This window comes from Micromonospora sp. LOL_013 (assembly GCF_048060315.1).
Lineage (GTDB): Bacteria > Actinomycetota > Actinomycetes > Mycobacteriales > Micromonosporaceae > Micromonospora_E.
In genome coordinates, this window is the sequence record NZ_JBHMIQ010000004.1 from 1 (window position 1) to 209194 (window position 209194).

The following is a 209194-nucleotide window of genomic DNA, read 5'->3' on the forward strand; positions in this document are numbered from 1 at the left end:
GACGTCACGCCGCACCCCCTTCGATGAGTGTCGCTGTACTCATGCGACTTGCGTGTCGCACGACCTGGTTGATCCAGGAGGATCCGGTCGGAGTGAAGTGCATGTGGAACCGGGGATGCTTCGCGAGCCAGGCTCGCACGGCGGGGGTCTTGTGGGTGCCATAGTTGTCGGTGGCGTACCTGGTTGTCGCCGCGCTCACCGCCACGGCGGTGCTGGCCCGGATTCTGGAGCACTACGTGGACCGTGCCGAATGCTGCTGCCGCCCTCCCACACCGGCACCGTCCGGGCAAGTCGGGCGTTACCGACCCCGCCGGACCACTGGGTCGCGATCTGCGAACCGGAGAACTGTAGCGCCCAGTCGTACGGTCCGAGCCTACCGACCGTGTAGCGGCCGACGACGTCAGTGATCGCCACATCTACGGTGTACTTCGGATGCGGCACCATGGGGACCAGCCCGACGTACACGCCGGCCACCGGCCGGCCGATGGCCGCAGTAGTGACAGTGACAGTGCCGATGATCTCGCCCGGCGGATCGAGTCGGATCTGTGGCGCGGAGGTCACGGCGCCGGCCCGGACCCGGATCACGGCGGCACGATGCCGTTGCCCGGTGCCACCATGCGTCCCGACCCATTGCAGCCCGTGCCGCTGCTCGTCGTACGGCGGGTTGACGAAGAGCTGGTAGCGGCCCGGTTCGACCCCCTCCGCGACGAGTGCGCCGTCCGCAGCAGCACAGTGACTACGCCAGCCGAGCTGCAAGTCGCCGAGATCGATCAGGGTGTACCGGTCGCGATCCACCGGCACGAATCGGACGCACGCGCGGGCGGGCAGACCGGTGACGGCGTCATGGACGGTGGTGCCCACCACCCCTGATTCGGCCGTGGCGCCCCGGTCAGAGGCTTGGTCCGCAACAGACACGGTGGACGCGCCGGTGGCGAACACGGGTGACACGAGCAGCAGGACGGCGAGCCGGAGACCGGACCGGGTCAACAAATCGTACATGGTGGACTGTCTGCCACGATGGCGTCCGTCGTACCCGCTGCCACCAGAGGCGCATTGTCGGATCCAGGAACGAGTTCACCATCCACGACAACCGACACAACGCCTCGGCTGACCGTCGCGAAGGGACCTTCGAGCGCACCTGGAGCATCGAGTGTGACCTCCACCTTAATACGGTCACCGCGCACAGGCATGAACCGCCAGCCAGAAAATATCATTTAGTATTAATTGACGGTGGTTATCTCCATACCGATGTCGACTCACCATCCAAAAGTGCTCGAGACCACACCGTCGACTGCGATCACGCTATGGATATAAGCGATCACTAGTGATAGACTTACGTGAATTAATTGGATTTTCCACATTATTGGCCGCAGTGTCCCCGTCGACGGCCGTTAGATCGCCGCGAAGGAGTGGCTAAGACCATTCACCCCATGGAACGACGTGTCAATGACACCGCAGAAGAACCGGAGTGACTACCGGAGGTAAAACGTGCGTGTAGAGATACTGGGACCCCTTCGCGTCGACCACCAGGGACGGCATTTCCGCCTACCGGGACGTCGCAGCCAGGTGATCATGGCGCTACTGGTGTTGGAAGCCAACCGCGTCGTACCGATGGAACGGCTCATCGACGCGGTGTGGGAGGGGACCCCACCGTCGACCGCGCGCGGCCAGGTGCAGATCTGTCTGTCCACCCTGCGCCGGACCTTCACCGGTCGCGACCTGGCCAGCCCTTTCGAAACGCACCGCTGCGGATATCTGCTCCGGGCCGCCGACGGTCAACTCGACGTCGATGTCTTCAACCGCCTCGTCGCCGAAGCACGCTCCATCGCGGCCATCGGTGACCTGCCCGCCGCCACTGAACGGCTGCGCGCGGCGCTGGCGCTGTGGAGCGGCCCCGCCCTGGCCGGCCTGCCGGGACGGATCATCGAGGCGGGCCGCAAACGGCTCGAGGAGCTGCGAGCCGCCGCGATCGAGGAGCGGATCCGGCTCGATCTGGCATTGGGTCACCACGAAGAGGTGATCGGTGAGCTGATCTGGCTCATCGAGCGCGACCGGCTGCGCGAGCGGCTGTACGCACTCCTGATGCTGGCGCTGTACCGCTCGGGCCGGCAGGCGGAGGCGCTGGCGATCTACCGCGCCGCGCGGACCGCACTCGTCGACACGCTCGGCATCGAACCGGGCGACGAGTTGCGCCGCCTCGAGCAAGGCATTCTCAGCGGCGATGCCCAGCTGGAGCTGCCTACCCACTCCGCCAGTACCCGCCGGACGTACCCACCGGCGACACCGCGCCCCACGCCGTGCCAGTTACCGTCCGACACGGCAGATTTCATCGGCCGCGAGGACGAGGTCACCGCCGCCGGCGACGCACTGGCCCCGAACCGGGCAGATGTCCGGGCGGTGCCGGTGGTCTCCATCACCGGCCGTGCCGGCATCGGCAAATCCGCCCTGGCCCTGCACGTGGCACACCGGATGCTCCCCGGCTACCCGGACGGGCAGCTCTACGCGTCGCTTGACGCGACGCAGAGCCGCACGGAGCAGGTGCTGCCGCGCTTCCTTCGCGCGCTCGGCGTCGGCCGGGCCGACATCCCAATGGAGATCGACGAGCAGACCCACCTGTACCGGAGCCGACTCGCGGGTCAGCGGATCCTCGTCGTACTCGACGGCGTCGCCGACGAGTCGCAGGTCCAGCCGCTGTTGCCCGGTAGCGGCACCTGTGGTGTGCTCGTCACCAGCCGATCCGCGTTGGTGGGCCTGCCCGGCGCGCACCGTGTCCGGCCCCGGCCACTCGGTCATGCCGACGGGCTGCGTCTGCTCGGCAGGATCGTCGGTCACCAGCGGGTGGACACTGAGGCGGAAGCGGCGGACGCCCTCGTCACCTTATGTGGCGGGCTGCCCCTCGCCCTGCGGATCGCCGGTGCGCGGCTGACCGCGCGGGAGCACTGGGGAATCGGTCAGCTCGTGGCGCGGATGCGTGACGACAGGCGGTTGCTCGACGAGCTGGAGCATGGGCCGCTCAGTGTGCGGGCGAGCCTGGCGGGTAGCTACCGGTCCCTGCCCGACGGCACCCGCCGGCTGCTGCGCCGGCTCGCGCTGCTGGACTGCGCCCAGCTCCCGGCCTGGGTCGCGGCGGCGCTGCTGGACACCGACCCGACCGTGGCCGAGGACCTGCTGGAACAGTTGGCCGACGCGCAGCTGGTGGACGCGGAGCGCATGCCCGGTGGCGGCCGGCCGCTGTACCGGTTGCCGGCGCTGGTGCGCGTGTTCGCCGCGGAGCGCGCCGAGGTCGAGGACACCACCGTGGTACGGGAGCAGTCGCTGCGCCGGGTCTGGGCCACCTGCCTGTACCTGACCGGTACGGCGAGCCGACAGGCGGAAGGCGCCGGCGCGGACATGCCGTCGCCCCTGGTGACCGACGCGGTGGTGGACCGGCTGCGTGCCGATCCGGTCAGCTGGCTGGCAGCCGAACTGCCCACCCTGATGGCCGCGGTGCACCAGGCTGCCCGGCTCGGCTGGCAGGGCCCGGCCGGTGACGATGTCACCGGGTCGCCGCGTACCGCCACCGGGTAACCGCCCGACCCGGTATCCGGCGGCTATCGATCGCGCATCGACCTCTTTCGCCGATGCGCCGGTCAGCCCTCGCGGTCGCCGGACGGGACAGCGAAGCGATATTTCATCGAAGTCGGTGGATGTTCTGCTGGTCGCATGGCCCTCACCGTTTCCGTGGTTATCCCCAACTACAACTACGCCAGGACCCTCGACGCCTGCCTGAGCTCGGTGTACGGGCAGACGTACCCGCCGCACGAGGTCATCGTCGTCGACGACCACAGCACGGACGGCTCGCGGGACGTCGCCGCGCGGTTCCCATGCCGGACCGTCGTCCACCCGGACAACCGGGGCGTCTCCGCCGCCCGCAACACCGGAGCCGCCCTCGCCACGGGTGACGTGCTGTTCTTCCTCGACTCCGACGAGGCGCTGGAGCCCGACGCCATCGCCAACGCGGTAGCGATCCTGCGCGACGATCCGGCGGTCGGCTGCGTGCACGGGGTCATCGCGCCGGAGCCACTCATTGACGACGGGCCGGTCGAGTGGTACCGCACGCTGCACGCGTACTGGTGGCGCTGGCGGCACGCCGGTGTGGTCCGGACCGCCTTCTTCGCGCAGGCGGCGATCCGACGCTCGGTGTTCGACGAGGTCGGACCGTTCGACGAGGAACTGCGCGACTCGGAGGACCTGGAGTACAGCGACCGGCTCGCCCCGCGTACCCGGATCGTGCTCAGCGACCGCGTCGTCGCCCGACACGACGAGGTCTCCCGGCTCGGCCCCCTGCTGGCCGAGCAGTTCCGCCGCTCCCAGCTGCTCGCCAGGACCGTGCTGGCCGCCCGCCGCGAGGGCCGCGCCAGCCTGACCGCGAACCGTCCCGCCGGGATCCTCGCCGTGGCGGGGGCACTGGGCGTGCTTCCGCTGACCCTGATCCATCCGGTGTTCGTCCTTGCCTCGGCGCTGCTGGTCGCCGTCTTCGCGGTCTGCGACATCGGGCTGCTGCGGTTCGTCGCCCGCCGCCGTGGTCCCCGGTTCCTGCCCTTCTTCCTCGGGGTGCACCTGCTACTGCACGTCGCGCTGGTCGCCGGGGCGGTGCTGGGCTGCGTACGGCTGCTGCTCGGCTCCCGGCCGACCCGCTGGCTCACCCCGTTGGTGCTGGTCGCCGCCGTGGTCGCGCTCGGCTTCACGGTACGCGCTGCCGGCACCGCGCCGCTGGTGGCGCTGGGCCGCCCGGCCGGCCTGCCGCTGCTACTGGCGGCGACCGCCGCGAACCTGGCCGGGTTGCTGATCGGCATGGTGGCCTGGCGGGTCCTGGTCCCGGTCCGCGGCCTCCCGGCGGCCCGGATCTTCTTCCTCGGCCAACTCGGCAAGTACCTGCCCGGACGGGTATGGGGCGTGATCACCCACGTGGACCTGGGCCGTCAGGCCGGGGCACCCGCCGAACGCATGATCACCGCCTACCTGGTCAGCATCGGGCTCGCCATCCTCGCCGGGGCCGGAGTGGGAATGCTCGCCGCGCCGGGACCCTGGCTCCTGCTGCCCCTGGTCGGCTTCGTCGCCCTGCTGGGCCGCCCGGCGCTGCTCGACCGGCCCGTCGCACTGGTCGCCCGGCTCGTCCGGCGCCCGGTCACCCCACTCCCGCCGGCCGCGGTCCGCGCCGCGCTGGCGCTGGCGCTGCTGTCCTGGCTGGTCTCCGGTCTGCACCTGTGGGCGCTGGCGGTGGCGCTAGGAGCGCCCGCCGACCGTTCGGCGGCCGTCGCCGTCGGCGCGTTCGCGCTGGCCACCGTGGCCGGCGGCCTGTCGATCGTCGCGCCCGACGGCTGGGGGGTCCGCGAACTCGCGCTCGCCGCCGCCCTGGCCACCGTACTGCCCTGGGGGGTCGCCGGCACGGTCGCCCTCGCCAGCCGGCTGATCTGCGTCGTCGTCGAGATCGGCACCTCCCTCGCCGTACTCGGCCTGGCCCGTTTCGTGCACCGAGGAGAGTCGCATGTCCACGCTGTTCACCCTTGACGACGCCGAGCGGCTCGGTGTCGGCGAGGTCCACGACCTGTACCGGCGGCACGTGAACAAGTCCCAGGTGTCGCTGATGACCTCGTTCGGGTTCGGCCGCGAACTGGTCGACCGCGCTGAGGGCGCCTACCTCTACCAGCGCGACGGCCGCCGGATCGTCGACGGCGCGCGGACCGTGCTGACCGCCGCGGTCCGGACCAGGGTGACCCGGGTGGTGCACATCTCGTCCACGGCCGTCTACGGCCTGCCCCGGACCGTACCCACCACAGAGGAACACCCCCGGGAGCCGGTCGACCCGTACAGCGCCGCGAAGACGGCCGCGGAGGAGCACGCCGAACGACTGCGCGCCGACGGTGCCTGCCTGCCGATCGTACGGCCCAAGACGTTCCTCGGCCCCGGCCGGATGGGGCTGTTCTCCATGCTGTTCGAGTGGGCCGAGGAAGGCCGCAACTTCCCGGTCATCGGCCGCGGCGACGTGCGCACCCAGATGCTCGCCCTGTCCGATTTCGTCGACGCGGTGACCACTGAGGGGCCTCGCGTTTTCCGGACAGTGGTTCGGCCGGTTCTTTAACGCCGCGATTTGAAGGTTCTCGAACTCTGCGTGGACTTCCCGGGGAGGGGTCGGTAGCCCACCGCCGAATGCAGACGCTGACGATTGTACCAGAATTCGATGTAGGCAGTAACGTCCCGGCGTGCCGCCTCACGCGTGGGATACTTCACACGCGACACGCGTTCGTTCTTCAGCGCACCGAAGAACGATTCCGCCATCGCATTGTCCGAAACAAATTCCGGTCCGGCCAGCAGATCGCCGCAACCTCAGATCCCGAAGCGTTCTGCCGTAGTCGTCCGACATGTAGTTGCTGCCCCGGTCCGAATGAAAGATGGGGTTCTTCCTGAGTTCGCGATTCCGGGCGGCGTTACGGATGGCGCGGGAGATCAACGGCGTCTGGTAGTGGTCGTCGATCGCGTATCCGATGACTTCCTTCGTGCAGCAGTCGATGACGGTCGCCAGATACAGCCACCCCTCGCCGGTCGGGGTGTACGTGATGTCGCCGACGAGCTTCTCGCCAGGCGCGTCGGCGGTGAACTCCCGGCCGACGAGGTCAGGCACCGTGCCGGACGACGACTGGGTGAGACCCCACCGCCTCGGGCGGGGCTGGCACGGCACGAGCCCGAGCTCGCGCATCAGCTGGCGGACGAGTTCCGGCCCGGCGGACACGCCCTGGCGCCGCAGTTGCGCGTGGACACGTCGATGCCCGTAGGTGCCGTCGGACGCGGCGAACGCCTCCTCGATGGCCGATCGAAGGTGGGCGCGGCGGGTGGCGGTCGCGGAGTCGGGGCGGGTTCGCCATTCGTAGTATCCGGACCTGGACACGCCGAGTTGTTCGCACATGAAGTCGACGGGGTAGGCGTACTTCGCGGTGTCGAGTCGCATCGTCTCGATAAACTCGTACAAGCTCGTTACCGAGGGTCCTTCGCGAAGTACGCCGCGGCTTTTTTCAGGAAGCTGTTCTCCATTTCGAGTTCCCGGTTGCGACGTTCGAGTTCCTTCAGTCGAGCGCGCTCGTCGACGCCGATCTGTGGGCTGTCCTGGGCGCCGCTGTTTTCCCGCCGGTACTGGCGGACCCAGGAACGCAGCGTCTCCGGGTGAACGTCGATCTCCCGGGCAACCTGCGACACTGGCTTGTTCGACTGTAGAACGAGTTGCACTGCTTCTTCACGGAACTCTGGGGTGTATGAGCTTATGCGTGCCATCGCGCTTCTTCCCTCGACTTTCCTGACAGGGTAACCTTATTGGCTCCCTGTCCGGAATCCTCGGGGCACCTCAGCTGCGCACCGACCTGCTCGTGGGGGACAGCACTGTCTCGGTCTACAACGTCCACGTCACCGTGCCCACCGCCATCGATTTGAGCGTCCTGCGGCCCCAGGTCGACCCGGACGCGTACTTCCGTCGCAAGTTCGACTGGCGGCAGGCCGAGGTGCAGGGTCTCGTCGACGATCTGCAGGCCAACCCGAACCCGTCGATCATCTCCGGCGACTTCAACGCCACCTCGTCCATGGGGACACTCGACCCGTTGCGGGCGGTGGCCGAGGACGCGACCACGGCGAGCCGTCACCTGCTGCCGATGAGCTGGCGGTGCAACGCCCCGATGACCTTCCAGTGGGACAACCCCCTCGCCGGCCGGCCGCTGCCGTTCTGGCGGATCGACTGGACGTTCACCGCAGGTCCGGTCAGGGTGCACCGGTACGAACTGGCGTCTGCGGAGTACCTGTCCGACCATCGGCCGCAGCATCTGTGGTTCTCGGTGGGCTGACGCCTCGTGCCGGCTCTCTAGGGGAAGTAGATGTTGATCAGATCGATGGTGTCCCATACTCTGACGGGCGGTAGTCATCAAGTGACCGCGAGCCAATGGCGACCACCGTCCTTGGGGGCACAGCTTGCCGCACCCATCCTGCCCTGCCGGGTACCCCCCACGCCCGCCGTCGACGGCACCTGACGTACCCGCCGGCCGCTCGTGACCGTCACGGATCAGGACCCCGGCCGTACCGGCAGCGGGATGCGGCACTTCCGGTTCCTGGTGGTCGGCAACGCGGTCTCGGCGTACGGCACCTATCTGGACATGATCGCGTTGAGCCTGTTCGCGTACTCGCTGACCGGCAGCGCCACGCACACCGGCCTGTTCATGGCGCTACGGCTGGCCACCAGTGTCCTCACCGGATTCGGTGCCGGCAGCCTGGTGTCCCGGTTCGACCGCAAGCGGATCATGGTGACGTCCGACGTCAGCCAGGCGTTCGCCCTGGTCGTGCTGGTCCTCGCGCCGACCGCGGCCCAGGCCGGCCTGTTGTACGCCGTCGCGGTCGTCACCGGCGCCGGTGCCACCCTCACCAGCGTCGCGCTGCGCAGCAGCATTCCCGAGATCGTCGGGCAGGACCAGCGGGTCCGGGCCAACGCACTGCTCGCCACCGGTCGGTCGCTGGCGATGGTCGCCGGGTTCGCCTCGGCCGGAGTGCTCATCTCCACGGTCGGCTACACGGGTGCGTTCCTCATCGACGCCGGGGCGTTCCTCTTCTCGGCCGCGGTCCTGGCCCGGCTGCCGATCACCACCCGCAGCCGGCAGCCGGCAGCCGCGGCGGGCTCCGGGCCGGGCTCCGGGCCGGGCGAGGCGCGGCGGCGGGACGGGCTGCTCGCCGCGCAGCTGACGGCGCTGCGTTACCTGAGGCTCACCCCGGTCCTGCTCGCGCTGATCACCCTGCGTGCCGCCGACGCGTTCGGCTCGGCCTCGCACAACGTCGGCCTGCCGGTGCTGTCCACCATGCTGGACCCGCAGCATCCGGCCGCGTTCATGTCCCAGTTCTGGGCCACCTGGGCGATCGGCAACATCATCGCGCAGCGCTTCGTCGCCCGCTGGGCCAGGCGTACCGGCCGGACCATCAACGAGCGGGCGTTCGCCGCCGGCGCGGCGCTCATGTCGGTGGCGTTCATCCTCACCTTCACCGCGCCGCCGTTACCGCTGGCCATCCTGGTCGCCACGGTCGCCGGTGTCGCCGACGGCTTCACCGAGATCGCCTACACCACCCGGCTGCAGGCCACCCCCGACGATCAACGCGGGTACGTCTTCGGGTTCTCGGCCACCGCGGAGAACCTTGGCTTCGGCGTCGGCATGGTGGCCTGCTCATTCCTGCTGGAAGGGTTCAGTCCGTTGACCGTGGTCACCTTGTTCCACGGACTGGCGGTGCTGCTGGCGCTGGCGATGCTGGCCGCGCTGTGGGCCCGCCGGCAGGCGACGGCATGAGCGCCCCGACGCGCGGTGGCGCCGACGACCGGCGGATCGCCATCATCGGCATGGCGTTGCGGCTGCCCGGTGCGGACACCCCGCAGACGTACTGGCACAACATCCGCGACGGCGTGACCAGCGTACGCAGGTTCAGCCCCACCGAGCTGGCCCGCGCCGGGGTGCCCGAGCAACTGCGCGAGTCACCGGACTTCGTCGCTGTCAGCGGAGTGCTCGACGACATCGACTCGTTCGACGCCGAGTTCTTCGGCATGAGCGCGCAGGAGGCACGCACCGTCGACCCGCAGCACCGGCTGATCCTGCAGACCTGCTACCACGCGCTGGAGAACGGCGGATACGCGGCCACGCGACCCGATACCAGGGTGGGCGTCTTCGCCGGTGTCGGATACCACCTCTATCCACTCAACACCTACCTGCGCAACAACCTGGCCACCGCCCGCTGGGACGGTGACTTCGCCCCGGCGTTCCAGGTGGCCGTGGGAAACTACAACGACTTCGCCGCCACCCGGGTCGCGTACCGGCTCGGACTGACCGGTCCGGCGGTCACCGTGCAGAGTGGCTGCTCGACCGCTCTGGTGGCGGTGCATCTGGCCGGACAGGCGTTACTCGCCGGCGACGCCGACCTGGCCCTGGCCGGCGCGGCGGCGGTGCACACCCCGCAGATCCTGGGCTACCGCCACGTCAAAGGCACGATCCTGTCCCGGTCCGGCCGGTGCCGCGCGTTCGACGCGTCCTCCGACGGCACCGTCGGTGGCAACGGGGTCGCGGCCGTGCTGCTCAAGCGGTACGACCGCGCGGTCGCCGACGGGGACACCATCCACGCGGTGATCCTGGGCAGCGGAGTCAACAACGACGGTGCCACGAAGACCAGCTACGCCGCGCCCAGCGCCGCCGGGCAGCGGGACGCCATCCTGCGGGCGCTCGACGTGGCCGGGGTCTCCCCCGAGACGATCGGCTACCTGGAGACCCATGGCACCGGCACCTACAAGGGCGACCCGATCGAGTTCGAGGCCATGACCGCCGCGTACCGCCAGCGCACCGACCGGATCGGTTACTGCGCGATCGGCTCGGCCAAACCGGCCATCGGGCATCTGGACGCCTGCGCCGGCCTGGCCAGCCTGATCAAGACGGTGCTGGTGCTGCGGCACGCGACGATCCCGCCGCTGGTCGGGTTCGAACGCCCCAACCCGGCGTTGGATTTGGCGGCCAGCCCGTTCGTCATCCCCACCGAGGTGCGCGCCTGGCCCGACCTGCCCGGGCCCCGCCGGGCGGCAGTGACCGCGCTCGCGGTCGGCGGCACCAACGCCCACCTGATCCTGCAGGCACCACCACCAGCGCGACCGGCGCCGCCGGCGAGGGCACATCCCGGCCCGGCTCAGCCTGTGAGGGGACAGCCAGCGACGGCCGGCCCGGTGCCGGTTCCACTGTCGGCGCACCACCCGGAGAGTCTGCGTACGCTCGCCCACCGGATGCGCGACCAGCTGCGGGCCGACCCCGGGCTCGACCCGGCCGATCTGGCCACCACCGCCGCGCTCGGCCGGCCGCACCTGCCGCACCGACTCGTCGTGACCGGCGCGACGACGACGGCGCTCGCGGACGCCCTGGACGACTACCTCGCCGCGCCGGGGCGGCAACGCCCGGGGCGGGTGGCCACCGGATCGGTCCCGGGTGCCGGCGTCGCCGCCGCCGTACTCAGCGGGGTGACGCCGGTGGTGGTGTACGGCGGGCAGGGCTCCTCGTACGCGGGTATGGCCGGTCCGCTGTACCGGCGGTACCCGCAGGTGCGGGCGGTGCTCGACGCCTGCGAGGCGTACCAGCGCCGCTGCGGCGGGCCGTCGGTGCTGACGCCGCTGCTCGCCGCCGCCCCCGGTGACGACCGGATCTGGCCGGCCGACGTGGCGCAGCCGGCGCTGTTCGCGTTCCAGGCCGCGCTGACCCGGCTGTGGCGCTCGCTCGGGGTGGCGCCGCGACTCGTCGCCGGTCACAGCATCGGCGAGTACGCGGCCCTGGCCGCGGCCGGCGCGCTGTCGATCGAGGACGGCCTGCGGCTGACCGGGCTACGCGGGCGGCTGATGCGGGAGCACACCGCGCCCGGCGGCATGGTGGCCGTCTTCGCCACCCGGTCCGCGGTCGACGAGTTGCTCGCCACCGACCGACGGCTCGACCTCGCCGCGACCAACGCGGCCGAGCAACATGTCGTCGCCGGGCCGGTCGAGGCGCTCGACGCCGCCTGCGGGGTGCTCGACCGCCTCGGGATGCGCTGGCACCGGCTCGCCGTCGACCGTGCCTTCCACTCGGCGCTGCTCGACCCGATCCTCCCCCGGCTGGTCGAGGCGTTCGACTCGGTCCCATGGACGCCTTTGGACACACCGCTGGTCAGCAGCGTGGACGGCACCGTGCTGCCAGTGGGACACCGACCGGACCCGGCGTACCTGGTGCGGCAGACCCGGATGCCGGTCCGGTTCGACCTGGTCACAACCGCGATCGCCGTCACGACAGCGGAAACGTCGACCGCCGCCGACGCGACCGGTGCGCCGGTGCTGGAGCTCGGTCCGCATCCGAGTCTGGTCGCGTTGCTGCGCGCGGCACTGCCCGGGTCGCCGGCCCTTCCCGTTCAGCGCCGGGGCGCGGAACTCGACCAGCACCTCGAGGCCTGCGCCCGGCTGCACGTCCACGGAGTCGATCTGGACTGGAACGCCCTGCTCGACGCTGCGCACGCGCACGCGCACCGGGTGCCGCTGCCCGCGTATCCGTTCCAGCGACGAATCCACTGGACCGGACCGCCGCTGACACGAACCGAACCTGGAGGGCTCATGGTCGACGTCGACAGCGTCCGCGACGGCGGTGCCACCGTCGCCGCCGGACCGGCCGCGCCGGATCTCGCGCCGGTGGTCGAGCGGGTACGCGAGATCAGCGCGCGGCATCTCGGTTGCACACCGGGCGACATCGCCGTCGACCGCCCGTTCGTCGAGATGGGTGCCGACTCGCTCGCCATGATCAACGCGCTGCGGGAGTTCGAAGGTGAGTTCGGTGTCCGGCTCGCCATGCGCGAGCTGTTCGAGGAGGCGGACACCCCGGGAAAGCTGTCCCGTCTGATCCTGTCCCGTCTGGCCCCGCCCGCACCTGCTGCGGCCCCGCCCGTCCCGGCTGCGGCTCCGGTCGCGACGCCACCGGCCGGACCGGCCGCGACGCCGACAGCACCGGGCATCGACGTGCACGGGCCCAGGGTGGTCGTGACGGACGACGCCGGTCAGGTCGGTGCGGTCGCCACCGACAACGTCCAGGCCCATCTGGACGACCTGCGGCGACGGTTCGTGGTGAAGACCCGGCGGTCGAAGGAGATAGCCCAGCGCTACCGCGGCGTGCTGGCCGACAGCCGGGCGGTGGTCGGCTTCCGCAGCGCAACCAAGGAGATGCTCTACCCGATCGCCGGTCGGCGTGCGAAGGGCGCATGGCTGGAGGATGTGGACGGCAACCGGTACCTGGACATCACCATGGGCTTCGGAGTGCTGCTGTTCGGCCATGAGCCGGACTTCGTCGCCGAGGCGGTCCGGGAGCATCTGTCCCGGGGGGTCCAGCTCGGGCCGCGCAGCGTCGACACGGGTGAGGCCGCGTGCCTGTTGAGCGAGCTGACCGGGATGCCGCGCGTGGCGTTCGCGAACTCGGGCACCGAGGCGAACTCGGCCGCGATCCGGCTCGCCCGGGCCGCCACCGGACGCGACAAGATAGTCATGTTCCACGGGTCGTACCACGGACATGCCGACAACGTGCTCGGCCGCTCGATCGGGACCGCAGCGGACCGGACCACCGTCCCGGTCAGCACCGGCATCCCGACCAGCGCCGTCGCGGACCTGGTCGTCCTCGACTACGGCGTACCGGAGAGTCTGCAGGCGATCGAGGAGTTCGGTGAGCAACTGGCCGCCGTCGTCGTCGAGCCGGTGCAGAGCCGCCACCCGTCCCTGCAGCCGGGTGAGTTCCTACGCCGGCTCCGTGACATCACCCGGCGGTACGGCATCGTGCTGATGTTCGACGAGATGCTGACCGGGTTCCGGCCCCATCCGCGCGGCGCCCAGGGACTGTTCGGCGTGTCGCCGGACCTCGCCACGTACGGCAAGCTGCTCGGCGGCGGTTTCCCGATCGGGGCGATCGCCGGACGCGCCGACATCATGGACGGCGTCGACGGCGGTTTCTGGCGCTACGGCGACGACAGTCACCCGCAGCGGGAGACGACCTTCTTTGGCGGCACCTACATCCAGCATCCGGTCTCCATGGCCGCCGCACGCGCGGTGCTGACCCGGTTGACCGAGCAGAGCCCACGGCTGCAGCAGGAACTCAACGCCCGGACCGACCGGCTCGTCGGCACGCTGAACGACTTCTTCACCGAGGAGGAGTACCCGGTCCGGCTCGGCCACGTCGGCTCGCAGTTCCGCTTCGAGCACCACGCCGACCTCGAGCTTCTTTATCACCATCTGCTACTCAAGGGAATGTACGTCTGGGAATGGCGCAACTTCTTCCTCTCCACGGCGCACACCGACGACGACGTCGACATGGTGATTGACGCGGTGCGCGCCTCGCTACGCGAGATGCGCGCCGGCGGGCTGCTCCCCCGCCCGGCCGGTCCCACCGTACCCGTGGTGAAACCGAAACACACCGCCCGGACCGGACCAGCGGTAGGAACCGGACCGGCGGTGCGCACCGAGCCGGCAGCGGGTGCCGCAGCAGCAGGCAGCCTCGAACCGCCGGGCGGACCGGGGCGACCGGCACCGGACTTCAGCGTGTACTTCTTCGGGGACTATCCGCCCGGCTCGGGGGCCGCCGACCCGTACGAGCTGATCGTCGACACAGCCCGCTTCGCCGACCGGCACGGCTTCCACGCGCTGTGGATTCCCGAGCGCCACTTCCATTCCTTCGGCGGGGTGTTCCCCAACCCGGTGGTGCTGGCCGCCGCGCTGGCCCGCGAGACGAGCCGGATCCGGCTGCACGCCGGGTCGGTGGTCCTGCCGCTGCACGATCCGATCCGGGTCGCCGAGGAATGGTCCATGGTCGACCGGCTGTCCGGGGGCCGGGTCGGCATCGGCTGCGCGCCCGGCTGGCACGCGGGCGACTTCGTTCTCGCCCCGGAACACTTCGGCACACACCGCGACGTGATGTTCCACCACCTCGACGAAGTGCGCCGACTGTGGCGCGGTGAGTCCGTCGAGCGCCGCAGCGGCACCGGAGAACCGGTCGGGATCCGCACCCTGCCCCGCCCGGTGCAGCCGATGCCGCCGATGTTCGTCGCCGTGGTGGGCAACCCGGAGTCGTACCAACGGGCCGCCGAACACGACCTCGGCGTCGTCACCAACCTGATGAGCCAGTCGGTGGAGCAGCTGGCCGACAACGTCCGGCGCTACCGGCGGACCCGCGCCGCACACGGGCTCGACCCGGACGGCGGCCGGGTGGTCGTGCTCGTGCACACCTACCTCGGTGCGGACTCGGCCCAGGCCCGGGCCGAGGCGTTCGCGCCGCTGAAGGCGTACCTGCACTCCTCGCTGTCACTGTTCGGGCAGACGACCAAGAGTCTCGGATTCCAGGTGGACCTCGACACCGCCGACGCCGACGATCTGGACTATGTGTTCCGGCGCGCCTACGACCGGTACTGCAAGGCACGGGCGCTGATCGGATCGCCGGACGATGGTGCGCGGCTGATCGACGCACTCACCGCCGCCGGCGTCGACGAGGTGGCCGCGCTGGTCGACTTCGGCGCGTCCCCCGACCAGGTGCAGGCCGGACTGCCACAGCTGGACCGGCTACGGGCCAGATACCAAGCGGCGGCCGGACAGCCGGCGGCCGGTGCCGTGGTGGCGGCCGGTGCCGTGGTGGCGGCCGGTGCCGTGGTGGCGGCCCGCGATCTGCACCCGGACCGAACCGGACCGGTGTCTCGGGGACAGGCGCGGATGTGGTTCCTCGAACGGCTACATCCGGGCCGGGGCACCTACAACGAGGCGGTCACCGTACGACTCGACGGGCCGCTGGACGTGCCGGCGCTGCGCGCCGCGCTGAACCAGCTGGTGGCCCACCACGCGGCGCTGCGTACCGTGTTCCCGGAACGTGACGGCGAGCCGGTCCAGGTCGTACTCGGCCGGGGCGCGGTGGACCTCGCCGTCGAGGAGCACACCGGCCGCGACGAGGACGACGCCGTCCGGCAGGTGCTGGCCGACGAAGGCCGCCGGGTGTTCGACCTCGCCCGTGGTCCACTGCTGGTGACCCGGCTGCTGCGCTGGTCGCCCGAGCGGCATGTGCTCGTGTTGTCGTTGCACCACATCGTGATCGACGCGGCGTCGGTGCGGGTGCTGGCCGGTGACCTGTCCGCGTTGTACCGGGCCGCCCTCGACGGCCAGCCCGCCGATCTGCCGGAGCTGTCCGTGGACTGCCTGGACCTGGCCGGTCGGCAGGCGGATGCCAGCAGCGGCTCGCACGGCGAGCCGACCGGTCTGGGCTACTGGCGGGAGCGGCTGGCCGGGGACCTGCCGGTGCTGGACCTGCCGACCGACCGACCACGCCCGAAGGTACGCAGCGGCACCGGCGCGTCGGTGCGGCGCAGGCTCGACCCGGAGCTGTCCGCGCTGCTGGGCCGGCTCAGCGGGGCGCACCGGAGCACGCTGTTCATGACCGTGCTCGCCGGGTACGCGGCCGCGCTGCGCCGGTTCACCCGCAGTGACCAGCTGGTCGTCGGGACCCCGGTGTCGATCCGGCCCTCCGGCGCTGAGGAGGTGGTCGGGTTCTTCCTCAACACGGTGGCCCTGCGGCTGGACCTGTCCGGCGACCCGACCTTCGCCAACCTGCTCAAGCAGGTCCGCGACACCGCCCTGGACGCGTACGACCACGCTCACGTACCGTTCGACGCCGTCGTCGGCGCGGTGAGCCCGGACCGCGACCTCAGCCGGACCCCGGTCTTCCAGACCATCGTGGAATTCGACAACGGCGGCCCGATCCCGCTCGACCTTCCCCGCGTGCGTTCCCGGGCCCTGGCGCACCGGATCGAACGGGCGGTGACCGACCTGGCTCTATACGTGACCAACCACGCCGACGGGATCGACTGCCGTTTGGAGTACAGCACCGACCTGTTCGTGGCGGACAGCGCCGAGCGGCTGTTGTCGTACCTGGTCGCGACCCTTGCCGCCGCCGTCGGTCAGCCCGATACACCGCTCTCCGCGCTGGTCGGTGTCCTCGACGCCGACCGGGACGCACTGGTCCGCTGGGGCGTCGGGCGGCAGCGCGACCTGCCGCAGGCAGGTGCGCACGGCGCCGTGCGGCAGTGGGCGGCACGCACACCGCAGGCGGTCGCGGTGATAGGCGGCGGCACGGTGCTGACCTACCGGCAGCTCGACGAACGGGCCACCGCGCTGGCGCACCGGCTGACCGGCAACGGGGTCACCGCAGGCGACATCGTGGCGTTGTGGCTGCCCCGGTCACCGGAGTTCGTCGTCGCCGCGCTGGCGGTACTGCGCACCGGTGCCGCCTACCTGCCGCTGGATCCGCTCCTCGACGACCGGCAGGTGCGTTTCATGGTCTCGGACAGCGCCGCCCGGGTGGTGCTGGCTACCGGAGGTGACGCCGCACCGGATCTGCCCGACGGGGTACGGCTGCTGCACGTCGACGAGTCTGAGAGCGATCCGAGCGGGTACCACGGCGGTTCCGTCGGGTACGGCGACCCCGATCCGGAGGCTCCGTGCTACGTCATGTACACCTCCGGCTCGACCGGCAGGCCGAAGGGCGTGGCCATCAGCCACCGCAGCGTACTGAACCTGTGTCAGTGGTACCGCGACGAGCTGGAGCTGACCGCCGACGACCGGAGCTCCGTGGTGTGTGGGCAGAGCTTCGACGCCTCCGTGCTGGAGATCTGGCCGCCGCTGCAGGTCGGTGCGAGCCTGACGATCGCGGACGACGCCGTACGGATGGACTCGATGGCGCTGGCGCGCTGGATGCGTACCGCCGGGGTGAGCGTCGCGATGCTACCCACGCCCATCGGGGAAGGGTTGCTCTCGCTGCCCGTGGCGGCCCAGCCCCGGCTGCGCCATCTCACCGTCGGTGGCCAGCAACTGCGCGTACGCCCGCAGCCCGAGGTGCCCTACGTGGTGCGCAACGTGTACGGACCGACCGAGACGACGGTCGTCGCCACGTCCCAGGTGGTGGCGGAGGCGTCCGCCGAGTCCGACGGCCTGATTCCGATCGGCCGGCCGCTGGACAACGTCCGCGTCGAGATCCGCGACGAGTGGGGCAACTTGGCACCGGTCGGGGCCGTCGGGGAGCTGTTCATCGGCGGTGCCGGGGTGGGTCGTGGCTACCTGAACCGGCCCGAGCTGACCGCGCAACGGTTCGTCGACGACCCGGCCGGCGGCCCCGGTTCCCGCCGCTACCGCACCGGGGACCTGGTGCGGTGGACCGCCGACGGGGTGCTGGTGTTCCTCGGCCGTACCGACGACCAGGTCAAGATCCGGGGGAACCGGGTCGAACCAGGCGAAGCATCGGCCGTCCTGCGCGGGCTGGATCTGGTCGCCGACGGCGTCGTGGTGGCCCGTCGGGACCGCCGCGACGAGCCGTACCTCGCCGGGTACGCCGTGCCCGCGCCGGGCGTGGCACCCGACGGGCTGGCCGACCGGCTCGTCGCCGCGATGGCCCGCGAACTGCCCGACGTGTTGGTCCCCCGGGTGTGGGCGGTGCTACCCGCGCTGCCGCAGACCGGCAACGACAAGATCGACCACGCCGGGCTGCCGGAGCCGACCATCCGTACCGGCATGCCCGCGCCGCCGGTGGCCCAGCCGGTGGCCCCGCCACCGGCTCAGCCACCGGCACCGCAGCCGGTGACTCAGCCGCCGGCACCGCAGGCAGCGGCCCCACACGACGGTGGGACCGGTGACGTGCTGACCGAGACGGTGCGGGCGTTGTGGGCCGCCGAACTCGACCAGGATCCGGAACGCATCGACCACGACGCGTCGTTCTTCGCCCTCGGCGGGCATTCGATCAACGCGATGCGCCTGCTCAACCGGGTACGCGAGGCCACCGGAGCGGACTATCCGGCGTTGGAGTTCTTCCGCGCGCCGACCATCGTGGCGATGGTCGGCCGGCTGCGCGGGCACGCCACGCCCGCCGTCGACGGGTCTGCCCGCCGGGTGCGGGGCACGCTGTGACCTTCGACGAGTTGCTGGAGTACGTCGCCGTCCACGACGTGCGGCTCACCGGCGCCGGCGGCACCCTGTACTACGACGCCCCAGCCGCCGCGATGGGTCCGCAGCTGGTCACGGCGCTGCGGTCGCACAAGGATGAGCTGTTGCGGTGGCTGGCCGCGCCGGCGGACGAGCGCGAGATCACCCGGGCGCCGCTGTCGGCCCAGCAGGAACGGGTGATGGAGATAGCCGGCCGCAGCACGCACCCCGCCAGCTGGAACGTCGGGCTGCGGCTGGAACTGGTCGGCGACCTCGACGTCGCCGCGCTCGACGCCGCCGTCGACGGCCTCGTCGCCCGGCACCATGCGCTGCGCACCCGGCTGATCCGCGACGGTGGCACCTGGACCCAACGGATCCTCGCCCACCGACCGGTCCCGCTGCCCGTCGTCGAGCTGGCCGCGCTGGCGCCGGACGCGGCGCGGCGGCGAGCCGAGACCCTCTGCCGGGAGGTGGTGTCGCCGGTGTTCGCGCTGGCGGACGAGGCACCGGTGCGGTTCACGCTGATCCGGCTGTCGCCCGGCGAGTCCTGGCTTGTCCTGGTCCTGCATCACGTCGCCTGCGACGGCCGGACGGTCACCGTGCTGCTGCGCGAGCTGGCGGACGGGTACCGCACCGCCCGCGATTCAGGTGCGCCGGGCTTCGGCCCGCCCACCGCCCAGTGCACCGACTACGCACGCTGGCAGCAGGGCCAGTGGGACGAGCCGACCCGCCGCCGACGGCTGGCCTACTGGGCGGAAAATCTTGGCGATGGGCCACTGGCGCTGGATCTGCCGTTCGGCCGCCCCACACCGCAGCAGCCGAGTGGGCGGGCCGCCACCTGCCGGTTCGAGATCCCGGGACAGGTTCGGCTCGCCGTCGAGGAGCTCACCCGGGAGCTGGGTGCCACGGTCACCGCAGTCGCCGCTGCGGCGTTGGCGCTGCTGCTCGCCCGGCTCAGCGGACAGCCCGACGTGACCCTGTCGATGCCGTATGCCAACCGGTCACCCCGGGCGTACGAGGACACCGTTACCGTACTGTCGACGGCGTTGCCGGTACGGATCCGTACCGCCGCCGCAGCGACGTTCGCGGAACTGGTCGGCCAGACCGCCGGCGGCCTGTTCGCCGGCATCGACAATCTGCTGCCCACGGCATGGATCTACCAGCAGCTGCCCCCGCCGGGCGAGGGCGCAGCGCCGTCCGGGATGACGGTGAGCTTCGCCTTTCAGAGTACCTTCGACACCCGGATCGACCTGCCGGAGTTGGCTGTTCGGGTGCACGAGGTGCCGACCGGTGCCGCACGGGCGGCGCTGCTGATCGTCCTGGTACCCGGCCCGGACGGGATCGACGGCTTTCTGGAGTATCCGGTGGACCGACTCGCCGACGACACCGCCCGCCGCTGGATGACGGGGTACGTGGAACTGCTCGCCGCGGCGTGTGCCGGTGCGAACCGTCCGCTAGCCGACCTCTGACCGCCGGAGTCGTCCGTCTGGGACGCGACGACGATCCCAGCTTGAACGATCGTGTTCGATTCCTTGACACCCTAGATGCGGTCGCTAACACTTGGCCGCAACAAGAACGTAACGCACCGAACACACGCTTCATCGACTGCTCTGACGTGCCTTCTCCGCCCGCGCGGCACGTACTCCGCGCGGGGCCTTGACCGCGCGCACCACCAATCATGTTAGCGCGAACATCGCCAGCTGTATCGATAGGACAGCGGTCTGGTCCGACCACGCAACCGGTCCGATGTCCCGAACCCAGAAAGGCCAGATCTTGTCAGGGTCATCGTCGGACACCCGGTCGTTGCGTCGGTTGTCGATCGCCATGGTGGCCGTGGTGGCGGCGATGGTCGGCGCCGCAGTCGTCGCGTCGTCGCCAGCCACCGCCGCCACCAGCCAGCTCCGCGGCGTGAACTGGGCCGTGCTGGGTGACAACTTCAGCACCGGTCCGCTCATCGTGCACGGACTCAACTCATCCGACAGCAACGCGACGGTGCGGGCCAAGGCCAACGCCATCTACGACGACATGGCTGCCACCATGGGCGTCAACACCGTCCGGTTGCCGATCAACACCCACACGGTCGGGACGGCATGGTGGGAGGCCTACCGAGGGGCCATCGACGCCGCCACCGAACGCGGGTTCAAGGTCATCCTTGCCTACTGGGAGGACGGTGCCGCCTCCGGCGGCCGGATCACGAACCTCGCCGCGTGGAACGCGATGTGGTCGACGGTCACCAATACCTACGGGTCGAACCCGAACGTCTACTTCGAGCCGATGAACGAGCCGCACGGCTACAGCTCGGCGCAGTGGCGCGACGTCGCGGCCAACTGGTTGAGCTACCACTACTCGGCGGTGCCCAGCCGGGTGCTGATCGGCGGCACCGGCTACAGCCAGGACCTGCGGGACATCTGCAACGACAGCCGTTTCCACTCGACGCTGCTGTCCTTCCACCACTACGCCTTCTTCTACGGCGAGATGTCCTACGACGACTTCCGCAGCCACATCCAGACCCGCCTCGGCAACTGCGCCTCCCGGGCGGTCGCCACCGAGTTCGGCGCGCCGATGAACGACGGTCGCAACTACGCCAACCCGAACAGCACCGACAATTTCGTCCGCCACATCCGCGCCATGGCCCAGGTGATGCGCGACAACCAGATGGGCGGCACCTACTGGCCGGCGATCGGCGGCAAGCCCGGCAGCATCGGGTACGACTGGTACTCGATGTTCGCGCTCAGCGGCAGCGGTACCAGCCTGGACCTGACCGTCCGCAACCCGTCCGGCGCCGACCGGATCCGCTACGGCTGGGGCGACGCCGTCAGCGACGACCCCTCGACGCCGCCGACAGGGACGTTCTACCGCGTCACCGCGCGGCACAGCGGCAAGGCCATGGACGTCCAGCAGCCGAACACGGACAACGGTGCGCGGGTCGGTCAGTACACCTACAACGGCAACCCGTGGCAGCAGTGGCAGTTCCAGGACGCCGGCAGCGGCTACTGGCGCCTGATCAGCCGGCACAGCGGAAAGTGCCTCGACGTGGTGAGCGCGTCGACCGCCGACGGGGCTGACCTCATCCAGTACACCTGCGGCACCGGCGCCAACCAGCAGTTCCAGATGGTCACCAACGGCAGCTACTTCCAGCTGCGGGCGCGGCACAGCGGAAAATGTGTGGACGTGCCGGCTGCGTCGACCGCCGACGGCGTCGTCCTCACGCAGTGGTCGTGCCACACTGGCACCAACCAACAGTGGTCGCGTACACCCGTCTGACGGTCGCTAACCTGCTGGTCATGCGGACATCCGGCGACCGGCTCGACCTGGCCGTCGACCCGGCCAGGTCGACCGGGCGCATGCTGCTCGCCGACGGCGTCGAGCAGTCGTACGTGGATGTCTCCGATCCCGCGTACCTGCGCTTCGAGTACGTCCGCCGGATGGCCGCCGGGGCCGATCTCGCCGCGCCGGTCGGTGCTCCGCTGGACGTGCTGCACCTCGGCGGCGGTGCGCTGACGCTGCCCCGCTACGTCGCCGCCACCCGGCCCGGCTCGGCGCAGACCGTCGTCGAGCGGGATCCCGAAGTGGTCGCGCTGGTGGCGCGGGAGCTGCCGCCCCGGCCGGCCGGCGTCGAGGTCGTGGTCGCCGACGCGCGGGAGGCGGTCACCGCCGGGCCCGCCGACGCGTACGATCTGGTGCTCGCCGACATCTACCAGGCGGCCCGGATGCCGCCGCAGGTCACCACCGTCGGGTTCGCCGCCGAGGTCGCCCGGGTACTGCGACCTGACGGTATCTACCTGGTCAACGTCACCGACCTGCCACCGCTGGCCAGCACCCGGATGCAGGTGGCCACCCTGCGGGCGGTCTTCGCCGACGTCTGCGCCATCGCCGACCGGCGGATGCTGCGGGGCCGACGGTACGGCAACGTGGTACTCGCTGCGGCACGGGCGCCGGACCGCCTGCCGGTGGCGCGCCTGGTGGTGCGGGCGCTGCGCGACCCGGTGCCCGGCGGCGTGCTGCACGGACCGGCGCTGAACAGGTTTGTCGCCGGGGCCCGGCCCCGCACCGACGAACCGCAACGGTGAGGATACTCACCGAGCAGGGTCGCCAGTAGAAGGCCGCACCCGACGGGCCTACCACCCAGTCAGAGGTTCGCTGTCACCGCCCCTGCCCCAGCCGGGATTCGATGGCGGCGATGATCCGCGGGCGCAGCTCGGCGGCGCTGATGACGGCATCCACCGAGCCGACCTCGACCGCACGCTGGATGTCGTGGATCCGGTCGAACTCCGTGGCCACCTCGCCCAGCTTCTCCGCACGTACCGACGAGCGCAGCTCGTCGAGTTCAGCGGCCAACGCGGCGCGATCGGTGCCGGCTGCGGCGGCCGACCGCGCCTCCAGGTCCCGGATTCGCGGGTCGCGCGCGGTACGGGCGTCCACCTCGCCGGAGAACACCACTGCGGCGGCAGGAGCGCCACCGAGTACCGAGGCGAACGAACCTTCCAGCGCGAGCACGGTCATGGCGGAGTTCAACGCCTTCGAGAAGACCACGAACGCGCCGCCGTGGTACCGCGAGATCACACAGAACACGATCGGCCCACGGAAGTTCACGATTGCCCGGCCGATCTCGGCGCCGTACTCCAGCTGCAACTTGCGCATCGACTCGGGCGATCCGTCGAAGCCCGACAGGTTGGCCAGCACCACCAGCGGCCGGTTGCCGCTCGCCGCGTTGATCGCCCGCGCGGCCTTCTTTGACGACTGCGGGAACAGCGTGCCGGCGGTGTAGGTGTCCGGGCCGTCGGTGGGCGGGAAGCCACGCCGCGGCACCGTGCGCGACTCGATGCCGAGCAGGCAGGCGGGAATGCCGCCAAGGTGCACGTCCTGCACGACGGCGGTGTCAGCGTCGGCCATGCCCGCCCAGCGCTCCAGCACCGGGTGGTCCTGGTCGGCCAGCGCCCGCATCACGGTCCGGATGTCGAACGGCTTCTTGCGGTCCGGATTGGCCTCGGCCGAGAAGATCTCACCGACAGTGGTGAAGTCGCTGCCGGCCACCGTGTGCGGGAAGGTGGAGACGTCACGGTCGGCGGGGTCGGTGGTGCTCGCCCGCCGGGGCCCGGTTTCGCCCGGTACGACGTACGTGTGGTCGTAGTGGGCCAGCAGCACGTCCCGCGCGGCGGTCAGGCTCGGCGCCCAGTACTGCGCCTGCCCGTTCGGACCCATCACCCGGTCGTAGCCGCCGATGCCGAAGTTGTCCTCGGCGGACACCCCGCCGGAGAAGTCCAACGACTGCTTGCCGGTCAGCACCATCGCCGAGTCCGGCGTCATCACCAGGATGCCCTTGGTGTGCATGAGCATCGTCGCCTCAGCGTTCCAGTACGGCTGGGCGCCGACGTTGATGCCCGCGACCACGATGTTGATCTCACCACCGGCCTGGGTGAACTCGACGATCCGTTTGAGCGCGGCGGCCACCCAGTCCATGTTCTCGGTGCCCGACTCCATGGAGATCCGCGCCCCGGCGGACAACGCGTACCATTCAACCGGCACCCGCATCCGCTCGGCCAGGTCCAGGGCCGCGATGATCCGGCGGCACTCCGGCTCGGACAGGGCGCCGAGCGACTTCGTGGGATCACCGAACAGCACGACCCGGGTGACACCCTCTGGGTGACGGGCAGTGACCGTGCTGACCACACCGGCGACGATGGCCGCGCTGTTGCTCCCCTTCGGGCGGTCGACCGGCACCAACGCGTTGTCGTCGTCGAGGTCATGCTCGACGAAGTCGCCGAGCCGGCTGGTCAGTTCGTACGGGTACACCGTGTTGCGGCTGCTCGCCCGCAGCACCTTCAGCCGGTAGTCGTCCAGCACCTCGACCGGCTCGACCGGCGGCTCGCCGACGACCAGTTCGGCGCCGCCGGTGGCGTCGATGGCGATCCGTACCGCCGTCTTCCTCAACTCGCCGGTCGCCCGGTCGCGCCGCCGGCCGATGAACAGGATCTCCTCCAGCCCGGCACCCGCAGTCGTCGGGCGCATCCGCCCGGCGATCATCTCCATCTCCTGGCGGGTCAGATCGTTCGGCGGCCAGACGTAGACCACGATTCGGTTGGTGGTGAAGCGGGTCTTCGACGGTCTGCGCGACTGGGCCCGGCGGATAGAGTCAAGGCAGGCCGCGACGGTGTTCTCGGTGGTCGGTAGCGACACCAGACGTCCATCGTGGTCACGCAACTGAGTCAGGTCGCGTACCTGCGCGAACGCGACGAGACGCTGGTCCGACGGGTTCTCCCGCGCGACGCACTGGAAAAGGTAGACCTCCTCGTCCAGCGAGGGCAGCCGGGTCAGGTCGAACCCGCGCAGCCGCTCCAGCTGCATGCGCTGCGCGATGTACGGGTGCAGGCCGCGGATCAGCCGTTCCTCGACCATTCCCCGGCTCGATGGGCGGAACGTGAAGTGGTGGTGCATGACCGCACCGGCGCGGCCCGCGATGGTGGTGGTCACCCGGCGGACCTGGGGCGGTAGCGGGTGCGCGGCGACGACGTCGAGCAGCGCTGCCGCCATCGCGTCGAAGTCCTCCGGCTGGTTCTCCCAGGCAAGATAAATATCGGCATCGATGGACTCCCGGCCACTGGCAAGCTCGGCGAGCCCGTCGAGGGCAGTGCCCAGGGCATCGATGGCCACGGCGGCGGTGACCACGCTCGAGTCGGCCCGCTCGGCGACCACGAAGGTGCAGCCGGCGACCTGGTGGGTGTGGACCGCGGTGAGCCCTTTGTTGCCGTAGTACCGGCGGGTCAGCACCTCCAGCATGACCGCGTTGTCGAGGTGGTCACGCACGATCCGCTGGCCGAGTAGCCGGACCAGCGGTTCGGTGCTGCGGACCATGTCGGCGATGCGCTCGGCGCGATCCGGCGTGTCCGGATGGGCGTCCAGGTGACGCAGATGCGCGCGGACCCGGGCGTAGACGGTGGCCCGGTTGCGGCGCAGCAACGGCTGGGCAAACCAGGCGAACACCACGCCTCGGGAAAGGTCGGCGATCACCGGGAAGCGGACCTGCGTGGCGGCGACCAGCCGCTCCAGGGCGAGACCGGCGGGCTCGTGCAACGACTGGCCGGGCGGCGGCTCCCGCAGCCACGCGCGCAGCAGTGTGGCGACGACTGTGGCGTCGGCGGCGGCACGCTGCAGTGCGAGGAAGATCCGGAATACAGCGGCCTCGAGATCGGCGGAGCGCTCCAGATCGGTGACGCCGTAGTGGCTGAGCGCCTTGGCGAGCTTGGCCTGGAAGGCGTCCGGCAGGCCGGCCCTTTCGACGTCGAGGCTCTGCAGGTAGGTGTGGAAGTACTCGCGGTCGCTGTGGACGTGCCCGTCACCGCCGTCGGCGTCGGTGGGCCGGTTGCGGCTCAGCTCGGCGAGGTCGGCGAAGACCCCAATGAGTTCGATCTCAGCGGCCAACGGCCGGTCGCCGTCCTCGGCGGCGGACCGGCGCGCGGCGAGATAGTCGTCGAGGACGCGACGGTCGTCGTGCGGGTCGACGTCGAAGCCGAGGAGCAGTCCGCGCAGACCCTCCTGGCCCCGACGGCACCGTTCGGCCGGCGGGAGTGCCCCGGACGCGGCTGGCATGTCCAGCTCGACGGGCGCCGACGACCCGGTCTCCGGACCGGCTGCCGCGTCGTCCGCGACCGGCTCCAACCTCAGCAGCGGTGCACCCGCCTCGACCTGGTTTCCGACCGACACGGCGGATTCCTTCAGGCGGGCCTTGAACGGTGCCCGCAGCACCGTCTCCATCTTCATGGCCTCGAGTACCAGCACCGGTGTGCCCGCTTCGACCTCGGCACCGACCGGCACCGGGGTGGCGACGACCAGGGCGGGCATCGGTGCGCGGAGCACGCCGCCCTCGTCGCGGCTGACCCGGTGAGTCACCCCGTCGACCTCGATCAGGTGCACCGGCCCGTGCGTTCCGGTGACCAGGCGGTGCCGGCTGCCGTTGACGACGATCTGCCCGGTGTGCCGGTCGAAACGGTCCAGCTCGACGTCGGCGCTGTGCACGACGTCTGCCACCTCGATGCCGACGCGGAACCGGTACGCGCCGGTACGCGCCACCCGTACCCGGTAGCCGACGCTGCGCAGCTTGAGGTCCACCGGCCGGCCGCTGGCGTGCTGCACCTGTGGACGTCCGCCGGACGCGGTGGCCAGCAATCGCTGCCGTTCGACGCGCTCGTCGGCCTCGTAGCCCTCGATCGCCGCAGCGGCGAGGGCGACGGCGACGTGCCGGTGCGCGACAAGCCGGCCTGCACCGCGGACCCGGTCGATCCACCCGGTGTCCGCGCTGGCGTCGATCACCTCGGGCTGATCGAGCAGGTCGATCACGAAGCTCTTGTTCGTCGCACCGCCCTCGATGATCACGGTGGTGTTCGCCATCGCCCGGCGCAGCCGGCCGAGCGCCTCGTCACGGTCCCGTCCGTATGCGATGATCTTGGCGATCATGGAGTCGAAGGCGGCGGGAATGGTGTCGCCCTCGCTGACCCCGGTGTCCACCCGGATCCCGGGCCCGGCGGGCAGGTCCAGCCGGGCGATCCGACCCGGCGAGGGCGCGAAGTCGCGGTCCGGGTCCTCGGCGTTGAGCCGGGCCTCGACGGCGTGCCCACGCTCCACCGGCGGGTCGCCCTCCAGCCGCCCGCCCGACGCCACGTGCAGCTGCGCCTTGACCAGGTCGAATCCGGTGGTGGACTCGGTGATCGGGTGCTCCACCTGCAGCCGGGTGTTGACCTCGAGGAACGCGAACATGCGGTCACCGGGATGGTAGAGGAACTCGACGGTCGCCGCGCCCTGGTAGCCGACCGCGACGGCGAGCCGTTCGGCCGACGCCTTGAGGTCGGCGGCCTGCGCCGGGCTGAGCACCGGCGACGCCGACTCCTCGATCACCTTCTGGTTGCGCCGCTGCACCGAGCAGTCCCGTACGCCGAGCGCCCAGGCGGTGCCCTGACCGTCGGCGATCACCTGAACCTCCACGTGCCGGGCACCGGTGACCAGCCGTTCCAGGAACACGACGCCGCTACCGAACGCGCGGGCGGCTTCCTGGCTGGTGCGCTCGTACGCGTCGACGAGCTCGGCCTCGTTGGTGATCACCCGGATGCCGCGCCCGCCGCCACCGGCGGTCGCCTTCAACATCAGCGGGTAGCCAATGCCACCCGCCGCCGCCAGGGCGGCCTCCAGGGTCTCGACCGCGCCCCGGCTCCAGGGGGCGACCGGCACGCCGACCTCCTCGGCGATCAGCTTCGCGCCGATCTTGTCGCCGAGCTGACGCATCGCGTGCGCGCTCGGTCCGACGAAGGTGACACCGGTCTTCTCGCACAGCTCCGCGAACGCCGGGGACTCGGCGACGAAGCCCCAGCCGACCCACGCCGCGTCGGCGCCGGTCGCCACCAGGGCGCGTTCCAGGACCGTCAGATCGAGGTACGGCCGGGCGGATGCCGGCCCGAGGTCGTAGGCGATGTCCGCTTCACGGACGAACGTCGCGGTACGGTCGACGTCGGTGTACAGGGCTACGGTCTCGATCCGCGCCCCGGTCTCGGCGGCCAGCTCCCGGACGGCGTGGATGAGCCGCATCGCGGCCTCACCACGGTTGACGATGGCAATGCGGCTGAACACCCGATCGGCCCTCCGGTACGCCTACGATCCACGCGTCGCTGATGCGACTCCGACAGGATCACCCTTACGCCTGCCGGCTGGAAACACCATAGGGCGTCCGACTAAGTAACGACCATGTCACTCAATGCGGTTTCCGTCGCCGATGCCGGTCGGCGTCTCGCCGATCCCTCAAGCCAGCGCGCTCGGCGCGGCGGTAGGTGCCGACGCGGTAGGTCCGACCTGGGGGGATGCCGGTACCGCGGCGACTTCGTCCGGGGTGGCTGCGCCGGTGGCCGCCGCGGCGGCCACCGGGACGTCGGCATCGCGCAACGGATGGTAGGGGCGGCACGACGCGCGGACCACCAGCTCCGTCGGCAGCCGCAGCAAGACCTTCTGAGCGATCAAGTCGAACTTCTGCTCACCCGCAGACGAAAGAACCGCAGAGGCCGTCGACGTCCGTCGAAGGACTGGCTGTCAGGTCGGTCGGCGGACTGTGCGCCCACCCGGCACACCCACACGAGACGGTAGAGTCGGCGGGCCAACCTGCGCCCCATCAGAAGGAGTGCCGATGGCCGCGCGTTTCGAAGAACTAGACTGGCGGCAAACCCCGATGGGTGAAATTAGCCTCCGGCGGCGGCGGGACCCGGTCGTGGACCGCGAGGTGTACGAGGTCAAACTGGGCGACGAGTACCTGATGTCGAGCCTGTTCACCGTCGCCGAGATCGAACTGGCCCGGCTTGCCCTGGCCGAGCTGTCCCGCGAAGACCTCGACGTCGTCGTCGGCGGGCTCGGCCTCGGCTACACCGCCCATGCCGTACTGCGGGATCGTCGGGTCCGGTCGATGATCGTCGTCGAAGCGCTGGCCGACGTCATCGGGTGGCACCAACGCGGTCTGGTGCCGGGTGGAGAGGCGCTGGTCGCGGATCCCCGGTGCAGGTTGGTGGCCGGAGACTTCTTCGCCCTGACTGCGGCGGCCGGCCCCGATCCGGCCGCACCTGGACGACGGTTCGACGCCGTCCTCGTCGACATCGACCACTCCCCCGGGCATGTCCTGCACCCGTCGCACGCCGCCTGCTACCGGCCGGACGGCCTACGGCGCCTGGCCAGCCACCTGCGGCCCGGCGGCGTATTCGCGCTGTGGTCCGACGACCCACCGGAAGCCGGGTTCACCGAAGCGCTCGGCCAGGTATTCCCGCAGGTCCGCACCGAGGTGGTCACGTTCCGCAACCCGCTGATCGGCAGCGACTCGGCCAACACCGTGTACCTGGCGCAGACCCAGGCACGGCCGCCGGACGAACCGGGTCAGCCGCCGCCCGGCTAAGCGGCGACCGGCAGAGCCGCCACCGGAATGCGCAGGTCGCGGACCTGCAGGGCGGCCGGTGTGCCGGTCGGGTCGGGATGGGCGCACGGGGTCGACGCAGTGGCCAACGCGGCACGGTCGTCCGCGCCGCTGATCTCGACCGCGACCTCGACGCACCCCTCGGTGGTCCGCAGGACGTTGCCGTACACGCTGTACACCTGGCTCGGCACTAGATAGGGATAGTCGAACCGACTGACGGCCCCGTCGGACGGACGGCTGACGGACAGCCGAATGGTGACCCCGGTCGGCACCCGCTCGGTGGAGACGAAGAGTGGCCAGGCCGCCTGGCATCGCTGGGAGTAACGCAGGGTGAGGCTGCCGTAGGGCGGCTGGGTCGGATCCCGGTCGGGAACCTGCACGGTGTGCGTGCTCACCGCGTCGAGGTGGCACTGTTCCTGCTGCGGGTCCGCGCCGTCCGCCGCCGGTGACCCGGCGGCCGAGGTCGCCACGGGTTCCTGCACCGCCCCGCCGAGCCGGTCGAGTACCGACGTCGGCACCAGGATCACCGCAGCGACGACAGCCGCGATCCCGCCGGTCGCCGCCAGCGCCCGGCGGGTGAGGTGCGGCTCGCGTACGGCGGGCCGGTCGGCTGGTGGCGTGGCACCGTTGATGAGTGCGTCGACCTGGCTCCACCGCTGCCGCCAGTTGTCCTCGTCTCCGTCACAGGCGCGGACGAACGCCAAGGTCAGCTCCAACGAGGGCAGCCGGGTTCCGGACAGCACACCGGACAGCGCGGTGTGCGAGTAGTGGGCCTTCTCCGCCATCTTGCGCAACGAGGGCTGCCCGGCGTCGCGTCGAAGCTGTTCCAGATCGGCGACGAAGGCACCGATCGGGCCGGCGGCGGAACCACGAGTGCCGGTGTGTCCATTCTGATCCGTCATGTCCTCTCCTGAACGCGTAAACCTGGTGTCAACAGCGGTCAAGCCAGTGCTTTACGAGCAGGTCCAGGTCAGTATCGGCCTCGACGCAGCTGCCCGTTGGATAGACACCAGCGAACAGCGTCTCACAGTCCGTACAGGACCATGTGCGCCTTCGGATCCTGACCGACCGGGCGTACCGGGCGACGGATGCCGTCTGTGGAGGCCTCCGGCATGGACGCGGTATCGGGTGGACGGGCAGTCCGCTCTACGACAGGAGGACCGCGTGTACCACCGCAAGCAGACTGAACCCGCCCGCCGACCGGTGCCCAGAACCCTCCCCCGAATCCTGCGGGGTGTCCTGGCGTCCCTCGTCGCATTGGTGATGGTCCTGGTCGGAGCCGCCGCGCCAGCGATCGCCGGGATCACCGGCTACCGGGTGACCGGCACCGGTGGTGCCGGGCTGATCGTGCGGACCAGCCCGCACGATGCCTCGGCACCGGCGGTCACCGTCCTCGCCGACGGCACGTATTTCACCGCCGAGTGCGCGGTACGCGGCCGCAACATCTACGGCAACAATGTCTGGCACCAGATCAGCGCGCCGGTGAACGGCTGGATCAGCGACTACTACACCACCACGCCCGGCTTCAACCAGTACCTGCCGGGCGAGCCGGAGTGCGGCTCCGGCACCCCACCGTCGACCGGCACCCGGGAGCAGCGCGCCCTCGCCTGGGCCCGGTCGGTCCTCGGACACACGCACACCAACGGCGACCTCGGCGACAGCAACCATCCCTGGGACGGCTGGTGCGACAACTTCGTCGGGCACGCGTACGGACGCGCCGCCAGCGGCTACGCCACCGCGCTGGTCCACTACAACGCGTTGTACCAGCGCGGCCTCATCCACACCACCGGCACACCGCCGCCCGGCGCCCTGGTCTTCTTCGCCGGAGCGCAGATCAACGGCTACGCCGGTCACGTGATGCTCTCCGAGGGCAACGGCAGTTACATCACCACCGCCCCCGCTATCCGGCAGGTCTCGCTCAGTTGGCCCGGCGCACCGTACCTCGGCTGGTCGTACGCGGACCCGGAGTGGCCGGGACGTTGACCACCGCGTCACCCGACCGCCACGTCACCCGTCGGAACTCAGTCCCCGCTCGTCGTTCCCAGGAAGGAACATGATGGATCCCGATCGTCTCCCGCCCACCTCCGCCGGCGGCCGTCGGCGCCGTCCTCGGCTGGCGCTGGGCCTCGCCTTGCTTTCCGTCGTCGGCGCGGTCGCTCTCGCGGTGCCCGGCACGGCCAGTGCCGCGCCGGACAGCGGTGCCGTCGACGGAGCTGTCCCGGCCAGCGTCGGCGAGCCCGCCACCACGCCGGCACCGGACACCGTCAGCGTCAACGCCGTCGGTATCGACCTGTGCGCCCAGGCGGGGTACGCCGCCGGGTTCCGGGGCAGCCCACTGGTCACTGCGGTCGCGGTGGCCATGGCGGAGTCCTCGTGCAACCCGTCGGCGGTCGGCAGCAACGGCCCCACCGCCGGATGTCCCTACGGATCATTGGACCGCGGTCTCTGGCAGATCAACAACTGCTACCACCCCACCGTGACCGACGCCTGCGCCTACGACGCCCAGTGCAACGCGAACGCCGCGTACAACATCTCCAGCGGCGGCAGCAACTGGCAGCCGTGGTCGACCTACAACAGCGGCGTCTACGCCAACCACCTGTCCGCCGCGCAGGCGGCGGTGAACCGGCTCGGCGGCGGCACACCGGGCGGCGTAACCGGAACAATCCTGGCCAGCCCGTGGCTCAACGTCCGGGCCGGCCCCAGCACCACGTCCGCCGTCGTCGGATACACCTACTACGGCAGTACGGTGACCATTTCCTGCTACACCTTCGGTGAGTATGTCGGCGGCGGGTACTGGCCGTCATCGACGTGGGACCGGATCACCGATCCGGCCACCGGTGCCACCGGATTCGCCGCGGACACCTGGATCAACACCACCCAGGACGTCAAGAGCATGGTGCCGTCCTGCTGATCCGTCACGTCGGACGGCACCGGTGGGCCGGCCGTGTTGTCCCCCTGCCCCACACCCTCCGCCGGGCCGACACCGGCGTGCCGCTGGCGGCACGGGACAACACGGCCGGCTGCCGTGAGACGCCGAAGGCAGCCGACCGGAGCAGGTCGCCGCGCGGCAGCGGACTGAACCCGCGCCGACCGACAATCCGGCCCCTTACGTTAGAGTCCGGTCGTCGACCTGCCACCACACACGGGCGGCGAAAGGAGAAGGACGTCAGGTGTCGGGAACAGCGGAAGCCCTACGACCGGTCACGGCGGAGGCAGCGCGGCGGCGTACCTTCGCGGTGATCTCCCACCCGGACGCGGGCAAGTCCACCACCACCGAGGCCCTTGCGTTGCACGCTCGGGCGATCAACTCCGCCGGCGCCGTGCACGGCAAGGGCGACCGCCGTGGTGTGGTTTCCGACTGGATGGCCCTGGAGCAGCAGCGCGGCATCTCGATCACCTCGGCGGCGCTGCAGTTCACCTACCGCGACACGGTGGTGAACCTGCTCGACACGCCCGGGCACGCGGACTTCTCCGAGGACACCTACCGGGTGCTGACCGCGGTCGACTGCGCGGTGATGCTGCTCGACGCCGCCAAAGGACTGGAGCCGCAGACGCTGAAGCTGTTCGAGGTGTGCCGCCACCGCCGGGTGCCGGTGATCACCTTCATCAACAAGTGGGACCGACCCGGGCTGGAGCCACTCGAACTGCTCGACGAGATCGAGCAACGGATCGGATTGCGCTGCACCCCACTGACCTGGCCGGTCGGTGTCGCGGGGCAGTTCCACGGGGTGGCCGACCGGCGCACCGGCCGGATGGTCGCGTTCACCCGCACCCCGGGCGGGGCGAGCGCCGTCATCGAGGAAACCCTCACCGCCGACGAGGCCAGCCGACGGTACGGCACCGACTGGACCCAGGCGGTCGAAGAGCTGGACCTGCTCGCCGCCACCGGCGCCGAACACGACCGGGCCGCGTTCGTCGCCGCGACCACCACGCCTGTGTTGTTCGGCGCCGCGGTCACCAACGCCGGCGTACGCCAGCTCCTCGACGTGCTGGTGGACACCGCCCCCGCGCCGACGGCTCGACCGGACACAACCGGCACCCCCCGCGAACTGGACGCGCCGTTCGCCGGATTCGTCTTCAAGACCCAGGCCAACATGAACCCGGCCCACCGTGACCAGGTAGCGTTCGTCCGGGTCTGCTCCGGCCGGTTCGAACGCGGCATGGTCGTCACCCACGCCGGCACCGGCCGTCCGTTCGCCACCAAGTACGCCCAGCAGGTCTTCGGCCGCGACCGGGACACCATCGACGAGGCGTACCCGGGCGACGTGGTCGGACTGGTCAACGCCACCGCGCTGAGCATCGGCGACAGCCTCTACGCGCCTGGGCCGGCGGTGACATTCCCACCGCTGCCGTCGTTCGCCCCCGAACACTTCGTCGCCATCCGGGCCACCGACGCGTCGAAGTTCAAACGGTTCCGCCGCGGCATCGAACAACTCGACGGTGAAGGCGTGGTCCAGGTGCTGCGATCGGACCGCCGGGGCGAGCAGTCCCCGGTGCTCGCTGCGGTCGGGCCGATGCAGTTCGAGGTCGCCACCCACCGACTGGCGACCGAGTTCGGGGTACCAACCGCAGTCGACCATCTGCCGTACACCCTCGCCCGGCGCACCGAAGCGGCGAGCGTGGCCGGGTTGAACGCCGCTCCCGGGGTCGAGGTGATGACCCGGGTGCGTGACGGGGAACTACTCGCCCTGTTCCCCGACAAGTGGCGGCTGTCCACCGTCCGCAACCGCGACCCCGACCTGGTGCTGGAACCGTTGCTCGCCGATGCCGGGAGCTGACCTTGCGCACCACGTCATGCGGCAGGCCGGGCCGGCGACCGCCGGGCGGTGACCAGGTACGTGCGAACCTCGGGGTAGACGGGTGGCGCGGGGTTCACATCTCCCCCTGCTGAAGCAGAGAGTCTCGACACAGTCCAGCAGACCGTGCAGCCGCTCCAGCTCCACATGGCGGCCGACGAAGTCCGCCACGACCGGCAGCAGGTCGGGCATTGCACCGGCCGATTGTCATCGGGCTGCTCCTCGGCGCGGCCGCGTCCGACAGCCGTCCACCATCGCTCGCAGCGTCTGCTCGACCCGCTCAGCACCGACCGTGACCGAGAACACCTTGTCGTAGTAGGACCGACCAGCCTGCCCGAGCAGCTCGAGCTTCTCGCGGCCCAGGTCGCACGCTTCGCGCAGGGCGGTTCGGATCGAGTCCGGATCCCCCGACCGGGCGACGAAGCCGGCGCCGCTGTCCTGGGCGGCCGTCGCGGCGTCGCCCTCGGCCGCGACGAGCAGCGCCCGACCTGCCGCAAGGATCGCCTGCACCTTGCTCGGCATCGTGTACGCCGACATTCCACCGGGGCGCAGGCTCACGTAGTGCACGTCGCCGGCGGCCATCAGTGCGGGCATCCGGTCGCGGGGCAGCCGGCCGAGAAACCGGACGTTGGAGGCACCTGCCCGCGCCGCCCGGGCACGCAGCCGGTCCTCGGTGGTGCCCGACCCGGCGATGAGACAGACCAGCCTCGGATCCTCGACCCGGGCACACGCGTCGATCAGCGGGTCGAGACCCTGTGCCTCACCGAGCGCCCCGGCGTACGACAGCACCACCTGGTCGGGACGGATCCCGAGCTCGGCGCGCAGATCCCGATGGCGAACCGGCGTCGCCTCGTCGGCCCACATCGGGATGTAGACCAGCTTCTCCGGCGGTACGCCCCGCCCGGCGAGCAGCCCGCCCGCGCCGGGCGAGACGTAGGCCACCCGATCCGCGCTGCGGTACATCGCTTCGCACCAACCGGCCATCCCCCGTGCGAGGCTCCGTGACAACGGTCCGCCACCGAGGAATCCGCTGGCCACCGCGCTGTCCGGCCAGATGTCCAGAACGTGCAGCAGGACCGGTACCCGGTGCATGTACCGGGCGTACCACATCGGCATCGCCACCGAGATCGGCGAGTTGCCGACCCAGAGTGCGTCGAGTCCGCGCAGCGCGTCGGCGCCGGAGATCAGCGCCGAGCCAGCGAACGAGCCGTAGTTGACCAGTCGCCGTGCGGCGGACCGGTCATGGCTGGGATAGAGCGCCACCCGACGGATCCGCACGTCGCCGTCCATCTCGTCGACCCGACGCGCCATCCGGTAGCCGGGTGTGAGCCGGCCGGTCGGATAGTTCGGAAAGCCGGTGACCACCCGTACCTCGTGTCCCCGTCGAGCGAGGGCGTGAGCGAGCCGACCGGGCAGCGCGGCCGGCCCCGGCTCGGGATCGAACCACTGGGTGAGCAGACCGATCAGCATGCAATACAACTACCAGCCATTGAGGAGTGTTTTGCTCTTTTTGCAGTTAATGATGACCCGGCCCCCGATCGCGGGTCGCCAGGAGCATCCGAGCCTTCCTCACCTTGCCGGAAATGACCTCTACGCCAGTTATGTAGCTATATCGTCACGTGCGACGACCTCCACCGTCCCTCAGGGTGGCCCGACGGGAAAAGCAAGACGGGGGCAGATGTGGTTTCCTCGCTATCGGACCGACGCTTCCTGGTCACCGGTGGCACCGGGTCCTTCGGTCAGACGATGGTTACCCGGTTGCTGGACGCCGGCGCCGAGGAGGTCCGGGTCTTCAGCCGCGACGAATCCAAACAGGACGCCATGCGGCACCGACTCGCCGACGAACGCGTCCGCTACTACGTGGGTGACATCCGAGACTACGACAGTGTACTCAAAGCCGTACGGGGCATGGAGTTCGTCTTCCACGCCGCCGCGCTCAAGCAGGTGCCGTCGTGTGAGTTCTTCCCACTCGAAGCGGTCCGGACCAACGTCCTTGGCAGCGCGCACCTGGTGGACGCGTGCGAACGGGTCGGGGTCGAGGCACTGGTGCTGCTCAGCACCGACAAGGCCGTCTATCCGGTCAACGCGATGGGCATGACCAAGGCGCTGATGGAGAAGGTGGCACAGGCACACGCCCGGGACAACCTGACGGCCCGGACCCGAGTCTGCTGTGTGCGGTACGGCAACGTCATGTACTCGCGCGGCTCGGTCATCCCGCTGTTCATCGACCAGATCCGCCACGGTGGCCTGCCGACCGTCACCGAGCCGTCGATGACCCGGTTCCTGATGTCCCTGGCCCAGTCGGTCGACCTGGTGGAACACGCGTTCCGCAGCGGCCGGCAGGGCGATGTCTACATCCGCAAGGCCGACGCCTGCACCATCGGCGACCTGGCCACCGCATTGTGCAACCTGTTCGGCGTACCTGCCAAGTTCGACGTGCTCGGCATCCGGCACGGCGAAAAGATGTACGAGACGTTGGCCAGCCGCGAGGAGCTGTCCCACGCCGAGGACCTGGGTGAGTTCCTCCGGGTCCCGGTGGACAGCCGCGATCTCAACTACGCCCTCTACGTCGACGAGGGCGACATCGCCAGCGGCGGGCTCACCGACTTCAATTCGCACAACGCCCGACGGCTGACCGTGCCGGAGGTCGAGTCGCTGCTGCTCACCCTGCCGGAGGTGCGGGCGCACCTCGATGCCGCCGCTACTCCGGTCGGCGCGGCATGAGCGCCCATGCCGGCGATGGCGGGCGCCTGGAGCGGGTGCCACGGCGGCGGACCGACGGGCCGGTCCCCGCTCGACGGCGGGTCCTCATCGTTGGCGCCACCGGAATGCTCGGCCACGCCCTGTTGCGGGAGCTCAGCGCCGATCCGGAGCTCGACGCCCACGGCACCGCCCGCAACCTGGCCGACCGCGCCCGCCACTTCCCGGTGCCACTGGTCGACCGGATCACCGGCGACATCGACGCCACCCGGATCGACCAGGTCCACCGGATCGTCGACGAACTCCGGCCGGACGTGGTCGTGAACTGTGTCGGGGTGATCAAGCAACGCCCTGACGTACGGGACGTCACCCACACCGTCACCCTCAACGCTCTCTTCCCGCATCTGTTGGCGCGGACGTGCGGCCAATTCGGCAGCCGACTGATCCACGTCAGCACCGACTGTGTCTTTTCCGGATGCCGGGGCGGCTACGTCGAGGACGACCTACCCGACCCACCGGACCTCTACGGACGGTCGAAGCTGCTGGGCGAGGTCGCTGGAGAGGGAGCGCTCACGCTGCGTACCTCGATCATTGGTCACGAGCTGACCGACAACCGGTCGTTGGTGGACTGGTTCTTGTCGCGTCCCGGTGGCGTCCGAGGCTGGACCGGGGCGATCTACACCGGCGTGACGACCGTCGAGTTCGCCCGGCTGCTACGGACCGTGGTGCTGCCCCGGACCGATCTCGCCGGGCTGTACCACCTGGCCGCCGAGCCGATCTCGAAGTACGACCTGCTCCGGTTGATCGCCGAGGTGTACCGGTGGCCGGGCGACATCGTGCCAGACGACGGGTTCGTCTGTGACCGGTCGATGCGCGCCGACCGGCTGGCCGACGCCACCGGCTACCGTCCGCCCTCCTGGCCGGACATGGTCCGGTCGATGCACGCCGCCCGCGCCCGCTGGACAGATGCCCTGCCCGAGGCGGACCGGCAGCGCCTCGTGGTCTGACGCGCCGGACCGACAGCCAGACCGCTAGGGGTGACCCGGCCGACCGCAAGCCGAAGGACGACACGTGGTAGACCGAATGAGTCGACTGACCGTGCTGGTCGGCGCGGCAGTCCTGCTGGGGGTCACGACCATCCTCGCGGTACGGAATCCGCTGGTCGCCTCGGCCGCCGTTGCGCTGCTCGTCATGCTCATCTGCGCATTCCAGATGGATGGCTGGCGATGGCTGCTGACCCTGACGTTGGCGCTGCTGGTCAGCGCGTCGTCCGATGTAGAGGCGTTGGTCGACGCCAGCTTCTATCCACGGTACGTGGCCGTCGGCGGCCTGGTCGTCTGGACGCTGTGCCTCCGCCGATCCGCCGCTGCCGGGCCGACGAAGCCGTGGACCGGTGTCCTCATCGGGTCGCTGTGGGTACTTGCCGGTCTCGCCACGCTCAGCGCGGTCTGGTCGATCGCTCCGTTTGATTCCTTCCAGCGTGGCCTGGCCCTGCTGCTGCTGGCCGGGCTGGTCCACCTGCTGGCTCAGCGGCGGTGGCCGGACCGGACGGTCATGATGGCCGACCTGCGGATGGTCTACCTGGTACTGGCCGTGTCCGTCATGATCAGCATCGGCTACGGAACGACCAACGGCACGCTGGCGACCGCGTTGTCCGGCAGTTCCCGGTTCCAGGGACTGTTCAGCAATCCCAACATGCTCGGCATGGTCTGCGCGTTGACCGTGCCGCTCGGCTGGGCGGTCTACCGGGAGAGCGGGCGACGTGCCGAACTGCTCGGCATCGTGCCGGCGGCCGGCGCACTCGTATTGTCCCAGTCCCGCACCGGACTGGTCGCCGTACTCGTCGGCGCGCTCTGGGTGGTGCTACGACATGGAATCGGTACCCTGACCCGGGTCGCCGTCGGCGCGACCGCAGCCCTGCTGGCCGGGTACCTGTCCGGTCTGTTGCCGTCCGTCTTCGCCGCGTCCTGGATGCAACAGTTCGTCGGCCGGTTCACTCAGAGTGACCTGTCCAACGGCCGGATTCGGCTGTGGCACATGACGGTCGACCTGTGGTGGGAGAACCATCCGGCGCTCGGCTACGGGTACGCGTCGCGCAACCATCTCTACGAGCTGGCCAGCTACGACGAACTGCGCGGCTTCAACGTCGGGCTGGTGCACAACAGCTACCTGCAGATGATGCTGGAGCTCGGGCTGGTGGCCGCAGTGCCGCTACTGCTCACCGTGCTCGCCGCCGGGTGGGCCGCCGTTCGGGCTCCGGTGAACCGGGCGAACTCGGGTCTGGTCTGGCTCATCGTCACCGGCCTGCTGATCCAGGTCACCGAATCGGCGATGTTCGGTACCGGTCAGACGTACCCGTACGTGTTCTGGCTCGCCGTGGTCGCCGTCCTGCTGCACCTGCCAGCCCGGCGACGGGCCGGAAACCACCGGGCGGCGGCGGACGCCCCACCGCCGTGGCACCGGCCTGGCCCGTCGCGGTGGCCAGCACCGTCGGCTGAACCGGACAGGTCTCCCCACCGGGGGCGGACCCCGGTCCTGCGGTAGTGGTCAGTCCCGGCCCTCGATCGGGACGACGAACTCACTGACCCGCTCCGACCAGGCCCGGTGGTCGAACGAACTGCGGGCCCGCGACCGCGCCGCCTGGCTCATCGCCGCCCACTGCTCGTCACGCAGCCGCAACGCGCGCTGCACCGCCAGCCGGACGTCGTCCGGACCGTTGCCGTCGAGCACCAGCCCTTCGGCGCCGTCACGCACGTAGTCGGCCAGGTCACTGGTGTGGTTGAGCAACACCGGGCACCCCGCAGCGAGACTCTCCGGCACCTTGGACGGGAAGCCGTTCGCCGCGTAGCCGCCGGTGGGCCGCACCAGCATGGCGAAGTGCGACTCGGCCAGCAGGTTCAACACTGTCGCCCGGGGTACCCGGCCGAGGAACACCACCTCGGCGTGGACCGCATCAAGCACCGCCGGGTCCAGGTCGGACAGGTTCGCCGCGTCGTCGCGGGTGATCCCGGCAATGGTCAGCCGGACCCGCCGCTGGTCCTGCGGTGCCAGTCGGCCGATCCCCGCGACGATCACGTGGAGCATGTCCTTGCGGCCCGGCGTACCCGCGTACAGCAGACGCAGGCCGGCGTCGAGCGACGGCGGCCGTGGTGGCGCGAACTCGTCGCAGTCCACCTGCGGTGGCACCACCAGCACGGCCCCGCCCCGCCGCTCGAAGTGCCGGGCCAAGGTGGTGGAGACCGCGGTGAACCGGTCGACGAGCCTGGCTGCCAGGAACGTCGACCACCGGTGGCGCACGAAGTAGGGATCAGACCAGCCGCGCCGAAACTGTCGCCGGTCGTGGCGTTCGCTGGCGTCGACCACGATCGGGCAGCGCAGCCCGAGACGCAGCACCGCCCAGTTGCCGAGCGTCATCATGGCCATCGGCAGCAGGACCACGGAGACGTCGCCGCGGCCGACGCCACGGCGGCGCAACGCCCGCAGCACGCGGACCGGACGGGCCAGCCGGGCCCACATCCGGCTGACGTGGTTGGCTCCCCTGGTCCACAAGGTGATCAGTTCGACGCCGCTGGCCCGCGGCCCGTCCGGCGGGAACGGCAGTTCGCAAGGCCAGTCGTTGACCACCAGTGTCGGCCCGGCGGCGCCGGCGGCGCAGCGAGCGAGTTGCAGCAGCCGGTTCGAGGTGGCGTCGCCGTACGGGAACGCGTACGCGCCGATCAGCAGCGGTCGTGGCCGACGTCGCCGACCTGCCGGCCGGTCACCGGGTCGTGGTCCGTGCTCGACCGTCGTGGTCTGCTCGGTCATCGGACTCCTTCCGTGCAGGGCCGGACGCGGGCCGGACGCCGTCGGTAGATCGCCAGGTGGGTTTCAGCCGCAGCGTCGATCGCGAACGCGCTGTGGGCGAAGCGCTCGCCAGCGGCCGCAGGGGTGGTCGCGGCGGTGTACGCGACCGCGACGAGTGCCGCCTCCGCCCAGTCCGCCGCCGACGCCCCGGGATCGACGATCACGACGCCGGGTAGCCGCTCGTCGATGAACCGCACGCCGGGCAGGTCACAGGCCACCGTGCCGATACCCAGCGCGACCGGCTCCAGCACCCCGCCGGGCAACCCTTCCAGGCTGGACGGATGGATGACCAGGTCGGCCTGTGTCAGCAGGCCGCCCACGTCGTCCCGAGGCCCGAGCAGATGCACCCGGTCGGTCACCCCGGCGGCGTCCGCCGCGGCCCGCACCCGGGCGTCGTCGGCAGGATCACCCGGCCCGACGAGTACGGCGTGCGCGGAGACCCCCCGGTCACGCAACGCGGCCAGGATCGGCGGCAGCAGCCAGCGGCGCTTCTCCGCCGAGGCCCGTCCCACGCTGACGCAGACGACATCGGCGATGCCCGCTCCGATCATCGCGCGCAGGTCGTCGATCGACGGTTGACGCAGGCGGTCCAGGTCGAGCCCGTTGAGCACCACCTGGCAGCGTGGATCGTCCGGCCAGGCCCGATGGAAGCCGAAGGTGAGCGAGCCGGGCGACACGCCCAGGACGTCGGTGGCGAAGATCCGCAGCAGCCGCCCACCGAGCCACCGGAGGATCCGGCGGCGCAGGCTCCTCGGCGCGTTGTCGTCCCCTCGAAAGTGCGCGACCCGTCCGGGCACCCCGGCGACCGCAGCGAGGGCGAGCAGCACGCCGGAGAAGTTGGCGCAGTCGGCGTGCACCACGTCGGGCCGTAGCTGGCGTAGCAGACGGTGGAACCGGACCGGGAACCACGTACCGAGCGGTACGGCGGTCACCGAGCCGCCGTACCGCTCGACCGTCCCGGCCAACGGCCCCGGCCCGACGCGGTGGCTGAGCGTGACCAGGTGCATCTCGGTTCCGCCACGGACGAGCCGTGGCAGTAGTTCCGCGGTACGCGTTTCGGTGCCGCCGAAGTTCAGTTCGCCCACCACCCGCAGGACGCGGCGGCGGGCCACGCCCGGCGGTGGGGCGGCCATCGGCGGGGCCGCCGCCCTATTGCCGGGCGGGTCCGGATGGTCACGGACGTCGCCCTGGTCAACCACCAACTCGGACACCGGTCCCCCTTTCGTCGGCTGTCGGCCGGAGCGCCGTGCCACCGCCAGTGCGCGGGTCGGGCGCTGCAAGGTCGGGCGCTGCAGGCGACGGGCCGGCGCGTCGGCCGGCCCGGTCCACTGCCCGCCGGTAGCCGATCACCGCAGCGGGCCAGATGGTGAGCAGGTACGCCATGCAGGCCGCCAGCGGCACGGCCACCAGACCGAGCTGATGCAGCCCCCAGATCTTCAGGCCGGTCGCCAGGACCAGGAACGCGGCCCAGCCGACCGCCTGCGGCCGGAGCAGACCGGCGCTGTTCTGCACCAGGATCAGCGGCGAGCTGACCGCGACAAGGAAGGACCAGCAGGCAAGTCCGGCGAGGACCGGCACCGGAACCGCAGCCCGGTCGATGCCGCCTACCCACAACTCGATCAACGGGTGCCCCCAGCCGACCAGGGCCGCACCCGCCGTCCCGACCACCGCTGCGTAGAGCAACACCATCCGTCGGGTGTGCCGGCGTACCCAGGCCACCTCACCACGGGCCAACGCCGCACCGTTCACCGGCCAGACGGTCATGCCGACCAGGCCGACGAAGATCGAGAGCACGCCGAAGAGCTTCACCGCGACGGCGTAGTGCGCGGCCACGGGGAGTCCGAGGATGTTCGCCACCAGCGGGCTGTCGATGTTGATCGCGATCGACGACATCGTGGTGAGCGCGAAGAACCGCAGGCCGAGCCGGAGCAGGCCGGCTGCGGTCGCCCGGTCGACCAGCCTGGGGCCGGGGCGCTTGGCCGGCTGTTGGACGCCGAAGTAGACCACGGTGTTGACCAGGTTGACGGCGGGCACCGCCAGCACCGCGCAGGCGATCACCGCCAGCGGATCCCATCTACCGCCGATGGCGCACAGCACAGCCACCATGGCGGCCAGCGAGCCCGCCGACTGCCAGACGCTGCTCTGCACGACCTGACCGTCGGCATACTGGATCCGTTGGATCAGCGACAGCGGGATGTTGCCGGCGAACGCCCCGAACGACAGCAGGACCACCGTCGACGTCTCGGCGGCGATGCCCGGATCGGTCACCCCGAGGAGCCGGTCCCAGGGCACCAGCGGATTGACCACGAACAAGCCGCCGAGCAGGGCGATGGCGACCGTGCCGACAGTGGCGAACGCGCTGGAAATCTCCCTGGCTTGCTGCCCTACGTCGGTACCCAGCCGGCTGAGCCGGGTGAGCAGCCCGTTGCCCAGGCCCAGGTCAGCGAACCAGGCCATCCCGGTGAGCGCGGTGACCGCCATCCACAGCCCGTACCGCTGGTCGCCGAGGTACTGGAAGCAGGCCGGGGTGATGACCAGCGGGGCCGCCATGCCGGTCGCCTTCGCCGCCATTGCCGCGGCGATGCCGGACCGCACGGCACGGTCACGATCCCGGTCACGGCCGTCCGGTCCGGTCCGGTCGGCGGCCCCGGTCACCGGGTCGCGACGGGCTCGACGGCCAGCCGACGGGCCATCCACTCGACGGTCGCCCGTAGACCGTCCCGACGGTCGACCGGGCTGACGCCGGGGAAGAGCGCCCGCAACGTGGCGGTGTCGGCGAGGGAGTGCGCGACGTCGCCGGGGCGCGGCGGCGCGTGCTCGCGGTCGATGCGCCGGCCGAGCAGTCCGGCGAGGTCGTCGAGGACCTCCAGCAGGCTGGCCCGCGCGCCGAAGGCAAGGTTGACCGGGTGCGGGTGGCACACCCGGCGCCGCAGTGCGTCCAGGATGACCGCGCACACCGTGCCGACGTAGGTGAAGTCCCGGGACTGGGTGCCGTCGCCGTGCACCAGGGCCGGCTCGCCCCGCAGCGCGGCGTGGACGAACCGGGGGATGACCGCCGCGTAGGCGTGGTCGTGCCGTTGCCCGGGGCCGTAGACGTTGAAGAACCGCAGCGCCAGCGTGGGCAGCCCGAACGACGCCTGGTGGGCCAGGGCGTACGCCTCGGTTGCGAGCTTGCTCGCCGCGTACGGGCTCATCGGCCGGGTCCAGGTCAGCTCGGTCTTCGGCAGCGCCGGGTTGATGCCGTACACCGACGAGGAGGAGGCGACCAGCAGGTGGGCCACGTCGTGCCGGCGGGCCGCCTCCAGCACCAGCAGGGTCCCGGTCGCGTTCGCGTGGTGGGAGGCCACCGGGTCGCGTAGCGACCGGGGCACGCTGGGCAGGGCGGCCAGGTGGACCACGGCCTCCCGGCCGGCCATCGCGGCGTCCAGTGCGGCCGGATCCAGGATCGACCCCTCGACGACCTCGACGTCCAGCCCGGTGAGGTTGTCGCGCAGCCCGACCGACAGGTCGTCCAGGACGGTGACCTCCTTGACCGCCGGCTCGACCAGTGCGGCGCGGGCCAGGTTGGAGCCGATGAAGCCGGCACCGCCAGTGATCAGAATGCGCATGGACAACTCCTCGCAGTGCCGCCCGGTCACTTGTACATCGCGCCGACTCAGGGCTGAGTAACGGGTCTATAACGTCTTTTATTCGGAGATATCATTTCCGGTCAGCCGTATCGTCCGTGAGTGCCGCCGATCGTGCGGCAGGCACCCGCCAAACGGCCGACAGCGCTGTCACGTCACCGACCGGAGAACCGCCCTGGCCAGCGAAAAGGCGCACAGTGGCAGCAGGTCGCGCGGCTCGCCATGGAGGTGCCGAAATGCCTGGACTGACGGTCCACCGGTCGAACGCCCTGATGTCGATCAGGTCGAGGTTCGACGGCACCCGGGACCTGGTGATGCCGGTCAACCTGGCCTACGCCGAGTCCATGGTCGGCATGTGGCATGCGGGCCTGCCCCAGGTCACCCTCGTGCCGTCGACCGCCACCGACGCCCAGGTCTGGCCGGTGATGTCGGCGGTGGGCACCCGGATCCACGACACCTCGGACGACAACTGCCCGATCCACACCGGCTGGTCGTACATCGGCGGCAACCACGGCTACAACGTCGGCACCCAGGTCGCGCTCACCGACCACGGCAAGACCACCGCCGATGTGGGCTCCCGGTGGACCGACGGAATCCGGACCTTCACCCTGCTCGCCGTGCCGAACGGCAACAGCCTGCTGTTCGGCAACCCGTACACGATCGTCAACGGGGTCGCCCAGGGCGTGCGGGTGCGGCCGGCGGCGGCACTCACCCACGTCGCCGGGGCGACGAACCGGACCTCGGTACCGATCACCTGGTTGACCCCGGACGTCCAGATCCGCCCGGCCACCCACTCGCACACCGTGGTCGTCGACCTCGACGGCCGGCCGGTGCCCGACGGCCGGTCCACCGGTGAACAGCTACGGATCCGGGAGTCCTACGTGATCCCCTCGTACCGGGGGATGATCGACACCGCCCAAGCCAACATCGGCACACCGCTCGCCACCATCATGACCCGGATCCCACCGATGTGTCGCATCGACAACGACTACCGCTGGTCGCCGGGAGGCCTGCTGGTCACCCAGCGGGTGACCGCCATGGACCGGTTCACCCTGAGCACCGGGGTCACCCAGTGCTCGGCGCTGACCGTACCGGCGGGCGGCAGCCGCCTGCAGTTCATGCCGAACGTCGAGGCGGCCGGGACGCTCAACTGGTCGACCTGGGCGCGGATCGACACGATCACGGCGATCACCGACATCACCCCGGCGAGTCTGCGGGATCCGGCGATGCCGGCGGCCGGCATGACCCAGTGGGCGGTCAGCGGCGGCGGGGTCCAGCTGTGGGGAATCGCCGCCGGTCTGCTGCCGGTCGACGACGGAGAGCCGGCGACCAGGGTGCGGCACACCACAGCGAAAAACTGGTTCGTCTCGTCCGGCCTGAAGAAGAACTACCCGCAGCTGGTGTGGGGTCGCGAGCTCTGGCCGGGACAGACGGTCACCGGTACCGCGTACCGCCGCTATCTGGCACCGCCGGCGGCCGCGACCGAGCTGGTCGTCTCGGACGGCAGCAGCGACTTCGTGATCATCGAGCGGGTGGGTACGGTCACCGCCGCCCGGATACCCGCGCCGGAACTGTTCCACCGCCGGCTGGTCCCGGTCGGACCGACGAACCTCGCCGTCGCGGAGCGGGTCACTGCCGACGGCATCGCCTACCAGGTGCCGGTCTCCCCCGGGTACGGCATGTGGCGGGCGGATCCCGACCAGGCCAGCCCGCAGCCGCTGGCCGGAGCCACCTCTGGGGTCGGCAGCTACTTCCTGCCGTTGGCCGGTTCAACCGGGACCACCACCTGCACCGACGCGTTCCAGCGGCTGCTGCTGCACCCGATGTACCTGGCCGAGGCCACCCGGGTCGACCGGGTGTGTGTGGAGGTCACGGCGACCGGTAGCGGCTGGTTGCGCCATGGCGTGTACGCCCACGACCCGACGACCGGTCGACCGGCGTCGCAGGGACCGATCGCCGACTTCGGCGCGCTCAGCGCGGCCACCGCCGGTATCCGGGAGTACGTGCTGACCACGCCGGTGACGCTGCCCGCCGGCTGGCACTGGTACGCCGTCGTGTGGCAGGGCTCCGCCACCACCCCGCCCACCCTGCGGACCAGTCAGGTCGGCGGTGCCACGACGTTGAACATCGGCTCCGGCCCGGCGGCGATGACCGGTGACCGGTTCGGCTACCAGATGTCCGGCGTGGCCGGCCCGCTCGGGCCGGTCACGGTCGCCGGTGTGCACCAGTTTCCGCCACCGCGGATCGCCTACCGCCGGGCCTGATCACCGCGCCGGTACGCCGTAGATCCGCTTTATCTCCGCATGCTTGGCGGCGACTGGAAGGTGCCCGATGCCCAGCGACTTGGCCTGCAGCCGGCGCAGATAGTCGTCGGTCGTGCGCAGCGGTCGGGCCGGCACCCCCGCAGCCACCATGTTGTCCGGTATGTCGCGGGTGACGACCGAACCCGCGCCGATGACGCACCGGTTGCCGATGGTCACCCCGGCCAGGATCATCGCCCGCATCCCGATGTAGACGTCGTCACCGATGACGATCGGAGCCGTCCAGTCCAGGTCGGGATGCTCCTTGCGGAGGATCAGGGTTCCCCCGTCGTGGGTGACGAACTGCACCCCGGAGGTGATGTAGACGTTGTCGCCGATCGTGATCAGCCACGGTTCCGAGCCGAACATCGCCCGGTTCACGCCGTAGAACCGCACCCGGCCGGTGAGGTTGACCCCCAGAGATCTGGCAAATGCCTCAGGGTCACGGCTGGCCGCCAGATGGTCCCGCACCCGCCGGACGATGGTACGAAGACGACTGGTCACACTCGGTGCAACGATCCGGGCCGGCGCCGGTGACGTCGGGTCACCGGCAGAAGTGGCGGGCGTGGTCGAGGACGTTGAGTTCGCGCACCTGCCGCCGCCATAGCCGGTACCGCCGCCCCGCCGTCTCCTTCGCCTCGGCCCGCTCACCCGCCGGCCGGCCAGCCAGCTCGTGCACCACCTCGGCAAGTGCCGACACCGTCATCGGCCGGACCACCGCCCCGCCGGCGCTGGAGATCAACTCGCTGAACGGGGTCCGGTCGGAACAGACGACCGGGCAGCCGGCCGCCAGGCTCTCCAGGATGACGTGTCCGAAGTTCTCGCCCAGCGTCGGGAACAGGAATGCGTCGTACCGGGCGAAGGTTGACAGCACCTCGTCGGCCGGCAGCTCGCCGTGGTACCGCACCCGGACATGGTCGGGCATCGTTGCGATGAGCTGGCCGCAGCGCGCCCAGTACGGCTCGTCCTCCTCGGGCCCGAAGATGTCGAAATCGACCGGCCGGGTCGCCTGGGCCACCGCTGCCAGCGCCGTGACCAGGTTCTTCATCGGTGATATCCGGCCGATGAAGACCAGCCGCGACGGACCGTTGTGCGCCACGACCGGTGGCGGCGGACGGTCCGGGATCGGGCACTCGTTGCCGTTGACCATCACCCGGGCCCAGGGCAGCACCGCAGCGATCTGATCCGCCTCCAGCTGGCTGCACGCCTGCCACCGCACGCCGAGGCGACGCAGCACCGGTGCCCACACCGCCAGGAAGAGCCGCTTCTTGCCGCCCTTGATGGCCAGCGCGGCCGGGGCCAGTTCGCCGCGCGGAGCCACCATGATCGCCGGTACCCGTAGCAGTCGCAGGGCCACCGCCAGAATCGGGACCACCGAGAACATCGACCACAGGCTGTTGACGTACAGCAGATCGACCGGCCGGGACCGGATCTGCCGCAGCAGCCGCAGCCACTGCCAGGGACGCACCGGATCGAGATAGAACACCGCGGAGCGGGAGTCGCGGTGGACCAGTTCGCCGGACAGCCCCGGGTACCGGTCGCTCGCGTGCAGGTCCCGGTCGCGGGTGACCAGGGTGACGTCGAGGTCGTCAGGCAGGGTGTCCAGGATGAAGCGCAGCGACCGGATCGGGCCGCCGCCACGGAATCCCGGCTCAAACACCGCAGCGGTGGCGAGGATGCGGAAGGTCCTGGTCGCCGCGTCGGCGGCGGTCTGCCGGGGCGCCACCCCGCCAGCGGCGGGTCGGACCCGGGTCCTTGTTTCACGCACTGTCGGCTCAGCCTTCGATTCGTACGGCTGCCGCGCTCAGCGACGCAGCCCGGCCCACTCGTGGTGGCGCCGCACGGTGGACAGGATGAAGTCAACGACCCGCCGTGAGGTGTCGGGCACCTGGTAGTCCGCCGGGCACGGCACCCCGGCCGAGGCGACCTGCTCGACGGTCGCCCGGACGGCTTCCACCACGCCGGCCGGGTCCAGCCCGGTCATGATGATGCCGCCGGCGTCCAACGCCTCCGGCCGTTCGATCGACTCCCGCAACGTCACTGCGGGAAAGCCCAGGATCGCCGCTTCCTCGCTGATCGTGCCGCTGTCGGACAACGTGCAGCGGGCGGCGCCCTGCAGGCGTACGTAGTCGAACAGCCCGAACGGCTCGTGGAAGGTGATCCGGTCGAGGCTGGTCGGGTCGGTGGCCAGGGCCTCCAGCCGTTTGCGGGTACGCGGATGGGTGGAGACCAGCACCGGTAGCGCCCACTCGTCGCGTACCGCCCGCAGACAGTCGAGCAGCTGGTGCAGCCGGTCCGGCCGGTCGACGTTCTCCTCACGGTGGGCGCTGACCATGAAGTACCCGCCGGCGGTCAGCCCCAGCTGGTCGAGCACGGTGGACCGGGCGATGTCCGCCCGATAGTGCTCCAGCACCTCCCGCATCGGTGAGCCGGTGTGCAGGATGCGGCGCGGATGGAGGCCTTCGGCGATCAGGTTTCGTCGGGCGTGCTCGCTGTAGACGAGATTGAAGTCGGAAACGTGGTCGACCAGGCGGCGGTTGGTCTCCTCCGGCACGTTCAGGTCGAAGCACCGGTTGCCGGCCTCCATGTGGTAGACCGGCACCCGCATCCGGCGGGCCATCAGGGCGGCGATGGCGCTGTTGGTGTCGCCGAGCACCAGCAGGGCGTCCGGCCGGCAGTCGTCGAGGGTGGCCTCGATGCCGACCAGGACGCCGCCGAGCACCCGACCGAGCGAGGTGGTGTCCACGCCCAGCGACCGGTCCGGCGGGCGCAGCCGCAGCTCAGTGAAGAAGACCTCGGAGAGGACCGGATCCCAGTTCTGCCCGGTGTGTACCAGGACATGGTCGACGGTGCGGTCCAGCCGGTCCATCACCCGGGACAGCCGGATGATCTCCGGCCGGGTGCCGACGACCGTCATCACTCGGGTCATGACCGACTCCATTCATTGCCGACTCGGGGCGCACACCTACTACCAGCCCAAAAACGGGCAATCTCCGCATACCATAGCGGACCATCGGGGCAACGGTGACGGCCCGGCCGAACCCGAACCGTGGCACCCTGGCCCGTTCGTACTGTCGTCCACCTGACAGCAGAACCTGTTGGTCGGAGCGGACCGCCGCACTCCCAGTTGTTGTCCGACAACCGTCGGGCATATCGAGAGGAGCAGCGGACCATGAGATCCGAATCCGTACGCGGCGCGCGAAGCCGCGTACTCGCCGCTCTGGCGGTCGTGGCGACGGCGGCCTCGCTCGCCGGTACGGCGACGACCCCGGCGGCGGCCCACCCGGGCCCGCCCTCGGCCGTCTTCGACCCCGACGAGGTGGGCTGGGCGTCGGTACGGGACATGACCCCGGCCGACTTCCAGGTGCGGTTCGACGAGTACGCCGCCGCCGGCTACCTGGTCGTCGGCCTAGACGTGGACGTGGCCGACGACGGACGGCGCATCGGCGCCGCCTTCCAACGCAACCTCGACGGGCGGGGCTGGCTGATACGCACCAGGCTGACCAAGGCCGAGTTCGACACCGAGTTCGTCAAGGCGGCGGACGACGGGATGCGGCTGGTCGACTTCGAGACCTACGTCGAGAGCGGTGACCGCTACTACGCCGCCGCCTGGGTGCGCAACGTGGAGGGCTACGGCTGGTCGATGAAGTACAACCTGACCGCCGCCGAGTTCACCGCGTACTACACGGAGCAGCGACGCACCCGGATGCCGGTCGACGTCGACATCTATCCGACGGGTGCCGGCACCAGGTACGCGCTCGTCTGGGTGGACAACGCCGAGAACCTGGACTGGCGGCTACTCGGCGGCATCACCCGCACCGAGTACCAGGACGCGGTCGACGCCTACCAGATCGTCTACCGGTCGCTGGTGGTCGACTCGGCGCTCACCACCGTCGGCCAGCGGTACGCCGGCATCTGGGTGGAGAACACCAACCACCGCCGCTGGTGGGTACGCAGCGATCTGACCCGACAGGAGTACGTCAACTGGTGGCACCGGTACGCCGACGAGGGATACCGGGTGATCAACTTCGAGCGGTACGAGACCGCAAGGGCACCCGGTACGCCGGGGTCTGGCGGCAGAACTCCGACCGGCCGGGCTGGAAGCTGCGCCGGTCGGTGGACAACCTGGTCCAGGGCGAGGCGAACAGTCTCAACATGCCGGGCATCGCCGTGGCGGTGATGCAGGACGGTGAGTTCCGCTACCTGCGCGGGTTCGGGCACGCCAACGTCAACGACGACGTGTGGCTGGACTCCGGGCACGTGCTACGGATCGCGTCGGTGTCCAAGGGGATCGGCGGGGTGCTCACCATGCGGGCGGTCGAGGACGGGCAGATCGACCCGGCCGACGACGTCCGAGACCACGTCGCCGGGCTGCCCGCCCACCACGCGTACACGGTCGAGCAGGTGGCCAGCAACCGGGCCTGTGTGCGGCACTACGCGGGCACGGAGGCCGCCGACGGCGCCGACCCGGCCGACGTCGCGCAGTGGCAGGCCGAGGACACCGATCTCAGCACCACCTGGTACGCCAACTCCACCGCGGCCGCGGCCGAGTTCTGGGACTCCGACCTGGTCTGCTCGATCGGTGACGGGCACTACAGCACCCACGGCTACACCATCCTGGGCGCGGCGTTGGAGGGCGCGACCGGCACCCCGGTGGCGGAGCTGACCGAGTCGGAGTTGACCGCCGCGTTCGGCCTGGGCACCCTGCGGCCCGAGGACCTGTCGGACACCTCGGTGCGGCGCAGCACCTTCTACGACGGCGCCAACGACGAGTACGGCGGCGACGAGGTGAGCTGGAAGGTCCTCGGCGGCGGGATGGAGTCCTCAATCGCCGACCTGGCCCGGTTCGGCGACAAGCTGATCGACGGCGAGATCGTCGGCCCGAACTCGCTCGACGCCATGTGGGTCGACACCGGGTGGAGCTACGCGTACGGGTGGTCGATCAGCACCGAGGACGGACACCGACGGATCGGCAAGAACGGCGGCGCCGACGGGTCCACCGCGTACCTGCAGATGTACCCGGACGACGGGATCGTCGTGGCGGTGCTGATGAACCGGGCCGACGGGGTCGCCGGCGAGAACCGGGCCGAGGAGCTGGGTTCCGAGATTGGCACGCTGGTGCTGAACACGCTGCCCTGACCGGTGCCGGATCCCCGGTCCGCGAGATGCCCGAGCGGCGTCCGGCGGGCCGGGGATCCGGCGTCGCCGCCGGTACGCCGAGCGGCCGGTGACCGGCGACTTTCCGTCGATCAACGTTTAGGGTAGCCTCACCTAACATGATCGCGACGACGTTGCACGGCGACGACCTGGTGCTCGGATACCAGCGCACCACGGTCGTCCACGGCGTGTCCGTCGCCATCCACCCCGGCGTGGTAACCGCCCTGATCGGCCCCAACGGCAGTGGCAAGTCCACCGTGCTGCGCTCGCTCGCCCGACTGCACCGGGCATCGTCCGGCCGGATCCTGCTCGGCCGCGAAAACGGCGACCTGGAGGACGCGGCACCGCTGTCCGCCCGCGACTTCGCCCGCCGGGTGACCCTGCTGTCCCAGTCCCGACCGCACCCGTCTGGCCTGCGGGTCCGCGACGTCGTCGCCTTCGGGCGCCACCCGCACCGGCGCCGGTTCAGCCCGCTCACCGACACCGACCAGGCGATGGTCGACCACGCCATGGAGCTGACCGGGACCACGCCGATGGCCCATCGCGCGGTCGACCAGCTCTCCGGCGGTGAGCTGCAACGGGTGTGGCTGGCCGCCTGCCTCGCCCAGGACACCGGCGTGCTGCTGCTCGACGAGCCGACCAACCATCTCGACCTGCGCTACCAGGTCGAGATCCTCGACCTGGTCCGTGACCTCGCGGACCGGCACCAGACGGCGCTCGGCGTCGTCCTGCACGACCTGAACCAGGCCGCCGGCGTGGCCGACCAGATCGTGCTGCTGAGCCAGGGCCGGGTGCGGGCCGCCGGCCCGGCGGCCGAGGTACTGACCACGGAACACCTCTCCGAGGTCTACGGGTTGCCGATCGACACCACCGTGGACCCGACCACCGGTCTGGTGCGGGTCGAGCCCCGAGGGCGACACCACCGGCGCCACTGAGCGCCCGGTCAACCAACGAGTGAGGAATCTGATGAGAACCCGATCGATGACGGCTGCCCTGGCCGCCGTCCTGTTGATCCCGTCGGCGCTGGCCGCCTGCGGCACCAGCGATCCGCAGACCGCAGACGCCACGCCCACGGCCAACGCCTCCGGTGAATGCGCCGACGACACCACCGTGACCTCTACCGGACCGGTGGAGGTCACCGACGCGCTCGGGCGCACCGTGACGTTGGACGAGCCGGCGCAGCGGGTGGCCGTGCTGGAGTGGCAGCAGATCGAGGACGTCCTCACCCTGTGCCTCACCCCGGTGGCGGTGGCCGACCCGGACGGCTACCGCACCTGGGACACCGCCGAGGAGCTACCGGACGGAGTCGCCGACGTCGGCCTGCGCGGCGAGCCCAACCTCGACGCGCTGTTCGCCGCCGATCCGGACCTGGTGATCGTCGAGGCCACCGCCGAGGACGACCCGGTCATCGCGCAGCTCGCCGAGTACGACGTCCCGGTGCTGGCCACCCGGGGGGCGGATGCCGCCGACCCGGTCCAGAACATGCTGGACACCTTCGCGATGATCGCCGAGACCCTCGGCCGCTCCGAGCGGGCCGACCTCGTCGCCGACGAGTTCCAGGCCAGCCTCGACGAGGCGAAGCAGCAGATCACCGGTGCTGATCTCACGAGCACCGAGTTCGTCTACTTCGACGGCTGGGTCCAGGGCGGCAACGTCGCCATCCGGCCGTTCGGCCAGGGATCGCTGGTCGGTGAACTCGGCGAGGCGATCGGCCTGACGAACGCCTGGACCGGCGAGGTCGACCCTGCGTACGGCCTGGGCCAGACCGACATCGAGGGGATGACCACCGTCGGCGACGCCACGCTGTTCTACACCGGCACCACCGACCCCGCCGGCAGCGTCCTGACCGAGCTGGAGAAGAACGAGATCTGGGCGTCGCTGCCGGCGGTCGAGCAGGGGCGGGCGTACGCCTTCCCGGCCGGCATCTGGACCTTCGGCGGCCCCCGCTCGTCGCAGCAGGTGCTCGACGCCTACGTCGACGTCCTGGCCAGCTGACCATCGTGAACGACGGTCCACGGGTGCCCACGGGGATCCGTCCGACGCCGGGCGCCGTCGCCACCCGACCGGTGGCGGCGTCCGGTGTGGACCGCCGGGCCGTGGTCGGCGGGTTGGGCACCCTGCTGTCGCTCGGGGTGGCCCTGGTGGTCGCCGCCGGCTGGCACCTGACCCAGGGTACCTCGGGGGTGGGGCTCGCCGACCTGCTCTCGGCGGCGGTCGGCGGGGAGACGGGTGCCGACGGGGCGGTCCGGGAGATCCTGCTCGGCTCCCGGCTGCCACGGCTGGCGGCCGGGATCGCGGTCGGCTTCGCCCTCGGCGTCGCCGGCGCGCTGTTCCAGTCGCTGGCCCGCAACACACTCGCCTCACCGGACACCCTCGCGGTGACTGCGGGGGCGTACCTCGCCGTCAGTGCAGTCGCGGCGTTCGGCCTCGGTGTGCCGCTCTGGGCGTCGGGCGTCGTCGCCTTCGTCGGCGGGCTGCTGGCCGCCGGTCTCGTTCTGGGTCTCGCCGGCGGCGCGGGCAGCTCGACGACTCGTCTCGTCCTGGCCGGCTCCGTCGTCGCGATGGCGTTGCAGTCGGCCACGGCCGCGGTGCTGATCGGCTTCCAGCAGGAGACGACCGGGCTGTTCGCCTGGGGCAGCGGATCGCTGAGCCAGCTCGGGCTGACCGCCTTCGGGCAGGCCGCGCCGATCGTGGTCGGCGCCACGGCGGTGGCCGGGCTGCTGGCCCGCCGACTCGACCTGCTGGGTCTCGGCGACGACACGGCCGGAGCGCTGGGCGTACCGGTCCGGGCGACCCGGGCGGTCGGGACGGTGCTCGCGGTGCTGCTCACCGCGGCGGCGGTGACCCTGGCCGGCCCGATCGGGTTCGTCGGTCTCTGCGCGCCGGCGGTGACCCGGATGTCGGCACGGTTCGTACCGGCGCTGCACCGGCACGCCGTACTGGTGCCGGCGGCGGGTCTGGTCGGCGCGCTGACGGTCGTCCTGGCCGACGGGGTGATCCGCGCCCTGCTCGGCGCGGACCGGGCCGGCCAGGTGCCGACCGGGGTGGCCACCACCCTGGTCGGTGCCGTCCTGCTCATCGTGCTGGCCCGCCGGGTACGCGACTCCGGCCCGAGCCGGCAACCGCCGGGCAGCCGGATGGGGCCCCGGAGTCGCCGCCGGTACTGGGCGGTCCTGGCGGTCGTCGGCGTCACCGCCGCCGGCGCCGGGCTGCTCGGCCTGCTCGCCGGCAACACCTGGCTGCTCACCGGCGACATCGCGCTCTGGCTGTCCGGTGAGGGACCGCCCGTCATCCGCTTCGCGCTGGACGAACGGGCACCACGGGTGGCGGCGGCGCTGGCCGCCGGGGGTGCCCTCGCGTTGTCCGGCTCCCTGGTCCAGGCGACCTGCCGCAATCCGCTCGCCGAGCCGGGGATCCTCGGCATCACCGGTGGTGCCGGGCTGGCCGCGGTGATCGTGGTGACCGGCGGTGTCGGCGGCAACGCGACGATGATCGCCGCCGCCACCGGCGGCGCGCTGGCCGCCTTCGGTCTGGTCTACTCCGTGGCCTGGCGAGGCGGGCTGCACACCGACCGGCTGGTCCTGATCGGGGTCGGGGTCTGGTACGCGGCGACCGCCCTGACGACCTATCTGCTGGTGCGGTCGAATCCGTGGGACACGCCGAAGATCTACACGTGGCTGTCCGGCACGACGTACGGCCGCAGTTGGACCCAGGTGGTCCCGGTGGTAGTCGCCCTGCTGGTGGCGCTGCCGGTCGCCCTGGCCGCCCGCCGCGATCTGGACCTGATCGCGATCGACGAAGACACGCCCCGGATCGTCGGTGTCGGTCTGGAACGGATCCGTCTCCTGGTGCTGGCGGTCGCGGCCGTGCTGGCCGCGTTGAGCGTGACCGCGATCGGTGTCGTCGGTTTCGTCGGACTGGTCGCGCCGCACGCCGCCCGGGCGCTCGTCGGCGGCCGGCACGCCCGGATCATCCCGGTCGCGGTGCTGCTCGGTGCGGTCCTGCTCGGACTGGCCGACACCGTGGGCCGTACCGTCGTCTCGCCGGCCCAGCTGCCGGCCGGCCTGGCGGTGGCGTTGATCGGTGCCCCGTACTTCGTCTACCTACTGGCCCGTTCCCGGGCCTGATCCCGGCGGCCCGGGAACGGGTTTGTCCACCACTGTGGTCACGGCTGGTCACCCACGGCGTTCCACACCTTCTGTCGACACTGGCAAAAGTCTGGGATGAACCACCGAAAGATGTAGACACCTCGATCCCAAGTCCGCTAGCCTCCAGATCACCGAGGCATTCGGTTAGGTAACCAAACAGTTTGGCTGCCTCGACCGGACGCCGTCGGGCGGGCACGGCACCCGCCCGACGGCGACAACCTCGCCGGGGCCGTGGCACCCCCCGGAAACACTGGACGCATCCGATCGGCGCGGCGGCGCGCGCCTCCACCTCCGTCGCCCTACTCACCCCTGGCCCGCCAAGGCAGTCGTCACCTGTCGAACCCGCCCGGACGTTTCCCGTCACCCACCACCCGCACACCCGGTATCACCACGCACCCGCCTGGTATCACCACGCACCCGCCCGGCGTCGGCCGCCGAGCTCGGTTGCCGGTGAACCGTGACCGCCGCACCCGTTCCCACTGGTGCAGCTACCACGCGCCCGGATCACCCCAACCTCTGACCGACCATGCGTCAACTCTGTCCGAAACAGACCGGTATGTGATGAAAGGTAGCCGGACATGGCAGTCAACCCTGACGATCGCGGCGGGCCCGTCCGCCCGAGCAGACCGCCGACCAAGCCGAGACGATCGCTGACCGCGCTGGCGGCCGTGCTCGCCATGGTCCTCACCAGTACCTTGGCCGCGGCGCCGGTCAACGCCCGCCCGACCCACGGCGGTCCACCGGAGTACCGGGCCGCCCAGGTGCTGACCTGGACCGCCGGCAACGACGTCACCGCGTACACCTCGGCACCGACCATCGCCGAGCCCGGACCGGCGACGCTGGTCTTCGAGAACAGCGCCGCGACCGGCAACACCAGCGGCATGCAGCACACGCTCACCTTCGAGACCGGTGACCCGACCTACAACCAGGACGTGAACGTCAACATCCTGGCCGACCCGTACGACTCCAACGGCGGCCTGTGGACGGTCGACGTGGTACTCACCCCGGGGACGTACCGGTACTTCTGCGCCATCCCCGGCCACGGCCTGATGAACGGGCTGCTGGTGGTCAGTGCCGTCAGCACCGAGGACACCACCGCACCCCAGGTGACCGCGGCGCTGTCCGGGCCGCGCGACGACGACGGGGCCTACCTCGGTGCCGCCACCGTCACCCTCACCGCCACCGACGACATGTCCGGTGTCGACACCATCGAACACTCCCTCGACGGCGGCGGGTTCCGCGAGTACACCGCACCGGTCACGGTCAACGAGCCGGGCCAGCACACGGTCGCCTACCGGGCGACCGACATCGCCGGCAACACCTCCGACCCGCAGTCGGTCACCTTCACCGTCGCCCCGCCACCGGACCCGGACACCACCGCACCCACGGTGACCGCGTCCGTGTCCGGCGCCCAGAGCGAGGTCGGCTCCTACCTCGACACCGCAACGGTCACCGTCACCGCCACCGACGACGACTCAGGAGTCGCCAGTGTCGAGTACTCCCTCGACAGCGGCGCGTACACCGACTACACCGCCCCGGTGACGGTGAACAGCCCGGGTGCGCACACGGTCAGCTACCGCGCCACCGACGAAGCCGGCAACACCTCCGACCCCGGATCGGTCACCTTCACCGTGGTCGCCGGCGGCGGCGACCCGCAGTGCCGGGTGCTGGACACCCGGCCGACGGTCTGGCTGGGCACCCGCAACAGCGAGGTGACCAACCGGCAGGTGGGTCCGGGCTGCACCATCAACAACCTGATCGCCAGCGAACGGATCTGGCGCAATCACAACGAGTTCATGCAGCATGTCCGGGCGGTGGTGAAGAACCTGCGCGAACAGGGCGTGATCAGCCAGGCCGAACGGGTCACCCTGATCGACACGGCCAAGCTGTCCGCGGTCGGCAAGTCGGACGCCCACACCGGCTACCAGTCGATCCTCAACCGGTCGGGCGCATCGTTCGATCAATGGGAACAGGTCGGTGCGGGCGGCTTCACCCGCAACGCCGACGGCTCGGTCACCAGCCGGCCGGTCGCCGGACTCGGCCTGCTCTGGTTCCCGATCCGCAGCTATGGCGATTTCTCGATGAAGCTGCAGTGGCGCGACGACGCACCGGGTGACGCCCGAGCCAACAGTGGCGTCTTCGTCCGGTTCCCCGCCGTGCACCAGCACCCGCAGGAACCCCGGCCGGAATGGGTGGCCATCAAGTACGGCCACGAGGTGCAGATCTTCGACAGCCCGGTCGGCGACCGATACAAGACCGGTTCGGTGTACGGATTCGGCGGCGTCGACGTCGACGCCGCCGGGGTCACCCCGAAGGGCACCTGGAACGACTACGAGATCCGGGTGGCCGGGCAGCACTACTCGATTTTCCGCAACGGGGAGCTGGTCAACGAGTTCGTCAACACCCCTGACCTGGTGTTCGACCCGCCCCGGGCCGACGACCCGGGCGGTGCCGGCCGGCAGCGTACCGAAGGTTACCTCGGCCTGCAGGTGCACGGCGCGGACGACATCGTCAGCTTCCGCAACGTCCGGATCGCCCCGCTGACGCCGTGAGCGGACCGGGACCCCGACGGACACACCACCACCCCCCGACCGGCGATGACCGGCGCGACGAACAGGAACGGACGTTGAACGAGACGACGCATCTGAGCACCGACCCGATCGACGAACCAGCCAGACCGGGTGGCCCGGGTGGCAACGGCGTAGGCCGGGCCCTGGTGGTCCTGGCGGTCCTGGCGGTCACCTTCGCAGGCGCCGGCACCGCGTACGCCGTCAACCAGAGCGCCACCGACCCGGTGGCCGCAGCCGTGCCGGCCGACGGCGTGGTGCCTGAGGGCTGCGTGGCACCGGACCGGGAACTGCAGCTGTACGCCGTGGAGCTGCCCCGCGACCCGGTGACCAACCAGATCCGGCTGGGCTACGGCCTGACCCCGCAGACCGCCTCCTACCCGGGCCCGACGATGGAGATGATCGAAGGCGAGTGCCTGGCGATCACCCTGCACAACCAGGTGACCGCCGAGACGCTGGGGCAGCTGCGGACCGATCCGGAGCACCCGCTCGGTGTCTCGTTGCACGCGCACGGGGTGAAGTACACCCAGGACTCCGACGGTACCGTACACAGTGGCTCATATGTCGGGCCGGGTGAGTCCCGGACCTACACCTGGTACGCGAAGCCGCGCAGTTCCCGGACCGGCTCGCCGGGCACCGCCGGCTACTGGTGGTACCACGACCACGTGGTCGGCGGCCCGCACGGCACCCAGGGCATCGGCTCGGGCCTGTTCGGCGGCCTGGTGGTGCGCCGGCAGGGCGACCCCCGGCCGGACCGGACCTATGTCACGGTCTTCGGCGACCGCCAGTCGATCAACCTGCGCCGCGGGGCCGCGACCGACGACTGCGACCTGGACAACCCGGTGCCCGGCCCGGCCTGCTTCGTCGCGAAGGTCGGCGAGCGGGTCGAGTTCATCGTGGTCGGCACCGGCGACGACATGCACACCTGGCACGTGCACGGCCACTCCTGGGCGGACACCCGCACCGGCGTGGTCGCTGGCGACAACAAGGCGATCGTCGACTCCATCCCGGTGATCGACAACAAGACCCTCGGTCCCGGCGACTCGTTCGGCGTGACCATCGTCGCCGGCGACTCGGTCGGACCGGGCCACTGGATGCTGCACTGCCACATGCAGTTCCACTCAGACCTGGGCATGGCCACCACCCTGCACGTCCTTGACGAGAACGGACAGATGCCGCCCGGCGGTCACCAGCACCGTGCGGTGCTCGCCCAGTCGGGTGTCGACGTCGGCGGCGAGCCGGCCACCGACCTCCAGGCCGGTGCCGGACACGACGGCCACCAGAACTGAACCGTCCCAGCCACCCCACCCCGGCGCATCCCGCGCCGGCCGCTGTAAGGAGCAGGAATGGCCGACAGACGCCATTTCAGATTCCCCCGACTGCGCCACCGATCAGCCGCCGCGGCCGCGGCCGTTACCCTGCTGGCCGGTCTGCTGACCGCGCCGGTCTCCCCCGCCCAGGCCGACCCCACGCCACCCACCTGGGGCAACCGGGTCGTCAACGTGCTGGTCTTCCACGGCCCCGAGGCCGAACAGAGCGACCCGGTCCGCCGGGCCACCAACGTCATCCGACGGCTCGGCAACGAGCACGGCTTCTACGTGCACTCGTCCGACGATCCGAGCGTGTTCAACCCCGACAACCTGGCCCGCTACCGCAGCGTGGTCTTCCTCTCCACCGCCGGTGTCACCCTCGACGACGCACAGGAGGCGGCGTTCCAGGCGTACGTCAAAGGCGGCGGCGGCTTCGTCGGCGTGCACGACGCGGCGTACACCCAGCCCGGATCGGAATGGTTCACCGGTCTGCTCGGCACCCGGCCGGCACCCACCCTGCCGCCGGCGGAGACGGTGGTCGAGGCGAGCGCCAGCGGCAACAACCCGCCGAACGAGACCGCCAGCCACGCGTTCGACCGCGCCACCGGCACCAAGTGGCTGACCCGCTCCCCGACCGGCTGGCTCGCCGGTGAGCTGGCCGAGCCGACCGTGGTCAACCGGTACGCGCTCACCTCGGCCAACGACTTCCCCGGCCGGGACCCGCGGGACTGGACGCTGCAGGGGTCCAACGACGGCGAGAGCTGGACCGATCTGGACCGCCGGACCGGGCAGAGCTTCCCACAGCGGTTCCTCACCCGGCAGTTCGCGTTTGACAACACTGACGCCTACCGGCACTACCGGCTGGACATCACGGCGAACAGCGACGAGCCGCTGACCCAGCTCGCCGAGCTATGGCTGATCGGCGCCGACGCCGGTGCGGCACCGGAGACCCAGGTCCAGCAGGCAGAGGTCGACGTCACCGACCGCAACCACCCGGCGACCCGCGACCTGCCGATGAACTGGACCCGCGACGACCAGTGGATCAGCTGGGACCCGAACCCGGTTGGCCGGGTGCACGTCGTCGCCCAGGTCGACGAGACCAGCTACGACGCAGGGCTCAGCGGCAACGGACCGTTCCACCCGGTGGCCTGGTGCCACGACTACGACGGTGGCCGGTCGTTCTACACCGGAATGGGCTACACCGAGGCAAGCTGGGCCAAGGACCTACAGTTCCGCGAACACGTCCTCGGCGCGATCCGGTGGACCGCCGGCACGGTACGCGGTGACTGCCAGGCGACGATAGCCGCCAACTACCGGATCGAGCGGCTCACCGGCACCAACCAGCAGGGCGAACTGGATCAGGTCGGTGAACCGCACGGCCTGACCATCGCACCGGACGGCACGGTCTTCTACATCGGCCGCGCCGCCTGCCCCTCCGGGGCGATCCCCGACTGGTCGAACCCGGACATCGGCAAGGGCTGCGGCACCATCCACCAGTGGGATCCGCAGACCCGGCAGGTGAAGCTGCTCACCACCCTGGAGGTGATGGGCAACCGGGGCAGCGGCAGCGAGCTGGTCAAGAGCGAGGAGGGTCTGCTGGGCATGACCCTGGACCCGGCGTTCACCGACAACGGCTGGTTCTACGTGTACTGGATGCCCCACGAGTCGATCGACCGGGAGAACCGGATCGGTCAGCGGACCGTGTCCCGGTTCACCTACGACCACGACAACGCCAGAATCGACCAGGCCACCCGTGAAGACCTGCTCAGCTGGGACACCCAGATCCACAGCTGCTGCCACGCTGGGGGTGGGATGACCTTCGACGACGCGGGCAACCTGTACGTCAGCACCGGTGACGCCAACTCGTCCGGTGGCTCCAGCGGCTATTCCGGCAACAACTGGACCCAGGAGTACGCCGGCGTCTCGTTCCAGGACGCCCGCCGTACCGCCGGCAACACCAACAACCTCAACGGCAAGATCCTGCGGATCACGCCGGAACCGGACGGCACGTACAGCATCCCGGACGGCAACCTGTTCACCGGCGAGGAGGAAGGCGGCGGCAAGACCCGTCCGGAGATCTACGTGATGGGGGTACGCAACCCGTCGCGCATCGCCTGGGATCCGGTCAACGACTGGCTGACCGCTGCCTGGGTCGGCCCGGACGCCACCAACCCGGACCCGGAGCTCGGGCCGGCGAAGTACGAACACGCCACGATCATCACCTCCGCCGGCAACCAGGGCTGGCCGTACTGCATGGGCAACCGCCAGCCGTACCGGGACCGCAGCAACACCGACGCGGCGGTACTGACCGGCTGGTACGACTGCGACAACCCGCGTAACACCTCGCCGCGGAACACCGGGCTGGTGGAGCTGCCGCCGGTACGCGACAACATGATCTGGTACTCACCGCAGGGCGGCGGCCCGGTCTTCCCGACCCGGGCCGATGGCAGCGGGTTGCCCACGTACGAGCCGGGCGAAGAGACCTTCACCCGGCCGTACCTGCGTGGCGGCGGCCAGGCCGTGATGAACGGCCCGACGTACCACCGCTCACAGGTCGACACCGACAGCGGTGTGGCGTGGCCGGCGCACTGGGACGGGAAGTGGTTCATCGGTGACCAGTCCAACGCGGACAACCGGGTGGCAGTCACCGTCGACCCGGCGATGGTGCCCGACCAGGGTGCCCCTGCCTACGCGGAGGATCTTCGGGCGGTCATACCAGGTGGCAACGGCGGCAACCAGTTACAGCACTGGATGGACGCCAAGTTCGGCCCGGACGGCGCGCTCTACCTGCTGGACTACGGCGGCGGCTTCTTCACCCTGCACGGCAACCAGAAGCTGATCCGGATCGTCTACGACGGCGGCGCGCAGACCCCGGGACCGGAGTACGCCTCGGCCCGGGTCCCGGATCCGAGCGACCCGCGCACGGTCACCTTCTCCAGCCACCGGGTGGGCGGGGTGGCCTGGGAATGGACCTTCGGTGAGGGCAACCGGGTGTCACACCTGCCGCACCCGACCCACACCTACCGCAAGCACGGGCAGTTCGAGGCGACGGTGAAGGTGACCTACGCCGACGGCGAGGTGGCCGAGCACACCGTCGTGGTCGACACCGGCTGCGACGCACCGGACGCTCGGGGGACGGTCTGGCTGCTGGACACCGACACCGGCGTACCGAATCACGATGCCGGTGCCGGGTGCACGGTCAACGATCTGATCGACGACGAGCGGCAGTGGCCGAACCAGGGCTCGTTCACCAGCCACCTGGACGAGGTGCTGGCGCAGCTCACCGACGCCGAGGTGCTCGACGAGCAGGAGGCGGCGACGCTGCGTACCGCGGGCGCCGACTCCCCCGTCGGCCGTACCGACGGCTACCGGACGTTGTTCGACGGCACCAGTCATTCGCTGTCCGGCTGGCGGCAGGCCCCCGGCGGCACGTTCAAACTGCTACCGGACGGGTCGATCAGCAGCTCCGGCGGGCTGGGCATGCTCTGGTACGGCGAGGAGGAGTTCGCCGACTACTCGCTGCGGCTGCGGTTCAAGGACGTCTCGCCGGGTGACACCCGGGCCAACAGCGGGGTGTTCGTCCGGTTCCCGGATCCCCGGGTGCCGGTGGACGAGCGTCCGGAGGGCAGCTGCGGCACGGTCGGCTCCGCCCGCAGTTCCCAGGCCTGGGTGGCGATCTTCTGCGGCCACGAGATCCAGCTCTACGACGGGGCAAGCGGGGAATCGCAGAAGACCGGGTCGATCTACAACTTCCAGCCCAACGACCTGGACCAGGCGCTGCCCGCACCGAAGGGCGAGTGGAACGACTACGAGATCCGGGTGGTCGGGCAGCACTACACGATCATCCGTAATGGGGTGACGATCAGCGAGTTCGACAACGTGCCGGGCAAGCAGTCGTCCCGGGCCGGCGACCCGCCCACCGATCTGCGCCAGTTCGTGAGCGGATTCATCGGTCTGCAGAACCACGGCAACAGCGACGTAATGGAGTTCCGCGACGTACGACTACGGACTCTCTGACCGGTGACGTGCCGGGTCCGGACACATCGTCCGGGCCCGGCACGTCAGGTCGTCCGGGCCCGGCACGTCAGGTCGTCGGGGCCCGGCACGTCAGGTCGTCCGACCGGCGGCCTTCGTCCAGAGTTCGGTGACGACGACCCGCCGCAACGACGGCACCAGCACCGTGTAGCCCGACCAGACCAGGCCGATCGCGGCGCACGAGGCGGCCGTGTGGAGCAGTCCGTCACCGGCCAGTGCCCGACCGACGAGGGCCGCCACCGCCACCGCCGGGGCCAGCAGCGACAACAGCCGGACCAGTTGGCGCAGCAGGTGCAGCGACAATGCCGAGCCGACCAGCATCACGAGGCTGGCGACCGTCGCGGCGACACCGATGGTGACCGGACCCCAGGAGCGCCACATGACGAGGTTGACCACGGCGGCGGCACCGAAAGCCAGCCCGTTGACCACCGCCACCCGCCGGTTTCGACCCCGGGCGTTGAGCACCTTCACGAAGGTGTATCCGAGCACGTGCGCCCAGATGCCGAGGGAGAAACCGAACAGCATGACCGACGTCACGTCCACCGCCCGGTCGTCGAACGCGCCGCGGGCGTAGAGCAGCGAGATGATGCCGCGGGCGTTCACCGTCAACGCGACGGACAGCGGGATCGTCACCAGCAGGACCGGGGCGATCAGCCGCTCCAGCCCCGCGACGACCTCGTCGCCGCGCATCCTGGCGAAGGCGGCGAGGCTGGCCAGGCCGAGCGGGGCGGCGATCAACGCCATCAGCGAGTCGACGACGAACCGGGAGTACTCGGTCGCGGCGACCACCTCGATGCCGAGCAACGAACCCACCGCCCGCTCGACGGCGATCGACCCCTGCAGCAGCACCGGAAGCAGCAGCAGCGGGCGGAGCCGACGCCAGAACATGGTCAACGCCACCGCGTACTGCGGCCGCGACGTGGGCGGCAGGGATCCGTCACCGCCGTCGGCACGCAGATACCCCTTGCGCCGGACCCAGTACGCCCCCCAGAGGAAGAGCACCACGTACGGCGCGGTGAAACCCCAGGCGAGCAGGACCACGTCGCCGGTGAGATAGGCGAGCAGCGTCGCGCCGATCAGGCCGACGCTCTGCACGCAGGCGCGCAGGTTGACCAGGCTGACGTCGTCGCGGGCCAGGGCAACCAGCGTGTACAGCGCGTACTGCACGTAGAACGGCACCGAGAACGCCGCGATGGTCAGCATCGCGACGGCGAGCGTGGCGGCTGCGTCGTCGAGACCGGGTCCGAGCAGTGCGATCCACAACTGCCGCAGCAGCAGCAACGCGACGACCAACAGCATCGAAAGTCCACCCAGGATCGTCCGGACCGCCCGGTAGAGCGCCAGCGCCAGCGCCGGGCTGTCCTGCCGGTAGCGCACGTAGATCGGCAGGAATCCAGCGGACAGCGCGTCCGCGGTGAAGAAGTTGACCGGCACCATGGTCGCGGTCTGCGCGACCCGGTTCGCCCCCACCGCCCGGCCGGCGCCGAACAGGGCCGCCAGTAGCACCTCGCGGACGATGCCGAGGAGCTTCCCGGCGATACCACCAAGTACGAGACGGAGAAAGGTGCTAGCCACGACTCGTCGCCAGCCCGGTCACACCAGCTCCCGGTAGAGTGACTCGAGCTTTGCGGTCTGTCTGCTCAGGTCGAAGCGGTCCTCGACCATCTTCCGTCCGCCGGTCCCGAGCCGCTGGCACAGGTCCTGATCACCGAGCAGCGCGACCAGGCGATCAGCGAGCGCGGCGGGATCGCGCTCCGGCACCAGGTAGCCGGTGACGCCGTCGACGACCGCCTCGGGGATGCCGCCGTGTCGCGTGCCGACGACGGGTCGATTGGTGGCGGCCGCCTCCAACAGCGCCATGCCGAGCCCTTCCTGGTCACCGTTGGCCGCCGTCACGCTCGGCAGGCACAGCACTCGAGACTGTGCAACCGTGGCCAGTACCTCGGCGTGCGGACGGACCCCGAGGAATCGCACCGTCTCCGCTACGCCCAGCTCGGTGGCGAGTGCACCCAACTGCCCATGCAGCGGGCCGTCGCCGATGATGACGAGTTCTGCCGTCGGCACGGCTCGATGCACGACGGCGAAGGCATGCAGCAGATCAGCGGTGCCCTTCTTCTCGACCAGCCGGGCGATGTGCACGATCCGGGGTGTCTCCGGCAGCGGCACCGGTTTGACGACCTCGGTGTCCACCCCGATCGGGAGCATCAGAGTCCGCTCGGCCGGGTAGCCCCACTCGATCGCGCGCCGCTGGATGTGCTCGGAGACGCAGACGAACGTCGCTCCGCTCTCGAACAGCGACCGTCGCCAGGTGACGTAGTTGACCCAGGACAGCTTGCGGGAGGCCAGCAGCTGTCTCCTGGTGACGCTCACGTCGAAGCCGTGCAGGGTGGTCACCAGCGGCACGCCGAGTGCCCGTGCGGTAGGGACGGCGAACACCCCCTCGACGCCGAAATGCGCGTGCAGGAGCCGCACCTCACGGTCTCGCAGCGTCCGCACCAGATGACCGGACCTGCGGGTCAGCAGGTACGACATGGTTGCCGGCCGGCCGTGGGGGGCGAGGCTGACGACGTCAGCGCCGGCCGGCACCCGCAGCGCCGGGTCCCGACCGACGAAGACCGGATGGTACGTACGCATCGCCAGCGCCTGCGCCTGGATGAACGTCTCGGACGGCTGGAACAGCTGGTGGCGCACTATCCCGACGCTCGGTCTGCCGGACACGTCGGACCTCCTCGGGAAGCGGATGAATCAAAAAGCACAGGAGCAGGGCAATCACCGGGATCGTATGGATGTCGCCGAAGATGTCGGTGTTCTCCCCCATCGCCTGGATGCAGACCCAGGCAACGGCCGCACCGGTCCAGGCGACGAACATCGCGTTGCGCGGAGAGTCACCGGCCGCTGCGCGGGCGACGAGCCGGAGTTCGGCGACGAGGAACCCGATCGTCGCGGCAAGACCCAGCAGGCCGGTGGACGCCCAGGCCGCCAGCAGGATGTTGTGCGGTGGGAAGGTGTCGTCGTAGATGTCGTTGCGGCGCGCGTAGTCGGCGAAGCCTTCGAGCCAACCACCCCAGCCGAGCCCCAGCACCGGACCGTCCCGGAACGCCGCGACGGCGTACCCCCAGATCTCGGTCCGCTGGCCGAACGCCGTGCGGACCGCGCCGAGGAAGCCGCCGCCGTCGCCGAGGGTCACCACCAGCACCGCCGGCACCGCCGTGGTACCTACCACGGCCACCAGGAGGCGGCGAGCCCGGACCGTCATCCGGGTCTGCCAGTGGTACGCGACGACCACGGCCAGCGGCAGCACCACCGCAAGCACCCGGCACGCCTTGGAGCCGGTGAACCACACCCCCAGGTAGCCGACGAGCCCGCAGATCAGCACGATCCGCTGCCGGGTGACCGACCAGATGGCGAACGCCGCCATCGCGCAGACGCCGAGGAACAGCCCGGCGACGTTGCCGTTGACGAACACGCCACCGGCCTTCGCCGGGTCAAGAACGTTGTTCCGGTTGACGTCGAACAGCCCGGCGACGGTGTTCTGCCCGGCGAAGTATCCCGCGATCCAGCGGAGGTAGGCGTTCTCCACATCGGGAAAGAGCTGAAAGACCGCGACCAGGCCGGACTGCGCGACGACGAACGGCCACAGCAGGTAGTGGGCCCGGTAGAGCAGCCATGGATCCTCCCGGGCCGCGTTGTCCATCAGCACCAGCGTGACCAGGAACTGCACCAGCAGCATGGTCGGCAGCCGCCCGTCCCCCGGATCCGGCGACCAGGCAAACGCCGCCAACCGGGCCAGCAGCAGTACGAACACGCTGCGCACCAGGGCGGTGCGCAACAGTCGGCTACCGGGGGTGCGGCACGCCCGGGCGGCGACGACCGGCGCCAGCGCCAGAGCGGCGACCGTCGACAACGGGATGTCGATCGTGCCAGCCGGCAGGAGATACAGCTGCGGTACCGCGAGCGCGAATACGATCATGACGCCGGTCCGTTGCGGTACCTGCGCCGCAGCGGCCATGCTCCGGGTGCGCATTGTGGGGCCTCGATCGGGGGTCGGAGGAGTCGGAAGAGCCGGTGAGTTCGGTCATCCGGCGGCGGTCCGCCGGGCGGTGAGCAGCGCGGCCAGCAGGTGACGCAGCAGCTGACCACGCTCGCCCCAGCCGTGCCGCCCGGCGCTGTCGATCCGTTCGGCGATCACCTCGTCGGTGACCGGGGTCAGCAACCGGCCCAGATGTTCGGTGAATTCGTCGTCCCCGGCGGTGACGACGTGCGGGTTCGACTCCGCCACCCGGCGCACCGATGGCAGCGCGGTGCTAAGCACCGCGAGGCCGGCCGACAGGTACTCGAAGCACTTCAACGGGCTGACGCCGACGGTGTACTCGTTCAGCGCGTACGGGACCAGACCGACCGCGCAGCTACCGGCCACCTCGGCGAGCTGCGACGGGGTGAGCAGACCGACGTGGCGGGCACCCACCCGTTCGAGCCGGCGCAGCTCGGCGGTGAAGCTGCCGCCACCAGCGGCGAGTGGGCCGGCCAGGATCAGCTCACCGCCCAACTCTCCGACGGTGGCGCCGACCCGCTCCAGCAGCGCGACGTCGAGCTTGGCGGTGGTGAGGTTGCCGGAGAAGATCACCGCCGGTCGACGCTCGACCGCCGGACGGCTGCCCCGCTGAAACACCGTGGTGTCCGCGACGTTCTCCAACAGCTCGATCCGGGAGAAGCCGGACAACGCCAGGTGTTCGCGTACCGCGTCGCTGGTCGCGATCGCGACCACGCCAGGCCGGGCGGCGAGGTCGCGCTCGCCGTTTGCCACGGCCACCGGGTCGACGCCGGGGAACCTGGCCAGCAGGTCGACACAGTGGTAGACGACCACGTCGGCCGCATCCTCAAGCCCGTAGGTCACCGGGGCGAACGTCCACAGCACCCGGGGCCGGTCACCGGTGAGCCAGTCCGCCGTCGCCCGGCGCAGGACTGCCTGGTTCAGTCGTCGCGTCGGTGCCCGGTGCACCGGTACCACCAGCGGCGAGACGATCGTGGTGTTCGCCGGCCTCACTCTGGCCGGTTGGCAAGGCACCGGACCGGCCGACGCGCCGAAGGCCCGCCGGGCGCGGCCGACCATCCGGGCAATGTCGTCAGGACGCAGCGTCGGTCGACGTAGACCGAGCGATTCCACGAAGGTGACCCGCGCACCGACCGCCAACTCCCGGGTGACGTAGTGCTGGTTGGTGGGTACGGCCGAATCCCATTCGGCCGTACCCAGGATCAGCACGCTGACCGCAGAATCTCTCGCACCGCCCGGTGTACTCAGCATCGCCCATCCCAACGAGTCCGCCGGGCAGAGGAATCGACAGTTGCCCGACCCACGGTCGGCCTTCGTCGCACCACGGCCCGCCGACTGCGACAATCGCGCCATGGGTGACAGCGATGAGAGCGTCGACCGCGCCTCGGCGAGCGCGGACTTCCTGGAGTGGAGCTTCTCGCTGCAAGGAGAGAGTTCCCCGTGGTCGGTGGAGCAGAGCATGACCCAGTTGCTCGCCCACGAGAGCGCCGAAGGGATCGGCCTGCCACTCGCCGACGCCGTACCGGCCGACGCGGCGGTCATTCACGAACTGGGCCGGCGACGGACCCCGACCGCGGTCGCCGCGCTACGCGGTTTCCAGGCGATGAGCACCATCGACACCCAACGGGAACTCGCCCGACTCAACGCCGACCGGCTCGTCGGGCACGGGCTGCCGGAACCACCCTGGGCCGACACCATCGGCCGGGTCGACGTCGACTGCTGCCGGTGGACGCACGACCCGTACGGCGAGACGGCGATACTGCTCTGCGGCTTCTCCTACGGCGGCACCGACGAACACGGCATCCTCACCGTGATCGACCAGGCGATCGGCGGTGGACGGATCCGGGAGGTCCTGCTCGGCGCCCGGATCGACTCGCTAGGGCAACTGCTCGACCGCGCACACGGGGGCGAGGACGGTTTCGTGACCGAACCGCTCGACCCGGCGCTGGCCCGACGACTACTCGAGGACGCCGTCGCCACGTCGGACGAACTGATGGAGAACCCGGAATACAAGCTGCGGCCGATGCCCGACGCGTACCGGAAGATGCGGGCGTTGACGCTGGCCCGGGCCCGCGCGCTCAGTGACGTCGCGGCCCCGCCGGAGCCGTTTCCGACCACCGTGGAGATCGAGCTGCTGAAGCGGGCGTTCCTGGCTTCCGAGGCGGCTGCCGGGTTCCCGACCGACGGCACCGCCAGCCGCGCGGTCGACCTGCTCGTCGAGCAGTTCGTCGAGCAGGCCGCCTGCCATCCACTGCAGCTGGGTCCACGCCGGGTGCTCGCCGTACTCGGCCTGCCGGCGCTCGCCGCCGAAGCCGGTGCCGACCCGGTGGCCGGACCGGTCCTGCCCGACGTCGCCGCGGCCTGGGTCGGCTGGACCGCCACCGAGCGCGGGTTGAGCCCCGACGCGCGCGAGCGACTCGTGCGTACGGCGGACCAGGCCTGTGCTCAGCTGCGGTCGGCGATCGCCGGTGGCGACCCGTCGGTCTGACCGCCGGTGCCGTGGTCCTGTTGGCCGGGCCGGCCACCGCGTCCGCCGACCGTCCGCAGGTTACCGACCGTTCGCGGATCCAGGCCCCGCTCGAACGGCTGGAGTCGACCTGGCTCACCACGTGCCGCAGACCGCAACCGGGATCGTCGTCCACGCCGATGTCACCCCGACCGAGATCGACGGTCTGCGGGCCGGTGGCTTCCGGATCGGCCAACTACTGCACGAACCGGCCGACAGCCGGGCACGCGTCGCCGAGCGGGAGGCGACGATCGCCAACCACCGCGCCGACAACCAGACGTTTACCGCGCGGGTGCGGCAGGACGCCGCCGTTGCCGGCAGCGATCTTCTACGCGCTGGACGGTAGTCAGCCGACCTTCGGGGCGACGCTCTACGCCGCCGGCGGGTACGGGAGGGCGGCGAGACCCTGACCGTACGGTACGGGACGAAGGTCTTCTGGTTCTCGGTGGACGCCGTGGGCAACATCGAGAACAACTACCAGCCGGACACCGACGCCAAGAACTAGCGGGGTGGGTTCGCCATCGTCTCCGACAGTTGACCTGCCCGGCCGGCGGCGGTCACCAGCGCTTGCGCCGGTAGTGACCGTGGTAGCCGTGGTGGCCACTGCCGTAGTGACCGTAGTTGCCGCCCCGGCGCCGGCGGTTGAGCCGGTGGTCGACCTCACGGAGCAGGCTGTCGACGGGCGAACCGTGCCCCCGCCGCCGGGCGTGCCGGCTCAGCTTCGACGCAAGCATCGCCAGCAGGAATCGTTTGATGAAGCTGCTCATCGTAGGCTCCTCCAGCCCTGTGTCCCGACGCCCGCCACGGTAGCTCGTGGTGTCCGGGTCCAGCTGGGCGGAAGCTGACGGTCGGCTGGCAGTACGACGGCCCACCTCCCGGCATGGTGCCGACGTCTGCCATGCTCGCAAGGGTGACCACCGGGTTTCCTACCGGCCGGCGTCGCGGCCGCACGCTGCGTATCCTGCTGATCCTCGTCGCCGTCGCGACGGTGCCGGCCGTCGTCGCGCTGGGTGTGGTCGTGGTGCCGTGGCTGCGGGAGCCGGGGCCGCGGCCGTTGTTCCAGCTCCCGGTCGCCTGCGGCGAGACCTGGCAGCTGGGCACCTACCCCGGCCACGACGACTACGACGTCGACCTGTTCCCGACCGAAGGCGACCCGTGGGGTCGGCCGGTGCTCGCCTCCTACGCCGGCGTGGTCACCGTGGCCGGCGTCAACGGCTCGGTGGGCGGTCGGAACCCGGAGGATCCGGACGGCCCCCGGGGCCGTGGTGGCGGTTACTGGGTCAAGATCGACCACGGCGGCCGGTGGGAGACGCAGTACCTGCATCTGCTCGAACCGCCGATGGTCCGGGAAGGCCAACGGGTGGCGCGCGGCGAGCAGATCGGGCTGCTCGGCAGCACCGGCAACTCGGGCGCGCCACACCTGCACTACGAGCAACGGCGCGGCTGGCAGAAGGTGGAGACCTACTTCGACGGCCTGCCGTCGGGCATCACCCACGACGACTACGAGTACACCGTGCGGCTGACCAGCAACAACTGTTGAGCCGGCCCATCGGCGGGCGGTGGGTGTCCAGTCGTAGAAGCCGTCGAGCCCCCAGGTATGGCGATCTCGTGCAACAGGATCGTCATGTTCTCTGCGTCGAGGTTGTTCATGAAGTACTCGCGGCCCATCCGCTGCTCCCAGTCTCCGCCGGCGCCCCCGCCGAAGCCGTCGGTGAGCCACAGTGACTGGTCGTAGTGTCGTGCGGCACCGCCGGGACACTTGGCGTACTGGCCGTTCTGGTTGGAGAACCGGCCGCAGCCGGTGGAGCACTGCGGAGCGTTCTCCCGGATGTCATTGACGTGTATGTCGACGGAGTTGTCGGTCCACTGCAGCTGGTTGCGGTCACGCACGGCCCAGCCGACGACGCGGACCGGGACATCGGCGTACGGCCACGCGTTGTGGCCGACCAGGGTGTTCATCCACTTCTTGTGCTGCCGGGCGAGAGTGGCGTGGATCCGATCACGCAGAGCGGCGGTGGCGCTGGCGGTGGAGTCCCAGCGGACGCAGTAGTTGATGTAGCCACAATTGGCCATCAACCTGGTCCCAGCCGCAGTTGCGGAAGGCGTACAGGTTGCCGTTGTTGTAGGTCTGCTCCTGGTGCTGCCAGACCTGGTCGAGCGGGGTGACGAGGTGTGCGGGTGGGTTCCAGCCGGTGGTGTGCGGCGCCGTGGTCGGGTGGTCGCGCCGGGACAGCCGACGCCGTTGAGAGCGACGGCGGTCGGCGGTGGGTTGCTGGTGTTGCTCCAGGCACCGTTGACGCCGAAAAGTGACGGTGGTGCCGGTCGCGAGGTCGCCGTTGCAGCTGGCGTTAGTCCGGGAACAGACCAGATCTCGACGTACCGGCTCCGCCCGGCTAACATTTCGCCGTCTGGATCTGCTGGCGCGATTCACCAGGCACCGACCACACGTACGTACGTCCGTGCAGGAGCCTTCATGCGCCTCAGATGCCACCCACCCCGTCCCCCTGCGCGACTGGCCGCTCTCGCCGCGGCCTGCGCGGCCGCGCTGGTGGCCACGATCGCGACCGCCCCGGCCGCGACGGCGGACACCACGATGCTCGCCAACGACTTCGAATCCGGCTCGTACGCACCGTGGGGCCCCCGCGGTGACGTGACGCTGCCGATCGCCGAGGAAGGTCGGGACAGCGCGAACAGTCTGTCGGTCACCGGCCGTACCGCCGACTGGCACGGCCCCGCGACCAGCGCGACCGACCTGCTCGGCGACGTTGCCGTCACCGGCCCCGACGAGACTCCCGGCGCGGTCACGGTGAGCGCGGTCGACTTCGAGGACGGCACCACCAGCACCTGGTTCGCCAGCGGTGACCCCACCCTGACCGTCGTGGACACCGACGACGGCCGGGCGCTGCGGGTCAGCGACCGTGTCGAAGGGTTCGACGGGCTGCAGAGCCCTACCGGAATCTTCACCGCCGGCGTCACCCACACCTTCTCGGCGCGCGTCCGGCTGGCCCCGGACGGGCCGGCGTCGTCCGGGTTCCGGTTCGTCATGAAGCCGGACTACGACTGGATCGGCGACACCACGGTCACCGCCGACGACTGGACCACGGTGACCGGCGTGTTCACCGTGCCGGCCGACGCCGACCCGGCCACGTACCAGGTCTACCTGGAGGCCGCCGAGGCCACCGCCACGTACCTGGTCGACGACATCCTGATCACCGCGCCGGACACCGGGCCGGGCGGGCCACCGCCGGGCACCGTCGTCATCGACAGCGACTTCGAGGACGGCCTCGACGGTTGGGGGCCGCGCGACGGTGGCCCGGGGGCACCGACCGTCGAGTTGACCGACGTCGCGCACGGCGGCGCGACGGCCGCGCTCGTCACCGACCGGGTCAACCAGGGCGCCGGGATCGGGCGGGACGTCACCACCGCGTTCGAGCCGGGCGTCGGCTACGAACTGTCCGGCTGGCTGCGGTTCGCGCAGGGTCAGCCGACCGACGCCATCTGGTTGAGCATTGCCGCCACCACCGCCGACGGCAGCGAGTCGTTCAGCACCCTCGCCCAGTTCGAGTCGGTCACCGATGACGGGTGGACCGGAGTGACCGCGAGCTTCACCGCGCCGACCTTCACCAGCGCGTTCCTCTACTTCGAGACCAGCTGGCAGGGCGCGGACGTCACCGGCAACACCAGCGACTTCCTGCTCGACGACGTCGTGGTGCGGGTGCCCGAGCCACCGGTCATCGAGGACCTCACCGGGATCCACGAGACTACCGACTTCCCGGTCGGCGTCGCGATCGACAGCCGGGAGACCGTCGGGTCCGCCGCCGAGCTGCTGACCCGGCACTTCACCAACGTCACACCGGAGAACCACATGAAGCCGGAGGCGTGGTACGACGCGGACCGCAACTTCCGGCCGCACGAGCAGGCAATCGCAATGATGGACTTCGCGCAGGCCAACGAGCTCGGCGTGTACGGACACGTGCTGGTCTGGCACAGCCAGACCCCCGAGTGGATGTTCCAGGACGCCGACGGCGAGCCGTTGAGTTCGTCGGCCGCCGACCAGCAGGTGCTGCGCGACCGGCTGCGCGGGCACATCTTCGCGGTGGCCGAGTCGCTGAGCGACCGGTACGGCCGGTTCGGCTCCGACACCAACCCGCTGAACGCGTTCGACGTGGTCAACGAGGTGGTCAGCGACAGCGGCGAGTACGCCGACGGCCTGCGCCGCAGCGAGTGGTACCGGATCCTCGGCGAGGAGTTCATCGACCTGTCGTTCCAGTACGCCGACGAGGCGTTCAACGACGTGTACGCGGTGGCCGACGCCGATCCGGTCACCCTGTTCATCAACGACTACAACACCGAGCAGAGCGGCAAGCAGGCGCGCTACCACGCTCTCGTCGAGCGGCTGCTCGACCGCGGCGTGCCGCTCGACGGGGTGGGACACCAGTTCCACGTGTCGCTGTCGACACCGGTCGGCAGCCTCGAAACCACGCTGGAAAGGTTCGCCGGTCTGCCGGTGGTCCAGGCGGTCACCGAGCTCGATGTCACCATCGGGACCCCGGTAACCCAGGCCAACCTGATCGAGCAGGGCTACTTTCTGCGGGACGCGTTCCGGATCTTCCGGGCGTACACCGATGAACTGGCCGTCGTCACCGTGTGGGGGCTGACCGACAATCGGTCGTGGCGCTCTGACAGCGGCGCCCCACTGCTGTTCGACGACGGATACCAGGCCAAGCCGGCGTACTACGGCGCGGTCGACGCGGAGCTGCCGGCCCGGCTGCGCACCGCGAACGTCTTCGCCGGCGACGTCGCGTTGTCCGCCGGGGCCACCTCGGACCTCACCTGGCGCAAACTGCCCCTGCACCCGGTGAAGGAGACGGCGGGGTTCCAGCTGCGCTGGTCGGCAGACCGGCTGACCGCGTACGTCTCGGTCACCGACCCCACCCTGTCGTCGGACGACCGGGTCGAGTTCGTGCTCGACGGCGAGACGTACCCGGTGGCCCGGGACGGGGCGGGGGACGTACCGGCGGTGGCGACCGAGCGGGACGGCGGTTACGCCGTCGTCGCGCAGCTGCCGCTGACCGACCCGGACGAAGGCGACACCGTCCCCTTCGACGTACGGGTCACCGACGACGACACCACGACCGGCTGGGCCACGACCGGCACCGTCGGCACCCTCACCCTGGTCGAGGAGCTGTCCTACCTGGAGGTCGTCCGGACGCCGAGCGCTCCGGTCATCGACGGTACGGTCGACGCGGGCTGGTCGCACGCGACCACGGTCACCACCGCCAAGCAGGTGGCCGGCACCGACGGGGCGGTGGCCACCGTCCGGACCCTGTGGCAGGACCAGACGTTGTACGTGCTGGCCGAGGTGGCCGACCCGGTGGTCGACGTCACCGGCTCCGATCCGTGGACGCAGGACTCGGTGGAGATCTACGTCGACGCCGGCAACGCGAAGAACGGCCCCTACCGCTACGACGACACGCAGATCCGGGTCAACGCCGACAACGTCGTCTCGTTCGGCACCGGTGACGAGGCGTTCCAGGCCGGCCGGTTGACCAGCGCGGCGGTGCGTACCGACACGGGCTACACCGTCGAGGCGGCGATCAGTCTGCTCGAGTACGGCGGTCTGGACACCTTCCACGGACTGGACTTCCAGGTCAACGACGCCGCCGACGGCGCCCGTACGGCGATTCGCAACTGGGCCGAGCAGAACGGCGTCGGCTACCAGACGACCGCGCGGTGGGGGGTCGGCCGGCTGGTCGACGGCACCAATGTCGACGTGACCTTCGAGCCGATCACGCAGTGGGACTCGGACAGCGGCGGCGGGTACTGCACGGAGATCATCGCCAGCAACGCCACCGATCAGCCGGTCGACTGGCGGGCGGCGGTCGAGCTGCCCGGCGACGTCTACACCGCGTGGAACTTCGAGCGGGAGTCGTTCGGCGACGGCACCTGGCGGATCACCGGCGTGGACTGGAACCGGACGTTGAAGCCGGGTGCCCGGACGTACAGCGTCGGTTACTGCGCCACCTGGTGACCGTCGCCGGGGGTGCGTCGACGGTCGTCGACGCACCCCGCGGGTCGTCGGCAGGCGGGGTGCCGGGCCGGGGCATTGCCCGGTCGACCGGACCGGGCATACCATCAGGTCAACCAAGCACTTGCTTGATCGGCGGCGGGGGATCCCCGGCGCCGCGCACCCGTCGATCCCCCGGGAGCTCCGATGGCCCGCAGGTACCTCGGTCACGTCCTGCCCGACCGCCTCGAACTCAAGATCGAACCGACCCGTACGGCGCTGCTCATCGTGGACATGCAGAACGACTTCGTCCACGACGACGGATACTGCGCGAAGGCCTTCGGCACGGCGATGGTGGCCGGCTTCCAGAGCGTGGTGACGCCGATCGCCCGGCTCGCCGCCGCAGCCCGCACGGCCGGCGTCGCGGTGCTCTACTGCCGGGTGGTACAGCATCCCGACGGGTCGCTGGCCTCACCGGTCTGGCTCGCCGACAACCTGCGGCACGGCTTCGAACCGCTGCACTGCATGCGGGGCACCTGGGGTTGGGAGATCGTGGACGCGCTCGCCCCGCAGCCGGGCGAGGTGGTGTTCGAGAAGCTGCGGCGCAGCGCGTTCGTCGGCACCCAGCTGGAGAACCTGCTCCGCAGCCGGGACATCCGCAGCCTGGTGGTGACCGGTGTCGCCGGCACCGGATGTGTCGAGTCCACCGTCCGCGACGCGATCGAACGGGACTACTTCACCGTCGTGCCGGCCGACTGCGTCGCCAACAACAACGCCGAGCTCACCGCCGCCTGCGAACCGGCGTTCCGGGCCCTGCTCGCCCCGGAGGACTGGACCACCAGCGATCAGGTCGTCGCGGTCTGGACCGGGCCGACCACCGCCTGACCCGCCGGGTCACCCGGGGTCCCGGGAGCCGGCGTGGGCCCGTCATCCGAACCGGGTCGCGGCGTCGGCCCGCAACCGGGCCTTGTCCGCCTTGCCGCCCGCGCTCAGCGGCAGCTCGGCCAGGGTTGCCAGCCGTTCCGGCCACTCGTACTTGGAGACTCCCCGGGCGGCCAGCTCGGCCCGCAGCTCGTCGAGGGTCAGCTCGGCTCCGTCGGTGGTCACCACGTACGCGCAGGCCCGCTCGCCGAGCACCTCGTCGGCGGCCGGCACCACCGCCACCTGGGCAACCCGCTCGCAGCCGCCGACCGCCTCCTCGACGGCCAGCACGCTGATGTTGTGTCCACCCCGGATGATGAAGTCCGCCACCCGGCCGGTGACCGTCAGATAGCCGGCCGGGTCGACCCGCACCAGGTCGCCGGTGAGCATCCAGCCCTGCGGGTTGACCAGTTGCCGGTTGGCGTCCGGATCGTCGTAGTAGCCGGGAGTCAGCCCGGGCCCCCGGGCGGCGCACTGCCCCGGCCCGCCGGACGCGGTCACGTCGACACCGTCGGTGTCGAACAGCCGCACCCGCATCTGCGGAATCACCCGGCCGGCGGTGCCCAGCCGGTGCTCCCGGGAGTCGTCAACCCGGGTCACACTGATCGGTCCGGCCTCGTTGGAGCCGTAGAACTGCAGCACGGCGCAGCCGGTCTCCTCCTCGAACCGCGCCGCTCGCTGCGCCGGCACCCGCTCCCCGCCGGTGAACAGCACCCGCAGCGACGACACGTCCCGCTCGGCGTACCCACCGGCGTTGAGCATCATCACGAACTGGCTGGTCACGGCGGCGAGCACGGTGACCCGGTGCCGTTCGATCAGCTGCCAGGTCTGCTCCGCGTCGAACTCCTCGGCCAGCACCGTCGGGTAGCCGTACATGGTCGGCACCACGTGCCCGCTCCACTGCCCGAAGCCGTACGGTGCGGGCAGCGCACTGGCGAACACCTCGTCCGGACCGAACCGGGCGGCCTCGGCCGCGAGCGGCCCGAAGTACTTGCGGGTGTTCATCGTCTGCATCACGCACTTGGGCAGGCCGGTCGTGCCCGACGTGGAGTTGAGGAAGAACAGGTCGTTGGCGCCGAGGCCGCGGCCGGCAAGGGCGGCGGCCGCCGTGGCCACGTCGGGCAGCGGGAGTGGTTCACCGTCGCGCAGCAGGTTGACCTCGCCGGCCGCGGTGAGGTGCACGGTCAGGTGCGCCGGCCGGTCGGCCGGGGGTTCACCGGCGCGCAGCTCGGCGGCCAGGTCAGCGGCGGCGCGGCCCCGGTGCACCGGCCGGGTGAGCAGCGCGGTCGCGCGGGTACGCCGGATGAGGTGCCGTACCTCGGCCGCGCCAGCCCGGGGGCCGATGCCGACCGTCACCAGGCCGGCCTTCTGCGCCGCGAGGTAGGCGACGTGCACCAGCGCGCCGTTGGTGAGCAGGGTGGCGATCCGCTCCCCCGGCCGCAGGCCGCCCAGCACGTAGCCGCCGGCCAGCCGGGTGCTCAGCGTGTCGTACGCCGACCAGCTCAAGGTGGCGTCGGTGGCGAAGAACGCCGGGTCGTCCGGGCGGCCGGCGGCGTGCCGGGCGACCATCGACGCGATGGTGTCGTCGTCCCAGTGCCCGGCCCGGGTGTACTCGTCGATGGTCGCCCGGTCGAAGACGCCCGGGCCGGCGGCTGCGGTCATGCGTTCTCTCCTGTGGGGTGGCCGGTCGGTGCCGGGTCGGGCCACAGCGGCGCGAGCCGCTCGGCGACGGAGTCGAGGGCGGCCAGCCGGTCCGCCCGGGTGGCCGCCGGTAGCCGCCGGGTGAACGGCGCGACGACCAGGTGGTCGAGACCGGCGTCGCGGTACGCCTCGACGGCGGCGACGCTGATTTCACCAAAAAGCCTGACGTGGTGGGTGAAGTCGTCGTCGGCCCGGCCGAGCTGCTCCCGCAGCGCGGTTATCCGAGCGCACAGCCGGGCGGAGGTGGCCAGGTCGACGTCCGGCCCGAACCAGCCGGCGCCGTGCCGGGCCGCCCGACGCAGCGCGGCCCGGCTGTGCCCGCCGACCACCACCGGCACCGGCGGTTGCGGCGCGGCACCGAAGTGTACGGTCGGAAAGTCGAAGAACCGCCCGTGGTGGGCGACCGGCCGGCCGGACCAGAGCAGGTCGAGCACCCGCAGCATTTCGTCGGTGCGGGCGCCCCGGGTGCCGAAGTCGGCGCCGAGCGCGGCGAACTCCTCGGCCATCCAGCCGACCCCGACGCCGAGCACCGCCCGGCCGGCGGACAACTGCTGCAGACTTGCCCAGGCACGGGCGATGTGGAACGGATCCCGTAGCGGAGCGATCAGCACGCCGGTACCGAGCCGGATCCGGGTGGTCCGGGCGGCCAGGTGGCCGAGCGTCACGGTCACGTCGGCCAACGGGGTGCTCGGCCGGATGCCGGGGTCGCCGGAGGACCGGTACGGGTAGGTCGGCGCGTAGCTTGCCGGGGTGATCACGTGGTCGGCCAGCCAGACGGTGTGGAAGCCGAGCCGCTCGGCGTGCACCGCGAGCGGCGCGTACTCGGCGGCCGACAGACCGAACAGCTGCAGGTCGAACCGCATCAGCCGGCACCGTCCGGCCGCTCGCGCATGCTACGGGCGTCGTGGCCGGCCAGCGGATCGTCACCGACCTCCGCGTTGTGCGCGTGCGCCACGTGGTGCAGACCGAACACCGAGTCCATCCCGGCGCGCAGACCCATCAGGTCCTCGGCCTGGTTGACCGCCTTCTTGGTCAGTGCCAGGCCGAGCCGGGGCATGGTGGCGATCCGGCCGGCCAGCTCCATCGTGTACGGCTGCAGCTCGGCCCGGGGCACCACCCGGTTGACCATGCCGAGGGCCAGCGCCCGGTCCGCGTCGACCCGCTCGCCGAGGAAGAGAAACTCCTTGGCGAACCGGGGTCCCATCACCCACGGGTGGGCGAAGTACTCGACGCCGGGAATGCCCATCCGTACGACCGGATCGGCGAACCGGGCGTCGTCAGCGGCGACGATCAGGTCACAGCACCAGGCGAGCATCAGGCCGCCGGCGATGCAGGCGCCCTGCACCATGGCGATGGTCGGTTTGGGCAGTTCCCGCCAGCGCCGGCACATGCCGAGGTAGACCTCGGACTCGCGGGCGAACCGGCTCTCCGCGCCGGCCTTGCCGACGTGGTCCCACCACAGCCCGGCCCGGCGCGGGTAGCTGCGGTCGGCGTCGCGCCCGGGTGTGCCGATGTCGTGCCCGGCCGAGAAGTGCTTGCCGGCACCGGCGAGCACCACCACCCGTACGTCGTCGTCGGCGGCGGCCCGGGAGAAGGCGTCGTCGAGGGCGTAGGTCATCGCGGAGTTCTGCGCGTTGGCGTACCGGGGGCGATTCATGGTGACCACCGCCACCGGCCCGTCGGTGGCGTACCGGACCACCGCCTCGTCGTCGTGGGCCGTAGCGTCGTCGGCGGGTGGCGGGCTCGCGGCGGCGTCGGTCACGGTCGTCCTCCTTGCTCGGCGGTGGCAGCGGGCAGTCCGATCGCGGTGCCGAGCCGGTCGAGGTGATAGTCGGTGCCGGCGGTCGCTGCCACGATCGCCCACACCCGCTTGGCGTACAGGTGCAGGTCGTACTCGGTCGTATAGCCGATCGCGCCGTGGCACTGCAGCGCGGCGCGGGCGGTCCGTTCGGCTGCGTCTGCGGCGAGCAGGTAGCCGGCCGACACGTCGGCCGGACGGCTGTCGGCACCGGTAGCGGCCGCCCAGCCGGCGGCGAGCACAGCCGGGGCGGCGAGTTCCAGCCCGAGCAGGGCGTCGGCGAGCTGGTGCTGCACCGCCTGAAAGCTGCCGACCGGGGCGCCGAACTGGCGGCGGGTGCCGACGTGGCCGACGGTGAGGTCGAGCATCCGCCGGCCCAGCCCGACCAGCTGGGCCGACGCGGCCAGGGTGGCCCGGTCGGCGGTCAGCGCCAGCAGATCGGCCGGCACGTCGAGCCGGATTCCGGCCGACGGCCCGACGGCGGGGTCCCCGGTGAGCCGCAGCGCGGCCCGGCTGCCGTCCATGGTCGGCACCGGCGTGGCCGCGACCCCGTCCGGTCGGACCAGTCGGGGTCCGTCCGGCGGGGTCAGGAGCAGCAGCAGGTCGGCCCGCTGCCCATACGGGACCAGGCCGCCCGGCCCGGCGACGGCGATCCGGCAGCGGCCCTCGACGAGCGCGGCCAGCTGCCCGCCGGGGTCGCCGGCGGCGGCCAGCAACGGGCCGGCGACGGCGGCGGTCTCGGCCACCGGCAGCGGCACCGCCGCGTACCCGGCGGCGGTGAGCGGCGGCACCAGGTCCACCTCGGTCAGTCCGAGCCCGCCAGCGGCGTCGGGCACCGCTGCGGCGAGCAGGCCCATCTCGGCGAGCGCGGTCCACAGCCGGTCCAGCGGGGCGGGGTCACCGCCGGGCCAGCCGGCGCGGACCACCGCCGGTGGGCATTCGGCGGTGAGCAGGTCGTCGACCGCGTCGCGCAGCGTGGCCTGCTCGTCGGTGAGGGCGAACCGCATGCCGTCTCCTCCTCAGCGTCGGGGCAGGCCGAGCAGCCGCTCGGCGACGATGCCGCGTTGGATCTCGTTGGTGCCGGCGTAGATCGGGCCGGCCAGGGAGAACTGGAAGCCCCGGGTCCAGTCGGCGTCGACCTCGGCCTCCGGGCCGAGCAGGTCGAGGGCGGTACGGTGCAGCGCGATGTCCAGCTCGGACCAGTGGATCTTGTTGAGGCTGGCTGCCGCGCCCGGCGGGTCACCGTCGAGCATCCGGGTCACCTGGGCCAGGGTGAACAGCTGGTAGGCGCGGGCGCCGAGCCAGGCCCGTACCACCTGCTCGCGCAGCCGGCCGGTGAGCCGGTCCGGCCGGTCGCCGGCCAGCTGGACCAGCCGGGCGGCGGCTGCGGTGAACCGGCCCGGCGGGCGCAGGGTGAGGCCCCGTTCGGAGCCGGTGGTGGCCATCGCCACCCGCCAGCCGGCCCCGACCTCGCCGATCACGTCGGCGTCGGGGACGAACACGTCGTCGAGGTAGACGTCGGCGAACCCCTCGTCGCCGTCGAACCGGCCGAATCCCCGCACGGTCACCCCGGGGGCGTCCAGCGGCACCAGGAGGTAGGTCAGCCCTCGGTGCCGCTGCTGCTGCGGGTCGGTGCGGAACAGGCCGAAGAGGTGGGTGCAGAACGCGCCCCGGGTGGTCCACGTCTTGTGCCCGGTCAGCCGCCACCCGCCGGCCGCGTCGTCGCGGACCGCCCGGCTGGTCAACGCGGCCAGGTCGCTGCCGGCTCCCGGTTCGGACCAGCCCTGGCACCACAACTGCTCGGCGGCGGCCATCCCCGGGAGGATCCGGTCCCGCTGCTCGTCGGTGCCGAACTCGAACAGGGTCGGCGCGAGCAGGAAGATGCCGTTCTGAGTGACCCGCTGCGGAGCGCCGGCGGCGGCGTACTCCTCCTCAAAGATCAGCCACTGCCAGGGCGAGGCGTCCCGGCCGCCGTAGCGGCGCGGCCAGGAGACCACCGACCAGCCGCCGTCGTGCAGCGTGCGCTCCCACTCCAGGTGGGCGGCGAAGCCGGCGCGGGTGTCGCCGGAGGGCAGTGGACGGGCCGGCCGGTGGGCGCGCAGCCAGTCGCGGGCCTCGACGCGGAACTGTTCGTCGGCGGGGTCCGGACGCAGGTCCATCGGTCAGCCCTCCCGGCCCGGTTCGGCCGACCCCGGCCGGTCACCATGTTGCTGTGCCGGCCCGGTGTCGGGCCGGTCGCCGAAGCCGTCGCGGACCCGGTGTGCGACACCGGACAGGTTCAACTCGAAGGTGAAGCCCTGCTCGTAGCGGTAGCTGCGTTTGACGTCCCACGGGTCGATGCCGTTGAGCGACTCCTTGGCCGCCCGGATCACCGCCGGGTCCTTGGCGGCGATCTGCCGGGCGACCTCCAACGCGGCGGACCGCAGGTCGGCGGCCGGGACCACACGCAGCACCGAGCCGTAGGCGTGCAGCTCGGCGGCGGTGGCGGTGGCGGAGGTGTAGAGCATCGCCCGGGCCCGGTGCTGCGGCACCAGGCGGGACAGGTGGGTGGCGGCGCCGAGCGCGCCCCGGTCCACCTCGGGCAGTCCGAACGTGGCGTCGTCGCTGGCCACGATGATGTCGGCGTTGCCGACCAGGCCGATGCCACCGCCGAGGCAGAAACCGTGGACGGCGGCGACCACCGGCACCGGGCAGTCGTAGACGGCGGCGAACGCCGCGAAGCAGCCCCGGTTGGCGCCGATCAGCGCGTCGTTGCCGGGATCCGCCTGGATCTGCTTGATGTCGACCCCGGCGTTGAAGCCGCGGCCCTGCGCCCGCAGCACCACGGCCCGGGTGGCCGGGTCGGCACCGGCGGCGGTGACCGCCTCGGCGAGGCGGTACCAGCCGGCGACCGGCAGGGCGTTGACCGGTGGCCGGTCGACCACGATCTCGGTCACTCCGTCGGCGCCGGTGGTCGCGACGACCATCGTGCTGTCCGCTGTGGATGTCATGGTCGGGTCCTCACGGGTGTTGGCTGCTGACCGAAAGCACCTCGCCCACCAGGTACGAGGCGTAGTCGCTGGCCAGGAAGACGATCACGTTGGCCACCTCCCAGGGTTCGGCGGGCCGGCCGAACGCCTCCCGGTCGGCCAGCGCGGCCAGCAGGGCGTCGTCGGTGACCTTGGCCAGGTTGGCGTGCATGGCGAGGCTCGGCGCGACGGCGTTCACCCGGACCCCGGCCTCGGCGGCCTCGACGGCGCTGCACCGGGTCAACGCCATCACCCCGGCCTTGGCGGCGGCGTAGTGTGCCTGGCCCTGCTGGGCCCGCCAACCGAGTACGGAGGCGTTGTTGACGATCACGCCGCTGCCGCGCGGCATCATGTGTCGCAGCGCGGCCCGGGTGCACCGGAAGGTGCCGGTGAGGGTGACGTCCAGCACCCGGTGCCACTGGTCGTCGGTCATCTCGGTGATCCGGGCGGTGCCGCCCAGGCCGGCGTTGTTGACCAGCACGTCGAGCTGGCCGTAGCCGGCGACGACCTGGTCGATCATGGTCTGTACCTGCGATTCGACGGTCACGTCGCAGACGACGGCGAGGGGTTCGACACCAGTGGCGGCGGCGAGCTCATCGGCGGTCGCCCGCAGCCGGGTCTCGTGCCGGTCGCTGATCGCCACCCGGGCACCCTCCTCGGCGCAGCGTCGGGCGGTCGCCGCGCCGATGCCGGTGCCGGCGGCGGCGGTGACCAGCACGGTCCGGCCGGCGAGCAGGCCGTGCCCGGCCGGCGGTACGGGTGGCTGCGGCCCGGCGGGTGCACCGCGCCCGGCCGGCGGTTCAACGGTCGCCATCGGCTCGTCCCTCCTGCAGTCCGCCCAGCACCGCCGTCGCCTCGGCGACGATCCGGTCGATCAGCTCGGCGCAGCTGGGCAGGTCATCGATGAGCCCGGTCACCTGCCCGGTCGCCATCACCCCGAGGTCGGCCCGGCCGTCCACCATCGCGGCGCGCAGCAGCATCGGGGTGTTCGCGGCGAGCAGCACCTGCCCCCAGGTCAGCTCCCGGTTGCGGCGCATCGCCCGGCCTTCGGCGAGCAGGTGCCGCCACGGGGTTCCGGTGAGCTGCCGGAACCGGGCGGCGCTGCGTACCGAGCGGACCAGCCGGCGTGCCGGCCCGGCGCGTTCCAGCCGGTCGATGAAGTTGGTGCGCAGCACCCGCTGTGGCACGCCGTCGAGCGCCCGGGTCACCACGGTGCCGTCCAGCCCGGCGTCGAGGTAGCGCCGCAGCACCTGCGGGCTGACCGTGCTGTCTCTGGTGAGCAGGAACCGGGTGCCCATCGCCACCCCGGCCGCGCCGTAGGCGAGGGCGGCGACCAGCCCTCGGCCGTCGAAGAACCCGCCGGCGCCGATCACCGGGATGTCGACGGCGTCGGCCACCTGCGGCAGCAGCAGGCTGGTCGGGACCGCTCCGGTGTGGCCGCCGCCCTCGCCGCCCTGCACGATGACCGCGTCGGCACCCCAGGCAGCCACCTTCTCGGCGTGCCGGCGGGCACCGACCGAGGGCACCACCCGTACCCCGGCGTCGCGTAGCCGGGCGATCAGCTCCGGCTCCGGGGCCAGGGCGAACGAGGCGACCCGGACGTTCTCCCGGATCAGCAGGTCGATCCGCTGCGCGGCGTCGGCGGCGTCGGCCCGCACGTTCACCCCGAACGGCCGCGTGGTGTTCCGCCGGATCTCGGCTATCGCGGCGGCCAGGTCGGGCAGGTCGAGGGTGGCGCCAGCGAGGATGCCCAGCCCGCCGGCCTCGGCGGTGGCGGCGACCAGCCGGGGGCCGGAGACGAAGCCCATCCCGGTCTGCACGATCGGGTAGCGCACCCCGAACAGTTCGCAGATCGGGGTACGCAGCGCCGGGTGGGTCCGGGCCGGTCCGGCGGCCGGCCGCTCCGGGCGGTCGGTCATCGCCGCACCTCCGTGTCGCGGTGGCCGGCCGGGTCGATGACGGTACGGATGAGGGTCAGCTCCTGCGCCGTCGGCAGCCGGGTCTGCGGCACCTCCCCGCCGGTCCACAGCTCGAACCCGGTCGCCTCGTGGACCTGTTCGACGGTGACGCCGGGATGCGTCGACACCAGTCGCATCCGGTGGTCCGGGCCGGTGAAGTCGAAGACTCCGAGGTCGCTCACCACCCGACGCAACTGGTGGAAGCGTGCCGCAGACGGCCCGGCAGACGCGGCCCGGTCGTAGCCGATGCCGCAGACCAGGTCGACCTGCTCGACGAAGGTCCGGCGGCTGTGCCGGGGCACCCAGTAGCTGCACGGGTGGCTGACCGTGTTGCCCGGTGCGCCCCGGACTCCGAGCAGGGCCACCTTCGGCCGGTGGAAGTCGCCGATCGCCGAGATGTTGATGTTGCCGTACCGGTCGATCTGACCCGGTCCCATCATCACGTGCCGGCGGCCGGACCAGATCAGCTCGAAGATCTGCCGGAACGGCAGTGCCCCCTCGGTCTGTGCCGGGGATCCGCCGACCGGCCAGGTGCCCACGCCGAGCGCGGCCTCACCGTCGGTGAGCAGCAGATCCGGGGAGAAGGTGGCCCGGGCCAGGCGGGCGCCAATCGTCGGCACCAGTCCGATCGGGCTGGCCAGGATCTCCCCGTCGCCGCGCCACGCCTCGGCGCAGGCGACCGCACACACCTCGGCGCGGGTCGGTTCGGCCGCCGCGCTCACCGAGCTACCTCCGTCCACTCGTTGCGGTCGGCGACGGCCCGCTGGTAGCCGGCCTCGTCGGTGTCGAGGTAGCGGTCCCGGAACGCGGCCCACCGCTCGGTGCCGGCCGCTACGGCGTACTCCCGCTGGAACGGTTCGTCGCGCGGGTAGTCCGGGTCGCACGAGGTGAAGTGGGCACCGCGCGCGGCCGGGACCACGCCGCGGACCTGGTGGCGACGCACCAGCACCGCCGACGCCGGGGTGAGCTGCTCGGTCGGCACGACCTGTTCGCAGGAGACGTAGGCGCGGTCGGCGGCCGCGCAGTACAGGTCGTCGAAGTACGGGTCGGGCCCGAGGCAGAGGGCGTTGCCGTGGACGTCGGCACGGTGCAGGTGGACCAGGGCGGCGTCCAGCCGCAGCGCGGGCACGGCGAGCAGTTCCTCATTGTCGTACGGCGAGCGCACGGTCCGCAGGTCCGGGTTGATCCGCATCAGGTCGGAGCCGAGTCCGACCCGGGTGGGCAGGAACGGCAGCCGGCAGGCGGCGGCGTACAGGCCGAGGTAGAGCATGCCCTCGTCGTATTCGACGGCCTCGACGGCGCCTGCCTGGCGGGCGGCCCGGAAGTGCGGCTCCAGCGGGATCGAGTCGAGGGAGACGAAGCCGTACACCAGCCGGCGGACCTTGCCGGCGGCGAGCAGCAGGCCGGCGTCGGGGCCGCCGTAGGTAACGACGGTCAGATTGTCGAGGTCCGACCGCAGGATCGCCCGGACCAGGGACATCGGCTTGCGGCGCGAGCCCCAGCCGCCGATGCCGATGGTCATGCCGGAGCGCAGTTCGCTCACCACCTGCTCGGCGGTCATCCGTTTGTCGGTCATCGCCACCTACTCGATCCTGGCTGGTCACGGGTGCGGGTACGCCGGAACCGGCGCACCCGCAATGTACCAAGCGCTTGATTGGTTGGCCAGCCCGGGTTCAGCTCGCCCGCTCGATCACCATCGCCATCCCCTGCCCCCCGGCGGCGCACATGGTGACCAGTCCGAACTGCCGGTCACGTTCGCGCAGTGCCCGGATCAGGGTGGCGGTGATCCGGGCACCGGTCATCCCGAACGGGTGACCTACCGCGATCGCCCCGCCGTTGACGTTCACCCGGTCAGGATCGATGCCGAGCAGCCGCACGCAGGGCAGCACCTGGGCGGCGAAAGCCTCGTTGATCTCCACCAGGTCGATGTCACCGATGGTCAGCCCGGCGTGCCCCAACGCCCGCCGGGTCGCCTCCACCGGGCCGAGGCCCATGATCTCCGGACTGATCGCGGAGACGCCGGTGGCCACGATCCGGGCCAGCGGGGTGACGGCCAGCTCGGCGGCCCGGGCGGCGCTCATCACCACCAGGGCGGCGGCGCCGTCGTTGAGCGGGCAGCAGTTCCCGGCGGTGACCGTGCCGTCCGGGCGGAACACCGGCTTGAGCGCGGCCACCGACGCCAACCGCACCCCGGGGCGGGGGCCGTCGTCGCGGTCGACGACGGTGCCGTCCGGCAACATCACCGGGGTGATGTCGCGGGCGTAGAAGCCGTCGGCGATCGCCTGCTCGGCCAGGTTCTGACTGCGCACCGCGAACTCGTCCTGGTCGGCCCGGCTCACCCCGTACAGCTGCGCGACGTTCTCAGCGGTCTCCCCCATCGCGATGTACGGATCCGGCAACGCCCCGGTGTCCCGGGGGTCCTGCCACCGACCACCGTCGCCGGCGGCGCGCGCCGCGCTGCGGACACCGGCGGCCGCGTACCGCTCGTTACGAGTTCCCGGCAGATTGTCCGACTTTCCGGCGTCGTACCGGGAGACCATCTCCACGCCGGCGGAGATGAAGACGTCGCCCTCCCCGGCCCGGATCGCGTGGAAGGCCATCCGGGTGGTCTGCACCGACGAGGCGCAGTAGCGCTGCACGGTGGTGCCAGGGGTGCCGTCCAGGCCCAACCCGACGGCGACCATCCGGGCCAGGTTGTGGCCGTGTTCGCCGGCCGGCTGGGCGCATCCGAGCAGGACGTCCTGCACCTGCGCCGGGTCCAGGGCGGGCACCTGCGCCAGCGCGGCCCGAGTGATGTCCACGGCGAGGTCGTCGGGGCGCAGCGTGGCGAGTGAGCCCTTACGCGCCCGGCCGATCGGCGAGCGGGCGGCGGCGACGATAACGGCCTGCGGGGCGGCGGAGTCTCGGGGCGACATGGCGGGCAGCGTACCCTAACAAGCGCTTGGTTCGCCATGGTCGGTATGACCGGCAGCCCGCCAACGGCTGTCGTTCTGCTGACCAGAAAGGCCGGTCGACGCGGATTCTTCTGAACAGAAGCGGGGTTAGCGTCGGGCAACCTCGGCCGGCCCTGCGTCCGCAGACCGGCCCGGCCCACACCCACCAGGAGGCACGTTGACGGCCAGCGACGGGCAGACCGATGAGTTCATCGTGGTCGGTGGCGGCATCGGCGGGCTCGGCACCGCTCTCGCCCTGGCCCGCGCCGGGCGGCAGGTCCGGGTGTTGGAACGGGCCGCCGCCTTCGGCGAGGTCGGTGCCGGCATCCAGCTCGCCCCCAACGCCACCCGGCTGCTACGCGAATGGGGCCTGCTCGACCAGTTGATCGCCGCCGGGCTGGCGCCCCGGCACCTGGTCCTCGCCGACGCCCGCACCGGACGGGAACTCAACCGGCTCGACCTCACCGGGCCGTTCACCGAGCGTTACCTGGCCCCGTACGTCGTCGCACACCGCCGCGACCTGCTCGACCTGCTGCTCGCCGGGGCCGCCGAGGCCGGCGCGGTACTCGAACCCGACCGCGAGGTGATCGCGATCCGGCCCGACCCGGACGCCGTCGAGATCGACTGCGCCGGCGGGCAGCGCTACCGCGCCCGGGCGGTCGTCGCCGCCGACGGCCTGCACTCCCGGTTCCGCGCACTGGTCAGCGACGACGAGCCGGAATGCAGCGGCTACGTCGCCTACCGGGGCGCGATCCCGATCGAACAGGCCAGCCGGACCGCCGACCTGTCCGAGGTGGTCGCCTTCCTCGGCCCCGGGATGCACTTCGTGCAGTACGCCCTGCGCGGCGGCAGCTACTACAACCAGGTCGCGGTGTTCCGCAGCGAACGGTACCGGCAGGGCGACCCGGACTGGGGCGGCCCGGCTGAGCTGCAGGAGGCGTTCTCCCGGTCCTGCCCGCACGTGCGGACCGCCGTCCAGGCGATCCGGACCGACCAGCGGTGGCCGATGTACGACCGGACGCCGATCGACGACTGGGTGCACGGCGGACGGGTCGCCCTGCTCGGCGACGCCGCCCATCCGATGCTGCAGTACCTGGCCCAGGGCGCCTGCCAGGCGCTGGAGGACGCCGCCGCGCTCGCCGCCGCCGTCACCCGGCACCTGCCCGCCGGGCCGGTCAACGCCGACGCGCCGGTCCACCTCGCGCTGCGGGAGTTCGTCCGCGAACGGGCCCCCCGCACCGCCCGGGTGCAGCGCAACGCCCGCACCTGGGGCGACATCTGGCACGTCGATGGCGTCGCCTCCGCGTTGCGCGACGACGCGCTGGCCCACCGTGGACCAACCGACTACCGGTCCACCGACTGGCTCTTCGGCCACACCGCCGCCCAGCGCGGCTCCTCCCCCACCGCGAGTCCCTCCGCGAACCCCACCGTGAACCTGGCGCCGGACGCGCCGACCGCCACCCCGACGACGAGCCGAGACGAGGCGCAATGATCCCCGACCCCGGACGCGACTGGCGGCTGCTGATCGACGGTCGGCTGGTCCCGGCCGGCGACGGCGGGGCGGCCCCGACCCGGTCACCGGCCACCGGCGCGGTGCTCGGCCGGGCACCCGCCGCCACCGTCGCCGACGTCGACCTGGCCGTACGGGCGGCACACGCCGCACAACCGCAGTGGGCGGCCACCCCGCCCCGGCAACGGGCCGCCGTACTACGGTCGATGGCCGAGGTGCTGCGCGCACACCGCGCCGAACTCGGTCACCTCGACGCGGCCGACGGCGGCAACCCGGTCACCGCGATGACCGCCGACGTCGACCTCGCCGCCGAGCTGCTGGACCGGTTCGCCGACTGGGCCGACCAGCTGGGCGGCCGGACCCTGCCCGGCGGCGACGACCATCTGCACTACACCACCCGACGGCCGTACGGGGTGGTCGCCCGGATCGTGCCGTACAACCACCCGGTCATGTTCGCCGCTTCCCGGGTCGCGGCGCCGCTGCTGGCCGGCAACTCGGTGGTACTCAAGGCCCCCGACCAGACGCCGCTGTCCGCGCTGCGCTTCGGTGAACTGGTCGCCGACCTGCTGCCGGCCGGGGTGCTGGCGGTGCTGACCGGCGACGGCGCCACCGTCGGGCCGGCGCTGGTCGGCCACCGGCTGGTGCGGCGGATCGCGTTCACCGGCAGTACCGGCACCGGCCAGGCGGTGCTGCGCACCGCCGCCGCGCACGGCGTCAAACAGGTGTCGTTGGAGCTGGGCGGCAAGAACCCGATGGTGATCCTGGCCGATGCCGACGTGGCCGCCGCCAGCGCCGGAGCGGTCGCCGGGATGAACTTTCACTGGACCGGCGGGCAGTCCTGCGGCTCCACTTCCCGGCTGCTGGTGCACCGGTCGATCGTCGACGAGGTGGTCGAGCGGGTGGTGGCCGGCACCCGCACGGTGCGGGTCGGCGACCCGCTGGATCCGGCCACCGAGATGGGCACCATGGTCTCGGCCGCCCACCGGGACCGGATCGCCGGCTTCCTGCGCCAGGGTCGCGACACCGGGCTGACCGTGGCCACCGGCGGTGGCCTGCCGGACGGGCCCGGCGCGTACGTGGAGCCGACCGTCTTCGTCGACGTGCCGCCGGACAACCCGCTGGCCCGCGAGGAGATCTTCGGGCCGGTGCTCTGCGTCACCCCGTTCGACGACGAGCGGGAGGCGCTGCGGATGGTCAACGACTCGCCGTACGGCCTGACCGCCAGCGTGTGGACCGGCGACGTCGGTCGGGCGCACCGCTGGGCCCGGTCGGTCGACGCCGGCTACGTGTGGATCAACACCGCGTCCCGGCACTTCGCCGGCCTGCCGTTCGGCGGGGTCAAGGACTCCGGCCTCGGCAGTGAGGAGAGCGTCGAGGAACTGCACTCGTTCACCCAGCCCAAGTCGGTCACCGTCCACCTGGGACCGACATACGACTCACGAGGAGGCGACCGTGGCGACCACTGACCACCCGGCCGACACTTACGACGGCATCATCATCGGGGCCGGCCAGCACGGCCTGATCCTCGGCACCTACCTGGCCCGGGCCGGTCTGCGGGTGCTCCTGGTCGAGCGGCGGCTGCGCCACGGTGGCGGGCTGAGCACCGAGGAACGCACCCTGCCCGGCTTCCAGCACAACCTGCACTCGATCAACCACTTCAGCGTCACCTCGACGCCGTGGTTCCGTGACCTGGGGCTGTCCGCCCGGGTGCGCTACCTGACGCCGCGGTACGAGTTCGCCCAGCCGCACCGCGACGGCAGCGCGCTGGTCTTCTCCCGCGACCTCGACGAGACACTCGCCAGCATCGGCCGGTTCAGCAAGGCCGACGCCGACACGTTCCGGGAGTGGAACGCCAAGGCGGAGGAGATGACCCAGCGAATCTTCCTGCGCGAGCGGTTCAGTGAGCCGCTGAGCCCGGCCGACCGCGACGAGCTGCTCGGCCGCACCGCGTTGGGTCGTGACTTCATGGAGCTGACCCGACGGCAACCCGGTGAGGTGGTCGAGGAGCTGTTCACCGATGAGCGGGTCAAGGTGCTGTTCCTGTTCAAGCTGTCGCTGTTCGGCACCGTGCTGCACGAGACGCTCGGCACGCACAGCCCGCTCGGCTCGCTGATCCGCGCCTTCGACCTGACCACCGGCTACGAGCTGTGCGCCGGCGGCAGTTGGAATCTGGCCCGCGGGCTGATGGAGGAGTTCATCGCCGCCGGCGGACACTTCGTCAACCAGGCGCACGTCGAGCGGATCGTCGTCGAGGGCGGTCGGGCCACCGGCATCGAACTCGCCGACGGGCGCTCGATGCGGGCCCGGCAGTTCGTGGCCAGCACGCTGGACCTGCACCAGACCCTGGAGACGCTGGTCGGCCGCGATCAACTGCCCGCCGACTACCTGGCCCGGCTGGACAAGTTCCACTACACCGGCTGGACGTTGTTCGGCCTGCACCTGGCGCTCGACGAGGCTCCAGCGTACACCTCGGCGGCCTTCGACCCACACGTGAACGGGGCGCTGAAGTACAACATCGGCTCGGAGACCATCGCCAGTCTGATGGCCGCGCACGACGACGTGGACAACGGTCGGGTGCCGGCCAACGTCCAGTTCGGTGCCGGGGCGCTGAGCGTGCTCGACCCGAGTCAGGCGCCGCCGGGCAAACACACCGCGTACGCCTGGCACGTGGTGCCGTGGGCACCCGACGGCGACCACGAGAACCTGCGCCGCATGCAGGGCGACATGGCCGCGTCGATCATGGACAGGTGGCGGGAGTACGCGCCCAACCTGACCGACGCCACCGTGCTGGGCTCGTACACCTACACCGCGTACGAGTACGCGCAGGAACTGATCAACATGCGGCACGGCGACATCTTCATGGGGGCGCTCAGCGCCGACCAGGTGCTGCACAACCACTTCGGCTACCGCACCCCGCTGCCGAACCTCTACCTGGCCGGCTCGGCCTGCCACCCCAACGGGGCGATCAGCGGCGGCGCCGGATACATCGCCGCCGGGGTGATCGCCCGCGACCTGGGCGTCGAACCGTGGTGGCAGCCGATGGACGCCCGTACCGAACTGTCCCGGCTCGGCGATGGCTGACCGGCTGGCCGGTCGGGTGGCCATCGTCACCGGCGGCGGACAAGGGCTCGGCCGGGCCTTCGCGCACCGGCTGGCGGCCGACGGGGCGCGGGTGGTGGTGGCCGACCGCAACACCGAGGCGGCCGGTGCCGTCGCCGCCGAGATCGGCGACGGCGCGCTCGCCGTCGAGGTTGACGTCGCCGACCCGGACAGCGTGGCGGCGATGGTCCGGCGCGGCACCGACGCGTTCGGTGAGATCGACGTCCTGGTCAACAACGCGGCGATCTTCTCGACTCTGGCGATGCGGCCGTTCGACCAGATCGACCCGGCCGAGTGGGACCGGGTGATGGCGGTCAACGTCCGCGGACCGTTCCTGTGCACCCGGGCGGTCGCGCCGGTGATGCGCCGGGCCGGCTACGGCAAGGTGGTCAACATCTCGTCGGCCACCGTGTGGATCGGCCGGCCGAACTACCTGCACTACGTGACCTCCAAGGCGGCGCTGATCGGGATGACCCGGGCGCTGGCCACCGAGCTGGGCCCGGCCGGGGTACGGGTCAACGCGGTCACCCCGGGCGCCACCCGTACCGAGATCCCGCGGGCCACCGTCACCCCGGAGCAGGAGGCGGCGATCGTCGCCGGCCAGGCGATCAAACGGCGGCAGGTGCCGGCCGACCTGGTCGGCGTGGTCGCCTTCCTCGCCGGGCCGGACAGCGACTTCATCACCGGACAGACGGTCAACGTCGACGGCGGCGCGGCGTTCCACTGAGGATGCCCACATCGCTGCGAGGATTGGAGGCACCATGGCGCAGCGGCTGCCGATCAGCCTGGCCTGCTGGGACTACGACCGCACCCGGGCACTGCGGGAGGGCATGGTACGGCCGACCGGCGTTGACCTGACCTACCTGCCGCTGCCGCCCGAGGAGACCTTCTTCCGGATGCTGCGCTGGCAGGAGTTCGACGTCGCGGAGATGTCCCTGTCGTCGTACGTGCTGTCGCTGTTCGCCGACGAACCGCCGTTCGTGGCGATCCCGGTCTTCCCGTCCCGGGTGTTCCGGCACGGCTCGATCTACCTGGCACCGTCGTCGCCGATCCGCGACCCGGCCGAGCTGGCCGGCCGTACGGTCGGGATCCCCGAGTACCAGATGACCGCCGCCGTGTGGATCCGCGGCATCCTGGCCGAACACCATGGGCTGCCGGTCGACGGGGTCAGCTACCGCACCGGCGGTCTGCACCACGCCGGCCGGCAGGAGAAGCTGCGGCTGGACCTGCCGGACCGGTTCGACGTACGGCCGATCGGCGCGGGCGAGACGCTCGACGGACTGTTGCGCGGCGGCGCGATCGACGCCCTGTACACCGCTCGGGCACCCCGGTCGTTCGAGCCGGCCGCCGGCCCGGACCGGGTCCGTCGACTGTTCGCCGACCCGGTCGCCGCCGAACGGGCGTACCTGCGGGCCACCGGCATCTTCCCGATCATGCACACGGTGGTGCTGCGCCGCGACGTCTACCAGCGGCACCGGTGGCTGGCCCGGGCGCTGCTGGACGCGTTCACCGAGGCTAAGGACCAGGTCTACGCCGAACTGCGGGAGGTGACCGCGTTGAAGGTCAGCCTGCCGTGGGTGGTGCCGGCCGCAGAGGAGGCGGCGGCGCTGCTGAGCGACGACTTCTGGCCGTACGGCGTCGAACCCAACCGGACGGTGCTGGAGACGTTTCTGCGCTACTCGCACGAGCAGGGCCTGGCTCGGCGGCGGCTGAACCCGGCGGAGCTGTTCGCCCCGGAGACCCTCGCCGACACCCTCGTCTGAACCCGACACCCGACACACGCTGGTCGCAGTCCGGACCGGCTAGGACACGGCGGACCGGCGCAGCAGGGCCCGCAGCGCCGGCTCCTCCACCGGCCGGGACAGGCCGAACCCCTGCCCGAACTCGCAGCCCATCGCGGTCAGCTCGGCCCGCTGGTCGTCGTTCTCAATCCCCTCGGCCACCGTGCTGAGTCGCAGTCCCCGGCTCATCGCCAGGATGGCCTGGACCACCGGCAGGCAGGTCGGATCCTCGGCGCCGATCCGGCTCACGAACAGCTTGTCGATCTTCAACTCGTCGATCGGATATCGGTGCAGGTGGCCGAGGGAACTGAACCCGGTGCCGAAGTCGTCCAGGGCGATCCGGACGCCGAGTCGACGCAGCGCGGCCAGCTGCGACTCGATCGCATCGTGCTCGGTGGCCAGGACGCTCTCGGTCATCTCCAAGGTCAGCGTGACCGGCGGCAGGCCGGAGCGTTCCAACGCGGCCAGCACGTCCGCGACCACGTCACCCAGCATGAACTGGCGCACGCTGACATTGACGTTGATCTGCAACGGTCGGCCACTGAGTCGCTGCCATCCGGCACCGGTGACACAGGCCTCGCCGAGGATCCAGCGGCCGAGTGGCACGATCAGGCCACTGCCCTCGACCAGCGGAATGAACTGGTCCGGCCGGACCATGCCGCGCTGCGGGTGACGCCACCGGACCAGCGCCTCCACTCCGCGTACCGCGCCGTCGGACAGCGCGTGGATCGGCTGGTAGTGCAGGACGAACTCGCGCCGCGACAGCGCGTCCTGCGCCTCCACCTGCAGGCGTACCCGGTCGACCGCAGCCTGGTGCAGTTCGGTGCGGTACCGCACCCGACGTGCCCGGGGCGCGGCCTTGGCAATCTGCAACGCGATGTCGGCCTCGCGCATCAGCCGGTCGGCATCGGCGTCGCCGTCGCTGACCGCGATGCCGACCCGGGCGGCGACCAGCCGCAGGTGGCCGGCCGCCTCGATCGGCCGGTCGAAGACCGCCAACAGGTCGTCAGCGATCCACTCGGTGTCGCGGGCGGCGGCCCGCTCGGCGGTCAGCAGCACCGCGAACTCGTCACCGCCGAGGGCGGCCAGCAGGTCGGTGGCCGTCAACCGGCGCCGCAGCAGGCCGGCGACCGCGACCAGCAGTTCGTCACCGGCCTGGTGGCCGAGAGCGTCGTTGACCACCTTGAACGAGTCGATGTCGAGCAGCAGCAACGCGACATCGGTGGTGCTGCCGAGCGCCACGGCCAGCCGTTCCCGCAGCAGGGCCCGGTTGGCCAGGCCGGTCAGCGGATCGTGGTACGCCTGATGGCGCAGCCGCTCGGTGAGCCGTACCCGCTCGGTGACGTCACGGACGGCGAACAACAGCCCGCGTACGTTCGGATCGTGCAGCAGGTTCTGCCCGCTGATCTCGACCGTGGCGGGCTGGTCGGCGTCCGGGGCCGCGACCCGGCACTGCAAGGTCGCCGCCGCGCCGGGATCGCCGAGCAGCCGGGCGAGCCAGGCGTCGGCCGCCGGCCGGTCCGGCGGGACGATCCAGGACAGCAGCCGGTCACCGGGCAGCCCGGCGGCGAGCCGGAACACGTCCGCCGCCGAGGGGCTCAGGTAGCTGACCGTGGTGTCCCGGTCGGTCAGCACGATCACGTCGCGCGACGACCGGACGACCGCCTCGAACCGGGCCGCCGTACCGGCCTCGAACCGGCGTACCGCGAGCAGCACCAGGCGCAGTGCCAACGACGACAGCAGCATGCCGGGTCCGTACTGGCCGAGCTGCACCTCAGCCAGGGTGCCGCCAGCGGCGAGCACGCCGGTGGTCATCGCAGCGAGGGTGAACCCGACCGAGAGCAACGCCGCGGGCAGCCCACCGTAGAGCGCGCGCAGCGCGGTGCCGACGAACAGCACCCCACCGGCCGGCAGCGCCCCGACCGCCCAGATCACCACACCGACGGCGACGGCGGCGAGCAGGTCATGGGCGATCGTCGGTCGTTCCCGCCGGTACAGCCGCACGGCGAGCGCCGCCAGGACGGCGACGGCGGGTAGCACCGGCCAGGAGCGGCTCGGCTCGACCACCGGCGAGATCAGCCACTGTGGAATCACAATGGCCAGGCAGGCCAGCAGGAAGGCCAGGAAGGCTCGGCGCACCACCGGCAGTAACGGCTGGTTCGCCCCGACCTTCACCCAGGAGCGCAGCGCGGTCGACCACTGCCGGCGACGTCCAGAGGCCATGTCCGCCAGACTACGGCCTGCGATCATGGTCTGGGGGGCCGACACTCCAGCGTTTGGTGTCCCTGGTGGACTGTTCGGTGGATACCGCAGGCCGGGCTGCCGGTGTTAGCGACCAGTTCGTCACAACAAGTTGGACCGGTGGAATCCGCCATCGACCGGAATCATCGCCCCGGACAGGTACGACGAGTCCTCCGAACACAAGAAGGCGATGGCCGCGGCGAACTCGTCGTACCCGCCGACCCGGCCCAGGTGCACGGCCCGGTCGAGATGCTGCTGGCGGTCCCGGGTCCGGTTGGGAAACGGCGCGTTGCCGACGACGATCCCGTTCGACGAGATCCCGCGGGACCCGTACTCCTTGGCGATCGAGGCGACCAGGGCACCCATTCCGGCCTTGGCGGCAGCGTAGGCCGCACCGTTGACCTGGCCGTTGGTGCCGGAGATCGAGCCGATGCCGACGATGTGCCCGCGCTCGGCGGCCAGCATGCCGGGCAGTACGGCCCGGGCGCAGAGGAACGCCGAGGTGAGGTTCAACGCGAGGAAACCACTCCAGTCCTCGAGGCTGGCGTCGGCCACCGCCGCCCAGGCGGCTCCGGGCAGTGTTCCACCGGCGTTGTTGACCAGGATGTCGACCGGGCCGTACCGGTCGACCACCTCGGCGACCAGGTCGGCCACCTGGTCGGCCGAGGTGACGTCGGCCCGACCGGCGACTGCCCGGCCGGGCAGGTCAGCGGCGGCCGCCCGGGTCTCGGCGATGCCGTCGGGATTGATGTCGTTGACGACGACCGTCGCTGACTCGGCGGCGAACCGCAGCGCGGTGGCCCGGCCGATCCCCCGGCCGGCGCCGGTGACCAGAGCAACCTTTCCGGTGAATCTCCCGGGCATCCCGTCAGCCTTTCCGGAACAGGGGGTTGCGGGCGTTTTCGCTGATCACAACCATGGTGGCAAAGCGCCAGCCGACATCGGGTTCACGTCGCATGCCGAACAGGTAGGCACCTTCGTGCTCGCCCCGGCGAAACTGCGGGCCGTCGCCGCTGGTCGCGACGAGGCTGTACACGGCGGCGACCGAGGCGGTCCGGCCGTCATCGGCGACCCGGATCACCGGAGGATGGATGAGGTGACGCAGTTCGTAGGAGTTGATCACATCGACGGACGGTGGCCCGTCGGCGTCACCGGAGCGGGGCAGGACCGGGCGGATGTACAGCTCGCGGAGCTTCTCCTTGCCCTTGACGGTCTCGTTCAGGGTGCCGCGCAACTGCCGCTCGAAGTCCTCGGTGTAGTACTCCAGCAGGTCGTCCCAGCGACGCCGGTCGCACAGCCAGCCGTAGAGCATCACCAGGTCGGCGATCCGGCGGTGGTCCTCGGCAAGGGCCACCCGCTGCTCGACCGTCTCCGGGGTCCGCTCGGGCAGTTGGACCACGGCGATCAGTTCGTCGAGTTCGTCGTCAGTCATCGGGTCTCCACGTTTCGGGCAGGTAACGGGGTCTCGCTCAAAGTACCAAGCGCTTGTTAGGCTGGCAACGTGCGATCCGATGAACCGGCTCCGTTGCTCGCCGTCGAGAATCTCGCCACGAGCTTCTCGACGCCGCGGGGTGTGCTGCGCGCCGTCGACGGGGTCTCCTTCACCCTCGCGCCCAGCGAGGCGCTCGGCGTCGTCGGCGAATCCGGGTCCGGCAAATCGGTGCTGGTCCGCACCGTCATGAACATCCTGCCCCGGCAGGCGCAGGTCGCGGCGGAAAGTCGGATCCTGTTCGAGGGCCACGAGGTACGCGACCGACGAGGCGCCGCCGCCCGGCACTTCTGGGGCGCCGAGGTGGCCATGGTGTTCCAGGACCCGATGACGTCGCTCAACCCGGTCCGCACCATCGGTCGGCAACTCACCGAGCCGATGCGTCACCACCTAGGGCTCAGCAGACGGGCCGCCGACACTCGTGCCGCCGAACTACTCGCCGAGGTCGGCATCAGCGAGCCGGTCCGACGGCTGCGGCAGTACCCGCACGAGCTCTCCGGCGGCATGCGGCAACGCGTCATGATCGGCATCGCGCTGTCCTGCTCGCCCAAGCTGCTCATCGCCGACGAGCCGACCACCGCGCTGGACGTGACCGTGCAGAAGGAGATCCTCGACCTGCTCGCCCGGCTGCGTACCGAACTGCGGATGGCGATGATCCTGATCAGTCACGACCTGGCCGTGGTGTCCGGCCGTACCGACCGGACGATGGTGATGTACGCCGGACGGGTGGCCGAGATCGGACCGACCACCGAGCTGTTCCGGTACACCCGGCACCCGTACACGGCGGCCCTGCTGCGCTCGACCCCTCGGATCGATCAGCCCAGCCACACCCCGCTGGAGGTGATCGCCGGCGGCGCTCCCGACCTGGTGCACCCACCGCCCGGCTGCCGCTTCGCCCCCCGCTGTCGGCAGGCCCGGCCCCGGTGTCAGCAGGAGGACCCGGCGCTGGCCGACGAACCCGGGCACCGGTACGCCTGCTTCTACCCGGTCGGCACCGAGGCCGGCGACCGCGCGCTCGCCGAGAACCTCGCCGACGGGCGGACCGGGGCCGGACTGGACCTCACGCCGGTCCGCACCGACCGGTCCACCCTCGACGGGGCGGTGAACTGATGGCCGGCACCGGCAGGGCGCACCTGCGCGACACCGACGACGTGGTGCTGCGGGTCCAGGACCTGACCGTACGGTTCCCGGCCGGCCGGGGACGCAGCGTGCAGGCGGTCTCCGGGATCAGCCTCGACGCCCGGGTCCGAGAGACCGTCGGCCTGGTCGGTGAGTCGGGCTGCGGAAAGTCCACCACCGGCCGGGCGATCCTGCAGCTGCCCCCGCCGACGAGTGGATCGGTGCGGTTCGACGGCACCGAGTTGACGGCGCTGCGCGGCGAGCGGCTGCGGCGCACCCGCACCCGACTCCAGATGATCTTCCAGGACCCGATCTCGTCGCTCAACCCCCGCCGTACCGTCCGGGACATCGTCGCCGAAGGCCTGCGGATCTGGAACCGCGAGGGCGGTCCCGCCGCCCGGCGGCGGGTGGACGAGGTCCTCGACGCCGTCGGGCTGAACCCCCGGCTGGTCGGCGACCGGCGACCGCACGAGCTCTCCGGCGGGCAGTGCCAGCGGGTCTGCATCGCCCGCGCGCTGGTGCTGGAACCAGCCGTGGTGCTCTGCGACGAACCGGTCAGCGCGCTGGACGTCTCGGTGCAGGCCCAGATCCTCAACCTGCTGGAGGAGATGAAACAGCGGTACGGCCTGACGCTGCTGTTCGTCGCCCACGACCTGGCGGTGGTGAAGCGGGTCAGCGACCGGATCGTGGTGATGTACCTGGGCAAGATCTGCGAGGTCGCATCGCCGGATGTGCTGTTCGCCCGTCCCGCCCACCCGTACACGGCGCTGCTGCTGCGCTCGATCCCGGAGCTTGACGACGGCTCCCCGGCACCGGTCCGCACCAGCGGTGAGCTGCCGTCGGCGCTCGACCCGCCGAGCGGCTGCCGGTTCCGCACCCGGTGCCCCCGCGCGGCGGATGTCTGCGCCCGCACCGAGCCGCAGTTGCGCCAGACCGGCCCGGACCAGTACGTCGCCTGCCACTTCCCGCAGGACGCGCCGGCCGACGGAGCCACCGCCGGCCGGTCGCGGCCGTGACGGGCGGCTCAGTCCCCGGCGGCCGGCGCGGCAAGCAACTCGTCGTGGCGCATCCAGTCCAGCACGTGTTCCCGACGGCTGATCAGCCAGCGGCCGTCGACCCGGACCAGTTCGTCGAGGTAGCGCAGGCCCCGGGTGCGCATCCGGGGGCCGGTGGCCGGCCGGTCGATCAGATGGGCCTGGGCGTAGGTCTGCGCCACCGCGCGGTCGCCGATCACTTCGGCGTAGTGGTTGCCGATGAAATGCATCGACGCCCGCAGGTCGACGATCTCCAGGGGGAAGCGAACCGGCGACTGGCCGGTGAAGAACGCCATGATCCGGTCGATCCCGCCGGCTACCCGTACTCCTTCGTAAATCCCCTCCACGTGGTCGGTGAAGCAGCCACGCAGCCGGTCCCAGTCCCGGCTGTCGATCGCCATGAAGTACCGGTTCACCACGTCGGCGATGGCCAGCCGGTCGGCGGTCAGCGTTTCCATGACCCGATCTCCCGTTCTTGAGTCGACGGTGCCGCGCAACCGCGGCACCCAATCGAAAGGTGTGCATGATGTCCGGATACGCCGATGACCGAGCGGCCATCGTCGAATTGTTGAACCGGTACGCGCAGTGCTGCGACCGGCGTGAGTTCGAGGCGGTCGGCGGCTGCTTCACCGACGACGCCCAGGCCGAGTACTCCGGCAAGCGGTTGCCGCGCGGCGTGCGCCACATCGTCGCGCACATGGCGCCGCTGGCCCGACTGGCCGCCAGCCAGCACGTGGTCGGCTCGGCCACCATCGAGGTCGACGGCGACTCGGCGGTCGCCAGCTCGTACACGGTGGCCCACCTGGTCCGGCCGGTGCCGGACGGCCACGAGGTGGTGCACCGAGGACTGCACTACGCCGACCGGCTGATCCGCACCGGCGACGGCTGGCGGATCAGTGAACGGGTGCACCAGGTGCTCTGGAGCACCAGCTCGCCGACCACCTGGCCGGTGCCCCGGTTCACCACCGCCGCCCAGCCGGCCGACTGACCGGTCGTCGCAGGCAAACCCGGGGGTGCAGACAGAGATCCGGGTGGGTCCGGCATCGCCGGGCTCACCCGGACGCCGTCAGGTCGTCGACAGCGTCCCCAAGGCGGCCGACCGCGGCCACCAGACCCGCCGGATCCAGCATGCTGAACGACAGGCGCAGGTGCCGGGGGTAGGCGTCGGCCAGCGAGAACTCGTTACCCGGCACCACCGAGACGGCCCGGCGCATCGCGGCGCGGGCCAGGGCCAACGCGTCGATCCCCGGAGCCTGGACGCCGGCCCAGACGAACATCCCGCCGTCCGGCATCGAGGTGGCCAGCCGGCCGGCCAGCCGGCCGGCCACCGCCCCGGTCAGGGCTTCGGCCCGCACCCGGTAGAGGTCCCGCAGCCCGGCCAGATGCCCGGCGAACCAGTCCGGATCGGCCAGTAGCTCGACGAGCAGCCGTTGGCTCAACGCGGCGGAGTTCAGGTCGGTGGCCTGCTTGGCCACCGCTAGCGGCCGGTGCAGCCACCGGGGCGCGCACAGGTAGCCGACCCGCAGCCCGGGTGCCACCAGCTTGGAGAAGCTACCGAGGTAGACCACCTGCTCGGCGGCGTCGGCGGCGACCGGCGGCAGGTCCGCTCCGGCGAACCGCAGCTGACCGTACGGGTCGTCCTCGACGATGAGGAAGCCGTACCGGGCCGCGAGCTGCGCCAGTCGGGTACGCCGTCGCGCGGTGAGGGTGCGTCCGCTCGGGTTGGAGAAGTTCGGCACCAGGTAGCACAGCTTCGGCCGCAACCCGGCCCGCAGCCGCCCGGCCAGCAGCTCGGTGTCCATCCCGTCGTCGTCGACCGGCACCTCGACGATTCTCGGCTGGTAGCCGGCCAACGCCCGCAGCGCCCCGACGTAGGCCGGCGACTCGACCACCGCCACGTCACCGGGGTCCAGCAGCACCTTGCCGATCAGGTCGAGCGCTTGTTGCGATCCGGTGGTGACCAGCAGCCGCCCGGTCGGGTCGGGCAGCCGCAGCCGGCCGGCCAGGTCGGCACCGACCAGGTCGAGCAGGTCCGGGTCGCCCTCGGTGGCCGAGTACTGCAGGGCGGAGCCGCCCGCGCCGGCCAGTGCCCGCTCGGCCGCCGCGGCGACCGCCCGCGCCGGGAACGCCTCGGCCGGCGGCAGCCCGCCGCCGAGCGACAGCAGGGCCGGCCCGGGTACCTCGCCGGCGGGTGGCCGGGCCGCCGCCGCGACCAGCTCCCGCAGCTTCGACGGACGCATCCCGGCGGTACGGGCGGCGAACTCGGGTCGGGCGGTCATCGTGTTCCTTCCGTGGACGTCGGTGCGGCACCTGGTGCAGGCGCGCCAACTGGCCGGAGTGGCGTCAGCCCATCGACCATCCGCCGTTGGCCCGGATCAGCTGCCCGGTGACGAAGCGGGCGGCGTCGGAGACCAGGTAGAGCACCAGCAGCGCCTGGTCCTGCGGGTCGCCGACGATGTTCAGCGGCGAACGGGCCGCCATGCCGGCCAGCCACTGACGCTTGCGCTCGGCGTCGACGGTGCCGTCGGCGGCGGTGAAGTTGCGGGCGCTGAAATTGGTCAGGGTGGCGCCAGGCGCGATCGCGTTGACCCGTACCCCTTTCGGGCCGAGCTCCAGGGCGAGGGTCCGGGTCATCCCGACGACGGCGAGTTTGCCGAGGTGGTACAGCCCGTAGCCGGCGGCGGGCAGGTCGGCGGCGGTCGACGAGATGTTCACGATGGCTCCGTGGCCCTGGCGGGTCATCACCGCAGCGGCGGCCTGGCAGCCGTACAGCACGCCCTTGACGCTGATCGCGAACTCGGCGTCGAGGTCCGCGCCGGTGACCTCGGTCAGGTCGCGGACCAGCGACGGTACGCCGGCGATGTTGCACGCGATGTCGAGGCCGCCGTACCGGTCGACGGCGGCGGCGGCCAGGGCGTCCAGGTCGGCCCGACGGCTGACGTCGGTGTACTGGAAGCTGGCCCGACCACCGGCGTCGGTGATCGCGGCGACGGTCACCGCGCCGCGCTCGGCGTCGATGTCGGCGACCACCACGGCGGCGCCGACCCGGGCGAGGGTCTGCGCGACCGCCTGACCGATTCCGCTGCCGGCACCGGTGACCGCGGCCACCCGGCCGTCCAGCCGGAACGCCGACTCGTCCATCCGCATGATGTACCTCCTGCTGCTCGGGTCGAGGGCGGCCAGGTTCCGGACGTTGTCGTCAGACCTGCAAGTCCCGGGGATCCCAGCGGGCCCGGGCACGCTCCCCGACGATGTTCAGGCTGAAGACGGTGAGGAACATGAACACGCCGGGGATCAGCGGTACGTGCGGGTGCCGGCGCAGCTCCCGCAGGCCACCCTCGGCGATCATGTTTCCCCAGGACGGGGCGGGCTGCTGCAGCCCGAGGCCGAGGAAGGCCAGCGATCCTTCCGCGACGATCAGCACGGCGGCGACGATGAAGGCGTAGGAGACCAGCGGCAGTGCCACGTTGGGCAGCAGTTCGCGGATCAGGATCCGGGTGTGCCGGGCGCCCATCGCCCGGCTGGCGGTGACGAACTCCCGTTGGGCGAACAGCAGCGTGTTGGCCCGGGCCAGCCGGATCATCGTCGGGATGCCGACCACGGCCAGGGCCAGACCGCTCTTGAGCACCGCCTCCGGCACGGTCCGGGGCGGGCCGAGCACCGCGGCGAAGGCGATCAGCAAAACGAGGGCGGGGATCACCAGGGCGGCGTCGGCAAAGACGCCGATCACCACGTCCACCCAGCCACGGAAGTAGCCGGCGATCATGCCTACCGCACCGCCGATCAGCAGGCTGACCAGCACGGTGCAGCCGACGGTCAGCAGGCTCACCCGGGCTCCGTAGATGGACCGGGCCAGCAGGTCGAGACCGAAGCCGTTGGTGCCCAGCGGGTTGGCCGAGAACAGGTCGGGTCGGGCGTAGCCGGCGATCCCGATCGTCTGGGTGGTGTCGTCGGCGTTGCCCAGCGGCAGCAGGTCGGCGAGCAGGGCGCAACCGGTGAGAACGACCAGCCAGCCGAGGCTGAACCAGAAGGCGAGGTCGATCCGACGGCGTCGGGTACGGCTGGGCTCAGGCATGCCGCCTCCGGATCCGTGGGTCCAGGTAGCCGTACAGCACGTCGACGGTGAGGTTCAGCAGCAGGTAGATGACCGCGATCAGCAGTACGCCGCCCTGCACCAGCTTGTAGTCGTTGCTCTGCGCGGCGTTGATGATCACGTTGCCCACCCCGGGCAGTACGAAGACCGCCTCGACGATGATCGTGCCGCCCAGCAGGCGGCCGGCGCTCACCCCGGCCAGAGTGATCAGCGAGAACGACGAGGGGCGCAGCGCCTCCCGGAGCATGATGTGCCAGCCGGGCATGCCCTTGGCCTTCGCGGCCAGGATGAAGTCCTCCTGCAGGGTGGCGACCAGGTCGCCGCGCAGCAGCCGGGCGAAGACCGGGGCCTCGGCCAACGCCAGGGTGAGCGCGGGCAGGAAGGCGTGCCACAGGTTCTGGCCCAGACCGTCGTCGGACGGCCGGGACCACTGTCCGAGTGGGAACCAGTCCAGGTGGATGGCGAACACCAGCAGCAGGAGCAGGCCGACCAGGAACGGCGGGACCGAGATGACGCCGATGGTGCCGGCCGAGATCCACCGGTCGACCAGCCCGCCGGCCCGGTACGCCGACCACATCGCCAGCGGGACGGCGATCAGCAGGGCCAGCACGATGGCCATCGCGGCGAGCTGCAGGTTCACCGGGAACGCCCGCAGCAGCCGGTCGGAGACGTTCTCGATCGGCGGGACCAGGTTCTGGCCGAGGTCGCCGCGCAGTACGCCGCCGAGCCATTCGAGGTAGCGCTGCACGGGCGGCTGGTCCAGCCCCATCTCGGTCCGGATGCGCTGGTAGTCGGCGGGCGTACCGGCGTTGCCGAGCACCTGCGCGGCGGGGTCGCCCGGCCCCAGTTGGAGCAGGACGAACGTACCCACGCTGACCAGGAACAGCACCGGGACGAGCAGGGCCAGCTTGACGGCCACCGTCCGTAGCATCAGTGCTCCTCCTCTCGTCGTCGCCGGGTCACACCAGCGGGGCCGGCCCGCCGTCGACCTCGATGGTCTGACCGGTCAGGTACGACGCCGCGTCGCTGGCCAGCCATCGGATCGCCGCGGCGATCTCGGCGGGTGCGCCGATCCGGCCGAGGACCGCGATCCGGCCCATCGCGTCGATCTCGGCGGCGCTGCGGTTGCGCTCCATCAACGGGGTACGGACCGGTCCGGGTGCGACGCAGTTGACCCGGACCCCGGCGGGGCCGTGGTCGATGGCCAGCGCCCGGGTCAGTCCGACCACGCCGGCCTTGGCGGCGCAGTACGCCGGGTTGGCCCGCATGCCGCGCAGTCCGGCCCCGGACGAGACGTTGACGATGGCCCCGCCGACCGCGGTCAGCTGCGGCAGCGCGGCCCGGCACATCAGGTAGACCGAGGTGAGGTTGAGCGACAGCCAGCGGTCCCACTCGGCGAGGTCGATGTCGATCACGGTACGGCCGGGCCGGCTGCCGCCCACCACGTTGATCAGCGCGTCCAGCCGCCCGTACCGGGTGGTGGCCGCGTCGACCGCCATGGCGGCGCCGGCCTCGGTGGTCGCGTCGGCGACGACGGTCGCCACGCGGTCAGCGCTGGCCGGATCGGCACCGGCCAGGTCGGCGGCGGTCGCCGCCAGCCCGGCCGCGTCGACGTCGGCCAGCACCAGCCGGTGTCCGGCCTCGGCGAAGGACCGTGCGGTGGCCGCCCCGATCCCGTGGGCGGCCGCAGTGATCAGGGCCACCGGGGGTGCCGGGGTGGCGCCGGCAACGCCGGCACCACCCCGGCCGGTGACCCGCGCCGACGGGTCAGCGGCGTCGGTCGCGGATCGTCCGGTCATCCCCGCGTCGCCCGACCGAGCAGCACCACGGTGTTGACGCTCTGCAGCACGTCGCCGACCTCGTCGGAGATCAGCACGACCTCCGGCTGCGCGGTCAGCGCGAGGAACGGCACGTCCTCGGCGTACGCCCGGGCGATGGTGCTGATCGCGGCTTTCACCTCGGCCTCGCTGCCGGCGCCCCGCCCGGCGGCGATCGCCTCGTCGACGGTGGGATTGACGTAGCCGGAGAAGTTGCCACCGCCGGTGGTGACGTAGGTCGAGTTGAAGTCGCGGTTGAGGGCGAAGAACGGCTCGGCGTCGGAGATCGACGAGCCGAAGCAGGCGAGGTCGAAGTCCTTGCGCACGATGACCGCCGAGGTGTTTGCGGCGATCTCCTGCTGGTCGGTGAGGTCGACCTGCATACCGGCCGCCTCCAGCATGCCCTGTACCGCGGTCCCCCAGGTCGGCAGGCCGGTGTGGCAGCTGATCCGGATGCGCCCGTTCCAGCCGTCGGCCTTGGCCTGCTCGACGAGCTCGCGGGCCCGCTCGATGTCGTACGCCGGTCCTTCGACACCGTTGTACCAACGGGACTCTTCGGAGATCAGGTCGCTGGACATGAAGCCGGCACCGCCGTACACCCGCTGTTTGAGCGTCTCCAGGTCGATGGCGGCGGCTACCGCCTGCCGGACCCGCTTGTCGGCGGTGGGTGCGGTGGACTCCAACTGGGTGCCGTCCGGTCGGCCCTCGCATCGGGGCGCCGGTTCACCTTCCTGGCAGGTGATCGGGAAACCGTTGTTCATGATCAGGGTGTCGTTGGCGGAGTACTGGACCCGGATGCCCTCGGCACCGTCCGCCTCGGCGTCCGCGATCGCCCCGGCGTCACGCAGGAAGGCCAGGTCGACGCTGCCCGCGCGGAACGCCTCGTAGGTCTGCGGCCCGTCACCGGCGTGGATGAACCGCACCCCGTCCAGCGGGACCTCGCCGCCCCAGTAGTCGGGGTTGCGGGTGAGGGTCAGCGACTCGTCGGGCCGGAACTCGTCGAAGACGAACGGCCCGGCACCGGCGCCCTGTGGGTTGGTGCCGAACGCGTCGCCCTGGGCGGCCACCGCCGCCGGGTTGACCACCATCCCGGGGGTCCCGGCGAGGGCGAACGGGAAGTTGTTCCACGGGAAGGCGAGGGTGAACACTACCGTCAGGTCATCGGGGGTGGCGTAGTCGGTGATCGGCGCGACCAGCGAACTGGCGTTGGACCGCGCCTCGGTGTGCCGTTGCATGTTCGCCACGACGGCCGCCGAATCGTACGGCGCGCCGTCGCTGAAGGTGATCCCGGAACGCAAGGTGAGGGTCCACTGGGTGAAGTCGTCGCTGGGGGTCAGCGAATCGGCGGTCTGCGGCTCGAAGGCGCCGCTGGCCGGGTCGTACCGCATGATCGTGTCGTAGAGCGCCGCGAGCTCCGCGCCGCCGGAGTTGCCGGTGCCAGCCACCTGAACCGGATCGAGTGACTGGGTGGCGGACCAGGTGGCCATGGTGATCGTGCCGCCGGTCTCGTTGGTTTCGTTGTCGTCTCCGCAGGCGGTGACGGTGGCGAGCAGCAGCCCGGCCACCGCGACACGGGCGGTCGCCCCGTTCCACTTGTATTCCCGACCAGTTGCCATCTGCTTCTCCTGGTAGCCGTGAAGCCCGAGGCTTTGTGAATGCCATGTAAACTAGCCGCGCACCGGCCACCAATCAAGCGCTCGCTTGGAGATTGTTACCCGAGCTCGACCTGGGACGACCAGCCCGACCCCGACACCGTCGCACCAAGCGCTTGATTGACCCTGCTATGCTGACGCCCGCCCGTTGCACCGCAGACCCGAAAGAGGCACCGTGGCAGAGTCGCTGGATCGACGACAGCAGATCATCGCCTGCGCGGCGGCCTTCTTCGCCAGTCGCGGCGTGGCCGCCACCACGGTCCGGCAGATCGCCGACGAGGTAGGCATCCTGTCCGGCAGCCTGTACCACCACTTCGACTCGAAGGAAGCAATCGTCGAGGCGATCCTCGGCCCTTACCTGGAGGATCTGCGCCACCGGTACGCCGAGGTACTGGCCGGAGAGAACGACCCGGCGACCCGGCTGCGCGAGCTGGTCCGCGCCTCGCTGGACACCGCCGCGGCGCACCCGCACGCCACCGAGATCTACCAGAACGACGTCAACTACCTGCGTGGCCTGGCCCGGTTCCACTACCTCAAGGACGTCGCCCGCGAAGTGCAGAGCGCCTGGCTCGGGGTGATCGAAGCAGGTGTCAGCAGCGGAGCGTTCCGCCCCGACATCGATACCCGGGTGTTCTACCGCTTCATCCGCGACGCGGTATGGCTGTCGGTCCGGTGGTTCCACCCGAGCCCCGACAATCCCACCAGCCGGCTCGCCGACCAGTGCACCGCGATCTTCCTCGACGGTCTGGCCGCACGCCAGACCGATGTCGCCGCGCCGGCCCCGGCGCCCCCACCAGCCGCGGTTGACGCGGTCGGTGGGGCGGCGCCGGCACCGGCCGGCTGACCGGCCGGCTGCTCACCCGGCGGCCAGCGAGCGCCCGCTCAGGTACCCGTACGTCATCCCGGCGGCGAGCGTCGCGCCGGCACCCGGATAGCCCGGTCCGAACGGGCTGGCCGCCACGTTCCCGCAGGCGTACAGCCCGCCCATCAGCCCACCGTCGACGTCCCGCACCTGGCCGTGCTCGTCGCAGAGCGGGCCGCCCTTGGTACCCAGACAGCCCAGGTGCAGCCGTACCGCATAATAGGGACCGTCACCGAGCGGACGCAGATTGCGGTGCGGGGTCACCGTCGGATCGCCCCGGTACCGGTCGTACACGGTCGCGCCCCGACCGAACTGCGGATCCCGGCCCTGCGCGGCGTGCCGATTGAACTCGGCGACCTGCTCGGCCAACCCGTCCGGATCGATGCCGACCGCGCCGGCCAGCTCCGCCAAGGTAGGTGCCGTCGCCATCCAACCCGGGGTCGGCGCGTCCGGGGTCGCCGTGGCGACCGAGTACGACGACCGGAACCGGTCGTCGAACACCAGCCAGCAGGGCAGGTTGGCGTACTCGTAGCGGATCGGGTCGAAGGTGGCCATCGCCTTGCCGAGGTCGTTGTAGTTCATCGCCTCGTTAGAGAACCGCCGGCCGTGCCGGTTGACGATGATCCCGCCGGGCAGCGCCCGCAGACCCGATGTGGGCCGGAACAGCGGCGCGCCGTCGTAGGTGTCGCCGGCCGCGTACACCATCGGTCCCCACCATGCCTCGTTCATGTTGCCGAGCGCGGCACCGACCTCCATCACCATCCGCAACCCGTCGCCGGCGTTCGCCGGTGGGCTGGCCGGTGCGTCCATCGGTACGCCGAGGAACTGCCCGACCATCGCCGGGTCCCACTCGAACCCGCCGGAGGCGAGCACCACACCCCGCTGCGCGACGATCTCCACCTCGCCGTCGCCGGTGGCCACGGTGATCCCGTCGACCCGTCCGCCGGCGCGCCGCAGCCGAACCGCCCGGGTGTCGGTGTGCACCGTGGCACCGAGCCGCAGGCAGCCGTACAGCAGCTCACCGACCAGTGCGGCGCCCATGCCGACCACGCCCTTCGCGGTGCGTTCGGCGATCAGCGCCCAGTCCCACCGGTCCAGGGTGTCCATCCCCCACTGGTCCAGTTCGAGCTTGGTCACCGGCACCGTCGAATGCGTCGGCCGCAGCTTGCCGCGCAGCTCACCGAGGACGGTCGCGTCGAACAGGTCGCTCTGCAGGGTGCGCCCGCCCGGATGCGCCCCGGGCAACTCCGGCTGGTAGTCCGGGTGCTCCAGGTTCGGAGTGAAGCGCAGCCCGGTGCGCGCCACCACCAGGTCCAGCATCGGGTTGACCTGGTCGACGAAGGCCTCGATGACCCGATCCGGGACCCGGTCCAGGGCGAGCCGTCGCAGGTAGGTCAGCGCGTCGTCGCGGCTGTCCGGCACGCCCGCCTCGGCCAGCCAGCGGTTCGCCGGCGCCCAGATGGAGCCGCCGGAAACCACGGTCGTGCCGCCGATCACCGGCGCCTTCTCCAGGATGGTGACCTGCAGGCCGGCCGCAGCGGCGGTCAACGCGGCGGTCAACCCGGCGGCGCCGGTGCCGACCACCACCACATCGGTACGGCGTGGCAACTCGTGCATGGCTCGTCTGCTCCCCTCGTCAGGCGCTGGCCCGCCGGGCTTCGAGTGCCTGGCGGATGTTGCGCAGGAAGTCCTCGGCGGTCGGCTCCACCATCGGCCCCATCAACAGCTCGACCATCGGGGCCATCGGCCCGCCCGGGGTGAGCTGCAGATGGAAACGCAGCCGGGACCGGCCGGTCCGCGGCGATGTCGGCGGACCCGGCTCCTGGTCGACCGCAGCGGCCTCGGTAGCAGCGGCCGGCTGACCGTCCGCTGCCGCCGGACCGGCCGGTGGGTGGGTCGCCCGGCGGCGGTTCAACCAGCGCAGCAGCCGGCCGGCCACGGCGAACCTGATCCGGCGCAGCAGTCCGGGACGGGTCTGCTCGTCACCGGGCTCGGGACGTCGCTGCCGTCCCGAGGCCGGGGAACCGTCGGCCGGGGAACCGTCAGCCGGCCCGGCCGCAGTGGCGTCGCCCGGCACCGACGGCACGTCGATCGGCTCGATGTCGAAGCTGCCCTGCCCGGTGATCCGTTCGGTCAGCCCGGTGATGGTGAACTCCGCCCGCCGGCCCGGCTCCCAGACGGTGATGTCGGCCTGCAGGTCCACCTCGCGGGCAAGGACCCCGACGTCACCGCGCAGCGTCCAGATCGACCGCCGGTCGTCGACCAGGTCCAGCTTCTGGAAACCGACCAGGAAGTGCGCCCAGTTCGGGATCACCTCGACGAACGACCACACCTCGTCGACGCCGACGTCGATGTCCAGGGTGTAGCTCGCCTCAATCATGGTCGGGCCGGCCCGGCAGGATGGAGATCGGCTGCTGCCGCATGCTCCAGGTGAACTCGATGTCGATCGCGCCGGCCGGACACTCCACTCGGCAGACGTCGCAGTAGCTGCACTCGTCCGGGTAGCGGACCATCTCCGCCACGCCCCGGTCGATGTGCAGGATGTCGCCCGGACAGACGTCCTGGCAGATCCCGCAGAGCGTACAGAGGTTCTCGTTGATCCGTGGTGCCATGCCTATCCCACCTTTCCGGCGAGCCGTGCTCCCCGCTCACCGACCAGTTCCACGACCGACCGGTTCTCCAGTTGCGCCGCACGCCAGGACGGGGTCGGCACGGTGTGCTCCAGCACCGGCTGCTCGCCGTCGTGTCCGGCCAGAACCGACACGCCGAGCCACCGCTGGTCGTCGGCGCTGGGCCGGTCGGTGCGGTAGTGGCCCATCAGGAAGCTGAACCGGCTCTCGTCGCGCTCCAGCGCGACAGCGGTCATCATCTCGTCGAACAGCCGCAGGTCGAACGCCTCGTGGGCGCGCATCAGCTCGTGGCCGTTGCCGGCGTGGACCTCGCCGGCCGCCGCCGCGTACCCGCGCAGGTACTCGGCGGCCTGCCGCAGCCCGATCTCGTTGCGGTCCATCCCGACGTACTTGGTCATCAGGTCCTGCAGCTGGTGCTCGTACTCACGCCAGCCGATCCCGTTGGTCCGATTCAGCGGTGCCAGGGTCCGCCGACGTTCGGCGGCCACCGCCGAGGCGTCCAGCACCGGCGCGGCGGCGGACCGGGCGAACTCGGCGGCGGTCCGGCCGATGACGTACCCGCTGGCCAGCGAGCCGGCCAGGGCGTACGCCGGGGTGGCCAGGTCACCGGCGGCGAACAGGCCGGGGACCCGGGTCTGCCCGTCCGCGCCGACCACCACGCCCTTGGGCGACCCGGTGGCCGACCAGGCGCCGTTGAACAGCTCGAACTCGACCGGGTGCCGGGACAGGTCGATGCCGGACTGCTCCAGGAACTCCAGGAACAGCGGCGCATCGTAGGAGATGTAGTCGCTGATCGCGGCGATCTCGGCGGGCGGCAGATGGGTGCAGTCGATGTACACCGGGCCACGGCCGGCGAGCACCTCACCGGCCGCCTTGCCGACGATGCCGAACCCGAACCGCCGCTCCCCCTCGACGTCCGGCAGGTCGGCGATGAGCTGACCATTGCCGTTGACCAGCCGGCCACCGGCCTCCAGCAGGTTGCCCATCGCGCCGGTGGCGAAGCCGCGCGGGAAGAGGAAGGTCCCGAGGAACTCGATGTTGGCGGCCACCGCGCCGGCCCGGGCGGCGAGCGCGAACCCGGTGGTGGCGTGGTAGGGCCGGTGGTAGGTGTGGAACGCGTCGCGCCGGGGCGAGTTGAAGATGACCCGTTCGGCGTTACCGGTGGCGACGATCACCGCGCCGGCGCGGAAGGTCAGGAATTCGCAGGACCGGATGTCGAAGCCGGTCGCGCCGACCGCGCGGCCGGTGTCGTCGAGCTGCACGCTGGTGGCGTGCACCCCACCGATGATCCGGACCCGGTCGGTGGCCGCCGCCCGCTCGGCCAGCCGGGGCTTGATGTCGGCGCCGTCGAACTTGAGCACGATCGGACCGGGCGTCCACATCCGGCCGACCCGCTCGTAGTCGCCGTCGGCGTTGCGTAGCGGCACGCCGGACTCCTCCAGGAACCGGCAGACGGCCGGCAGCGGTTCGATGCCCAGCGGCCGGGCCACCTCCATGTCGACCAGCCCTAGGGCGATGTCGCAGTACCACTCGGCGAAGACCTCCGGGGTGTCCCAGGGCTCGCCCAGATCCAGGTAGGTGGTGAGAAAGGCCAGTCCCCGGCCGGCGTCGCCGGAGCGGCGTACCGACCTGGTCTTGTCGACCAGGACCACCGAGGCGCCCGCCTCCGCGGCCCGCACGGCCGCCACGCAGCCGGCGATTCCCCCACCGATGACGAGTACGTCGGACTCGATCACGTTGCCGTCCACCGGTGCCTCCCTCCTATCGTCGGTGACTCGCCGTAACCGGCGGCCACCAGAAATCGATCATGTCATCGCGCCTGGTCAGCGGGGTCCGACGAGCGGACCGGGTCATATCCACGGCGGCGGTGGCGCGACCACGGCCCCGGCCGGGTGGACCGTCAAACGGTCCGCCGGCACTCGCCCGATCAGCCAGCCGAGCAGCTGCCAACCGGCTCCGGACAGCTCCACCGGCCGGACCGGTGCGGTATCACCGGACCCGGCCGCACCGCGGGTCGCCACGCTCCCCGTACCACTGGTCGCCACGGTTCCCGGACCGGTCCGCCAGACCCGCGACCGGTCGGTCGCCCGCAGTTCGACCGTCGAACCGGCGTCACGGCTGGTAAAGGTGGCGGTCACCTCGTCCAGCAGCGCGTCGGTGAGCGGACCGGGCAGATCGGCCAGGGTGCCGCCGAGGTCGAGGTCGGTTTGGTGCACCCAGACCTCCCGGACCCGCAGCCAGAGCACCTGGTCGGCGGGGACCTCGCGGCCCTGACCGGTACGGACGGTGGCCGACCAGGCGTCGTCGGGCATGGCCCGGACGGCGTCGGCGAGCCGACCCGCCGCACCGGCCAGGTCGGCGCGCAGCTCGTCGGCGCCGCGCCCGGCGCCGGCGTCGATGTCCGCGCCGCGCTGGGCGGCGCTGGCGTACATCGGGGTCGGCACCCCGGTCCGCGCCCAGGTCAACAGGTTCACCAGGGCGTCGGCATTGCGGGCCAGGTGGGTGACCAGGTGGGCGCGGGTCCAGCCGGGCAGCCGGCTCGGCGCCGCCGCGTCGGCGTCGGTGAGCTGGTCGACCAGTTCCCGGCACCGCTGTTCCCCGGCGGTCAGCCAGCCCATGGTGGCGTCGGACCCCGCGCCGGTCACGGTTGCTCCGCGCAGCAGGTGTTGCGGCACTCGCCGACCCCACCGATCCGGGTGACCAGCACGTCACCGTCGGCCAGGTACCGGGGTGGTTTACGGGCGTGACCCACGCCGCCGGGTGTCCCGGTGGCGATCACGTCGCCGGGCCGCAGGGTGCAGATGGTGGACAGGTACGCCACCAGTGCGGGCGGGTCGAAGACCAGCTCGGTGCTGTCGGAGCTCTGCACCACCTCGCCGTTGACCAGGCATTCGACGCTGAGCCCGGCGTCGAGGTCGAGGTCGTCCGGGGTGACCAGACAGGGTCCGAGCGGGGTGGTCGCCTCGAACGTCTTGCCGGCCAACCACTGCGGGGTGCGGTACTGCCAGTCCCGGGCGGTGACGTCGTTGAGCACGGTGTAGCCGGCGATCGCGGCGGCGGCCTGCCCGGGGTCGGCGTGCCGGACCGTGGTGCCGACGACGACCGCGAGTTCGGCCTCCCAGTCCATCGCGGTCGAGGCGGCCGGCAGTACGACCGGGTCGGTGGCCCCGATCAGCGCCGGTGGGTACTTGGCGAAGATCGTCGGATGTTCCGGGAGCTGCCGGCCCATCTCCAGGATGTGCCGGCGGTAGTTCAGCCCGACGCAGATGATCTTCTCCGGTCGGCTGACCAGCGGAGCGTGGTCGAGTCCGTCGACCGGGTGCCGGGTGCCGTCGGCGGCGGCGGCGCGCTGCGCCCAACCGGGGTCAGTGAGCAGTTCACCGAGGTCGACGGCGCCGACCTCGACCGCCGCGTCGGCGTCGACCCGGACCGCGGCGGTCCGGTCGCCGGTACGGATGGTGGCCAGTCTCATGCCAACTCACCCACCTGGTGCCGGGCCAGGTGCAGGGCCTGGTAGCTGGGTGCGTCGCTGAACCGGAACAGGTCGGCGCCGTGCGGTGACCGCAGGCTCACCGGGCACCACGACGGTACGGCGAACAGGTCCCCGGTGCCGACCTGGTGTTCCCGGCCGTCGAGCAGCACAATGGCCTGGCCGCTGAACACCTGCCACACCGACGAGCCGACCTCCCGGCGGGTCGCGGTAGATGCACCGGCGGCCAGCCGGTGCATCTCCAGGCGCAGCGTCGCCAGGGCGTCGCGGCCGGTGGTGGGGTTGACGAACCGTACCGCCGCGTGGCCGGGCTCGACCAGCGCCGGGTGCCCTTCGTCGGCGAGCTCCAGCTGCGCGGTGAGCGCGGCGTCGGTGTGCGTCCAGCGGTACGCCGGCAGCGGCGAGTGGACGGTGTCCGCGTCGGCCGACAGCGGGCGCAGCCCGGGGTGGGCCCAGAGCCGTTCTCCCCGTGAGGAGGCCGGGGTCGACGTGTCGGTGAGCTGGTCCGGGCCGAACTCGAAGAACCCGGCGTCGAGTTGGGCGTTCAGCGGAATGTCCAGTCCGTCCAGCCAGACCATCGCGGTGTCGGCGGTGTTGTGGTGTTCGTGCCAGGCCCAGCCCGGGGTCAGCAGCAGGTCACCCCGGCGCATCGCGACCGGGTCGCCGTCGACGACCGTCCAGACGCCTTCCCCGTCGAGCACGAAGCGGAACGCGTTCTGGCTGTGCCGGTGGGCCGGGGCGACCTCGCGGGGCCCGAGGTACTGCACCGCTGCCCAGAGGGTGGCGGTGGCGAACGGGTCGCCGGGCAGGCCGGGGTTGGCCAGGGCGATGGCCCGTCGTTCGCCGCCGCGCCCGACCGGGACGAGGTCACCGGCGCGGGCGGCGAGCGGCAGCAGCCGGTCCCACGGCCAGACGTGGGGCACCGCCCGGGGCGTCGGGGCGACCGGCATCAGACCGTCCCGCACGGTCCACAGCGGTTTGAGTCCAGCGGCGTCGAAGTCGGTGTAGAGCTGCTGCAGAGCGCGGTCCTGCACCGTGCCGGCAGCGGCCTCGGAGTCCAGGTCAACCATGTCGCCAGGTTAGGAACCTTCTTTACGACGGAATGATCACGTGGTCATAATTCTCTGGTGCAGAACGCCGTGCCGTACCCCATCGAGTCCGTCGACAACGCCCTGCGCCTGATCCTGCTGCTGCGGGAGCGGTCCCGGCTCGGGGTGGCCGAGGCCGCCCGCCACCTCGGGGTGGCGCCGTCCACCGCGCACCGGCTGCTCGGCATGTTGAAGCACCACGGCTTCGCCGTCCAGGACGGCCGCAGGGCGTACCTGCCCGGCCCGGTCTTCGCCGACCTGGGGCTGCTCGCCGGCCGGTCCGGCCCGGACCTGCGGACCGTGGTGCGGCCGCATCTGGAGCGGCTCAGCGGTGAGCTGCAGGAGACGGTGCACCTGGCGGTCCTGCAGGGCACCGCGGTCCGGTTCCTCGACGGAGTGGAGGCCACCCACGGTCTGCGCGTCGGTTCCCGGGCCGGGATGTCGATGCCGGCACACTGCACCTCCGGCGGCAAGGTGCTGCTCGCCCAGCTCAGTCCGGCGGAGCTGGAGGTGCTCTATCCCCGAGGGCTGCCGGCGGTGTACGGCCCTGCGGTCGAGGATCTAGCCACCCTGCGTCGCCAATTGGCCACCGCACGTCGCCTCGGCTACGCGGTCAACCGCGAGGAGAGCGAGCGGGGCATCACCGGGATCGGGGTCTGCCTGCGCGACTCGACGGGCCGGGTGCGCGGCGCGTTGGCGGCCGGGATGCCCACCGCGCGCTGCCCGAACACCCGGATTCCCGAGGTCGCGGCGGCGCTGCGGACCGCCGCCGGGCTGATCGCCGACGAGCTGGGCGGGCACTGACCCCGGCACCGGGCTGCAACATCGGCGCAACATGCCGTTGACGAAGCAAGCGCTTTGTTGGTAGCTTCCTCGCCTACTCTCGCCGGCGCCGTGCCGCACCGCTGGTAGAGCAACTGCCGCCTACTGAAGGTGGGACCGAAAAGTGAGATGCCTACACCGCACACTCGCGCCGATGCTGGCGTTGTCCCTGCTGCCGCTCGCCGCTTGCAGCACCAGTTCCGACACCGACTCCGACACCACCGACGACAACGGCACCGCCGCGCCCGGCTGCCCGCCGGCGACGTCCACCACGGTGGCCCACGACCCGACCGCGGTTCTGAAGTACGGCAGCGTGCCGGCCAGCTCCCTGGACCCGATCCGGATGGTCGAGGCCAACGAGATCACCGTGCTACAGACGATCTTCGACCCGCTGGTCAAGCTCGACGCCAACGACCAGCCCATCCCTGGACTGGCCACCGAGTGGAGCGTCGTCGAGGACAACGTCATGGAGTTCAAGCTCCGCGACGGCGTCGTCTTCTCCGACGGCACCCCGTTCGACGCCGAGGCGGTGCGCTTCAACATCGACCGGGCGATGAACGACGAGGAGTCGAACATCAAGGGCGACCTGGCCAACGTCCAGGCCGTCGAAGTGGTCGACGACCTCACCGTGCGGTTCGATCTGGATCCGCCGAACCCGGCCGCCTTCCCGATCGTGCTGTCCGACCGGCCCGGGCTGATGGCCTCGCCCACCGCCGTACAGGCCGCCGGCTCCTCTACGGCGTTCAGCGACGCCCCGGTCGGCGCCGGGCCGTACGCCGTCGAAGGCCCCTGGTACGCCCGGGAGAAAGTCAGTGTCCGGGCCTGGGACGGCTACTGGAACGCGCAGGAGCGGCTGCTCGGCGGGATCGACTTCATCGAGACCTCCACCGACGCCAGCCTCGGCGCGCTGCAGGCCGGTGACCTGGACGTGCAGTACATCGAGGACGACAAGGTCGCCGCGGCCTGCGCCGACGACCGGCTGCGGGTGATGTCCTCGTCGACCAACGAGGTCCGCGCGTTGCTGATCAACCAGGCGATGGAGCCGTTCGACGATGTGCGGGTCCGGCAGGCCCTGCGGTACGCCCTGAACCGCGAGGCGATCACCGAGGCGCTGACCGACGGCCGGTCCGAGGCGGCCACCCAGTGGTTCCCGGAGGGTTCGGTGCCGTACTCGCCCGAGTTGGCCGATGCCTATCCGTACGACCCGGACCGGGCCCGGGAGTTGCTGGCCGAGGCCGGCTATCCGGACGGGGTGACCTTCACCGCCGAGATCGGTGGCACCTTCACCGCGTACGTCCGGATGGGTGAGCTGGTGCAGGCACAGCTGGAACAGGCCGGGTTCACCATGGACCTGCAGCTGATCGACCCGGCGCAGATGCTGGCCCGGCTGTACGGCACCGCCGACTCGCCGCCGCAGATCGCCGCCGCGCCGCTGGCCATGGCACCGGCCCGGTCACCGTCCAGCCGGTTCCGGGAACGGTTCTTCCAGGACGGCCGGTACAACCCGTCCGGCGAGACCATCCCCGGTCTGCGGGACCTGGTCGTCCAGGCGGACGCCGCAGTCGACCCCGACGAGCGGGCCGACCTGCTGCGCCAGGCGGCCACCCTGGTCTCCGAGGAGGCCGCCGCCGGGGTGCCGTTGTTCTTCGTCGCCGGGCACACCGCGATGGGTGCCCACGTCGGCGGGGTGCAGCGCGGCTCCACCCGGTCGAACATGATTTTCGACGGGTTGTACATCACCGAGGGCCGGGTGCCGGTCGGCTGACCACCCGGACCGCCCCGCGGGCGGACGTACCAGCGGCGCCGTGGGATCCGTCGGACCGATCCCACGGCGCCGTGGCGTGCCGGGTGCCGCCGGCCGGCCAGCAGGAACCACCCCGCCCGGCGGTGTGCGGATGTGGGTGGATCGAGAGACGGTTGTCGGTCAGGCCAGCGCGCCGCCGTCGGCGTGCAGCACGCTGCCGGCGACGAACGACGTGTCCAGCGAGGCCAGAAGCGCAATGGTACGGGCGATCTCAGCCGGTTCGGCCCGACGGCCGGGCGGCAGCGCCGGGGCAGAGCACGTTGATCCGTACGCCGACCGGGCCCGTACTCGGCGGCCGCCGAGCGCATCAGTGCGGGCATCGCGGCCTGGGCGAGCAGGAACGGCGCCCGCAGGTTGGCGTCGAGCACCCGGTCCCAGTCGGCGACGGTGGCCGCCGCTGCGGGCTCGGCCCAGGTCGGCGAGGAGCGACCCGGGGCTCAGCCGTGCGGCACCGCCCGCAGCACGGCGAACGCCTGCGCGGTCGCGGTCCGGCCGGTGTCCAACTAGTGCCACTGGGTGAAGAAGCCGTGCACCAAACCGGGATGGCTGGCCAGGGTCACCGCGACCCCGGCGGCGCGCGGCCGGGCCGTGTACGCCTCGTTCTCTCGCTGCGCAGCGGGCGGTGCGCAGCGGGCGGTGCGCGGCGGCGGTGTCGGCGGTCCAGGCGGTCGCGGCGTAGGCGTCCTCGGCGACGGCCGGGAAGCCGTGTTCGGGGGCGAGCCGGTAGTCGACCGACACCACCGCCGGCTGCGGCCGCTCGGTCGGTGCCGGGTGGTAGACCCGTACCCGACGACCAGCACGTCGTACCGGTCCGCCGGACCGGCGGGGTCGTCGACCATGGTGTCCGTCGTCATCCCGGTCGACGCTAGCCGACAAAGCGTTCTGTTCGTCAACGCGACCCACCGCGATCGCATACGAGTGGGCGGACAGCCGGCACCACCCGCGCACCGCCGAGGATTGACGAACAAGCGCTCGTTAGGTAAGTTGCCCGGACAGTCAGATGCTGGTCAGCCAGCGTTCCGGCGGCCAAAGGATCACCCACGAATGGTCACCCTCGTCCTCCGGCGCCTCCTGTCGGCGATCCCGCTCCTGCTGATCGTCTCGCTGGGCGCGTTCTCCCTGGTCGCGTTGCTCCCCGGTGACCAGGCGATGGCGATCGCCGGCGAACACGCCACCCCGGAGCAGCTGGCCGCGCTGCGCCAGCAGCTACGCCTCGACGACCCCTTCCTGGTCCGCTACGCGCACTGGCTCGGCGGCATCCTGCAGGGCGACCTGGGTGACTCGCTGGTCACCGGCCGGGCGATCAGCGACGAGATCCTGCGCCGCGCGCCGCTGACCGCAAGCATCGCCCTGGGCACCCTCGTCGTCGTGCTGCTGATCGGCGTACCGACCGGCATCCTGCAGGGCGTCTACGCCGGCCGTGCCGTCGACCGGATCGGCCTGCTCGGCAGCGCCGCCGGCCTGGCCGTGCCGAACTTCTGGCTGGCGACCATGCTGATCACCATCTTCGCGGTGCAGCTGCGCTGGCTGCCGGCCACCGGCTACACCCCGCTCAGTGAGGGTGTACTGCCCTGGGCACAGCACCTGATCATGCCGTCGATCACCCTCGGCGTGTTCACCGCCGCCGAAATGGCCCGCCAACTGCGCACCGGCTTCCTCCACGCGTACGCCCAGCCCTACATCCGGACCGCCTGGTCCAAGGGATTGCCGGCGCGCACGGTCATCGGCAAGCACGCGCTGAAGAACGCGGCGGCTCCGGCGATCACCGTGCTCGGCATCCGCCTCGGGCACCTGCTGTCCGGCGCGGTGATCGTCGAGTCCATCTTCGGCATGCCGGGGCTCGGCAAGTTCGCCATCGACGCCATCCTCAACCGGGACTTCACCGTCGTACAGGCCGTCGTCCTGGTCTCCGCGGTGGTCGTGCTCACCGCGAACCTGCTCGTCGACATCGCCTACGGCCTCCTCAACCCGAAGGTGCGGATCTCGTGAGCCGACCAGTGAGCACCGACGACACCGCGTCCACCGCCAACCCCGCCGAGCCCGGCACCGGGCCGGAACCGGGCGGGCTCGACCGCCGCGACCGCGGCGACGCTCTCGTCGCCCGGATCCGCAGCCAGCCGATGACCGTGGTCGCCCTCGGCTACCTGGTGCTGCTCAGCCTGTTGGCGGTCGCCGCGCCGCTGGTCAGCCCGTACGATCCGTACGCCACCGACTTCCGGGCGATCCTCGACCCGCCGTCGGCCGTGCACTGGCTCGGCACCGACGACCTCGGTCGGGACATGCTCAGCCGGCTGCTGTACGCCTCCCGCTCCTCCCTGCTGGCCTGTCTGCAGGCGGTCGGGCTCGGCCTGCTCGGCGGGGTCCTGCTCGGAGTGACCGCCGGCTACTTCGGTGGTTGGGTGGACCGGCTGGTGATGACGCTGATCGACGCCGTGCTCAGCGTGCCCGGCCTGCTGCTGGCGATGTCCATCGTCGGCGTGCTCGGGCCCGGACTGCGCAACGCCATGTTCGCCCTCGCGGTCATCTTCGTGCCGATCTTCGCCCGGTTGAGCCGCATCCAGGCGCTGGCGGTACGCGAGGAGACCTACCTGGAGGCGGCCCGGTCGATCGGAGTGTCCCACCTGCGGTCGGTGCTGCGGCACGTGCTGCCCAACATCGCGGGTCCGCTGGTCGTCCAGGTCTTCATCACGATGGCCGTGGCGATCGTCGCCGAAGGCGCGATGAGCTACCTCGGACTCAGCATCCAGCCGCCGGAGGCGAGCTGGGGCAACCTGCTGCAACGGGCCTTCTCGTCGGTCGCCTCGGCACCCTGGTTGATCTTCATTCCCGGCCTGACCATCACCCTGACGGTCGTCGCCTTCCAGGTGCTCGGCGACGGACTCAGTCAGGCCCTGTCCGGTGGACACCAGCAGAAAGCAGGCAACCGATGACTGCCGCGAGCACCACGACCCGACCGCTGCTGGAGGTCGACGGCCTGACCGTCAGCGTGGGGTCCGGACGGGACACCGTGCACCTGGTCGAACAGGTCGATCTGACCGTCGCCGCTGGCGAGACCCTCGGCCTGGTCGGCGAGAGCGGCTCGGGTAAGAGCATCACCTGTCTCGCCCTGGCCGGGCTGCTGCCGCCCGGCGCCCGGATCACCGGCGGTTCGATCCGCTTCGCCGGCCAGGAACTCACCGGCCGCTCCCCCGCCGAGCTGACCCGGTTCCGCGGCAACCGGGTCGGCATGGTCTTCCAAGAGGCGTTGAGCAGCCTGAACCCGGCGTTCACCGTCGGCAACCAGATCGTCGAGAGCCTGCTGCGACACACCAGAATGAACCGCCGGCAGGCCCGGGCCCGCGCGGTGGAGCTGCTCGACCTGGTCCGGATCCCGGACCCGCAGCAGCGGGTGGCCAGCTATCCGCACGAGCTGTCCGGCGGGATGGCCCAACGGGCGCTGATCGCGACGGCCATCGCCGGCGAACCGGAGCTGCTGATCGCCGACGAACCGACGACCGCCCTGGACGTGACGGTCCAGCTGCAGATCCTGCAGCTGCTCGGCGATCTGCGTGACGCACTGGGGATGTCGTTGCTGCTGGTGTCGCACGATCTCGGCGTCATCGCCACGATGGCGCACCGGCTCAGCGTCATGTACGCCGGTCAGGTCGTCGAGTCGGGTCCGGTCCGCGACGTCTTCGCCGCGCCACGGCATCCGTACACCTCGGCGCTGATCTCGTCCAGCGCGGAGGTCGCCGCGAAGGCCACCCGGCTGCCGGTCATCCCCGGCCAGGTGCCGCGCCCGGGCCACTTCCCCGCCGCCGGCTGCCGGTTCGCTAACCGGTGCGCCCACGCCCGGCCACAGTGGACCCGTTCCGACCCGCCGTGGACGGTGCTGGACGGCGGCGACCGGGGTACCCGGTGCGGCCGGCACGCCGAGCTGGAGCTGCCCGGCACCGGCCCGACACGCGCCCCCGGTTCCACGAACCCGGCGGGCGAGGACGTGGCCGCGACCGAGGCAACCGTCGAGGATGCCGACACCGGTGGTCCGACCGACGGCGGGGACCGGGACGGGGCCGTGCTTCGGCTGCGCGGCCTCGGCAAACAGTTTCCGGTCCGGCGCGGGGTGCTCGGCCTGCGCCGGGTGGTGGTACACGCGGTCGACGGCGTCGACCTGACGGTGGCCCGTGGCCGGACCCTCGGCCTGGTCGGCGAGAGCGGCTCCGGCAAGTCGACCGTCGGCCGGCTCGCCCTGCGGCTGATCGAACCCAGCAGCGGGGAGGTCTCCTTCCTCGGTCGGGACCTCGCCGCGATGCGCCGGGGCGAGCTGCGGTCACACCGACGCGGCATGCAGATGGTGTTTCAGGACCCGTACGCCTCGCTGGACCCGTCGATGACGGTCGGGCAGAGCATCGCCGAACCGCTGGTGGTGCACTCCCGGCTCACCCCGGCCGAGCGCCGCCGCCGGATCGGCCAGCTGCTGGAACGGGTCGGCCTGGACCCGGCACTGGCCCGCCGGTCGCCGCGGGCGCTCTCCGGCGGCCAACGACAGCGGATCTCGTTCGCCCGCGCGCTGGCGCTCGAACCCCAGCTGATCATCTGTGACGAGCCGGTGAGCGCGCTGGACGTCTCCACCCGGTCGCAGATCGTCAACCTGGTACAGGACATCCAGGACGCCGAGGGCATCGCCTTCCTGTTCATCGCCCACGACCTCGCGCTGGTCCACCACGTCAGCCACGAGCTGGCGGTGATGTACCTGGGGCGGGTGGTGGAGAGCGGTCCCGCCAGTCGGGTGTACGCCAGCCCTGCCCACCCGTACACCCGGGCGCTGCTGGCCTCGATGCTGACCCCGGCCAGTCACGGGCTCGCCGACCGGAGCACCCCGGCCGGGGAGATTCCCAGCCCGATCGACCCGCCGTCGGGTTGCCGGTTCCGCACCCGCTGCCCGCACGCGATGCCGGTGTGCGCAGCGGAGACCCCACAGCCGGTGCCGGTCGTCGGCGGCGGCTGGTCCGCCTGTCACCGCACCGAGTGATCCGGCTGCCGGTTCCGGACCGCCGTGCAGCCCGCCCATGGTCGCACCGGCCGGCCCGGCTGATGATCCACCCGGCGGCACCGCCCGGCAGGTCCAGCCCGACCTGCCAGGCCGCACCGGGCGCGGGCCGCAGCCGTCGAGCCCGGGCCGGCTGACGCAGTGTGCCGCCGGCGACGGTGAACTCGTCGGCGAGCCCGCGCAGGAAGGTTCAGACGCCGAAGGTGGCGTACCGCCGGCCGGGCTCGGTGCGGTGCACCGGGGCGAACAGCCGCGCCCGGTGCGCGGCGTCGCCGTCGGTGACCAGCCGGCCAGGCCGGCGCCGACCACCAGCACGTCAGCTGACGGTTCGGGGCCATCGCCGGTCGGCGGCGGACAGTGCATATCCGAACCGGGCTCCTTCCAGCACGGCGTGCGTCAGCCGACGTGGCGCCAACGCGTCGCCGACCACCTGACATTCGAGGTCCGCCGGCAGCGCGGCGCGCAGCCCGTCGTTCGCGGTACGACCGTGCGCGACAATCACCGCACCGGCGTCGAGGATCGACCGGTGCCCGGTGAACAACTGCTCCACCTCGACGGCCCCGCCGGACCACCGGTGCACCCGGGTCATCGGGGCGAACCCCACCGCCCGGCCGTACAACCGACGCAGCACCGCCGGTCTGGTCCGCTGATCCAGATCGGGTCCGATGTCGACACATTCGGTGCACACCCGGACCGGCCAGCCCTCCCCGGCCAGCAGGTCGGCGGCGAGCAGCGGCTCGAGATGCCGCTCGGCACCGCCGACCACCAGCACCGGTGTGCCCGGCGGCGGTCGACGACCGACCAACAGATCCATCGTGGTCAGTACTGGTTGGTCGGTAGGGAAGCCGGCCGGGCCCGACCGGCCGCCGGTGGCCAGCACCACCAGGTCCGCGTCGAGCAGGTCGGGGTGGTCGGCGGTGGCGGTGGTGCCGGTACGCAGGACCACCCGCCCGCCGGCGGGAGACGGCCGGTCCAGCAGCGGGGCCAGCCGCCGCTCGAGCCGGTGCAGCAGCGGTGCCCAGTCGGCGAGCAGTGGCGTACCGACCAGGTGACGCAGTGCCCCGCCGACCATGTCGGCGGCTTCGATCAGGGTCACCTCGGCTCCGGCCGCCGCGGCACCGACCGCCACCTCCACCCCGGCCGGCCCGGCACCGACGACGGCGATCCGTCGGCGGGCAGGACGGTGTCGGACGAGAGCCGGACCGGCCGGTGCTTCGGCGGGCAGCGGGTCGAACTCGGCTTCCCGGCCGGCAGCCGGATTCGCCGGGCAGGAAAACGGCACCCGTACGCACTCGTTGCAGGCGACGCAGCGGACGATGCCGGCGTCGTCCCCACTGACCGCGCGCCGGGGGAAGGTGGGGTCCGCGATCAGCGCCCGGGCCAGTCCCACCAGGTCGGCCGCGCGGTCGGCGACCAGGCCACGGGCGATCGCCGGGTCGGTGATCCGGCCGGAGACCAGGACCGGCACGTCGACCACGGCGCGGACCTGCCGGGCGGTCGGCGCCGCCGGCGCCGGTGTCACCAGCCAGGATCCGGTGTACGCGGTGGCCGGCCGGCCGTCGCGCAGGCCGTCGTGGTTGCCGAGCGACAGGTTGACGTAGTCGACGAGATCGGCGATCCCGGTGGCGATTGTGGTCACCCCGGCGGCGTCGATCCCGCCCGGCACCTCCTCGCCGGCGGTGAGTCGGACACCGAGCAGCGACCGGTCCCCCAGCTCGGCGCGCACCGCGCGCAGGATCCGGCGGATCAGCCGCAGCCGGCCGGCTGGGGAACCGCCGTACCGGTCGGTGCGCCGGTTGTAGTGCGGGGACAGGAACCGGTTCAGCAGGTACCCGTGGCCGGCGTGCAGTTCGACGCCGTCGAACCCGGCAGCGACGATCGCCGTGGCGGTGGCGAGGTAGCCGGTCACCAGGTCGTCGATCTCGGCCACGGTGAGCGCGTGCGGGACGACTCCGGTGTCGTCGCCCCGTACCTGCGACGGGGCAAGGGCCGGTTGGAAGTTGTCCCAGCCGCGCTCCGCGCCCGGGTGGTGGATCTGGCCGACGGCGAGCGCCCCGCCGCGGTGCGCCGCGTCCGCCAGCCCGACCAGGTGCTCGTGCGCCGCCGCGAGCAGCACCTGGCGGTGCCGGGGGTCGCGGACGTGGAACGAGACCGCGTCGGGGTCGACGTAGCCGTCCGGGTCACCGGGGCATGCCTCCAGCGGGTAGACCGGGTTGGCGTACACCCCCTGGCCGGCCGGCAGCACGATCATCGCCACCCCGCCGGCGGCGCGCTCGGCGACGTAGCGCCGAAGCCGCCGGGGTGGCAGCCGGCCGAGGTGCGGGGTCATCACCATCCGGTTGCGCAGCCGGTGCCGGCCGACGGTCAGCGGTGTGGCCAGCGGGTCACCGCCCGGCCGGCCGGTCACGCCGGCAGCAGCGTCTGCAGCGCGACTCCCAGCCCGCCGTCGACGGCGATCACCTGGCCGGTGACGTAGCGGGCGGCGTCGCCGAGCAGGAAGACCACGACCGGGGCGATGTCCGTTGCGGAGCCGGTGCGACCGAGTGGTACGGCGGCACCGCGGCGCAGCGCGGCCTGCGGGTCGCGGCTGCTGGCCGAGAAGTTGGTGCCGCTGACGATGCCCGGTGCGACCGCGTTCGCCCGGATGCCGTCCGGACCCCATTCCAGCGCCATCTGCCGGGTCAGGGCGATCACCGCTGCCTTGGCGGCGTTGTAGGCGCCGGCGCCGGGTGCGACGTGGATGCCGCACAGCGACGAGATGTTGACGATCGCGCCGCCCGACGTCATCGCGGGCAGGGCGGCCTGGCTGCAGTAGAGCGCGCTGGCGCAGTCGATCCGCATGATCGCGTCCCAGTCGTCCGGGCTGACCGACCGCAGTGCTCCGCCGCGTACCACGCCGACGTTGTTGACCAGGCCGGTGAGCCGGCCGAGCCGGTCGACGGCGGCGGCCACGACGGCCGCGGCGGACCGCGGGTCTGCCACGTCCCCGGCGACGGGGTAGGCGGTGCCGCCGGCGGCGACGACCGTGTCGGCGGTGGTCTGGGCGGCGGCCGGGTCGAGATCGTTGACGGCGACCGCCGCGCCGGCCGCCGCGATCTGCCGGGCGGTCTCCGCCCCGATCCCCGATCCGGCACCGGTGACCAGCACCGCTCCGTCCGCCTGTGTTGTCATCCCGACCTCTTTTCTCCGCCGCCCGACGGTCCGCCGGACAAGCTCATTCGTCGATCGCCAGCAGTACGTTCTTGACCCGACTGAACTCCAGCAGTCCGGCGAGCCCGCCGACCTTGCCGTAGCCGCTCTGTTTCACCCCGCCGAACGGCGCGAACGGCCCGGCGGGCGCGCCGGCCCCGTTGACCCCGACGTTGCCGACGACCAGCGCCGAGGCGACCCGCATCGCCCGGTCGACGTCGCGGGTGTGCACGTAGCCGGCGAGCCCGTATCGGCTGGTGTTGGCCGCCTCGACCGCCTCGGCTTCGCCGGCGAACCGGCAGACCGACAGCACCGGGCCGAAGATCTCCTCGGTGGCGAGTTCGCTGTGCGGGTCGACGTCGGAGAAGACGGTCGGGGCGACGTAGTAGCCGTCGGCCAGCTCACCGCCGAGCCGGTGCCCGCCGAGCACCAGGTCACCGGTGTTGTTCTCCCGGGCCCGGTCGATAATCCCGACGACCCGCTCGCAGGCGGCCGCGTCGATCAGCGGCCCCATCTGGGCGGCCGGGTCGAACGGGTCGCCGACGGTGACCGCCCGCAGGCCGTCCAGCAGCCGGCCGAGCACCTCGTCGTACACGTCGTCATGAACGAACATCCGGGTCGGGATGGTGCAGCCCTGGCCGCTGTTGGCGGTGATCAGCAGCGCGAATCGGCAGGCCCGGTCGAGATCGGCGTCCGGGAAGACCAGCGACGCGCTCTTGCCGCCGAGCTCCAGCAGCAAGGGCTTGAGCGTCGGGGCGGCCGCCGCCTGGATCCGGCTAGCCGTCGCCGGACCGCCGACGAATCCGATCTTGTCGACCTCGGGGTGGCGGACCAGGGCGTCGCCGACCGCCGGGCCGCCGGGCAGGACGTTGACCACCCCGGGCGGCAGTCCGGCCTCGGCGCAGAGTCGACCGAACCGCAACGCCGCGAACGGGGCCTGCTCCGGCGGTTTGACGATGACCGTGCATCCGGCGGCCAGTGCCGGGGCGACGGTGGTCTGGATGTTGGCCAGCGGATGGTTCCAGGTGAGGATCACGCCGACCACGCCGACCGGTTCCAGCAGGGTCAGGTCCAACGCTCCGGGCATCCGCAGCGCGTCGCCGGCGGCCTTGTCCAGCCAGCCTGCGTAGTAGTCGAAGAAGGTCTGACCGGTGGTGTAGCGGCCGTACGACAGGGCCGCCGGAGTGCCGACCTCGAGCGCGTTGATCGCGGCGAGGTCGGCGGCGTTGGCCCGGATCAGGTCGCCGAGGCGGGACAGTACCTGGCGACGCCGGTCGGTGGGCCAGCTGCGCCAGCCGGGGGCGGCGGCCCGGGCGGCGGCGACCGCCTCGTCGACCTCGACGGTCCCGGCCAGGGCGAAGCTCTGCTGAACGCGGCCGGTGCCCGGGTCGACGTGGTCGCGTCGACCGCCGGTGCCGGTATCGCGCCACCGTCCGTCGATCAGAATGCCGGGGCGTAGCAGGCCGGCCGGGTCCGCCGGTCGGTTGATCACCGTCATCGACGGCCGCCGGGGGCCGGGATCGGTGTCGGGTCGACTGACAGCATCACGATCACCTCACAAGCGCTTGCTTGGTGGCCGACATTACCGCATCCCGCACCGTCGCGAAACCCGTGGTCAGGCCACCGGCCGGTACGCCGTCACGCCGTCCGCCCGGTGCGACACCACCCGACCCTGCTCGACCAGCAGGTCCAGATGCAGCGCCGTCTCGTTGACCGCCAGCATCCGGTGGTACGGCGGCAGATCGTCGAGCTTGCGGCGACGTCGCGTCCAGGGCAGGGTCCGCGCCACCTGATACGCGGTCCGCGCTCCGGCACCGACCGCGGCCGCCATTTCGGCCAACCGGTCCCGGTGATGGGCCAGCAGTTCGTCCACCCGTCGATGGACGCTGTCGCCCACCGGCCCGTGCGCCGGCAGCAGCAGCGCGTCCGGCAACGCACGTACCGCCCGCAGCGACTCCAGGTACCGGCCCAATGGGCGGTGCGCCGCCACCGCCTCGAAGCCGACCGACGGGGTGATGCCCGGCAACACGTGGTCACCGGCGAAGAGCAGCCCGGCCTGCGGGTCACGGAAGACGTAGTGCCCGGCGGTATGGCCCGGAGTCGGCAACGCCCGCAACCGGCGGCCGGACAACGCCACCTCGCGCTCACCGGACAGCCACTCGTCCGGCGGTTGCCAGTCGAGTTCCGGCTGCTCCGCGTCGGCGGTCAGCCGCTGCACCTGGTCGGCGAGGTCGGCGGCACCGGCGGCGCGCAGCTGGGCCAGTGGGGCGGCGTACGGCTCGTCGGTGCCGGCCGCCATGAACTCCAGGCTGGGCCGCTCGCCCACCCCGAGCACAATCGGCACCCCGGTTTCCTGCCGGATCGCAACCGCCTGCGAATAGTGGTCCTGGTGGATGTGGGTGACCAGGAAACGGCGGATCGCGGCGAGGTCGTGCCCACGGTCACCGAGCGCCGCCTCGAGGGCCTTGCGGGCGGCCGGCACCGCCCAACCGGCGTCGACGAGCACCAGCCCGGCGGCGTCCTCGATCGCGTAGACGTTGACCGCCCGCAGCGCGTCGTCGGGCATCGGCAGCGGAATCCGGTACACCCCGTCCGCGACCGGGTGCGCCCCGGGCGTCATCCAGTCCGACACCGCCGCCATCGGGCACCCCCTCGTGCTGGCCAACCGGCCACCGACCATACCGGTCGCTTGCTTGGTTGCCGGTGGTCCCGCTCACCCGTCAACGGTGATCGTCCACACATGGCGCGGGTACGGCGGGTCAGTAGCCGCGCCACGCCGCCCGGCTGTAGGTGAGCACCCGGGGGTCCAGCAGCGTCGACGCTTCGACCGGCACCGGACCCCGGTCCGGTGGAAAGACCTGCGCCGCCCGCAGCACCTCGGGCGCCAGGAAGCGCAGCGCGGGCGCCTCCGCCGGCACCTGCGGCGTCGGCACCGGGCCGGCTCCCTCGCCGTCGGCGACCGCGAGCAGGAAACCCCAGTCGCCGAACGACGGAACATCGACGTGGTACGGCCGGGTCGTCCAGCCCGACTGCCGCACCGACGCCTCGATGCACCAGAAGGCACGTGGCGCGAAGTACGGGGACCCGGCCTGCACCACCATCCTGCCCTGCGGACCGAGGGCCTGCCGCAGGAGCGAGTAGAACTCCACCGAGTAGAGCTTCGCCGTCGCGGTCTGGTCCGGGTCCGGCAGATCGACGACGACCGCGTCGAAAACGCCTGGTGCTCCGCGCAGCCAGGCGAACGCGTCGGCGTGCACCAGGCGTACCCGCGGATCGTCGAAGGCCGCATTGTTGAGCGCCCGAATGTCCGGCTCGGCCCGGGCCAACGCGACCACCGCCGGGTCCAGCTCGACAACCGTCACCGAGGTGACGTCCGGGTAGCGCAGCACCTCGCGCAGCGCCAACCCGTCCCCCCCGCCGAGCAGCAGCACCCGGTCCCGCCGACCGGCCAGCGCCGGATGGACCAACGCCTCGTGATAGCGGTACTCGTCCACCGAGCTGAACTGCAGATCGCCGTCGAGGTACAGCCGCAGGTCGAAGCCATCGACGACCGGCGACACCGCCCGGGTAAGGACAATCTCCTGGTATCGGCTGCGTTCGGCGTGCACCACCGGATCCCGGTAGAGCTGCTGCCGCGCGGTCACCTCGAAGTCCGCCGCCACCAGGTAGGCACCGGCCAGCGTCGCCATCACCACCGTGGCGGCGAGCGCGACCCCGGCCCGGCCCCGCCGGCCGAGATCGCCCCGGAAAACCGTGCCGACCAGCAGAATTCCGGCCAGCGCGTTCACCGCGCCGACCAGCAACGCCCCCCGCAGTTGGCCGAAGAACGGGATCAGCAGGAACGGAAAGGCCAGGCCGCCGAGCAGGGCACCGACGTAGTCGGCCGCGAACAGGTCGGCGACCGCGCTGCCGGCCGCCTGCGCCCGGATCCGCTGCAGCAGCACCATCAGCAGCGGAATCTCCGCCCCGATCAGCAGCCCCAGCACGAACGCGGTCGTCACCAGCGCGGGCGCATAGAGGTCCAGCCAGGCGAAGGCGGCGTACAGGCCCAGTACCGACAACCCGCCGAGCAGCGCCAGGGTGAGCTCGACCGCAGCGAAGGCCACCACCGCGCGGTGCTGCAGCGGCTTGGCTGCCAACGCGCCGACGCCCATCGCGAAGACCATCACGCCCAGCACGATCGACGCCTGGCCGACGGTGTCACCGATCAGGTAGCTACCCAGGGCGACCAGCGCCAACTCGTACACCAGGCCGCAGGCCGCACAGACGAAGACCGCAGCCAACACCGCCGGCCGGGCCAGCCGGGCGTACCGGCGGCCGGTGCCGGCACCGTCGTCAACCGGTGCCGGCACCACGACCGCCGACATCAACCGACCACCGACGACAGCTGATCGCCGACATCAGCTGATCGCCGCCGCCACGATGGCGCCGGTGGCAAGGTGAATGGTCGCGCTGACCCAGACCGCCGGGTGCGGCTCCCGATCCACCAGGGTGTCCCCGAGGCGGCCCGGGGTGACCGCGTCCAGCAGCACGAACGACACCGCCATCACCAGCAGGCCGAGCAGCCCGTACCCGGCGGTGCCGACCAGGCCGGTGACGAAACTGTTCTCCCCGGCGGCGATCGCCGCCACGACGATGGTGCCCACCGCGAACAGGTTCGAGGCGAGCAGCACGGTCGCGTTGCGGTTGCGCTGCGCCCAGATGAGCTCGTGCAGCTTGCCCGGGGTGACCAGGTCGACCAGCAGGTAGCCGAGCGCCATCAGGACCAGACCCACCCCGGCGTACGCCAGGGTGAGCAGCAGATCGACGAACAAATCGCGGAACATGTGCCAACTCCAGGTGGTGGGATGGGGTGGTTACTTGCCGGTGCCGGGACCGCCGCCCCGGATCGTGCTGCCGCGTTGCCACTTCCACGAGTTGCCGACGACGGAGCGGTACCGGGGGTACGCGGTCGTCATGCGTTCCAGCAGGATCAGCGAGCCGGCGGCGATCGGCAGGATGACCACCGAGTCGTCGCCGTAGCGCAGGTAGTAGCGGTCACCGACGGTGTACTCGTCGGCCGGGCTGAACGCCCGGGTGAGCTGCTGCGCCACCTGGCGCGGTGGCAGATCGGAGCGGTACCCCTCGGCGTCGGAGCCGATGTCGTCGACCACCGAGCGGGCATAGCTGCGCTCGACGTAGCCGCGGGCGGAGAAAGTGCCGACGGCCAGCCCGCAGCACGACACGATCACGCCCACCAGAGCGAGGACCACGCCACCGACAATCCACTTGCGGGAAGTCACCGTACTGTCACCACCGTCTCGGTCTCGACCAACTCGGCTGTCTGCGGGTACGCATGCCAGGTGCGCCAACTGATCCGCGCACCATCGATCCGGGTGTGCAGCGCGGTGAGGGCGTCCGGGCTGCCCGGGAAGACGCCGACCAGGGCGTGCGGATCACCGGTCAGCTGCCGGCGGAGGCGGTCGGCCCGCCCGGCGAACTCGCCGGCCGACAGCCGAAGCGCTCGCGCGGAGAACCGGTAGCCGTCATCCGCGTCCACCACCGCCGGCAGATCAGGCGGGTGACCGGGCAGGCAGGCGAGCGTCTCGACCAGGTCATGGCCAGCGGTACGCAGCACGACCTGATGCGAGGCCCCGAGCAATCGCAGGCGCAGCAGCCCTGCCGGCTGCGAAGCGGACGGCCGCGAACCGGAGCGGGCGCCGCCGCCAGCGCCCGGCAGGGGCAGCTCGAGCACGTGCAGGGCGGGTCGCTCGGCCAGATCGAGCGCAAAGCTGAGCTCCGCCGCGCTGGTGTCGACGTACGGTGCGTCCAGGGCGACCAGCATGTCAGACCTTCCCGACGGTCGGTGCCTGACCAGCGGACGGGTAGATCATCACCTCGGCGCGGTGCAGCACCTCGCCGAAGCCGACCTCCCAGCGGCCCGAGTCACCGAAGCCTTCGAAGGACAGCCGGGCGTTGTCCGGGGCGGTGTAGTCGAAGTAGCGCACGTAGCCGCTGGGGATCAGCCCGGTCGCCCCGGTGCTGGTGAACCGGGCCTGGCCGGACTCGTCGAGCCGGTATCGGCGCCCAGCGACGTCCACCACCGCCGGGCCGGGCTGCAGGTGTTGCAGGTCAGGACCGGCCGCCCGCCACAGCACCAGTTCCAGGTCGGGATCGGACTCGACGGAGAGCCACAGCTTGTCGCCCCGCGCGTCGTCGAGGAAGTGCTCGCTCCAGGTCCAGCTGCCCTCGGCGAAGTGCAGGCTGCCGCGGACCGCGTACGACTGTGCCCGGATCTCCACGATGTCACCGGGGCCGACGCGACGCGGATCGCCACGCAACGCGTCGGTGTCACCGGTGTGGAACGGGTCGACCGGTCCCCCACCGGACCTCTTCCGAGAGCCACCGGCTCGGGTCCGGGTCTGCCACACGGCGATCGCCGCCATCACCACACCAGCCGTCGCGATCAGGCATCCCAGCCCGGTGACCAGGTAAGCAATGGTCCCGTTCATCATCGCCGCGTCCTCCGTACATCGCACCGGCCGACGACCGTAACAAGTGCGCGCACGTCACTCGCAGCTAGCGCGACTAAGTGACGGGTCAGCGACCGAACGCAGCGACTCTCACCGCAGATGTGTGTCGAACCAGCCGGCGGCGTCGGCGGCGACTCGGTCCAGCGCACCCGGCTCGGCGAACAGGTGACCGGCGCCCGGCACCACTCGCAGTTCGTGCGGTGCCCGCAGGTCGGCCGCAGCCGCCGCGTTGAGCTCGGCGACCTGCGGATCAAGCTCCCCAACCAGCAGCAGGGTCGGTGCCCGTACCTCGGCCAGGTCATTGCCGGCCAGTTCGGGCCGGCCGCCCCGCGACACCACGGCACCGACCCGTTCCGGCCGGGAGGCGGCGGTACTCAGCGCCGCCGCCGCGCCGGTACTGGCGCCGCACAGTCCCACCGGCAGGCCGTCGAGTTCCGGCTGCTCGACGGCCCAGTCCACCACCGCGGTCAACCGCCGGCTGAGCAGGGCGATGTCGAAGCGCAGGTGGGCGGTGGCCGCGTCGATCTGCTCCTCCTCCTTGGTCAGCAGATCGGCCAGGACGGTCGCGAGGCCGGTCGCGTGCAGCCGGCCGGCCACCGTCCGGTTGCGTGGACTGAGCCGGGAGCTGCCGCTGCCGTGGGCGAACAGCACCACCGCCCGGGTACGGGCGGGCACCACCACGTCCGCGTCGAGCGCGACGTCACCGGCGGGGACGCGGGTCGCAGTGTCCTGAGCCACCGGCGCCGGGTACCCGGCCGACGACCGATCATGCCTGCGACCTGACGCTCGACTGTGCGCCCGGATCGCCCCTGCCTGCCGGGATCCGGCTCACCCGGTCACCGGACCGACCTGGTGACCGACCGGTACGCGACGAGCAGTGCCCGCGCCTTGAGCATCGTCTCGTCGTACTCGTCGGCCGGGTCGGAGGCCAGCACGATGGCACCGCCGGTGCCGACGGTAAATCCGTCGCCGGTCAGCACCGCAGTACGGATCACGATGCTTAGATCGGCACCGCCGCCGAGGCCGAAGTAGCCGAGAGCACCGGAGTAAATTCCCCGGGCCCGCTGCTCCAACCGGTCGATGATCTCCATTGTGCGCAGCTTCGGCGCACCGGTCATCGACCCGCCGGGGAAACTCGACCGTACGCAGTCGACCGCGCCTACCGACGGACGCAGCCGCCCTTCGACGGTGGACACCAGCTGGTGCAGTGTGGGGTAGGTCTCGGTGGCCAGGAACCGGGGGACGCGCACCGAACCGACCTCGCAGACCCGGCCGAGATCGTTGCGGAGCAGGTCGACGATCATCAGGTTCTCGGCTCGGGTCTTGGGTGAGCTGGCCAGCGTACGACGTAGATGGTCGTCCTCGTCGGCGTCGTTCGCGCGGGCCGAGGTGCCCTTCACCGGGCTACTGTCGACCCGGCCGTCCGGGCGGATGCGCAGGAACCGCTCCGGGGAGGAGCTGGCCACGGCGACGTCATCCAGCCGCAGGTACGCGGCGTAGGGCGCGGGGTTGATCCGACGCAGCGTCCGGTAGTAGGCCAGCGGGTCCGCGACCGGTGGCAGCCTCAGTTGGTTGGTCAGGCAGATCTCGTAGCTCTCGCCGCGGCGCAGCTGGGTGCGGGCCTCGTCGACGTCGGCGAGGTAGTGGCTGCGGTCGCGGGCGGGCGACACCCAGCGCCACAGGTCCGTCCCGGCGTCCGGTGCCGACGGCCTGTCAAACGGCCCGGGCCGCACCGACGACGGCACCGCGCGCAGCCGGGTCGCCGTCACAGCCAACCAGTCCCGGGCGGCGCGCTGCCCGACGTCGTCGATGCTCAGCGCCACCAGGTAGGTGCGCCGGCGCAAGTGGTCGACGGCGACCAGCCGGTCGGCGAAGATCCAGACCGCGTCGGGGGTATCGGCCCGGCGGGCGGTGGTGGGCGCACAGTCGGCCTTCATCTCGTAGCCGAGATAGCCGACGTAGCCGCCGGCGAAGTCGAACGGCAGCTCGGCTGGGGGCAGCCGCCGCCGTGCCAACCGCTGGCGCAGCACGTCGAGTATGCCGCCGGTCTCCTGTTCAACTGGACGGTCCGGCCGGCGCACCTCGATCCGGCCACTGCCGATCCGGTAGCTGAGCACCTCGGCCAGCGGCCCGTCGGCGGCACCGAGGAAGGAGAACCGGGAACGCCCGGCCGCGACGTCGGCGCCGTCGAGCCAGTACGCGTACCGTGCGTCGGCGTACAGATCCTGAAAGGCCGCCTCGGTGTCGATCTCCGCGTCGAGGACCGTCACGTCGCGCCGCCAGCCGGGGCCGGAGGCCCCAGCATCGGAGGTTGCAGGATCGGGAGCCGCAGCGTCGGGAGTCGGCTGCCGGGGTGTCACCGACGCGGTGGCGGCACGGCGCGGCACGGCCGCCACCGGACGGGCGGCGGCGGTGGCAGTGACAGGCCCGGTGGCCCGGGCCAAGGCCAGGAAGTTGCCGACCAGGTGGGCACCGTGTTCGCTGGCGATCGACTCGGGATGGAACTGCACGCCCCAACGGGGCAACCGACGGTGCGTCAACGCCATCACCGTGCCATCGGCGGCCCACGCGTTCACCATGAGGTCCGCCGGCACCGGCTCAGCCACCCGCAGCGAGTGGTACCGGACCGCCGCGAAATCCTGAGGTATGCCGGCGAACAGTCCGGCACCGGTGTGTCGCACCCGGTCGATCAGACCGTGCCGGGCCCTCCGCTGGTCGACCCGCGCGCCGGCGTGCAACGCGATCGCCTGGTGACCGAGGCACACCCCGAGCACCGGCAGGTCACGACGGCGGTCGAGCAGTTCCCACCCCCAGCCGAGGTCGGTCACCCGGTTGGGCCGACCTGGGCCGGGCGAGATCACCACGCACTCCGCGGCGAGCCGGTCGACGGCGGCGAGCCGGGGGTCGTCGTTGGCCAGCACGGTCGGCTCGCTGCCGGCGACCGCCGCGAGCAGCTGGAAGAGGTTGTACGTGTAGGAATCGTAATTGTCGACCAGCAGGATCCGCACCCGCTACCTCCCACCGCGTCACGGCACCGGCCGATTGTCCACCTTCGGCCGGGAGCGTGTGGCGCGGTAGCCGACCTCCGCCGGACCTAGCCCGGACCGGCATGGCTCACCCGTCGGCCCCCGGGGTGGTGTCACCGACCAGTCGTTCGACGGTCGCCGGCGCGTACACCTGGGCGCGGCCGACCAGCGCGACGATCAGCGGAGCGAGAACCGCAGCGAGGCCGAGGACCGCGGCCTGTTGTGCCTCGGTGAGCGGCAGACCGAACGCGGTCACCGCGCCCAGCAGCGCAGTGACCGCAGCGGTGATGCCGCCCACCGACCACAGCGGTTCGGAACTGCCCGGATTGGGAGTGACGGTCACGGGAAACCTCCTGGTCGAGCGGACACCACGAAGACGCGGCACCGGGCCGGGAGGTTGACCCGGCCGGTCGACGGGGCCGGACGCCCGCCAGGCGGCTCCAGGACGGTGTCCGGCCAAGAGTCGGGGAGGATACCGAACCGAACCGCGCTTACCGGATGGGTTATCCGACGCGGGCCATTCCGCCGTAGCCGAGCTGCCGGGACGGCGTCTGTGCGTCCACGTCGAGACCCGGGTCCGGCCGCCAGTCCGCCATCAGGGTCACACCGGGCTCGACCAGCTCCATGCCGTCGAACCAGGAGGTGATGGTGGCCTTGTCCCGGACGTAGAGGTTCGCGCCGACGCCGGCCTGGTAGGCGGCGACCATCCGGTCCACCTGCCCGCGGGTCTCCTCGTCGGCCGTGTCCGCGCTGAGGTGCGACATAGCGATGTAGCTGCCCGGTGCCAGCGCGTCCCGGTAGGCCGCGACGAGTCCGGCCGGATCCTCGTCGTCCTGAACGAAAACGAGCAGCCCGCCGAGAACGATGCCCACCGGCTGCGACAGGTCGATCAGCTCGCGGACCGCCGGATGCGACCACACCTGGTCGGGATACCTACCGTCGACCTCGGCCATCGCCACCAGCGGCTCCGTGGCGAGGATGTCTTCACCGTGGACGACAGCCGAGTGATCGTTGTCCACATAGACAACCCGAGCCTGGGCGTCGAGGGCATGCGCCACCTCGTGCGTGTTGCCGACTGTCGGCAGCCCCGAGGCGATGTCGATGAACTGCCGCACGCCCTCGCCGACCAGGTATCGCACCGAACGGCGCAGCCAGTCCCGGTTGCCACGGGCGAGCAGGTCGACGCTGGGCAACATCAGCTTGATGCGTTCGGCCCGCTCGCGATCGATCGCGAAGTTGTAGAGTCCACCAAGGTAATAGTCGTAGATCCGTGCGATGTTGGCGTTTTCCACTTCGGCTCGCACGTCGCCCGATTGTCGGATAGTTGCCGTCATTTCCATAACCCTTCAGCGAGATGACGGACACACCGGACAGGCGCGTCCGCGCACACGAACGGTGGCACGGTAACGATAAACGGCGATCATCGGGTCCGGACAGTGCCACGGGTCTGATACTCCAACACTTCTTCGGCGCGGACCGCGACATCGGCGCTGACCTTGCGCCGTACCAGATGCAGCGCCGACTCCAGTCCGGAGGCGATGCCGGCAGCAGTCACCAGGATCACCGTCGTCGACCACCTGGGCGTTTCTTCACCAATCCGCCACGGCGACGGCGGCTCGGCCGCCGCTCGACGTCGATTGTCCGGTCCACGGCTTCCTGGCGCTGCTGTGGTGGGCGTGGTGTTCGCAGCTGATGCTCGCCAACCGGATCCGACTCGGCGAGGGCATCGCCCCGCTGGTGATGTTCACGGCGACGGCAGCGGTCTTCATCGCCGCGTTGACCATCCCGCAGGCGTTCAGCGACAAGCCGAGCGGCCTGCCCGGTCCGCTGCTGATGGCCGGCTGCAGTCCCGCCGGTCGCCGCGGGCGGCGGCGATGCACGTACGGTTGGCCCACGAGGCCCGCGAGTCGGCGTGGCGACAGCGCCGCTACCGCTGACCGGCAGGTGCTGCGCTGGTCAGTGCGGGTCGGCGACGGTGAGCACCAGCAGCAGCTCGAACCGGCGGTCCGGGTCATCCAAGTCGTCGCCGAGCAGCGTCCGCAGCCGCTTGAGCCGGTAGCTGACGGTCTGCGGATGGACGAACAGCTCGGCGGCGACCGCCGACCGGGACCCCCAGTGCCGCAGCCAGCTGTGCAGCGTACGCAGCAGTCCGGCGCGCTGGGTGGGCGGCAGCGCGCCGAAGGGCGCCAGCCGGCGGCCGGTCAGCACCGTCAGCGCGTCGGGGTGGCCGTGCAGCGCCAGCACGGTGAGGTGGTCCTCGACGAAGACGGCGGTGCGGTCGACGGGACCGCCCTGGTCGGCTCCACCGGTCCGGACTACGGTCGCCGCGAGTTCGGCAAGTCGTACCGCCTGGGGCACCTGCGGCCACGGCGACGCCGGGCCCACCGTGGCCCGCCAGCCCTGCAGCGCGTCGGCCAGCACCGGGCGGGTGGCCCGGGGGCCGGCGCGCAGCAGCAGTACGGCGTCGCGGCCCCGGTCGACCACGATGCCGTCGGTACCGAACCGGAACCGTGCGTCGCGGGCCTGCCGGGCCGGCAGCACGACCGGCAGCACGGTGGCCAGGTCCCGCCAGCCGGCCCGGGCGGCGGCCGCCGCCACGGTGGCGGCGCCGGCTCCGCCGACCAGCAGCAGTTCGCCCAGCTGCCGGCGGGCCCGGTCGCCCTCGCCGGACTGTTCGCGCAGCTGGCGGGCGAACCCGTCGGTGCCGGCCGCAGCCAGCTCGTCGACGAAACCGGTGACCGCGTCGGCGCAGTCGGCGAGGGCCTCGGCGTCGACCGGGCGCACTGTGGCGAGCGCCTGACCGACCTGACGCAACAACAGTCGGCCGGCCACCCGCAGGGCGGCGAGCAGTGCCTGGGGGCCACGGTCCTCCCGGGCCTCGGCCGCGCCGAGCGCGACGAAGACCTCCCGCTCCCGGGGCGGCAACGCCGGCTCGGTGGTGCCGACCAGGTCCAGAAAACGCTGGAGGGCAACGTCGACCGCGGTCCGGACATCGGCCCGGAACTTCGGGTCGTCGATCCCGACGAACTCAGGGGTCAGCTCGGTCACCGCGGCGGCCACCGTGTCGACCACCGCCGCCAGCCGGGGCCGCATCGCCGGGGCCAGCTCGGCGGGCAGCCGCTGCCAGGGGGTGACGGTCACTGGGCGGGCTCGCACCTCGCCACTCTGTCACGTGATGATAATTCAGTGAGACTGCGACCCAGGGCAACGGGTTGCTGAGGGCACACGCAGCCCGAATTTGTCACGTGGTGATAGTCCGGTCGCTGTTTTCCGCTGCCGGCGGGACGGTGTCCCAGCGCCGGCCGACGGCGAGGATAGGTTCTCGCCGCGACCCCTCCCTGGAGGACCGGAGGACCCGCATGGACCACCACACTTCCCGCCGGCACGTCGTCGACATGTGTCGAACCATGCTGGACCGGGGCTATCTGAAGGCTACCGAGGGCAACGTATCGGTCCGGGTTCCGGGGCACCGGCTGTACGCCGTCACGCCGAGCAACTACGACTACGACCGGATGCGGATCGAGGACATCTGCCTGGTCGACTTCGACGGTACGCACATACCCGACGGCACCGGTAGTGACCTCGCGCCGTCGATCGAGGCCGGGATGCACGCCAACATCTACCGGCAGCGGCCCGACGTCAACGCGATCGTGCACACCCACCAGCCGTACGCCTCGGCCCTGGCGTTCCTGCGCCGTCCGATCCCGGCGCTCACCGACGAGCAGGTGCGCTTCCTCGGCCGTCAGGTGGCGATCGTCGACTACGCCCCGTCCGGCACCGGGATGCTGGCCCGCAACGTGCAGAAGAAGGTGGCCAGCGGCGACAACGCGTTCATCATCGCCAACCATGGGGTCGTCGCGCTGGGGACCGACCCGGACCGCGCGGTGTTCAACATGGCGCTGCTGGAGAAGGTGTCGATCGCCTATCTCCTGGCGTTGACCAGCGAAGCCGGCAAGGTCTACACCATCCCGACCGCGATCCGGGAGGTCGCGTTCACCAAGCTGCGCGCCGACGAGAAGCGGATCGCCGCGCAGCTCACCGAGGCGGTCCCGCCGGTGCGGGTGCCCGCCGATGAGCAACTGCCCAGTGCGGACGCGGTGGCGGCGGCGATCGCCGCCGCCGGGCCCCCGGTCGCCGACACCACCACCGCGCAGCTCCCGGGCAGCGAGTCCGCGCGACTCGGCTACGCGATCACCGAGTACCTGGACGTCGACGACACGATGCGCCGGCTCAAGGCCCTGGTCGCCCAGCCGGTACGCGGGCTGCGCCACGACGCGATGCTCGACGTGCTCGGCTACTTCAACGACCGGTGCCGGGCCAGCAAGGAGATCACCGACCGGGCGAAGCGCCGCATCCCGGGCGGTGTGCAGCACAACCTGGCCTTCAACTACCCGTTCCCGTTGGCGGTCGACGCCGCCGACGGCGCCTACCTGACCGACCGCGACGGCAACACCTACGTCGACTTCCTGCAGGCCGGTGGCCCGACGATCCTGGGCAGCAACTACCGCCCGGTCAACGAGCAGGTCGCCGCGGTGGTCAAGGAGTCGGGGCCGGTGACCGGGCTGTTCCATGAGTACGAGCTGAAGCTCGCCGAGATCATTTTCCGGTACCTGCCGCACATCGAGATGTACCGGTCGCTCGGCTCCGGAACCGAGGCGGTGATGGCGGCGGTCCGCGGTGCCCGCGCCTTCACCGGCAAGCACATGGTGATCAAGGTCGGTGGGGCGTACCACGGCTGGTCCGACACGATGGTGTACGGGCTGCGGGTGCCCGGCACGTACCGGATGAACGCCAAGGGCATCCCGTTCGGCGCCACCGCCAACACCCGGGAGGCGTTCCCGCACGATCTCGGGGCGTTGCGCCGCAAACTGATCGAGAACCGGGTCCGCGGCGGCACCGCTGCGGTGATCGTCGAACCACTCGGCCCGGAGTCCGGCACCCGCCCCGTGCCACGTGACTTCAACGCCAGGGTCCGCGCGTTGTGCGACGAGTTCGGCGCGCTGCTGATCTTCGACGAGGTGGTCACCGGGTTCCGGGTCGGGCTCGGCGGGGCGGCCGGCTACTTCGGTGTCACCCCCGACCTGACCGTGTTCGGCAAGGCGGTCTCCGGCGGCTACCCGATGGCCGGCGGCGTCGGCGGGCGGGCCGACGTGATGGCGGTCTTCGGCGCCGGGCTCGACGGGCGCGGCGGGACACACATCCAGGTCGGCGGCACCCTGTCGGCGAACCCGCTGTCCTGTGCGGCCGGCTATTTCGCGATCGCCGAGATGGCCCGGACCAACGCCCCGGTGATCGCCGGCCGGGCCGGGGACCGGCTCACCCGGGGACTGCAGCGGCTGATCGACCGGTACGGTCTGCCGTACGTGGCCTACAACCAGGGGTCGATCGTGCATCTGGAGTGCAGTGGCGTCATGCTGCTCGACATGCGCAACCCGATCAAGCTGCTCAGGGAGAACAAGTCCCGCAAGCGGCTGATGGAGCAGATGGGTGCGGCGTACACGGCGCACGGCGTCATCACCCTGGCCGGCTCCCGGATGTACACCTCGATGGCCGACACCGACGAGGTGATCGACACCGCGCTGGACCGGTTCGACCGGGTGTTCGCGCAGGTGGAAGGGGTTTGACCCGGTGCCGGCCGTCCCGCCGCAGGTCCTCGCGATCGACCTGGGCACCTCGGGGATGAAGGCCGCGCTGGTCGCCGCTGACGGTACGGTGACCGGCTGGGCGCAGCGCCCGGTGCCGCTGCTGGTGCTGCCCGGCGGCGGTGCCGAACAGGACCCGCATGCCTGGTGGACGGCGCTTGCCGAAGCGGTCGCCGACCTCGGCCAGGCCCACCCGGAGCACCTGCGCGCGGTCACCACCGTCTGCTCGTCCACCCAGGGCGAGGGGACCATCGCGGTGGACGCCGCCGGGGCGCCACTGACCCGCTGCATCACCTGGTTGGACATGCGCGGCGCGGCGCACCTGCGGCGGCAGTTCGGCGGCTTCCCGGCGTACGGCGGGATGTCGGTCCGCCGGATCGTGCGCTGGCTGCGGTTGACCGGCGGGATGCCGTCCACCACCGGCAAGGACCCGGCCGCGCACATGCTGCTGGTCCGCGACACCATGCCCGAGGTGTACGCGCGGACCGCGACCTTCCTCAACGCGCTGGACTGGATCAACCTCAAGCTCACCGGCCGTACAGTGGCTACGGTCGACTCGATCCTCACCTCGTGGGTGACGGACAACCGCCGACCCGACCGGGTCCGCTACTCTCCCGCCCTGGTCGCCGACTGCGGCATCGACGCGGACAAACTGCCGCCGATCGTGGCCTGCACCGAGGTGATCGGCACGTTGCACCCGGACGCCGCCGACCACCTCGGTCTGCCGCCGACCGTCCAGGTGGTGGCCGGGGCGATCGACACCACGGCGGCGGCGATCGGCGCCGGTACCACCGCCGACGACGACCCGCACCTGTACCTGGGCACCTCGTCGTGGATCGCGGCGCACGTGCACCGGAAGAAGACCGACCCGGTCGCGCAGATCGCCGCCGTGCCGTGCGCGATCGGCGACCGGTACCTGATGACCGCGCTGCAGGCCACCGCCGGGGCGAACCTGACCTGGCTGAAGGAGAAGATCGTCGAGTACGACGACCCGCTGGTCGGCGCCGGCCGCCTCGCCACCGACGAGACGCCGATCTTCGACGCGTTCGACGCGATCCTGCCGACCGTGCCGGCCGGCGCCAACGGGGTGCTCTACCTGCCGTGGCTGTACGGCGAACGCGCACCGGTCGACGATCCGGACCTGCGTGCCGCGTTCGTCAACATCTCGCTCGACACTAACCGGTCCGATCTGCTGCGGGCCGTCTTCGAAGGCGTCGCGTTGAACACCCGGTGGCTGTCGGCGGCGGTCGACCGGTTCCTCGGCACCCCGGTGGCCTCGTTGACCGTCACCGGTGGCGGCGCCCGGTCAACGGCCTGGTGCCAGATCTTCGCCGACGTGCTCGGCGTCGAGGTGCGTCGGGACCCGGACCCGGTCGCGGTCAACGCCCGTGGCGCCGGCTGGATCGGCGCGGTCGGCACCGGGCAGCTGACGTTCGGGCAGATCCCGGCGTTGCTGCGGACCGACCAGGTGTTCGCCCCGACGGCGGCGCACCGCGTCCGCTACGACGAACTCTTCGACGTCTACCGGGAGCTGCACCGCCGACTCGCCCCGGTGTACCGGCGGATGCCCGGTGGTGCACATCGGACCGATCAGCGAAGATAGCGGCATGGCCCGATCCGTTCCCGCCGCCCGGCACGCAGTCGTCATCGGCGGCAGTCTCGCCGGGCTGTGCGCGGCCCGTGTCCTCGCCGAGCACGTCGACCGGGTGACCGTCGTCGACCGCGACCGGTTCCCCGACACGCCGCAGGTCCGCGCCGGCGTCCCGCAGGCGCACCACCTGCACGTGCTGATCACCGCCGGGCAGCGTGCGCTCGATCAGCTCTTCCCCGGCCTGATCACCGAGCTGCACGCCGCCGGCGCGGTCCGGGTCGACGCGCCGACCGACATCCTGTACCTGGCGCCGACCGGGTGGCGGGAACGGTTCCCGGCGACCCACCAGCTGGTCGGGACCAGCCGGGAACTGCTCGACTGGACGATCCGCCAGCGGCTGGCCGCCGATCCACGGATCCGGTTCGAGCCGGCCCACGACGTGATCGGGCTGCTCGGCGCCGACGGCCGTGACGCGGTCACCGGCGTACGGATGCGTCCCCGCGCGGCGGGCGCCGCCGACCGGAGCCTGTCGGCCGACCTGGTGGTGGACGCCAGCGGCCGCAGCTCACACGCGCCGGACTGGTTGGCCGAGCTCGGCTACGGCCGCCCCGACGAGACCCGGATCGACGCCGGACTCGGCTACGCGAGCCGGCGCTACCTGCTGCCGCCGGGGGCCAGTGCCGGGTGGAAGAACATCGTGGTGATGCCGCAACCGCCCCACTCTGGTCGGGGCGGGGTGATCTATCCGATCGAGAACGGACGGTGGATGGTGACCCTCGGCGGACTCGGCGGCGACCACCCGCCGACCGACGAGGCCGGTTTCCTGGAGTTCGCCCGTGGGCTGCGCAGCCCGCTGATCCACCAGGCGATCCGCGACGCCACTGCTGACTCGCCGATCCACGGTTTCCGCAACACCGCCAACCATCGCCGCCGGTACGAGGCGATGCCACGCTGGCCGGACGGGTTCGCGGTGGTCGGCGACGCCTCGTGCACCTTCAACCCGGTCTACGGCCAGGGGATGGCCGTGGCCGCCCGGACGGCGGTGGTGCTGGCCGAGCAGCTGCGCGACAGCGGCGGCACACTGGGCCGCGCGGCGCAGGCCCGGCTGGCCGGCTGCAGCGAGACCGCCTGGCTGATCGCCACCGGCGCCGACCTGCGGTACCCGACGACCGTCGGGCCACGGCCCCGGCGCGGCGGCAGGCTGTCCCGCTGGTACCTGGACCGGGCGGCCGACGTCGCCAACCGCGATCCGTACGTGCAGCGCGCCTTGACCGACGTGTTCCATCTGGTCGCACCGTTGTCCGCGGTGGTCCGCCCGGCCGTCGCGCTGCGGGTGCTGCGCGGTCGGCCCGGCCCGCAGCTGGTCGCACCGCCGTCGACCTGACGCTGCCGACGCGGATGAGACTCCTGCGGAGCCGGTGAGCTGTTCGCCGACGTCGACCTGTACCGGCGGTGGAGCGGGCAACTGCGCGACGGCCGGGCGCCGAGCGCCGACCCGATGTGGCAGTACCCGCCGGGCGCGGCGGCGTTGTTCGTCGCCGTCGGCTGGGCGCCGTACTGACGGTCTCCTACGCCGGGCTCCAGGTCGAGTCGGTCGCCGCCATCGTGATCGGTCTGCACCGGTTGCTGGTCGGGCACCGGGTCGTGCCGGACGCGGCCCCGGCGATGGCCGGGCACCGGCCGCCGGTCGCCGATCGCCGGGACCGTCGGCCTTGGCAGAAACCCGGGCGTCCAGTTAGGTTAGGCTCACCTCATCGATCAAGGGAGTGGGATGGGCCTCGAACGCACGACGGAGACCGGCACCGGCCGCCACCGGGTGGTGCTCACCGACCAGGTACAGATCGATGCTCTCGCGAAGGTCTACCGCCAGGTGCACGCCAAGGACCTGCACCTGACCGACCACACCGAGCCGTCGGTGGAGCAACGGCTGGAGTGGACGGCGCAGGCACCCGGATTCGCCGCCACCGTCGGCTACGTCGGCGACCAACTGGCCGGAACGGTGCTGGGCTGCCCGCTGCCACCCGAGACGCTCTGGTGGCGCGACCTACGGTCGACGGCCGACCCGGACCTTGCCCGGGAGTGGCCGGGCCGGACTTTCGCCGTCTGTGAGGCGTTCGTGCTGCCCGAGTTCCAACGTCAGCAGGTCGGCGTGGCGTTGTTCTCCCAGTTGCTGGCCAGCCGCACCGAGGAACGGGCCTCACTGGCGGTCGCCGATTCCAACTCCCGGGTGCTGCGCAGCATGCGGGTGCTGGGCTGGCAGCACGTCGGCGACCTGGTGCCCTTTCCCGGCTGGCGCCAGCACGCCATGTTCGTCCGACCGTTGCCCTGGTAATCCAGTTGGCTCCGGGCCGGTCGCCGGCCGGTACCGGCCCTGGTGGCGGACGCCGATGGCGACTCCGGCGAGGATCAGCACGATCGCGGCCACCGCGACTGCCGGGTAGCCGACCCGGGCCGCCGCCGTCAGGCCGAGCGCCGCGGCCAGGTAGGAGCAGATCAGCCCGAACGACGACAGCACCGTGAAGTCGGTACCCCCGGTGCCCGGCCGGGAGTAGTCCATGTTCACCGTGTACAGCGCGACGTTCGCCACCGTGTACGCGGCCATGAAGCAGCACAACGCGACCGTAGTGAAACCGCCGGCGGCCCGGCCGGTGAGCATCGGCAGCAGCAGCACCGTGGCGACGGCCAGCGACCCGCCACCGACCACCAGCACCCCGGCCCGGCCGATCCGGGCGACCAGGCCGCCGGCCACCAGCCCGGCGACGACGGCCGGGACGCTGGTGACGATCCCGGTCACGAAGCCGATCCGCTGCAACGACCAGCCGACGTCGACCAGGGCCGGCGACACCAGTCCGTACGCCGCACCGGCTCCCATGTAGAGCAGCGGCACCACGCCGAGGGCCCAGCGGCGGCAGCCGGGCTGGCCCAGGACGGACAGCAGCGCGCCGTACGCCTGACGCGCCCCGGCCGGCCGGGCAATCCGCTCGGGCTCGCGGAACCGCCACACCACCAGCAGACCGGTCGCGGTGAGGGCGGCGAGCAGGCCAACCGCTGCCTGCCAGCCGAACCGGTCGTAGACCACCACGCAGACGCCGCCGCCCAGAATGTTGCCGACGTAGCTCGCCGACACCTGGATCCCGTTGCCGGTGCCCCGGACCGAGTCGGCCAGCATCCGCACCGCGATCGCGTCGGCGGCGATGTCCTGGGTGGCGGAGAGGAACACGAACAGCGCGCAGATCAGCACGATCGGGCCGATCCGCCCGGTCGCCGGGTCGGCGGCGAGCAGGGCCAGCAGGGCCAGCACCATGCCGCTCTGCAGCACCAGCAGCCAGGAGCGGTAGTGGCCGCCGCGCCGTGGGCCGTACCGGTCCAGTATCGGTGCCCAGAGGAACTTGACCGGCCAGATCAGGCCGATCAGGTTCAGCAGCGCGAGAGTGTCCAGCGAGGTGCCGCCGGACCGCAGGATGCTGGCCAGCCCGACGGTGATGAACCCGAATCCCAGGTACTGGGTGATGTACAGCGCGGTCAGGATCGACATGGTCCGCCCGCGGGCGGCGACGGCAGCGGTCATCCGGCCGCCCTCCCGCCGACGCCGAGCGGCCACCCCCACCGGGTAATCCACCTGGTGGGACGCAGGTCACAAGCGTCCGCTCGGCCTCCGCTGGCGGAATGAATCCGCTGGTCACGACGCACGACAGCGGTCCCGCCGAGGGGCGTGCGACGCGCCTTGCGGCCCCGTGCCCCGCGGAGAAGGGGTCCTGCCCAGTTCCGTTTCACCGGCCCTCCCAGTAGCCTCGCCTAAGTTAGGTTAGGTTACCCTTATGGAGGCGGTGTTGGAGAGACCAATGTACCCGCATCTGTTCGGCCGGCACACCGTGGACACCTACGTGTCCAGCATCGACCGGACCGCAGCGGTCCTCGCCGACCGTGTACGGGCGGTCCGCCAGCCGTACTCCGGCGACGCCGTGGCACCACTGCAGGCCAAGGTCGACAGCGTCGACCTGGACGCACCGCTCGGCACCACCGACGCCGCACTGGACGAGGTCGCCGGCCTGTATCTGGACCACGCGGTGTGGTTCCACGAACCCACCTACCTGGCCCACTTGAACTGCCCGGTGGCGATTCCCGCACTCAACGCCGAATTGCTGCTCGCCGCCGTCAACACCTCAGTCGACACCTGGGACCAGAGCACCACCGGCACGCTGATCGAGCGACGGCTGATCGCCTGGACGGCCGAGCGGATCGGATTTGGTCCGACCGCCGACGGTGTCTTCACCAGCGGCGGCACCCAGTCGAACCTGCACGGCCTGCTACTGGCCCGGGAGGACCGCCTGGTCCGCGCCGACGCCGACCGGGCCACGATGCTGCCCCGGCTGCGGGTCCTGGCCACGGCGGAGAGCCACTTCAGCGTCAGCAAGTCCGCCGGTCTACTCGGACTCGCCGCCGACGCGGTCGTTCCGGTAGCCACCGACGGCACCGGCCGGATGGACCCGGTGGCGCTCGACGCCGAGATCAATCGGCTGCTCGACCAGGACCTGGTGCCGATGGCGGTCGTCGCCACCGCCGGCACCACCGACCGCGGCTGTGTCGACCCGCTCGCCGCGATCGGCACCGTCTGCCGCGACCGGGCGGTGTGGCTGCACGTCGACGCGGCGTACGGCTGCGGTCTGCTGATCTCCACCCGCCACCGGCACCTGCTCGACGGCATCGCCGCCGCCGACTCGGTCACCGTCGACTTCCACAAGAGCTTCTTCCAGCCGATCAGCTCCAGCGCCATCATCGTCCGGAACGCGCCGACCATGCGGCGGGTCGCGGTGCACGCCGACTACCTGAACCCACGAACTGCGACCGTGCCGAACCAGGTCGACAAGAGCCTGCAGACCACCCGCCGGCTGGACGCCCTGAAGTTGTGGATGACGTTGCGGGCGATCGGCGCCGACCAGCTCGGCGAGATGTTCGACCAGGTCGTCGACCTGGCCCAGCAGGCATACGGTCTGCTCCGCGAGTGCGACGACTTCGAGCTGGTCATGCGACCGGTGCTGAGCACCGTGCTGTTCCGGTACCGACCGGACTGGCTACCGGTGCAGGACTGCGACCGGCTGCTGCCCCGGCTGCGGGCTCGGCTGTTCGCCGACGGCACCGCGATCATCGCCGGCACCGTCGTCGACGGGCACTACTGGCTCAAGTTCACGCTGCTCAACCCGAACACCACCGTCGAAGACCTGCGTACCGTGATCGGGCTGATCCGCCGCACCGGCCAGGAGCTGCTCGACGCCGAATGGGATCCGGCGCTCATCGCCCCGGAGCCGGTCACCCCGGAGGTGTGCGCCAATGCGAACGTATGACTTCGTCGCCGTCGGGCTCGGGCCGTTCAACCTCGGTCTGGCCTGCCTGACCGCGCCGGTCGACGACCTGGACGGGGTGTTCCTGGAGCAGCGCGACGAGTTCGCCTGGCACCCCGGGCTGATGATCGAGGGAGTCACCATCCAGGTGCCGTTCCTGGCCGACCTGGTGACAATGGCCGACCCGACGTCGCCGTACTCGTTCCTCAACTATCTGAAGCAGACCGGCCGGCTCTACCGCTTCTACATCCGGGAGAACTTCTACCCGCTGCGTGTCGAGTACGACGCGTACTGCCGCTGGGCGGCCGCCCAGCTGCCCAACGTCCGGTTCGGCAGCCGGGTCGACCGGGTCGAGCACGACGCCGCGACCGGCGACTACCTGGTACGGGTCGCCGAGGCCGGCACCGGGGCGACGACGACGCTGCGGACCCGGCGGCTGGTGCTCGGCATCGGTACCGTGCCGTACCGCCCGACGGTGGTCCGGGACCTGCCCGGCCCGGCCGTGCACAGCGCCGACTACCTGCCGGACAAGGCCCGGCTGCAGAGCCTCGGGTCGGTCACCGTGGTCGGCAGCGGGCAGAGCGCCGCAGAGATCTACCTCGACCTGCTGGAGGAGATCGACACCCACGGCTACCAGCTCAACTGGGTCACCCGGTCGCCCCGGTTCTTCCCGATGGAGTACGCCAAGCTCACCCTGGAGATGACCTCACCGGAGTACGTCCGCTACTTCCACGGGCTTCCGGCGGCCAGCCGGGACCGGCTCAACCGGGACCAGCGCAGCCTCTACAAGGGCATCAGCGGCGACCTGGTGGACACCATCTTCGACACGCTGTACCGCAAGGACGTCGGCGGCCCGGTGCCGACCACCCTGCTCACCGGGACCGCGCTGACCGGCGCCGACTGGGACCCCGACACCGGACGGTACCGACTCGCCCTGCACCACCAGGAGCAGGACCGCGATTTCACCATGGACACCGACGGCCTGGTGCTCGCCACCGGCTACCGGCCGGCCGTGCCGGCGTTCCTGGACCCGGTCCGCGACCGGATCCGATGGGACGAGCGGGGCCGGTTCGACGTGGCGCTCGGCTACACCGTCGACCACGGCGACCGGGAGATCTTCGTGCAGAACGCCGAGGAGCACACCCACAGCCTCACCGCACCCGACCTGGGCATGGGTCCCTACCGCAACTCGGTGATCATCGCCAACATGCTCGGCCGCGAGGTCTACCCGATCGAGCGCAAGATCGCCTTCCAGCACTTCGGCGCACCGTCGGACAGCAACACACCGTCGGCACCGGCGGCCGCGACCGGTCCGGTGGCCATGCAGCGGCAGGAGGCGCTCATCCGGTGACCGCCGCCACGACGACCACGTTCACCTTCGACGACCCGCTCGGCCGGATGACCGTCGAACCACTCGACATCGCCGGTCACGCCGACCTGCTGCACGCCTGGATCACCCACCCCCGGTCGGTGTTCTGGGGAATGCCCGACGCCGACCTCGACACCGTACGGCGCGAGTACCAGCGCATCGACGCCAACCCGCACCATCACGCGTGGCTCGGCCGACTCGACGGCGTACCGCTGTTCCTCACCGAGACCTACGAACCCGCACACAGCGAACTCGCCGACCACTACCCCGTACAGCCCGGCGACGTCGGGATGCACGTGCTGGTCGCACCGCCGGACGGCGAGCCCCGGCACGGGATGACGTCGGCGGTGATGCGGACGGTGATGGCCTTCGTCTTCGCCGACCCGGCGCACCACCGGGTTGTCGTCGAGCCCGACGTACGCAACGAGGCGATCGCCGTGAAGAATGCCGAAGCCGGCTTCGTCGTCGACCGGCTGATCCAACTGTCCGACAAGCAGGCCCGGCTCAGCTTCTGTTCCCGGTCCGCGTTCAGTGCCAGCCAACTGGGCGGTACCCGCAGTCCGCAGGGCAGCAGTCCGAGCGACGGCGCGGCGGCCGATGCCGACGGATCAGCCACGGAGAGCCCAATGACACCCCCCGCTCACCTCGCGCCGGGCCCGATCGCGGCCGCCCACCGCCAGCTGGTCGCCAAGGCCATCGCCGAGTTCAGCCACGAACGGCTGATCCAGCCCCGGCCCGACAACACGCTCCCGGCCGGCCCCGGCGGCGACGGGTACCAGCTGACGACCGGCGACCGGGTCGCGTACCGGTTCCGGGCCCGCCGGTACGCTCTCGACCACTGGCTGATCGACGCCGCGTCGCTGACCCGCGAGGTCGACGGCACCCCGGCGGAGCTGGACGCCCTCGACCTCGTCGTCGAGCTGCGAGAGACGCTGGGCATCCCGGCGAAGCTGCTCGGCACCTACCTGGAGGAGATCAGCGCCACCCTGGCCGGTGCCGCCTGGAAGCACCACCACCGGCGGGAACGCGCCGCCGACCTGGTGCACGCTGACTTCCAGACCATCGAGTCGGCGATGACCGAGGGGCACCCGCTGTTCGTCGCCAACAACGGCCGGATCGGCTTCGGCCTGGCCGACCATGAGGCGTATGCGCCGGAGGCCGGCACCCCGGTGCGGCTGGTCTGGCTGGCGGTACGCCGCGACCTGAGCACCTTCACCGCCGGGCACGGCGTCGACGAGCAGAGCCACTACCTCGACGAACTGGGTGCCGAGACGCTGCACCGGTTCGCCGACCAGCTGCACGGCCTCGGCCTCGACCCGGCCAACTACCGGTACCTGCCGGTGCATCCGTGGCAGTGGGAACACAAGGTCGGCGTCACCTTCGCCGCCGACGTGGCGTCCCGGGCAATCGTCCCGGTCGGCACGAGCCCGGACCGGTACCGGGCGCAGCAGTCGATCCGTACCTTCTTCAACATCGACCACCCGCACCGGCACTACGTCAAGACCGCACTGTCCATCCAGAACATGGGCTTCATGCGCGGGCTGTCCCCGGCCTACATGCGGGCCACCCCGCCGGTCAACGACTGGGTCGCCGACTTGGTCGCCGACGACGACACACTGCGTGACTGCGGGTTCGGGGTGCTGCGGGAGCTGGCCTCGGTCGGCTACACCGGGGACGCGTACCACCGCAGCGGGGCACCGGTCTCGGCGTACCAGCGGATGCTCGCCGCGTTGTGGCGGGAAAGCCCGGTGCCCCGGATAGCGCCCGGGCAGCGGCTGGCCACCATGGCCAGCCTGCTGCACCGCGACCGCGACGGCGCGCACCTGGCCACCGCCCTGATCGCGGCGTCCGGCCTGCCGGCCGCCGACTGGCTGGCCCGGTACCTGCGGGCCTATCTGCGCCCGCTGCTGCACTGCCTGCTCGGCCACGACCTGGCGTTCATGCCGCACGGGGAGAACCTGATCCTCGTGCTGGCGGACCACGTACCGGTCCGGGTGTTCATGAAGGACATCGGCGAGGAGGTCGTCGCCATGCACGACCGGGAGCTGCCGGCCACGGTCGAACGGATCCGGATGCCGGTCGACGACGACTTCCGGGTCCTGGCCGTGTTCACCGACGTCTTCGACGGGTTTCTGCGCTTCCTCGCCGCGATCCTGGACGCCGACGGCGTGCTGCCGGCGGACCGGTTCTGGCAACTGGTCGCCGAGTGCGTCCGTCAGCACGGCGACGACCACCCGCAGCTGCGGGACCGGTTGAACTTCTTCGCGCCCACCTTCCGGCACTCCTGCCTGAATCGGTTGCAGCTACGCAACACGCTGCAGATGGTCGACCTGACCGACCAGGCCGGGTCGTTGATCTTCGTCGGTACACAGGACAACCCGATCGCCGCCGTCGCGGCGCCGGCCCCGTGACGGCTCCATCCGGCGCCGGCCCCGGGACGACCCGGTACGGCACCGGCCGGTCCGGACGGGTGCACCGGGACGGGTACGGCATACCGCATCTGTGGGCGACCGACGTCGACGACCTCGCCTACCTGCAGGGGCACACCGCCGCCACCGACCGGGCCTGGCAGATCGAGGTCGAGCGGTGGCGCTCGGAGGGCGCGCTGGCCAGCCGGCTCGGCCCGGCCGAGGTCGGCTGGGACCGGTTCGCCCGCCGGGTCCGCCTCGACGACACCGCCGAACGCTGCTTCCAGCGGCTGGACCCGGCGACCCGCCGCTGGGTGGGCGCGTACGTCGACGGCGTCAACGACGGGCTCGCCGAGGGCTCGGGCGCGGCACCAGAGTTCGCCGCTACCGGCATCACCGCCGGCATCTGGCGGCCATGGACCCCGCTCGGCGTATTCCTGGTGCAGCACGTGCTGTTCGGCACCTTCGGCAACAAGCTGTGGCGGGCGCACGTCACCGCCACCCTCGGTCCGGCCGCGGTCGACCTGTTCGCCATGGAGCCGCCCGCGTCGTCAGGTAGCAACGCCTGGGCGGTGACCGGACAGCGCAGCGGCACCGGATCCCCGGTCATCGCCGGCGACCCGCACCGGATCCTGGAGCTGCCCAACGTCTACCAGCAGGTGCAGCTGACCTGCCCCGAGTTCGACGTCTTCGGGTTCGCCTTCCCCGGCGTACCGGGGCTGCCGCACTTCGGCCACGCCGGCGAGGTCGCCTGGGCGATCACCAACGCCATGGCTGACTACCAGGACCTGTACCGCGAACAGCTGCGCCGGGTTGACGGACGGGTGCTGGTCCGCCAGGTCGACGGCTGGGCCCCGGTGCCGGCGCACACCGAACTGATCGAGGTACGCGACGCCGACCCGGTGCCGGTCGAGGTAGTCGAGACCCCGCGCGGGCCGGTGATCGATGTGGACTCACGCACCGGTGAGGCGATCAGCCTGCGGACACCGAGCCGGGTCGGCGGGGCGCTGGGCTTCGACGCGCTGCTGCCGCTGCTGCGGGCCCGCCGGGTCGGCGACGTCGAACGGGCACTGCGGCACTGGGTGGAGCCGGTCAACAGTGTGCTGGTCGCCGACCGCTCCGGCGCGGTGCGCCGGCTGGTCGCCGGCCGGGTGCCGGTGCGCGACGACCGGTGCCGACAGGTCCCGATGCCCGGCTGGGAGCCCCGGTACGCCTGGCGACCCGGCTACGCCGCCCTGGCCGCCGCTGAGGTGTCCGAGGTGGTGGTCAACGCCAACGACCGGCGCGGCGGCGACACCGCGGACCTCGGCGTCGACTTCGCCCCACCGCACCGGGCCCGGCGGATCCGCCAGCTGCTCGACGACGGGGCCGCACCCGAGTCGGTGCACATGGACGCCCTGGTACCGACGGCCGGGCTGCGCCGGCTGCTGCGCGGCCTCGACCTGACCGACCAGCCCTGGCCGGTCCGACAGCTACACGAGAAGCTGCTCGACTGGGACGGTCGGATGGCGGCCGACAGCGCCGACGCCGGGCTGTTCGCCGCCTGGCGGGCCGCGTTGGTCCACCGGCTGTCCGCCGACCCCTGCCTGCGGCCGCTGCACGCCGAACCCGGCTTCGACGAACTGTTCGCCCCGTGGACCGACCCGGTGGGCCGAATCGGGCTGGCGCTGGACCGGCTGGTCGACGGGCTGCCCCGGCTGGGTGGCGACCCCGGCCGCTGCGCGGTGGCCGCGCTGGTCGAGGTGGCCGACGGACCGCCGCCGGGTCGGTGGGGCGACCGGCACCTGCTGCACCCGGTACGGGTGCTGCCCGGCCCCGCCGACCCGGCCACCGACGCGCTCGGCGGCCCGGTCCCGCTCGACGGCGATACCGGCAGCGTCCTGGCCACCTCCAGCGTGCCCGGGGTCTCCGACGTGTGCTGGCGCGGGCCGGTGGCCCGCTACGTGTGGGACCTCGCCGACCCGTCGGCGAGCCGCTGGGTGGTGCCGTTCGGTGTCTCGGGACGGCCCGGTGACCGGCACTTCGCCGACCAGCTGCCACGGTGGGCGGCAGGTCACCTGGTCCCGGTCGCGCCGGTGCGGTGGACCACCGGCGCCGGCGGGACGACACGGTCGAGCGTGTACGTCGAACAGCTGCCCGGCATCGGCCGGTTCAGCCTGGTGGTGCTGGACCCCACCGAGGACCTCGACCTGCTGTACGGCTGGGTCACTGAGCCACGTGCCCGGTTCTGGGGGATGACCGGGCACACCCGGGAACAGGTGGGCGACATCTACCGGTTCCTCGACGGTCTGGACTCGCACCACGCGTACCTGATGACCGTCGACGACGAGCCGGTCGGCATCTTCCAGACCTACCTGCCGGCCGAGGACCCGCTCGGCGAGCACTACCCGGTGCGCGACGGTGACATCGGGATCCATCTGTTCCTCGCTCCGGCCCGGCGGCCGGTCGCCGGGTTCACCGGCGCGGTGGTGGACGCGTTCACCCGCTACCTGTTCGCCGATCCGGGCCGGCGACGGATCGTCATCGAGCCGGACGTTCACAACGACCGGGCGCTGCGCCGCTGGAAGCGGCTGGGCTTCGAGTTCGACGTGGAGCTGGTGTTGGCCGACAAGCGTGCTCAGCTGGCGTTCCTGACCCGGGAGGCGTACGCCGCCAGGCAAGCACACTGGCGGCGTACCATCGGCCGGTGACCGCCGCTGACCAGCCACGTACCGATGTGCCGTCCCGGGTGCTGGCCGCCGATCCACAGCTCGCCGGGTTGCGCCGGTCGCTGGAGTACTACTACGGCGATCCGGACCGGGACGCCGCGATGGACCTGCTCTACCGGCGGTTCATCGCGCCGGGCGATCTGGTCTTCGACATCGGTGCGCACGTCGGCGACCGGGTCGGCAGCTTCCGGCGGTTGGGCGCGCGGGTGGTGGCGGTGGAGCCGCAGCCGTTGTGTGCCCGCGCGGTACGGCTGGTCTACGCGGACGATCCGGCGGTGACCGTCCTGCCGGCGGCGTGCGGTGACACCGCCGGAGCGGTAAGGATGTACATCAACTCGGCCAACCCCACGGTCTCCACCGCGTCGGCCGACTTCGTGGGTGCCGCCGACGGTGCCGCCGGCTGGTCGGACCAGGTCTGGGACGGCGAGATCGAGGTGCCGGCGACGACCCTCGACCAACTGGTCGCCGAGTACGGCCGGCCGACGTTCGTCAAGATCGACGTCGAGGGGTTCGAGGAGACCGTGCTCGTCGGATTGTCCAGGCCGCTGCCGGCGCTGTCCTTCGAGTTCACCACGATCCAGCGGGACACGGCGCTGCGCTGTCTGCGGCGGTTGGCCGGGCTCGGCGACTACCGGTTCGACGTCGCGTTGGGTGAGAGCCAGCGGCTGACCTTCGGACGGTGGGTGTCGGAAGCGGAGATGGCCGATCATGTTCGGTCGCTGCCGCACGCGGCCAACTCGGGCGACGTCTACGCGGTGCTGCCGGGCGGGTCAGCCGGCTAGCGCCTGCCACCGGTCGACCTGCGGTTCGCGGCCGCGCCACAGCCAGTGCACGTCCCGCCCGAACGACCAGAGCAGCGCGGCCAGCACGCCGGCGACCAACGCGGTGACCAGCGCCGGCGGCGCGATCCCGGCGGCGGCCAGCACGAGCACGGCACCCTGGGTGGCGGCCACCGTCTTTCGGCTGAACCGGGGCGGCAGCGGTGCCCGCAGCCAGGGCAGCAACCGGGTGGCGGCACCGAACAGGTAGCGGAACACCCCGATCGCCAGCACCCACCAGCCGACCGACGCGGCCACGAACACGCTGAGCACCAGGACCAGCGCCGAGTCAGTCTCCATGTCGAACCGGGCACCGAGCCGCGAACAGGTGCCGGTACGGCGGGCCACCTGGCCGTCGACGCCGTCGAGCACCAGGGCCACTGCGGCCAGGGTCACCAGCAGCGCGACCGGGGCCGGACCGACGAACGAGTCGGCCACCAGCGCGGTCACCGCGCCGACCAGGGTGCACCGGGCCAGGGTGACGCTGTCCGCCGGACCCCAGCCGGCCACCTCGGGCTGCTGCATCGCCCGGATGAGCAGCGCCCAGGTCACCAGGCCGTAGACCAGTCCGGCCGACCAGCCGGCCACACCGAGGCCACTGGTCGCCGCCAGGATCAGCAGGGCCGTGATCTGGGCGAGCAGCCCGATACTCGGCGCGTGTACCGACCGAACAGTTTCACTACGTGCACTTACCGTCACTTTTCCTCCGTCACCGAATAGCCACCGGCGTAGCACGCCCCGGTGCCCATATCCCCACCAACGGCGATTCAGCGCGAAGAGTTCACTGGCCGGGCCGGAATCTTAGGTCGGCATCCGGACACCGTAACGGCCGACCCAGCCAACCAGCACCTGGTGACGATCAGTAGCCGGTCCAGACGGCTTTTGCTCCCGAATCGCCGGCCCGCACCACTAAGTAGAGACTTACCCCGGCCGCAACGACGACCAAACCCTTCATCACCAGAACCAGCACCCCGTTGCCACGCGCCCCGGCGGCGACCGCGCTGTGCGCGGCGGCGACCCGGGGACCGACCAGGTACACCAGGGCCAGGGTGGCGAGCGCCAGCACGATCGACGCGAGCAGCGTCAGGTTCCCCAACTGTTCGTGCTCCTCGATCACCGGCCGGAAGCTCTCGGTGATCCGACCGGCCGTGTCCATCCGGTTGAGGAACGCGTCGCCGGACAGCTTGGTGACCAGCGCGGCGATCGGCGTCACAATGGCCAGCACGGTCAGCACCCACCGGGTGTGCGCCCGGATGAACGGGACCAGGGCGTACCCGACCGCCAGCAGCGCCAGCAGCGGGACGAAGACCACCGCCGCGTGCAGCAGCAGTGGATGGGCGGGGATTCCCGCGACTTCCTCGAACATGTCTACGCCTCCTCGGCTGTTCCACGGCAGTCATGGCGACCAGAAATCGGAGGCTAACGCACCAGGAACCGGTACGGCAGCAGCCGCCCGGCGGTCGCCGGGCGGCTGCTGCCGTACCGCGGAGTCGGTCAGGAATTTTCGTCCTCGTCCGCGGACGGAAGCCGCCACCGTCGTTCCTGCGGACCACGTTCGGCGCCGAGGGTGTTCTCCGGTTCGGTGGTGTGCTCGAAACTGGGCCGACGGACCTGTTCCGGCCGGGGCACCTGGACGGCCCGGGCACCGGACACCGGGTCCGGTACGAAGGTGGCGACGTCGGTCGGACCCTGCGCCGGACCACGCGGGACGATCCGGTGGGCGGCCGGATCCCGGTGCAGTTCGTCGACCAGGTGCTGCGGCGGCTCGGTGTCCCGCTGCGGCAGGTCGCGACCGAGATCCGCGACGAACAGACCGTACTTGGCCTCGAAGGCCGGGCGTTCGGACCTGATCCGGGGCAACCGGTCGAAGTTGCGCAGCGGCGGCGGGCAGGTGGTCGCCCATTCGAGCGAGTTGCCGAACCCCCACGGGTCGTGCACGCTCACCTGCTCGCCGAACCGGTACGACTTCCACACGTTCCAGATGAAGAACAGCGTGGACGCCCCGAGGATGAACGATCCGATGGTGGCGATGGCGTTCAGGACGGTGAAGCCGTCGGTCGGCAGGTAGTCGGCGTACCTGCGAGGAAAGCCCTCACTGCCGAGCCAGTGCTGGACCAGAAAAGTGGCGTGGAAGCCGATGAACATCGTCCAGAAATGCGCCTTGCCGAGCCCTTCGTCGAGCAGTCGTCCGGTCATCTTCGGGAACCAGAAATAGATTCCGGCGAACGCCGCGAATACGATCGTACCGAACAGAACGTAGTGGAAGTGGGCCACGACGAAGTAGGTGTCGGTGACGTGGAAGTCGATCGGTGGACTGGCCAGCAGCACCCCGGTCAGCCCGCCGAGCAGGAAGGTCACCAGGAACCCGACGGCGAAAAGCATCGGCGTCTCGAAGGTCAACTGCCCCTTCCACATGGTGCCGATCCAGTTGAAGAACTTGATCCCGGTAGGGACCGCGATCAGGAAGCTGAGCATGGCGAAGAACGGCAGCAGCACCTGCCCGGTGCCGAACATGTGGTGCGCCCAGACGCTCATCGACAACGCGGCGATCGCGATCGTCGCAGCCACCAGGCCCTTGTAGCCGAAGATCGGCTTGCGGGCGAAGGCCGGAATGACCTCGCTGATGATGCCGAAGAACGGCAGGGCGACGATGTACACCTCGGGATGGCCGAAGAACCAGAACAGATGCTGCCACAGCATCGGGCCGCCGGTCTGCGGTGCGTACACGTGTGCGCCGAGCAGCCGGTCCGCCAGCAACGCCAGCAGCGCCGCCGCCAGCAGCGGGAACACCAGGACCACCAGCAGGGCGGTGATCAGAATGTTCCAGGTGAAGATCGGCATCCGGAACATCGTCATTCCCGGCGCGCGCAGGGTGATGATGGTGGCGATCAGGTTGACCGAGCCGAGGATGGTGCCGAGGCCGGAGACGACCAGACCGACGATCCACATGTTGGCGCCGACGCCCGGGGTGTGCTCCATCCGGCTCAACGGGGTGTAGGCGAACCAGCCGAAGTCGGGAGCGCCGCCGGGCGTCAGGAATCCCCCCATGACCAGCAGCCCACCGAGCAGATAGAGCCAGTACGCCAGCGCGTTGAGCCGGGGAAACGACACGTCCGGGGCACCGATCTGCAACGGCACCAGGTAGTTGGCGAACCCGAACACCAGCGGGGTGGCGAACAGCAGCATCATGATGGTGCCGTGCATGGTGAACAGTTGGTTGTACTGCTCGGGCGAGAGGAACTGCATGCCGGGCCGGGCCAACTCGGCCCGCATCAGCAGGGCCATGACGCCGCCCGCCACGAAGTAGCCGAAGGACGTGCCGAGGTACAACAGCCCGATCTGCTTGGCGTCGGTGGTCCGCAGCAGCCGGGTCAGCGAGTTGCCCGGTACCGCGGGGCGGACCGGGCCGGGGGTGGCACCGTCGGCTCCCAGCGCCACCGGGCGCGGCAGGGCCGTCTGTGCCGTACCCACCGTCGTGGTCTGCTCCGTCATGGCCGCCTCCCGCCCAGCGCGTCAACCGACGGTAACTTGATAAATCGTCGGTTGAGGCGGTAAATCCGGATCAGTCGAGTCAAAGCCTGGCCGACTTCTCGCCCGGGACCCGGGCCGGCTGCCGTAGCGCGCCACGGCAGCCGGACGGACAGCTCTTTGCCCGTAGGTCCGGTTGCGACAGGATGGTCCTGTCCACCGACCGTCCGGCAGGAGCGGCATGCCATCGACGATGATCGACCAGTCGGGTGACCCGCCGGTCACGGTCATCGACTCCCACCTGCACCTGTGGGACCCACGGCTGCTTGACTACCCGTGGCTGGCACAGGTCCCCCGGCTACGGCACAGCTACCTGCCAGCGGACCTCTCGACCGCCACCGCCGGGCTCGGATCGGGCGGCTTCCACCTCGAAGCGGTGGTGTTCGTCGAAGCCGGCCGGGCCGACACGGACGCCGACGCCGAGGTCGACTGGGTCGAACAGCTCGCTGCCGGAGGGCCGATGCTCCGGGCGGTGGTGGCCCACGTGCCGCTGGAGCGGGACGCCGGCGCAAGGATCGCCGCGCTGCGCCGCCATCGGCTGTTCACCGGGGTACGTCGCAACCTCCAGGACGAGGCCGACGGCTTCACCACCACCGACGATGTCACCGCCGGAGTCCGGCTGCTGGGCTAGGCCGGGCTCAGCTTCGACCTCTGCGTGCGACACCACCAACTGCCCGAGGTGACGGCCCTGGCGGCCCGGGCGCCCGAGGTCACCTTCGTCCTGGACCATCTCGGTAAACCACCGGTGGCCGTCGGCGGCAGCGCGCGATGGCACGACGACCCAACCCGCGTCGCGCAGTTGCCGAACGTGGTCTGCAAGCTCTCCGGGCTGGCCACCGAGTCGTCCCGTGGCTAGCTCGGTCAAGACCTGTTGCCCTACCTCGAGCACACGTTGCGCCAGTTCGGGCCGGACCGGTGCCGGTTCGGCGGGGACTGGCCGGTGGCGACGCTGGCCACCGGCTACCGGCGCTGGCTCGGGGTGGTCCGGGCCGCCTGCGCCGAGCTGCCCGGACCGCATCGGCAGGCGGTCTTCGCCGGCACCGCACGGCGGGTCTACCGGATCGACTGACCGCGCGGACCGCCGGGTAGCCGGCCGCCCGCCGCCGCGCGGCGTGACGTCACCGCACGGCACGCCGGGCGAAAGCCCACAACGCGGCGGCGGTGGCCGCTACCGCGACCCCCGACAGGACCAGCAGGCACAGACTGATCGGCAGGTGGGTCACGTGCGGCGCCATCGCCGCGCGGAGCGCCTCCGCGGCGTACGTCATCGGGTTCGCCGCGGTCGCCACCTGGAACCACGGCATCTCGGCCAGCCGCTGCCACGGATAGTGCACACACCCGGTCCAGATGATCGGGGTGACGAACAGCGAGAAGGTGGCCTGGATGCGCTGCAACGGCAGCACCGTCGCCAGGGTCATGCCCAGCGCCGCACCGACCCAGCCGGCCAGCAGCACCACCACCAGGGACAATGGCAGCGCCGACCAGCCGCCCGGTGCGGACCCGACGACCAACGCGCCGAGCGGGTAGACCACCACCGCAGCGAACAGGCCACGGAGCGTGGCGACCATCAGCTTGCCGACCGCCACCAGCGCCGTCGGCAGCGGCGACAGCAGCCGGTCCTCGATCTCCCGGGTGAAGCCGAACTCCTTGACCAGTGGTACCGCCACGCTCTGCAGCGCGGTGGTGAAGGTGGCAAGGGCGACCGTACCGGGCAGCAGGATGTCGGCGAACCCGGCACCGACGATGCCCTGCATGGTCAGCACCTGGGTAAAGATGAACAGCATGAACAGCGGGGTCATCAGCACCTGCGCGAGGACGAACCAGATGTCCTTGCCGGCGACGAACAGGTCCCGCCACAGGATCGCGCCGAAGGCCCGCGCCACCGGTGGTCGCGGTGGCGCGGGCGGTACCGACGACGCGGTGGCGTCCGACGACGGTACGGGGGTGACCTCGGCCAGGCTCAACGGATCTCCTTACCGGTCAGGCTCAGGAAGATGTCCTCCAGGCCGGGCTTGCCGATGTGCACGTCGGTCAGCTGGGCCGCGCGGCCGGTCAACACCGTCAACGCCGGACCGAGCACGGCGGCGGGGTCGGCGTCGAGGTGCAGCCGCAGCCGGATCTCGCCCGCCGGTCCGTCGGCCGCAGCCGCCGGTGCGGCGGCGAACAACGCGGCGAACCGTGGATCATTGCGGGCGGCGGCGAGCTTCGCGGCCTTCCGGGGATCGGACCTGGCGGCGGCGATCCGGGCCGCGATCCGTGGATCGGCGGCCAGCCCGGCGAGCCCCGGACCGCCACGACCCGCCGGGCCGGGGGCGGCCGCGCCGCCGGTGGTGACCTCCCCGGTACGGACCCCGTCGAGTGCGGTGAGCGCGGCGAGCAGACCAGTCGCACCGTCCCCCGGCCCGGGGCGCACGGCCAGGTCCAGCACCGCCCGGCCGGCGACCCCGCGTACCAGGTTCGCCGGGGTGTCCAGGGTGAGCAGCCGGCCGTGGTCGACGATCGCCACCCGGTCGGCCAGCTCCGCCACCTCGGTCATCTCGTGGCTGGTCAGCACGACGGTCACCCCACGCTCGCGCAGCTGCCGGATCCGGGCCCGGATCAGCAGCCGGGCCTGCGGCTCCAGCCCGTTGGTCGGTTCGTCGAGGAAGACCACCCGGGGGTCGTGCATCAGCGCCCGAGCGATCATCAGACGCTGGGACATGCCGCCGGAGAAGAAGTCGACCCGCGAGTCGGCCTGCTTGTCCAGCCCGAACTCGGTCAGCAACCGGTCGGCCCGGCGGCGCCGCTCGGCCCGGGGCACCCCGTGGTACGCGGCGTGGCTGAGCAGGTTCTGCCGGGGCGTCAACGCCCGGTCCAGGTTGTTGTACTGCGGCACCACGGCGAACCGGGTCCGGGCCGCCACCGGGTGCCGGACGACGTCGACGCCGTCCACCCGCGCCGTACCCGAGCTGGCCCGGATCGTCGTGGTGAGCACGCCCACCGTGGTCGACTTGCCGGCGCCGTTGGGCCCGAGCAGACCGAAGACCTCACCGGGTCGGACCGCGAACGACAGCGAGTCGATGGCGTTGCGGTCCTGGCCCGGGTACCGCTTGACCAGGTCGACGACCTCGACCGCCGGTCCGTAGCCGGGCGGGGTGGCCGGTGCCGGGGCGGCCGGTGCCGCGTCGGCGTCGGGACCGTCGACCAACGGGTGGGTGCCGGTACTGGACATCTCTCTCCTGCTCAGGCGGGTCTGGGATGCGAGGCGAAGAACTGCCAGCTGGTCGCGGTGGCGTCCAGTTCGGTGGCGGGCGGGTCCAGGCCGAGCAGCCGGCCCGCCGCAGTCATCTCGGAGCCGGGCCACTGGTGCCCGGCACCGTCGATGGTGATCAGGGTGACGCCGCGGCCTGCGGCGCAGTCCGCCATCGAGGTGGTGACACTCCTATCAGTGGCGGTCCGCGCGGCATCACACTCGTCGATCTGCCGCCACCGGCCGACCAGGTCCGGTACGGCGGGGCCGTCGACCTTGTCCGGCACCCGGCCGTTGCCGGCGCCGTCGCGGCGCCCCGGGCCGCCGGTGTACGGGATCGTCTCGTCGCCGGTGCCGTGGATGTGCAGCACGGAGATCGGCTCCGGGGCCGGGCAGTCACCGAGCATGGTCGTCGCCACCCCGGTCACCGCGGCGAACGTCGAACTGTCGCAGGCGATCCGATAGGCGAGCATGCCGCCGTTGGACATGCCGGCGAGGTAGTGCCGGTCGGGGTCGAAGGAAAGCCGCTGCCCGAGCGACTCCACCAGGGTGAGGACGAACCCCACATCGTCGACACCGTCGCGCGCGGAAGCACCGCAGCACTCCTCGGTCACCGCCCACGCCCGGTTACGCGAGTCCGGATAGACCACGACGAAGCCGTGCTGGTCGGCGACGGCGTTCCAGCCGTACCAGGACTCGGCCTGCCGGCCGCTGCCGAGCAGACCGTGCAGCATGACGACGACCGGGACCGGCGTCGTCTCGGCGACGTCGGCCGGGCGGTACACCCGGTAGGTCCGCTCGTAGCCGTCGACGCTGATCGACCCGGCCGACGAGCCGACCGGCGGGGTGTCGACCGGAGCGACCACCCCGCCGGCCACGGACGGCGGGGTGGTGCCCGATGTCGGCGGTGCCGGGTCCGGCGCCGACGTGCAGCCTGCGACGAGTGCCCCGAGAACTCCCGTGACGATCAGAACCGCCGACCGGCGTCGGAACCGCGACATCGCTCACCTGCTTCTCTTAGTGGTGGTGTTGTTTCGGAGTCAACTGAATCAACTCCCAGCCGCCCTCAGGGACGTCATCTGTCGGATCTGTCCGCAGATTCATCGGGTTGGCCATACCGAGGTATACCGTGGACCCGTCCACCACCATGCTACGGACGCCGTAGTTGAGGTAGTTCCCGAGACCGGCGTTGTCCACCATTTTCGCCGGCCGGTGCGGCGACTCGAAGACCCAGAGATCGGCGCCGAAGGCCAGCTCCACTTCTTCATCTTCGTCGTCACCAGCGCGAGCGGCGTCGACCGGTGGCACCGGCTCATCCTGCTGCAGCTCCTTCGCCAGGTAGCTCCAGTCCATCGTGCCGACATAGAGCCGGCCACCGGCGACGACCATCTTCCAGGTGTAGTTGAGCGTCGGGTTGTCGAACCCGGACGCCCCGTAAAGCGGGGTGTACCCGGTCGAGGTGCTGGCCCAGACGCCGGCGCCGTCGCCGGCCTGCGGGTCGTAGGCGGGTAGCGCACTGGCGCCGTACAGCAGGTCGACCCGGTCACCGCGGCCGCCACCGCGCTGGCCGTGGCCGTGATGATGGCCGTGGCCGAAGCTGCCCCGGAAGACGCCGATTGCACGCTGGGTGTTGCGCACCGAGTCCCGTATCCCCTGCTCGTCGGTCGGCGGATACACCGCCAGATGCACCGTCGTCGCTTTGAAGGGCACGTGCATGGTCCCCCAGTAGAGGTAGCCACCGTAGGACGCGAGCCCACCCAGCCCGTAGGTGCGGGCGATTACTGGATCCGGCTCGTACTCCATGACGTGCCACACCCGGGTCCACCGGTCGACGTCCCGGCTGTCCAGGCCGGGTCCGTTCGCGGACAGCTTCGGGCTCATCCAGACCCCGGCGATGTTGAGCGGAATCGGGTCCTCGTCGGTGGGTTCGTCGGCGATGCCGGCGGTCGGTGACACCGGTCCCGGTCCGAACGACTGGGTGTCCTCCGCACCCGGCCAGGTGGTGACGAAAATCCGGCCCCGGTGCACGGTCAGGTCGACCGCCTGAGCCGGCAGGTCCGCCACCGGCAGGAAGCTGAACGGGTCGGACTTGCTGCCGGTCCACCGCAACACCAGCCCGCGCTGGCCACCGTTGGGGCCTACCCCGACTCCGGCGTACATCTCGCCGTCGGCGATGACGAAGTGCCGGATGTTGCCGTACTCGGTGAAGTTTCGCGAGCCGAGATAGGCGCCGGTGTCGGCGTCGAACGCGAACAGGTTGATCGTGGCACCGAGCGCCGGACCACCAAGCAGCACCACGCCGCGGTGGTTACCGGCGGCCCGGAAGCCGACGGTCCGCAGCAGGCGGGCCTCGTCATCGGGCGAGGCGCCGCGCAGGTCGGCGGTGCGTTCGACCATGCTGCGCCGCTTCAGGTCGTAGGTGTACACCCGGGGGGCCCGGTGGTCACCGACGGTCGGCGGCAGGTCCGGGTTGGCGCGGGCGATCTGGCTCTGGCCGTACTCGCAGACCCAGTCGTCGTTGCGCGTCGGCTGTGTGTTGCGCAGGTTGTTGCCGCTGGTCAGGCAGTTGGGGTTGGCGCCGGTGCCGAACCACAACCGGTCCTTGTAGCGGGTCAGTCCCCAGACGTAGGCCTGGTTGACCTTGGGCTGCCCTGCCTCGCAGGGCGGTCCCGGCGGATAGTCGACACCGATGTCGACGAAACACTCGTCGGCCGACGCCTTGGCCAACAGGGTGCTCTGGTAGCGGGTCCCGCCGTGGTGTCCACCGTGCCTACCGTCGGTGGTGGCTGCCGACTCGGTACCGGCCACCGGTGCGGCGGCGGCCGGGCCGGCGGCCAGAAGCAGCCCGGCGAACACGGCGGCGGCGACCGACCGGCTCGCGGATGGGCACAACCTACGCATCAAACACTCTCTCCCTCTACTGTGGCTGACTGGTGCGGGATGGCTCCGGGTCACACGGCGGCGGTCTGCCGTACCGAGCCACCCTTGCCCACCCGGCCGGCGACCTGTCGGGCCCAGCCGGACGGGTCGTCGAACTCCAGGAACTCACCGAGCCGGGCCAGCTGCGGCTCCGGGTCGGCGACCAGGTCCTCGTAGGTCATCGTGAACAGGTGCGCTGGCGGATTGTCGGCGAGCGCCTGCTCGGCCTGCGCCGCCATGAACGCGCAGAGCCCGAGGTAGCGGGTGCTGTCTTCGCCCCGCTCGCGAAGCAGGTCGGCGGTGATCCGGCCAGGTAGCAGGTGCTCGAGTTCTGCCGGCACCCGCTGCTCCGGGCCCATCTGGAAGGGGTCCACGCCGCACCGGGAGACGAACTCCAGGCGCAGCTGGATGAGCTGGAACGACGAGTGCCGGCTCATCGACCGGGCGGTGTCCGCCCAGTTGCGGGTCAGGTAGACGATCCGGGTGTCCGCGAACGACCGCAGCAGGTACGGGGCGATCTGGCTGGACCCGCCGGACCGCTCCACCCAACGCCGCCGGCCGGTCAACCGGGTGAGCAGGTCCAGGAACATCCGGTGATGGTCACCGAACGGCTGCTCGGGGAAGTCCGGCACCTGGTTGGCGAGCTGGTCGAACAGACCGTCCGGGTCGTCGGTGAGCTTCGGCAGGGTGATCGCCAGCAGTTGCGGCAGCTCGGTCAGGTTGCCGGCCCATTTGCCGTCCGCCGGGTAACGCACCTCCTTCGGCGGCAGGCCGATGGCGAACAGCGTGGTCAGCTCCGGCTTCGGGCTGCTCAGCACCTGCCAGTACGCCGCCCCGGTGATCGGCTCCCCGGCCTTCGCCCATGACGGGGTGGCCATGAAGAACTCCTGGACCGACAGGGTCGCCGGCTCCTCGACGATCAGGTCGGACAGCAGGGTGGAACCACACCGCCCACTGCTGATGATGATCGCCCGTCCGGGCGCCTCGAACTGCATCGAAACCTCCTGGTGGAACGACGACGTCAACCGCGCAAGGCGGGCTGACCGGTGTCGGCGATGTGCCGGGCGAGCCAGGGCGATACCTGGCGCCGGACCTGGTCGCGGGCGGTGACCAGCACCGCGTGCCGGTGCCCAGGGACGACCACCAGCTCGGTCTGCGGCAGCAGTCGCACCAGCGCCGGAGCCAGATCGGCGGCGGACGAGTCGCTACCGAAGATTCCGAGCACCGGGCAGGTGATCGCCCGTAGCGCGGCCGGGTCGGCGGGTGTGCTGGCCGGCAGGTCCCGGCCCGCGGTAGTGGTGGCGACGAGCCGGCGGACCGCCGCGGCGTACCGGGCGCCCCGCTCACCCCCGCGGGTAGTCAGCGCCGGCGGCTCGCCGTCGCCGTCCGGCTGCGCGGCCCGCTCCAGCTGACGGCCCACCCGGGCGAGCCACTTGGCGGTGGCCGGCGCCGACTCCACCGCGACCAGCGAGGCGACCCGGTCCGGGTGGCGGGCCGCGTACCCGAAGGCGATGGAACCGCCCAGCGAGTTGCCCAGCAGGTGCACCGGCGCATCGACACCGAGCCGGTCCAGCAGCGCGGCCAGGTCGTCGACCAGGTCGTCCAACCGGTAGCCGGCCGGCGGCCGCTCGGTCCGTCCGTGGCCCCGCAGGTCGTACATGATCACCCGGAATCCGGCGTCGGCCAGTGGATGTGCCAGGCTGAGATACCAGCTGGCCAGGCTGTCCGGCCCGATACCGTGGATCAGGACCGCGACCGGTCGGCCGGCCGACGATTCGGCCGCTGTGCCGACCGCCGGGCCGGCACCAGGTTCGCCGCCTGGGCCGGCATCCGCAGCGGCGGCCACTCCCCCGGCGGCCGGGTCGGCAGCCACCGGTGGGAGTTCCTGGACATGCGTCACCAGGCCGTTGACCTGGATCATCGTCACTGGCCGGCCACCTGCGCCACGCTGGCCGGCGGGCTGTCCAGCGCGGCGGCGATGTGCTCGACCAGTTCGCCGACCCGCAGCGCGCGCAGCGAGTCCACGTCGAGCCCCGCAACGAACTGGGCGAAGTTGACCGAGTCGCCGTACCGGGCCTGCAGCCGCCCGGCGAGCGAGATGACGTCGATGCTTTCCATCTCCAGGTCGTCCCGGAAGCTGGTGTCCATCGTGATCTCCTCGTCCGGATCGATGCCGGGCAGCACCGCGCGCAGCATCTGCGAGATCTCCGTCAGGATGGTGTCGTGGTCGGCGGGCATGATGCGGGTCTCCTTGTCAGGACGTCGATCGGCTTTCTCGGCAGGTCGATCGGGCCGTTTTCGGGGCCTACCGGGTAGGTTCTTCCGGGCCCCAGGTCCAACCAACGACGTAGCGTCGCTGCGGCAGGTCGGGCGGGTTCTCCAGGCTCCGGCAGGTGACCCGGTAGGACCTGCCGGAGGGAGCCTCGATCAGCAGGGTGCCGGCGTCGACGGCGGCCACCCGTAGCCGGCGGGGCGCTCCGTCCAGCCCGGTCCCCTCCGCCTTGCCGGCAGCCTCCTTGGCCGCCCAGAAACAGGCGAACCAGAACCACCGGTCGCTGCCGGCACTGACCTGGTCGAGCAACGCGACCTCCGCACCGGACAGGGCGTAGTCGACCGTGCTGTCCGGCCGGTCGGTGACCTCGACGATGTCGATACCGACGCCGGGGCCGTCCGGCGTCAGCCGGGCCGGGCCGGCGATCGCCACGGCGGCTTCGGCGCAGTGCGCCAGGGACAGGTCGCACTCCCGCAGGTCCCGGCCGGGACGCAGGTCGGCACGCGGCCGGCCGTTGGGGTCGTTGGCAATGGTCAACTCGATCGGGTACACCTCGGTGTGCCCGGCGTCCCACTGTCGGAACCGCACCGCGTCCTTCGCCGCGATCCGGCCGAGCAGCCACTGTTTGCGGGTTTTCCCTGGTTGCCGCTCGTAGTCGGCGGACGCGGCGGTACCGAGGATGCCGCGCGCGGCCATCGACTGGGTGACCAGATCGGTCCAGCAGTCGAACACCGCGGTCCACCCATCCGGCTGACGGACCGACATCGGGTGACGTTCCGGGAATCGTTCCGCCGGACGTGCCTGCGGGTGGCTGTCGAACCGACGGTCGACCGCGCCGTCGATCTGCGCCCAGACCCGGCCGCCGACGGACAGCTGGGTGTCCGCGACCAGTTGCGTGTCGTCGATCGATCGGACCCGGGCGACGCACTCGAAAGCCGTGCCGGGCTCGGGCGGCGGGCCGAAGAACCGGACGTGGCCGAGACCGACCGGCAGCGCCACGGTGCGCACCGGCTGGGTGGTGATGAGCCAGTTCCCAATCAGCTGCAGGGCATTGTCCAGCAGGGCACCCGGCGGGACGGGCGCGGTGACCACGCCGCGTACGTGCATCTCGCCGAGGGCGTGCACCGTGGTCACCCCGTGGAACTGGGGACCGTGGAACATCAACCGCTCCGCGTACATCTCCTCGGCGCTGATCCGGGGAGCGGTCTCGGTGGCCGGGTCATGGGTCCACGGTTCGCTCACCGGGGCCGGATAGTCGGCGGCCACGTCGACCGTCGCCCGGGCGAAGCTGCCGAAGTTCACCGCGTACGAGTCCGGGCCGGCCGACCGTACGACGATCTCGACGTCCTGCGCCGGTGCCGCGATGGTCCACCGGTTGAACCGGGCGTCGCGCACACCGACCACCCGCAGACCGGGGACAGCCTGTGCGACGGCGTCCATCATGTGGTGCACGACGGTCGTCGCCGGCACCACCGGCCACCGGTCCTCCGGGTTCGGCCAGTCCTCCGGCTGCACGAAGAAGCAGTGGTCGAGCAGGTACGGCATGGTCTGCACGGAGACCCGCAGGGTGGTCCGGGCGATCTCGGTGCGGGGCGGTGGGGCGGCCGTCGGCACCGGGGCCGTTGACACCGGGGCCGGGCCGGCGGGTCGGGTGGCGGCGTCCAGCACGGTCACTGCGCCGTCCGCGGTGTCCCGCAACAGCGCGGCGAGCTCGGCGGCGGCCTTGGACCGGCTGGCGAGCCGGTGCAACGCGGTGAGCGAACCGGCCGACGGCTCGGATGCTGCCGACGGCTGGGCAGCGGCCGACGGCTCGGTTTCCGCCGGCGATTCGGCGTACGCCGGTGGCCTGGGTTCAGCAGGCGGCGCGGGGACCTCCTGTGTGGCGGCGGCGGTGGCCGACGGTTGGCCCCCGGCGACCGGCAGAGTGGACGGCCGGTGCGACGGCAGATCGGCCAGGCCGAGCAGGGTGTCGGCACCCGGCCCGAGGCGCACCAACGGGCCACCCAGGTCCAGTTGGATCTTCGGCCCCCGGCGCGGTGGTGCCGCCGGGGCAGCCGGTGCCGGCGTCGCCGGGGCGGCGGGTGGCCGCAGCGCCCGCAGGTCCGGTGCCGCGCCCTCCACCCACAACGCGGTGGCCACCCGGCGCAACTGATCGAGACCGGTACGGTGACCCACGTTGACCGGCATCGCGAGATGTTCCCGACCCCGCAGATTGTCGCTGACCAACGACGCCAACTGTCCCGCGCCGACCTGCAGGAAGACCCGGAACCCGGCGTCGTACATCGCGGCGGTCAACTGCCGGAACCAGACCGGCTCCATCATGTGCCGGACGAAGATCTGGTTGACCTGCTGCTCGTCGGCGGGGAACGGCGCCGCCAGGGTCGCCGACCAGACCGGGACCGTGGTCGGATGCACCCGCCAGGACTGCAGGGCGATGCCGATCGACCGCAGCCCGTCGGCGAACGCCGGAGTGTGGAAGGCCGACCGAAACGGCAGCTTCTGGCACAGCACGTTGCGCCGACGCAGCTCGTCGATCAGTCGGTCGACCTGCTCCTCCGGGCCGTTGACCACTGACTGCGCGGGCGCGTTGTCGTGGGACAGGACAACTCCCGGATAGCCGCCGAGCACCGGCGTCACCTGGTTGGCACCGGCACCGACGGCCGCGAAGACATAGCCGGACACCGCCACCGAGTCGGCGTCGAACAGTTTGAGGAAACCGTCCATGTCGGTGGTGCTGACCTGCCCGCTCACCGCCGCGGCGGACCATTCACCGATGCTGTGCCCGGCGACCGCGTCCGGTTGGATGCCGATCCGGCCGAGCACCTCGTCGAGGAACTTTCCCACTTCGATCAGGCCGGCACCGTGCCGACCCAGGTCGGCCGCGGACCACTCCCGGTCCGCGAGCCCGAAGTGCGCGGCCAGATCCTTGGTACGCGGCGTGAACTCGGCCTCCAGCCCGGGAAAGACGAACGCCAGCTTCCCGCCGGCGGTCAGCAGCGGAGCCGTGGTGAACCAGATGTCCCGGGCACCCCGCCAGGGCTCCCCCCGGCTCACCGCACGCCGGGCGGTGGCCAGCCGCTTGTCGGTCGGGTCCACCACACCGATCCGGCACGGCGGCGCGGCGTGCGCCTGCGGTCCGTCGGCGAACGCGGCACCCTCGCGCCGTACCAGCGAATCGTCGCGGTCCAGCAGCGCGGCGAGGCCGGCCGGGTCGTCGGCGGCCAGCCACAGTACCTGGTCCGCTTCCTGGACCTCGACGCGGGCCGGGCGGGCCGGCTGCCCGGCCGTACCGTTCGGCACGGCCGCCCAGGCGGACGGGGCGGACGGCGGCTGCTCGACGATCAGGTGGGCGTTGATCCCACCGAAGCCGAACGCGTTGACCCCGGCGCGGCGTGGTCCGTCGCTCTCCCACGGCTGGGCGGCGGCGATCGGCGCGAACCGGGTCGCGGCCATCTCCTCGCGGGGCTGCCCGCAGTGCAGGGTGGGTGGCAGGACGCCCCGGTGCACGGCGAGGGTCGCCTTGATCAGGCCGGCGATCCCGGCTGCCGGCATGGTGTGCCCGATCATCGACTTGACCGAGCCGATCACCGGCCGCGGCCCGCCCTGGTACCCGCCGAACACCTCGGCGACGGTGACGAGTTCGGCGGCGTCCCCGGTCGGCGTTCCGGTGCCGTGCGCCTCCAGCAGGCCGAGCGCGTCCGGCGCGGTCGGATCCAGGCCGGCGGCCTGCCAGGCCCGCCGGATGGCCAGCGACTGTCCGCTGCTCGCCGGGTTGAACATGCTCGCCGACCGGCCGTCGCTGGACACGCCGCTGCCGCGGATCACCGTGTACACCCGGTCACCGGCGTCCAGCGCGTCGGCAAGTCGTTTCAACACCACGATCCCGGTGCCCTCACCGATCAGCAGGCCGTCCGCCGACGAGTCGAACGGACGGATCTCACCCTGCCGGGACAGCGCCCGGAGCTGGCTGAACACCGACCAGAAGCTGATGTCGTGCACGTGGTGCACACCGCCGGCGAGCACCGCGTCCAACCGGCCGGCCCGCAGTTCGGTCACGCCCTGGTCGACCGCGATCAGCGACGAGGCACAGGCGGCGTCGATGGTGTAGGACGGGCCGCGCAGATTCAACCGGTTCGCCACCCGGGAGGCTGCGAGGTTGGGCACCAGCCCGATCGTGCCTTCGGGCTGCTGCGGCCCGAGCCGTTCGTCGAACTTGCGCCGGACGCGGTCGAGGCTCTCCGGCGGCAGGTCCGGGATCAGCTCCTTGAGGATGCCGATGACCTGGCTGGACATCCGGACCCGCTGGGCGTAGCGGGCCTGGGCCGGACTCAGGATCCCGCCCCGGCCGAGCAGGACGCCGATCCGGTCCCGGTCCGGCAGCCGGTCCTGGCCACCGGCGTCGTCGATGGCGGCGGCGGCGACCTGCAGGGTGATCAGCTGGTCCGGCTCGATGTCGCCGATCGAGGTCGGCATGATGCCGAAGCGCAGCGGCTCGAAGCTCGCGTGGTCGTCGACGAACCCACCACGCCGGCAGTACATCCGGTCGGGGCGGTGCGCCTGGTCGGGATCGTAGAACTCCTCGTCCCAGCGGTGCGCCGGCACGTCGGTGATGGCGTCGACGCCGTCGACCAGGTTGCGCCAGTAGGCGTCCAGGTCGGGGGCGCCCGGCATCAGCGCCGCCATGCCGACGATGGCGATCGTCTGGTGTGGGTCGTTCAGGTCCGACATCTGGTTCACCATCCCGAGGCGGTGTAGACCACGGAGGTGACCGCCCGGTCACCCCAGGCGAGCTCGCGTAGCAGACTCAGCGCGCCCTCCTCGGGATCGATCAGGTCGATGCCCCGGCGGGCGTACTCCCGGCTCAGCTCGGCGCTGACCATCCCGCCGTGCACCGAGCCCGGCGCCCACGGACCCCAGTGCACGGTCAGGCAACGTACCCCGGTGCCGGCCGCCCACCGGCCACCGATCCGGTCGAGCGCGTCGTTGGCGGCGGCGTAGTCGCTCTGACCCCGGTTGCCGTACGCGGCCGCGATGCTGCCGAACAGCACCACGAAGCGTGGATCGGAGCCGTCGCGCAGCGCGTCGAGCACCGTCACCGCACCTTGCACCTTCGTCTGGAACACCCGGGCGAACGACGCCGGATCCTTTTCGGCGATCAGCTTGTCCTCGATCCGGCCGGCCGCGTAGACCAGGCCGTCGATCCGTCCGTGCTGACCCTGGATCTCCTTGAGCAGTTGCCGGGTGGCGTCGGCGGCGGTGACATCGAGGCTGTGGTAGCGCACCTGGCTGCCGAGTTCCCGCAGCTCGTCCAGGGTCGCGCGGACCTCGCGGGCGGCCAGGATCGCGGTGGCCGTGCGGTCGATTTCCGCCGGTGCGCGCATCCCCTGGGCGACCAGCGCGGCCCGCAACGCCGGCTTGTCCGCCGCAACGGCCAGCGCCGGGGACTCCGCCTCCTGCGGCAGCGGGGTACGGCCGATCAGCTCGATGCGGCATCGGCTGGCGGCGGCCAGAGTACGGGCGAACCACGGAGTGATGCCCCGGGCACCACCGACGAGCACCACCACCGAGTCTTGGTCCAGACCGATCGCCTGGGTCTCGGCGACACCGTCACCGGCCGGTCCGGCACCGCCTGCGGCGAGCGGGCCGAGATCGACCGCGGCCAGGTCGACGGTCTGCCGGCCGGTCGCCGACCAGGTGACGATCGGGGTCCGTCCGCCACTGAGCAGTTCGGTGACCAGGCCGGTGGCAAGCTGGGTGTGGTCGGCGCCCGCCGGTGCCTCCAGATAGGTCACCGAAACCTGCGGGTACTCCCGTTGGATGGTCCGGAACAGGCCGGCGAATCCGTCGGTTCGCGGACCGGCGGTGCCGGCGGCGACCAGCCACCGCACGCCCGCCGCGAGGGCCTGCTTGATGAACGGGAAGCTGCCGGGCAGTAGCGACCCGCCGCTGTCACTCAGCCCGTCCAGGATGATCACGCCGTCGTAGCCGGCCACCTGGTCCGACCCACCGGCGTGAATCGATCCGGTGGCGCCTGCCGCGCCGTGCTGGGCGAGCTGCTCGGCCAGCGGTGCCAGGGCCGGCGACCCGCCGGTGATCAGGAACCGGGTGCCGGCGAGCGTCTCCGGCGCGACGACCGCGCCGGTGGCGGGAACTGGCCGGGCGACGAGTCGACGTGGGGCCGTACCGCTGTCCGGGCCGGATCCGGCCGGCTGCACCGGAGATGCCGCCGGTGCCGCCTCAGGTGCCTGATCAGCCGCCATCTTCTCGGCCAACCACGCCACCATCGTGCGCACCGTCCGAGCCCGAACCAGCTCCTCCAACTCCGACTCGTCACCATCCACCGACAACCGCAACCGGGTCGCCACCTCACCAGCAACCTCAGCCCGCTTGATCGAATCGATACTCAGATCCGCCTCAAGATCCAAATCCAACTCGATCAAATCCACCGGATACCCGGTCCGCTCACTCAACACCTCCAGAATCGCCTCCTGGAACTGCGCCACCCCCACCGACACAGCCGCCTGCCCGGCCACCGAAGGCGACATGGACACAGCGGGCGCCGAGACGGCCGGCGCGGTGGCCGTGGTCGGGACGGCCGGCGCGGTGGCCGTGGTCGGGACGGCCGCCGGTGATTCGGCCGGAGATGCCGCCGGTGCCGCCTCAGGTGCCTGATCAGCCGCCATCTTCTCGGCCAACCACGCCACCATCGTGCGCACCGTCCGAGCCCGAACCAGCTCCTCCAACTCCGACTCGTCACCATCCACCGACAACCGCAACCGGGTCGCCACCTCACCAGCAACCTCAGCCCGCTTGATCGAATCGATACTCAGATCCGCCTCAAGATCCAAATCCAACTCGATCAAATCCACCGGATACCCGGTCCGCTCACTCAACACCTCCAGAATCGCCTCCTGGAACTGCGCCACCCCCACCGACACAGCCGCCTGCCGTACCGCGACCGTCGCTGCCGTCGACACGGGATCCGTGGGGGTCGCCACCGACGTGGCGGCGACAGCCGGTGCGGGGGTCTTGTGGACCGTCGTGGCCGCCGGCACGTCCTCGCGCACTGGTGGAGCGGGCCAGACGGCGGGTGCCGCCGGAGCAGCCTGGGCGGCGGGTGCCGCCGGAGGCGTCGGGTCGGCAGGCGACGCCGGGATGGCCGGCAGATCGGTCACCCGGGGTGCGCTGGTCGGCGCGGACACCTCGGGGTAGCTGCTCGGCGCGGCGATCGCCGGCTGAGCCACCACCGACGGATATGCCGCAGGCCCGACCCACCCGTTGGCGGCCGGGGGCTGCTCCCCGAAGTACGCCAACATCACGTCCCGCTGGGAGGCGATCAGTTCCCGACTCGTTCGCAGAAACTCGCTGATCAGTTCGTCGCGCCCGTCCCGGTAGCCGGCTGCGGGGACGGGCCGGACCCCGGCATCGGCAGCTGGGAGGTGGCTGATCCCGTTGCCGGGCACATGGGCCACACCGTTGCCATGCCCGTTGCTTGGATTATGCCCGTTGCCGGACACGTTGCCGAGACCACGACCGTTTCCGGCCTCGGTGGATGCACTCATCAACAGCTCCTTGATTTGTCGGGGAGGCGTCATGCCGCCGGGCAGCGGCCGGCCATGCTGGTCGCGTACCAGCTGCCCGTCGACCGTCCAGACCGGACGCGACGGCGGCGGGGCGGACGCGATCTCGGCAACTCGCCGGCCGCGGTAGAGCCAGTCGGTCTGCACCGGGACCCCGGCGCAGGCCAGTTCGGCGACGGCGGAGAGAAAGCCACGTAGTCCGTCCGCCCGCCGACCGTCGCAGGCCACCGCCACGTGAGGGCGCTCACCCAGGACGGCGTCGACCAGCCGGGTGAGTACCTGGCCGGGACCGGTTTCGACGAAGACGCGGGCTCCGGCGGCGTACATCGCTTCGATCTGGTCGACGAACCGCACCGGGGCGCCGATCTGCGCGGCGAGTTCGTCGCGGATCTGGTCTGCACCACCCGGGTAGGGCTGGGCGGTGCGGTTGGACCAGACAGGGAGGCTGGGGGCAGCCACCGGATGACCGTCGAGGATGGATCTGAAGGCGGTGACGCCGTCGGCGACCACCGGGCTGTGAAACGCACAGGCCACCGCGATCGGCCGGGCAGACAGACCTTTCTCCTTGAGTACGGACACCGCGCGACGCACCGCCGGGGTCGGGCCGGAGATCACCACCTGCCGCGGGCCGTTGTGGTTGGCGAGCACCACCTGACCGGCCAGCCCGGCCCCGGACAGCACCTCACCGATCTGCTCGGCGGTGGCCGCCACTGCGGCCATCGTGCCGGGATCGTTGCCAGCGGCCGTCAGGATCGCGTCGGCGCGCCGGCGACTCAGCTCGAGCAGTGTCCGATCCTCGAATGCGCCGGCGACGCACAGCGCCACCAGTTCGCCGTAGCTGTGCCCGCCGGCCAGGTCCGGCCGGATGTTCAGCCGACCGAGCAGGTGGTGCACGGCGAGCCCACCGATGCCGAGCACCGGCTGGGCGATCCGGGTGTCCCGGACCCTGTCCTGTTGACCCCGGTCGTACTCGGGGTCGAACGCGGCCGGTGGGAAGAGCGGTTCGACGTAGTCACGGCCGATGCTTAGGAACCGCCGCAGCTCGGGGAAGCTGACGAACAGGTCGGCCAACGCGCCCGGGCGTTGGCTGCCCTGGCCCGGGAAGAGGAAGGCGACCTTACCGTCCGCGCCCGGTGGCTCAGCCGGCTGGAACAGCCCACGCGCCGGATCGTGCTCGCCGGCGATCGCCCGGCTCAGCAATCCGGCCAGATCGTCAAGGTCACTGGCGACGATGGCGACCTGCACCGGGCCGGACCGGTTCTCAGCCTGGCGGGACTGGGCGGCGGCGAGGTCGCGCAACCGCCAACGCCGGCCCAGGGCGTCGCGGGTGTCGATGGTGTCCAGTAGTACCCGCATCGCCTGGTGGGTGCCGGCCCGGTCGCCGGCCCGGAAGCAGAACAGCTCGGCCGGCCATTCGTCGCGGGCGTGTCGCGGTTCGGGTGCGTCGGCGTAGGCGCTGAGCACCGCGTGGAAGTTGGTGCCGCCGAACCCAAAGGCGCTGACCCCGGCGACGCGTTCGCGGGCCGGTGCCGCCCAGGGCCGCGCCGAGGTCTCGAAGGCGAACGGGCTCCGTTCGGGGTGCCAGGCCGGGTTGGGCCGGGTCACGTGCAGGGTGGGCGGCCGGACCCCGGTGTACAGCGCGAGCGTGGCCTTGATCAGACCGGCCAGACCGGCCACGCACTTGGTGTGCCCGATCTGCGACTTGACCGACCCGAGGGTGCAGCTGCCGGGCGTGGCACCCGCCTCGCTGAACACCGTGGTCAGCGTCTCCAGCTCGGTACGGTCGCCGACCACCGTGCCGGTGCCGTGTGCTTCGATCAGGCCGACCTGCGCCGGCGACACCCCGGCCTGCCGGTACGCGCGGTCCAGGGCCCGCCGCTGGCCGGCCGCCCGGGGCGCGGTCAGGCCCAGGGCCCGTCCGTCGCTGGACCCGCCGAGTCCTTTGACCACCGCGTAGACGCGGTCGCCATCGCGCTGCGCGTCGGACAGTCGCTTGAGCACGACGGCCGCGACGCCCTCGCCGAGCGCGATCCCGTCACCGGCGCTGTCGAACGAACGGCACCGCCCGGTCGGGGACAGCGCGTGCGCCGAGGTGAACATGAGGTAGTCGTTGATGCCGTTGTGCAGGTCGGCACCACCGCAGATCATCAGGTCGCTGCCGCCGCTGGCGAGTTCCTTGCAGGCGGCGTCCATGGCGGCCAGCGACGAGGCGCAGGCCGCGTCGACGGTGTAGTTGGGGCCGCCCAGGTCGAGCCGGTTGGCGACCCGACCGGCGATGACGTTGGCCAGGATGCCGGGGAACGAGTCCTCGGTGACGGTCGGCAGCTGCTCGTCCAGCTCACCGGGAACCTCCGGTAGGTAGGCCGGCAGCATGGTCCGCAGCGTCTGCGCGTGCCCCATGTCGCTGCCGGCCTCGGCTCCAAAGATCACCCCGGTACGGGAGTGGTCCACCCCGTCGCTGCCGGGGGTGTAGCCGGCGTCGACGAGGGCCCGCTGGGAGACCTCCAGGGCCAGTAGCTGGGTGGGGTCGATGCTGGCCAGGGCGGACGGCGGAATCCCGTACCCGATGGCGTCGAACGGGACCTCGGCGAGGAAGCCACCCCACTTCGAGACGCTGTACCGGCCGGTCTGACCGGGTCCGACCTCGGGCGCGTAGTAGATGTCCGGGTTCCACCGGTGCGGTGGCACCTCGGTGACAGCGTCGGCGCCGTCCAGCACGGTACGCCAGAACGCAGCGAGGTCCGGCGAGTTCGGCAGCATGCACGCCATGCCGACGATGGCGATGTCCAGCGGCTCCGCCGGCACCTCCGGCTCGGCCGGGGTCCAGTCGGCCTGCAGCCGCTGGGACCGGGCGGTGTGGAAGGCGACCGCCTGATCGGTGACCGTACCGTGCAGCGCCGCGACAGTGGTCTCCTGCTCCCGCAGCACCGCAACCTGGCCGGCCATGAACATGCCCTCGCTGAGCTGGGCCGCCTCGTCGACGGCCACCAGCGCGTCGCCGTCGCGCCGCTTACCCTTGCTGGCGATCCGCAGCCGGCCCACGTTGAGCAGCTCGAGGTGCTCCCACACCTGGCGGTTCTCCAGGCCGGCGGACTCGAGCTCAGCTCGCAGCGCGTGAAAGTCGTCGACGAAGTCGCTCTGCAGGCACCGGGTCACGTGTCCCGGTGCGGTCTCCAGCAACGCGGTCCGGGTCGCTTCCCGGGCCATCCGGGCGAAGGTTGGTTGGATCGCGCCGTGCGCGACGGCCTCCGCGGTGAACAGGTAGGCGGTGCCCATCAGCACCCCTACCCGGACGCCTCGCCGAGTCAGCGGGGCGGCCATCGCGGCGATCATGGCCGCCGACCGGTCATCGTGGATGCCGCCGGCGAAGAAGATCTGGATCTCGGCTGCCTCTTCCTGTGTCGCGCCGGCGAGGTGCTCGGCGAGTACGGCGAGCTGCGCCTCCCACAGCGGAAAACTGGCCCGGGGGCCGATGTGGCCGCCGCACTCGGCGCCTTCGAAGATGAACCGGCGGGCACCGGAGCGCAGGAACTGGCGCAGCAGCCCCGGTGACGGCACGTGCAGGAAGGTCCGAATCCCTTCCCGTTCCAGTTCCCTGGCTTGTGGTGGGCGGCCCCCGGCGATGATGGCGAAGTCCGGCCGGATCCGCCGAATCACGTCGAGCTGGGCGGCGCGGATCTCCTCGGGCGCGAAGCCGAGCACTCCGACGCCCCAGGGACGTCCGCCGATGCAGGCGGCGGTGTCGGTGAGCATCTCCTCGGTGCGTTCGGCGGTGGCCAGCGCCAACGCGATGAACGGCAGCGCCCCGTCGGCGGCGACTGCTGCGGCGAAGCCGGCCTCGTCGCTGACCCGGGTCATCGGGCCCTGCGCGACCGGCACCCGCAGGCCGAGGTCCTGGGCCAACGGACCGCCGGAGCGCAGTACCTCGGCCGCAGCGGCGTCAGTCGCCGCGTCAACGATCGACTCGCGGATGCCACGGACCGCAGCCGCGGCATCGGACCAGCGGCCGACGAACTCGGCGGCCAGCCAGCCGTCCTGGCCGACCGGCAGCAGGTCGGCGCGGGCCGGGACACCGGCCGCGCCCGGCCGACGCGGAGCCCGTGGGATCCCCCGGTATCCGTCGAGCAGGACGCTCTCCGAGCCGTCCATCCGCCGGATAGCGGTCAGTACGTCGGCCGGCAGGTCCGACTCGGGCATCAGGGCTAGCTGGTTGTCCAGCACCACACCGGCGGCCCCGCCCAGCACGCAGGCGGCGGCCGTGTATGGCCCGATCCCGCCCAGCGCCCAGACCGGCACGCCCAGGTCGGCGGCGGTGAGTTGCTGGACAAGGACGAAGGTGCTCAGCTCGCCGACCTCGCCACCGGACTCCATGCCGCGGGCAATCAGCCCGTGCGCACCCGCCGCCGCTGCGGTCCGGGCCGCAGCGAGGCTGGTCACCTCGACGAGAACGCGGTAGCGGGTCACCAGTTCGGACAGGTCCCATGGCAGCTCGCCGGTGACGACCACCAGCTCCACCCGGCCGGGGGCGAGCCGTTCGAGGTCGTCCACCGAGGCCGGACAGCTCGCCGGTACGCGGACCGCGATCGGCCCGTCCGACCAGGCGGCCAACTGCTCCACGGCGCGCAGGACCTGTGGCCGGGTTCCGGCCAGGTCGAGCACACCGGTGCCGCCGCCCCGGCGGACCGCGCTGGCGATGCGTGGGCTCGACTCGATCTCGCCGCAGGGGGTGTAGGCGATCACCAGGTCACGCATGTCGACTGCAGTACTCATCAGACTCCCGCTTCGTGAGCAGTGGTCCCGCATTCGAAGCTGTCCGCCGGAGGATCCACCGTTGCGGCAGCTCAGAGCGAATATTTTGCATCAATCCATGTCACCCTGCGGAGAAACTTAGCGGCAACCAGTTACGACCGTGTGAACTCTGCCGATCAATAACGCCGACTTGGTGCGGGCAGAACCAGGGCAACTGCCCGACTTCCGACGGCAACCGGCAACCAGGCCAGCCCCGAAGCGGTCCGGTAACTCAGGTCACACCGGACGGTCAGGCAATGGATTCGTACGCTTGGATCCAGCTCCTCGACGATGCCGTTCGGTACCCCGGGGCCGGGTGGACCGACGGCACCCGGCAGCATGGCGAGGTGGCCCAGCCTTCCCTCCTCGTCGGTGTCCGCGACAACGCGGCCGCCATGCGTGCTGGCGGGGACCTCGCCGGCGCGTGCGAATACCTGCTGCGGGCGCTGGATTCGGCCCGCGACGCCTTCGGCACGGACGAACCAGAGGTCCTGTGGACCGCGCACCTGCTGGCCCGCCTTCAACGTGAGGCCGGCGACCCAACAGCCGCCCGACGGCTGTTGGAGGAGTCGCTGGCAGCAGGCGAACTACGGTTGGGTGACCGGGAGCCGGTCATGCTGGCTATCGCGTACGAGCTCGCGACGCTCGCCGAAGAACTGGGCAACCGGCATGAGGCCCGCCGCAACTTCGCCCGGGTCGCCGCCGCCGGCCCGGCGCAGCTCGGTGATGACCACTGGCAGGTCCGGGCGGCCCGGGAGTACCTGGCCGGCCCGTCGGTCGCCCCGGTCGATCCGGCTCCCACCGCCGCGCAGCGCGAGCCAGACCTGCCGACCCGACCGGTACCGCCCACCCGGCCGACACCGCCGGCACCGGCACCCCCGGTTTCCGGCCGGGAGGTAACGACCGCCGCCGATCGGCCGCCGCCGTTGTCCACCGCCGTGACCGGACCGGCCGCGGGCGTTTCGGCACCGCCGCAGTCCCTACCGGTCGTCGTCGCGGTCGGCGCCGCGGCCGCAGCGGTCATCGCCGCCGTGGTCGTGGTCATCGTGGGCGTCACCGTCCTGCTCGACGGACGAGCCACCACACCGACCGGACCGGAACGTCCAGGGTCCGACCCCACTGCGGTCGGCGACCCGCCGACCGCCCTGCGGCTGACCGACGACACCACGGCCGTGACGCTGACCTGGTCCGACCCGACCGCGGGAACGGTGCCGTTCATCGTCGCAAGTGGTCGTAGCGGACAGCAACTCGGCGCACTCGCCACGGTCAATCCCGGTCAGACCGTATTCACCGTGAACGGGTTGAATCCCGAACTCGACTACTGTTTCGCGGTGCTCGCCGTCTACTCCGCCGACGAGTACGTCCCCTCGGACCAGGTCTGCACCGACCGTCGGACAGCCGATCCGGACTAGTCGACGAACTCGGTGTTGATCAGCGGAAACATGAATCTCCGAGCAGTTCTTCGGTAATCCCGTCCGACGTTGTCCACAGGGACTGCCAGAGCAGTTTCCGGTGAGCGTGACGGCCCCATAGGATGGCCTCCGGCCGGGTGTCGGGGGCGGCTTCGGCCGGCGCTACGGACGACGGACATCAGACGACCGACGGGCGGAAGGCGACCTACTGTGGTCACCACGGGCGACGGCAACACACACGACGGCGGCACACGGCAGAGCGCCGGACCCGACAGCCGGCGCCGACGCGGCCGCGGCACGCTGGTAACTGTCGGCACGGTCACCGCGCTCGTCGTCGGAATGGGGCTGACCGTGCTCGGGCTCGGCGCGGCCGACCACGCGGCGGCCGGCTACGACGCGAGTTCGTGGTTGTGGAGCTCCGCCCGAAGCGAGCTGGCCAGGGTCAACGGGCTCACCGGGCGGGTTGACACCCGGGTCGAGGTCGCCGACGCCCAGGGCCGCCAGACTCAGGTGGCGCAGACGGACCAGTTCCTGATCCTGCGCGAGCTGGCCACCGGCAAGGTCAGCTCGCTCGATCTCGCCACGTTGCAGGTCGGCGCGACAGTCCAGAGCACGACCGGGCTCGGGGTGAGCGTGGCGATGCAAGGCGACGCGGCCTTCATCATCGACGCAGTCCAAGGCGTGGTTCGTCAGATCGACCCCAGGTCGCTGCAGCCCGTCGGCGACCCGGTGCGCTACCCGCCAGGGATCGCCGGTGGACACTTCGACGGCGCGGGTCGGCTGTGGATCGCAGTGCCGAGCGAGGGCACCGTCTCGGCGATCACCGCCGCGCCGCTGCCGAGCGACCCGGCGCAGGGCGTGGCGGAGTCCGTCTTCGACTCATCGATCCCCCGGCCAGCCGCTACCGAGCCGGAAACGGACGCCGCCGATGCCACCGCCGGGCCGGCCCGAGTCCGGACCGTGCCGGTCGCCCCGCCCAGCAACGAGTTGACCATCTCCGCACTCGACGACGGCGTCGCGGTGCTCAACCGGACAGCGGGCGCGCTGACCCTGCTGCGCGGCGGGGACCGCCGCGAGGTGCCGCTCGACCTGGACGGTTCGGGCGTTCTGCCGGCCCGCACGACCGGCAGCCTGGTCGCGGTCACTGTTCCCGAGCGGCGACGCATCGTCCTGGTCGACGACGAGGTCCGGCAGATGTCGGTGCCGGGCAGCGGATCCGCACTACGTCCCGCCGTCAGCTGGGCGGGCCGGGTCTACTGCGCCGACGAACGCAGCCGGGAGATCTTCGCGTTCGACGGAGCGGGAGCACTGCTCCCGTCGATCGACGTCACCGAAACCAGCGGCCCGCTCGACCTGGAGGTCCGGGAGAACCACCTGTTCATCAACGCGCCCGACGCGGCCACCGCCCGGGTCGTCACCGACGCCCACGAGGTACGGCAGGTGGACAAGTACGCCAACGACATCCTCGGCGGTGATCCACCGCCGGCGCCACCACCACCGCCACCACCACCGGAGCCGACGGTCGGCCGACCGGATGCGCCACGCGCGGTCAGCGCGGCGGCCGGCGACACCACCGTGCGGGTCAGCTGGCAGGCGGCCGCGGACAACGGCTCGAGCATCCAGCGGTACGTGGTCACCGGCGACGGCCGCAGCTTCGAGGTGGGAGCCAACCAACGGTCGTTCGAGATCACCGAGCTGGTCAACGGCGAGACGTACCGGTTCTCGGTCCATGCGGTCAACGCCGAGGGCGCGGGTCCCGATCGGGAGTCCAACCCGGTCGTCCCCACCGCCGAGGTGCCCGACGCCCCGGCGAACGTCACCGCGCAGGCCCGCGCGGACGGCTCGGTCGCGGTGAGCTGGCCGGCCGCCGACGGCCAGGGCAACGTCATCGGCGGCTACACGGTCACCGCGGTCTCGGCCGAGGCCACGGCGCCGGTCGGCGACGTCGCCGGCACCGAGCTGGTCCTCGCGCCCGGGTCACTCGACTACGGCAGGCAGTACGCGTTCACCGTCGTCGCGGTCAGCGACCAGGGAGCCAACTCCACAGCGTCACCGTTGAGCAACTCGGTGGTGCCCTATACAACCCCGGGCGAGCCGGCGGCCGTCGAGGCGACCACCGTCGCCGACCAACGGGGAGCACTCCGGGTCGGCTGGTCGCCAGCGCCGGACAATGGGCGGCCGATCACCCGATACGTGGTGACCGCCGGCGACCAGCGCACCGAGGTGTCCGACGGCACCGCCGTCACCGTGACCGGGCTGGGCGACGGAGCCGACGTGACGGTCTCGGTGCATGCGGTCAACGAGGCCGGGGAGGGCTCGGCCGTGAGTACCACGGCCCGTACCGTCGCCGAGCCGAAGGTTACCGTCACCGGTGCCACCGCCGGCACCAACTCGGTCACCCTGAGCTTCTCGGTGGATGCCGGCGGCGGGAACGTCACCTGCAGCGCGGCGGCCGAGGGCGCGGCCCCCGTCACCGGCAGCTGCGACAGCATCCGGGTCGACGGACTCTACCCGGGACGGTCCTACCGGTTCACCGTCCGGGCCAGCAACGCGGCCGGCACCGGCACCGCCACCCACAGCCGGGCGACCGCGGACCTGTACGGCACCGCCACCTGCGTCAACGGCCCGGACGGTGAGCAACGCACCTACTGCGACGACGATGTTCCCGGACGCAACGGCAATGAGATCTTCTCCGTTCCGGAGCAGGACAACAGCAGTCAGGTCGGCTGGGTGCCCGACGGCACCCGACTCACCGCGCTGTGCCGCCGCCAGGGCGGACACGTCGACGCCTGGATCTACAACGGCGGCAAGGCCAGCACCTGGTGGATCCGGGTGGAGTACAGCGGGAAGAACTACATCCCGTGGGCCTGGCTGAACCTGGCCGGCGGCGACGACCTGAATCAGCTGCCCACCTGCTGACAACGCCCACCCGGACAGCCACCGATCCACCCTGGCGAGGAGACCAGCCGCAGTGACCACGACCACCCCGCTGACGTCCCACGAGGTGACCGGCTTCGCCTCGACCGCCGCCCGACTGGCCGGGGAGATCTCCACCGTGGTGCTGGGCAAACCGCAGGTGGTGCGACTGACCCTGACGGCCCTGTTCGCGCAGGGCCACGTCCTGCTGGAGGACGTGCCCGGGGTGGGCAAGACCACGCTGGCACGGGCCGTCGCCGCGACGGTGCACGGCCACTGGCGTCGGATCCAGTTCACCCCCGACCTGTTGCCCGCCGACGTGTCCGGAGTGACCATCTTCAACCAGTCCACCCAGGGGTTCGAGTTCCATCCCGGCCCGGTGTTCGCCAACATCGTCATCGCCGACGAGATCAACCGCGCCTCGCCGAAGACCCAGTCGGCGCTGCTGGAGGTGATGGAGGAACGCACGGTCACCGTGGACGGCGTCCGGCATCCGGTGCCCCGGCCGTTCCTGGTGGTGGCCACCCAGAACCCGGTCGAGATGGACGGCACCTACCGGTTGCCGGAGGCCCAGCTGGACCGGTTCCTGGTCCGGTTGTCGGTCGGCTACCCCGATGAGCAGACCGAGATCGAGGTGCTGCGCGGGGCCACCCTGCGGTCCCCCGAGGCGCTCGACCCGGTGACCGACACAGCCACCGTCGGCCAGCTCATCCAGCTGGCGCAGCGGGTGCACATCGCCGACCCGTTGTACGGGTACGCGGTGCGGCTGGCGGCCGCGACCAGGACACACCCGCAGATCCGGGTGGGGGTCAGTCCACGCGGGGTGATCGCGCTGACCCGGGCGGCCTGCGCGTACGCGCTGATCGGCGGCCGGGGGTTCGTGCTGCCCGAGGATCTGAAGGCCCTGCTGGAGCCGATCTTCGCGCACCGGCTGCTGCTCACCGCGGACGCCCAACTGCGTGGCGTCACGGCGGCCGAGGTGCTCGCCGACGTGGTCCGGTCGGTCCCGGTGCCGCTACCGGCCGGCCAGCCGGCAGCGGCCGGGGCCTGAGCCGCCGACCCATGAACGTCACCGCCCGCTGTCTCGGCCTCGGCGTCACCGCCGCCCTGCTCACCGCCGTCGGGTCCGTGCTCGGCTATCCGGAGCTCGCACTGCTCGGCACCGCCGGGCTGACGGTGGTCGGCTACGCGGCCGGCTACGCGCTGTGGCAGCCCCGGCTGTGGGTACGCCGTACCGTCGAACCTGACCGGGTGAACCGCGGCGACGCGTGCACCGTGACGTTGCAGGTCGGCAACCTGCGGCGGTGGGGCGTGGCGAGCGTCCTCGCCGAGGAGCGGTGCGGCCGGCGGTGGATTCCGGTGCCGCTGACCCAGCTGCGCTCCGGCGCCACGACCACGGTGCGCTATCCGGTACCTACCAATCGCCGGGGTGTGCTCCCGGTCGGCCCGTTGCGGGTGCTCCGCCGCGACCCGTTCGGTTTAGTCGCCGTGGCACGGGCGGACGGCGAACCGGTACGGGTATGGATCCGCCCACAGGTGCATCCGCTGCGTGCGGTGCCGGCCGGGATCGCCCGGAGCCTGGACGGCCAGATCGACCGGGTGCCGCACGGCAGCATCACCTTCGACTCGTTGCGGGAGTACGTCGTCGGCGACGAACTGCGCCGGGTGCACTGGCGGACCAGCGCCCGGATCGGCCAGCTGATGGTGCGGGAACACGTCGACACCAGTCTGCCCCGGATGGTGGTGCTGCTGGACAACCGGACGGCCGCGTACCACGACCAGGCCGACGGGGCGTCGGCGACGTTCGAGTCGGCCTGCGAGGCGGCGGCGTCGGTGGTCGATGCGGCGACCCGGGCCGACCTTCCGGTGCTGCTGCAGATGGTCGTCGACCAGCCGCCGCCGGACGACACGCCGAGTCGGCACCCGCTGGACCGGCTGGCCGAGGTCACGCTGGCCGGTACCGACCGGCTGACCGGCGGGGACCCGGTCCGACAGGTCTGCGACCAGCTGCGTCAGCAACGACCCGGCGACACCCTGATCTATCTGGCAGGCACCGGCGATCCGGACGCGGTCGCCCGTATCGGTGGGCTGCGCGCAGTATTCGCGAGCGTTCTGGTCGGCCGAATCACCGGTGCCGTCGACCCGTCGGCGGTCGGGGCACCGGCGGTGGGCGCCCCGACCGGGCTGGCCGGCGTGCTGTTCGTCGAAGCGGACGACGGGGTCGGCTTCGCCGCCGGCTGGGATGCGGCAGGTGACCGGTGACCAGAGATCGGACGACCAGGCTGGCGCGTCTCGGCGCGGTGGCGGCGGCGCTGATCGCGATGACCGGGTCAGCAGCGGTCCTGCTCGGCCGGATCTACGACGGGGCGGCGGCCGGCTGGCTGATCGCCGGCGCCGGCTCAGCGGCGGTGCTGGTCGGCACGTTCGCCCGGCGGCTACCGAACTGGCAGGTGGCGCCGCTGTCGGTCGTGCTGATGGCTGGCTACCTGCTGGCGGCCGGATGGTGGACGGCGGACCGGGCGGAGCTGACCGGCCCGGTGACCCGGCTACTCGCCGATGCCGCCGCGAACGGGGTTCCCCGGCTGCTGACCGCGATGATCCCGATGGAGGCGGTGCCGGACACGGTGGTGGTTCCGGTCGTGGCCAGCTGGCTCGCCGGCTTCACCGCGACCGAGCTCGCGGTACGGGCCCGGCGCATGCTGCTCGGCTGCCTACCGCCGCTGCTGTTGTTCGGCGCGGCCGCGTTCGTGGTCGGGCCGAACGCCGAGCCGGCCCGGTGGCCGGCGCTGCTGTTCGTCGCGGCGGCGGCGGTCGGGCTGCTGGTCACCGCGGCACCGGTGCCCGCTGCCCGGCCGAGCGAGCCAGCGGCAACGGTCGACCAGCCGGCCGGGCCGGGCAGCGGTGGCGGTGGTGGCGCGCTGACGGCGGTACGGCTGCGGACGGCGGCGGTGTCGTTGGCCGGCGCGGCCACCGTACTGCTGCTGGTGGTGGTGAGCGCCCCGTGGGTGGTGGCCCGGATCGCGACGACCGACGTCGACCCACGCCGCTACGTCGCACCGCCGCAGGTGGAGATTCTCGACGAGAATCCCCTGATCAGGATCTCCGGTTGGGCGCTCAATCCCGACCAGCCGCTGTTCGACCTGCGGGTCGGCGCGTCGCTGGTCTCGACGGTGGACGGGCGACGAGCTGCTGGGGCCGGCCCGCGTCCGACCGGAGACGGCGCGCTGCGGTTGACCCTGGCTGTGCTGCACGACTACGACGGCATCACCTGGCGGGTCGGCGGGACCTATCGCAACGCTGGCCGGGTGCTGCCGCCGGTCGAGGACGCTGCGGCGTCGCGAACCGACGCGTCGTCAACGGACGCCGTACGCCAGGAGATCACCGTGGCCGAGCTGTCCGGCCGGCTACTACCCGCGATCACCGCCCCGGTACGGGTCGACGGCGTCCGGGTCGCCTACGACCGGGCCAGCAGCACCTTGCTGCACCCCGAGGGTCTCACTCCCGGCGTCACGTACGCCGTCGACTCGGTGCCGCGTCGACCACCGCTGAACGCGCTGACCACCGCAGACGTGCCGGCCGGGGAGTCGGTTGCCCGGACCCTGCGGGTGGCCGACGGGGTGCCCGCGGAGATCCGTCGGCTCGCCCAGCAGCTCGCCCGGGACAACGGTGCGCCGTACCAGCGGGCGCTGGCCGTCGAGCAGTTCCTCGCCGACCACTACCACCTTGTCGCCGACGCGCCGAGCGGGCACGCGTACCCGAATCTGGGTTTCTTCCTCTTCGGGCCGCGCGACGCCGGCGGCCAGCGGGGCACCTCCGAGCAGTTCGCCGCCGCCTACGCGCTGCTCGGCCGGCTGATGGGGCTGCCCACCCGGGTGGTCGTCGGGTTCGTGGTGCCGTCCGGCGACGCGTCGGTGCACGGCAGGCACGCGGTGGCCTGGCCGGAGGTGCTCTTCTCCGGTGTCGGTTGGGTGCCGTTCGATCCGCTGCCCCGACCGGACAGCGCGCCGCGCCCGATCGAGGAGGAGTTCCGGCCGGCACCGGACGAGCCGCCGCCGGTCGAGCCGTCCGCGCTACCGACGGTCGACCCGCCGCCGTCGACTCCGCCGCCAGTGGCCTCCGCACCGCCGGGTGGCCGGCCGGCTGGCTGGCTGCTCGGCGTCGTCGCGGCGACGGTGGCCGGAGCCGGCGCCGCCGGATGGATCGGCGTCGTCCTGCTGCTGCGTCGCCGGCTACGCGACCGGCGACTCGACAGCGGCCTACCCGCGCACCGGATCTGCGGGGCCTGGCTCGAGGTGCTCGACGCGCTCCGGCTGGCCGGTCACCCGGCCGGGGTGCACATGTCCGCCAGCGAAGTGGCCGGACACGGTCGGGCGCTGCCGGACGGTGCGGCGCTGCCCCGGCTCGACCCGCTGGCCGAGCTGGTCAACCTCGCCAGCTTCGCACCGGGGCAGACCGACGACGAGCAGGCCCGGCGCGCCGGTGGTTACGCCACCGTCTGGGTGGCGGCGCTACGTGCCCGGCGGCCGTGGTGGCAGCGGCTGGTCTGGTCGCTGCACCCCGGTCCGCTGCGCTGGGACGGTCGCCGGCGGACAGCCGCCACCGCCGACACCACAGGGAGCGGTTAGCCTTACCTAAGGACGGCGGCGGGAGGCGGACGGTGACCGGGACATCGGGCGACACCCAGACGGAGTCACTCGCGCAGCTGCTCGGCGGGCGACGGGGCGCCATCGACGCCACGCTGCCGGCGGTGGCGTACGGCGTCGGATGGGTGGCCGGCGGGGAGTCAATCTGGGTCGGCGTGTGCTGCGCGGTCGCGGTCGGTGTGGTGATCGCCGGGGTACGCCTGTGGCGTCGCGACCGGCCCCGGTCGGTGCTGATCGGGCTGATCGCCGTCTGCGTCGCCGCGGTGATCGCGCTGCGCACCGGTCGGGCGTCCGATTACTTCCTGCTGCAGCTGCTGTCCAACGCGGCGAGCGCACTGGCCTGGGTGCTCAGCATCGTCGTACGGTGGCCGCTGCTCGGCGTGGTGGTGGGCGCGGTGCTGGGCCAACGCACCCGGTGGCGCCGGGATCCGGCGCTGCTGCGCGCATACGGTCGGGCCAGCTGGGTCTGGGTGGGGCAGTACGTGACCCGGGTGGCCGTCTTCGTCCCGCTCTATCTCGCCGACCAGGTGATGGCGCTGGCCGCCTTACGGGTCGCGCTGACCTGGCCGCTGGTCGCCGCCTGCCTGGCGGTGAGCTGGTGGGTGCTCCGCCGGTCGCTTCCGGCTGGACACCCGGGGATACGCCATCCGTTACCGGCCGACCTACGGTGACGAATCGGCCTCCCGTACGACCCGGGGCCGGTACGGATGTGACTAGAGTGACACGCTGTCCCGACCGCATCCGCACAAGGAGGCAGACGTTTCCGTGGCCGAGAAACCTGCTGACTCCGCTCGCGGCACCATTCGCAGCGACTCCGCTGCGGACAGTGCCCTCACGCAGCCGACCGTCGAGCTGAACGCGCTGCCCGGTGGCCGGCCGCCGGGCCCGAGGGTTCCGGACGCACCAACGGTCGAGCAGCCAACGGTCGAGCAGCCAACGGTCGAGCAGCCGATCGTCCAGCCGTCGAGCGCCACGGCTCGCCGGGGCCGTCGGGCCGCGGACCGCCAGGCTGACGCGTTCGACGAACCGACGGTCGAGCAGCCGGTGGTCCGCCCTGCGGCCGTCCATCCCGCTGCCGACGCCGCCGACGCGAACCGGCCCGCCGGCCCGGCACAACCACCGGTTGGACCGACCGGCACCGCAGCGGAATCGGCACAACCGTCAGCGGGAGCGGCCGGCACCGGGCCGGGACCGACGGGAACCCTGCCAGGACCGGCAGCGACCGCGCCACCGGACGAGCCGGACCGGTTCATCGCGCTGGCCCGCCGGTACGGCTGGGTGGTGGCCGCCGGTTCGGTCGCCGCGGTGGCGCTGCTGTGCTCGGCACCGTTCGTCTCCGGCAACGGACTGTTGTGGAGCCCGGCGAGTTCGACGGGCTCGCCGACCGCGACGGCGGGCAGCGCCCCGGCCGCGACCGTCACGCCGGAGGTCACCGACACCTCGCCGGCCGCCGGGAACGGCGACGGCGGGGAGTCACCCGAGGTGCGGCAGGCCGAACCGCCGGCCGTGCCCCCCGAACAGCCCGCGTCCGACCCCGCCCCTCCCCCTCCCCCGCCCCCGTCGGAGGACCCGCCGGCGTCCAGCGCCGCTCCGCCCGGGGGCGGCGAGCCGGAGCTGCTCGGCCCGGACAACAGCGACGATCTCCGAGGCATGCTGGACAGCTACTGCAAACAGGAGCACGGCGGCGAGTGGATGGCGTGGCCGCGCGACTGGCCGGACAACGGCACCGACTGGGAATGCGTCCGGCCCTGGACCCGTCATGACCGGGATCTCGACGTCCGCCGGGCCTGCGCCGGTCGGTACGGCGAGCCGGTCATCGCCGAGGTCGGCAGTCGTCGGGACGCGTACAGCTGGCGGTGCTACCGGGGCTGACCTCAGCCGACGAACACAAGGGTGTGGTGGGCCGACCGGGATCGCTGCGTTGGCCAATCCCGGCCGACCCACCACGGGCGGGCCTGACCGTGGGTATCAGGCCGTCTGCGGTGGTTCGGCACCGTCAGGCGGTGTCGAACCGTTTGGTGGGACGGTGGTACGTCGGTGTCGGTTCAGGTGATGGATCGTGGTGAAGGTGTCCGGGCGGGCGGGGCCGGCCGCCCACCCGGACACCGGTCTCAGTTGTCCGGGAACAGGTGACCGAAGTCGGCGTAGGCCATCGCCAGGTCAGCCTGTGCCCAGAACCGGTGGTAGCGGAACTCCGGCTCCGGCCCACCGTTGAGGTACGCCTCGACCTTCGGCCAGTCCGGGTCGTCCAGGTAGAACGACCGGATGTCCAGGAAGCTCGCGCCCGGCTCGATCACGTCGCCGTTGGGCATGGTGCCCGACCAGCCGTTCGGAATGTACAGACCCTGCCCGGTGGAGGCGTTGTAGACGTCGTCGAAGCGACGGTAGTCACCCCTCGTCTCCACCGTGGATGAGCCCTGCGCGTCGGCGTTGGCGTACAACGCGTCCAGCAGGCCCTTGGCGGTGTCGCGGGCCTCGGTGTCACCGGAGGCAGCCGCGTACCACATCAGGGTCCGGGCGTACGCCGATGCAACGCCGACATCCTGACCGGTGCCGACGACTTCGACGTGCAGGTTGTTGTTCGCACCGGGGTTGCCCGGGTTCCAGGTGTCCGGCGCGCCGCTCCACTCCATGGTCGACGGGATCGAGAAGTCCCCGCCGGTGCCGATCTCGGTGTGCGAGATGGCCCACGGCACCCACTTGTCGAGAATCTGCTTGGCCCGAGCGTCACCGGTCACGTAGTAGACCTCGGCCACCCGCTGCAGCGACCAGACCTGCATGCCGAACCACTCGTTGCTGCCCGGGTCGTGGTAGACCGGGTGCTCCGTGTAGTACATGCCGTAGAAGGTCGGGGTGCCCGACGGCGGCTGGGCGTATGAGCCGTTCCAGCTGTTGGTGGCACCGCCGGCGATGGCACCTTCAGCGGACTGCAGCCACTGGTAGAACTCCATTTGCCGGTCGAAGCTTTCAGTCCAGTCCTGCACCGCGGTGGCGCCGCGCGGCCGCAGCTCCGGCACGTTGGTCAGCGCCCAGGCGGCGAACGGGTTCTGGTAGCCGAAGTGGTTGTGGCTGGAGCCGATCCGCCACGACCAGGCCGCCGAGGTGTCGGTGGCGCCACCCCAGGCGTAGTACCAGGACATCAGGTAGTGCGCGGAGTCCTTACCGGTACCGGCCGGGCAGCTGGACGGGCCGACACAGTTGCCGATCTGCTTGAAGTACTTGTCGAACATCGCGTAGCGCAGGTAGTCGCCCATTCGGGCGGCCTTCGCGACGGTGGCCGCGACCGCGCTCTCGTTGCCCTGTTCCTCCGCCCAGACGAGCGCCCAGTAGGCAGCCTGAATGGCGCGGGCGTCGGCGTCCGGCGCGTTGGTGTACTTCCACTGCGAAGCCGGGGCGTTGTCCTCGGCGATAAACAGGTCCAGGTAGCCGTTCGGGCCACCGTGCACTTTGGTGTCACAGGACGGCTGCGGGACGGTCTCCCAGACCGACTCCTGCGGGCCGCGCTGGAAGGTGTTGATGTACGCGGGTCGGGTGGTGCCGTCACCGCAGCGGCCGTAGCCGTAGACGTTGTCCACGTCGAGCAGCCAGTGCATGCCGTAGATCTCGCCGGTGCCGTACGCCGACTGCAGCTCGTTGCGCAGCGGGTCGGTGCCGACCGGAACGTTCTGGTTCAGCCGCGATGGGTACTGGTCGGGGCGCAGGTACTCCGAAGCGTACTGCGGGGTACCGGGGACACCGGCGGTCGGCTGGTCGGCGGTGCCCGGGATGATGTACTGCTCCATCACGGTCCACGCGTTGTTGAACGGCGCCCAGTTCTCGGTGACCCGGCCGTAGTTGGCCTCCAGCCAGATCCAGAAGCTGAAAGCTTCGGAGGTGGTTTCGTGGCCGTGGTCCGGGGCCTCGACGATCAGTGTCTCGATGGAGTGGTAGGGCACGCCCTCGGGGCTGAAGTACCCCGAGTTCTTGATCTTGCCGTACTGCTCCAGGAAGCGCTCGATGTACTCGTTGTCGCCGCCAGGCGAGTCATTGTCGATCTCGGTGACCACGATGGCCAGTGGTGCCAGACCACTCGCCGTGGCGGTGATCGTGGCCGTACCGCTGACCGTGTCGCTGTCCTCTGCGGCCGACACGGTGACCGTCGCCCCGGTGTTCCAGTTGCCCGGAGTGAGGGTGACCGACGACGGCGACCGGGTGATGCTGTTGTCGCCGGAGATCGCCAGGCTGACCGGCACGTTGCTCGTCGGAGCCGAGTTCAACCGCAGGTTGAAGGTGTTACTGCCGCCTTCTTCGACACTTACCGAGGAGGGCGTGGCGATCAGCGTCGGACCGGGATTGGCCGGGTTGACGGTAAACGACCGTTCGGCGGTGGCGCTGGCGCCGGCGTTGTCGTACGCCCGAGCCTGCACGGTGTAGTTGCCGGCCGGCAGGTCCTCCATGACGTACTGGTAGGGGCTGGTCGTGTCGGTGTTGACCAGCAGCCCGTTACGGTAGAACTCGACCCGGTCGATGGTGCCGTCAGGGTCGCTGGCGGTCGCGGTCAGCGGGACGTCGGCCGGCGCGATGAACGGCCCCGACGGCACCGTCAAGCCAACCGTGGGCGGCTGGTTCTCCGCCGCGCCGTTACAGGTCACGCCGTTGATGGAGAACGAGGTTGGCCGGGGGTTGGATCCGGTGTGCGAGCCGTTGAAGCCGATGCTGGTGGACTGACCGGTGGCCAGGTTTCCGTTCCAGGCGGCGTTGGTCGCGGTCACCACGTTGCCGGACTGGGTCCAGTTGGCCGACCAGCCCTGGGTGACCCGCTGGCCGCCCGGGAACGTGAAGCGCAGGGTCCACCCGGTGAGCGGATCACCGAGGTTCTCGATGGTCACGTTGGCGGTGAAGCCGTTGTTCCAGTCGTTGGTCGAATAGACGACGTCGCAGGCGGTGGCCGCGTTGGCGACGCCGGGAACGGCGGCGACACCTCCGACGACCATCACGCCAGCGGCGAGCATTGCCAGCCGCTGTCTCGTCGCGGTCAATCTCATGTGCGGGGTTCTCCTCGCGAACCAGGCCGAGGCAGTGAGGTGCACCTCGGCTTGGCGCCTTGGGCGCGGTGGGCGATGTCGTGGAGCAGCGCGTCGGACGCCAGGCGCCGGATGGGTGCGACCCGTCCCGGACCGGGGTCTGCATACGACGGAGGGCGCCGGACCGGCGGCTCCGGTTCACTGCGTGGCGCCGTACCGACACGGAGTCGGATGCCCTCGGCTGCCGCTGTCGCGTGGTCTGCTGGCTCCCACCTGCGATGGTCGACAGTGTTACATGGGAGCGCTCCCGCAGCAAGTGGCAACCTTCGACAACCCACCACGGACCCGAGACGAACTCACGCTGAGCAGGCAATTCACCAGTGAAGGTCAGGCGCGGACGAACTCACTCACGCCACCAACATGTTTCGATCTCGTTTTGGGTCTTTCACAAACCCGTGACGGAGACTACAGTCCAGAACCAACGTCGATGGGAGCGCTTCCATCGATGGATGTTGCAACACGTGAGAGTACACCGTACCTGCCGTGCTCCGCCGCCCCGGTGGAGCACACCGCTACCGGTCGTACAGCTGACGGCGGGCCAGCCCGGACTCCGCCGGCAGTTGCAGACACCACCCGGGAGAGGAGGTGGATCCAGAGCCACTCGCGTGGCCCGGCTCCCGCGCGTCACGCACGACCTGGACGCCAAACCGCTCGTGCGTGAGAGCAACTGATGGTGGGGACGGGGGTTGCCCTCCCCGTCCCCACACTACTTCCCCGCACCCGGCAGGAGATCGGTCGACCCGGCACCCCGTCCGGCCGTCCGGCCGACGCGACCCGGTTCCACCACCGCCGATCCCCCATCCGCGCCACCTGACCGGCGCATCCGCGCGCCCGTGCCGCACCGCAGTGGATCGGACACCACTGTCAGGAGAGCCCGATGGCCGTACTGTCCCGCCGACACCTGCACCGTCGGGCCGAGCGTTCCGCCGTCCGCGCCGCGAGCGGCGATCCAGGCCGCGCCACCGGCACCGGGCGCACCACCGGAGCCGACCCAGCCGGCGTGACCGGAGCCGACCCGGCCGTCCGCCACCGCAGCGATCCCGAACGTCCGATCGGTCTGCACTTTCCCAACAACTTCCGCTGGGGCGCGGCAACCTCCGCCTACCAGATCGAAGGTGCCGCCAAAGAGGACGGCCGGGGCGAATCGGTGTGGGACACCTTCAGCCACACCCCCGGTCGGACCCGCAGCGGCGACACCGGCGATGTCGCGGCCGACCACTACCATCGGTACGGCCATGACCTCGACCTGATGCGCAAGCTCGGGCTGCACAGCTACCGGTTCTCCATCTCCTGGCCACGGATCCAGCCCGACGGCACCGGGCAGCCCAACCAGCGCGGGCTGGACTTCTACCGCCGGCTGGTCGCCGGGCTGGTCGAGCGGGGCATCGAGCCGATGGCCACCCTGTTCCACTGGGACCTGCCACAGGCGCTGCAGGACCTCGGCGGTTGGGAACAGCGCGACATCGCGTACCGCTTCGCCGAGTACGCCCAGATCCTGTTCCACGCCCTCGGCAGCGAGGTCCCGATCTGGCTGACGATCAACGAGCCCAAGACCGTGGTACAGAACGGCTACCTCAGCGGGCATCACGCACCGGGCCGACCGGACGCGGACGCGGCGTACCTGGTCGCCCATCACCTCCAACTCGCGCACGGCCTGGCCGTACAGGCGCTGCGCGCCGAGCGGGCCGCGTGCCGGATCGGCCCGGCGCTCAACCTGCATCCCTGCTACCCCGCCGACGGCAGCCCGGCCGCCGCCGCTGCGGCCCGCCTGTACGACGGCTACGAGAACCGGCTGTACCTAGACCCAATCTTCCTCGCCAGCTACCCGGCGGACGTCCTTGCCGATCTCGGCCCGGCCAGCCGGCTGGCCGGTGGGATCCACGACGGTGACCTCGATGTCATCGCCGAGCCGATCGACCTGCTGGCCGTCCAGTACTACACCCCGTTCTACGTCGCCGCGAACGGCAGCACGGTCCGACGCTGGCCGACCTCGGAGGCGGACTGGCAGCAGATCCACCCGGACGGCATGTTCGACGTTCTCACCCGGGTGCACCGGGAGTACTGCACCGTACCGATCACGATCACCGAGAACGGTCTGCCCACCCCGGACCGGTTGGCGGCGGACGGTTCGGTGGACGACCCTGGCCGGGTTGCCTTCCTCCGTGATCACCTCGCCGCCGTGCATCGGGCGATCAGCACCGGTGTCAACGTGGAGAGCTACCACGTCTGGTCGCTGCTGGACAACTTCGAATGGGCCGAGGGATACCAGCAGCGCTGGGGGCTGGTCTACGTCGACTACCCGACGCAGCGGCGGATCCTCAAGCGGAGCGCACACTGGTATCGACGGGTGATCTCGGAGAACGCCATCTGACAGAGACGATGCCCCATGGCCGGCCGCGCGGGAGACGGCCGGGATTACATCCTCCGGTGGAACTCACCGTCGGTAACCAGAAAACCGCACCAAACCACACACGCACCAGGACAGACTGTGACCATGGTGTTCGGTCCTGGGTTGCGTCTCGACCGGAGATACGTATTGGTCGACCGGATCGGGCTGGGTGGGATGTCCGAGGTGTGGCGGGCCAGCGACGAACTGCTCGGCCGACCGGTCGCGGTGAAGGCGCTCACGCCGCCGATCGCGCCAGCGGTACGGGCCGCCTGTCGGAAGGAGGCTCAGGCCGCAGCCCGGATCACGCATCCGCACGTCACCCAGGTGTACGACTACGGCGAGGCAGCGATCATCGAAACCGACGTGGTGCCGTTTCTGGTCCTCGAACTGGTCGACGGGGAGAATCTCGCCGCCCGACTGGCTGGCGGGCCGCTGCCCTGGCAGGCTGCGGTCTGGTTGACCGCACAGGTGGCCAGCGGCCTGGCCGCCGCCCACCGGATCGGGGTGGTGCATCGGGACATCAAGCCGGGCAACATCATGCTCACCGCCAGTGGCGCCAAGATCCTGGACTTCGGCATCGCCGCGGTGGCCGACGGCCGACCTGCGCCCGACGCCGGCTGGTTGCTCGGCACCCCGGCGTACGCCGCACCGGAACGGCTGCACCACTGGCCGGCCCATCCGGCGGCCGACGTCTACGCCCTCGGCGCGCTCTACTACGAGATGCTGACCGGGGCACCACCCGTGCCCGCCGGCAGTTGGCGGGAGGCGGCCGTCCGACTGCAGCGGCCGGACCCGCCGGCGCGGCCCCGCGCCAACGGACTGCCCACCCCGGCCGCCGACCTCTGCCTCGCCTGCCTGAGCCGGGATCCGGCCCAGCGCCCGGCCGCTGATGAGGTCGCCGACGCCCTGCACACGGTGCTCGGCGTGATGGTCGAGTTCCCGTTGCCCGGCCCGCGCCCGGTCGGCGCTTCGCCCGGCGGCCGGACCTTGGTGGACCGGCTGCCGATGGCCCGGCCGGATGGGCCGGTGCTGCGGCGGGCCGCGTTGGTGACCCAGCCGGGCCGGCCGGCACCGCGGCGGGCCGCGATGGTGGCGCGGCCGGCCGGTCCAGCGGGCACGGCGAACCCGGCCGGCGCTCGACCGCCCACCGACCGCGCCCGGTTGTCCCCGACAGCGGTCGGTCTTGCCGGGGCCGGCGCGGCGGCGCTGCTCGCCTTCGCGGTCGTGGCAGCCGCGGTACTCGGCGCACCTCTGCCCGCCGCCGAACACGCGGCGGTGCCCTCGCCGGTTGCGACTGCGCCGGTGACCGAGGCGACCGGGCCACCGACCGGGTCGGATGACACGCCGCCGGAGCTGCTGGCCACGGCGGCGCGGGTGGTGGAGCAGTTCGATCTGCTCGTGGCCGACGGCTCCACCGACGGGCGGATCCGTGCGGATGCCGCAGCTGACCTACGCGACGCGGCCGACCAGTTGCGCGTCTCGGTGGCGGAAGGTGCCACGCCTGAGCAGCTACGACACCGGGCCGGCGAGCTGAGGTCGAGACTCGCCGGACACCGACGAGAGGGCACAGTGGAAACCAGTATCTCCATCCAGCTCGACCTCATGCTCACCACGCTCATGGCGGACGTCGCCGACTGAGTTCAGCGCGGCAGCGCCTGCTGCAGTTCGGCGCGCAACGCCGGAGTCAGCATCTCACCAGCCTGCTTGGCCAACCGCGCCATCTCATAGCCGACGACACCGATGTCCGCGTCGCTTGCGGCAAGCGTGGCGAGGATCGAACCATCCCGGATGTTCATGATCAAAAAATAGCCGCGGCCCATCTCGACCACGGTCTGCTTCACCACGTCATTGTCGAACATCTGGGCCGCGCCGCTGGTGATGCTCATCAGCCCGGAGGTCACCGCCGACAGCTTGTCGGCGTGGTCTCGGGGCAGATGTTCCGAGACCGAGACCAGCAGACCGTCTGACGACACCACGATGGCATGCGCGACACCCGGCACGCGCTCCGCGAACGCGCTCACCAACCAGCTGAGGTCGCGGGCCTCCTTGCTCAAGGTCATCACTCTTGCTCCTCCTCACCACGGCGGCCGGCCGGCGCCAGGGTCATTTCGCTGGTGTCCTCGGACTCAGCCCGCCGCACACCGCCGTAGAAGCGGGACAGCACGCTGCTGACCGCATCCGGATCCGGCTCGTCGACCGGCGCCGAGACGGGAGCTGCGGGAGATTCGGCGGAAACGGGCAACGACGCCATCGGCACCCGTACCGGTAGTCCCTTGCTGCTGGTCCCGGCGGTCACCGGAACCACCGGCGGCACTGGTGTCGGTGGTAGCGGAGCGACCGGTTTACGCTGCCGTTCCCACCAGACGCTGCCGCCACCGGCCGCAGCGCCGCCGGCCGAGGCGCCGCCGGCCGAGGCGAGGATGTCCTCGGCCCGCGCCGGTGTGGGTCGGCGGCCGCCGCGCCGGGCCGCCACGGCCCGGTCACCAGCGGCCGGTCCGGCCGGCAGCGCGGTCATCGGACTCAGCGTCGGTACCGCACGCGGCTGCTCGATCACAGTTGGTTGCGCCGACACGACCGGAACCGGTTCGTCCGCCGGAATCGACGGACGAGCGGCCGGCGGGGCGAACGCCGGCCTACGACCAGCCAGTGCGGCCGGTGGCTGGTTGGCCACCGGGTCACCGGCGCTGGCCCGCACCGCCGCCCCGACGGCACGCATCTCCCTGGTCGGATAGTCGGTGGGACTACGGCCGGCCGACACGACGTAGGGCGAACTTTCGTCCGGGGCGGCCAGCACCGTGCCGGGCAGCCACACGTTGGCCACCAGCCCACGTTCGGCCGGCCGCAACTGCACCCGTACCCCGAGCCGGGCGGCCAGGTGGCTGACCACGAACAGCCCCATCCGCTCGGAGGCGGCGACGTCGGCGGCAGGCGGTTCGGCCAGGGTCACGTTGGCCTGCTCGATCGCCTCGGCGGACATCCCCATCCCCTCGTCGGTGATCTCGATGAGAACCGACTGGGGCGCGTACTCGTGTCCGGTGACGTGCACGTTGGTGTACGGCGGGGAGAAGGCGGTAGCGTTTTCCAGCAACTCGGCGAGCAGGTGCACCAGGTCACCGACGGCGTGTCCGACGATCTGCAGCTTGTCCTCGACGTCGTGGCGGATCCGCGGGTACTGCTCAATCTCGGCGGCGGCGGCCAGGGTCACCGCCGACAGCGCCACCGGGCGGCTCCACCGGCGGCTTGCCTCGGTGCCGGCCAGCACCAGCAGGCTCTCGTCGTTGCGGCGCATCCGGGCGGCCAGGTGGTCGAGCTTGAACAGGTTATCCAGCTGGTCCGGGTCCCCCTCGTCGCGTTCCAGCTCGTCAAGCAGCTCCAGTTGCCGTTCGACCAGCACCTGGCTGCGGCGGGCCAGGTTGACGAACATCGCATTGACGTTGCGGCGCATCACCGCCTGCTCCACCGCGACGGTCACCGCGCTACGGTGCACCGCGACGAACGCCTCGGCGACCTCACCGACCTCGTCGCGGGTGCGTACCGCTGCCGGAGGAATCTCGATCTGCGGGATCCCGGACTCCACCGAACGGAGCCGTTGCAGAGTGTCCGGCAGGTCGAGCTGGGCGACCTGCAACGCCTGGCTCCGCAGGACACGCAGCGAGCGGGCGATCGACCGCCCGATCGCCACCGAGGTGAACAACGCGATGAACAGCACGCCGAGCACCGCCCCGGCGACCAGCACGGTCCGTTGCAGCTGCTGGTCGCTGCGGGCGTCGGCGAGGCTCACCGCGCTGCCCAGCACGCTCGACTCGACCTGGCGCAGCAGCTGGTGCCGGTCCTGGCTGGCGGCCCACCAGGCGTCCGGTTCCAACACCGCCGGACTGGCGGCGCCACCGACGATGGTGGTTTCCTCCAGTTCCACCGCGGCGACGAACCGGGGGTCGGCAGCGGCCTGGCTGTACCGGGCGATCTGGTTGCCGGTCGCGGTCACCCGAAACTCGGCGAGCGCGGTCAGTTGCTGCGCCCGTAGGTCGGTCAGGCTGACCTGGTCCTCCGGGCCGTACCGGCCGGCTCGGGCGGCGGCGTACAGCTGTGCCCGGATTCGGGAGCCGAGCTCCTTGACCCGGGCCAGCTGGACGCTGCGCAGCACCGCCTGGGTCAGCTCCGGTCGGTCCTGACCCGGCGACGGTTCGGCGAGTAGCTCCAGCAAAGCATCGATGGCCCGGGTGTAGTTGCCGAAAACAGTGTCGGCTCCGACCGCGCCGCCGGAGATGGAATCACGCAGCTGTGGCAGCTGGTCCAGTGATTCGAGCACCCGGCTGTAGGCAGTCTGCCAGGCCGCGTCCCCGCCGGACTGCGGACCGGCGGCGGCCAGGAAGTCGGCGATCCGGCGGTCGACCGCGTCGTAGTGTGGCTGCAGCACCTCGACGCTGCGCTCCGGGTCGAACCCGACGCCGGTCTGCCGGACCGCGAGTTCGCCGGCGGACCGGTCGCGTTCCTGCTGCAACTCGTGTACCAGGGCGGTGACCTGCTCGCCGATCTGCACCTGCCGGGCGAACTCGTTGAGCGCCGTCGCCTGGCCGACCAGTGAGCTGGTCTGTACCGAGGCGACCACCAGAAACGCCACCGATGGGACGATCAGAACCGCAGCGAGCTTCGCGCCCATCCGCCAGTCCCGGGGGCGCAGCCGGAGCCGACGACGGTGTGGCGTCACCCCGTCGTCGTCGGTCAGGCGGCGGCGGGGGTACGGCACCGCGTTGTCGTACGGGTTACCGGGAGCAACCACCACGCCTCCTCGCAGTTTCCCCGACACCGGCCAAGCCGAGGAGCGGAGTCCATCCAACCAGGCCACGTTCCGCTGTCAACGCGGCGGCCTGCGGGAAGACTCACGAAGGATACAGTGGCTGACTGGCGGGTAGCTTACCCGCCGACTCGCCATCGTCCGTCCGGCTGATGTCGCGTGCTGGCCCCGGCCCGTCGAGCCGGCCGAGCGCCACCAGCGCGGCCCCGGTGGCACCGACCTCGGGCTCGGCCATATAGCGCACCTGACGCGGGGCGAGTGCCGCACCGAACGCTCGACGCCACCAGTTTGACGCGGCGAGTGCGCCACCGCCGAGAACGACCTCGGTCACCGGGCCGGCCATCGTCGACTCGATCTCGTCCAGGTCACCGGCCACCTGCCGGCATACACCCTCCATCAGCCCGGCGAAGATGTCGACCGCCGTGGTGCCGAACCCCAGTCCGCGCAGCTCGCCGGAGCCGGCCGGGGCTCGGCCCGGCGGGCGGTCGCCGCCGAACCGGGGATCCGCCGGTACGCCCTCACCCGGCTCGATCAGTTCCAGCGCCCGTTCCAGCTCGGCGCCCTGCGGCAGGCGCAGTTCCCGGTTCGCCCAGCTGTAGAGGTTACCGCCGGCGGAGTAGGCCCGGCCGGTGACGATCCGGGTGTGGTCGACCCGGTAGCGCCACAGGTGCGCCGACAACGGCGGCAACGGGACCCCCGGCGCGGCCAGCTGGACCACTCGTACCGCCGCTGAGGTGCCGACGGTGACCGCGGCCCGACTGGGGTCCAGGCATCCGGAGCCGATGTTGGAGGCGGCGCCGTCGCCGATCGTCGGGGTCCAGGGCACGCCGGCCAACGCCGGCCAACGCCGGGCGAACTCGGCCCGCAGCTGCCCACGCCAGTCCGCCGGGGCCAGCTCCGGAAGCTCACCGGGACGCACCTCGGCCAACTGCACGGCCTCGGGGTCCCACTGCATGGTCACCAGGTCGAGCATGCCGGTACCGGATGCCTGGGACACCGACATCGGCGCAGGCCCGAGCAGACCGGTCAGCACATACTCCGGCAGGCCGACGAAGCGCGCCGGCCGACCGCCGCAGTGGCGGCGCAGCCACGGCAGTCGCACCGTCCAGTAGAAGCGGTGCCACCAGGTGCCGGTGCGCTGGTGGAAATCGGCCTCGTCGGCCGGCGCGGCCGCATCGGGCAACGCGGCCGGTCGGGTGTCCAACCAGGTCATCAGCGGGCCGATCGGGGCACCGGCAGGATCCAGCGGCAACACCGAGTGCCACTGGGCCGCCGAGGCAACCAACTCGACACCGTCGAGCCGGCCGGCCGAGTCGAGCTCGTCGACGCAGTCGATGAGAGCGGCCAGGTAGTCCGCCGGGTCGAGGGTGGCGGCGCCGTCCCGGTCGACCGCCAGCGCCACCTTGCGGCGGGCCAACGCGCCCTGCTGCGGCGCGGCCGCGTTGTCAAGGATCAGGCCGCGCACCGAGGAGGTGCCGAGATCGAGGGCGAGGATGCTCATCGTCGATCACCGTACCCAGCCACGGGCCTGGCCCGGTATGCTGTCGCCATGCTCGCGCTCACTCGTTGCTGGCGGCCCGCCGACCTGGCGGCCCCGCAGCGCGTCTAGCGCGAAACCATTTGGCCGCCCGTCGAGGCGGCCACCGGGTTCCCACCCGGGCAGTTCCTCGCCGGGCCGCCCGAAGCCCGGAGGGATCCGATGACCGACCACCTTTCCAGCCTGCTGCGCGCCGTGCACGACGGCGTCGACCCAGGTCCGTTCGCGCTGCTGCGTCGCGACGGCGCCGACGTCGTCGAACTGCTCCGCGGCGCACCGCACCGCGCCGACCGGCTGGCGGACATCCCGCTGCCGCCTGGACCGGCGAACCAGCCTGCGACGCTGGCGGTGGTTCCGTACCGGCAGATCGCCGAACGCGGGTTCGCCCGCGTCGACGACGGGCTTCCACTGGAGTGCATCCGGGTGTCGACCTACTGGCAGGTGCCGGTCGCGACGGCGATCCGCGACCTGCCCGGCACACCGGTGACGACCGACGGCGGCGGCTTCGACATCGCCGACGACGAGTACGCCGACCTGGTGGCCCGGGTGCTGCGGAACGAGATCGGCAACGGTGCCGGCGCCAACTTCGTGCTGCACCGTACCTACCGGGCCCGGCTGATGGCACCGGGCGGGTCCGCCGCCGACCGGGTGGGTCGCTCGGCGGCGCTGGTCGCCGGGCTGAGCGCGCTTCGCCGGCTGCTGCGCGACGAACGCGGGGCCTACTGGACATTCCTGGTCTACACCGGCGAGCGATTGCTGGTCGGCGCGACGCCGGAACGGCACGTCAGCGTCAGCGACGGACTGGCCATGATGAACCCGATCAGCGGCACTCTGCGGCATCCACAGGGCGAGCCAGATCTCGCCACCGTGCTGTCGTTCCTCGACGATCCCAAGGAGATCGAGGAGCTCTACATGGTGCTCGACGAGGAGCTCAAGATGATGGCGACGGTCGCCGAGCACGGCGGCCAGGTGATCGGCCCCTACCTGAAGCGGATGTCCCGGCTGAGCCACACCGAGTACCTGCTCGCCGGACGCAACTGCCACGACGTCCGAGAGGTGCTCCGGCAGACGATGTTCGCGCCGACCGTCACCGGCAGCCCGATCGAGAGCGCCTGCCGGGTGATCGCCCGGTACAGCCCCGGCGGACGCCGCTACTACGCCGGGGTGCTCGCACTGCTCGGCCACGACAGCGACGGCGCGCAGACGCTGGACGCCCCGATCCTGATCCGGGCCGCCGAGATCGATCTGACCGGGCAGATCCGGGTGCCGGTCGGCGCGACCCTGGTGCGTCACTCCACACCATCCGGTGAGGTGGCCGAGACGCATGCGAAGGCATCAGCGGTCCTCGCGTCGCTCGGTCTCGCCTCCGGGCCTGTCTCCGGAGCCGCACCCGGACCGGCGGTGCCGGCGGACCGGGCGGCGGCCGACGGTGCCGCCAATTGCGGAATCGGACTGCCGGCCGGGACGCCCGGCACCGGCGTCACCGCCGCGATCGCCCACCTCGAACACCCCACCGTGGTACGTGCGTTGGCCGCCCGCAACGACCGGCTGGCCCGCTTCTGGTTGGAGCAGCGGGTTCCCGGTGCGGTGGCCGAGTCCCAGTTGACCGGTCTGGACGTGCTGGTCCTGGACGCCGAGGACAGCTTTACCGGCATGCTCGCCCACCTGCTGCGGGCGCTCGGCGCGGCGGTCCGGCAGATCCGCTGGGACCAGATCGCGACGGTCGACCCGGCCACCGCGGACGTCCTGGTCGCCGGGCCCGGCCCGGGTGACCCGACCGACCCGGCGCAGCCCCGGATGGCGGTGCTGCGCCGGGTCCTGGACGCCGCGCTGCACCGTGGGCAGCCGCTGCTCGGCATCTGTCTGGGCCACCAGGTGCTGGCCGACCGGCTCGGCCTGGCGGTGACCCGCCGGCCACTGCCCAGCCAGGGACTGCAACGGGATATCGACTTTTTCGGTGTCCCGCGCCGGGTCGGCTTCTACTCAAGTTTCACCGCCAGCAGCTCCACCGCGAGCCTGCCCACCGCGTACGGGCAGGTCCGGCTGTGCCGGGACGAGACCGACGGCGCGGTGCACGCGCTGGTCGGCCCGCGGTTCGCCGGGGTGCAGTTCCATCCCGAGTCGGTACTCAGCCCGGACGGCCTGGACGTGCTGCGGGACCTGCTGGTCGGTCTGGTCGCGGTCAACCGGCGGCCAGACCGCGTTTGACCGCCGCGGCGATGTCGACCACCCGCCGGGCGGTCAGGGCGGTCGCGGTCAGCGCCGCCTCGTCCGGCGGGATTTCGCCGTTGTTGCTGGTGTGCGAGGCGCCGTACGGGTTGCCGCCGACGAACTGGCTCGGCTCGACGTAGCCGGGAGTGACCACGATGCCGCCCCAGTGGTAGACGACGTTGTACAGCGACAGCAGCGTCGCCTCCTGTCCGCCGTGCGCGGTGGCGGTCGAGCAGAACCCGGAGAACACCTTGTTGACCAGGATCCCCTTGGCCCACAGCGGCCCACTGCCGTCGATGAACTGCTTCAACTGCGCGGCCATCACCCCGTACCGGGTCGGTGTGCCGAAGATGACCGCGTCCGACCAGGCCAGATCGTCGATCTCGGCCTCCATCACGTCCTCGGTCTCCAACCGGTGCGCGTGCCAGCCGGAGTTGGACCGGATCGCCTCCTCGGGGGCGAGCTCGCGGACCTTGCGCAGCCGCACCTGCGCCCCGGCCTTCTCCGCTGCCTCCACGGCGGCCTGCGCCATCTGGTAGGTGGTCCCGGTGGCGCTGTAGTAGATCACCGACAGGTTGATCGGGTCGTCCATCGATAGCTCCTTCGGTACGGCTCGGGTCTGCCCCCGGTACCGCGCTACCCGTTCGTTGCGCCGGCAAACACCGGTGCCGGTCTCGGCCCGGACGGTGCCCACCGATCCGTCCGGTGCCGGGAGCGCGGCGCTCGCGCCGCCGGTCCGTGCACAACGCTGGATCCGGGATCGTGAACGAACGGACCCTGGGCGACGCGTGAACGGGGTAGGTAGTTTTCGTTACGACTCGGTCGCCGCTGCCGCCGACCCGCTCTTCCCGCCGGTGGGCCCGCCGGCAGCCCGGTGGGCCCGCCGTCGATCCTCTAGGAGGTCCTGATGCCTGACCGTCAGGCGCTCGCGTTGGCGTTCGAGGTTCCGGGCCTGCCACCACTGAAGAATCAGACGCTGTCCATCTTCACCGCCGGCAATCGGCAGGCAGCGCGGGTCCGTACCCTGCTGACCGCAGCGTGCGACGCGGCGCAGCGCAGCGGCTGGACGCCGCTGACCGAGCCGGTTGCGCTGGAGGTCGTGGTACGCCGCCCCAGCGAGCACCAGTTCGGCCATGCGACGAACTTCCTCGGCGGCATCGGCGACGTACTGCAGGACAAGCGCAATGAACCGGCCGGTGCCGTCGCCCACCTCGGCGTCCTCGTCGACGTGGCACTGTTCGTCACCGACCGGCAGATCCAGCGGATCTGCTACCGCGAGGAGTACGCCGACGACCCGTCATACCAGGTGACGGTCGCCGCGCTCGACCAGCCCGACGCCTGAGGCCGGCCCGGCGGCTCAGGCCAGCGCGGCACTGTCACGCCGCTCCGCCGACCAGCGATGCCACTTCGGCGGCGCAGCCCCAGCTCAGCGTCACGCCGGCGCCGCCGTGGCCATAGCAGTGGATCAGTTGGGTGACCCCGGACGGCGGCGCGGGATCGGCCTCCACCCGGGCACCGCCGTGCCGCCCGGGCCGCAGCCCGACCCGCTGGGCGAGGACCGCCGCACCGGCCAGCTCGGGAACGAGGGCGGCGCAGCGGGCCCGGATCGCCCGGCTCGTCGCCGGATCGGGCAGTTCGCCGTCGACGTCCGGCTCGAACGTGCCGCCGAGCACGATGTCGCGCCGCCGGGGGTGCACGTACGTGGAGCCGTCGGGGTGGTGCTCGTCGCGTACCGAGGTGGCGATGCCGGGATTGGCCACCAGCACCACCTGGCCGCGGATCGGATGCACCGCCGGATCGGCGGCCAGCCGGCCGGCGGCCAGGCCGGTGGCGTTCACCACCACCGGCGCCAGCTGGCCTGCCTCGGCCAGATTGGACAGGTCACGCTGGCGCAGCACGCCGCCGGCGGCGACGAACCGTCGGGTGAGCCAGTCCAGGTACGGCCGCATCTCCACGGTGGGCACCGTGCACCGCCACTCGGCCACCACGCCACCGGCCGGACCGGTGCCGGTGGCCGGCACCACCGGGGTGACCGGGCAGTATCGCAGGTCGGGTACGGCCGCTGCCCACCATGGTGGATCGTCGACCGGGGTTCGCAGCAGCATCCGGGTCGGTCGCATCACCACCCCCGGGACCGGCTGCCGGGCCTGGTCGGCCAGTTCGTCGAAGGTGTGACGGGCCCAGTCGAGCACCCGGGACGTGCCGTCGGTCCGGGTCGGGTACCAGACCGCGGCGGCCACCGCCGACACGGTCTGCTCGACGGGGTGGGCGGTGACCACGGTCACCCGTAGTCCCCGTTGCTGCAGCCGGACGGCACAGCTGAGCCCGATGATGCCGGCTCCGACCACCACCGCGTCAGACACCGTCTCTCCTGTCCGTCCCGTCCGCCCGGCCGGTCCGCTCCGAGCGGTACCCGTACCCGCCGGGCCACATCCTGCCGGACCGGGTCACCCTCCCGTGCGACGACCCCAACCGCAGCGGTGCCCGCGCCGACCCCCAGCCGCAGCGGTCGCGGTCAGTACCCGACATCGACGGCGACGATGAACCGGTTGCCGACGCCGACCTCGGCTACCCGTACCGGCGGCGGCTGGTCCGGCCCGCCGGCCGGGTCGAGACCGAGACCGTAGGTGACCCGGCCCTCGTAGTCGCCGGCGAACCCGTAGCCGCGCAGGCTGCCCAGCCGCAGCTGCGGGCCGGGCGATCGCTGGACCGACATCCGGCCGTACGCGTCGTGTGCCTGGGCGGAGACGAACCGGATCTGCAGGAAGCAGTCGCCCGCCAGGTCGACCGGCTCCCCCGTGCCGTCGAAGACGATCCGCGGTTGGTAACCGACCTCGTAGGACGGGAATCCGGACCGGAACACGAACGAGTCACCCTGTGCCGAGCACGCCGCTATGGCGTGAAAAACTGCGGTACGGTCGCC

At 71.4% G+C, this 209194-nt stretch carries 147 protein-coding genes and 7 pseudogenes; 68 read left to right on the forward strand and 86 right to left on the reverse strand.

Going from position 1 to position 209194, the window contains the following annotated elements:
- Window positions 1-55: 55 nt before the first annotated feature.
- Together ACFHWS_RS04050 and ACFHWS_RS04055 are read right to left on the reverse strand one after the other, a co-directional pair.
- Window positions 56-169 (reverse strand): annotated as a pseudogene (locus ACFHWS_RS04050) (IS630 family transposase); the annotation flags it as partial.
- Window positions 170-195: 26 nt separating this feature from the next.
- On the reverse strand, window positions 196-999 hold the full coding sequence (locus ACFHWS_RS04055; protein ID WP_416567655.1) for a hypothetical protein: 804 nt from the start codon (window positions 997-999) through the stop codon (window positions 196-198).
- A 573-nt stretch (window positions 1000-1572) separates the two neighbouring features.
- Here ACFHWS_RS04055 and ACFHWS_RS04060 point away from each other — a divergent pair.
- The 3 genes and pseudogenes from ACFHWS_RS04060 to ACFHWS_RS04070 all read left to right on the forward strand — a co-directional run.
- Window positions 1573-3567, forward strand: coding sequence for a BTAD domain-containing putative transcriptional regulator (locus ACFHWS_RS04060; RefSeq protein WP_416567656.1), 1995 nt, complete (start codon window positions 1573-1575; stop codon window positions 3565-3567).
- A gap of 135 nt (window positions 3568-3702) precedes the next feature.
- Window positions 3703-5550: a glycosyltransferase family 2 protein gene (locus ACFHWS_RS04065; protein ID WP_416553176.1), complete on the forward strand. Its 1848-nt coding sequence runs from the start codon at window positions 3703-3705 to the stop codon at window positions 5548-5550.
- Window positions 5551-5626: 76 nt separating this feature from the next.
- Window positions 5627-6070: pseudogene (locus tag ACFHWS_RS04070) on the forward strand (NAD-dependent epimerase/dehydratase family protein); the annotation flags it as partial.
- A gap of 47 nt (window positions 6071-6117) precedes the next feature.
- On the opposite strand, the gene ACFHWS_RS04075 reads toward ACFHWS_RS04070, so the two are convergent.
- The 3 genes from ACFHWS_RS04075 to ACFHWS_RS04085 are packed head-to-tail and all read right to left on the reverse strand — an operon-like array spanning window position 6118 to window position 7305.
- The gene (locus tag ACFHWS_RS04075) at window positions 6118-6318 is read right to left on the reverse strand and encodes an IS3 family transposase (RefSeq protein ID WP_416567657.1); all 201 of its coding nucleotides are present in this window, start codon (window positions 6316-6318) and stop codon (window positions 6118-6120) included.
- The gene (locus tag ACFHWS_RS04080; RefSeq protein ID WP_416567658.1) at window positions 6251-7006 is read right to left on the reverse strand and encodes an IS3 family transposase; all 756 of its coding nucleotides are present in this window, start codon (window positions 7004-7006) and stop codon (window positions 6251-6253) included. The genes ACFHWS_RS04075 and ACFHWS_RS04080 overlap by 68 nt, the downstream gene beginning before the upstream one ends.
- 5 nt (window positions 7007-7011) lie before the next feature.
- A complete protein-coding gene (locus ACFHWS_RS04085; RefSeq protein ID WP_416567659.1) occupies window positions 7012-7305 on the reverse strand; it encodes a transposase in 294 nt (97 codons plus the stop codon).
- A gap of 92 nt (window positions 7306-7397) precedes the next feature.
- On the opposite strand from ACFHWS_RS04085, the gene ACFHWS_RS04090 reads away from it, so the two are divergent.
- The 6 genes from ACFHWS_RS04090 (at window position 7398) to ACFHWS_RS04115 (ending at window position 22599) form a co-directional block, all read left to right on the forward strand.
- Window positions 7398-7865, forward strand: coding sequence for an endonuclease/exonuclease/phosphatase family protein (locus ACFHWS_RS04090; RefSeq protein WP_416567660.1), 468 nt, complete (start codon window positions 7398-7400; stop codon window positions 7863-7865).
- A gap of 201 nt (window positions 7866-8066) precedes the next feature.
- Window positions 8067-9344 (forward strand): MFS transporter, encoded by a 1278-nt coding sequence (locus tag ACFHWS_RS04095; protein WP_416553182.1) that lies wholly within the window; start codon window positions 8067-8069, stop codon window positions 9342-9344.
- Window positions 9341-18514, forward strand: a complete 9174-nt coding sequence (locus tag ACFHWS_RS04100; protein ID WP_416567661.1) for a MupA/Atu3671 family FMN-dependent luciferase-like monooxygenase — start codon at window positions 9341-9343, stop codon at window positions 18512-18514. The genes ACFHWS_RS04095 and ACFHWS_RS04100 overlap by 4 nt, the downstream gene beginning before the upstream one ends.
- Window positions 18511-19998 carry a condensation domain-containing protein gene (locus ACFHWS_RS04105; RefSeq protein WP_416567662.1) on the forward strand — a complete coding sequence of 496 codons (1488 nt, stop codon included), beginning with the start codon at window positions 18511-18513 and terminating at the stop codon, window positions 19996-19998. Before ACFHWS_RS04100 ends, ACFHWS_RS04105 begins: the two co-directional genes overlap by 4 nt.
- Window positions 19999-20332: 334 nt before the next feature.
- Window positions 20333-21793 (forward strand): RICIN domain-containing protein, encoded by a 1461-nt coding sequence (locus tag ACFHWS_RS04110; RefSeq protein WP_416553188.1) that lies wholly within the window; start codon window positions 20333-20335, stop codon window positions 21791-21793.
- 20 nt (window positions 21794-21813) lie between these two features.
- A complete protein-coding gene (locus ACFHWS_RS04115; protein ID WP_416567663.1) occupies window positions 21814-22599 on the forward strand; it encodes a spermidine synthase in 786 nt (261 codons plus the stop codon).
- 73 nt (window positions 22600-22672) lie between these two features.
- On the opposite strand, the gene ACFHWS_RS04120 is transcribed toward ACFHWS_RS04115, so the two are convergent.
- On the reverse strand, window positions 22673-28144 hold the full coding sequence (locus tag ACFHWS_RS04120; protein WP_416553192.1) for a carboxyl transferase domain-containing protein: 5472 nt from the start codon (window positions 28142-28144) through the stop codon (window positions 22673-22675).
- 168 nt (window positions 28145-28312) lie between these two features.
- The gene (locus ACFHWS_RS04125) at window positions 28313-28528 is read right to left on the reverse strand and encodes a hypothetical protein (RefSeq protein WP_416553194.1); all 216 of its coding nucleotides are present in this window, start codon (window positions 28526-28528) and stop codon (window positions 28313-28315) included.
- Window positions 28529-28733: 205 nt separating this feature from the next.
- Here ACFHWS_RS04125 and ACFHWS_RS04130 point away from each other — a divergent pair, with 205 nt between their 5' ends.
- The gene (locus ACFHWS_RS04130) at window positions 28734-29444 is read left to right on the forward strand and encodes a spermidine synthase (RefSeq protein ID WP_416567664.1); all 711 of its coding nucleotides are present in this window, start codon (window positions 28734-28736) and stop codon (window positions 29442-29444) included.
- Here the strand turns inward: ACFHWS_RS04130 and ACFHWS_RS04135 are convergent.
- Window positions 29441-30364: a DUF2690 domain-containing protein gene (locus ACFHWS_RS04135; RefSeq protein ID WP_416553198.1), complete on the reverse strand. Its 924-nt coding sequence runs from the start codon at window positions 30362-30364 to the stop codon at window positions 29441-29443. The genes ACFHWS_RS04130 and ACFHWS_RS04135 overlap by 4 nt on opposite strands.
- A gap of 262 nt (window positions 30365-30626) precedes the next feature.
- Here ACFHWS_RS04135 and ACFHWS_RS04140 point away from each other — a divergent pair, with 262 nt between their 5' ends.
- From ACFHWS_RS04140 to ACFHWS_RS04150, 3 genes are all read left to right on the forward strand, one after another.
- Window positions 30627-31445, forward strand: coding sequence for a hypothetical protein (locus tag ACFHWS_RS04140; RefSeq protein ID WP_416567665.1), 819 nt, complete (start codon window positions 30627-30629; stop codon window positions 31443-31445).
- Between the two features lie 70 nt (window positions 31446-31515).
- A complete protein-coding gene (locus tag ACFHWS_RS04145; protein WP_416567666.1) occupies window positions 31516-32373 on the forward strand; it encodes a transglycosylase SLT domain-containing protein in 858 nt (285 codons plus the stop codon).
- A 259-nt stretch (window positions 32374-32632) separates the two neighbouring features.
- Window positions 32633-34240, forward strand: coding sequence for a peptide chain release factor 3 (locus tag ACFHWS_RS04150; RefSeq protein WP_416553204.1), 1608 nt, complete (start codon window positions 32633-32635; stop codon window positions 34238-34240).
- A gap of 225 nt (window positions 34241-34465) precedes the next feature.
- Here ACFHWS_RS04150 and ACFHWS_RS04155 read toward each other — a convergent pair whose 3' ends face one another.
- On the reverse strand, window positions 34466-35728 hold the full coding sequence (locus tag ACFHWS_RS04155; RefSeq protein ID WP_416553206.1) for a glycosyltransferase family 4 protein: 1263 nt from the start codon (window positions 35726-35728) through the stop codon (window positions 34466-34468).
- A gap of 210 nt (window positions 35729-35938) precedes the next feature.
- On the opposite strand from ACFHWS_RS04155, the gene ACFHWS_RS04160 reads away from it, so the two are divergent.
- The 3 genes from ACFHWS_RS04160 to ACFHWS_RS04170 all read left to right on the forward strand — a co-directional run bounded on the left by ACFHWS_RS04160 (window position 35939) and on the right by ACFHWS_RS04170 (window position 39502).
- On the forward strand, window positions 35939-36982 hold the full coding sequence (locus tag ACFHWS_RS04160) for a polysaccharide biosynthesis protein (RefSeq protein WP_416553208.1): 1044 nt from the start codon (window positions 35939-35941) through the stop codon (window positions 36980-36982).
- Window positions 36979-37965 carry a dTDP-4-dehydrorhamnose reductase family protein gene (locus ACFHWS_RS04165; RefSeq protein WP_416553210.1) on the forward strand — a complete coding sequence of 329 codons (987 nt, stop codon included), beginning with the start codon at window positions 36979-36981 and terminating at the stop codon, window positions 37963-37965. The genes ACFHWS_RS04160 and ACFHWS_RS04165 overlap by 4 nt, the downstream gene beginning before the upstream one ends.
- Before the next feature lie 76 nt (window positions 37966-38041).
- Window positions 38042-39502, forward strand: a complete 1461-nt coding sequence (locus ACFHWS_RS04170; RefSeq protein WP_416567667.1) for an O-antigen ligase family protein — start codon at window positions 38042-38044, stop codon at window positions 39500-39502.
- Window positions 39503-39505: 3 nt separating this feature from the next.
- On the opposite strand, the gene ACFHWS_RS04175 is transcribed toward ACFHWS_RS04170, so the two are convergent.
- The 4 genes from ACFHWS_RS04175 to ACFHWS_RS04190 are packed head-to-tail and all read right to left on the reverse strand — an operon-like array spanning window position 39506 to window position 44409.
- Window positions 39506-40762, reverse strand: a complete 1257-nt coding sequence (locus ACFHWS_RS04175) for a glycosyltransferase family 4 protein (protein WP_416553214.1) — start codon at window positions 40760-40762, stop codon at window positions 39506-39508.
- Entirely contained in the window at window positions 40759-42012 is a 1254-nt protein-coding gene (locus ACFHWS_RS04180) for a glycosyltransferase (protein ID WP_416553216.1), read from the reverse strand. The genes ACFHWS_RS04175 and ACFHWS_RS04180 overlap by 4 nt, the downstream gene beginning before the upstream one ends.
- On the reverse strand, window positions 41993-43396 hold the full coding sequence (locus tag ACFHWS_RS04185) for a lipopolysaccharide biosynthesis protein (protein WP_416553218.1): 1404 nt from the start codon (window positions 43394-43396) through the stop codon (window positions 41993-41995). Before ACFHWS_RS04185 ends, ACFHWS_RS04180 begins: the two co-directional genes overlap by 20 nt.
- Window positions 43397-43452: 56 nt before the next feature.
- Window positions 43453-44409 carry an NAD-dependent epimerase/dehydratase family protein gene (locus tag ACFHWS_RS04190; protein ID WP_416567668.1) on the reverse strand — a complete coding sequence of 319 codons (957 nt, stop codon included), beginning with the start codon at window positions 44407-44409 and terminating at the stop codon, window positions 43453-43455.
- Between the two features lie 254 nt (window positions 44410-44663).
- Between ACFHWS_RS04190 and ACFHWS_RS04195 the strand changes: the two genes are divergently transcribed.
- Window positions 44664-46691, forward strand: coding sequence for a hypothetical protein (locus tag ACFHWS_RS04195; RefSeq protein WP_416567669.1), 2028 nt, complete (start codon window positions 44664-44666; stop codon window positions 46689-46691).
- On the opposite strand, the gene ACFHWS_RS04200 is transcribed toward ACFHWS_RS04195, so the two are convergent.
- The 3 genes from ACFHWS_RS04200 to wecB form a co-directional block, all read right to left on the reverse strand.
- The gene (locus ACFHWS_RS04200) at window positions 46692-47198 is read right to left on the reverse strand and encodes an acyltransferase (RefSeq protein ID WP_416553222.1); all 507 of its coding nucleotides are present in this window, start codon (window positions 47196-47198) and stop codon (window positions 46692-46694) included.
- 73 nt (window positions 47199-47271) lie between these two features.
- The gene (locus tag ACFHWS_RS04205) at window positions 47272-48495 is read right to left on the reverse strand and encodes a glycosyltransferase family 4 protein (RefSeq protein WP_416567670.1); all 1224 of its coding nucleotides are present in this window, start codon (window positions 48493-48495) and stop codon (window positions 47272-47274) included.
- Window positions 48496-48531: 36 nt separating this feature from the next.
- On the reverse strand, window positions 48532-49656 hold the full coding sequence (wecB, locus tag ACFHWS_RS04210) for a non-hydrolyzing UDP-N-acetylglucosamine 2-epimerase (RefSeq protein ID WP_416553226.1): 1125 nt from the start codon (window positions 49654-49656) through the stop codon (window positions 48532-48534).
- Between the two features lie 243 nt (window positions 49657-49899).
- Between wecB and ACFHWS_RS04215 the strand changes: the two genes are divergently transcribed.
- The 8 genes from ACFHWS_RS04215 to ACFHWS_RS04250 all read left to right on the forward strand — a co-directional run bounded on the left by ACFHWS_RS04215 (window position 49900) and on the right by ACFHWS_RS04250 (window position 63926).
- Window positions 49900-50907, forward strand: coding sequence for a hypothetical protein (locus tag ACFHWS_RS04215; RefSeq protein ID WP_416567671.1), 1008 nt, complete (start codon window positions 49900-49902; stop codon window positions 50905-50907).
- A complete protein-coding gene (locus tag ACFHWS_RS04220; protein WP_416567672.1) occupies window positions 50844-51866 on the forward strand; it encodes a serine hydrolase domain-containing protein in 1023 nt (340 codons plus the stop codon). Before ACFHWS_RS04215 ends, ACFHWS_RS04220 begins: the two co-directional genes overlap by 64 nt.
- Before the next feature lie 137 nt (window positions 51867-52003).
- Window positions 52004-52819 carry an ABC transporter ATP-binding protein gene (locus ACFHWS_RS04225; protein ID WP_416553232.1) on the forward strand — a complete coding sequence of 272 codons (816 nt, stop codon included), beginning with the start codon at window positions 52004-52006 and terminating at the stop codon, window positions 52817-52819.
- Between the two features lie 31 nt (window positions 52820-52850).
- Window positions 52851-53879, forward strand: coding sequence for an ABC transporter substrate-binding protein (locus ACFHWS_RS04230; RefSeq protein ID WP_416553234.1), 1029 nt, complete (start codon window positions 52851-52853; stop codon window positions 53877-53879).
- A gap of 23 nt (window positions 53880-53902) precedes the next feature.
- Complete coding sequence (locus ACFHWS_RS04235; RefSeq protein WP_416567673.1) at window positions 53903-56011, forward strand: iron ABC transporter permease; 2109 nt, start codon at window positions 53903-53905, stop codon at window positions 56009-56011.
- Window positions 56012-56610: 599 nt separating this feature from the next.
- Entirely contained in the window at window positions 56611-58584 is a 1974-nt protein-coding gene (locus ACFHWS_RS04240) for an OmpL47-type beta-barrel domain-containing protein (protein WP_416567674.1), read from the forward strand.
- 74 nt (window positions 58585-58658) lie between these two features.
- Complete coding sequence (locus ACFHWS_RS04245; RefSeq protein ID WP_416553240.1) at window positions 58659-59888, forward strand: multicopper oxidase domain-containing protein; 1230 nt, start codon at window positions 58659-58661, stop codon at window positions 59886-59888.
- 57 nt (window positions 59889-59945) lie between these two features.
- Entirely contained in the window at window positions 59946-63926 is a 3981-nt protein-coding gene (locus ACFHWS_RS04250) for a ThuA domain-containing protein (protein ID WP_416567675.1), read from the forward strand.
- 90 nt (window positions 63927-64016) lie between these two features.
- Here the strand turns inward: ACFHWS_RS04250 and ACFHWS_RS04255 are convergent, their stop codons facing one another.
- From ACFHWS_RS04255 to ACFHWS_RS04270, 4 genes are all read right to left on the reverse strand, one after another.
- Window positions 64017-65519, reverse strand: a complete 1503-nt coding sequence (locus tag ACFHWS_RS04255) for a lipid II flippase MurJ (protein ID WP_416567676.1) — start codon at window positions 65517-65519, stop codon at window positions 64017-64019.
- An 18-nt stretch (window positions 65520-65537) separates the two neighbouring features.
- Window positions 65538-66578 (reverse strand): glycosyltransferase, encoded by a 1041-nt coding sequence (locus ACFHWS_RS04260; RefSeq protein WP_416553246.1) that lies wholly within the window; start codon window positions 66576-66578, stop codon window positions 65538-65540.
- Window positions 66514-67914 carry an O-antigen ligase family protein gene (locus ACFHWS_RS04265; RefSeq protein WP_416553248.1) on the reverse strand — a complete coding sequence of 467 codons (1401 nt, stop codon included), beginning with the start codon at window positions 67912-67914 and terminating at the stop codon, window positions 66514-66516. The genes ACFHWS_RS04260 and ACFHWS_RS04265 overlap by 65 nt, the downstream gene beginning before the upstream one ends.
- A gap of 105 nt (window positions 67915-68019) precedes the next feature.
- On the reverse strand, window positions 68020-69246 hold the full coding sequence (locus ACFHWS_RS04270) for a glycosyl transferase family 1 (RefSeq protein ID WP_416567677.1): 1227 nt from the start codon (window positions 69244-69246) through the stop codon (window positions 68020-68022).
- Between the two features lie 100 nt (window positions 69247-69346).
- Between ACFHWS_RS04270 and ACFHWS_RS04275 the strand changes: the two genes are divergently transcribed.
- Both ACFHWS_RS04275 and ACFHWS_RS04280 read left to right on the forward strand, forming a co-directional pair.
- The gene (locus ACFHWS_RS04275; RefSeq protein ID WP_416567678.1) at window positions 69347-70483 is read left to right on the forward strand and encodes a hypothetical protein; all 1137 of its coding nucleotides are present in this window, start codon (window positions 69347-69349) and stop codon (window positions 70481-70483) included.
- Between the two features lie 121 nt (window positions 70484-70604).
- Window positions 70605-70847 (forward strand): hypothetical protein, encoded by a 243-nt coding sequence (locus ACFHWS_RS04280; protein WP_416553254.1) that lies wholly within the window; start codon window positions 70605-70607, stop codon window positions 70845-70847.
- Between the two features lie 211 nt (window positions 70848-71058).
- Here the strand turns inward: ACFHWS_RS04280 and ACFHWS_RS04285 are convergent, their stop codons facing one another.
- The gene (locus tag ACFHWS_RS04285) at window positions 71059-71268 is read right to left on the reverse strand and encodes a hypothetical protein (RefSeq protein ID WP_416553256.1); all 210 of its coding nucleotides are present in this window, start codon (window positions 71266-71268) and stop codon (window positions 71059-71061) included.
- Between the two features lie 143 nt (window positions 71269-71411).
- Between ACFHWS_RS04285 and ACFHWS_RS04290 the strand changes: the two genes are divergently transcribed.
- Window positions 71412-72041 (forward strand): M23 family metallopeptidase, encoded by a 630-nt coding sequence (locus ACFHWS_RS04290; protein ID WP_416553258.1) that lies wholly within the window; start codon window positions 71412-71414, stop codon window positions 72039-72041.
- On the opposite strand, the gene ACFHWS_RS04295 is transcribed toward ACFHWS_RS04290, so the two are convergent.
- Entirely contained in the window at window positions 72002-72574 is a 573-nt protein-coding gene (locus ACFHWS_RS04295; protein ID WP_416553260.1) for a hypothetical protein, read from the reverse strand. The two genes, ACFHWS_RS04290 and ACFHWS_RS04295, sit on opposite strands and share 40 nt — an antisense overlap.
- 400 nt (window positions 72575-72974) lie before the next feature.
- Between ACFHWS_RS04295 and ACFHWS_RS04300 the strand changes: the two genes are divergently transcribed.
- Both ACFHWS_RS04300 and ACFHWS_RS04305 read left to right on the forward strand, forming a co-directional pair.
- Window positions 72975-76532 (forward strand): endo-1,4-beta-xylanase, encoded by a 3558-nt coding sequence (locus ACFHWS_RS04300; protein ID WP_416553262.1) that lies wholly within the window; start codon window positions 72975-72977, stop codon window positions 76530-76532.
- Between the two features lie 183 nt (window positions 76533-76715).
- Entirely contained in the window at window positions 76716-77393 is a 678-nt protein-coding gene (locus ACFHWS_RS04305; protein WP_416567679.1) for a cysteine hydrolase family protein, read from the forward strand.
- A gap of 42 nt (window positions 77394-77435) precedes the next feature.
- On the opposite strand, the gene ACFHWS_RS04310 is transcribed toward ACFHWS_RS04305, so the two are convergent.
- The 11 genes from ACFHWS_RS04310 to ACFHWS_RS04360 form a co-directional block, all read right to left on the reverse strand.
- Window positions 77436-79091, reverse strand: coding sequence for a class I adenylate-forming enzyme family protein (locus ACFHWS_RS04310; RefSeq protein WP_416567680.1), 1656 nt, complete (start codon window positions 79089-79091; stop codon window positions 77436-77438).
- Entirely contained in the window at window positions 79088-79993 is a 906-nt protein-coding gene (locus tag ACFHWS_RS04315; RefSeq protein WP_416553268.1) for a TIGR03619 family F420-dependent LLM class oxidoreductase, read from the reverse strand. Before ACFHWS_RS04315 ends, ACFHWS_RS04310 begins: the two co-directional genes overlap by 4 nt.
- Window positions 79993-80892 (reverse strand): enoyl-CoA hydratase, encoded by a 900-nt coding sequence (locus tag ACFHWS_RS04320; RefSeq protein WP_416553270.1) that lies wholly within the window; start codon window positions 80890-80892, stop codon window positions 79993-79995. The genes ACFHWS_RS04315 and ACFHWS_RS04320 overlap by 1 nt, the downstream gene beginning before the upstream one ends.
- Complete coding sequence (locus ACFHWS_RS04325) at window positions 80889-81935, reverse strand: acyl-CoA dehydrogenase family protein (protein ID WP_416553272.1); 1047 nt, start codon at window positions 81933-81935, stop codon at window positions 80889-80891. The genes ACFHWS_RS04320 and ACFHWS_RS04325 overlap by 4 nt, the downstream gene beginning before the upstream one ends.
- 12 nt (window positions 81936-81947) lie before the next feature.
- Entirely contained in the window at window positions 81948-83087 is a 1140-nt protein-coding gene (locus ACFHWS_RS04330; protein WP_416553274.1) for an acyl-CoA dehydrogenase family protein, read from the reverse strand.
- Window positions 83088-83090: 3 nt separating this feature from the next.
- Window positions 83091-83894 carry an enoyl-CoA hydratase family protein gene (locus ACFHWS_RS04335; RefSeq protein ID WP_416553451.1) on the reverse strand — a complete coding sequence of 268 codons (804 nt, stop codon included), beginning with the start codon at window positions 83892-83894 and terminating at the stop codon, window positions 83091-83093.
- 34 nt (window positions 83895-83928) lie between these two features.
- A complete protein-coding gene (locus tag ACFHWS_RS04340) occupies window positions 83929-84750 on the reverse strand; it encodes an SDR family oxidoreductase (protein ID WP_416553276.1) in 822 nt (273 codons plus the stop codon).
- Window positions 84737-85855: an NAD(P)H-dependent flavin oxidoreductase gene (locus tag ACFHWS_RS04345; RefSeq protein WP_416553278.1), complete on the reverse strand. Its 1119-nt coding sequence runs from the start codon at window positions 85853-85855 to the stop codon at window positions 84737-84739. The genes ACFHWS_RS04340 and ACFHWS_RS04345 overlap by 14 nt, the downstream gene beginning before the upstream one ends.
- Window positions 85852-86616: a CoA-transferase subunit beta gene (locus ACFHWS_RS04350; protein ID WP_416553280.1), complete on the reverse strand. Its 765-nt coding sequence runs from the start codon at window positions 86614-86616 to the stop codon at window positions 85852-85854. Before ACFHWS_RS04350 ends, ACFHWS_RS04345 begins: the two co-directional genes overlap by 4 nt.
- On the reverse strand, window positions 86613-87470 hold the full coding sequence (locus ACFHWS_RS04355; protein WP_416553282.1) for a CoA transferase subunit A: 858 nt from the start codon (window positions 87468-87470) through the stop codon (window positions 86613-86615). Before ACFHWS_RS04355 ends, ACFHWS_RS04350 begins: the two co-directional genes overlap by 4 nt.
- A 97-nt stretch (window positions 87471-87567) precedes the next feature.
- Window positions 87568-88818, reverse strand: a complete 1251-nt coding sequence (locus ACFHWS_RS04360) for an acetyl-CoA C-acetyltransferase (protein WP_416567703.1) — start codon at window positions 88816-88818, stop codon at window positions 87568-87570.
- 187 nt (window positions 88819-89005) lie between these two features.
- On the opposite strand from ACFHWS_RS04360, the gene ACFHWS_RS04365 reads away from it, so the two are divergent.
- Genes ACFHWS_RS04365 through ACFHWS_RS04385 form a run of 5 tightly spaced genes read left to right on the forward strand, consistent with a single transcriptional unit; the run spans window position 89006 to window position 95199 of the window.
- The gene (locus ACFHWS_RS04365; protein ID WP_416567681.1) at window positions 89006-90319 is read left to right on the forward strand and encodes an FAD-dependent monooxygenase; all 1314 of its coding nucleotides are present in this window, start codon (window positions 89006-89008) and stop codon (window positions 90317-90319) included.
- The gene (locus tag ACFHWS_RS04370; RefSeq protein ID WP_416553286.1) at window positions 90316-91803 is read left to right on the forward strand and encodes an aldehyde dehydrogenase family protein; all 1488 of its coding nucleotides are present in this window, start codon (window positions 90316-90318) and stop codon (window positions 91801-91803) included. The genes ACFHWS_RS04365 and ACFHWS_RS04370 overlap by 4 nt, the downstream gene beginning before the upstream one ends.
- Window positions 91790-93418, forward strand: coding sequence for a phytoene desaturase family protein (locus ACFHWS_RS04375; protein WP_416553288.1), 1629 nt, complete (start codon window positions 91790-91792; stop codon window positions 93416-93418). The genes ACFHWS_RS04370 and ACFHWS_RS04375 overlap by 14 nt, the downstream gene beginning before the upstream one ends.
- Complete coding sequence (locus ACFHWS_RS04380; RefSeq protein WP_416553290.1) at window positions 93411-94163, forward strand: SDR family NAD(P)-dependent oxidoreductase; 753 nt, start codon at window positions 93411-93413, stop codon at window positions 94161-94163. Before ACFHWS_RS04375 ends, ACFHWS_RS04380 begins: the two co-directional genes overlap by 8 nt.
- 34 nt (window positions 94164-94197) lie before the next feature.
- Window positions 94198-95199, forward strand: coding sequence for an ABC transporter substrate-binding protein (locus ACFHWS_RS04385; protein WP_416553292.1), 1002 nt, complete (start codon window positions 94198-94200; stop codon window positions 95197-95199).
- Window positions 95200-95238: 39 nt separating this feature from the next.
- Here ACFHWS_RS04385 and ACFHWS_RS04390 read toward each other — a convergent pair whose 3' ends face one another.
- From ACFHWS_RS04390 to ACFHWS_RS04400, 3 genes are all read right to left on the reverse strand, one after another.
- Complete coding sequence (locus ACFHWS_RS04390) at window positions 95239-97440, reverse strand: putative bifunctional diguanylate cyclase/phosphodiesterase (protein WP_416567682.1); 2202 nt, start codon at window positions 97438-97440, stop codon at window positions 95239-95241.
- Between the two features lie 120 nt (window positions 97441-97560).
- Window positions 97561-98322, reverse strand: a complete 762-nt coding sequence (locus ACFHWS_RS04395; RefSeq protein ID WP_416553296.1) for an SDR family NAD(P)-dependent oxidoreductase — start codon at window positions 98320-98322, stop codon at window positions 97561-97563.
- 4 nt (window positions 98323-98326) lie between these two features.
- A complete protein-coding gene (locus tag ACFHWS_RS04400) occupies window positions 98327-98890 on the reverse strand; it encodes a nuclear transport factor 2 family protein (protein ID WP_416553298.1) in 564 nt (187 codons plus the stop codon).
- Between the two features lie 69 nt (window positions 98891-98959).
- On the opposite strand from ACFHWS_RS04400, the gene ACFHWS_RS04405 reads away from it, so the two are divergent.
- Complete coding sequence (locus ACFHWS_RS04405) at window positions 98960-100057, forward strand: ABC transporter ATP-binding protein (protein WP_416553300.1); 1098 nt, start codon at window positions 98960-98962, stop codon at window positions 100055-100057.
- Window positions 100057-101082, forward strand: coding sequence for an ABC transporter ATP-binding protein (locus tag ACFHWS_RS04410; protein ID WP_416553302.1), 1026 nt, complete (start codon window positions 100057-100059; stop codon window positions 101080-101082). Before ACFHWS_RS04405 ends, ACFHWS_RS04410 begins: the two co-directional genes overlap by 1 nt.
- A gap of 8 nt (window positions 101083-101090) precedes the next feature.
- On the opposite strand, the gene ACFHWS_RS04415 is transcribed toward ACFHWS_RS04410, so the two are convergent.
- Window positions 101091-101558: a nuclear transport factor 2 family protein gene (locus tag ACFHWS_RS04415; protein WP_416553304.1), complete on the reverse strand. Its 468-nt coding sequence runs from the start codon at window positions 101556-101558 to the stop codon at window positions 101091-101093.
- Window positions 101559-101623: 65 nt separating this feature from the next.
- Between ACFHWS_RS04415 and ACFHWS_RS04420 the strand changes: the two genes are divergently transcribed.
- Window positions 101624-102088, forward strand: coding sequence for a nuclear transport factor 2 family protein (locus ACFHWS_RS04420; RefSeq protein ID WP_416567683.1), 465 nt, complete (start codon window positions 101624-101626; stop codon window positions 102086-102088).
- A gap of 64 nt (window positions 102089-102152) precedes the next feature.
- On the opposite strand, the gene ACFHWS_RS04425 is transcribed toward ACFHWS_RS04420, so the two are convergent.
- The 6 genes from ACFHWS_RS04425 to ACFHWS_RS04450 form a co-directional block, all read right to left on the reverse strand.
- On the reverse strand, window positions 102153-103379 hold the full coding sequence (locus ACFHWS_RS04425; RefSeq protein ID WP_416567684.1) for a PLP-dependent aminotransferase family protein: 1227 nt from the start codon (window positions 103377-103379) through the stop codon (window positions 102153-102155).
- Window positions 103380-103443: 64 nt separating this feature from the next.
- The gene (locus ACFHWS_RS04430) at window positions 103444-104247 is read right to left on the reverse strand and encodes an SDR family NAD(P)-dependent oxidoreductase (RefSeq protein WP_416553310.1); all 804 of its coding nucleotides are present in this window, start codon (window positions 104245-104247) and stop codon (window positions 103444-103446) included.
- Window positions 104248-104299: 52 nt separating this feature from the next.
- Window positions 104300-105175 (reverse strand): ABC transporter permease, encoded by an 876-nt coding sequence (locus ACFHWS_RS04435; protein ID WP_416567685.1) that lies wholly within the window; start codon window positions 105173-105175, stop codon window positions 104300-104302.
- Window positions 105168-106124: an ABC transporter permease gene (locus ACFHWS_RS04440; RefSeq protein WP_416553314.1), complete on the reverse strand. Its 957-nt coding sequence runs from the start codon at window positions 106122-106124 to the stop codon at window positions 105168-105170. The genes ACFHWS_RS04435 and ACFHWS_RS04440 overlap by 8 nt, the downstream gene beginning before the upstream one ends.
- A 28-nt stretch (window positions 106125-106152) precedes the next feature.
- Entirely contained in the window at window positions 106153-106992 is an 840-nt protein-coding gene (locus ACFHWS_RS04445; protein ID WP_416553316.1) for an SDR family NAD(P)-dependent oxidoreductase, read from the reverse strand.
- Window positions 106989-108626, reverse strand: coding sequence for an ABC transporter substrate-binding protein (locus tag ACFHWS_RS04450; protein WP_416553318.1), 1638 nt, complete (start codon window positions 108624-108626; stop codon window positions 106989-106991). Before ACFHWS_RS04450 ends, ACFHWS_RS04445 begins: the two co-directional genes overlap by 4 nt.
- Window positions 108627-108837: 211 nt before the next feature.
- Here ACFHWS_RS04450 and ACFHWS_RS04455 point away from each other — a divergent pair, with 211 nt between their 5' ends.
- A complete protein-coding gene (locus ACFHWS_RS04455) occupies window positions 108838-109506 on the forward strand; it encodes a TetR/AcrR family transcriptional regulator (RefSeq protein ID WP_416567686.1) in 669 nt (222 codons plus the stop codon).
- A 12-nt stretch (window positions 109507-109518) separates the two neighbouring features.
- Here the strand turns inward: ACFHWS_RS04455 and ACFHWS_RS04460 are convergent, their stop codons facing one another.
- The 7 genes from ACFHWS_RS04460 to ACFHWS_RS04490 form a co-directional block, all read right to left on the reverse strand.
- The gene (locus ACFHWS_RS04460) at window positions 109519-111141 is read right to left on the reverse strand and encodes an FAD-dependent oxidoreductase (RefSeq protein WP_416553322.1); all 1623 of its coding nucleotides are present in this window, start codon (window positions 111139-111141) and stop codon (window positions 109519-109521) included.
- 19 nt (window positions 111142-111160) lie between these two features.
- Window positions 111161-111904, reverse strand: coding sequence for a hypothetical protein (locus tag ACFHWS_RS04465; protein WP_416553324.1), 744 nt, complete (start codon window positions 111902-111904; stop codon window positions 111161-111163).
- On the reverse strand, window positions 111897-112136 hold the full coding sequence (locus ACFHWS_RS04470) for a 4Fe-4S dicluster domain-containing protein (RefSeq protein ID WP_123602230.1): 240 nt from the start codon (window positions 112134-112136) through the stop codon (window positions 111897-111899). Before ACFHWS_RS04470 ends, ACFHWS_RS04465 begins: the two co-directional genes overlap by 8 nt.
- A gap of 2 nt (window positions 112137-112138) precedes the next feature.
- Entirely contained in the window at window positions 112139-113902 is a 1764-nt protein-coding gene (locus tag ACFHWS_RS04475; protein WP_416567687.1) for an FAD-dependent oxidoreductase, read from the reverse strand.
- Window positions 113903-114004: 102 nt separating this feature from the next.
- Complete coding sequence (locus ACFHWS_RS04480) at window positions 114005-114799, reverse strand: maleylpyruvate isomerase N-terminal domain-containing protein (protein WP_416567688.1); 795 nt, start codon at window positions 114797-114799, stop codon at window positions 114005-114007.
- On the reverse strand, window positions 114796-115626 hold the full coding sequence (locus tag ACFHWS_RS04485; RefSeq protein WP_416553330.1) for a fumarylacetoacetate hydrolase family protein: 831 nt from the start codon (window positions 115624-115626) through the stop codon (window positions 114796-114798). Before ACFHWS_RS04485 ends, ACFHWS_RS04480 begins: the two co-directional genes overlap by 4 nt.
- On the reverse strand, window positions 115623-116714 hold the full coding sequence (locus ACFHWS_RS04490) for a cupin domain-containing protein (protein WP_416553332.1): 1092 nt from the start codon (window positions 116712-116714) through the stop codon (window positions 115623-115625). Before ACFHWS_RS04490 ends, ACFHWS_RS04485 begins: the two co-directional genes overlap by 4 nt.
- A 57-nt stretch (window positions 116715-116771) precedes the next feature.
- Here ACFHWS_RS04490 and ACFHWS_RS04495 point away from each other — a divergent pair, with 57 nt between their 5' ends.
- Window positions 116772-117536 carry an IclR family transcriptional regulator gene (locus tag ACFHWS_RS04495; RefSeq protein WP_416553334.1) on the forward strand — a complete coding sequence of 255 codons (765 nt, stop codon included), beginning with the start codon at window positions 116772-116774 and terminating at the stop codon, window positions 117534-117536.
- A 172-nt stretch (window positions 117537-117708) separates the two neighbouring features.
- A complete protein-coding gene (locus tag ACFHWS_RS04500; RefSeq protein ID WP_416567689.1) occupies window positions 117709-119319 on the forward strand; it encodes an ABC transporter substrate-binding protein in 1611 nt (536 codons plus the stop codon).
- Window positions 119320-119478: 159 nt separating this feature from the next.
- On the opposite strand, the gene ACFHWS_RS04505 is transcribed toward ACFHWS_RS04500, so the two are convergent.
- Window positions 119479-120306, reverse strand: coding sequence for an alpha/beta hydrolase fold domain-containing protein (locus ACFHWS_RS04505; RefSeq protein WP_416553338.1), 828 nt, complete (start codon window positions 120304-120306; stop codon window positions 119479-119481).
- Between the two features lie 96 nt (window positions 120307-120402).
- Here ACFHWS_RS04505 and ACFHWS_RS04510 point away from each other — a divergent pair, with 96 nt between their 5' ends.
- From ACFHWS_RS04510 to ACFHWS_RS04520, 3 genes are read left to right on the forward strand one after another with little or no spacing between them, the layout of a single operon-like run.
- Window positions 120403-121347: an ABC transporter permease gene (locus ACFHWS_RS04510; RefSeq protein ID WP_416553340.1), complete on the forward strand. Its 945-nt coding sequence runs from the start codon at window positions 120403-120405 to the stop codon at window positions 121345-121347.
- Entirely contained in the window at window positions 121344-122288 is a 945-nt protein-coding gene (locus tag ACFHWS_RS04515) for an ABC transporter permease (RefSeq protein WP_416567690.1), read from the forward strand. Before ACFHWS_RS04510 ends, ACFHWS_RS04515 begins: the two co-directional genes overlap by 4 nt.
- Window positions 122285-124369: a dipeptide ABC transporter ATP-binding protein gene (locus ACFHWS_RS04520; protein ID WP_416567691.1), complete on the forward strand. Its 2085-nt coding sequence runs from the start codon at window positions 122285-122287 to the stop codon at window positions 124367-124369. Before ACFHWS_RS04515 ends, ACFHWS_RS04520 begins: the two co-directional genes overlap by 4 nt.
- Window positions 124370-124703: 334 nt before the next feature.
- Here the strand turns inward: ACFHWS_RS04520 and ACFHWS_RS04525 are convergent, their stop codons facing one another.
- The 14 genes from ACFHWS_RS04525 to ACFHWS_RS04590 all read right to left on the reverse strand — a co-directional run bounded on the left by ACFHWS_RS04525 (window position 124704) and on the right by ACFHWS_RS04590 (window position 138669).
- Complete coding sequence (locus ACFHWS_RS04525) at window positions 124704-126794, reverse strand: FAD-dependent oxidoreductase (RefSeq protein ID WP_416553346.1); 2091 nt, start codon at window positions 126792-126794, stop codon at window positions 124704-124706.
- Window positions 126791-127558, reverse strand: a complete 768-nt coding sequence (locus ACFHWS_RS04530) for an SDR family NAD(P)-dependent oxidoreductase (protein ID WP_416553348.1) — start codon at window positions 127556-127558, stop codon at window positions 126791-126793. The genes ACFHWS_RS04525 and ACFHWS_RS04530 overlap by 4 nt, the downstream gene beginning before the upstream one ends.
- A 43-nt stretch (window positions 127559-127601) precedes the next feature.
- Window positions 127602-129074: an aldehyde dehydrogenase family protein gene (locus ACFHWS_RS04535; protein WP_416553350.1), complete on the reverse strand. Its 1473-nt coding sequence runs from the start codon at window positions 129072-129074 to the stop codon at window positions 127602-127604.
- Between the two features lie 117 nt (window positions 129075-129191).
- Window positions 129192-130217: an MBL fold metallo-hydrolase gene (locus ACFHWS_RS04540; protein WP_416553352.1), complete on the reverse strand. Its 1026-nt coding sequence runs from the start codon at window positions 130215-130217 to the stop codon at window positions 129192-129194.
- 118 nt (window positions 130218-130335) lie between these two features.
- The gene (locus ACFHWS_RS04545) at window positions 130336-131943 is read right to left on the reverse strand and encodes a polyamine aminopropyltransferase (protein WP_416553354.1); all 1608 of its coding nucleotides are present in this window, start codon (window positions 131941-131943) and stop codon (window positions 130336-130338) included.
- Between the two features lie 33 nt (window positions 131944-131976).
- Window positions 131977-132402, reverse strand: coding sequence for a DUF350 domain-containing protein (locus tag ACFHWS_RS04550; protein WP_416553356.1), 426 nt, complete (start codon window positions 132400-132402; stop codon window positions 131977-131979).
- A gap of 30 nt (window positions 132403-132432) precedes the next feature.
- Window positions 132433-132858 (reverse strand): DUF4247 domain-containing protein, encoded by a 426-nt coding sequence (locus ACFHWS_RS04555; protein ID WP_416553358.1) that lies wholly within the window; start codon window positions 132856-132858, stop codon window positions 132433-132435.
- Complete coding sequence (locus ACFHWS_RS04560; protein ID WP_416553360.1) at window positions 132855-133400, reverse strand: DUF2617 family protein; 546 nt, start codon at window positions 133398-133400, stop codon at window positions 132855-132857. Before ACFHWS_RS04560 ends, ACFHWS_RS04555 begins: the two co-directional genes overlap by 4 nt.
- A gap of 1 nt (window position 133401) precedes the next feature.
- Complete coding sequence (locus ACFHWS_RS04565) at window positions 133402-134067, reverse strand: DUF4178 domain-containing protein (protein ID WP_416553455.1); 666 nt, start codon at window positions 134065-134067, stop codon at window positions 133402-133404.
- Window positions 134068-134178: 111 nt separating this feature from the next.
- Window positions 134179-134826, reverse strand: coding sequence for a dienelactone hydrolase family protein (locus ACFHWS_RS04570; protein ID WP_416553362.1), 648 nt, complete (start codon window positions 134824-134826; stop codon window positions 134179-134181).
- 98 nt (window positions 134827-134924) lie between these two features.
- Complete coding sequence (pabB, locus tag ACFHWS_RS04575) at window positions 134925-137096, reverse strand: aminodeoxychorismate synthase component I (protein ID WP_416567692.1); 2172 nt, start codon at window positions 137094-137096, stop codon at window positions 134925-134927.
- A gap of 106 nt (window positions 137097-137202) precedes the next feature.
- Complete coding sequence (locus ACFHWS_RS04580) at window positions 137203-137457, reverse strand: hypothetical protein (protein ID WP_416553365.1); 255 nt, start codon at window positions 137455-137457, stop codon at window positions 137203-137205.
- Between the two features lie 160 nt (window positions 137458-137617).
- Window positions 137618-138418, reverse strand: coding sequence for an SAM-dependent methyltransferase (locus ACFHWS_RS04585; RefSeq protein ID WP_416553367.1), 801 nt, complete (start codon window positions 138416-138418; stop codon window positions 137618-137620).
- 116 nt (window positions 138419-138534) lie between these two features.
- Complete coding sequence (locus tag ACFHWS_RS04590; RefSeq protein WP_416553369.1) at window positions 138535-138669, reverse strand: hypothetical protein; 135 nt, start codon at window positions 138667-138669, stop codon at window positions 138535-138537.
- A 110-nt stretch (window positions 138670-138779) separates the two neighbouring features.
- On the opposite strand from ACFHWS_RS04590, the pseudogene ACFHWS_RS04595 reads away from it, so the two are divergent.
- Window positions 138780-138932: pseudogene (locus ACFHWS_RS04595) on the forward strand (low temperature requirement protein A); the annotation flags it as partial.
- Between the two features lie 138 nt (window positions 138933-139070).
- Here ACFHWS_RS04595 and ACFHWS_RS04600 read toward each other — a convergent pair.
- Complete coding sequence (locus ACFHWS_RS04600; protein WP_416567693.1) at window positions 139071-140270, reverse strand: helix-turn-helix domain-containing protein; 1200 nt, start codon at window positions 140268-140270, stop codon at window positions 139071-139073.
- Window positions 140271-140473: 203 nt separating this feature from the next.
- On the opposite strand from ACFHWS_RS04600, the gene ACFHWS_RS04605 reads away from it, so the two are divergent.
- From ACFHWS_RS04605 to ACFHWS_RS04620, 4 genes and pseudogenes are all read left to right on the forward strand, one after another.
- Complete coding sequence (locus ACFHWS_RS04605; protein ID WP_416553373.1) at window positions 140474-142738, forward strand: aminotransferase class III-fold pyridoxal phosphate-dependent enzyme; 2265 nt, start codon at window positions 140474-140476, stop codon at window positions 142736-142738.
- A 4-nt stretch (window positions 142739-142742) separates the two neighbouring features.
- Window positions 142743-144359: a xylulokinase gene (locus ACFHWS_RS04610; RefSeq protein ID WP_416553375.1), complete on the forward strand. Its 1617-nt coding sequence runs from the start codon at window positions 142743-142745 to the stop codon at window positions 144357-144359.
- 4 nt (window positions 144360-144363) lie between these two features.
- A complete protein-coding gene (locus ACFHWS_RS04615; RefSeq protein ID WP_416553377.1) occupies window positions 144364-145731 on the forward strand; it encodes an NAD(P)/FAD-dependent oxidoreductase in 1368 nt (455 codons plus the stop codon).
- A gap of 387 nt (window positions 145732-146118) precedes the next feature.
- A pseudogene (locus tag ACFHWS_RS04620) lies at window positions 146119-146541 on the forward strand (N-acetyltransferase); the annotation flags it as partial.
- Between the two features lie 3 nt (window positions 146542-146544).
- Here the strand turns inward: ACFHWS_RS04620 and ACFHWS_RS04625 are convergent.
- Window positions 146545-147915 (reverse strand): MFS transporter, encoded by a 1371-nt coding sequence (locus tag ACFHWS_RS04625; RefSeq protein ID WP_416553379.1) that lies wholly within the window; start codon window positions 147913-147915, stop codon window positions 146545-146547.
- A 259-nt stretch (window positions 147916-148174) separates the two neighbouring features.
- Between ACFHWS_RS04625 and ACFHWS_RS04630 the strand changes: the two genes are divergently transcribed.
- The 6 genes and pseudogenes from ACFHWS_RS04630 to ACFHWS_RS04655 all read left to right on the forward strand — a co-directional run bounded on the left by ACFHWS_RS04630 (window position 148175) and on the right by ACFHWS_RS04655 (window position 156953).
- On the forward strand, window positions 148175-149689 hold the full coding sequence (locus tag ACFHWS_RS04630; protein WP_416553381.1) for a pyridoxal phosphate-dependent decarboxylase family protein: 1515 nt from the start codon (window positions 148175-148177) through the stop codon (window positions 149687-149689).
- Complete coding sequence (locus tag ACFHWS_RS04635) at window positions 149676-151037, forward strand: lysine N(6)-hydroxylase/L-ornithine N(5)-oxygenase family protein (protein ID WP_416553383.1); 1362 nt, start codon at window positions 149676-149678, stop codon at window positions 151035-151037. The genes ACFHWS_RS04630 and ACFHWS_RS04635 overlap by 14 nt, the downstream gene beginning before the upstream one ends.
- Window positions 151038-151084: 47 nt before the next feature.
- On the forward strand, window positions 151085-153466 hold the full coding sequence (locus ACFHWS_RS04640; protein WP_416567704.1) for a GNAT family N-acetyltransferase: 2382 nt from the start codon (window positions 151085-151087) through the stop codon (window positions 153464-153466).
- A gap of 59 nt (window positions 153467-153525) precedes the next feature.
- Window positions 153526-155523 (forward strand): annotated as a pseudogene (locus ACFHWS_RS04645) (penicillin acylase family protein); the annotation flags it as partial.
- Between the two features lie 57 nt (window positions 155524-155580).
- Window positions 155581-156153, forward strand: a complete 573-nt coding sequence (locus ACFHWS_RS04650; RefSeq protein ID WP_416567705.1) for a GNAT family N-acetyltransferase — start codon at window positions 155581-155583, stop codon at window positions 156151-156153.
- The gene (locus ACFHWS_RS04655) at window positions 156150-156953 is read left to right on the forward strand and encodes an FkbM family methyltransferase (RefSeq protein WP_416553385.1); all 804 of its coding nucleotides are present in this window, start codon (window positions 156150-156152) and stop codon (window positions 156951-156953) included. Before ACFHWS_RS04650 ends, ACFHWS_RS04655 begins: the two co-directional genes overlap by 4 nt.
- On the opposite strand, the gene ACFHWS_RS04660 is transcribed toward ACFHWS_RS04655, so the two are convergent.
- From ACFHWS_RS04660 to ctaD, 3 genes are all read right to left on the reverse strand, one after another.
- Window positions 156942-157688 (reverse strand): CDP-alcohol phosphatidyltransferase family protein, encoded by a 747-nt coding sequence (locus ACFHWS_RS04660; RefSeq protein ID WP_416553387.1) that lies wholly within the window; start codon window positions 157686-157688, stop codon window positions 156942-156944. The genes ACFHWS_RS04655 and ACFHWS_RS04660 overlap by 12 nt on opposite strands.
- Window positions 157689-157848: 160 nt before the next feature.
- The gene (locus tag ACFHWS_RS04665; RefSeq protein WP_416553389.1) at window positions 157849-158355 is read right to left on the reverse strand and encodes a hypothetical protein; all 507 of its coding nucleotides are present in this window, start codon (window positions 158353-158355) and stop codon (window positions 157849-157851) included.
- A gap of 128 nt (window positions 158356-158483) precedes the next feature.
- Complete coding sequence (gene ctaD / locus ACFHWS_RS04670; RefSeq protein ID WP_416567706.1) at window positions 158484-160460, reverse strand: cytochrome c oxidase subunit I; 1977 nt, start codon at window positions 160458-160460, stop codon at window positions 158484-158486.
- Window positions 160461-160698: 238 nt separating this feature from the next.
- Here ctaD and ACFHWS_RS04675 point away from each other — a divergent pair, with 238 nt between their 5' ends.
- Together ACFHWS_RS04675 and ACFHWS_RS04680 are read left to right on the forward strand one after the other, a co-directional pair.
- Window positions 160699-161148, forward strand: coding sequence for an amidohydrolase family protein (locus tag ACFHWS_RS04675; protein ID WP_416553391.1), 450 nt, complete (start codon window positions 160699-160701; stop codon window positions 161146-161148).
- A 15-nt stretch (window positions 161149-161163) separates the two neighbouring features.
- Window positions 161164-161586 (forward strand): annotated as a pseudogene (locus ACFHWS_RS04680) (amidohydrolase family protein); the annotation flags it as partial.
- 49 nt (window positions 161587-161635) lie between these two features.
- Here the strand turns inward: ACFHWS_RS04680 and ACFHWS_RS04685 are convergent.
- The 9 genes from ACFHWS_RS04685 to ACFHWS_RS04725 all read right to left on the reverse strand — a co-directional run bounded on the left by ACFHWS_RS04685 (window position 161636) and on the right by ACFHWS_RS04725 (window position 181287).
- The gene (locus tag ACFHWS_RS04685; RefSeq protein WP_416567694.1) at window positions 161636-162481 is read right to left on the reverse strand and encodes an ABC transporter permease; all 846 of its coding nucleotides are present in this window, start codon (window positions 162479-162481) and stop codon (window positions 161636-161638) included.
- Window positions 162478-163728 carry an ABC transporter ATP-binding protein gene (locus ACFHWS_RS04690; protein ID WP_416553397.1) on the reverse strand — a complete coding sequence of 417 codons (1251 nt, stop codon included), beginning with the start codon at window positions 163726-163728 and terminating at the stop codon, window positions 162478-162480. Before ACFHWS_RS04690 ends, ACFHWS_RS04685 begins: the two co-directional genes overlap by 4 nt.
- Window positions 163729-163739: 11 nt before the next feature.
- The gene (locus tag ACFHWS_RS04695) at window positions 163740-164747 is read right to left on the reverse strand and encodes an alpha/beta hydrolase family esterase (protein WP_416553399.1); all 1008 of its coding nucleotides are present in this window, start codon (window positions 164745-164747) and stop codon (window positions 163740-163742) included.
- A 16-nt stretch (window positions 164748-164763) separates the two neighbouring features.
- Entirely contained in the window at window positions 164764-166647 is a 1884-nt protein-coding gene (locus ACFHWS_RS04700) for a hypothetical protein (protein ID WP_416553401.1), read from the reverse strand.
- 50 nt (window positions 166648-166697) lie between these two features.
- Window positions 166698-167660 carry a sulfotransferase domain-containing protein gene (locus ACFHWS_RS04705; RefSeq protein WP_416553402.1) on the reverse strand — a complete coding sequence of 321 codons (963 nt, stop codon included), beginning with the start codon at window positions 167658-167660 and terminating at the stop codon, window positions 166698-166700.
- Between the two features lie 26 nt (window positions 167661-167686).
- Complete coding sequence (locus ACFHWS_RS04710) at window positions 167687-168586, reverse strand: alpha/beta fold hydrolase (protein ID WP_416553463.1); 900 nt, start codon at window positions 168584-168586, stop codon at window positions 167687-167689.
- A 2-nt stretch (window positions 168587-168588) separates the two neighbouring features.
- Complete coding sequence (locus ACFHWS_RS04715; protein WP_282231140.1) at window positions 168589-168903, reverse strand: acyl carrier protein; 315 nt, start codon at window positions 168901-168903, stop codon at window positions 168589-168591.
- 67 nt (window positions 168904-168970) lie between these two features.
- Window positions 168971-173665 (reverse strand): beta-ketoacyl synthase N-terminal-like domain-containing protein, encoded by a 4695-nt coding sequence (locus ACFHWS_RS04720; RefSeq protein ID WP_416567695.1) that lies wholly within the window; start codon window positions 173663-173665, stop codon window positions 168971-168973.
- A gap of 5 nt (window positions 173666-173670) precedes the next feature.
- Window positions 173671-181287: an SDR family NAD(P)-dependent oxidoreductase gene (locus ACFHWS_RS04725; RefSeq protein WP_416567696.1), complete on the reverse strand. Its 7617-nt coding sequence runs from the start codon at window positions 181285-181287 to the stop codon at window positions 173671-173673.
- Window positions 181288-181562: 275 nt separating this feature from the next.
- On the opposite strand from ACFHWS_RS04725, the gene ACFHWS_RS04730 reads away from it, so the two are divergent.
- The 7 genes from ACFHWS_RS04730 (at window position 181563) to ACFHWS_RS04760 (ending at window position 192148) form a co-directional block, all read left to right on the forward strand.
- A complete protein-coding gene (locus ACFHWS_RS04730; RefSeq protein WP_416553408.1) occupies window positions 181563-182717 on the forward strand; it encodes a tetratricopeptide repeat protein in 1155 nt (384 codons plus the stop codon).
- Window positions 182718-183017: 300 nt separating this feature from the next.
- Complete coding sequence (locus ACFHWS_RS04735) at window positions 183018-185636, forward strand: fibronectin type III domain-containing protein (protein WP_416567707.1); 2619 nt, start codon at window positions 183018-183020, stop codon at window positions 185634-185636.
- Between the two features lie 52 nt (window positions 185637-185688).
- Entirely contained in the window at window positions 185689-186684 is a 996-nt protein-coding gene (locus ACFHWS_RS04740; protein WP_416553410.1) for an AAA family ATPase, read from the forward strand.
- 11 nt (window positions 186685-186695) lie between these two features.
- Complete coding sequence (locus ACFHWS_RS04745) at window positions 186696-187895, forward strand: DUF58 domain-containing protein (RefSeq protein WP_416567697.1); 1200 nt, start codon at window positions 186696-186698, stop codon at window positions 187893-187895.
- The gene (locus tag ACFHWS_RS04750) at window positions 187892-190258 is read left to right on the forward strand and encodes a transglutaminaseTgpA domain-containing protein (protein WP_416553414.1); all 2367 of its coding nucleotides are present in this window, start codon (window positions 187892-187894) and stop codon (window positions 190256-190258) included. The genes ACFHWS_RS04745 and ACFHWS_RS04750 overlap by 4 nt, the downstream gene beginning before the upstream one ends.
- Window positions 190259-190290: 32 nt before the next feature.
- Window positions 190291-190947: a DUF3159 domain-containing protein gene (locus ACFHWS_RS04755; protein WP_416553416.1), complete on the forward strand. Its 657-nt coding sequence runs from the start codon at window positions 190291-190293 to the stop codon at window positions 190945-190947.
- A 94-nt stretch (window positions 190948-191041) separates the two neighbouring features.
- Window positions 191042-192148, forward strand: coding sequence for a hypothetical protein (locus tag ACFHWS_RS04760; protein ID WP_416567698.1), 1107 nt, complete (start codon window positions 191042-191044; stop codon window positions 192146-192148).
- A gap of 239 nt (window positions 192149-192387) precedes the next feature.
- Here ACFHWS_RS04760 and ACFHWS_RS04765 read toward each other — a convergent pair whose 3' ends face one another.
- Window positions 192388-195300 (reverse strand): glycoside hydrolase family 48 protein, encoded by a 2913-nt coding sequence (locus ACFHWS_RS04765; protein WP_416567699.1) that lies wholly within the window; start codon window positions 195298-195300, stop codon window positions 192388-192390.
- 916 nt (window positions 195301-196216) lie between these two features.
- On the opposite strand from ACFHWS_RS04765, the gene ACFHWS_RS04770 reads away from it, so the two are divergent.
- Entirely contained in the window at window positions 196217-197710 is a 1494-nt protein-coding gene (locus ACFHWS_RS04770) for a GH1 family beta-glucosidase (protein WP_416567700.1), read from the forward strand.
- A gap of 123 nt (window positions 197711-197833) precedes the next feature.
- The gene (locus ACFHWS_RS04775) at window positions 197834-199366 is read left to right on the forward strand and encodes a protein kinase domain-containing protein (protein WP_416567701.1); all 1533 of its coding nucleotides are present in this window, start codon (window positions 197834-197836) and stop codon (window positions 199364-199366) included.
- A 2-nt stretch (window positions 199367-199368) separates the two neighbouring features.
- On the opposite strand, the gene ACFHWS_RS04780 is transcribed toward ACFHWS_RS04775, so the two are convergent.
- From ACFHWS_RS04780 to ACFHWS_RS04790, 3 genes are all read right to left on the reverse strand, one after another.
- On the reverse strand, window positions 199369-199782 hold the full coding sequence (locus ACFHWS_RS04780; RefSeq protein ID WP_416553467.1) for a roadblock/LC7 domain-containing protein: 414 nt from the start codon (window positions 199780-199782) through the stop codon (window positions 199369-199371).
- 5 nt (window positions 199783-199787) lie between these two features.
- On the reverse strand, window positions 199788-202508 hold the full coding sequence (locus ACFHWS_RS04785; protein WP_416567702.1) for a nitrate- and nitrite sensing domain-containing protein: 2721 nt from the start codon (window positions 202506-202508) through the stop codon (window positions 199788-199790).
- A 100-nt stretch (window positions 202509-202608) separates the two neighbouring features.
- Window positions 202609-204024, reverse strand: coding sequence for an FGGY family carbohydrate kinase (locus tag ACFHWS_RS04790; RefSeq protein WP_416553428.1), 1416 nt, complete (start codon window positions 204022-204024; stop codon window positions 202609-202611).
- Between the two features lie 198 nt (window positions 204025-204222).
- Here ACFHWS_RS04790 and ACFHWS_RS04795 point away from each other — a divergent pair, with 198 nt between their 5' ends.
- Window positions 204223-206268 carry an anthranilate synthase family protein gene (locus tag ACFHWS_RS04795; protein ID WP_416553430.1) on the forward strand — a complete coding sequence of 682 codons (2046 nt, stop codon included), beginning with the start codon at window positions 204223-204225 and terminating at the stop codon, window positions 206266-206268.
- On the opposite strand, the gene wrbA is transcribed toward ACFHWS_RS04795, so the two are convergent.
- Window positions 206243-206863: an NAD(P)H:quinone oxidoreductase gene (gene wrbA / locus ACFHWS_RS04800; RefSeq protein WP_416553431.1), complete on the reverse strand. Its 621-nt coding sequence runs from the start codon at window positions 206861-206863 to the stop codon at window positions 206243-206245. The two genes, ACFHWS_RS04795 and wrbA, sit on opposite strands and share 26 nt — an antisense overlap.
- A 315-nt stretch (window positions 206864-207178) precedes the next feature.
- Between wrbA and ACFHWS_RS04805 the strand changes: the two genes are divergently transcribed.
- On the forward strand, window positions 207179-207613 hold the full coding sequence (locus ACFHWS_RS04805; protein WP_416553433.1) for a hypothetical protein: 435 nt from the start codon (window positions 207179-207181) through the stop codon (window positions 207611-207613).
- A gap of 34 nt (window positions 207614-207647) precedes the next feature.
- Here ACFHWS_RS04805 and ACFHWS_RS04810 read toward each other — a convergent pair whose 3' ends face one another.
- Complete coding sequence (locus ACFHWS_RS04810; RefSeq protein WP_416553435.1) at window positions 207648-208634, reverse strand: FAD-dependent oxidoreductase; 987 nt, start codon at window positions 208632-208634, stop codon at window positions 207648-207650.
- Between the two features lie 152 nt (window positions 208635-208786).
- Window positions 208787-209194, reverse strand: a pseudogene (locus ACFHWS_RS04815) (hypothetical protein); the annotation flags it as partial.

Bases quoted from the DNA above. Each gene is read 5' to 3' on its own strand.
- ACFHWS_RS04060 (WP_416567656.1), top strand. From the start codon at position 1,573: ATGGCGCTACTGGTGTTGGAAGCCAACCGCGTCGTACCGATGGAACGG.
- ACFHWS_RS04385 (WP_416553292.1), top strand. From the start codon at position 94,198: ATGGCGCAGCGGCTGCCGATCAGCCTGGCCTGCTGGGACTACGACCGC.
- ACFHWS_RS04695 (WP_416553399.1), bottom strand. From the start codon at position 164,747: ATGTCGCGGTTCCGACGCCGGTCGGCGGTTCTGATCGTCACGGGAGTT.
- ACFHWS_RS04715 (WP_282231140.1), bottom strand. From the start codon at position 168,903: ATGCCCGCCGACCACGACACCATCCTGACGGAGATCTCGCAGATGCTG.
- ACFHWS_RS04745 (WP_416567697.1), top strand. From the start codon at position 186,696: ATGAACGTCACCGCCCGCTGTCTCGGCCTCGGCGTCACCGCCGCCCTG.
- ACFHWS_RS04300 (WP_416553262.1), top strand. From the start codon at position 72,975: ATGCGCCTCAGATGCCACCCACCCCGTCCCCCTGCGCGACTGGCCGCT.
- ACFHWS_RS04500 (WP_416567689.1), top strand. From the start codon at position 117,709: ATGCTGGCGTTGTCCCTGCTGCCGCTCGCCGCTTGCAGCACCAGTTCC.
- ACFHWS_RS04145 (WP_416567666.1), top strand. From the start codon at position 31,516: ATGATGGATCCCGATCGTCTCCCGCCCACCTCCGCCGGCGGCCGTCGG.
- ACFHWS_RS04675 (WP_416553391.1), top strand. From the start codon at position 160,699: ATGCCATCGACGATGATCGACCAGTCGGGTGACCCGCCGGTCACGGTC.
- ACFHWS_RS04250 (WP_416567675.1), top strand. From the start codon at position 59,946: ATGGCCGACAGACGCCATTTCAGATTCCCCCGACTGCGCCACCGATCA.
- ACFHWS_RS04155 (WP_416553206.1), bottom strand. From the start codon at position 35,728: ATGCTGATCGGTCTGCTCACCCAGTGGTTCGATCCCGAGCCGGGGCCG.
- ACFHWS_RS04325 (WP_416553272.1), bottom strand. From the start codon at position 81,935: ATGCGGTTCGCCCTCACCGACGAGCAGGCCACGCTGCGCGACGCGGTC.
- ACFHWS_RS04710 (WP_416553463.1), bottom strand. From the start codon at position 168,586: ATGATCCAGGTCAACGGCCTGGTGACGCATGTCCAGGAACTCCCACCG.
- ACFHWS_RS04275 (WP_416567678.1), top strand. From the start codon at position 69,347: ATGGGTGACAGCGATGAGAGCGTCGACCGCGCCTCGGCGAGCGCGGAC.
- ACFHWS_RS04345 (WP_416553278.1), bottom strand. From the start codon at position 85,855: ATGACCGACCGCCCGGAGCGGCCGGCCGCCGGACCGGCCCGGACCCAC.
- ACFHWS_RS04425 (WP_416567684.1), bottom strand. From the start codon at position 103,379: ATGACCGCCCGACCCGAGTTCGCCGCCCGTACCGCCGGGATGCGTCCG.
- ACFHWS_RS04530 (WP_416553348.1), bottom strand. From the start codon at position 127,558: ATGACAACACAGGCGGACGGAGCGGTGCTGGTCACCGGTGCCGGATCG.
- ACFHWS_RS04380 (WP_416553290.1), top strand. From the start codon at position 93,411: ATGGCTGACCGGCTGGCCGGTCGGGTGGCCATCGTCACCGGCGGCGGA.
- ACFHWS_RS04545 (WP_416553354.1), bottom strand. From the start codon at position 131,943: ATGTCGGCGGTCGTGGTGCCGGCACCGGTTGACGACGGTGCCGGCACC.
- ACFHWS_RS04690 (WP_416553397.1), bottom strand. From the start codon at position 163,728: ATGTCCAGTACCGGCACCCACCCGTTGGTCGACGGTCCCGACGCCGAC.
- ACFHWS_RS04305 (WP_416567679.1), top strand. From the start codon at position 76,716: ATGGCCCGCAGGTACCTCGGTCACGTCCTGCCCGACCGCCTCGAACTC.
- ACFHWS_RS04640 (WP_416567704.1), top strand. From the start codon at position 151,085: ATGACCGTCGAACCACTCGACATCGCCGGTCACGCCGACCTGCTGCAC.
- ACFHWS_RS04805 (WP_416553433.1), top strand. From the start codon at position 207,179: ATGCCTGACCGTCAGGCGCTCGCGTTGGCGTTCGAGGTTCCGGGCCTG.
- ACFHWS_RS04240 (WP_416567674.1), top strand. From the start codon at position 56,611: ATGGCAGTCAACCCTGACGATCGCGGCGGGCCCGTCCGCCCGAGCAGA.
- ACFHWS_RS04510 (WP_416553340.1), top strand. From the start codon at position 120,403: ATGGTCACCCTCGTCCTCCGGCGCCTCCTGTCGGCGATCCCGCTCCTG.
- ACFHWS_RS04285 (WP_416553256.1), bottom strand. From the start codon at position 71,268: ATGAGCAGCTTCATCAAACGATTCCTGCTGGCGATGCTTGCGTCGAAG.
- ACFHWS_RS04225 (WP_416553232.1), top strand. From the start codon at position 52,004: ATGATCGCGACGACGTTGCACGGCGACGACCTGGTGCTCGGATACCAG.
- ACFHWS_RS04485 (WP_416553330.1), bottom strand. From the start codon at position 115,626: ATGAGACTGGCCACCATCCGTACCGGCGACCGGACCGCCGCGGTCCGG.
- ACFHWS_RS04615 (WP_416553377.1), top strand. From the start codon at position 144,364: ATGGCCCGATCCGTTCCCGCCGCCCGGCACGCAGTCGTCATCGGCGGC.
- ACFHWS_RS04130 (WP_416567664.1), top strand. From the start codon at position 28,734: ATGGGTGAAATTAGCCTCCGGCGGCGGCGGGACCCGGTCGTGGACCGC.
- ACFHWS_RS04370 (WP_416553286.1), top strand. From the start codon at position 90,316: ATGATCCCCGACCCCGGACGCGACTGGCGGCTGCTGATCGACGGTCGG.
- ACFHWS_RS04700 (WP_416553401.1), bottom strand. From the start codon at position 166,647: ATGCGTAGGTTGTGCCCATCCGCGAGCCGGTCGGTCGCCGCCGCCGTG.
- ACFHWS_RS04460 (WP_416553322.1), bottom strand. From the start codon at position 111,141: ATGCACGAGTTGCCACGCCGTACCGATGTGGTGGTGGTCGGCACCGGC.
- ACFHWS_RS04435 (WP_416567685.1), bottom strand. From the start codon at position 105,175: ATGCCTGAGCCCAGCCGTACCCGACGCCGTCGGATCGACCTCGCCTTC.
- ACFHWS_RS04535 (WP_416553350.1), bottom strand. From the start codon at position 129,074: ATGACGGTGATCAACCGACCGGCGGACCCGGCCGGCCTGCTACGCCCC.
- ACFHWS_RS04450 (WP_416553318.1), bottom strand. From the start codon at position 108,626: ATGGCAACTGGTCGGGAATACAAGTGGAACGGGGCGACCGCCCGTGTC.
- wrbA (WP_416553431.1), bottom strand. From the start codon at position 206,863: ATGGACGACCCGATCAACCTGTCGGTGATCTACTACAGCGCCACCGGG.
- ACFHWS_RS04165 (WP_416553210.1), top strand. From the start codon at position 36,979: ATGAGCGCCCATGCCGGCGATGGCGGGCGCCTGGAGCGGGTGCCACGG.
- ACFHWS_RS04170 (WP_416567667.1), top strand. From the start codon at position 38,042: ATGAGTCGACTGACCGTGCTGGTCGGCGCGGCAGTCCTGCTGGGGGTC.
- ACFHWS_RS04330 (WP_416553274.1), bottom strand. From the start codon at position 83,087: ATGGACCTGCGTCCGGACCCCGCCGACGAACAGTTCCGCGTCGAGGCC.
- ACFHWS_RS04635 (WP_416553383.1), top strand. From the start codon at position 149,676: ATGCGAACGTATGACTTCGTCGCCGTCGGGCTCGGGCCGTTCAACCTC.
- ACFHWS_RS04390 (WP_416567682.1), bottom strand. From the start codon at position 97,440: ATGGCCTCTGGACGTCGCCGGCAGTGGTCGACCGCGCTGCGCTCCTGG.
- ACFHWS_RS04775 (WP_416567701.1), top strand. From the start codon at position 197,834: ATGGTGTTCGGTCCTGGGTTGCGTCTCGACCGGAGATACGTATTGGTC.
- ACFHWS_RS04445 (WP_416553316.1), bottom strand. From the start codon at position 106,992: ATGACCGGACGATCCGCGACCGACGCCGCTGACCCGTCGGCGCGGGTC.
- ACFHWS_RS04410 (WP_416553302.1), top strand. From the start codon at position 100,057: ATGGCCGGCACCGGCAGGGCGCACCTGCGCGACACCGACGACGTGGTG.
- ACFHWS_RS04550 (WP_416553356.1), bottom strand. From the start codon at position 132,402: ATGTTCCGCGATTTGTTCGTCGATCTGCTGCTCACCCTGGCGTACGCC.
- ACFHWS_RS04770 (WP_416567700.1), top strand. From the start codon at position 196,217: ATGGCCGTACTGTCCCGCCGACACCTGCACCGTCGGGCCGAGCGTTCC.
- ACFHWS_RS04310 (WP_416567680.1), bottom strand. From the start codon at position 79,091: ATGACCGCAGCCGCCGGCCCGGGCGTCTTCGACCGGGCGACCATCGAC.
- ACFHWS_RS04795 (WP_416553430.1), top strand. From the start codon at position 204,223: ATGACCGACCACCTTTCCAGCCTGCTGCGCGCCGTGCACGACGGCGTC.
- ACFHWS_RS04705 (WP_416553402.1), bottom strand. From the start codon at position 167,660: ATGCAGTTCGAGGCGCCCGGACGGGCGATCATCATCAGCAGTGGGCGG.
- ACFHWS_RS04605 (WP_416553373.1), top strand. From the start codon at position 140,474: ATGGACCACCACACTTCCCGCCGGCACGTCGTCGACATGTGTCGAACC.
- ACFHWS_RS04115 (WP_416567663.1), top strand. From the start codon at position 21,814: ATGCGGACATCCGGCGACCGGCTCGACCTGGCCGTCGACCCGGCCAGG.
- ACFHWS_RS04790 (WP_416553428.1), bottom strand. From the start codon at position 204,024: ATGAGCATCCTCGCCCTCGATCTCGGCACCTCCTCGGTGCGCGGCCTG.
- ACFHWS_RS04625 (WP_416553379.1), bottom strand. From the start codon at position 147,915: ATGACCGCTGCCGTCGCCGCCCGCGGGCGGACCATGTCGATCCTGACC.
- ACFHWS_RS04085 (WP_416567659.1), bottom strand. From the start codon at position 7,305: ATGGCACGCATAAGCTCATACACCCCAGAGTTCCGTGAAGAAGCAGTG.
- ACFHWS_RS04730 (WP_416553408.1), top strand. From the start codon at position 181,563: ATGGATTCGTACGCTTGGATCCAGCTCCTCGACGATGCCGTTCGGTAC.
- ACFHWS_RS04075 (WP_416567657.1), bottom strand. From the start codon at position 6,318: ATGGCGGAATCGTTCTTCGGTGCGCTGAAGAACGAACGCGTGTCGCGT.
- ACFHWS_RS04295 (WP_416553260.1), bottom strand. From the start codon at position 72,574: ATGGCCAATTGTGGCTACATCAACTACTGCGTCCGCTGGGACTCCACC.
- ACFHWS_RS04065 (WP_416553176.1), top strand. From the start codon at position 3,703: ATGGCCCTCACCGTTTCCGTGGTTATCCCCAACTACAACTACGCCAGG.
- ACFHWS_RS04195 (WP_416567669.1), top strand. From the start codon at position 44,664: ATGCCTGGACTGACGGTCCACCGGTCGAACGCCCTGATGTCGATCAGG.
- ACFHWS_RS04335 (WP_416553451.1), bottom strand. From the start codon at position 83,894: ATGGTCGTCGCGACCACCGGCGCCGACGGAGTGACCGAGATCGTGGTC.
- ACFHWS_RS04540 (WP_416553352.1), bottom strand. From the start codon at position 130,217: ATGGCGGCGGTGTCGGACTGGATGACGCCCGGGGCGCACCCGGTCGCG.
- ACFHWS_RS04470 (WP_123602230.1), bottom strand. From the start codon at position 112,136: ATGGCACCACGGATCAACGAGAACCTCTGTACGCTCTGCGGGATCTGC.
- ACFHWS_RS04315 (WP_416553268.1), bottom strand. From the start codon at position 79,993: ATGCGGTTCGACCTGCAGCTGTTCGGTCTGTCGGCCGCCGAGTACGCG.
- ACFHWS_RS04415 (WP_416553304.1), bottom strand. From the start codon at position 101,558: ATGGAAACGCTGACCGCCGACCGGCTGGCCATCGCCGACGTGGTGAAC.
- ACFHWS_RS04430 (WP_416553310.1), bottom strand. From the start codon at position 104,247: ATGCGGATGGACGAGTCGGCGTTCCGGCTGGACGGCCGGGTGGCCGCG.
- ACFHWS_RS04725 (WP_416567696.1), bottom strand. From the start codon at position 181,287: ATGAGTACTGCAGTCGACATGCGTGACCTGGTGATCGCCTACACCCCC.
- ACFHWS_RS04230 (WP_416553234.1), top strand. From the start codon at position 52,851: ATGAGAACCCGATCGATGACGGCTGCCCTGGCCGCCGTCCTGTTGATC.
- ACFHWS_RS04270 (WP_416567677.1), bottom strand. From the start codon at position 69,246: ATGCTGAGTACACCGGGCGGTGCGAGAGATTCTGCGGTCAGCGTGCTG.
- ACFHWS_RS04340 (WP_416553276.1), bottom strand. From the start codon at position 84,750: ATGGCGACCGTTGAACCGCCGGCCGGGCGCGGTGCACCCGCCGGGCCG.
- ACFHWS_RS04440 (WP_416553314.1), bottom strand. From the start codon at position 106,124: ATGCTACGGACGGTGGCCGTCAAGCTGGCCCTGCTCGTCCCGGTGCTG.
- ACFHWS_RS04135 (WP_416553198.1), bottom strand. From the start codon at position 30,364: ATGACGGATCAGAATGGACACACCGGCACTCGTGGTTCCGCCGCCGGC.
- ACFHWS_RS04355 (WP_416553282.1), bottom strand. From the start codon at position 87,470: ATGACCGACAAACGGATGACCGCCGAGCAGGTGGTGAGCGAACTGCGC.
- ACFHWS_RS04665 (WP_416553389.1), bottom strand. From the start codon at position 158,355: ATGTTCGAGGAAGTCGCGGGAATCCCCGCCCATCCACTGCTGCTGCAC.
- ACFHWS_RS04100 (WP_416567661.1), top strand. From the start codon at position 9,341: ATGAGCGCCCCGACGCGCGGTGGCGCCGACGACCGGCGGATCGCCATC.
- ACFHWS_RS04260 (WP_416553246.1), bottom strand. From the start codon at position 66,578: ATGCGTACGTACCATCCGGTCTTCGTCGGTCGGGACCCGGCGCTGCGG.
- ACFHWS_RS04520 (WP_416567691.1), top strand. From the start codon at position 122,285: ATGACTGCCGCGAGCACCACGACCCGACCGCTGCTGGAGGTCGACGGC.
- ACFHWS_RS04765 (WP_416567699.1), bottom strand. From the start codon at position 195,300: ATGAGATTGACCGCGACGAGACAGCGGCTGGCAATGCTCGCCGCTGGC.
- ACFHWS_RS04215 (WP_416567671.1), top strand. From the start codon at position 49,900: ATGAGATCCGAATCCGTACGCGGCGCGCGAAGCCGCGTACTCGCCGCT.
- ACFHWS_RS04395 (WP_416553296.1), bottom strand. From the start codon at position 98,322: ATGCCCGGGAGATTCACCGGAAAGGTTGCTCTGGTCACCGGCGCCGGC.
- ACFHWS_RS04565 (WP_416553455.1), bottom strand. From the start codon at position 134,067: ATGAACGGGACCATTGCTTACCTGGTCACCGGGCTGGGATGCCTGATC.
- ACFHWS_RS04400 (WP_416553298.1), bottom strand. From the start codon at position 98,890: ATGACTGACGACGAACTCGACGAACTGATCGCCGTGGTCCAACTGCCC.
- ACFHWS_RS04190 (WP_416567668.1), bottom strand. From the start codon at position 44,409: ATGCGCATTCTGATCACTGGCGGTGCCGGCTTCATCGGCTCCAACCTG.
- ACFHWS_RS04265 (WP_416553248.1), bottom strand. From the start codon at position 67,914: ATGATCGTATTCGCGCTCGCGGTACCGCAGCTGTATCTCCTGCCGGCT.
- ACFHWS_RS04420 (WP_416567683.1), top strand. From the start codon at position 101,624: ATGATGTCCGGATACGCCGATGACCGAGCGGCCATCGTCGAATTGTTG.
- ACFHWS_RS04055 (WP_416567655.1), bottom strand. From the start codon at position 999: ATGTACGATTTGTTGACCCGGTCCGGTCTCCGGCTCGCCGTCCTGCTG.
- ACFHWS_RS04465 (WP_416553324.1), bottom strand. From the start codon at position 111,904: ATGATTGAGGCGAGCTACACCCTGGACATCGACGTCGGCGTCGACGAG.
- ACFHWS_RS04175 (WP_416553214.1), bottom strand. From the start codon at position 40,762: ATGACCGAGCAGACCACGACGGTCGAGCACGGACCACGACCCGGTGAC.
- ACFHWS_RS04560 (WP_416553360.1), bottom strand. From the start codon at position 133,400: ATGCTGGTCGCCCTGGACGCACCGTACGTCGACACCAGCGCGGCGGAG.
- ACFHWS_RS04720 (WP_416567695.1), bottom strand. From the start codon at position 173,665: ATGTCGGACCTGAACGACCCACACCAGACGATCGCCATCGTCGGCATG.
- ACFHWS_RS04490 (WP_416553332.1), bottom strand. From the start codon at position 116,714: ATGGTTGACCTGGACTCCGAGGCCGCTGCCGGCACGGTGCAGGACCGC.
- wecB (WP_416553226.1), bottom strand. From the start codon at position 49,656: ATGACCCGAGTGATGACGGTCGTCGGCACCCGGCCGGAGATCATCCGG.